The 219,319-nt window shown below is 69.5% G+C and carries 230 protein-coding genes and 4 tRNA genes (1 of these 234 only partly in view); 71 read left to right on the forward strand and 163 right to left on the reverse strand.

Going from position 1 to position 219,319, the window contains the following annotated elements:
- Both ABZT02_RS06610 and ABZT02_RS06615 read left to right on the forward strand, forming a co-directional pair.
- Nucleotides 1-565: the final stretch of an NlpC/P60 family protein gene (locus tag ABZT02_RS06610; RefSeq protein WP_356014899.1), read on the forward strand. It extends 581 nt beyond the left edge of the window; 565 of the gene's 1,146 nt are visible here — the last part of the coding sequence; the start codon falls outside the window, past its left edge; it ends in the stop codon at nt 563-565.
- Between the two features lie 114 nt (nt 566-679).
- Nucleotides 680-1,663, forward strand: coding sequence for a tellurite resistance/C4-dicarboxylate transporter family protein (locus ABZT02_RS06615; protein ID WP_356014901.1), 984 nt, complete (start codon nt 680-682; stop codon nt 1,661-1,663).
- Here ABZT02_RS06615 and ABZT02_RS06620 read toward each other — a convergent pair.
- Nucleotides 1,641-1,994, reverse strand: coding sequence for a hypothetical protein (locus tag ABZT02_RS06620; protein ID WP_356014903.1), 354 nt, complete (start codon nt 1,992-1,994; stop codon nt 1,641-1,643). The genes ABZT02_RS06615 and ABZT02_RS06620 overlap by 23 nt on opposite strands.
- Nucleotides 1,995-2,491: 497 nt before the next feature.
- Between ABZT02_RS06620 and ABZT02_RS06625 the strand changes: the two genes are divergently transcribed.
- The gene (locus ABZT02_RS06625; protein WP_356014906.1) at nt 2,492-3,547 is read left to right on the forward strand and encodes an NlpC/P60 family protein; all 1,056 of its coding nucleotides are present in this window, start codon (nt 2,492-2,494) and stop codon (nt 3,545-3,547) included.
- A gap of 34 nt (nt 3,548-3,581) precedes the next feature.
- Here ABZT02_RS06625 and ABZT02_RS06630 read toward each other — a convergent pair whose 3' ends face one another.
- Both ABZT02_RS06630 and ABZT02_RS06635 read right to left on the reverse strand, forming a co-directional pair.
- Nucleotides 3,582-4,292 carry a response regulator transcription factor gene (locus ABZT02_RS06630; RefSeq protein ID WP_355741718.1) on the reverse strand — a complete coding sequence of 237 codons (711 nt, stop codon included), beginning with the start codon at nt 4,290-4,292 and terminating at the stop codon, nt 3,582-3,584.
- Nucleotides 4,289-5,581 carry a PspC domain-containing protein gene (locus ABZT02_RS06635; protein ID WP_356014908.1) on the reverse strand — a complete coding sequence of 431 codons (1,293 nt, stop codon included), beginning with the start codon at nt 5,579-5,581 and terminating at the stop codon, nt 4,289-4,291. The genes ABZT02_RS06630 and ABZT02_RS06635 overlap by 4 nt, the downstream gene beginning before the upstream one ends.
- A 178-nt stretch (nt 5,582-5,759) precedes the next feature.
- Between ABZT02_RS06635 and ABZT02_RS06640 the strand changes: the two genes are divergently transcribed.
- Together ABZT02_RS06640 and ABZT02_RS06645 are read left to right on the forward strand one after the other, a co-directional pair.
- Complete coding sequence (locus ABZT02_RS06640; RefSeq protein WP_356014910.1) at nt 5,760-7,292, forward strand: PspC domain-containing protein; 1,533 nt, start codon at nt 5,760-5,762, stop codon at nt 7,290-7,292.
- Nucleotides 7,279-7,533, forward strand: a complete 255-nt coding sequence (locus ABZT02_RS06645) for a hypothetical protein (RefSeq protein ID WP_356014912.1) — start codon at nt 7,279-7,281, stop codon at nt 7,531-7,533. Before ABZT02_RS06640 ends, ABZT02_RS06645 begins: the two co-directional genes overlap by 14 nt.
- 72 nt (nt 7,534-7,605) lie before the next feature.
- Here the strand turns inward: ABZT02_RS06645 and ABZT02_RS06650 are convergent, their stop codons facing one another.
- Both ABZT02_RS06650 and ABZT02_RS06655 read right to left on the reverse strand, forming a co-directional pair.
- A complete protein-coding gene (locus ABZT02_RS06650; protein WP_356014913.1) occupies nt 7,606-8,136 on the reverse strand; it encodes a DoxX family protein in 531 nt (176 codons plus the stop codon).
- Between the two features lie 83 nt (nt 8,137-8,219).
- Entirely contained in the window at nt 8,220-9,509 is a 1,290-nt protein-coding gene (locus tag ABZT02_RS06655; RefSeq protein ID WP_356014916.1) for a hypothetical protein, read from the reverse strand.
- A 232-nt stretch (nt 9,510-9,741) separates the two neighbouring features.
- On the opposite strand from ABZT02_RS06655, the gene ABZT02_RS06660 reads away from it, so the two are divergent.
- The gene (locus tag ABZT02_RS06660) at nt 9,742-10,641 is read left to right on the forward strand and encodes a DUF4429 domain-containing protein (RefSeq protein WP_356014917.1); all 900 of its coding nucleotides are present in this window, start codon (nt 9,742-9,744) and stop codon (nt 10,639-10,641) included.
- 66 nt (nt 10,642-10,707) lie between these two features.
- Here ABZT02_RS06660 and ABZT02_RS06665 read toward each other — a convergent pair whose 3' ends face one another.
- Nucleotides 10,708-11,514: a class II aldolase/adducin family protein gene (locus ABZT02_RS06665; RefSeq protein WP_356014919.1), complete on the reverse strand. Its 807-nt coding sequence runs from the start codon at nt 11,512-11,514 to the stop codon at nt 10,708-10,710.
- Between the two features lie 140 nt (nt 11,515-11,654).
- Here ABZT02_RS06665 and ABZT02_RS06670 point away from each other — a divergent pair, with 140 nt between their 5' ends.
- Nucleotides 11,655-12,122: a pyridoxamine 5'-phosphate oxidase family protein gene (locus ABZT02_RS06670; protein WP_356014921.1), complete on the forward strand. Its 468-nt coding sequence runs from the start codon at nt 11,655-11,657 to the stop codon at nt 12,120-12,122.
- Nucleotides 12,123-12,136: 14 nt separating this feature from the next.
- Here ABZT02_RS06670 and guaA read toward each other — a convergent pair whose 3' ends face one another.
- A complete protein-coding gene (gene guaA / locus ABZT02_RS06675; RefSeq protein WP_356014924.1) occupies nt 12,137-13,714 on the reverse strand; it encodes a glutamine-hydrolyzing GMP synthase in 1,578 nt (525 codons plus the stop codon).
- A 314-nt stretch (nt 13,715-14,028) separates the two neighbouring features.
- On the opposite strand from guaA, the gene ABZT02_RS06680 reads away from it, so the two are divergent.
- On the forward strand, nt 14,029-14,283 hold the full coding sequence (locus tag ABZT02_RS06680; RefSeq protein WP_356014926.1) for a chorismate mutase: 255 nt from the start codon (nt 14,029-14,031) through the stop codon (nt 14,281-14,283).
- Between the two features lie 520 nt (nt 14,284-14,803).
- Here the strand turns inward: ABZT02_RS06680 and ABZT02_RS06685 are convergent.
- On the reverse strand, nt 14,804-15,946 hold the full coding sequence (locus tag ABZT02_RS06685) for a hypothetical protein (RefSeq protein ID WP_356014927.1): 1,143 nt from the start codon (nt 15,944-15,946) through the stop codon (nt 14,804-14,806).
- Nucleotides 15,947-16,123: 177 nt separating this feature from the next.
- Here ABZT02_RS06685 and ABZT02_RS06690 point away from each other — a divergent pair, with 177 nt between their 5' ends.
- Nucleotides 16,124-17,149, forward strand: coding sequence for an LPXTG cell wall anchor domain-containing protein (locus ABZT02_RS06690; protein WP_356014929.1), 1,026 nt, complete (start codon nt 16,124-16,126; stop codon nt 17,147-17,149).
- A 101-nt stretch (nt 17,150-17,250) separates the two neighbouring features.
- Here ABZT02_RS06690 and ABZT02_RS06695 read toward each other — a convergent pair whose 3' ends face one another.
- The 8 genes from ABZT02_RS06695 to ABZT02_RS06730 form a co-directional block, all read right to left on the reverse strand.
- Nucleotides 17,251-19,026, reverse strand: coding sequence for a GMC family oxidoreductase (locus ABZT02_RS06695; protein WP_356014931.1), 1,776 nt, complete (start codon nt 19,024-19,026; stop codon nt 17,251-17,253).
- 40 nt (nt 19,027-19,066) lie between these two features.
- Complete coding sequence (locus ABZT02_RS06700) at nt 19,067-20,680, reverse strand: succinic semialdehyde dehydrogenase (protein ID WP_356014934.1); 1,614 nt, start codon at nt 20,678-20,680, stop codon at nt 19,067-19,069.
- Between the two features lie 136 nt (nt 20,681-20,816).
- Entirely contained in the window at nt 20,817-21,767 is a 951-nt protein-coding gene (locus tag ABZT02_RS06705) for a serine/threonine-protein kinase (protein WP_356014936.1), read from the reverse strand.
- A gap of 138 nt (nt 21,768-21,905) precedes the next feature.
- The gene (locus ABZT02_RS06710; protein WP_356014939.1) at nt 21,906-23,477 is read right to left on the reverse strand and encodes a serine/threonine-protein kinase; all 1,572 of its coding nucleotides are present in this window, start codon (nt 23,475-23,477) and stop codon (nt 21,906-21,908) included.
- Nucleotides 23,478-23,559: 82 nt separating this feature from the next.
- Entirely contained in the window at nt 23,560-25,143 is a 1,584-nt protein-coding gene (locus ABZT02_RS06715) for a serine/threonine-protein kinase (protein WP_356014941.1), read from the reverse strand.
- A gap of 58 nt (nt 25,144-25,201) precedes the next feature.
- Complete coding sequence (locus ABZT02_RS06720) at nt 25,202-26,926, reverse strand: serine/threonine-protein kinase (RefSeq protein WP_356015542.1); 1,725 nt, start codon at nt 26,924-26,926, stop codon at nt 25,202-25,204.
- A 152-nt stretch (nt 26,927-27,078) separates the two neighbouring features.
- Complete coding sequence (locus tag ABZT02_RS06725; RefSeq protein WP_356014944.1) at nt 27,079-29,811, reverse strand: protein kinase; 2,733 nt, start codon at nt 29,809-29,811, stop codon at nt 27,079-27,081.
- Between the two features lie 174 nt (nt 29,812-29,985).
- Nucleotides 29,986-32,142: a serine/threonine-protein kinase gene (locus ABZT02_RS06730; protein WP_356015544.1), complete on the reverse strand. Its 2,157-nt coding sequence runs from the start codon at nt 32,140-32,142 to the stop codon at nt 29,986-29,988.
- Between the two features lie 418 nt (nt 32,143-32,560).
- On the opposite strand from ABZT02_RS06730, the gene ABZT02_RS06735 reads away from it, so the two are divergent.
- Complete coding sequence (locus ABZT02_RS06735) at nt 32,561-33,604, forward strand: serine hydrolase domain-containing protein (RefSeq protein WP_356014945.1); 1,044 nt, start codon at nt 32,561-32,563, stop codon at nt 33,602-33,604.
- A 103-nt stretch (nt 33,605-33,707) separates the two neighbouring features.
- Here the strand turns inward: ABZT02_RS06735 and ABZT02_RS06740 are convergent, their stop codons facing one another.
- Nucleotides 33,708-35,414: a glycerol-3-phosphate dehydrogenase/oxidase gene (locus ABZT02_RS06740; RefSeq protein WP_356014947.1), complete on the reverse strand. Its 1,707-nt coding sequence runs from the start codon at nt 35,412-35,414 to the stop codon at nt 33,708-33,710.
- 312 nt (nt 35,415-35,726) lie between these two features.
- Here ABZT02_RS06740 and ABZT02_RS06745 point away from each other — a divergent pair, with 312 nt between their 5' ends.
- Nucleotides 35,727-36,932, forward strand: coding sequence for a nucleotide sugar dehydrogenase (locus ABZT02_RS06745; protein WP_356014949.1), 1,206 nt, complete (start codon nt 35,727-35,729; stop codon nt 36,930-36,932).
- 123 nt (nt 36,933-37,055) lie between these two features.
- A complete protein-coding gene (locus ABZT02_RS06750) occupies nt 37,056-37,655 on the forward strand; it encodes a hypothetical protein (protein WP_356014952.1) in 600 nt (199 codons plus the stop codon).
- Between the two features lie 701 nt (nt 37,656-38,356).
- On the opposite strand, the gene ABZT02_RS06755 is transcribed toward ABZT02_RS06750, so the two are convergent.
- From ABZT02_RS06755 to ABZT02_RS06770, 4 genes are all read right to left on the reverse strand, one after another.
- Nucleotides 38,357-39,481, reverse strand: coding sequence for a GuaB3 family IMP dehydrogenase-related protein (locus tag ABZT02_RS06755; protein ID WP_356014954.1), 1,125 nt, complete (start codon nt 39,479-39,481; stop codon nt 38,357-38,359).
- 106 nt (nt 39,482-39,587) lie between these two features.
- Nucleotides 39,588-41,090: an IMP dehydrogenase gene (gene guaB / locus ABZT02_RS06760; RefSeq protein WP_356014956.1), complete on the reverse strand. Its 1,503-nt coding sequence runs from the start codon at nt 41,088-41,090 to the stop codon at nt 39,588-39,590.
- A 140-nt stretch (nt 41,091-41,230) separates the two neighbouring features.
- A complete protein-coding gene (locus ABZT02_RS06765) occupies nt 41,231-41,818 on the reverse strand; it encodes a sigma-70 family RNA polymerase sigma factor (RefSeq protein ID WP_007384137.1) in 588 nt (195 codons plus the stop codon).
- A gap of 285 nt (nt 41,819-42,103) precedes the next feature.
- Nucleotides 42,104-42,715, reverse strand: coding sequence for a response regulator transcription factor (locus ABZT02_RS06770; protein ID WP_003948568.1), 612 nt, complete (start codon nt 42,713-42,715; stop codon nt 42,104-42,106).
- Nucleotides 42,716-43,096: 381 nt separating this feature from the next.
- Here ABZT02_RS06770 and ABZT02_RS06775 point away from each other — a divergent pair, with 381 nt between their 5' ends.
- The gene (locus tag ABZT02_RS06775) at nt 43,097-43,423 is read left to right on the forward strand and encodes a WhiB family transcriptional regulator (RefSeq protein ID WP_356014958.1); all 327 of its coding nucleotides are present in this window, start codon (nt 43,097-43,099) and stop codon (nt 43,421-43,423) included.
- A gap of 57 nt (nt 43,424-43,480) precedes the next feature.
- Here the strand turns inward: ABZT02_RS06775 and ABZT02_RS06780 are convergent, their stop codons facing one another.
- A complete protein-coding gene (locus ABZT02_RS06780; RefSeq protein WP_356014960.1) occupies nt 43,481-44,377 on the reverse strand; it encodes a LysR family transcriptional regulator in 897 nt (298 codons plus the stop codon).
- Nucleotides 44,378-44,457: 80 nt separating this feature from the next.
- On the opposite strand from ABZT02_RS06780, the gene ABZT02_RS06785 reads away from it, so the two are divergent.
- The 3 genes from ABZT02_RS06785 (at nt 44,458) to ABZT02_RS06795 (ending at nt 46,730) form a co-directional block, all read left to right on the forward strand.
- Nucleotides 44,458-45,126, forward strand: a complete 669-nt coding sequence (locus tag ABZT02_RS06785; RefSeq protein ID WP_356014963.1) for an MOSC domain-containing protein — start codon at nt 44,458-44,460, stop codon at nt 45,124-45,126.
- 50 nt (nt 45,127-45,176) lie between these two features.
- Entirely contained in the window at nt 45,177-45,950 is a 774-nt protein-coding gene (locus ABZT02_RS06790) for an SDR family oxidoreductase (protein WP_356014965.1), read from the forward strand.
- A 90-nt stretch (nt 45,951-46,040) separates the two neighbouring features.
- Complete coding sequence (locus ABZT02_RS06795; RefSeq protein WP_356014967.1) at nt 46,041-46,730, forward strand: ester cyclase; 690 nt, start codon at nt 46,041-46,043, stop codon at nt 46,728-46,730.
- Nucleotides 46,731-46,818: 88 nt separating this feature from the next.
- Here the strand turns inward: ABZT02_RS06795 and groL are convergent, their stop codons facing one another.
- From groL to ABZT02_RS06815, 4 genes are all read right to left on the reverse strand, one after another.
- Nucleotides 46,819-48,444, reverse strand: coding sequence for a chaperonin GroEL (gene groL, locus ABZT02_RS06800; RefSeq protein WP_356014969.1), 1,626 nt, complete (start codon nt 48,442-48,444; stop codon nt 46,819-46,821).
- Nucleotides 48,445-48,556: 112 nt separating this feature from the next.
- Nucleotides 48,557-48,865, reverse strand: a complete 309-nt coding sequence (gene groES, locus ABZT02_RS06805) for a co-chaperone GroES (protein WP_007384130.1) — start codon at nt 48,863-48,865, stop codon at nt 48,557-48,559.
- Nucleotides 48,866-49,090: 225 nt separating this feature from the next.
- Entirely contained in the window at nt 49,091-49,882 is a 792-nt protein-coding gene (locus tag ABZT02_RS06810; RefSeq protein WP_356014970.1) for a polysaccharide deacetylase family protein, read from the reverse strand.
- Entirely contained in the window at nt 49,879-50,814 is a 936-nt protein-coding gene (locus ABZT02_RS06815; protein ID WP_356014972.1) for a polysaccharide deacetylase family protein, read from the reverse strand. Before ABZT02_RS06815 ends, ABZT02_RS06810 begins: the two co-directional genes overlap by 4 nt.
- 91 nt (nt 50,815-50,905) lie before the next feature.
- Between ABZT02_RS06815 and ABZT02_RS06820 the strand changes: the two genes are divergently transcribed.
- Nucleotides 50,906-52,099 (forward strand): methyltransferase domain-containing protein, encoded by a 1,194-nt coding sequence (locus ABZT02_RS06820; protein WP_356014973.1) that lies wholly within the window; start codon nt 50,906-50,908, stop codon nt 52,097-52,099.
- On the opposite strand, the gene ABZT02_RS06825 is transcribed toward ABZT02_RS06820, so the two are convergent.
- The 6 genes from ABZT02_RS06825 to ABZT02_RS06850 form a co-directional block, all read right to left on the reverse strand.
- Nucleotides 52,077-54,125 carry a cell wall-binding repeat-containing protein gene (locus tag ABZT02_RS06825; protein ID WP_356014976.1) on the reverse strand — a complete coding sequence of 683 codons (2,049 nt, stop codon included), beginning with the start codon at nt 54,123-54,125 and terminating at the stop codon, nt 52,077-52,079. The genes ABZT02_RS06820 and ABZT02_RS06825 overlap by 23 nt on opposite strands.
- 125 nt (nt 54,126-54,250) lie before the next feature.
- Nucleotides 54,251-55,459 (reverse strand): sigma-70 family RNA polymerase sigma factor, encoded by a 1,209-nt coding sequence (locus ABZT02_RS06830; RefSeq protein ID WP_356014978.1) that lies wholly within the window; start codon nt 55,457-55,459, stop codon nt 54,251-54,253.
- Between the two features lie 107 nt (nt 55,460-55,566).
- Nucleotides 55,567-55,923 (reverse strand): YciI family protein, encoded by a 357-nt coding sequence (locus ABZT02_RS06835; protein ID WP_356014980.1) that lies wholly within the window; start codon nt 55,921-55,923, stop codon nt 55,567-55,569.
- 171 nt (nt 55,924-56,094) lie between these two features.
- Nucleotides 56,095-57,102: an LCP family protein gene (locus ABZT02_RS06840; protein ID WP_356014982.1), complete on the reverse strand. Its 1,008-nt coding sequence runs from the start codon at nt 57,100-57,102 to the stop codon at nt 56,095-56,097.
- 100 nt (nt 57,103-57,202) lie between these two features.
- The gene (locus ABZT02_RS06845; protein ID WP_356014984.1) at nt 57,203-58,546 is read right to left on the reverse strand and encodes an endo-1,4-beta-xylanase; all 1,344 of its coding nucleotides are present in this window, start codon (nt 58,544-58,546) and stop codon (nt 57,203-57,205) included.
- A gap of 511 nt (nt 58,547-59,057) precedes the next feature.
- The gene (locus ABZT02_RS06850; protein ID WP_356014986.1) at nt 59,058-60,122 is read right to left on the reverse strand and encodes a LacI family DNA-binding transcriptional regulator; all 1,065 of its coding nucleotides are present in this window, start codon (nt 60,120-60,122) and stop codon (nt 59,058-59,060) included.
- Nucleotides 60,123-60,257: 135 nt separating this feature from the next.
- Here ABZT02_RS06850 and ABZT02_RS06855 point away from each other — a divergent pair, with 135 nt between their 5' ends.
- The gene (locus ABZT02_RS06855; RefSeq protein ID WP_356014988.1) at nt 60,258-62,594 is read left to right on the forward strand and encodes a glycoside hydrolase family 3 N-terminal domain-containing protein; all 2,337 of its coding nucleotides are present in this window, start codon (nt 60,258-60,260) and stop codon (nt 62,592-62,594) included.
- Here the strand turns inward: ABZT02_RS06855 and ABZT02_RS06860 are convergent.
- The 7 genes from ABZT02_RS06860 to tsaB all read right to left on the reverse strand — a co-directional run bounded on the left by ABZT02_RS06860 (nt 62,591) and on the right by tsaB (nt 66,929).
- Nucleotides 62,591-63,109, reverse strand: coding sequence for a hypothetical protein (locus ABZT02_RS06860; protein ID WP_356014991.1), 519 nt, complete (start codon nt 63,107-63,109; stop codon nt 62,591-62,593). The two genes, ABZT02_RS06855 and ABZT02_RS06860, sit on opposite strands and share 4 nt — an antisense overlap.
- Nucleotides 63,110-63,119: 10 nt before the next feature.
- Nucleotides 63,120-63,404 carry a hypothetical protein gene (locus tag ABZT02_RS06865; protein WP_356014993.1) on the reverse strand — a complete coding sequence of 95 codons (285 nt, stop codon included), beginning with the start codon at nt 63,402-63,404 and terminating at the stop codon, nt 63,120-63,122.
- Between the two features lie 17 nt (nt 63,405-63,421).
- Complete coding sequence (locus ABZT02_RS06870; RefSeq protein ID WP_356014995.1) at nt 63,422-64,177, reverse strand: hypothetical protein; 756 nt, start codon at nt 64,175-64,177, stop codon at nt 63,422-63,424.
- Nucleotides 64,178-64,413: 236 nt separating this feature from the next.
- Entirely contained in the window at nt 64,414-64,671 is a 258-nt protein-coding gene (locus ABZT02_RS06875; protein WP_356014997.1) for a hypothetical protein, read from the reverse strand.
- Nucleotides 64,668-65,753 (reverse strand): tRNA (adenosine(37)-N6)-threonylcarbamoyltransferase complex transferase subunit TsaD, encoded by a 1,086-nt coding sequence (gene tsaD, locus ABZT02_RS06880; RefSeq protein WP_356014999.1) that lies wholly within the window; start codon nt 65,751-65,753, stop codon nt 64,668-64,670. Before tsaD ends, ABZT02_RS06875 begins: the two co-directional genes overlap by 4 nt.
- Entirely contained in the window at nt 65,746-66,276 is a 531-nt protein-coding gene (gene rimI / locus ABZT02_RS06885; protein WP_356015002.1) for a ribosomal protein S18-alanine N-acetyltransferase, read from the reverse strand. The genes tsaD and rimI overlap by 8 nt, the downstream gene beginning before the upstream one ends.
- On the reverse strand, nt 66,273-66,929 hold the full coding sequence (gene tsaB / locus ABZT02_RS06890) for a tRNA (adenosine(37)-N6)-threonylcarbamoyltransferase complex dimerization subunit type 1 TsaB (RefSeq protein WP_356015004.1): 657 nt from the start codon (nt 66,927-66,929) through the stop codon (nt 66,273-66,275). Before tsaB ends, rimI begins: the two co-directional genes overlap by 4 nt.
- A 232-nt stretch (nt 66,930-67,161) precedes the next feature.
- Between tsaB and ABZT02_RS06895 the strand changes: the two genes are divergently transcribed.
- The gene (locus ABZT02_RS06895) at nt 67,162-67,704 is read left to right on the forward strand and encodes a hypothetical protein (protein ID WP_356015005.1); all 543 of its coding nucleotides are present in this window, start codon (nt 67,162-67,164) and stop codon (nt 67,702-67,704) included.
- Nucleotides 67,705-67,754: 50 nt separating this feature from the next.
- Here ABZT02_RS06895 and ABZT02_RS06900 read toward each other — a convergent pair whose 3' ends face one another.
- From ABZT02_RS06900 to ABZT02_RS06935, 8 genes are all read right to left on the reverse strand, one after another.
- Nucleotides 67,755-67,928: a hypothetical protein gene (locus ABZT02_RS06900; protein ID WP_356015007.1), complete on the reverse strand. Its 174-nt coding sequence runs from the start codon at nt 67,926-67,928 to the stop codon at nt 67,755-67,757.
- Between the two features lie 155 nt (nt 67,929-68,083).
- Complete coding sequence (tsaE, locus tag ABZT02_RS06905) at nt 68,084-68,590, reverse strand: tRNA (adenosine(37)-N6)-threonylcarbamoyltransferase complex ATPase subunit type 1 TsaE (protein ID WP_356015009.1); 507 nt, start codon at nt 68,588-68,590, stop codon at nt 68,084-68,086.
- Complete coding sequence (locus tag ABZT02_RS06910; RefSeq protein ID WP_356015012.1) at nt 68,562-69,815, reverse strand: alpha/beta hydrolase; 1,254 nt, start codon at nt 69,813-69,815, stop codon at nt 68,562-68,564. The genes tsaE and ABZT02_RS06910 overlap by 29 nt, the downstream gene beginning before the upstream one ends.
- Nucleotides 69,816-69,905: 90 nt before the next feature.
- Nucleotides 69,906-71,075, reverse strand: a complete 1,170-nt coding sequence (alr, locus tag ABZT02_RS06915; protein WP_356015014.1) for an alanine racemase — start codon at nt 71,073-71,075, stop codon at nt 69,906-69,908.
- Nucleotides 71,076-71,163: 88 nt separating this feature from the next.
- The gene (locus ABZT02_RS06920; protein WP_356015016.1) at nt 71,164-71,787 is read right to left on the reverse strand and encodes a M23 family metallopeptidase; all 624 of its coding nucleotides are present in this window, start codon (nt 71,785-71,787) and stop codon (nt 71,164-71,166) included.
- A gap of 150 nt (nt 71,788-71,937) precedes the next feature.
- Complete coding sequence (locus tag ABZT02_RS06925; RefSeq protein WP_356015018.1) at nt 71,938-73,371, reverse strand: NAD(P)H-hydrate dehydratase; 1,434 nt, start codon at nt 73,369-73,371, stop codon at nt 71,938-71,940.
- A 157-nt stretch (nt 73,372-73,528) separates the two neighbouring features.
- Complete coding sequence (locus ABZT02_RS06930) at nt 73,529-73,720, reverse strand: hypothetical protein (RefSeq protein WP_356015020.1); 192 nt, start codon at nt 73,718-73,720, stop codon at nt 73,529-73,531.
- A 15-nt stretch (nt 73,721-73,735) separates the two neighbouring features.
- A complete protein-coding gene (locus ABZT02_RS06935; RefSeq protein WP_356015022.1) occupies nt 73,736-73,864 on the reverse strand; it encodes a hypothetical protein in 129 nt (42 codons plus the stop codon).
- Nucleotides 73,865-74,417: 553 nt separating this feature from the next.
- Between ABZT02_RS06935 and ABZT02_RS06940 the strand changes: the two genes are divergently transcribed.
- Nucleotides 74,418-74,705 (forward strand): hypothetical protein, encoded by a 288-nt coding sequence (locus ABZT02_RS06940; protein ID WP_356015024.1) that lies wholly within the window; start codon nt 74,418-74,420, stop codon nt 74,703-74,705.
- A 35-nt stretch (nt 74,706-74,740) separates the two neighbouring features.
- On the opposite strand, the gene ABZT02_RS06945 is transcribed toward ABZT02_RS06940, so the two are convergent.
- Nucleotides 74,741-75,112, reverse strand: a complete 372-nt coding sequence (locus ABZT02_RS06945) for a holo-ACP synthase (protein WP_053846761.1) — start codon at nt 75,110-75,112, stop codon at nt 74,741-74,743.
- Nucleotides 75,113-75,809: 697 nt separating this feature from the next.
- Here ABZT02_RS06945 and ABZT02_RS06950 point away from each other — a divergent pair.
- Nucleotides 75,810-76,433, forward strand: coding sequence for a histidine phosphatase family protein (locus tag ABZT02_RS06950; protein ID WP_356015027.1), 624 nt, complete (start codon nt 75,810-75,812; stop codon nt 76,431-76,433).
- 9 nt (nt 76,434-76,442) lie between these two features.
- Here ABZT02_RS06950 and ABZT02_RS06955 read toward each other — a convergent pair whose 3' ends face one another.
- Complete coding sequence (locus ABZT02_RS06955; RefSeq protein WP_356015029.1) at nt 76,443-76,850, reverse strand: ATP-binding protein; 408 nt, start codon at nt 76,848-76,850, stop codon at nt 76,443-76,445.
- A 171-nt stretch (nt 76,851-77,021) separates the two neighbouring features.
- On the opposite strand from ABZT02_RS06955, the gene ABZT02_RS06960 reads away from it, so the two are divergent.
- The 3 genes from ABZT02_RS06960 (at nt 77,022) to ABZT02_RS06970 (ending at nt 78,434) form a co-directional block, all read left to right on the forward strand.
- On the forward strand, nt 77,022-77,858 hold the full coding sequence (locus ABZT02_RS06960) for a helix-turn-helix transcriptional regulator (protein WP_356015031.1): 837 nt from the start codon (nt 77,022-77,024) through the stop codon (nt 77,856-77,858).
- 8 nt (nt 77,859-77,866) lie between these two features.
- Nucleotides 77,867-78,061: a DUF397 domain-containing protein gene (locus ABZT02_RS06965; protein ID WP_356015033.1), complete on the forward strand. Its 195-nt coding sequence runs from the start codon at nt 77,867-77,869 to the stop codon at nt 78,059-78,061.
- A gap of 187 nt (nt 78,062-78,248) precedes the next feature.
- On the forward strand, nt 78,249-78,434 hold the full coding sequence (locus ABZT02_RS06970; RefSeq protein ID WP_356015035.1) for a DUF397 domain-containing protein: 186 nt from the start codon (nt 78,249-78,251) through the stop codon (nt 78,432-78,434).
- Between the two features lie 33 nt (nt 78,435-78,467).
- Here the strand turns inward: ABZT02_RS06970 and glmS are convergent, their stop codons facing one another.
- Nucleotides 78,468-80,315 carry a glutamine--fructose-6-phosphate transaminase (isomerizing) gene (glmS, locus tag ABZT02_RS06975; RefSeq protein WP_356015038.1) on the reverse strand — a complete coding sequence of 616 codons (1,848 nt, stop codon included), beginning with the start codon at nt 80,313-80,315 and terminating at the stop codon, nt 78,468-78,470.
- Nucleotides 80,316-80,853: 538 nt separating this feature from the next.
- Here glmS and ABZT02_RS06980 point away from each other — a divergent pair.
- The 4 genes from ABZT02_RS06980 to ABZT02_RS06995 all read left to right on the forward strand — a co-directional run bounded on the left by ABZT02_RS06980 (nt 80,854) and on the right by ABZT02_RS06995 (nt 84,317).
- Nucleotides 80,854-81,276, forward strand: coding sequence for a hypothetical protein (locus ABZT02_RS06980; protein ID WP_356015040.1), 423 nt, complete (start codon nt 80,854-80,856; stop codon nt 81,274-81,276).
- A gap of 75 nt (nt 81,277-81,351) precedes the next feature.
- The gene (locus tag ABZT02_RS06985) at nt 81,352-82,284 is read left to right on the forward strand and encodes a CbrC family protein (protein WP_356015042.1); all 933 of its coding nucleotides are present in this window, start codon (nt 81,352-81,354) and stop codon (nt 82,282-82,284) included.
- Between the two features lie 101 nt (nt 82,285-82,385).
- Nucleotides 82,386-83,354, forward strand: coding sequence for a type I pantothenate kinase (gene coaA / locus ABZT02_RS06990; RefSeq protein ID WP_355741571.1), 969 nt, complete (start codon nt 82,386-82,388; stop codon nt 83,352-83,354).
- A 42-nt stretch (nt 83,355-83,396) separates the two neighbouring features.
- A complete protein-coding gene (locus tag ABZT02_RS06995) occupies nt 83,397-84,317 on the forward strand; it encodes a DUF389 domain-containing protein (protein WP_356015043.1) in 921 nt (306 codons plus the stop codon).
- A gap of 115 nt (nt 84,318-84,432) precedes the next feature.
- Here ABZT02_RS06995 and glmM read toward each other — a convergent pair whose 3' ends face one another.
- The 3 genes from glmM to rplM all read right to left on the reverse strand — a co-directional run bounded on the left by glmM (nt 84,433) and on the right by rplM (nt 86,995).
- Nucleotides 84,433-85,791 (reverse strand): phosphoglucosamine mutase, encoded by a 1,359-nt coding sequence (gene glmM / locus ABZT02_RS07000; RefSeq protein ID WP_356015045.1) that lies wholly within the window; start codon nt 85,789-85,791, stop codon nt 84,433-84,435.
- 190 nt (nt 85,792-85,981) lie between these two features.
- Nucleotides 85,982-86,509, reverse strand: a complete 528-nt coding sequence (gene rpsI, locus ABZT02_RS07005; protein ID WP_356015047.1) for a 30S ribosomal protein S9 — start codon at nt 86,507-86,509, stop codon at nt 85,982-85,984.
- Nucleotides 86,510-86,551: 42 nt separating this feature from the next.
- A complete protein-coding gene (gene rplM / locus ABZT02_RS07010) occupies nt 86,552-86,995 on the reverse strand; it encodes a 50S ribosomal protein L13 (protein WP_057607896.1) in 444 nt (147 codons plus the stop codon).
- Nucleotides 86,996-87,334: 339 nt separating this feature from the next.
- Between rplM and ABZT02_RS07015 the strand changes: the two genes are divergently transcribed.
- Entirely contained in the window at nt 87,335-88,225 is an 891-nt protein-coding gene (locus ABZT02_RS07015) for a hypothetical protein (protein WP_356015048.1), read from the forward strand.
- Between the two features lie 202 nt (nt 88,226-88,427).
- Here ABZT02_RS07015 and ABZT02_RS07020 read toward each other — a convergent pair whose 3' ends face one another.
- The 33 genes from ABZT02_RS07020 to ABZT02_RS07180 all read right to left on the reverse strand — a co-directional run bounded on the left by ABZT02_RS07020 (nt 88,428) and on the right by ABZT02_RS07180 (nt 108,521).
- Nucleotides 88,428-89,597: a glycosyl hydrolase gene (locus tag ABZT02_RS07020; RefSeq protein ID WP_356015050.1), complete on the reverse strand. Its 1,170-nt coding sequence runs from the start codon at nt 89,595-89,597 to the stop codon at nt 88,428-88,430.
- A gap of 307 nt (nt 89,598-89,904) precedes the next feature.
- Entirely contained in the window at nt 89,905-90,768 is an 864-nt protein-coding gene (truA, locus tag ABZT02_RS07025) for a tRNA pseudouridine(38-40) synthase TruA (protein ID WP_356015052.1), read from the reverse strand.
- Between the two features lie 77 nt (nt 90,769-90,845).
- Nucleotides 90,846-91,355 carry a 50S ribosomal protein L17 gene (rplQ, locus tag ABZT02_RS07030; protein WP_356015054.1) on the reverse strand — a complete coding sequence of 170 codons (510 nt, stop codon included), beginning with the start codon at nt 91,353-91,355 and terminating at the stop codon, nt 90,846-90,848.
- Nucleotides 91,356-91,543: 188 nt separating this feature from the next.
- Nucleotides 91,544-92,566: a DNA-directed RNA polymerase subunit alpha gene (locus tag ABZT02_RS07035; RefSeq protein ID WP_003966937.1), complete on the reverse strand. Its 1,023-nt coding sequence runs from the start codon at nt 92,564-92,566 to the stop codon at nt 91,544-91,546.
- A gap of 143 nt (nt 92,567-92,709) precedes the next feature.
- Nucleotides 92,710-93,114, reverse strand: coding sequence for a 30S ribosomal protein S11 (rpsK, locus tag ABZT02_RS07040; protein WP_003956432.1), 405 nt, complete (start codon nt 93,112-93,114; stop codon nt 92,710-92,712).
- A 70-nt stretch (nt 93,115-93,184) separates the two neighbouring features.
- Nucleotides 93,185-93,565 carry a 30S ribosomal protein S13 gene (gene rpsM, locus ABZT02_RS07045; protein WP_352389232.1) on the reverse strand — a complete coding sequence of 127 codons (381 nt, stop codon included), beginning with the start codon at nt 93,563-93,565 and terminating at the stop codon, nt 93,185-93,187.
- A gap of 187 nt (nt 93,566-93,752) precedes the next feature.
- Nucleotides 93,753-93,866, reverse strand: a complete 114-nt coding sequence (gene rpmJ / locus ABZT02_RS07050; protein ID WP_003998809.1) for a 50S ribosomal protein L36 — start codon at nt 93,864-93,866, stop codon at nt 93,753-93,755.
- Between the two features lie 59 nt (nt 93,867-93,925).
- Nucleotides 93,926-94,147, reverse strand: coding sequence for a translation initiation factor IF-1 (gene infA / locus ABZT02_RS07055; protein ID WP_003948620.1), 222 nt, complete (start codon nt 94,145-94,147; stop codon nt 93,926-93,928).
- A 166-nt stretch (nt 94,148-94,313) separates the two neighbouring features.
- Nucleotides 94,314-95,150 carry a type I methionyl aminopeptidase gene (gene map, locus ABZT02_RS07060; RefSeq protein ID WP_356015057.1) on the reverse strand — a complete coding sequence of 279 codons (837 nt, stop codon included), beginning with the start codon at nt 95,148-95,150 and terminating at the stop codon, nt 94,314-94,316.
- A 143-nt stretch (nt 95,151-95,293) separates the two neighbouring features.
- Nucleotides 95,294-95,956, reverse strand: a complete 663-nt coding sequence (locus tag ABZT02_RS07065) for an adenylate kinase (RefSeq protein WP_356015059.1) — start codon at nt 95,954-95,956, stop codon at nt 95,294-95,296.
- The gene (gene secY / locus ABZT02_RS07070) at nt 95,956-97,269 is read right to left on the reverse strand and encodes a preprotein translocase subunit SecY (RefSeq protein WP_356015061.1); all 1,314 of its coding nucleotides are present in this window, start codon (nt 97,267-97,269) and stop codon (nt 95,956-95,958) included. Before secY ends, ABZT02_RS07065 begins: the two co-directional genes overlap by 1 nt.
- A 176-nt stretch (nt 97,270-97,445) precedes the next feature.
- The gene (gene rplO, locus ABZT02_RS07075) at nt 97,446-97,901 is read right to left on the reverse strand and encodes a 50S ribosomal protein L15 (protein ID WP_003974249.1); all 456 of its coding nucleotides are present in this window, start codon (nt 97,899-97,901) and stop codon (nt 97,446-97,448) included.
- Between the two features lie 2 nt (nt 97,902-97,903).
- Nucleotides 97,904-98,086, reverse strand: a complete 183-nt coding sequence (gene rpmD, locus ABZT02_RS07080) for a 50S ribosomal protein L30 (protein WP_005481207.1) — start codon at nt 98,084-98,086, stop codon at nt 97,904-97,906.
- Nucleotides 98,086-98,694, reverse strand: coding sequence for a 30S ribosomal protein S5 (gene rpsE, locus ABZT02_RS07085; RefSeq protein ID WP_013001409.1), 609 nt, complete (start codon nt 98,692-98,694; stop codon nt 98,086-98,088). Before rpsE ends, rpmD begins: the two co-directional genes overlap by 1 nt.
- A gap of 39 nt (nt 98,695-98,733) precedes the next feature.
- Nucleotides 98,734-99,117, reverse strand: a complete 384-nt coding sequence (gene rplR, locus ABZT02_RS07090; protein ID WP_164423745.1) for a 50S ribosomal protein L18 — start codon at nt 99,115-99,117, stop codon at nt 98,734-98,736.
- 3 nt (nt 99,118-99,120) lie between these two features.
- A complete protein-coding gene (rplF, locus tag ABZT02_RS07095; protein ID WP_007384076.1) occupies nt 99,121-99,660 on the reverse strand; it encodes a 50S ribosomal protein L6 in 540 nt (179 codons plus the stop codon).
- 24 nt (nt 99,661-99,684) lie between these two features.
- Nucleotides 99,685-100,083 carry a 30S ribosomal protein S8 gene (gene rpsH / locus ABZT02_RS07100; RefSeq protein WP_007384075.1) on the reverse strand — a complete coding sequence of 133 codons (399 nt, stop codon included), beginning with the start codon at nt 100,081-100,083 and terminating at the stop codon, nt 99,685-99,687.
- Nucleotides 100,084-100,293: 210 nt separating this feature from the next.
- A complete protein-coding gene (locus ABZT02_RS07105; RefSeq protein ID WP_003948630.1) occupies nt 100,294-100,479 on the reverse strand; it encodes a type Z 30S ribosomal protein S14 in 186 nt (61 codons plus the stop codon).
- A 5-nt stretch (nt 100,480-100,484) separates the two neighbouring features.
- On the reverse strand, nt 100,485-101,042 hold the full coding sequence (rplE, locus tag ABZT02_RS07110) for a 50S ribosomal protein L5 (RefSeq protein WP_003974255.1): 558 nt from the start codon (nt 101,040-101,042) through the stop codon (nt 100,485-100,487).
- Entirely contained in the window at nt 101,042-101,365 is a 324-nt protein-coding gene (rplX, locus tag ABZT02_RS07115; protein ID WP_003992365.1) for a 50S ribosomal protein L24, read from the reverse strand. Before rplX ends, rplE begins: the two co-directional genes overlap by 1 nt.
- A 2-nt stretch (nt 101,366-101,367) precedes the next feature.
- Nucleotides 101,368-101,736, reverse strand: coding sequence for a 50S ribosomal protein L14 (gene rplN, locus ABZT02_RS07120; protein ID WP_003998823.1), 369 nt, complete (start codon nt 101,734-101,736; stop codon nt 101,368-101,370).
- Nucleotides 101,737-101,833: 97 nt separating this feature from the next.
- Nucleotides 101,834-102,121 (reverse strand): 30S ribosomal protein S17, encoded by a 288-nt coding sequence (gene rpsQ, locus ABZT02_RS07125; protein WP_007384073.1) that lies wholly within the window; start codon nt 102,119-102,121, stop codon nt 101,834-101,836.
- Complete coding sequence (rpmC, locus tag ABZT02_RS07130) at nt 102,121-102,345, reverse strand: 50S ribosomal protein L29 (protein ID WP_005481220.1); 225 nt, start codon at nt 102,343-102,345, stop codon at nt 102,121-102,123. Before rpmC ends, rpsQ begins: the two co-directional genes overlap by 1 nt.
- Nucleotides 102,345-102,764 (reverse strand): 50S ribosomal protein L16, encoded by a 420-nt coding sequence (gene rplP / locus ABZT02_RS07135; protein ID WP_004927269.1) that lies wholly within the window; start codon nt 102,762-102,764, stop codon nt 102,345-102,347. The genes rpmC and rplP overlap by 1 nt, the downstream gene beginning before the upstream one ends.
- Before the next feature lie 5 nt (nt 102,765-102,769).
- A complete protein-coding gene (gene rpsC / locus ABZT02_RS07140; protein WP_069762817.1) occupies nt 102,770-103,606 on the reverse strand; it encodes a 30S ribosomal protein S3 in 837 nt (278 codons plus the stop codon).
- Complete coding sequence (rplV, locus tag ABZT02_RS07145; RefSeq protein WP_030619142.1) at nt 103,606-103,953, reverse strand: 50S ribosomal protein L22; 348 nt, start codon at nt 103,951-103,953, stop codon at nt 103,606-103,608. Before rplV ends, rpsC begins: the two co-directional genes overlap by 1 nt.
- Nucleotides 103,954-103,997: 44 nt before the next feature.
- Nucleotides 103,998-104,279, reverse strand: a complete 282-nt coding sequence (gene rpsS / locus ABZT02_RS07150) for a 30S ribosomal protein S19 (RefSeq protein WP_007384069.1) — start codon at nt 104,277-104,279, stop codon at nt 103,998-104,000.
- A gap of 12 nt (nt 104,280-104,291) precedes the next feature.
- Complete coding sequence (gene rplB, locus ABZT02_RS07155; RefSeq protein WP_007384068.1) at nt 104,292-105,128, reverse strand: 50S ribosomal protein L2; 837 nt, start codon at nt 105,126-105,128, stop codon at nt 104,292-104,294.
- Between the two features lie 38 nt (nt 105,129-105,166).
- The gene (gene rplW, locus ABZT02_RS07160; protein WP_062047692.1) at nt 105,167-105,586 is read right to left on the reverse strand and encodes a 50S ribosomal protein L23; all 420 of its coding nucleotides are present in this window, start codon (nt 105,584-105,586) and stop codon (nt 105,167-105,169) included.
- Nucleotides 105,586-106,242 carry a 50S ribosomal protein L4 gene (gene rplD / locus ABZT02_RS07165; RefSeq protein ID WP_356015065.1) on the reverse strand — a complete coding sequence of 219 codons (657 nt, stop codon included), beginning with the start codon at nt 106,240-106,242 and terminating at the stop codon, nt 105,586-105,588. Before rplD ends, rplW begins: the two co-directional genes overlap by 1 nt.
- A 5-nt stretch (nt 106,243-106,247) precedes the next feature.
- Nucleotides 106,248-106,892, reverse strand: a complete 645-nt coding sequence (rplC, locus tag ABZT02_RS07170) for a 50S ribosomal protein L3 (protein WP_020135811.1) — start codon at nt 106,890-106,892, stop codon at nt 106,248-106,250.
- A gap of 17 nt (nt 106,893-106,909) precedes the next feature.
- On the reverse strand, nt 106,910-107,218 hold the full coding sequence (gene rpsJ, locus ABZT02_RS07175) for a 30S ribosomal protein S10 (RefSeq protein WP_003948644.1): 309 nt from the start codon (nt 107,216-107,218) through the stop codon (nt 106,910-106,912).
- Between the two features lie 451 nt (nt 107,219-107,669).
- The gene (locus ABZT02_RS07180) at nt 107,670-108,521 is read right to left on the reverse strand and encodes a hypothetical protein (protein WP_356015067.1); all 852 of its coding nucleotides are present in this window, start codon (nt 108,519-108,521) and stop codon (nt 107,670-107,672) included.
- A gap of 104 nt (nt 108,522-108,625) precedes the next feature.
- Here ABZT02_RS07180 and ABZT02_RS07185 point away from each other — a divergent pair, with 104 nt between their 5' ends.
- Nucleotides 108,626-108,892: a hypothetical protein gene (locus tag ABZT02_RS07185; protein ID WP_356015069.1), complete on the forward strand. Its 267-nt coding sequence runs from the start codon at nt 108,626-108,628 to the stop codon at nt 108,890-108,892.
- A gap of 169 nt (nt 108,893-109,061) precedes the next feature.
- On the opposite strand, the gene ABZT02_RS07190 is transcribed toward ABZT02_RS07185, so the two are convergent.
- The 3 genes from ABZT02_RS07190 to ABZT02_RS07200 form a co-directional block, all read right to left on the reverse strand.
- On the reverse strand, nt 109,062-109,889 hold the full coding sequence (locus tag ABZT02_RS07190) for a hypothetical protein (protein WP_356015071.1): 828 nt from the start codon (nt 109,887-109,889) through the stop codon (nt 109,062-109,064).
- Nucleotides 109,890-109,961: 72 nt separating this feature from the next.
- Complete coding sequence (locus tag ABZT02_RS07195; RefSeq protein ID WP_356015074.1) at nt 109,962-110,315, reverse strand: hypothetical protein; 354 nt, start codon at nt 110,313-110,315, stop codon at nt 109,962-109,964.
- A gap of 74 nt (nt 110,316-110,389) precedes the next feature.
- A complete protein-coding gene (locus ABZT02_RS07200; RefSeq protein WP_356015076.1) occupies nt 110,390-111,589 on the reverse strand; it encodes an acyltransferase in 1,200 nt (399 codons plus the stop codon).
- 222 nt (nt 111,590-111,811) lie between these two features.
- Here ABZT02_RS07200 and ABZT02_RS07205 point away from each other — a divergent pair, with 222 nt between their 5' ends.
- Nucleotides 111,812-112,279, forward strand: coding sequence for a hypothetical protein (locus ABZT02_RS07205; RefSeq protein ID WP_356015078.1), 468 nt, complete (start codon nt 111,812-111,814; stop codon nt 112,277-112,279).
- An 87-nt stretch (nt 112,280-112,366) separates the two neighbouring features.
- Here the strand turns inward: ABZT02_RS07205 and tuf are convergent, their stop codons facing one another.
- The 5 genes from tuf to ABZT02_RS07230 all read right to left on the reverse strand — a co-directional run bounded on the left by tuf (nt 112,367) and on the right by ABZT02_RS07230 (nt 117,526).
- Nucleotides 112,367-113,560, reverse strand: a complete 1,194-nt coding sequence (tuf, locus tag ABZT02_RS07210) for an elongation factor Tu (RefSeq protein ID WP_355741519.1) — start codon at nt 113,558-113,560, stop codon at nt 112,367-112,369.
- A gap of 154 nt (nt 113,561-113,714) precedes the next feature.
- Entirely contained in the window at nt 113,715-115,841 is a 2,127-nt protein-coding gene (gene fusA, locus ABZT02_RS07215; protein WP_355741517.1) for an elongation factor G, read from the reverse strand.
- Between the two features lie 39 nt (nt 115,842-115,880).
- The gene (gene rpsG / locus ABZT02_RS07220) at nt 115,881-116,351 is read right to left on the reverse strand and encodes a 30S ribosomal protein S7 (RefSeq protein WP_007384059.1); all 471 of its coding nucleotides are present in this window, start codon (nt 116,349-116,351) and stop codon (nt 115,881-115,883) included.
- A gap of 3 nt (nt 116,352-116,354) precedes the next feature.
- On the reverse strand, nt 116,355-116,726 hold the full coding sequence (gene rpsL / locus ABZT02_RS07225; RefSeq protein WP_003948652.1) for a 30S ribosomal protein S12: 372 nt from the start codon (nt 116,724-116,726) through the stop codon (nt 116,355-116,357).
- 335 nt (nt 116,727-117,061) lie between these two features.
- Complete coding sequence (locus ABZT02_RS07230; protein WP_356015081.1) at nt 117,062-117,526, reverse strand: DUF1707 and DUF4190 domain-containing protein; 465 nt, start codon at nt 117,524-117,526, stop codon at nt 117,062-117,064.
- Between the two features lie 386 nt (nt 117,527-117,912).
- On the opposite strand from ABZT02_RS07230, the gene ABZT02_RS07235 reads away from it, so the two are divergent.
- Nucleotides 117,913-119,199: a cellulase family glycosylhydrolase gene (locus ABZT02_RS07235; RefSeq protein WP_356015083.1), complete on the forward strand. Its 1,287-nt coding sequence runs from the start codon at nt 117,913-117,915 to the stop codon at nt 119,197-119,199.
- Between the two features lie 10 nt (nt 119,200-119,209).
- On the opposite strand, the gene ABZT02_RS07240 is transcribed toward ABZT02_RS07235, so the two are convergent.
- The 8 genes from ABZT02_RS07240 to ABZT02_RS07275 all read right to left on the reverse strand — a co-directional run bounded on the left by ABZT02_RS07240 (nt 119,210) and on the right by ABZT02_RS07275 (nt 129,710).
- On the reverse strand, nt 119,210-120,349 hold the full coding sequence (locus ABZT02_RS07240) for a glycosyltransferase (protein ID WP_356015085.1): 1,140 nt from the start codon (nt 120,347-120,349) through the stop codon (nt 119,210-119,212).
- Nucleotides 120,346-121,563, reverse strand: coding sequence for a polysaccharide pyruvyl transferase family protein (locus ABZT02_RS07245; RefSeq protein WP_356015088.1), 1,218 nt, complete (start codon nt 121,561-121,563; stop codon nt 120,346-120,348). Before ABZT02_RS07245 ends, ABZT02_RS07240 begins: the two co-directional genes overlap by 4 nt.
- 23 nt (nt 121,564-121,586) lie before the next feature.
- Nucleotides 121,587-123,233 carry an oligosaccharide flippase family protein gene (locus ABZT02_RS07250; protein WP_356015090.1) on the reverse strand — a complete coding sequence of 549 codons (1,647 nt, stop codon included), beginning with the start codon at nt 123,231-123,233 and terminating at the stop codon, nt 121,587-121,589.
- The gene (locus tag ABZT02_RS07255; protein ID WP_356015092.1) at nt 123,230-124,366 is read right to left on the reverse strand and encodes a glycosyltransferase family 4 protein; all 1,137 of its coding nucleotides are present in this window, start codon (nt 124,364-124,366) and stop codon (nt 123,230-123,232) included. The genes ABZT02_RS07250 and ABZT02_RS07255 overlap by 4 nt, the downstream gene beginning before the upstream one ends.
- A complete protein-coding gene (locus ABZT02_RS07260; protein WP_356015094.1) occupies nt 124,363-126,762 on the reverse strand; it encodes a DUF2206 domain-containing protein in 2,400 nt (799 codons plus the stop codon). Before ABZT02_RS07260 ends, ABZT02_RS07255 begins: the two co-directional genes overlap by 4 nt.
- Complete coding sequence (locus tag ABZT02_RS07265) at nt 126,759-127,853, reverse strand: glycosyltransferase family 4 protein (RefSeq protein WP_356015096.1); 1,095 nt, start codon at nt 127,851-127,853, stop codon at nt 126,759-126,761. The genes ABZT02_RS07260 and ABZT02_RS07265 overlap by 4 nt, the downstream gene beginning before the upstream one ends.
- A 64-nt stretch (nt 127,854-127,917) precedes the next feature.
- A complete protein-coding gene (locus tag ABZT02_RS07270) occupies nt 127,918-128,517 on the reverse strand; it encodes a hypothetical protein (RefSeq protein ID WP_356015098.1) in 600 nt (199 codons plus the stop codon).
- Nucleotides 128,514-129,710, reverse strand: a complete 1,197-nt coding sequence (locus ABZT02_RS07275; RefSeq protein ID WP_356015101.1) for a glycosyltransferase family 2 protein — start codon at nt 129,708-129,710, stop codon at nt 128,514-128,516. Before ABZT02_RS07275 ends, ABZT02_RS07270 begins: the two co-directional genes overlap by 4 nt.
- A gap of 621 nt (nt 129,711-130,331) precedes the next feature.
- On the opposite strand from ABZT02_RS07275, the gene ABZT02_RS07280 reads away from it, so the two are divergent.
- On the forward strand, nt 130,332-130,499 hold the full coding sequence (locus ABZT02_RS07280; protein WP_356015103.1) for a hypothetical protein: 168 nt from the start codon (nt 130,332-130,334) through the stop codon (nt 130,497-130,499).
- A 537-nt stretch (nt 130,500-131,036) separates the two neighbouring features.
- Here the strand turns inward: ABZT02_RS07280 and ABZT02_RS07285 are convergent.
- From ABZT02_RS07285 to ABZT02_RS07330, 10 genes are all read right to left on the reverse strand, one after another.
- Nucleotides 131,037-134,936 carry a DNA-directed RNA polymerase subunit beta' gene (locus ABZT02_RS07285; protein WP_356015105.1) on the reverse strand — a complete coding sequence of 1,300 codons (3,900 nt, stop codon included), beginning with the start codon at nt 134,934-134,936 and terminating at the stop codon, nt 131,037-131,039.
- A gap of 100 nt (nt 134,937-135,036) precedes the next feature.
- Nucleotides 135,037-138,522, reverse strand: coding sequence for a DNA-directed RNA polymerase subunit beta (gene rpoB, locus ABZT02_RS07290; RefSeq protein ID WP_356015109.1), 3,486 nt, complete (start codon nt 138,520-138,522; stop codon nt 135,037-135,039).
- A 558-nt stretch (nt 138,523-139,080) separates the two neighbouring features.
- Nucleotides 139,081-139,464 (reverse strand): 50S ribosomal protein L7/L12, encoded by a 384-nt coding sequence (gene rplL / locus ABZT02_RS07295; RefSeq protein ID WP_007384049.1) that lies wholly within the window; start codon nt 139,462-139,464, stop codon nt 139,081-139,083.
- Between the two features lie 126 nt (nt 139,465-139,590).
- Nucleotides 139,591-140,121 carry a 50S ribosomal protein L10 gene (gene rplJ / locus ABZT02_RS07300; RefSeq protein ID WP_007384048.1) on the reverse strand — a complete coding sequence of 177 codons (531 nt, stop codon included), beginning with the start codon at nt 140,119-140,121 and terminating at the stop codon, nt 139,591-139,593.
- Nucleotides 140,122-140,398: 277 nt separating this feature from the next.
- Nucleotides 140,399-141,250: an LppX_LprAFG lipoprotein gene (locus ABZT02_RS07305; protein ID WP_356015111.1), complete on the reverse strand. Its 852-nt coding sequence runs from the start codon at nt 141,248-141,250 to the stop codon at nt 140,399-140,401.
- 90 nt (nt 141,251-141,340) lie between these two features.
- A complete protein-coding gene (locus ABZT02_RS07310) occupies nt 141,341-142,183 on the reverse strand; it encodes a hypothetical protein (RefSeq protein ID WP_356015113.1) in 843 nt (280 codons plus the stop codon).
- Nucleotides 142,184-142,296: 113 nt separating this feature from the next.
- On the reverse strand, nt 142,297-143,022 hold the full coding sequence (rplA, locus tag ABZT02_RS07315) for a 50S ribosomal protein L1 (protein ID WP_007384045.1): 726 nt from the start codon (nt 143,020-143,022) through the stop codon (nt 142,297-142,299).
- 88 nt (nt 143,023-143,110) lie between these two features.
- A complete protein-coding gene (gene rplK / locus ABZT02_RS07320; RefSeq protein ID WP_007384044.1) occupies nt 143,111-143,545 on the reverse strand; it encodes a 50S ribosomal protein L11 in 435 nt (144 codons plus the stop codon).
- Between the two features lie 1,318 nt (nt 143,546-144,863).
- Nucleotides 144,864-146,111, reverse strand: coding sequence for an XRE family transcriptional regulator (locus ABZT02_RS07325; protein WP_356015116.1), 1,248 nt, complete (start codon nt 146,109-146,111; stop codon nt 144,864-144,866).
- A gap of 159 nt (nt 146,112-146,270) precedes the next feature.
- Entirely contained in the window at nt 146,271-146,606 is a 336-nt protein-coding gene (locus ABZT02_RS07330; protein ID WP_356015118.1) for a winged helix-turn-helix domain-containing protein, read from the reverse strand.
- Between the two features lie 225 nt (nt 146,607-146,831).
- On the opposite strand from ABZT02_RS07330, the gene ABZT02_RS07335 reads away from it, so the two are divergent.
- From ABZT02_RS07335 to ABZT02_RS07355, 5 genes are all read left to right on the forward strand, one after another.
- Nucleotides 146,832-147,962, forward strand: a complete 1,131-nt coding sequence (locus ABZT02_RS07335) for a GntR family transcriptional regulator (protein WP_356015120.1) — start codon at nt 146,832-146,834, stop codon at nt 147,960-147,962.
- Nucleotides 147,959-148,474, forward strand: coding sequence for an HNH endonuclease (locus tag ABZT02_RS07340; RefSeq protein ID WP_356015122.1), 516 nt, complete (start codon nt 147,959-147,961; stop codon nt 148,472-148,474). The genes ABZT02_RS07335 and ABZT02_RS07340 overlap by 4 nt, the downstream gene beginning before the upstream one ends.
- Nucleotides 148,471-150,090, forward strand: coding sequence for an ATP-binding protein (locus ABZT02_RS07345; protein ID WP_356015124.1), 1,620 nt, complete (start codon nt 148,471-148,473; stop codon nt 150,088-150,090). Before ABZT02_RS07340 ends, ABZT02_RS07345 begins: the two co-directional genes overlap by 4 nt.
- 251 nt (nt 150,091-150,341) lie before the next feature.
- Nucleotides 150,342-150,593, forward strand: coding sequence for a helix-turn-helix domain-containing protein (locus ABZT02_RS07350; protein WP_356015126.1), 252 nt, complete (start codon nt 150,342-150,344; stop codon nt 150,591-150,593).
- 586 nt (nt 150,594-151,179) lie between these two features.
- Complete coding sequence (locus ABZT02_RS07355) at nt 151,180-152,415, forward strand: site-specific integrase (RefSeq protein WP_356015128.1); 1,236 nt, start codon at nt 151,180-151,182, stop codon at nt 152,413-152,415.
- Nucleotides 152,416-152,740: 325 nt separating this feature from the next.
- Here the strand turns inward: ABZT02_RS07355 and ABZT02_RS07360 are convergent, their stop codons facing one another.
- The 5 genes from ABZT02_RS07360 to ABZT02_RS07380 form a co-directional block, all read right to left on the reverse strand.
- A complete protein-coding gene (locus ABZT02_RS07360; RefSeq protein WP_356015130.1) occupies nt 152,741-153,322 on the reverse strand; it encodes a hypothetical protein in 582 nt (193 codons plus the stop codon).
- A gap of 74 nt (nt 153,323-153,396) precedes the next feature.
- Nucleotides 153,397-153,897 (reverse strand): SLATT domain-containing protein, encoded by a 501-nt coding sequence (locus ABZT02_RS07365; RefSeq protein ID WP_356015132.1) that lies wholly within the window; start codon nt 153,895-153,897, stop codon nt 153,397-153,399.
- A gap of 176 nt (nt 153,898-154,073) precedes the next feature.
- A complete protein-coding gene (gene nusG, locus ABZT02_RS07370; RefSeq protein ID WP_356015134.1) occupies nt 154,074-154,958 on the reverse strand; it encodes a transcription termination/antitermination protein NusG in 885 nt (294 codons plus the stop codon).
- Between the two features lie 80 nt (nt 154,959-155,038).
- A complete protein-coding gene (gene secE / locus ABZT02_RS07375) occupies nt 155,039-155,323 on the reverse strand; it encodes a preprotein translocase subunit SecE (protein WP_057607929.1) in 285 nt (94 codons plus the stop codon).
- A gap of 108 nt (nt 155,324-155,431) precedes the next feature.
- A tRNA-Trp gene (locus ABZT02_RS07380) sits at nt 155,432-155,504 on the reverse strand.
- Nucleotides 155,505-155,752: 248 nt separating this feature from the next.
- Here ABZT02_RS07380 and ABZT02_RS07385 point away from each other — a divergent pair.
- Both ABZT02_RS07385 and ABZT02_RS07390 read left to right on the forward strand, forming a co-directional pair.
- Entirely contained in the window at nt 155,753-156,979 is a 1,227-nt protein-coding gene (locus tag ABZT02_RS07385) for a pyridoxal phosphate-dependent aminotransferase (RefSeq protein WP_356015137.1), read from the forward strand.
- A gap of 119 nt (nt 156,980-157,098) precedes the next feature.
- Nucleotides 157,099-158,172 carry an adenosine deaminase gene (locus ABZT02_RS07390; RefSeq protein WP_356015139.1) on the forward strand — a complete coding sequence of 358 codons (1,074 nt, stop codon included), beginning with the start codon at nt 157,099-157,101 and terminating at the stop codon, nt 158,170-158,172.
- Here ABZT02_RS07390 and ABZT02_RS07395 read toward each other — a convergent pair.
- Nucleotides 158,153-158,788, reverse strand: coding sequence for a helix-turn-helix domain-containing protein (locus tag ABZT02_RS07395; protein WP_356015141.1), 636 nt, complete (start codon nt 158,786-158,788; stop codon nt 158,153-158,155). The genes ABZT02_RS07390 and ABZT02_RS07395 overlap by 20 nt on opposite strands.
- Nucleotides 158,789-158,910: 122 nt before the next feature.
- Between ABZT02_RS07395 and ABZT02_RS07400 the strand changes: the two genes are divergently transcribed.
- Nucleotides 158,911-159,543, forward strand: coding sequence for an NAD(P)H-binding protein (locus ABZT02_RS07400; RefSeq protein ID WP_356015143.1), 633 nt, complete (start codon nt 158,911-158,913; stop codon nt 159,541-159,543).
- A gap of 19 nt (nt 159,544-159,562) precedes the next feature.
- On the opposite strand, the gene ABZT02_RS07405 is transcribed toward ABZT02_RS07400, so the two are convergent.
- The 8 genes from ABZT02_RS07405 to ABZT02_RS07440 all read right to left on the reverse strand — a co-directional run bounded on the left by ABZT02_RS07405 (nt 159,563) and on the right by ABZT02_RS07440 (nt 164,894).
- A complete protein-coding gene (locus ABZT02_RS07405) occupies nt 159,563-160,618 on the reverse strand; it encodes a UDP-N-acetylmuramate dehydrogenase (RefSeq protein WP_356015146.1) in 1,056 nt (351 codons plus the stop codon).
- A 598-nt stretch (nt 160,619-161,216) separates the two neighbouring features.
- The gene (locus tag ABZT02_RS07410; RefSeq protein WP_356015148.1) at nt 161,217-162,665 is read right to left on the reverse strand and encodes a DHA2 family efflux MFS transporter permease subunit; all 1,449 of its coding nucleotides are present in this window, start codon (nt 162,663-162,665) and stop codon (nt 161,217-161,219) included.
- Between the two features lie 87 nt (nt 162,666-162,752).
- Nucleotides 162,753-163,322 carry a TetR/AcrR family transcriptional regulator gene (locus ABZT02_RS07415; RefSeq protein WP_356015150.1) on the reverse strand — a complete coding sequence of 190 codons (570 nt, stop codon included), beginning with the start codon at nt 163,320-163,322 and terminating at the stop codon, nt 162,753-162,755.
- A gap of 111 nt (nt 163,323-163,433) precedes the next feature.
- On the reverse strand, nt 163,434-163,862 hold the full coding sequence (locus ABZT02_RS07420) for a MaoC family dehydratase (RefSeq protein WP_356015546.1): 429 nt from the start codon (nt 163,860-163,862) through the stop codon (nt 163,434-163,436).
- 8 nt (nt 163,863-163,870) lie between these two features.
- Complete coding sequence (locus ABZT02_RS07425; protein ID WP_356015152.1) at nt 163,871-164,323, reverse strand: MaoC family dehydratase N-terminal domain-containing protein; 453 nt, start codon at nt 164,321-164,323, stop codon at nt 163,871-163,873.
- Between the two features lie 126 nt (nt 164,324-164,449).
- The gene (gene rpmG, locus ABZT02_RS07430) at nt 164,450-164,614 is read right to left on the reverse strand and encodes a 50S ribosomal protein L33 (RefSeq protein WP_003948671.1); all 165 of its coding nucleotides are present in this window, start codon (nt 164,612-164,614) and stop codon (nt 164,450-164,452) included.
- A gap of 88 nt (nt 164,615-164,702) precedes the next feature.
- Nucleotides 164,703-164,775, reverse strand: a tRNA-Met gene (locus ABZT02_RS07435).
- A gap of 46 nt (nt 164,776-164,821) precedes the next feature.
- Nucleotides 164,822-164,894 (reverse strand) — tRNA-Thr (locus ABZT02_RS07440).
- A gap of 257 nt (nt 164,895-165,151) precedes the next feature.
- On the opposite strand from ABZT02_RS07440, the gene ABZT02_RS07445 reads away from it, so the two are divergent.
- The 3 genes from ABZT02_RS07445 to ABZT02_RS07455 all read left to right on the forward strand — a co-directional run bounded on the left by ABZT02_RS07445 (nt 165,152) and on the right by ABZT02_RS07455 (nt 167,633).
- The gene (locus ABZT02_RS07445) at nt 165,152-166,423 is read left to right on the forward strand and encodes an amidohydrolase family protein (RefSeq protein ID WP_356015154.1); all 1,272 of its coding nucleotides are present in this window, start codon (nt 165,152-165,154) and stop codon (nt 166,421-166,423) included.
- Between the two features lie 158 nt (nt 166,424-166,581).
- The gene (locus ABZT02_RS07450) at nt 166,582-167,238 is read left to right on the forward strand and encodes an SDR family oxidoreductase (protein ID WP_356015156.1); all 657 of its coding nucleotides are present in this window, start codon (nt 166,582-166,584) and stop codon (nt 167,236-167,238) included.
- A 2-nt stretch (nt 167,239-167,240) separates the two neighbouring features.
- Nucleotides 167,241-167,633, forward strand: a complete 393-nt coding sequence (locus ABZT02_RS07455) for a nuclear transport factor 2 family protein (RefSeq protein WP_356015158.1) — start codon at nt 167,241-167,243, stop codon at nt 167,631-167,633.
- 29 nt (nt 167,634-167,662) lie between these two features.
- Here the strand turns inward: ABZT02_RS07455 and ABZT02_RS07460 are convergent, their stop codons facing one another.
- The 4 genes from ABZT02_RS07460 to ABZT02_RS07475 form a co-directional block, all read right to left on the reverse strand.
- Nucleotides 167,663-167,875 carry a hypothetical protein gene (locus ABZT02_RS07460; protein ID WP_007384031.1) on the reverse strand — a complete coding sequence of 71 codons (213 nt, stop codon included), beginning with the start codon at nt 167,873-167,875 and terminating at the stop codon, nt 167,663-167,665.
- 899 nt (nt 167,876-168,774) lie between these two features.
- A complete protein-coding gene (locus ABZT02_RS07465; protein WP_356015160.1) occupies nt 168,775-170,652 on the reverse strand; it encodes an AAA family ATPase in 1,878 nt (625 codons plus the stop codon).
- A 157-nt stretch (nt 170,653-170,809) separates the two neighbouring features.
- The gene (locus ABZT02_RS07470; RefSeq protein WP_356015162.1) at nt 170,810-171,379 is read right to left on the reverse strand and encodes a GNAT family N-acetyltransferase; all 570 of its coding nucleotides are present in this window, start codon (nt 171,377-171,379) and stop codon (nt 170,810-170,812) included.
- Nucleotides 171,376-172,149 carry a GntR family transcriptional regulator gene (locus tag ABZT02_RS07475; protein WP_356015164.1) on the reverse strand — a complete coding sequence of 258 codons (774 nt, stop codon included), beginning with the start codon at nt 172,147-172,149 and terminating at the stop codon, nt 171,376-171,378. The genes ABZT02_RS07470 and ABZT02_RS07475 overlap by 4 nt, the downstream gene beginning before the upstream one ends.
- Before the next feature lie 460 nt (nt 172,150-172,609).
- Here ABZT02_RS07475 and ABZT02_RS07480 point away from each other — a divergent pair, with 460 nt between their 5' ends.
- From ABZT02_RS07480 to ABZT02_RS07540, 13 genes are all read left to right on the forward strand, one after another.
- Nucleotides 172,610-172,894 (forward strand): DUF6284 family protein, encoded by a 285-nt coding sequence (locus ABZT02_RS07480; RefSeq protein WP_356015166.1) that lies wholly within the window; start codon nt 172,610-172,612, stop codon nt 172,892-172,894.
- The gene (locus ABZT02_RS07485) at nt 172,891-173,796 is read left to right on the forward strand and encodes a DUF2637 domain-containing protein (RefSeq protein WP_356015168.1); all 906 of its coding nucleotides are present in this window, start codon (nt 172,891-172,893) and stop codon (nt 173,794-173,796) included. The genes ABZT02_RS07480 and ABZT02_RS07485 overlap by 4 nt, the downstream gene beginning before the upstream one ends.
- Complete coding sequence (locus tag ABZT02_RS07490; protein WP_356015170.1) at nt 173,796-174,143, forward strand: RRQRL motif-containing zinc-binding protein; 348 nt, start codon at nt 173,796-173,798, stop codon at nt 174,141-174,143. Before ABZT02_RS07485 ends, ABZT02_RS07490 begins: the two co-directional genes overlap by 1 nt.
- A 2-nt stretch (nt 174,144-174,145) precedes the next feature.
- A complete protein-coding gene (locus tag ABZT02_RS07495; protein WP_356015172.1) occupies nt 174,146-174,463 on the forward strand; it encodes a hypothetical protein in 318 nt (105 codons plus the stop codon).
- A gap of 2 nt (nt 174,464-174,465) precedes the next feature.
- Nucleotides 174,466-174,636 carry a pRL2-8 gene (locus tag ABZT02_RS07500; protein ID WP_356015174.1) on the forward strand — a complete coding sequence of 57 codons (171 nt, stop codon included), beginning with the start codon at nt 174,466-174,468 and terminating at the stop codon, nt 174,634-174,636.
- Between the two features lie 135 nt (nt 174,637-174,771).
- Complete coding sequence (locus ABZT02_RS07505; protein ID WP_356015177.1) at nt 174,772-176,883, forward strand: FtsK/SpoIIIE domain-containing protein; 2,112 nt, start codon at nt 174,772-174,774, stop codon at nt 176,881-176,883.
- A 204-nt stretch (nt 176,884-177,087) separates the two neighbouring features.
- Nucleotides 177,088-177,594: a hypothetical protein gene (locus ABZT02_RS07510; protein ID WP_356015179.1), complete on the forward strand. Its 507-nt coding sequence runs from the start codon at nt 177,088-177,090 to the stop codon at nt 177,592-177,594.
- A gap of 20 nt (nt 177,595-177,614) precedes the next feature.
- Nucleotides 177,615-177,905: a hypothetical protein gene (locus ABZT02_RS07515; protein ID WP_356015180.1), complete on the forward strand. Its 291-nt coding sequence runs from the start codon at nt 177,615-177,617 to the stop codon at nt 177,903-177,905.
- Nucleotides 177,906-177,991: 86 nt separating this feature from the next.
- Nucleotides 177,992-178,897 carry a bifunctional DNA primase/polymerase gene (locus ABZT02_RS07520; RefSeq protein ID WP_356015182.1) on the forward strand — a complete coding sequence of 302 codons (906 nt, stop codon included), beginning with the start codon at nt 177,992-177,994 and terminating at the stop codon, nt 178,895-178,897.
- Nucleotides 178,898-178,989: 92 nt separating this feature from the next.
- Nucleotides 178,990-179,250, forward strand: coding sequence for a hypothetical protein (locus tag ABZT02_RS07525; RefSeq protein WP_356015185.1), 261 nt, complete (start codon nt 178,990-178,992; stop codon nt 179,248-179,250).
- A complete protein-coding gene (locus ABZT02_RS07530) occupies nt 179,247-180,407 on the forward strand; it encodes a DUF3631 domain-containing protein (RefSeq protein WP_356015186.1) in 1,161 nt (386 codons plus the stop codon). The genes ABZT02_RS07525 and ABZT02_RS07530 overlap by 4 nt, the downstream gene beginning before the upstream one ends.
- 184 nt (nt 180,408-180,591) lie before the next feature.
- A complete protein-coding gene (locus ABZT02_RS07535) occupies nt 180,592-180,780 on the forward strand; it encodes a helix-turn-helix domain-containing protein (RefSeq protein WP_356015188.1) in 189 nt (62 codons plus the stop codon).
- Between the two features lie 49 nt (nt 180,781-180,829).
- Nucleotides 180,830-182,197, forward strand: coding sequence for a tyrosine-type recombinase/integrase (locus ABZT02_RS07540; RefSeq protein ID WP_356015190.1), 1,368 nt, complete (start codon nt 180,830-180,832; stop codon nt 182,195-182,197).
- Nucleotides 182,198-182,360: 163 nt separating this feature from the next.
- Here the strand turns inward: ABZT02_RS07540 and ABZT02_RS07545 are convergent.
- Nucleotides 182,361-182,442 (reverse strand) — tRNA-Tyr (locus ABZT02_RS07545).
- Between the two features lie 234 nt (nt 182,443-182,676).
- Here ABZT02_RS07545 and ABZT02_RS07550 point away from each other — a divergent pair.
- Nucleotides 182,677-183,165 carry a YajQ family cyclic di-GMP-binding protein gene (locus ABZT02_RS07550; RefSeq protein ID WP_020135872.1) on the forward strand — a complete coding sequence of 163 codons (489 nt, stop codon included), beginning with the start codon at nt 182,677-182,679 and terminating at the stop codon, nt 183,163-183,165.
- 19 nt (nt 183,166-183,184) lie between these two features.
- Here the strand turns inward: ABZT02_RS07550 and ABZT02_RS07555 are convergent, their stop codons facing one another.
- On the reverse strand, nt 183,185-184,543 hold the full coding sequence (locus ABZT02_RS07555) for a tyrosine-type recombinase/integrase (RefSeq protein ID WP_356015193.1): 1,359 nt from the start codon (nt 184,541-184,543) through the stop codon (nt 183,185-183,187).
- Nucleotides 184,536-185,165: a helix-turn-helix transcriptional regulator gene (locus ABZT02_RS07560; protein ID WP_356015195.1), complete on the reverse strand. Its 630-nt coding sequence runs from the start codon at nt 185,163-185,165 to the stop codon at nt 184,536-184,538. The genes ABZT02_RS07555 and ABZT02_RS07560 overlap by 8 nt, the downstream gene beginning before the upstream one ends.
- A 130-nt stretch (nt 185,166-185,295) precedes the next feature.
- Between ABZT02_RS07560 and ABZT02_RS07565 the strand changes: the two genes are divergently transcribed.
- The 10 genes from ABZT02_RS07565 to ABZT02_RS07610 all read left to right on the forward strand — a co-directional run bounded on the left by ABZT02_RS07565 (nt 185,296) and on the right by ABZT02_RS07610 (nt 193,452).
- A complete protein-coding gene (locus ABZT02_RS07565) occupies nt 185,296-185,511 on the forward strand; it encodes a helix-turn-helix domain-containing protein (RefSeq protein ID WP_356015197.1) in 216 nt (71 codons plus the stop codon).
- Nucleotides 185,512-185,633: 122 nt separating this feature from the next.
- Nucleotides 185,634-186,326, forward strand: coding sequence for a hypothetical protein (locus ABZT02_RS07570; RefSeq protein ID WP_356015199.1), 693 nt, complete (start codon nt 185,634-185,636; stop codon nt 186,324-186,326).
- The gene (locus tag ABZT02_RS07575; protein ID WP_356015201.1) at nt 186,323-186,763 is read left to right on the forward strand and encodes a DUF2742 domain-containing protein; all 441 of its coding nucleotides are present in this window, start codon (nt 186,323-186,325) and stop codon (nt 186,761-186,763) included. The genes ABZT02_RS07570 and ABZT02_RS07575 overlap by 4 nt, the downstream gene beginning before the upstream one ends.
- A 2-nt stretch (nt 186,764-186,765) precedes the next feature.
- Nucleotides 186,766-188,022: an AAA family ATPase gene (locus tag ABZT02_RS07580; RefSeq protein WP_356015203.1), complete on the forward strand. Its 1,257-nt coding sequence runs from the start codon at nt 186,766-186,768 to the stop codon at nt 188,020-188,022.
- Between the two features lie 239 nt (nt 188,023-188,261).
- Nucleotides 188,262-188,528, forward strand: a complete 267-nt coding sequence (locus ABZT02_RS07585; protein ID WP_356015205.1) for a DUF6253 family protein — start codon at nt 188,262-188,264, stop codon at nt 188,526-188,528.
- Nucleotides 188,525-188,743 carry a hypothetical protein gene (locus tag ABZT02_RS07590; protein ID WP_356015207.1) on the forward strand — a complete coding sequence of 73 codons (219 nt, stop codon included), beginning with the start codon at nt 188,525-188,527 and terminating at the stop codon, nt 188,741-188,743. The genes ABZT02_RS07585 and ABZT02_RS07590 overlap by 4 nt, the downstream gene beginning before the upstream one ends.
- A complete protein-coding gene (locus ABZT02_RS07595; protein WP_356015209.1) occupies nt 188,740-188,988 on the forward strand; it encodes a hypothetical protein in 249 nt (82 codons plus the stop codon). The genes ABZT02_RS07590 and ABZT02_RS07595 overlap by 4 nt, the downstream gene beginning before the upstream one ends.
- 193 nt (nt 188,989-189,181) lie before the next feature.
- Nucleotides 189,182-189,604 (forward strand): helix-turn-helix domain-containing protein, encoded by a 423-nt coding sequence (locus ABZT02_RS07600; protein ID WP_356015548.1) that lies wholly within the window; start codon nt 189,182-189,184, stop codon nt 189,602-189,604.
- Nucleotides 189,605-189,616: 12 nt separating this feature from the next.
- Nucleotides 189,617-193,117 (forward strand): hypothetical protein, encoded by a 3,501-nt coding sequence (locus ABZT02_RS07605; protein WP_356015211.1) that lies wholly within the window; start codon nt 189,617-189,619, stop codon nt 193,115-193,117.
- Between the two features lie 2 nt (nt 193,118-193,119).
- Nucleotides 193,120-193,452, forward strand: coding sequence for a DUF6303 family protein (locus ABZT02_RS07610; protein WP_356015213.1), 333 nt, complete (start codon nt 193,120-193,122; stop codon nt 193,450-193,452).
- Between the two features lie 237 nt (nt 193,453-193,689).
- Here the strand turns inward: ABZT02_RS07610 and ABZT02_RS07615 are convergent, their stop codons facing one another.
- From ABZT02_RS07615 to ABZT02_RS07645, 7 genes are all read right to left on the reverse strand, one after another.
- Nucleotides 193,690-194,088, reverse strand: coding sequence for a hypothetical protein (locus tag ABZT02_RS07615; RefSeq protein ID WP_356015215.1), 399 nt, complete (start codon nt 194,086-194,088; stop codon nt 193,690-193,692).
- Nucleotides 194,088-194,546: a hypothetical protein gene (locus ABZT02_RS07620; RefSeq protein WP_356015217.1), complete on the reverse strand. Its 459-nt coding sequence runs from the start codon at nt 194,544-194,546 to the stop codon at nt 194,088-194,090. Before ABZT02_RS07620 ends, ABZT02_RS07615 begins: the two co-directional genes overlap by 1 nt.
- An 86-nt stretch (nt 194,547-194,632) precedes the next feature.
- The gene (locus ABZT02_RS07625) at nt 194,633-195,481 is read right to left on the reverse strand and encodes a helix-turn-helix transcriptional regulator (protein WP_356015219.1); all 849 of its coding nucleotides are present in this window, start codon (nt 195,479-195,481) and stop codon (nt 194,633-194,635) included.
- Nucleotides 195,478-196,218, reverse strand: coding sequence for a DUF6879 family protein (locus ABZT02_RS07630; protein ID WP_356015221.1), 741 nt, complete (start codon nt 196,216-196,218; stop codon nt 195,478-195,480). The genes ABZT02_RS07625 and ABZT02_RS07630 overlap by 4 nt, the downstream gene beginning before the upstream one ends.
- Nucleotides 196,219-196,359: 141 nt before the next feature.
- Nucleotides 196,360-196,572 (reverse strand): hypothetical protein, encoded by a 213-nt coding sequence (locus ABZT02_RS07635; protein ID WP_356015223.1) that lies wholly within the window; start codon nt 196,570-196,572, stop codon nt 196,360-196,362.
- Nucleotides 196,573-196,728: 156 nt separating this feature from the next.
- Entirely contained in the window at nt 196,729-197,244 is a 516-nt protein-coding gene (locus ABZT02_RS07640; RefSeq protein WP_356015226.1) for a hypothetical protein, read from the reverse strand.
- 138 nt (nt 197,245-197,382) lie between these two features.
- Nucleotides 197,383-197,907, reverse strand: a complete 525-nt coding sequence (locus ABZT02_RS07645; protein ID WP_356015228.1) for a hypothetical protein — start codon at nt 197,905-197,907, stop codon at nt 197,383-197,385.
- 120 nt (nt 197,908-198,027) lie between these two features.
- Between ABZT02_RS07645 and ABZT02_RS07650 the strand changes: the two genes are divergently transcribed.
- On the forward strand, nt 198,028-198,243 hold the full coding sequence (locus tag ABZT02_RS07650; RefSeq protein WP_356015231.1) for a hypothetical protein: 216 nt from the start codon (nt 198,028-198,030) through the stop codon (nt 198,241-198,243).
- 22 nt (nt 198,244-198,265) lie between these two features.
- Here the strand turns inward: ABZT02_RS07650 and ABZT02_RS07655 are convergent, their stop codons facing one another.
- The 12 genes from ABZT02_RS07655 to ABZT02_RS07710 form a co-directional block, all read right to left on the reverse strand.
- On the reverse strand, nt 198,266-198,514 hold the full coding sequence (locus ABZT02_RS07655; protein WP_356015233.1) for a hypothetical protein: 249 nt from the start codon (nt 198,512-198,514) through the stop codon (nt 198,266-198,268).
- Between the two features lie 148 nt (nt 198,515-198,662).
- A complete protein-coding gene (locus ABZT02_RS07660) occupies nt 198,663-198,860 on the reverse strand; it encodes a hypothetical protein (protein WP_356015235.1) in 198 nt (65 codons plus the stop codon).
- Nucleotides 198,861-199,312: 452 nt separating this feature from the next.
- Nucleotides 199,313-201,421: a cell division protein FtsK gene (locus ABZT02_RS07665; RefSeq protein WP_356015237.1), complete on the reverse strand. Its 2,109-nt coding sequence runs from the start codon at nt 201,419-201,421 to the stop codon at nt 199,313-199,315.
- 87 nt (nt 201,422-201,508) lie between these two features.
- Complete coding sequence (locus ABZT02_RS07670; RefSeq protein ID WP_356015239.1) at nt 201,509-201,685, reverse strand: DUF6257 family protein; 177 nt, start codon at nt 201,683-201,685, stop codon at nt 201,509-201,511.
- 37 nt (nt 201,686-201,722) lie between these two features.
- On the reverse strand, nt 201,723-201,878 hold the full coding sequence (locus tag ABZT02_RS07675) for a pRL2-8 (protein WP_356015241.1): 156 nt from the start codon (nt 201,876-201,878) through the stop codon (nt 201,723-201,725).
- A 21-nt stretch (nt 201,879-201,899) separates the two neighbouring features.
- Nucleotides 201,900-202,322: a hypothetical protein gene (locus ABZT02_RS07680; protein WP_356015243.1), complete on the reverse strand. Its 423-nt coding sequence runs from the start codon at nt 202,320-202,322 to the stop codon at nt 201,900-201,902.
- Nucleotides 202,319-202,483: a hypothetical protein gene (locus ABZT02_RS07685; protein WP_356015245.1), complete on the reverse strand. Its 165-nt coding sequence runs from the start codon at nt 202,481-202,483 to the stop codon at nt 202,319-202,321. The genes ABZT02_RS07680 and ABZT02_RS07685 overlap by 4 nt, the downstream gene beginning before the upstream one ends.
- The gene (locus ABZT02_RS07690) at nt 202,483-203,616 is read right to left on the reverse strand and encodes a hypothetical protein (RefSeq protein WP_356015247.1); all 1,134 of its coding nucleotides are present in this window, start codon (nt 203,614-203,616) and stop codon (nt 202,483-202,485) included. Before ABZT02_RS07690 ends, ABZT02_RS07685 begins: the two co-directional genes overlap by 1 nt.
- Nucleotides 203,613-203,807 carry a hypothetical protein gene (locus ABZT02_RS07695; RefSeq protein WP_356015249.1) on the reverse strand — a complete coding sequence of 65 codons (195 nt, stop codon included), beginning with the start codon at nt 203,805-203,807 and terminating at the stop codon, nt 203,613-203,615. The genes ABZT02_RS07690 and ABZT02_RS07695 overlap by 4 nt, the downstream gene beginning before the upstream one ends.
- Nucleotides 203,804-204,184 carry a hypothetical protein gene (locus tag ABZT02_RS07700; protein ID WP_356015252.1) on the reverse strand — a complete coding sequence of 127 codons (381 nt, stop codon included), beginning with the start codon at nt 204,182-204,184 and terminating at the stop codon, nt 203,804-203,806. The genes ABZT02_RS07695 and ABZT02_RS07700 overlap by 4 nt, the downstream gene beginning before the upstream one ends.
- Nucleotides 204,181-204,729 (reverse strand): hypothetical protein, encoded by a 549-nt coding sequence (locus tag ABZT02_RS07705; protein WP_356015254.1) that lies wholly within the window; start codon nt 204,727-204,729, stop codon nt 204,181-204,183. Before ABZT02_RS07705 ends, ABZT02_RS07700 begins: the two co-directional genes overlap by 4 nt.
- Before the next feature lie 115 nt (nt 204,730-204,844).
- Nucleotides 204,845-205,237 carry a hypothetical protein gene (locus ABZT02_RS07710; RefSeq protein WP_356015256.1) on the reverse strand — a complete coding sequence of 131 codons (393 nt, stop codon included), beginning with the start codon at nt 205,235-205,237 and terminating at the stop codon, nt 204,845-204,847.
- Nucleotides 205,238-205,464: 227 nt separating this feature from the next.
- Here ABZT02_RS07710 and ABZT02_RS07715 point away from each other — a divergent pair, with 227 nt between their 5' ends.
- The gene (locus ABZT02_RS07715) at nt 205,465-205,677 is read left to right on the forward strand and encodes a helix-turn-helix domain-containing protein (protein WP_356015258.1); all 213 of its coding nucleotides are present in this window, start codon (nt 205,465-205,467) and stop codon (nt 205,675-205,677) included.
- Between the two features lie 263 nt (nt 205,678-205,940).
- Here the strand turns inward: ABZT02_RS07715 and ABZT02_RS07720 are convergent, their stop codons facing one another.
- A complete protein-coding gene (locus tag ABZT02_RS07720; protein ID WP_007384028.1) occupies nt 205,941-206,207 on the reverse strand; it encodes a GlsB/YeaQ/YmgE family stress response membrane protein in 267 nt (88 codons plus the stop codon).
- Nucleotides 206,208-206,426: 219 nt separating this feature from the next.
- On the opposite strand from ABZT02_RS07720, the gene ABZT02_RS07725 reads away from it, so the two are divergent.
- A complete protein-coding gene (locus ABZT02_RS07725) occupies nt 206,427-207,671 on the forward strand; it encodes an APC family permease (protein ID WP_356015261.1) in 1,245 nt (414 codons plus the stop codon).
- A 28-nt stretch (nt 207,672-207,699) separates the two neighbouring features.
- Here ABZT02_RS07725 and ABZT02_RS07730 read toward each other — a convergent pair whose 3' ends face one another.
- The 10 genes from ABZT02_RS07730 to ABZT02_RS07775 form a co-directional block, all read right to left on the reverse strand.
- Nucleotides 207,700-208,263 carry an SMI1/KNR4 family protein gene (locus ABZT02_RS07730; RefSeq protein WP_356015263.1) on the reverse strand — a complete coding sequence of 188 codons (564 nt, stop codon included), beginning with the start codon at nt 208,261-208,263 and terminating at the stop codon, nt 207,700-207,702.
- A 235-nt stretch (nt 208,264-208,498) separates the two neighbouring features.
- Nucleotides 208,499-208,891 (reverse strand): YccF domain-containing protein, encoded by a 393-nt coding sequence (locus tag ABZT02_RS07735; protein ID WP_356015265.1) that lies wholly within the window; start codon nt 208,889-208,891, stop codon nt 208,499-208,501.
- Nucleotides 208,888-209,751 carry a zinc metalloprotease HtpX gene (htpX, locus tag ABZT02_RS07740; RefSeq protein ID WP_355747466.1) on the reverse strand — a complete coding sequence of 288 codons (864 nt, stop codon included), beginning with the start codon at nt 209,749-209,751 and terminating at the stop codon, nt 208,888-208,890. The genes ABZT02_RS07735 and htpX overlap by 4 nt, the downstream gene beginning before the upstream one ends.
- 214 nt (nt 209,752-209,965) lie before the next feature.
- On the reverse strand, nt 209,966-211,528 hold the full coding sequence (locus tag ABZT02_RS07745) for an NADH-quinone oxidoreductase subunit N (protein WP_356015268.1): 1,563 nt from the start codon (nt 211,526-211,528) through the stop codon (nt 209,966-209,968).
- Nucleotides 211,525-213,099 carry an NADH-quinone oxidoreductase subunit M gene (locus tag ABZT02_RS07750; RefSeq protein WP_356015270.1) on the reverse strand — a complete coding sequence of 525 codons (1,575 nt, stop codon included), beginning with the start codon at nt 213,097-213,099 and terminating at the stop codon, nt 211,525-211,527. Before ABZT02_RS07750 ends, ABZT02_RS07745 begins: the two co-directional genes overlap by 4 nt.
- 6 nt (nt 213,100-213,105) lie before the next feature.
- Complete coding sequence (locus ABZT02_RS07755; protein WP_356015272.1) at nt 213,106-215,100, reverse strand: NADH-quinone oxidoreductase subunit L; 1,995 nt, start codon at nt 215,098-215,100, stop codon at nt 213,106-213,108.
- On the reverse strand, nt 215,097-215,513 hold the full coding sequence (gene nuoK / locus ABZT02_RS07760) for an NADH-quinone oxidoreductase subunit NuoK (RefSeq protein WP_356015275.1): 417 nt from the start codon (nt 215,511-215,513) through the stop codon (nt 215,097-215,099). The genes ABZT02_RS07755 and nuoK overlap by 4 nt, the downstream gene beginning before the upstream one ends.
- Nucleotides 215,513-216,277, reverse strand: a complete 765-nt coding sequence (locus ABZT02_RS07765; RefSeq protein WP_356015277.1) for an NADH-quinone oxidoreductase subunit J — start codon at nt 216,275-216,277, stop codon at nt 215,513-215,515. The genes nuoK and ABZT02_RS07765 overlap by 1 nt, the downstream gene beginning before the upstream one ends.
- Nucleotides 216,274-216,843 (reverse strand): NADH-quinone oxidoreductase subunit I, encoded by a 570-nt coding sequence (locus tag ABZT02_RS07770; protein ID WP_356015279.1) that lies wholly within the window; start codon nt 216,841-216,843, stop codon nt 216,274-216,276. The genes ABZT02_RS07765 and ABZT02_RS07770 overlap by 4 nt, the downstream gene beginning before the upstream one ends.
- A 2-nt stretch (nt 216,844-216,845) precedes the next feature.
- Nucleotides 216,846-217,814, reverse strand: a complete 969-nt coding sequence (locus ABZT02_RS07775) for a complex I subunit 1 family protein (protein ID WP_356015281.1) — start codon at nt 217,812-217,814, stop codon at nt 216,846-216,848.
- Between the last annotated feature and the right edge of the window lie 1,505 nt (nt 217,815-219,319).

Here is a 219,319-nt window from a genome sequence, read left to right on the forward strand (position 1 = left end):
CGACGCGCGCGAGCTGTTGTCGGAGCTGACGGCCCAGGAGAAGGCGCGTCTCGCGGCGATCCAGAAGCGCGAGCAGCAGGAGGCGGCCCGCAAGGCGGCGGAGCTGGCGCGGCAGCAGGCGGCGGCGGAGAAGGCCGCGCAGGAGGCCACACAGCAGGCCACGGCCCCGCAGCAGAGCACGTCGCCGGCGACCGACTCCTCGTACGCCACCAGGGCCGCCAAGGCCCTCGCCTTCGCCCGCGCACAGGTCGGCAAGCCGTACGTCTGGGGCGCCACCGGCCCCGACTCCTACGACTGCTCGGGGCTCACCCAGGCCGCCTGGAAGGCCGCCGGCGTTGACCTGCCCCGCGTCACCTACGACCAGGTCAACGCCGGCACCACGGTCTCCCTGGCCGACGCCCAACCCGGTGACCTGGTGTTCTTCTACGACGACATCAGCCACGTCGGCCTCTACATCGGCAACGGCATGATGATCCACGCCCCGAAGCCGGGCGCGTACGTCCGCGAGGAGTCGATCTACTACGACGGCGAGTCGGGCATCCACAGCGTGGTCCGCCCGGCCTGAGTCCTCGACACCGTGAGGCGGGCTCGTCTTGAAGAGCCCGCACTCGCGTGCATTTCCCCCCGCGCGCGTGCGCGCCCCACTCGCACGGCACGGGGAGCTTCCTAGCATCGACACATGTCCGGTACCTCCCCCCACTCCCCCCTGCGCGTCTGGTGGACGCGGCGCCCGCCCGCGGCCGGGGCCGCGGTGCTGGCAACGGGCATCGTGTCGGTCGGGCTCCTTCTGACCGGTCACGAGACGCTGTCCCGGATCGCCCTGGTGATCGGCTGCGTGGCCTGGCTGGGGCTGGCCGCCGAATTCGCCGTACGACTGGTGCGGGATCGCGCGCGATGGGTCGCGGACGCGGGGACACCGGGCGCCCTGACGGCCGTGGCGGCGACCACCGTCCTCGGCGCCCGGTTCTCCGCACTCGGCCGGCAGACCCTCGCAGAGGCGCTGCTGGCCCTGTCCGCGCTGCTGTGGCCGGTGCTGCTCGTGCTCGCCGTACGGCACTGGAGGCGGCGGATGCCCGGCGGAGTGTTTCTGTGCTGCGTGGCCACCCAGGGCCTCGCGGTCCTCGGCGCCACGCTGGCCGCGGCCGAGTCGGCGGCATGGCCGGCGCACACGGCGCTCGTGCTGTTCTGGCTCGGCCTGGTCCTCTACGGCGTCGCGCTCTACCACTTCGACCTGCGCCAGGTGCTGGAGGGAGCGGGCGACCAGTGGATCGCGGGCGGCGCGCTCGCCATCTCTGCGCTCGCCGGCTCGAAGCTGATCACCGCGGACAGCGCGCGCCTGAACCTGTGGAACGACGACGACCACGGCGTCCTGCGCGCGGTGACCGTCGCTCTGCTGGTGCTCGGCCTGGCCTGGTACGCCGTCCTGCTGGTGGCCGAGTTCGTACGGCCGCGCCTGCGCTACGACGTGCGCCGCTGGGCCACCGTGTTCCCGATGGGCATGGCCGCGGTGGCGACCCTGTCGGTCTCCGCCGCCGTGGACGTCCCGTGGCTGCGGACGCCGGGTGAGGTGCTGCTGTGGATCTCCGTGGCGGCCTGGCTGGCCGTCGCGGCGGGGGCGGTCGGCTCCGCCCGTGCCGCCGTCAGGTCCACAGCACCGCGATGAAGATGTTGGCCGTGGTCAGCGCGCCGACCAGGCCGAACAGGCTCTTGTCCACCTTCTCGTCGTCCCGCTTCACATAGACGAGGCCGAGGATCACGATCAGCAGGGCCAGTTTCACGCCGATCTTGATGTTGTTGACGTGCTGGTCGTCGGCCTGGTTGAGGCCGACCAGGATCACCCCGGTGACCAGCATCGTCGCGGCGCCGTGCAGCATCGCGGGGACGAACCGGGCGGTGCCCCGGCCCATCGCCTTCATTTGGGTGAGGAAGCCGCCGAGGAGCGAGGCGATGCCGATGATGTGCAGGCCGACGAAGAGATGGATGAGTACGTCCATGAGGCCGGAGCCTATTCCGGGGCGTCAGGGCGACGCGCACCGGCCCCTTGAGCGGTCCGGAGCATGAGCGGTCTGGAGTGTGAGCGGTCTGGAGCAAAGGTTGCATATATGCGGCCCATAGCACTCCCCGCCCGTCGTGGATCCCGGAACTCCGACTTCGGTCAGCGCACCGCGCGAAGTCGACGGCGGCACCCCGGGATCACGGTCACCTTCGGTCACCCGGCGGTCCCCTGGCGGCACTTCCGCACAACGCGTTACCTCCCGGACACGGTCAGGTTTAGCGTCCTCCACCAGGTGACCGGCTCCCCACCGCCGCCCGGGCCAGGGGCGGCAGTCGGCCACCACCGCCGAGAAGGTCCGGCGGCGGCCCGCTCCCCCTGTGCAGGCCGTCGCCGGACGCGCACACCGCCCCGCGCGGTCGTACGGCCGCTCCCCCTGGCGTTCGTACGTCCGCGAGCCTCGGGGCGGCCGATCGTAGGAAGGGACGTGCAGTCCACTTGGCAGCACACCGCAAGCCCCGCAGCCGCTCGGCCGGCGGCCATACGGTCCGTACGGCAGCGACGATCGCCCTCGCGGGGGCCGCCGGCGCCACGGGCTTCAACGGGATCGGACACGCCGAGCCGCAGCTCACACCGGCGCAGGTCAAGGCGAAGGTGGACCAGCTGTACCAGGAGGCCGAGGCCGCCACCGAGAAGTACAACGGGGCGAAGGAGAAGGCGGAGGCGGCCGAGACCCGGCTGGGCACCCTGCGGGACGAGGCGGCCCGCAGGACGCAGCAGCTCAACGAGGCGCGGGACGCGCTGGGTACGATCGCCGCGGCGCAGTACCGCGGTGGCGGCCTCGACCCCGCGATGCAGCTCGCCTTCACCGACGACCCCGACCAGTACCTGGACAGCGCCGAGTTCGTGGAGCGGGCCGGTACGCGCCAGGCCGCCTCCGTGGCGAACGTACGCCGACAGCTGCGGGAGATCGAGCAGCTGCGCGGGGCCGCGCACATCGAGCTGGCCTCGCTGAAGTCGCGCCAGGCGGAGCTGAAGCGCCACAAGAAGACGATCACCGGCAAACTGGGCGCGGCCCGCCGACTGATGTCCCAGCTGCCGGCCGGGGAAGGGGCGGGGGACGGCGGGGATCGCGCCTCACGGGCCACCACGGGCACACGCGACGAACTGGCGGTCCCCGGCGCGGCCACCACCGGAGCCCCCAACTCCCGTGCTGCGGCAGCCGTTTCCTACGCCTACGCCAAGCTCGGCAGCCCCTACGTATGGGGCGCCACCGGCCCGGACGCCTTCGACTGCTCGGGCCTCATCCAGGCCGCCTACCGCTCCGCGGGCATCTCCCTGCCCCGCACGACCTACGCCCAGATCGACGCCGGCCGGCGCGTCTCCCGCTCCGAACTCCTCCCGGGCGACCTGGTGTTCTTCTACTCGGGCATCAGCCACGTCGGCCTCTACATCGGCAACGGCCAGATGATCCACGCCCCGAACCCGTCCGCACCGGTGCGGGTGGCGCCGATCGACCAGATGCCGTTCGCGGGCGCCACGCGCGTGGGGTGAGTGCGCGCGGCATGAGTGCGCGTGGTCGTGTGCGTCAGACCAGTCGGCGCGCCGTGGCCCACCGGGTCAGCTCGTGACGGTTCGACAGCTGCAGCTTCCGCAGCACCGCCGAGACATGGGACTCGACCGTCTTCACCGAGATGAACAGCTGCTTGGCGATCTCCTTGTACGCGTAACCGCGCGCGATGAGCCTCAGCACCTCGCGCTCGCGCTGCGTGAGACGGTCCATGTCCTCGTCGACCGGCGGGGCGTCGGTGGAGGCGAAGGCGTCCAGGACGAAACCGGCCAGGCGCGGCGAGAAGACGGCGTCGCCCTCCTGGACGCGGAAGACGGAGTCGACAAGGTCCGTGCCGGTGATCGTCTTCGTCACATAGCCGCGTGCTCCGCCCCGGATCACTCCGATCACGTCCTCTGCCGCGTCCGAGACGGACAGGGCGAGGAAGCGGACGGGCTGCTCGGCGTCGGCCATCAACGGGGCGCACCGGCGCAGCACCTCGACCCCGCCGCCGCCCGGGAGATGGACGTCGAGGAGGACGACCTCGGGACGGGTCGCGGTGATGACGGTGACGGCCTGGTCGACGTCGGCGGCCTCCCCGACCACCTCGACGCCGGTCTCCTCGGTCCGGCCGATCTCGGCCTGGACCCCCGTACGGAACATGCGGTGGTCGTCGACGAGGACCACGCGCACCCGGCGCCCGTCCGCGCCCCCGGTGACCTCCGCCGTGCCGTTCGCCTCGTCGCTCATGACGTCTTCTCCGCCCTCTCCATCTCCAGCTCGACCTCCGTGCCGCCGCCCGGCACCGCCCGCAGCCGGGCCGTGCCGCCATGGCGCTCCATGCGGCCGATGATCGATTCTCTGACACCCATCCGGTCGGCGGGTATCGAGTCGAGGTCGAAGCCGGGGCCGCGGTCCCGGACGGACACGAAGACCGTCCTGCCCTCGACTTCGGCGTAGACCTGTACGGCGCCGCCCTCGCCACCGTACTTGGCGGCGTTGACCATCGCCTCACGCGCGGCCTGCATCTGCGCACCGGTTCTCTCGTCGAGCGGGCAGTCGCCGACGACGACCACCTCTATGGGGACGCCGTGCTGGTCCTCGACCTCGGCGGCGTTGCGCCGCACGGCGTCGGCGAGGTCGGTGGGTTCGTCGGCCTCGTCCTTGCCGGTGCCCTCGGGTTTGTACAGCCAGGTGCGCAGGTCGCGCTCCTGGGCGCGGGCGAGGCGGCGCACCTCGTTCGCGTTCTCCGCGTTGCGCTGGATCAGGGTCAGGGTGTGCAGCACCGAGTCGTGGACGTGGGCCGCGACCTCCGCGCGCTCCTGGGCACGGATACGCATCAGGCGCTCCTCGGAGAGGTCCTGGGTCATGCGGACGAGATACGGCCCCGCGAGGAGCGTTATCCCGACGAGGACCGCGAGCGCCGCCTGGAGGACGGAGCCGAGGTGGGCGGCGGAACCCTGCAGGACGAAGATCCCGGAGACACCGGCGGTGACGAGCAGGACACCGCCCGCGGCCCGCAGCAGCGTCAGGGTGCGCCGTCGACGGCCCACCTCCATCCAGCGGGCCCGGCGGGCGTTGTCCGCCTGGCGCCAGACCAGGGCCACGCCCGCGCCGACCAGGACCGCCGGCCAGAGGTAGGTCTTGGCTCCATTGCCGACCTTGACATTGCCGACGAAGACCATGGCCACGACGACCATGAGCAGCAGGGCCACGATCTGGCCCTTGTCCGGGCGGCGGGTGACCAGTCTGCGGCGGCCGTCCGGGGAGGTCTCGGTGGCGACCAGGGACGGGGGCCTCTGCCCACCGACCCCGCCGATGCCGAGCGGCACGAAGAACCAGAACGCGGCATACAGCAAAGCGCCGAGACCGTCCGCCATGAACAGACCGACGAAGACCAGCCGCACCCAGATCACGGGCAGCCCGAGATGCCCGGCGAGGCCCCGCGCCACACCACCCAGCCAGCGTCCGTCACTGCTGCGGTAGAGCTTGCGCGGCGGCCGCGGTTCGACGAGGGGCGCTGCTGCGGCTTCCGGCATGCCATCGATGGTCACACGGCCGGGGTGCGGGGGCATCAGGGTTGGCCCCCGAGACTCCCCTGATCTTCGAACGGCGCGCCTCCCGAACGCTTCCCTCTCCCCTCTCAGGGCCGATATCAGGGTCCGGCCAGGGTCGTTCCGACTCCCGTCACGCCCCCGCGCCCGTCACCATGGACACATGACAGATCACCAGCACGCCGCGGGCGCCGGATCCGACGGAGGCCCGGACCCGGGCACCGGCCCCGGTCCCGGCGCGGGTGCGTCCGCCGACACCGGCGAGGCTTCGCGTGCGTACGGGCGGGCGAGCACGCGGAAAGAAGAAGGAGGCACACCGGCGGACCCGCACACCGGACCCCTCGGGCACCGCACGACGACCGACGCCCCCGCCCCGCCCACCGTCACCCTCCAGGACACGGCCCCCGCCGAGGACGCGCCCCCGGCCCCCCTGCGCCTGCGGCGGGACCGGCGGCACAAGCTGCTCGCCGGGGTGTGCGCCGGACTCGGGCGGCAGTGCGACATGGACCCGGTGATCTTCCGGATCACGCTGACCGTGCTGTCGGCGACCGGCGGCATCGGCCTCATCTTCTACGGCTTCGCCTGGCTCTTCGTCCCGTACGAGGACGACGACGAGAACGAGGTGCGCAAGCTCCTCACCGGCCGGGTGGACGGCCAGGCCCTGACCGGCGTGCTCTTCGCCCTGGTCGGCTGCGGGGTCTTCCTCACCATGCTGAGCAACACCGGCGTGCTGACCTTCGCCGTGGTCCTCTCGCTGCTCCTCGCGGGCGCCGGGTACTGGTCGCGCAACCGCGGCACCCCCGACCCCGATCCGCTGTCCGCCCAGGCCGTCGCCGACGCTCCACCGGAGGCCCAGGCCCCACCGGTGGCCGCCGGCTACCCGTCCTGGTGGCGTGACCCCATCGTCAAGGACGGCACCCACGTCGGCGGCACGGGCTATCTGTGGGGCCCGAGCGACTCCCGCGATCGTGACATCGCGGCGGCCGTCAACATCGGCCGGGGCGTCTCCTGGAGCCGCCGCGAGGACATCCGCACGGCCCGGATCCAGACGCCGAAGCCCCGCGGTCCCCGCTGGATCGGCGGCTGGGTCTTCCTGCTCGCCCTGTTGGCGGGCGGCCTCGGCACCGGGGCGACCTGGCAGGACCACGCCCTGGGCACCAGCCTGCAGACCGGTCTGTCCTGCGCGCTGATCGTCCTGGGCCTGGGTATAGCGATCAGCTCCTTCCTGGGCCGCACCGGAGCGGGTTCGATCCTTCTGGCGATCATCACAGCGGGCCTGCTCGCCGCGTCGGCCGCTCTCCCGAAGGACATCACCACCCACTGGGTCCGCACGAACTGGACACCGGCGGCGACGCAGAACATCCGCGAGCACTACGAACTAGGCACCGGAGTAGGCACCTTGGACCTGTCCCGCGTCGACTACACCAAGGGCCGGGCGGCGACGACCCAGGCCGACGTCGGGGTGGGACGACTGGTGGTGATCGTGCCACCGGACGTGACCGTGAAAGCCGTCATCGACGTGGGAGTGGGCGACATCCAGTTGCCGGGCGACGACCAGGCGGACGTGGACGTGGCACCGGGCAAGCGCAAGGAGATCACCCTGAAACCGGTCCCGGGCGCCAAGAACACCGCCACCCTCGACCTCGACCTGCGGGTCGGCATCGGCCAGGCGGAGGTGCGCCGTGCTGCGTCATGACTTCCGACCGGGAAAACTGGTCGCCGGCCTCTTCCTGACCGCTGCGGGCATCACCTACGCCGGTGACGCGGGCGACGCCTGGGACACCCCGTGGTTCGCGGTGATCCCCATGGTCGTCGGCGGTCTCTGCCTCGCCGGCGCGATAGGGCTGCTGGCCCGGGCCGTACGCAACCACCGCGACAGCCGGCGTACCAGCACACCGCCGGTCGACGAGACGCCCCAGCCGCCCGTGCCCCACTGATCAGCGTCGGGGGGACAGCCTCGCACCGGACCACGGCCCCTCCCCGGCCGGCGGCGGCTCCGCCGACCGGAGCTACCGGTAACCTCCCGCCCGCTGCCGTCGTCGGGCGCGCAAGGCGGCGTCCACGGAGAACACGGAGGCGCCCGCGAGGACGAGGGGCAGCCAGGCCATCAGATAGGCGAGGTCGTTGCCGTAGTAGTAGGGGTCGGACGCCCAGCTCACGGTCAGCCACAGGCTGAGTGAGATCAGCGCACCGCCGAGTGCCGCCAGGCGGGCGAGGATGCCGAGCAGGGTGCCGATACCGACGGCGAGTTCACCGAAGGCGATGGCGTAGCCGAAGCCGACGGGATTCTTCAGGGACAGGTCGACCAGTGCGGGGATGGCCGAGGAATCCCGGACGCTGCGCATCATGTCGCCGATGGAGCCCGAGCCGGAGCCCTTCATGAAGGCGCTGTCGGTCAGCTTGTCCAGGCCGGCGTAGATGAAGGTGACGCCGAGGAAGATGCGCAACGGCAGTAGGGCGTACTGGCCGATGCTGTCCCGCCAGGACCGTTCTTCGTCGTAATAGGGGGCGTGCGTGTCCGTACGAAAACCGTGAGTCATCGCTTCGAGCCGCCTCTCCAACAGCGTGCCGAGACCCCTCACACGACCATACGTACGGCGGGGCGGCGGTACTCAATGCGATGTCAATCCGTCACATCGATCGCGTACCGGTTCGTCTCCACCCCGGCAGCCGTCACCACCTGCACCTCCACCCGTCCCGGCTCCACATCCGCCGGTACCGGCACGGTCAGCACCTCGTCCGTGGGGTTGCTGAAGCCCCCGGCGACCGGCACCAACGGCACATGCACGTTCACCGGCCCGATCCGCACCACCATCCGGGACAGCCGGTCCGCCCGCTGCGCCCCCGGCGGCACGAACCCGGCACCCCTGATCTCGATGTCGTCCCCGGTGCGGATGGGCCCGTCCAGGTCTCCGGCCTCCCGCGACCGCACCACGGACAGGATCACCGGCCGGCCGCCCTCCGCGTACTTCCCCGCCACATACGTGGCCGCGGACACCAGCACGACCACCGCCAGCCCCCAGGGCAGATCCGGCAGTTGATCCGGCCGCCGGGCCAGCCGCACAGCCGCGAACAGCAGGGCGACCCCGCCGATCACGACGTACTGGATGTCGGCGAAGGCGCCGCGCCCGGAGTCGTCCGTCAGCAGGTCGGCGGCGCGGGGCCGGTCCGCGCGTACCTTCTGCAGCCGCTGCCCGAGGACCCGCAGCCCGATCACCCGCCGCACCAGCACAGCGATCCCGCACACCACGGCCAGTACCGTCACGACCCCCGCGCCCCGGGCCAGTTCGAGCCCGGAGATCAGCGCGTCCCGCTCACCGCTCTCGGAGGCCGCGGCCAGACGGCCCACCAGCACCAGCACCGCGTAGGCGACGAACAGCACCCACGCCACCGCGACGGCCCGCGAGGTGGACAGCCGGTTGTCCTCACCGATGACCGGTGCGAGCACCCCGCCGCGGGCCCGGTGGAACCAGGACGCCGCGGTCAGCGAACCCGCGACCACGAGGGCCGCCACCAGCCCGGCCGTACGTGCCGCGGTCCATCCCGCCCCGATGGCCGTCAGCGCCTGGACGAGGAGCAGCACCACGACAGCGGCCCACACCACGTACGCGGTGCGACGCCACAGCCGTGCGAGCCAGGCGGCACCCTCCGCCCGCCCCCGCTCGGCCACGGCCTCCGCGGACTGGGTCAGTTCCTCCGAGACCCACTGCCGGGAGGCCGACGCGGAGTGCGCCACGGCCGCGGGCAGGCCCTGCCCGGCGGCGAACTCGTCCCGCTTCAGGAGGAATTCCGCCACCGCCCGCCGATGTCCGGCCCGCGCCCCGTGCGGGCAGTCCCCACAGGTGCAGCCGCCCTCGTGCGTACCTCCGGGCACGCCCCCGGCCGCGCTCTGTCTCGCTTCCTGCACCGCCACGCCCGACGCCCGCCTTCCCACAACCCTTGGCCCTCTGGCCCCATATGACCTCACGGCCGACCGGCCGCAGAACCTACAAGCTCTCGCGCCCCACGCCCCACGAAGAACCCCGGACAACTCCCCCGTGATGACAGCGAATTGTGCCCTACGGCACACCACCCGCGTCCGGCAGGTGTGGTCAGCGCGGGTGACGCGGCGCCCGCCGTGTTGACCCGGCTGCGAGAATTTCCCTATGGCCGAGATCATCCAGCGTGACGGGACCTGGGTCTTCGACGGCACAACGGTCAGGATCACCCCGGGACTTCACCGCTCCGTGCCGCTGTTCCGGCAGACGTACGGCGAGGTCGCGGTGCCCTTGGAGGCCATTTCCGGCGTGGCGTTCGAGCCGGAACGCAGGCGCGGCCGGTTGCGGATGCGGCTGCGCGAGGGCGCGGACCCGCTGCTGCACGCGACCGGCGGACGCCTGCCGGACGCGGCCGATCCGTACCGCCTGGTCGTGGACGTCGACCGCGCCGGGGTCGCCGAGTACGTGGCCGAGGAGATCCGCCGGGCCCTCCTCCTCGACCAGATCCCGAAGGACCCGACGAAGACGTATCTGCTGTCCGGCCCACCGGTCCCGGTCTCGGTGCGTTCCTCCGACGGCACGGTCTCCTTCGACGGCACCCAGGTCCGCATCGACTGGGCCGAGACCTCCGACCGCGTCAAGCGGGCGACCGGCCCGCGGATCATCGACGTGGGTGACCTCGCCCGGGTCGAGTGGCTGCCCAACTCCGGTTACGAGGACGGTTTCATGCGGTTCGTGACCCGCGAGACGTCCTTCTCGAAACTGCCGCCGGAGAAGGACCCGTACGCCCTCGACCTGTGGGGCAGCACGCGCCGCGACCTGCTCACGGCGCTCGTCGCGACGGCGGTCACGGCCCGGCTGCCGCACCCGTCCACCCGCGGGGACATCGCGTACGAGGACGAACGCGCCCACCGCCGCCGGCTCACCGCGGCCGCCATACCCCCCTCTGCCGACCATCACGACGTCCTCCTGCGCAGGCTGCGGGAGCTGGGTGAGCTGCACCGTGACGGGGTGCTCACGGACGAGGAGTTCGCGATGACGAAGGCCGCGGTGCTGCGAGGCTTCTAGCTCATGCGGGGGTTCTGCTTCAGGCGGCTTGTGGCTCATGCGCGGCTTGTGGCTCGTGCGAGGCCTCTAGCTCAGCAGGTCCGGCTCGCTGCGGCTGATGTCCTGCCACGTCGGCTGGTAGTTGATCCACGCCACCAGATCCCCGCCCAGCTGCTCCCGGGTCGCCACCGCCGCCCGGTGGTCGATGAGTACGGGCCGTCCCGCCGCCCGCGCCAGCAGCTGCACCTGGCTGGACCGTTCCATCGACAGGAACCACCAGGCCGCCGCGTCCACCGAGTCCCCGACGGTCAGCAGCCCGTGGTTGCGCAGCACCAGCGCCTTCCGGGAGCCGAGCGCGGCGGCGATCCGGCGGCCCTCCTCGGCGTCGACGGCGACCCCGGTGTAGGCCTCGTACAGCGCGTGGTCCTCGTAGAAAGCGCAGCTCTCCTGGCTGATCGGGTCGAGGAGCTCGCCGAGGGCGGACAGCGCCCGCCCGTGCACGGAGTGGCAGTGGGCGACGGCGACGACGTCGGGACGGGCGGCGTGCACCTGGGAGTGCACGGTGAAGGCCGCCTGGTTGACGTGGTAGCGGCCGTCGAGCACCTGCCCGTCGGAGTTGGCGAGCACGAGGTCGCTCACGGTGACGTGCTTGAAGGGCATGCCGAAGGGGTTGACCCAGAAACAGTCGGTGAACTCCGGGTCGCGTGCGGTGATGTGCCCGGACACCCCGTCCTCGAAGCCGAGCCGGCCGAAGATCCGCAGCGCCCCGGCCAGCCGCTCCTTGCGGTGCCGGCGCTCCTCCTCGACGGAGTCGTGCATCGGCGGCATGGCGAACTGCAGCTTCTCGGTGGGCAGCGGCATCGGCGGAGTGGGCCCGAGGGGCGTCTCGTGCATGTGCTCCTCCAGCACTGGGTTGCTTTACGGGGCGGAAGTTACCGTCGGTCAGCGCAAGAGAACAGGGGTGGTTTGTAAAGATGGCGCACACGGTCGATACCAGACAGCAGATGTCGGGTATCGACGGAAGACTGACCGGTATGAACTGGGCAGCTTTCAACTCCGCGGAACCCGACCTGGCCAAGACCGTCGAGGCACGCTTCGGCGCCTTCACCCATCACGTCCTCGCCACGCTCCGCAAGGACGGCTCCCCGCGCACCACCGGCCTGGAGGTCCGCTTCCTGAACGGCGAACTCTGGCTCGGCATGATGCCGGACTCGCTCAAGGCCCTCGACCTGCGCCGGGACGCGCGGTTCGCGCTCCAGGCGAACCCCGGGGAGGGGCAGTCCATGGGCGGCGGCGATGTACGGATCGCCGGGCGGGCGATCGAGGTCGAGGACGCCGAGGCCAAGAGGGCGTACGTGACAGAGGTGGAACCGCCGGAGCCGTTCCACCTCTTCCGCACCGAGCTGACGGAGGTCGTGCGCACCTATGTCGAGGACGAGAAGCACCTGGTCCTCCAGATCTGGAAGCCCGGTCAGCCCTTGCGCACGATCAAGCGCGCCTGAGCCTCACAGCGGGCTCACTCCCACTCGATCGTCCCCGGCGGCTTCGACGTCACGTCGAGCACCACGCGGTTGACGTCGGCCACCTCGTTGGTGATCCGCGTCGAGATCTTCGCGAGGACGTCGTACGGCAGTCGCGACCAGTCGGCGGTCATGGCGTCCTCGGACGAGACCGGGCGAAGGACGATCGGGTGGCCGTAGGTCCGGCCGTCGCCCTGGACGCCGACGCTGCGGACGTCCGCGAGCAGGACCACCGGGCACTGCCAGATGTCGCGGTCGAGGCCGGCGGCGGTCAGCTCCTCGCGGGCGATGGCGTCGGCGTCGCGCAGCAGGTCCAGGCGCTCCTTGGTGACCTCGCCGACGATGCGGATACCGAGGCCGGGGCCGGGGAACGGCTGGCGCTGGACGATCTCGTCCGGGAGCCCGAGCTCCTGGCCGACCATCCGGACCTCGTCCTTGAACAGCTTGCGCAGCGGCTCGATGAGCTGGAACTCGAGGTCCTCGGGGAGGCCGCCCACATTGTGGTGGGACTTGATGTTGGCGGTGCCGGTGCCGCCGCCGGACTCGACCACGTCCGGGTAGAGCGTGCCCTGGACGAGGAACTCCACCGCCGGACCCTCGTCCGCGATGATCTCCGCCTGCGCCTGCTCGAAGACCCGGATGAACTCGCGGCCGATGATCTTCCGCTTCTCCTCGGGGTCGGAGACCCCCTGGAGCGCGGTCAGGAAGCGCTCCTCCGCGTCGACGACGACCAGCTTCACGCCGGTCGCGGCAACGAAGTCCTTCTCGACCTGCTCGGTCTCGCCCTTGCGCATCAGGCCGTGGTCGACGTACACGCAGGTCAGCTGGTCGCCGATGGCGCGCGCGACCAGGGCGGCGGCCACCGCGGAGTCCACACCGCCGGACAGTCCGCAGATCGCGCGCCTGTCGCCGACCTGCTCGCGGATCGCGGCGACCTGCTCCTCGATCACGTTGCCGGTGGTCCAGTCCGGCTTCAGGCCGGCGCCCCGGTACAGGAAGTGCTCCAGGACCTGCTGGCCGTGCGTGGAGTGCATGACCTCGGGGTGGTACTGGACGCCGTAGAGCTTCTTCTCGTCGTTCTCGAAGGCGGCGACCGGGACGACGTCCGTGGAGGCCGTGACCGAGAAGCCCTCGGGGGCGGCGGAGCAGGCGTCGCCGTGGGACATCCACACCGACTGCTCGTCGGGGGTGCCCTCGAAGAGGGTGGAGCCCGACTTCGAGACGTGCAGCGGCGTACGGCCGTACTCACGCGCGCCGGTGTTGTCGACGGTGCCGCCGAGGGTGGTGGCCATCAGCTGGAAGCCGTAGCACATGCCGAAGACCGGGACGCCGGCCTCGAACAGCTCGCGGTCCAGGCGCGGGGCACCCTCCGCGTACACCGACGAGGGGCCGCCGGAGAGGATGATCGCCGCCGGGTTCTTGGCGAGCATCTCCGCGACCGGCATGGTGCTCGGCACGATCTCGCTGTAGACCCGGGCCTCGCGGACACGACGGGCGATGAGCTGGGCGTACTGCGCACCGAAGTCGACGACCAGGACGGTGTCGGGGGCGGCGGCGGGGTTCGCTGATGACACGGGTTGCCTTCCGGCGGTGAGCGAGGTGTGTGTGGTACCGAGTCTACCGGGAGTCGCGGGGCCGGCTCGGGGCCGAGCTCGTCTCAGGATGCGAACCGGGTTGGACACTCTCCCGGGGCCCGGCATACTGCTGCCATGCTCACGCAGACGACCTTCCTCTTTACCTATGGCACCCGGCCCGCCGGCTGCCATGGTCGTGCTGCTTGAGCAACTGACAAGCGACTTCCCAGGCGCCCCGGGCCGACAAGGTCCGGGGCGCCCGTGTTTTCCGGACCTTGCCGCTCCGGGGCATCCACCCCACCCAGGAGCCCCGCATGACCACCACATCCGAAGCGACCGTCGCGGACGCCCGTGAGCGCATCGACGCGCTCGACGACCGGATCATCGGTCTGATCCAGGAACGGATGGCCGTCTCGTCCGTCGTCCAGCAGACCCGTATCGCCTCCGGCGGCCGACGGGTCCACCTGGCCCGCGAGATGGAGATCCTCGGCCGCTACCGCGAGGCCCTCGGCCGGCCCGGCACCTCCCTCGCCATGACGCTGCTCGAACTGTGCCGCGGTCGCATCTGAGTTCGGGCCCCGCCTCACCCGTACGGCGCGTGACCGCGGCGCGCACCGCTTCGTTGGGGGTGGTGTCCGTGCCAGCCAGGGGCGGGCGCGACAGAACCACGCGTGGCTCGCTGGAGCGATGAGGTGTACGGATCACGCCGTGCGCCGTGGGACCTCGCTCCAGGTAGTGACCGGACGGCAGGGGACAGCAGCCCGGTCACCCAAGAGACGGTCGGCTCCGGGGACGCCCGGGGCCGGCCGGCGGGGGCAAGTACCGGCACAAGGCTGGGTCAAACGGTTGCGGAGGCCGCGTCCATCCAGCACGATGCCTAGAAAGCCCCCAAGTCCCTCCGCAGACAACCGCATTCGTGCGTCACCTTACTGCCAGAGGTCCAGACCAAGGGGCACGACGCACACAGAGCAAGCGGCGCAACCCCCCGGCGCCGCTCCCAGGCACCGGCGCTGCCCTGACGTCGGTGCTGACGAAGAAGGGCCCCGCGGCTCCGTCCCGCGGGGCCCTTCGCCTGCCCGGCTCCGGGGTTCAGACGCGGGAGACGGTTCCGCAGCCTTCCGCGCGGCCCGCGTCGAGGGGCTTGCTGCGGTCGTACGGGTCCGTGGTCGGTCCCGTCGGGTCCGGTCCCGTGGTCTCGGCCGAGCTGAACGACGGGTGCAGATAGCCGTCGTACACCTCGCAGGCCGAGTTGTTGATGTCCTGGTCCCAGTTCACGACGGTGAGCTTGCCCGGGGTGACCTGGTACTTGGCCGGGTCGGAGATCTCGACGTCGAGAACGCGGCGGATGATGGTGCGGGTGACCTCGGTGGAGCCGTTGGTCTGCACGACCGGGTAGACGAAGGTGTAGTCGGCGTGCACGGCGACGGAGGCGTGCTCCCCGGCCCTGAAGGTCATACGGCCGCGGGTCTTCACGACGTCGCCGACCGGCCGGACCTTCTTCGGGTCGAAGCGGCTGAACATCCACAGGGGGTCGTGCTTGTCGTCCGGCTTGCGCAGGCCGGTCTCCAGGAGCCCGCGGACGTCCTTCTGCAGCGGGTCCAGCACATCGAGCGCCGCCTCGGGCCGTTCGCCGCGCAGGGTCGCCGGGGCGAGGTTGGACTCGACGAGGAGCTTCTTGGTCAGCTCCAGCGCCTGCTCGACCTTCGCCTGGGACCGGCCGGAGACGGCCTTCGCCTTCGGTACGGCGATCCCGGCGGCACCGTCGGCCCAGCGCTTGGCGGGCGAGCCGGCGAACGGGTCGTCCAGGGTGGGGATCTGGGAGGCCTCGGCGGAGGGCGCGGCCGTCGGCGCGGCGGTCTCCTGCGGCAGCGGGGAGGACACGGCCCCGGAGGAGGACTCCCCGCCGAAGGGGTCGCCGGGCACCAGCGAGGGTTTCACCGCGACGACGGCCACCACGACCGCGACGGTGACACCGAGGACGCCCCACAGGCCGCGCCGGCTCTTCTTCTGCTGCCAGGCCGGCCCGGTGCGCCAGCCCTCCGGCAGTTCGCCGCGCGCTTCCTGTCGCCGCAGCCGCTCCGTCACCTCGCGGGCCCGCGCGGAGGGTTCCTTGGGGGCGGAGTCCCGGATGTCGCGCTCGGAGTCCCGGACGAACCGTTCCCAGACGTCGTCGGGGATCTTGGGGTCTTCTGACACGTGGGTCAGTTGTAGGGCCTGGGAAAGTCCGTTCACAAGATGAACCCCTGTGTGACTCAGCCCACATAAGTTTTCTGTGAATGCCCGCACAACCATTCACCGTTGTCGTGGATCAAACCTCACGAACCACGGGCCCCACCCGCGCCCCACACGCGGAGGCCTCACCCTGACGCGTGCCGCGGAAGTGCGGCACACCTGACTTCCGAGGTCTTCATGAAGCTTCGCCGTGCACTGGCCGCCGCCGCCGCGACCGCCGCGATAGCGCCGCTGGCCCTGTTCGCCGCGCCGAGCGCCTTCGCGGACGAGACCCCCACGCCGACCGCGCCCGAGAGCACGCCCGCCGACACCACCCCGACGGCCCCCGAGAGCACCCCGGCCGACCCGGCCACCACCCCGGCTGACCCGGCGAGCACGCCTGCGAGCAGCAGCCCCTCCACGAGCGCGTCCAGCTCGGCCACCGCCAGCAGCAGCCCCTCCACGAGCCCGTCCGGGTCGGCCAGCGCCAGCGCCAGCCCCTCCCCGAGCGAGAGCGACGAGCCTGTCGAGGAGTGCCCCGTCGACGAGGACGGCGCCCCGGTCGTAGGCGACAGCGACGACCTGCACAGCTCGCTGACCGGTCTGCCCGAGAGCATCGTGGCAGGCAGCGGCTGGACGAACTTCAAGTTCAACGTCAGCAACGACGGCGACGAGGCGATCAAGGACATTCAGCCCCTCGTCGGCGTCAGCGCGGTCGACTGGGACTTCGACAAGGACTACGACGACCTGGTCACCGTGCAGGTGAAGCAGGGCGGCGCCTGGGTCGACGTGGCCACGCAGTTCGGCGAGGGCGGCGCGTTCAACGCCTTCACCCTCGACGGCGGCGACTCCCTCAGCTACCAGCTGCGGGTGAAGGTCGCCCGTGAGGTCCCGAGCGCGATCGGCATCGCCATCGGTCTCGCCGAGTACTCGGACGACAAGGGCTGCTGGGTCTCCAGCGACGAGAACATGGGCGTCTACTTCTTCGAGGTCCTGCCGGCCGGCTCCGACGCCGGCAAGCCGAACGACGCCAAGCCGCAGACCGGTGGCAAGAGCCCCATCTCCGACGTCAACGGCGTCGACGTGGACGGCCAGCTCGCCGAGACCGGTTCGAGCTCGGCCCTGCCGGTCCTCGGCCTCGTCGGCGGCTTCGCCGTCGTCGCCGGTACCGGTGTGGTCTTCGCGGTGAAGCGCCGCAAGGGTGTGGCCGGCGCGCACGCCTGAGTCGTAGCGCGGTGAGCACGGCTTGACGCAGGACAAGGGAAGGACCCGCACTCGGAGGGGGGTGCGGGTCCTTCTCTTTGGCCTTTTTCCGTTTCCCGGCGCTACGACTTCTTCGGGACCGCCGGTATCCCCAGGAACGGCAGCTTCAGCGCGCCGAAGGCCTCCGCCGGGACCGCCGGCGACTTGGGCTCGACGGCGCCGAGACGGACGTAGGCCTCGCCCTGCGCCGGACGTGGGTCCTGCTCGCCCTTGTTGGGCCAGTACGACATCGCCCGCTCGGCCTGTGCGGTGATCGTCAGCGAGGGGTTCACGCCGAGGTTCGCGGAGACCGCGGCGCCGTCCACGACCGAGATCCCGGGGTGGCCGTAGAGCCGGTGGTACGGGTCGATGACGCCGGTGTCGCGGGAGGAGCCGATGGGGCAGCCGCCGAGGAAGTGCGCGGTGAGCGGGGCGCCCATCAGCTCGCCGACGTTGGATCCGGCGAAACCGTTGATGTCGGCGGCGATCGCGGACGCGGCCTCCGAAGCGGTCTTGATCTGCTTGGGGTTGGGGGCGCCGTGGCCCTGGCGGGCGGTGAGCAGTCCCTTGCCGACGCCGTCCGGTTTCAGGTACGTCGTCAGGGAGTTGTCCAGCGACTGCATGACCAGGCCGATGATGGTCTTCTCCGACCAGCGGCGGTTGGAGAGGGAGCGCAGGACGAGGAGCGGATGCTTCGCGGCGTTCGCCAGCCAGGCCATGACCCGCGACGAACCCTCGGCGTACGGCACCTGCAGGATCGACAGGCCGCCCATCGAGTTGGAGCCCTTGCCGTAGCGGACCGGCTCGATGTGGGTGTTCTCGTCCGGGTGGATGGACGAGGTGATGGCGACGCCCTGGGTGAAGTCGACCTTGGGCACACCGGTCGCCCTGCGGTAGCGGCGGTTGTCGGTCTGGGCGCCGACCAGGGCCTCGGAGTTGGTGCGGGTGAGCTCGCCCAACCTCTCCGAGATGTACGGCAGTTGGCCGCCCGCCTTCATGCGGTGCAGGAGGGTCTGGGTGCCGTAGGTGCCGGCGGCGATGACGACCTTGCGGGCCTTGAAGACCTTGCCCTCACTCTTCTTCCGGTCCGTGGGCAGGGTCGCGATCGCGTAGCCGCCCTGGGAGTCGTCCGTGACCGACACGACGGTGGTCAGCGGGTGGACGACCGCGCCCGCCTTCTCGGCGAGGTGGAGGTAGTTCTCGTTCAGGGTGTTCTTGGCGCCGTGCCGGCAGCCGGTCATGCACTCGCCGCACTCGACGCAGGCCTTGCGGGCGGGGCCCGCGCCGCCGAAGTAGGGGTCCTCGACCTGCTCGCCGGGGGCCGCCTTGCTCCTGCCCCCGGCGTCCTCGCCGTCGCCGAAGAAGACTCCGACCGGGGCCATGTGGAAGGTGTCGCCGACGCCCATCCGTTCGGCGGCCGCCTTCAGGTGGACGTCGGAGGGGGTCATCGTCGGGTTGAGCCGTACGCCGAGCATGCGCCGGGCCTGGTCGTAGTACGGCGCGAGCTCCTCCTGCCAGTCGGTGATGTCACGCCACTGCGGGTCCTCGAAGAAGGGCTTCGGGGGGACGTAGAGGGTGTTGGCGTAGTTGAGGGAGCCGCCGCCGACGCCCGCTCCCGCGAGGACCATGACGTTGCCCAGGAGGTGGATGCGCTGGATGCCGTACATGCCGAGTTTCGGCGCCCAGAGGTAGTTCTTCAGGTCCCAGGAGTTCCTGGGGAGCGTCTCCCGGGTGAAGCGGCGGCCGGCCTCCAGGACACCTACGCGGTAGCCCTTCTCGGTGAGGCGAAGGGCGGTGACGCTGCCGCCGAAGCCGGAGCCGACGACGATGACGTCGTAGTCGTAGGTGTCCTGTGGCACGTGCTCTCCTCGTTGAGAACGTCGTTCGGAACGGGCGCTGCTACTTGAAGCGGAACGCCTTCATCGCCTTCAGGCTCCGGCTCATGAACTGGGCGTACTTCTCGTCGTCCATCCCCAGCGAGGGCGCCATCGGCAGCAGCCGCTGCTGGGCGATGGTCTGGGCCTCGGTGTACTTGAGGATGCCCTCGGAGCCGTGGCGGCGGCCGAGGCCGGAGTCCTTCATGCCGCCCATCGGGGACTGGACGCTGCCATAGGCGGAGGCGTAGCCCTCGTTGACGTTGACGGTGCCGGCCCGGACCCGGGAGGCGATCGCACGGCCCCGCTTGCCGTCCTTCGTCCACACCGACGAGTTCAGCCCGTACGGCGTGGAGTTGGCGAGCTCGACCGCCTCGTCCTCGGTCTTGAAGCGGTAGAGGGAGACGACCGGGCCGAAGGTCTCCTCGGCGCACACGGCCATCGGCTCGGTGACGCCGTCGAGGATGGTCGGCTCGAAGAAGTAGGGGCCGATGTCCGGGCGGGCCACGCCACCGGCGACGACCTTCGCTCCCTTGGAGACGGCCTCCTCGACATGCCGGGTCACGGTCTCCAGCTGCCGCTCCCCGACCAGGGAGCCCATGTCGGCGCCGTAGGCGAGGGACGTGCCGAGCCGCATGGCCCTGGTGCGGGCGGCGAAGCGCTCCAGGAAGGCGTCCGCGATCGACTCGTGGACGTACAACCGCTCGATGGAGATGCAGAGTTGGCCGGCGGAGGAGAAGCAGGCGCGGACGGCACCGGCGGCGGCCTTCTCGATGTCCGCGTCCTGAAGGACCAGCATGGCGTTCTTGCCGCCGAGTTCGAGGGAGACGCCGACCAGACGGGCGGCGGCGCCCTGGGCGACCTCGCGGCCGGTGCGGGTGGAGCCGGTGAAGGAGACGTAGTCGGCGTGCCGGACGACCTCGGGGCCGACGACGGGGCCCTCACCGAGGACGACCTGGAAGACCTCGGCGGGCAGCCCGGCCTCGACGAGCAGGTCGCGCGCCCACAGCGCGGTCAGGCAGGTCTCGGTGTCCGGCTTCATCACGACGGCGTTGCCCGCGACGAAGGCGGGGAGCGCGTCGCCGACGGAGAGTTCGAGGGGATAGTTCCAGGGGGCTATCTGGCCGACGACCCCGCGCGGATGGCGCAGCTCGGTGACCTTGGTGAGGGTGGGCACGGCACCGGTGTGCCGCTTGGGCCTCAGGTAGGCGGGCGCCTTGCGGCCGTAGTGCCGCGCCGCCACGGCGACCGCCTGTACTTCCTCATGCGCGTGCAGGCGGGCCTTGCCGGTCTCCAGCTGGATGAGGTCGAGGACCTCGGCCTGGCGCTCCAGGATCAGGTCGTGGAAGCGGAGCAGGACGGCCGCGCGCTGCCGTACGGGGGTCTGCTCCCACACCGTCTGCGCCCGGCGGGCCGCCTCGAAGGCCTTCTCCACGTCCTCGGGGGTGGACTCGGGCAGGTCGGCCAGCTTCTCGCCGGTGAACGGCGTGTGGTTGGCGGTGCGGCCGGACCCGGTCACCCCCTTGGTGAGCTGGGCGACCAGCTCCGGGGTGACCACGTCGGCCGCGGTACGGGCGCCCTCCGGGGCGGGGGCGAGGGGGTTCGTGCCGGTCTTGGCCGGGGCCTGCGCGTCCGTCATGAGCCGCAGGGTATGCGGCAGCGGGGGCTTTGGGTACCCGTCGGTAACGGGCGTTCACGGAGTACGCGCACATCGCCAGTGATGGCTGGCAGGGAATGCGCTGATCAGGGAGTTGTACGGCGATGATCTGCGCCGGTCAGCCACGCTCCGGTTTTTTCTGCAGGAGGAGACCGAGGGCGGACAGGGCGGTGAGGCGCCGGGGCTCCGGGGTGGTCGGCGGACGGGCGGACGGGTCGTGGCGGTCGGCTGCGGGGAGCGCGGACCGCGCCGGCGCGGCCTCACTGCCTGAGCCCTGTCCCGCACCCGGCGCGGCCGCCTCCCGGGCCCACTCCGGCGAGTTCGCCCCGGCGGCCTCGGCCAGCACCCGGGCGGCCTCCTCCGCCGTCGGCCGCTCCTCCGGCTCGGGGACGAGGAGTCGCTCCAGCAGCGGCCCCAGCGGACCGGACGGAGCGTCAGCCACGGCCACCCTGAGCACCGCCCCGAGCGACCACAGATCGGAAGCCGGCCCCGCACCGGGGCCCGACGCGCACTCCGGGGCGACGAACCCGGCCGAGGTCTCCCGGCCGTCGGCGGGCCCCGCGCCGCCGATCCCGAAGTCGGTCACCACCACCCGCCCGCTCGCGGCTTCGAGGAGCACGTTGGCCGGCTTGAGATCCCGGTGGACGATGCCGACGCCGTGGGCGGCGTGGAGCGCGCCGAGGACGGCGAGCCCGATGCGAGCGGCCTCGGCCGCGGGCAGTGGCCCACGCCCGGCGAGCGCCGCGTCCAGCGACTCCCCCTCCACCAACTCCATGACGATCCAGGGCAGTTCGTCGTCGAGGAGGACGTCATGGATGGCGACGGCTGCCGGATGGTCGACCCGTGCCGCGGCCCGCGCCTCATGCGCCACCCGGTGCACGGCCCGCTGCCGTTCCTCGTCCTCCGGATCCCCGGTCAGACGAGGCTCCTTGACGGCGACGTACCGCCCGCCCTGCTCGTCGAAGGCCCGCCATACGGTGCCGTTCACCCCGGAGCCGATCCGCTCGGCGAGCCGGTACCGCCCACCGATCAGACGTCCGTCGGGCGAGTGTTCGCCGTCTTCACTCATGGCACATGAGTACCGTGCGCGTCATGCCCTTGTCTAAGCGGCAGGCTCAGGCACCCGACGTCGGCAGGGCCGGGCACCGGTGGCGAGGGTGCGGCCGACCCGCCTCGGACAACCCGGTTCCGCGCGACCGCACCGCCCTCAGAGTCTGTCCACCCCGAGATTCGCGATCGCCGCCCGTGCCACCTCGCGCCCCCGGCCCGTGAAGTCCCCCTTGCCCGGATAGCTGACGGTGAGCTTGTACATGTCGCCGCCGGAGGTGCGGTAGTAGAAGATCTGGAGTTCGCGCGGGAGGGGGTGCTGGCTGTCGGTGGTGGTGTACGTGACGGTGTTCCCTGCGGCCTTCCGGCCCTGGTACGTCCGGTCCTCGGGCCGGGTCCTGGCGGTGTCCGGCATGCTGAGGTCGTACTCGCCGTTCTCCTTGAACCTGGTGTCGTCGTCGTACATCTCGGCCGCGGCGGAGCCCGCGATGTTGTGCGCGGTGTCCTCGGCTCTCCGCTCCAGCCGCAGGCCGATCCAGATGCTGCCGCTGTAGTCGGAGTACGTGATCCAGTGGGTCTTGTCCGTCTTCCGGTCGGGCGTGGTGGGCTGGTAGTCCGCGGGCACCGCCAGCGTCGCGGCGACGTCCTTGGTGTGCTTCTTCGTCCAGCCGTCCGGCAGCGGCCCGGCGAACGGGTCGGCGATCACCAGATACGCCGCCACCGCGGCCGCGACGACCGCCGCGCCGAGCCCGAGCCACGCCTTGCGGCCCGGCCGGAAACCGCCGGCCGCCGGCACCTCGACGGTCCGCACGATCTGCGTGGGCTCCGGGGCGGGCGGGTTGGCGGTGGCCTCCAGGAGCGCCCTGACCTGCGCCGCGTTCGGACGCCGCGCCGGGTCCTTCTGCAGGAGGCCGTTGATGGCGTCGGCGAGCGGGCCGTGCGCCGCGGCGGGCGGGGCGGGCGTGGCGTTGAGGACGGACTGGAGGGTGGCGGGGGTGTTGCTGCGGCGGAACGGCGAGACGCCCTCCGTCGCCGCGTACAGGACCACGCCGAGGGACCAGAGGTCCGAGGCGGGGCCGGGACGCTGGCCCAGCACCCGCTCGGGGGCGATGAACTCGGGCGAGCCGACGAAGCCGCCGGTGTCGGTCAGGTTGGTCTCGCCCTCGATCTGGGCTATGCCGAAGTCGGTGAGGACGACCCGGTCGTAGCGGCCGAGCAGGACGTTGTCCGGTTTCACATCCCTGTGCAGGATGCCCGCCGCGTGTGCGGCCTCCAGCGCACCGAGCACCTCGAGGCCGATTCTCGCCGCTTCCCGCGCCCCGAGGGTGCCCTCCTGCAACGCGTCGCCCAGCGAACGGCCCCGCACCAGCTCCATCACGATCCACGGCCGGCCGTCCACGACCGCCACGTCGTGCACGTTCACGACACCGGGATGGTCGAGCCGGGCCGCGGCCCGTGCCTCCCGACGCATCCGCTCGAAGGCGTTTCCTCGTTCGCGTTCGGGAAGGTGGTCCGGGACGCGGGGTTCCTTGACGGCCACCTCGCGGTCCACCGTCTCGTCCTTGGCCCGCCACACCGTACCCATGCCACCGTGCCCAAGCTTGGCCAGCAGCCGGTAACGGCCCGCGACGAGCCGGCCGATGCCCGGCTCCGGTTGAGGGGGCCTGGGAGGTTGCAGAACATAACTCGTCGTCTCGTCGGACTCGTGGCCGACTCCCCCGCTGCTGCTCATGGGTTCATCCATATCGCGCCAGGCACACAGGCATCCAGAGGTGATGCATTCCGGTCACACACCCGTGACGTATCTCCACTCCCTACGGCACCGTGAACGTGTCGACCGCCACGTCGAAGTGCTCCTTGGCCTCCCGCACCTTCCCGACCGGCGCCGACACCCACACGTCGTACAGCCGCCCGTTCTCCTCCCAGCACACGTCGTAGGTGTGCCGGGCGCCCTCGGCCGCGCTGAAGCCGTCCCAGGTGAACTCCCAGAACGCGGCGGGGTGTCCGCGGTGCGTGAGCGAGGTGACCCGGCCGTCGCGGTAACCGGGGTTGGCCTCCGGGCCCTTGGCGGCCGCGCGCCGCATCACGCCCAGCGGGCCGCCGGGTGGGGGATCGGTGACCTTGACGCCGAGGCGGAAGGTGTCGCCGGACGACAGGTAGAAGACCCGCTCCCCCTGCGGCTCCCGGGTGAACCCGTCGGGCACGGCGAGCGCGAACCCGGCGGGGTCCTCGGCGACGCGGTAACCGGAGGGGGCGGAGGGCAGGGTCGCGGTGGGTGCGGGCGCGGCGGTGGTGGTGGAGCTGCTCGCAGGCGTCCCGGGCGCCGACGTACCGGCCGCCGTACGCCCGTCCCGCCCGCCCCGGTCCGTCAACAGCAACGCCGCCGACACCCCCGCTCCCGCCATCACGGCGACCAGCAGCGCCGCCGTGAGCACGCCCCGCCTCGACCGCGCCCGCGCCATGAGCCCACCGCTCCCCGACCGCTCCGGCGCCGCGGACCGCCGTAGCGGAACATCCCGCTGGGTCGGCGTGTACGCCCGCTCGGGTGCCCGGCGCGGCGGCGTACGGCCCGTCTCCAGGAAGGCCCGCAGCATCCGCTCCGCCTCCACCGCGTCCAGCCGCCGCTCGGGATCCCGCTCCAGCAGGCCGCGTACGACCGGAAGGAGGGGCCCTGCTTGCGCGGGCGGCCGGATCTCGTCGATGACGACGGCGTGCAGGATGCCGCCCAACGAGTCGCGCCGGAAGGGCGATTCACCGCTGAGGGCCGTGCACAGCAGCGCGCCCAGGGACCACAGGTCGGCCTCCGGGCCGGTCCTGGCCCCGGACATCCGCTCGGGCGCGGTGTACTCGGGCGAGCCGACGAAGGAGCCGGTCTCGGTGAGGGTGGTGGCGCCCGCGACCTGGGCGATGCCGAAGTCGGTGAGCACGACCCGCCCGGTGCCGGACTCGACGAGGACGTTGGCGGGCTTGATGTCCCGGTGCAGCACCCCGGCCGCGTGCGCCGCGCGCAGGGCGCTCAGCAGGTCGGCGCCGATCCGGGCGGCCTCGGCGGCGTCGACCGGGCCGTGCGCGGAGATCCGGTCGGCGAGGGAGCCGCCGTCGATCAACTCCATGACGATGTACGGCCGTTCGTCCTGCTCGACGACGTCGTGGACGACCATGATGTGCGGGTGGCTGAGCCGGGCGACCGCGCCGGCCTCGCGCAGGGTGCGGTCGCGCTGGAGCCGGGCGTCCTCGGCGGAGAGTGTCTCGTCGAGAGGGATCTCCTTGACGGCGACCTGCCGGCCGAGCAGCTGGTCGGTCGCCCGCCACACCACGCCCATGCCGCCGCGCCCGATCCTCGCCTCCAGGCGGTAGCGGCCCGCGATCACACGGAAGGTGTCCCCCTCGGTCCCCATGCGCCCCATCATGCCGCAGCGGACGGATGCGCTCCGGGACGGTGACCGGCCAACTCCGTCAGCTGTTCGGCTCTTTCCAGCCCTTGAGCACCGCCGCGAACTGCTTGCTGGTGGTCGGCCAGCTCTCCGCGGGCGCCGACATGTAGATCGCGTACTCGGCACCGGCCGGGGACATGTACGTCTCCTCCACGGCCCGGCGCGGCCCGGGGAAGGCGATGTCCTTCGCGAGCGCGGTCCAGGTGTACTCCCAGCGGGCGCCCGGCCGGTCCCGGTAGGTGTTCCTGACCATGCCGACGCGGTGGTAGTCCTTGAGGTCCTGGATCTGCTCCTCCAGGCTGTGCTGGTGGGCGAGCGGATCGAAGAAGTCGGGCGAGGTGTCGACGGCGATCCGGACGAAGTGCTTGCCCTGGTCCGGCGAGTAGTCGATCTGGGTCAGGCCGTCGGCGGGGGTTCCGAAGACCGAACGCTTCCAGCCCTTGGGGAGATAGACGCTGAAGCCCACGGGGTCGTTGTAGGGAACCCAACCGGCCGGAATCCCACCCGTGGCCGGGCTCGGCGTGGGGCTCGGCGAGCTGCTCTCCGAGGTGGAGCTGCCGCCCTTGTCCCGCCCTTCGTCCCACTTCTGCAGGGCGACCGCGGTCCCGGCACTGACGACCGCGGCGAGCGCGACCACGAGCGCGACGGAACGCAGCCGGCGTCGCCTGGGCGGAGCGGCCTGGGTCGTGCCGGTGTGGTGCGGGGGGCCGATGACCGTGGAGGAGGCGGCCTGGCCGTACAGGGCGCCCGAGTGGTACGTCGGGCCGGGGCCCGATGAGTACGACGGCCCGGAGGCCGAGGGGTACGACGTTCCGCTGACCGGCGTGCCCGTGGTCGGCGTGCCGAGCCCACCGTGGGATCCGCGGTGCGTCCCCGGCTCATGGTGGGAACCCACATGTTGCGTCGGCACATACGCCTGTGCCGCGCTCGGCCGCCGCCCCTCCGCCGCCTCGGCGAGCATCTGCTCCGCCTCGGCCGCGCCGGGCCGCACGGCGGGATCCTTGCGCAGCAGGGCGGCGATGACGGGCCCGAGCGGGCCGGCGCTCAGCGGCTCGGCGGGCTCCTCGTCGACGACGGCCTGCATGGTGGTCAGCGGGGTCGTACGGCGGAACGGCGACCGTCCCTCGACCGCCGTGTACAGCGTGGCACCGAGCGCCCACAGGTCGGCGGACGGGCCGGGGTCGGCGCCGCGGACCCGCTCGGGGGCGAGGTAGTCGACCGAGCCGACGACCTCTCCGGTGCGGGTGATGGTGGTGTCGCCCTCGATCTGGGCGATCCCGAAGTCGGTGAGCAGGACGCGGCCGTCCCGCGCGAGGAGGACGTTGCCGGGTTTCACATCCCTGTGCAGGACCCCGGCGGTGTGCGCGGCGCGCAGGGCCCGCAGCACCCACAGTCCGATCCGGGCCGCCTCACGCGCCTCGATGCGGCCGTCCTCCTTGACGGCGTCGGCCAGCGAGCGGCCCTCGACCAGCTCCATCACGATCCAGGGCCGGCCGTCGTGGTCGAGCACGTCGTGCACGGTGACGACGGCCGAGTGGTTGATCCGGGCGGCCGCGCGGGCCTCGGCGCGGGTACGGGCGAGCAGAACGGCCTGGTCGCTCTCGGAAACGTAGAGCGCGGCGGTCAGCTCCTTGATCGCCACGGCCCGGTGCAGCACCTCGTCGTGGGCACGCCAGACCCGGCCCATGCCGCCCTTGCCTATCGGGTCGGCGAGCCGGTAGCGCCCCGCGAGGAGCAGGCCCTGCATCTGATTCACGTTTCCCCGCAATGCTCTTGACGCAGTCAGACTAAGGACCGGCCCGCGCCGAGGGGAACCAGGGGGGCGTCAAGGAGACCTCACTGTGACGGTTGTCGCTTCCGCGAAGTACGAGTGAACCCGAGCCGCCGCTACGGCGTCCGTCAGCCGGTCACCTGGTACGTGGCCGACGCCTGCTCGTACAGCCGGGTGACCTCGTCCCGCTCCGCCTCCGGGCCGCGCACCTGCACCACGTGGTACTTCCCGCCGATCAGGATCGCGACATTGCGCACGTACAGCTCGCGTCCGTCGTCGGCGGTCCAGGTGAACTGCCCCTCGGCCATGCTCCTGGTGCCCACCTGGATCGACTTCAGCCCGGTGGCGGTGGCCCAGCTGGAGTCGCGGTACGGCTGGAGTTCGGGCTCCTTCTCGCGCTGGTAGACCATCGGATCGCCGCCGTTCGCGGCCGCGGTGTCCCGCCCGGGGACGACGATCAGCTCGAAGTCGCCCTGGGAGTAGACCACCTGACCGCGGCCGTTCCTCGGGGTGCGGTCCCAGCCGCCCGCCACGGCGACCTTGAAGCCCTCGGCGTCCGTGCGCAGGGTGAACCCGTCGGCGACCTCGGGCCCGGCGGTCTGGGTCTCGGCGGCACCGCTGGACTGTGACGGTTCGGGGGTGGTGGTCGGCTCCGGCCGGGGCTCACCGCCGGCCTCCGGGGACTGCGCCGGACCGGCCTGACTGGTGGAACCCGTCTCCTGGGCGGCGCCCTTGTCGTCCGGGTCCGCCTTCGGCATGAAGTACATGGCGTACGCGATCGCCGCGGCCATCACCAGCAGGATGACCAGCAGCAGATTGCGGCCGAGACGGCGCGGTGAAGCCGCGGTCTCCTGCCGGCCCCGCTTGTGCCGTCCGTGCGTGGCGGGCAGCCCGGCGCGCCGCCTGCGCACCAACTCGCCCCGGCGCCGCACGATCGGCAGCCGGCTCGCGTCCACGGGCGGAGCGGCGACCACATGGGCGCCGGCCTCCGGCTCGGGCGCGGACCGCACCAGCGACCGCAGCCAGCCGCGCAGTTCCTCGAAGTCCAGCCGCTCGGTCGGGTCCTGCCGCAACAGCGACTCCACGACCGGCCTCAGCGGTCCGCACTCCTCCGCGAAGGCGGGCGGCTCGGCGCACACCAACTGCACCAGCTCGGCCGTCGACTCCTCGGGATAGGGCGCGTGCCCCTGGACGGCCCGGAACAGCAACGCCCCGAGCGCCCACAGATCGGTCGCCGGTCCGATGGGCGCGGCCAGCTGCCAGTTCTCGTGCACCGGCCCGGCCTGCTCGGGCGCCCATCGCTCGGTGACGGGCCCCACCACGGCCATCCGGGCCTGCCGCGCCCGCTCGGCGGCGAGCGCGGTGGCGGGCCCGCGGCGGGCGGGGGCATCGGTGGGCGGGAGGTCCTCCCAGCGGGTGGGCGCGGACGCCTGATCAACGGCGGGCACGGCGCCAAGAGCGGGCACCTCGTCGACGGGCACCGCACCCCCACCACGCGGCACAGCACCGTGCCAGGGAGCGGGGCGCACTCCATAGGGGTCCGCTGTCCGCCCCTGAGCCCCACCACCGGGCGCCTGCTCGACACCGCCCACGGCCGGATACGGGGACTGCGCAAGGCCGTTGGCCGACGGATACGGCGACTGCGGCACACCGCCGTCGGTCTGTACGGCGGGGTCGGCGCCGCGCGTTCGTGCGGCGGGGTCGGCGTCCGGTGCCGGGCGGGCTCCGGGCAGGGCGGCCCTGCCGTTCTGTGCCTCCTGGACCCGGGCCGCGGCCCGTGCGCCCGCCCGGTAGGCGGCGATCGCCCCGGCCCGCGCCGCCCGGATGTCCGTACCGCCGTCGGGCTCCCGGCGGACGAGCTCGGCCGACGCCCCGGTGCCGTTCGCCCCCTCCACCCCGGCGCTGGGCAGCCCACGGGCCTCCCGGGCCTCGATCGCGGCCCGCCGGGCGGCCTCGGGATCGCCTCCGCCGAAGGTGACCGCACCACCCGGGCCCGGCCCGGCGCCCTGGGCGCCCAGCCCGAAGGCCGCACCGGCGCCGCCGTTCCCGACAGCCGTACGAGCGGCACCCGCACCGCCGGGCACCCCGGCCCTGCCCGCGGCGCCGAGCCCACCGGCCGGGCCCGTCGACTGCCCGGGGACCTGAGGTCCACCAGGTCCCCCACGCCCGTCGGCCCCAGTGCCCGGACCGTCGTTTGCCCCGGCCCCGAACTCCCCGCCCCCGGCGCCCCATTGGCCCGCCTCGGCCGGCACCGGGTCATAGCCGCACAGTGCCTCCTCGGCCGCGCCGACCGCGAGGCCGGTGAGCATGACCCGGCCGTCGTCGCAGACCAGCACCGTGCGGGCGGTGATGTTGCGGTGCACCCAGCCGTGCGCGTGCAGTACCCGCAGCGCCATGAGCACGTCGGAGGCGACCTCGGCCGCCCGGTAGGGCGTCAGCGGCTTCTCGGCGAGCAGTGCCGCCAGCGACCGTGCGGCCACCAACTCGCTGACGACCCACAGCGAACCGCCCTCGGCGAACACGTCGAAGACCTGGTCGAGACGCGGATGGTCGGGGATCCGGGCGGCGGCCTGCGCGGCCTCGACGGCCCGCCGCACGGCAGGTTCGGTGGGCCGGCGCGCGCCGCGCCGGCCCGAGGTCCGCCGGGCCCCCTGCGGGTCCCGGGCCGTGAACCCGTCGGGGAGTCCCTCGGCGTCGAGCACCTCCGCCTCGACGACCTCGGGCAACGGGACCTGCCTGACCAGGACTTCCTGCCCGCTGTAGGTGTCGAAGGCGCGGGTCTCGGTGAGTTCGTACTCGTCGGACGGCGGCAGCGGCAGGCGGTAGCGGTCGGCGAGTACCCGACCCGCATAGTCGTCCACGTTGCCTCCCCCGGCCGCCCGGTTGGTCAATTCCGTTCGCCTCGCGGCCCGTTCCGTACCCGAACCTGGATGCGGACGGTCCACGAACACTCACGATACGTGCCGGAGGCAACCCGCAAAGAGGGGAATCCAGATATCAGGGCTCAAACACATGACCGTTTACCGCGCGACGCTTCATGACTTCGGTTCGAAGGTGCGCGCGAGCGTCTGCCATGTGTCCTTGCGCAGCTCAGTGCCCCAGTTCGCGGCTTTCGCGGTGTACATCAACGCATATCCGAGATGGCCGTTGACGACGAATCCACGGTCGATCGTCCGGTACTTCGTCCCGCTGTCCCCATAGGTGAACTCCCAGTCGGCCGTGTTCCAGCCCCGGTAATCCACCTTCTCTATCCGGATCTTGGTGTACTGCGAGCGGCGCATGCCCTGCTCCTGGCTCTCCCAGTCCGCGACCGGGTCGCCCTTGGGCGTGCTGGTCCAGGCGACGAGCAGCTTCTGCCCGTCGAGCCCGGTGAACCGGTCGCCCGCGGAGCTGCTGGTCTGGAACTTCCACCCCGCGGGCAGCCCGATCGAGTACCCCTGGCCGCCCTTGTACGTCGAGGCCACCGCACCGTCATCGGCAGAGCCCCCCGAACCGGAGGACCCTCCCGAACTCCGGCCGCTCTCCCCCGCACTCGGCGTCTTCGCAGACCCCGCACCCGCCTCCGACGACGCGGACCCGGTGGTGGACCCGTCGGTCCGGGTGCCCCCGCTCTCGTCCTCCTTGGTGTCGGCACTGGCGCTCGCGCCCGCCGTCACCTTGGTGCCGCCGCCCTTCGCCCCGTCGCTGCCCTCATCCCCGCCGAGCGTGAGCGCCAGTACGGTACCGATGACCACGAGCGCCAGGACCAGCGCGATGATCACCAGCGTCCGGCGCGGCACCACGTCGGTCAGCGGCGCCCTGGGCACCGGCCGCGGCGCCAGGTCCGGCGGCGGCGTCATCACGGGCCATCCCGAACCCCGGCCGTCCGAGACCGCGTCGGCCTGCCGCGTCTTCCCGTCCCGGACTCCGTCCGCCCCACTCGATGCCGACGTCGTAGCAGACGTCGAAGCCGATGCCGGGGCCGCCCCGGACGCGGACGACACACTCGCCGCGCCCTTCGCCCGAGACGCGGAAGGCGCCGAGGAAGCCGGAGAGCTCGAAGGCGCCGAAGACGCCGGGGAGGACGAGGAGGACGAGGAGGCCGGAGTTGCCGAAGCAGCCTCGGAGGCCTGGGCGGGCACCTTCCCGCCACTCGAGCCCGCCCCGCCCGAACCCGCCGTACCGCTCCCGGACTTGGTGAGGGACACGGCCGCGGACGTCGCCGCCGCCCCGGCGACCTTCCGCACGGAACGCAGTGCCCCGCGCAGCCGCTCGCCGCCCGCACGCTCCTGCGGCTGCGCCGGCAACGGCACCACCCGGGTCGCGTCAGCCGCCGGCTCCGGCTCGGCCTCCTTGGGCTCGGGCGCGTGGATCACCGCGGTGAGCATGGCCCGCGCGCGACTGTCGTCGAGCCGCTGGGCGGGGTCCTTGGTGAGCAGGCCGTAGATGACGTCCCTCAGCGGACCCGCGTTCTTCGGCTCTTCCAGCGGCTCGGTCATCACCGCCGTGAGCGTCGCGATCGCGGACCCCTTGTCGTACGGCGGGGCGCCCTCGACCGCCGCGTACAGCAGTCCGCCGAGCGACCACATGTCGGCGGCGGGTCCCGGCTTGTGCCCGCGGGCCCGCTCCGGGGAGATGTAGGAGGGTGCGCCGACGAGCATGCCGGTGGAGGTGATGGACGGGTCGCCCTCGACCTGGGCGATGCCGAAGTCGGTGAGCACGACCCGGCCGTCCTCGGAGATCAGCACGTTGGACGGCTTCACGTCCCGGTGCAGGATGCCCTCGCGGTGCGCGGACCTGAGGACGTCGAGGATCGCGAGGCCCACCTCCGCCGCACGCTTGGGCTCCAGCAGCCCGTCCTCCCGGATGACCTCGGCGAGCGACTTGCCCTCGACGAGCTCCATCACGATCCACGGCCGGTCGTCCTCGTCGACCACGTCGTACACGGTCACCGCGCTGGTGTTGCGAATCCGCGCGATCGCCTTGGCCTCACGCAGCGTGCGCGTGATCAGCCGGCGCTTCTCGTCCTCGTCGATGCTGGACGGGAACCGGAGTTCCTTGACGGCCACCGTCCTGCCCAGGGTCTCGTCCTCGGCGCGCCACACCGTGCCCATGCCTCCGCGGCCGAGCACTCCTCCCAGCCGGTACCGCCCGGCGAGGAGACGCTCGCTCTTGTCCTGCCGGGATGCTCCCGCCCGCTCCGCGTCCGACATGCGTCCCCTCATGAACCCGCCCTGACAGAGCCTCCATTGTCCCTCACCCGACAAGTGCCCGACGCCCAGGGTGCCCCTGGCTCCGCCTCGCCCACGGCACGCCCCGGCGATGTCGGCACAGAGGTCCCGCCGGCCCACGCGCCCCCTCAACGCACAGTTCCCGCCCGCTCACAGCTGCGTCACCTCCAGAGGCCCGGACATGTCGTCGGCCCCCATCAACACACAGTTCCCGCCCGCTCACAGAACCCTCACTCCGGAGACTCCGACCGCCCTCGCCCGCCTTCCGCACCCAGCCCCCGCGCCCCCTCGCACTCGTCGGCGCCCCGCCTCCGGCACCCCGTCATGCACCCCCTCGTGGACCGGGTGCGGATTCCGCTCCGCGACCCTGCATGATGGCCCTGACAAGGGAGGATCCGCGATGCCGTCACTTCGGGCACTACTGGCCGTGCCGGTCTCCCTGGCGCTGCTCGCCCTGGCCCCGACCGCCTCCCCGGCCCCCTCGGCCCCGCCCTCGGACGGACTGCTTCCGCTGCTGGTGGCTCAGGGCGGTGCTCCCGCCGCGGCGCTCCTGGCCCGCGAACAGAGCGGAAGCCGTTACGCCGAGGCGGGCCCGGGAATCGGCAGCGCCGACCACTTCCGCGCCGGCAGCATCACCAAGACCTTCATCGCGACGGTCGTCCTCCAACTGGCCGCCGAACACCGGCTGAAGCTGTCCGACACGGTGGAGCAGCACCTGCCCGGTCTGGTGCGCGGAGCGGGCAACGACGGCCGCGCGCTGACCCTGCGCGCCCTGCTCACCCACACCAGCGGCCTGAACGACTTCGCCGCGGACACCCTGGGCCTGGTTCCCCTCACCCCTGTTCAAGCCGTCCGTATCGCACTCACCCACCCTCCGGCCGACCCCGGCCGCTATGCGTACTCGAACACCAACTACGTCCTGCTCGGCATGGTGATCCAGCAGGTCACCGGCGACTCCTACGCCGCCGAGGCCGAGCGGCGGATCATCGTCCCGCTGCGTCTGACGGGCACCTCCTTTCCTGGTGCGCGCACCTCTCTTCCCTCCCCGCACGGCCGTGCCTACACCGCCGACGGGTCCGACGTCACCGCGCTCGACCCGCGGGTGGCCGGGGCCGCGGGCGAGCTGGTGAGCACCCTCGCCGACCTGGACCGCTTCTACGCGGCACTGCTCGGCGGCCGGCTGCTGTCCCCGTACTGGCTGCACGAGATGACGGACACCCGCACCGCACACGGCCTGTACGGCATGGGGCTGTTCCCGGTGAAGCTGCCGTGCGGCACGACGGTGTGGGGGCACAACGGCCGCATCACCGGCAGCTACGTGCGCAGCGCAGCCACGGTCGGCGGCCGTCGCGTCCTCACCTTCCGCGTGAACACGACGTCGATCGCGGACCCCGACCTCGAACCGGCCATGCTCGCCGCCGAGTTCTGCCCCCGCACCTCGTAGAACGAGCGGGTCCCGAACGAAGATCCCGGCTCACGACACTCGTTCGAGTGACGCTCACTCAAGCGCGGTCGGCAGCCGAGCCGTACTCGGACGCAGCCCGGCCTCAGAGCGGCGCGATGTCCGGCGCCCCCAACCGCGCCGCGTCCGCCGTCAGGTCGTCCGGCTGCCGCTGCGACTCCCGCTCCGCCTCCACCCGCTTCTCGTAGTGCTCGACCTCGCGCTCGATCTGGTCCTTGTCCCAGCCCAGCACCGGCGCCATCAGCTCGGCGGCCTCGCGGGCGGAGCGCACCCCCCGGTCGAAGGTCTCGATGGAGATACGGGTGCGCCGGGTCAGCACATCGTCCAGATGCCGTGCGCCCTCGTGCGAGGCGGCGTAGACGATCTCGGCGCGCAGGTAGTCGTCGGCGGCCTGTAGCGGCTCGCCCAGCGTGGCGTCCGAGGCGATGAGGTCGAGGACCTCCTCCGCAAGGCTGCCGTACCGATTCAGCAGATGTTCGACCCGGACGACATGAAGCCCGGTCCGCGCCGCGATCCGCGCCCGCGCGTTCCACAGCGCCCGGTAGCCCTCGGCGCCCAGCAGCGGTACGTCCTCGGTGACGCATTCGGCGACCCGGCTGTCGAGCCCGTGCACCGCCTCGTCGACGGCGTCCTTCGCCATCACCCGGTAGGTCGTGTACTTGCCGCCCGCCACGACGACGAGTCCCGGCACCGGATGCGCCACGGTGTGCTCGCGGGAGAGCTTGCTGGTGGCGTCCGACTCACCGGCGAGCAGAGGCCGAAGGCCCGCGTACACGCCCTGCACGTCGTCCCGGGTCAGCGGCACCGCGAGCACCGAGTTCACATGCTCCAGCAGATAGTCGATGTCCGCGCTGGACGCGGCCGGGTGGGCCTTGTCGAGGTCCCAGTCGGTGTCGGTGGTGCCGATGATCCAGTGCCGGCCCCAGGGGATGACGAACAGCACGGACTTCTCGGTGCGCAGGATCAGTCCGGTCGAGGAGTGGATGCGGTCCTTGGGCACGACGAGGTGGATGCCCTTGGAGGCGCGGACGTGGAACTGTCCGCGCTCGCCGACCATCGCCTGGGTGTCGTCGGTCCACACCCCGGTCGCGTTGACCACCTGCTTGGCGCGGATCTCGTACTCCCCGCCCGCCTCGACGTCCTGCACCCGGGCCCCGACCACCCGCTCGCCCTCGCGCAGGAACCCGGTCACCCGTGCGCGGTTGGCGGTTTTGGCGCCGTAGGCGGTCGCCGTGCGCACGAGGGTGGCCACGAAGCGGGCGTCGTCCATCTGAGCGTCGTAGTACTGCAACGCTCCGACCAGGGCGTCCTTCCTCAATGCGGGTGCGACACGCAGGGCGTGACGGTGGCTCAGGTGCCGGTGCCCGGGCAGTCCCCGGCCGTGTCCCCGGGCCATCGACATGGCGTCGTAGAGCGCGACGCCCGAACCGGCGTACCACCGCTCCCACCCCTTGTGCTGCAAGGGATACAGGAAGGGCACGGGCTTCACGAGATGCGGGGCGAGCCGCTCCAGCAGGAGTCCGCGCTCCTTCAACGCCTCGCGCACGAGGGCGAAGTCGAGCATCTCCAGATAGCGCAGGCCGCCGTGGATCAGCTTGCTGGAGCGGCTGGAGGTGCCCGACGCCCAGTCACGCGCCTCGACCAGCCCCACGGACAGGCCCCGGGTTACCGCGTCGAGCGCGGTACCCGCACCGACCACGCCGGCTCCCACCACCAGGATGTCCAGTTCACGCTCGGCCATTGCTGCGAGTGACTCGGCGCGCTGCGCCGGCCCCAGTGTCGCTGTCCTCACCACTGCTGCCTCCAGCTGTAGATCGCACCGGTCACCGTCACGGGCCGGATCTTCCTTGAGGAGTGGCCCGGTCCGTATCCCCCATGCCCAAATTCTGACCGGGTTGCCCGACTTCAGCCACCAGTCACCCTCAGCCTGTGGATAACTTTCACCGCTGCGTAGGCCAAAGCTCACAACCCCACAGGAAGACACACGGAATCAATCCCGTATTTCGGTCATATTTACTCCTAGTCTGACATTGCGCTCGCTCGTCCAGTCCACAGGGCTTGCGCACCTGTCCCGCTTCGGTTACTGGGAAGGACGGCCCACGCCATGCCCGCAGATCTCGCCGTGATCGGACTCGGTCCCTACGGACTGCCCCTGGCCCAGGCCGCTGTCGCAGCCGGCATCTCCACCCTCGGCTACCGCACCGGCCCCGAGGCCGGCTCCCTCAGCCCCGCCGAACTGCGCCGGATGCTCTCGGGGGGCTTCCGGACAGCCGCGGGCCCGGCCGAACTCGGCCGCGTCCGTACGGCGGTCATCTGCGCGCCGACCCCGGCGGGCCCGGACGGCGGTCTGGACCTGAGCCAGGTGGAGGCGGCCGCCCGCACGCTGAGCACCCACCTGCGCCCGCACACCACCGTCATCCTGGAATCCCCCGTGCCGCCGGGCACCACCGAGGAATTCCTGCGCCCGCTCCTCGAGAAGGGTTCGGGCCTGCGCGCGGGCCGCGACTTCCACCTCGCGTACTCGCCCACGCGCGTGGACCCCGGCAACCGGGACTTCACGCCCGCCACCACCCCCAAGGTGATCGGCGGCCTCACGCCCGCGTGCACGGAGTCGGCCGCGGCCTTCTACTCGCGCCTGACCGACAAGGTGGTACGCGCGCGTGGCCCGCGCGAGGCGGAGGCGGTCCAGCTCCTGGAGACCAACTTCCGGCACGTCAACATCGCCCTCGTCAACGAGATGGCCGTCCTCTGCCACGACCTCGGCGTCGACCTCTGGGACGTCATCCGATGCGCGGAGACCAAGCCCTTCGGCTTCCAGGCCTTCCGCCCCGGCCCCGGCGTCGGCGGCCACGCGGTCCCCCGGGACTTCAGGGGCGCCGGCCGCTCCCTGCGCATGGTCGAACTCGCCCGGCAGGTCAACGACCAGATGCCGCGTTACGTCGTCCAACGCGCCGCGGCCCTCCTCAACGAGCACGGCAAGTCCGCCCGGGGCGCCCGCGTCCTCCTGCTCGGCGTCACCTACAAGCCCGACCTCGCCGACCAGCAGGGCACGCCCGCCCAGGAGGTCGCCGTACGCCTGATGGAACTCGGCGCCTCCGTCAGCTACCACGACCCCCACGTCCCGTCCTGGAGCGTCCTGGACCGTCCGGTCCCCCGCGCGGACTCCCTCTACGAGGCGGCGGCCGACGCGGACCTGACGATCCTGCTCCAGCAGCACCGGACGTACGACCTCCAGGGCCTGTCGGTGAAGGCACAGCTGTTGCTGGACACGCGGGGGGCCACACCGACAGGGGCGGCGCACCGCCTCTGACGTCAAAACGCCGGTGGCTCTGTCGGACCCACCTGTTAATCTCCCCTCACTCGTCGCACAGTCGTGCGCACGCTTCTCTGCTTCACCATTCCGCTCGTTCCATCCCGTGGGGGGATTTCTGTCATGAGCCAGTCAGCACCACCGCCTGCCCAGCCGCCTGTCGAGCCTGCCGAGCCGCAGGCCCAGCCCCAGCCGGTCGACGGCAACCCGTACGCGCAGCAGCCGGCCGACGGCGCTCCGTACGCCCCGCAGCCGGGCGCCGTACCCCCGCCTCCGGCACCGGGAGTCCCGTACGGGGCCGCCCCCGCCCCCGCCCCTGTGCGCAACAACGTCGGCCTCGGTCTGCTGGCCGCCTTCGTCGCCGCCGTGGTCGCCGGCGGTGTCTACGGCGCGATCATCGGCCTGACCAAGCACGAGATCGGCTGGGCGGCGGTCGGCGTCGGCTTCCTGGTCGGCCTCGCCGCAGGGCGTTTCGGTGGCCGCAACCCCGTGCTGCCGGTCGTGAGCGCGGTCCTGTCGCTGGGCTCCGTCTACGTCGGCCAGCTGGTGGGCGAGGCCATGATCGGTGCCAAGGAGACCCCGCTGAGCTTCAGCGAACTCTTCTTCCAGCACTTCGACATCCTCCAGGAGGCCTGGAAGGCGGACGCCGACCCGCTGACGTTCGTGTTCTTCGCGATCGCCGCGTACGTCGCCTTCACCGGCGCCAAGAAGGCGGCGCACTGACGCTGCCGGTGCCCGGCGAAGGGGCGGCGCATCGGTTGTGAAGGGGGGCGCGCGGGTGTGGCGGGCTCCTGGGCTGGTGGCACGCAGGGGGCGGCACGGGTACCTTACGGAGACAGGTGGGGTCGGTCGCAGTGGCTACTGCGGCAGGCTCCTGGATGGATCACGGAGTGTCCGCCCCTATGTCCTTTGGGGGCGACCGCTCACCTTCACACCCACCGGGTGGAGCCCACCGCAGTGACCGCTGCGGCAGGCTCCTGGATGGTTCACGGAGTGTCCGCCCCTAGTCGACTTGGGGGCGGCCGCTCACCATCCGAAAATCCGCAAGATCCACCTCCTCCGGCACTTCACCATCCGAAGACGGATCCGGTCCCAGCGGGTGGGCTTACGGTGGCGACCCATCGGCGCCCCCTTCCACGACACCGCCCAGTGGCCCGGTGAGACGGTTCGTCGGACATCGGGCCGGGCCCCGAGGAGCGGGGTCCGGAACCAAATCCTTGGAAGGGGGCGCTCCAGAAGACTGGGGCGCCGACACGGACGCTATCGCCCCCGACCCGGCTGACCAGCCCGTTTCCGTCCCGAACGCAACCGCGCGCCCCCGCACCACCCCACGCGCCGTCCGCCTCGCGAAGCCCCAGGGCACGCAAAGGGCCGGCCACCCCAACCCGGGATGACCGGCCCTCAAGCCGCCGTAAGCCCTGCCGCTACCGCTTGTGCTGCGAGTCCGCGACCGTCACCTCGACGCGCTGGAACTCCTTCAGCTCGCTGTAGCCGGTCGTGGCCATCGCCCGCTTCAGCGCGCCGAAGAAGTTCATCGAGCCGTCCGGGATGTGCGACGGGCCCGTCAGGACCTCCTCGATGGTGCCGACCGTGCCGAGGTCGACCTTCTTGCCGCGCGGCAGCTCCTCGTTCACGGCCTCCATGCCCCAGTGGTGGCCACGACCCGGCGCGTCCGTCGCGCGGGCGAGCGGGGAGCCCATCATCACCGCGTCCGCGCCGCAGGCGATCGCCTTGGGGAGGTCGCCGGACCAGCCGACACCGCCGTCGGCGATCACGTGCACGTACCGGCCGCCGGACTCGTCCATGTAGTCACGCCGGGCAGCGGCGACGTCCGCGACCGCGGTCGCCATCGGGACCTGGATACCCAGCACGTTGCGCGTGGTGTGCGCCGCGCCGCCGCCGAAGCCGACCAGGACGCCCGCCGCGCCGGTGCGCATCAGGTGCAGGGCCGCGGTGTACGTGGCGCAGCCGCCGACGATCACCGGGACGTCGAGCTCGTAGATGAACTGCTTCAGGTTCAGCGGCTCGTGCGAACCGGAGACGTGCTCCGCCGAGACCGTCGTACCGCGGATGACGAAGATGTCCACGCCCGCGTCCACGACCGCCTTGGAGAACTCGGCGGTGCGCTGCGGGGAGAGCGCGGCCGCCGTGATCACGCCCGAGTCGCGCACCTCCTTGATGCGCTGCCCGATCAGCTCCTCCTTGATGGGGGCGGTGTAGATCTCCTGGAGGCGCCGGGTGGCGTTGTCCACGTCCAGCCCGGCGATCTCGTCGAGCAGCGGCTGTGGGTCCTCGTACCGCGTCCACAGACCTTCGAGGTTCAGCACGCCCAGGCCGCCGAGCTCGCCGATGCGGATCGCGGTGGCCGGGGAGACGACCGAGTCCATGGGGGCGGCCAGGAACGGCAGCTCGAAGCGGTAGGCGTCGATCTGCCAGGCGATCGAGACCTCCTTCGGGTCGCGCGTACGACGGCTGGGGACGACGGCGATGTCGTCGAAGGCGTACGCCCGGCGGCCGCGCTTGCCGCGCCCGATCTCGATCTCAGTCACGATGTGTGGCCTTTCCCTGATGCGTTGCAGCGCCTTCCAGTATCCCCGACGGGTACGGCGAGGGCGGCCCCGGATGCTCCCGGGACCGCCCATCGAGGACTGAGGCCTACTTACGGCTGTAGTTCGGCGCCTCGACCGTCATCTGGATGTCGTGCGGGTGCGACTCCTTCAGACCCGCCGAGGTGATCCGCACGAAGCGGCCCTTGGACTCCATCTCGTCGATGGTGGCCGCGCCCACGTAGCCCATGGTCTGGCGCAGCCCGCCGACGAGCTGGTGCAGGACGCTGGACAGCGGGCCGCGGTAGGGCACCTGGCCCTCGATGCCCTCGGGCACGAGCTTGTCGTCCGCGGAGACCTCGGCCTGGAAGTAGCGGTCCTTGGAGTACGACCTGCCCTGGCCCCGGGACTGCATGGCACCGAGCGAGCCCATGCCGCGGTACGACTTGAACTGCTTGCCGTTGATGAACTGGAGCTCGCCGGGCGACTCCTCGCAACCGGCGAGGAGTGAGCCGAGCATCACGGTGTCGGCGCCGGCGGCGAGCGCCTTGCCGATGTCGCCGGAGTACTGCAGGCCGCCGTCGCCGATCAGCGGGATGCCCGCGGGACGGGCGGCGAGGGAGGCCTCGTAGATGGCGGTGACCTGCGGGACGCCGATGCCGGCGACCACGCGGGTGGTGCAGATGGAGCCCGGTCCGACGCCGACCTTGATGCCGTCGACACCGGCGTCGATCAGTGCCTGGGCGCCGTCACGGGTGGCGACGTTGCCGCCGATCACGTCGACGCCGACGCTGGATTTGATCTTCGACATCCAGCTGAGGGCGTTGCTGTTGTGGCCGTGCGAGGTGTCGACGACCAGGAAGTCCACCCCGGCCTCGGCGAGCGCCTGGGCGCGCTCCAGGGCCTCGGGGCTGGCGCCGACGGCGGCACCGACGAGCAGGCGGCCCTCGGAGTCCTTGGCGGCGTTGGGGTACTTCTCCGCCTTGACGAAGTCCTTGACGGTGATCAGGCCCTTGAGGACGCCCACCTCGTCGACGAGGGGAAGCTTCTCGATCTTGTGGCGGCGCAGCAGTTCCATGGCGTCGGTGCCGGAGATGCCGACCTGGCCGGTGACCAGCGGCATCGGCGTCATGACCTCGCGCACCTGACGGCTGCGGTCCGACTCGAAGGCCATGTCGCGGTTGGTGACGATGCCGAGGAGCTTGCCGGCCGGGTCGGTGACCGGGACGCCGCTGATGCGGAACTTGGCGCACAGGGCGTCGGCCTCGGCGAGGGTCGCCTCCGGGTGCACGGTGATCGGGTCGGTGACCATCCCTGACTCGGACCGCTTCACCAGGTCGACCTGGTTGACCTGGTCCTCGACGGAGAGGTTGCGGTGCAGCACGCCGACGCCGCCGAGGCGGGCCATCGCGATGGCCATGCGGGACTCGGTCACCTTGTCCATGGCGGCCGAGAGCAGCGGGATGTTGACCCGGACGTTGCGGGAGATGCGGGACGAGGTGTCGACCGCGTTGGGGAGCACCTCGGACGCTCCCGGCAGCAGCAGCACGTCGTCGTAGGTCAGCCCGAGTGTCGCGAATTTACCGGGCACTCCGTCGACGTTTGCAGTCATGACACCTTCCCCAAATGGCCTTGATCGGTGCGGATGTCCATGCTAACGGGAAGCAAGGATGTCGAATTCCACGGTTCGGCCCCGCTCCGGGCTTCGTATGTTCGTACGGAACCGGCGCCTCGCCCGTTCATGAGCACGCCCTACTGCTCGGCCAGCGCCCGCAGTCTGCTCAGCGCCCGGTGCTGCGCAACTCGGACCGCACCGGGTGACATTCCCAACATCTGACCCGTCTCCTCCGCCGTCAACCCCACGGCGATGCGCAGCAGCAGCAGCTCGCGCTGGTTCTCGGGGAGGTTGGCCAGGAGTTTCTTGGCCCATTCGGCGTCACTGCTGAGCAGCGCCCGCTCCTCGGGGCCGAGCGAGTCGTCCGGCCGCTCGGGCATCTCGTCCGAGGGGACGGCCGTGGAACCGGGATGGCGCATCGCGGCGCGCTGCAGGTCGGCGACCTTGTGCGCGGCGATGGCGAAGACGAACGCCTCGAAGGGGCGCCCGGTGTCCCGGTAGCGCGGCAGGGCGAGGAGGACGGCTACGCAGACCTCCTGCGCGAGGTCCTCCACGAAGTGCCGGGCATCGCCCGGGAGACGCGACAGCCGGGTGCGGCAGTAGCGCAGGGCCAGCGGGTGGACATGGGCGAGCAGGTCGTGCGTGGCCTGCTCGTCCCCTTCCACGGCACTGTGGACGAGCGCACCGATCGCCCCATGGGGATGAGCCGCCTCGTCGTCACGCATCGGTCCATGGTGCCCTGGCGTCGTTGGATCCGTGGCATCGCGCTGGTTGTTGTGCACCGAAGCGTTATGAGCAGGTGCGCCGGAACTCATACCCTGCGCCCTCCCCTTCCGCTCGACCGACTCGTCCCCGAGAGACTCCACATCTCCAAGGATGCGGCATCCGCCACGAAACAAGCAGCGGGGCGTCGAAGGGGCCGCTCGACCGCGCCCCTTCCGGGGCGCGGGGAACTGCGCGACCAGCCACAACGGGCCCGCACCAATACGACGACCGATCCGACCGAGTCCCTAACGGACCAGGCCCCACCGGAATCCGAGCGCCACGGCGTGCGCCCGGTCCGAAGCCCCGAGCTTCTTGAACAGCCGCCGCGCATGCGTCTTGACGGTGTCCTCGGACAGGAACAGCTCACGTCCGATCTCGGCATTGGACCGGCCGTGGCTCATGCCCTCGAGAACCTGGATCTCACGCGCGGTGAGCGTCGGCGCCGCGCCCATCTCCGCCGACCGCAGCCGGCGCGGGGCGAGCCGCCAGGTCGGGTCGGCGAGCGCCTGCGTCACCGTGGCCCGCAACTCCGCGCGCGAGGCGTCCTTGTGGAGGTAGCCCCGCGCACCGGCGGCGACCGCGAGGGCGACCCCGTCGAGGTCCTCCGCGACCGTGAGCATGATGATGCGCGCACCGGGGTCCGCGGACAGCAGTCGCCGCACGGTCTCGACGCCGCCCAGACCGGGCATGCGTACGTCCATCAGAATCAGGTCCGAGCGGTCCGCGCCCCAGCGGCGGAGGACTTCCTCGCCGTTGGCCGCGGTCGTCACGCGCTCGACGCCGGGCACGGTCGCGACCGCGCGGCGCAGCGCCTCTCGGGCAAGCGGGGAGTCGTCGCAGACGAGGACGGATGTCATGGCCGCCCTCCGCAGCTGATGCACGTCACCTTGAGCCTCCAGGCTGGTACGAAATCGTCACCTGTGCGGTCGACCGTCTCGGACGCCTGCCCGAGCACTTGTTGCTTCAACCGCCTCCGCACTCTCAACGACGGTCACCCGAAAGAGTTACGGGGCTGCGCACTGTCTTCGGCACTCTACGTGAGGGCGCGGACACGGTGCAGACATGCACGACGGACCCACAACGTTTCATCACAACCCATGCCCCATTCAGACCCTTTTCTTCCCATTTCCTGGTGTCTGAGGCTAGATTCGCAATGAGTCATATTTTCATCTCCTTAGATCGTAGATGTACGGTCGTGGACACCGTATCCGCCCAGAACGGCTACAAGGGGTCACGCAATGGCAGATTTCTCCCGCCTTCCCGGACCGAACGCGGACCTGTGGGACTGGCAGCTCCTGGCCGCCTGTCGCGGGGTGGACAGCTCGCTCTTCTTCCATCCGGAGGGCGAGCGCGGTGCGGCGAGGAGCGCTCGCGAGAACTCGGCCAAGGAGGTCTGCATGAGGTGCCCGGTGCGCGCGCAGTGTGCGGCGCACGCGTTGGCGGTGAGAGAGCCGTACGGCGTGTGGGGCGGGCTGACCGAGGACGAGCGCGAGGAGCTCATGGGACGGGCGCGGCACCGGCTGGTGTCGGCGTCAGCCGTCGGGGGCGGCTCACCGAACAATTGAAGGAACGTTTCTCCTGGAAGGGCACGCGCGCGCGTGCCCTTCCCTCTGTCCGGAGGCCTACCGGTCGGCCGCGCGGGCCAGCTGCTCCAGCGTCGCCGCCACCGCGGGCACCTGCGCCAGGTCGGGCAGGGTGAGCGCGACGATCTCCCGCCGGACCGCCGGTTCCAGCGCCACCGTGCGCGCCCCCCGTGGCCGTACGGACTCGACGGCGAGCTGAGGCAGGACGGCGACGCCGAGGCCCGCGCCCACCAGGCCGACGACCGCCGGGTAGTCGTCGGTCGCGAAGTCGATGCGGGGCGTGAAGCCGGCCCCCTCGCACACCTCGACCAACTGGCCGCGGCAGCGCGGGCATCCGGCGATCCACGACTCCCCGGCCAGCTCCCCGATGGCCACGGACCCCGCGCGCGCGAGCCGGTGCCGCTCCGGTACCAGGGCGACGAGCCGGTCGCTCAGGAGGGGCCGTACGACCAGGTCGTCCCACTCGTCGCCGCCCGCGGCCCCCCCGTACCGGAACGCGAGCGCGATGTCGCAGTCGCCCTCTTTCAGCAGGCCGACGGAGTGCGGGGGCTCGGCCTCCTCCAGGGAGACCCGGGTGCCGGGGTGGGCGGCGCGCAGGGCGGCGAGGGCGGTGGGGACGAGGGTGGAGCTGCCGCTGGGGAAGGAGACGAGTCGGACGCGCCCGGCCCGCAACCCGGCGATGGCGGCGACCTCCTCCTCCGCCGCCGTGAGGCCCGCCAGGATGCCGGCGGCGTGGCGCACCAGGGCCTGGCCGGCCTCGGTCAGCCGCATCTCGCGTCCGCTGCGGATGAGCAGCGGCGTGCCCACGGACGTCTCCAGAGCCTTCATCTGCTGGCTGACGGCGGGCTGGGTGCAGCCCAGTTCGCGTCCCGCGGCGGAGAAGGAACCGGTGGCGGCGACGGCGCGCAGGACTCGGAGATGTCGGGCCTCGATCACCTTGTGAGGATAAGCCGTGCTTTGGTACGGCGCCCAATAATGCGTGGCACCTTTGGGCGCCGGTCCCCTACCGTGCCGCCATGAGGGTTCTGTCGGTGAATCTGGGCCGCGCGAAGGCCGTTCCGTACACGGACAATCCGGAGGGCGTCACCGGTATCGACAAGCGGCCGGTCGACGGGCCGGTGCGGGTGGCCGCGCCCGGCCCCAAGGGCATCGGCGGCAGCGGGCTCGCCGGGGACGCGGTGTGCAAGAGGCAGCACCACGGCGGCGACGACCAGGCCGTGTACGCGATGGCGCGCGAGGACCTCGACGAGTGGGAGGGCGAGCTGGGCCGCCCTCTGGCCGATGGGGCGTTCGGCGAGAACCTCACGACCGAGGGCATCGACGTCTCCGGCGCGCGGATCGGCGAACGCTGGCGCATCGGGCCCGAGGTGGTGCTGGAGGTCACCAGCGCGCGGATCCCGTGCGGCACCTTCCAGGGCCACATGGGCGAGCAGCGCTGGGTGAAGCGGTTCACGCGGAAGGGCGCGCCGGGTGCGTATCTGCGGGTGATCCAGCCGGGTGAGATCCGTACCGGGGACCCGGTCGAGATCGTGCACCGGCCGGACCACGACGTGACGGTCGCCCTGGCGTTCCGGGCGATGACCACTGAACGGCCGCTCCAGCCACGGCTGTTGGCGGCGGGTGAGGCGCTCCATCCGGAGCTGCGGAAGTGGGCGCTCGAATATGTGGAGAAGCACGGCGCCTGACGGCCCCTCGGCAAGCGGACGCTGTCGGTCCCGGTCATTAACCTTGCGCCATGACAACGGCATTGATTACGGGTTCGACCGCGGGCATCGGTGCCGCGTTCGCACGACGGCTGGCGGCTGACGGGCACAACCTGGTGCTGGTGGCCCGCGACACCAAGCGGCTCCAGGACCAGGCGACCGAACTCCACGACCGCCACGGCATCGAGGCCGAGGTCCTCACCGCCGACCTCGCCACGGACCCCGGCATCGAGGCGGTCGCCGCCCGCCTCGGCGACCGCAGGTCCCCCGTCGACCTCCTCGTCAACAACGCCGGCTTCGGCAACAAGGGGCGCTATCTCGACGTCTCCATGGCCGACGAGCTCAAGATGCTCAAGGTGCACTGCGAGGCGGTGCTGCGACTGACGTCGGCGGCGTCGGAGGCGATGCGGGAGCGGGGGCGCGGCGGAGTCGTGAACGTCGCGTCGGTGGCCGCGTTCGTGCCGCGCGGGACGTACGGCGCCTCGAAGGCGTGGGTCGTGCAGTTCACGCAGGGTGCGGCGCGGGATCTGGCGGGCAGCGGGGTCCGTCTGATGGCCCTGTGCCCGGGTTTCGTGCGGACCGAGTTCCACCAGCGGGCCGGTATGGGCACGGACAACATCCCCGGCTGGATGTGGCTCGACGCGGACAAACTGGTCGCCGCGGCCCTCACCGACCTGTCCCGCGGCAAGACCCTGTCGATCCCGGACCCGCGGTACAAGGCCCTCATGGGGCTGGTGAAGGTGGCGCCGCGGGGGCTGCTGGGCGGGATCACGTCGAAGACCGGGCGGAAGTACGGGCCGCAGTGAACGTCCCGGCCAGCGCGTGCCGTCATGATGCCTGCGGGCGGACAATGGTGCCGTAATGCCGGACCCAGGGGGGCCGGAGGCGATGGCGAGATGACCTTCGTACAGCTCATCGACTGCAGGACCAGCCGTTTCGACGAGATGGACCGGCTGATGGACACATGGGTCGAGCAGACCAAGGGGAAGCGGACCGCGACGCACGCGGTGGTCGGCAAGGACCGGTCCGACGCGTCGCACTTCGTCGAGATCGTGGAGTTCCCGTCGTACGAGGAGGCGATGCGCAATTCGGGGCTGCCGGAGACCGAACGGATCTTCCAGGGCATGGTCGCGCTGTGTGAGGAGATGCCGACCTTCACCGACCTGGACGTGGTGCGGGACGAGCAGCTCGACCCGGCCGTCGCACGGGAGTTCTTCGAGCAGGCCGGACGGGTCGGGACGGCGGAGCTGTTCGAGCGGTTCACCGACGACTACCTCGACCACGATCCCGCCAATCCCGGGGATCTGGGGCTCGCCGCGGCACGCGAGGAGTACGAGGGGTGGGGGCGGGCCTTCGACTACACCTTCCGGGTGGACGACCAGATCTCCCAGGGCGACCAGGTGTGCACCCGCTGGACCTGGGCGGGGAAGCACATCGGCGAGTTCGTGGGCATCCCGGCGAGCGGACAGAACGTCACGATGACCGGGACCACCTGGCACCGGTTCCGGGACGGGCGGATCTGCGAAGGATGGTGGCAGTACGACCGGGCGGGGCTGATGGCACAGCTGGGGGTGCTCGGCGAGTGACCGGGTGACCGGAATAGGCCCGCGAAGGGGAAAGCCCCCGTTCCCTCTCCGGAGAGAGAGGGGACGGGGGCTCCTTCGAGCTGTGGGCTCAGTGGGAGTGGCCGTGGCCGTGACCACCGGCGGCCGGCTCCTCCTCTTCCTTCTTCTCGACGACCAGGGTCTCGGTCGTCAGAAGGAGGGAGGCGATGGAGGCGGCGTTCTCCAGGGCGGAGCGGGTGACCTTGACCGGGTCGATGACGCCGGCCTTGACCAGGTCGCCGTACTCGCCGGTCGCGGCGTTGAAGCCCTGGCCCTTGTCGAGCTCGGCGACCTTGGAGGTGATGACGTAACCCTCCAGGCCGGCGTTCTCGGCGATCCAGCGCAGCGGCTCGACGACCGCGCGGCGGACCACGGCGACACCGGTGGCCTCGTCGCCGGTCTTGCCGAGGCCGCCCTCGAGCACCTTGGCGGCGTGGACGAGCGCGGAGCCACCACCGGAGACGATGCCCTCCTCGACCGCGGCGCGGGTCGCGGAGATGGCGTCCTCCAGACGGTGCTTCTTCTCCTTCAGCTCCACCTCGGTGGCGGCGCCGACCTTGATCACGCACACGCCGCCGGCCAGCTTCGCGAGGCGCTCCTGGAGCTTCTCGCGGTCCCAGTCGGAGTCGGTGTTCTCGATCTCGGCCTTGATCTGGGCGACGCGGCCCGTGACCTCGGAGGAGTCGCCGGCACCGTCGACGACCGTGGTGTCGTCCTTGGTGACGGTGACGCGGCGGGCGGAGCCCAGCACGTCCAGGCCGACCTGGTCGAGCTTGAGGCCGACCTCCTCGGAGATGACCGTGGCGCCGGTGAGGACCGCCAGGTCCTGGAGCATCGCCTTGCGGCGGTCACCGAAGCCGGGGGCCTTGACGGCGACCGCGTTGAAGGTGCCGCGGATCTTGTTGACGACCAGGGTCGACAGGGCCTCGCCCTCGACGTCCTCGGCGATGATCAGCAGCGGCTTGGAGGCGCCCGCCTGGATGACCTTCTCGAGGAGGGGCAGCAGGTCCTGGATCGAGGAGATCTTGCCCTGGTTGATCAGGATGTACGGGTCGTCGAGGACGGCCTCCATACGCTCCTGGTCGGAGACCATGTACGGGGACAGGTAGCCCTTGTCGAAGGCCATGCCCTCGGTGAAGTCCAGCTCCAGACCGAAGGTGTTGGACTCCTCGACGGTGATGACACCGTCCTTGCCGACCTTGTCCATCGCCTCGGCGATGAGCTCGCCGACCTGGCTGTCCTGGGCGGACAGACCGGCGACGGCCGCGATGTCGGACTTCTCGTCGATCGGGCGCGCGGTCGCGAGCAGCTCGTCGGAGATGGCCTTGACGGCGGCGTCGATGCCCTTCTTCAGGGCGGCCGGGGAGGCACCCGCGGCGACGTTCTTCAGGCCCTCGCGCACGAGCGCCTGGGCGAGCACGGTGGCGGTGGTGGTGCCGTCACCCGCGATGTCGTTGGTCTTGGTCGCCACCTCCTTCACCAGCTGGGCACCGAGGTTCTCGTACGGGTCCTCGATCTCGACCTCACGGGCGATCGTGACGCCGTCGTTGGTGATGGTGGGAGCGCCGAACTTCTTGTCGATGACGACGTTGCGGCCCTTGGGGCCGATCGTCACCTTGACCGTGTCGGCAAGCTTGTTGACGCCGCGCTCGAGGGCGCGACGGGCGTCCTCGTCGAACTTCAAAATCTTCGCCATGGGAGCGTGAGCCCTCTCGGAAATCTAGGTGAAAAGAGACTGCGCCCCGGGCGCCCGGCTTGTTAGTGGTCGCGGGGGCCAGGGGCGCAGCTCAGAGAAATGCTGGGGTGAATTACTTCTCGATGATCGCGAGCACGTCGCGAGCCGAGAGGACGAGGTACTCCTCGCCGTTGTACTTCACCTCGGTGCCGCCGTACTTGCTGTACAGCACGATGTCGCCGACGGAGACGTCGAGCGGAAGACGGTTACCGTCCTCGAAGCGGCCCGGGCCCACGGCCAGGACGACGCCCTCCTGGGGCTTCTCCTTCGCCGTGTCCGGGATGACCAGGCCAGAGGCGGTGGTCTGCTCGGCGTCGAGCGGCTGGACCACAATGCGGTCCTCGAGCGGCTTGATGGCAACCTTGGAGCTGGTGGTCGTCACGATCCGACCTCCCCCTTCGGAGATCACGGGGTTGACTGTCTGAGGTGGCGACCAGGTCGATCCGTCGTCGCGGGTGCCGGACCTGCCCGTCGCTGTGTTGGCACTCTCCAGGGGGGAGTGCCAGACCCGAGACTATGACCGCGATTAGCACTCGGTCAAGCGGAGTGCCAATTCGCCACGAGACGAGGGTCAGATCGGCCGCAACAGGCGAGCCGTCGGCGGTCGCTACAGATAGTCCTCCAGCCGTCCCACCGTCAGCCCCCGTCGCTGGATCTCCCGGAGCACCCTCGTCGTGCGTTCCGTCAGGGTCGGTCCCGCCGCCTCGCCCGATGCCACCGAGACGATGTCTCCCGCCCGCAGCGGCCGCTGCGGCGCGCCGCCCCGCAGCGACACGCTCCACAGCACCACCGCCGAGAGGCCGCAGTCGGCCGCCGCGCGCAGGGTCGTGCGGTCGTACGTGCCGTAGGGCGGCCGGAACAGCCGCGGCCGGATCCCGAAGCGGGAGCGCACCTTCTCCTGCTGGCCGCAGATCTCGGCGCGCTGGCCGGGGTACGGCAGGCCGCGCAGGGCGGGGTGGTCGAGGGTGTGGTTCTGGATGTTCGCGCCGACCGACTGGAGGCGCGCGAAATGGCCGTACCCGGGGCCGACGACGCTGTCCGTGAGGAACATGCTGACGGGCAGCCGCAGTTCCCGGACCAGGTCGACGAACCGCGGGTCCTTCTCCGCGCCGTCGTCGTAGGTGAGGAAGACGACCTTGTCGGGCGTCTCGACACGCCGCACGACCGGTGGCAGGCCTCCCCGGCCGACCGCCGCGCGGGCCGGCACCCGTGGGGGCGCGGGCAGCGGAGCCGTCAGGCCCCAGTGGCGGTACGGCCGTCCGTCCGCCCCGGCCGGCCCGTGCGACCCCACCCGCTGCGCCGCCTTCTTCCCCAGCCGCTCGATGGGGTCGACGGACTGGGCGCAGCCGGCGAGGAGTACGGCCGCCAGCCCCGCGGCGATGACGGTCCGCGGTCTCACAGGTAGTCCTCGAGGCGTGCGACGGCGTATCCCTCGGCCGTGACCTTGTCCAGGAAGCGGCGGACCATGTCGGTCATCGTGCCCTTCCAGTCCTGTCGGCCGCGGAAGTGGCTGAGCACGATGTCGCCGGGGTGGATCCTCTGGTCCTCCTCGCGGTACTCCCAGTGGTCGACGAAGACCTCTTCGTTCCAGATCGGCGCGTACCTGATGCCGCAGGAGCCGGCCGCGCGCAGGGTGTTCTCGTTGTAGTTGCCGTAGGGCGGGCGGAAGAGTGCGGGCCGTGTGCCGTAGTGCTTCTCCATGACGTCCTGCATCCCGCAGATCTCGCGCTTCTGGCGGGCGTACGACAGCCCGGGCAGGTAGGGGTGGTGCAGCGTGTGGTTGTTGAGTACGACCCCGCTGTCCTGCATCTTCCGGAAGTAGTTGTAGTCGTCCTTGATCAGGTAGTCGCTGAGGAAGGCGGTGTACGGGATCTTCAGGTCGCTCATCATCCGCAGGAACGCGGGGTCCTTCTCCGCACCGTCGTCGATGGTGAGGAAGACGATCTTCTGCTCGGTGGGGATCGTGGTGAAGACCGGCGGCAGCCCCTTCTCCTCGTGGCCGTCGACCTCGAATCCGCGACGGGTGGTGATGCGGGGCTTGGTCACGGGCGCCGGCGGGGCCGTCAGCGGGGGCGTCCTGAGACCCCAGCGCCGGGCGGCCGCGATCTGGGCCTGCTCGGCACGGAGCCTGGCCGCCCGGACGACGGCCTTGTCGGCCTGGAGGTCGGCGGCGGGCGCCGGGGGTGCCTTGAGGGGGCGTTGCGGACGGGCGTCGGTCGCGGCCGGACGGGCGCAGCCGGAGATCAGGGCGGCCACGGCCAGGAGGACGAGTCCGCCGCGGATCGACACCGTCAATGCACCATTTTTATAGTTTTGTCCTACTGTTCCCATGGCGCCGGATCCTCGCAGGTCACGGCGTCGCACCCGGGCCGACACCACCGCTCGGAAGCGGACCGTCCACCGACTGGCCCACAATGACCCGGTGAACGACCTCGCCTCCCTCCTCACCCCCGAGGGCCGTGCCCTCCTCGACGAAGTGCGCGGCACCGCCCCCGCCGACGAACTCGCCGTCGCCACCCGGCTGCGCCGCGAGCACCCCGCCGAACTGGTCTCCGCGGCGCTCGGCCAGGCCCGGCTGCGGCAGCGGGCGGTGGCGAAGTTCGGATCCGGCGACGCGGAGCGGATGTTCTTCACGCCGAACGGGGTCGAGCAGTCGACGCGGGCGAGCGTGGCGGCCTACCGGGCGGAGCGGCTGCGGGCCCTGGGGGTCACCTCCGTCGCGGACCTGTGCTGCGGGATCGGCGGTGACGCGATCGCGCTGGCCCGCGCCGGGATCCGGGTCCTCGCGGTGGACCGGGACCCGTTGACGGCGGCGGCCGCGCGGGCGAACGCGGACGCGCTGGGACTCGCCGGCCTGATCGACGTACGGGAGGCGGATGTCACGGAGGTCGACACGGCCGCGTACGACGCCGTGTTCGTGGATCCGGCGCGGCGGGGCGGGCGGGGCCGCATCTTCGATCCGGAGGCCTACTCGCCGCCGCTGTCATGGGCCGTGCAGGCGGCTCTCAGGGCCCCGCACGCGGCGTTGAAGGTCGCGCCGGGCATCCCGCACGAGGCGGTTCCGGTAGAGGCCGAGGCGGAGTGGATCTCCGACGGCGGGGACGTGAAGGAGGCGGTGCTGTGGTTCGGCACCGCGCCGGGGGCGGTCCGGGCGACGCTGCTGCCGGGCCCACGGACGCTGCTCGGCCGGGGGCTCCCCGACCCCCAAGTCCGGTCCGTGGGGCGGTACTTGTACGAGCCCGACGGTGCCGCCATCCGGGCGCATCTGGTCGCCGAGGTGGCGGAGCAGGTCCAGGGCGGGCTCGTCGACGCCACCATCGCGTACGTGACGTCGGACTCCCTGCTTGCGACGCCGTACGCCACCGCCTACGAGATCACCGACCAACTCCCCTTCAACGTGAAGAAGTTGAAGGCGCTGCTGCGGGAGCGGCAGGTCGGGATCCTGACCGTGAAGAAGCGGGGGTCGGCCGTCGAGCCGGAGGAGTTGCGGCGGAAGGCTCTCCCCAAGCCGCAGGGGCCGCACGCGGCGACCGTGTTCCTGACCCGGGTCGCGGGGGCGCCGACGATGCTGATCGGCGCCCCCGCGAGGGCCGTCACTGGTGCTGGACGGTCCTGAGCGGCTCCAGGTGCGGGTCGGCGCCGACCGGGCCCGGCCGTGCCGCCGTGGCGGACGGGCCGTCACCGGCGCGCAGGGCCTGGCTGCTCATCCGGGTGCTCGCGGGCTCGTTGCCGTTGTAGTACGGCGTGTAGGCGACCTGCTTGCTGCTCGCGGCCATCGCGGCGCCCGCGGTGCTCAGCGCGCCCGCCGTCACCGAGCCCGTGCCGCCGTAGGCGATCGCGGAGTTGACACTCGCGGACTCGCGGAGCAGATAGCTCGCGACCTCCTTCGACAGGGCGGGGCGTGAGGTCCACAGCACGGGGCCGAAGACGTTCATCGCCGCGGCCGCGGACAGACCGTCGCGCCAGGAACCGGAGTAGGCGAGGGCGACATTGCCCGGCGCGCTCCACCAGAACTTGGCGAGGTTGACCGCGAGGCCTTCCTTCGTGCCGCTCGTGATCGGGTAGTACGAGTACGACGAGGGCCACCGGGAGAACGACGAGTGGGTCAGGGCGTACTTGGCGTCCGCGCCCACCGTGATGACCATGGTCTTGTTCGGGTTGAGGCCGTTGAGGTACGACTTCACCGACGAGGACAGCTTCTTGCCGTTGGTCAGGACGAGGCCGCCCGCGCTGCTCGTGCCGTCGGCGCCGGCCGCGGCGGCCGCCGGGAGGGACGCGTAGGCGTCGGTGCCGGAGGCCAGGAAGACGTACTTCGGACCGGTGGTGATCGTCTTGGCCACGGCGACCGAGGTCGCGAAGCGGTCCGCGCCGGTCAGCCGCTTGGGCGTGAAGCCGAGGGCCTTGACCTGGGAGGTGACGCTGCTGCTCAGGACGGACGTGCTGCCGAGGAGGTACACGTTCGCGCCGGGCTTCAGCACCCGCTTCAGCTCGGCCTTCACCGCGGAGGACAGGCCGGTCTTCGGGGTCGGCAGGACCGGTCCCTGCTTCTTGCCGGCCAGCGCGGGCGCGGTGAGCGCGTACGCCGTGCTGTCCCGGTTGGTCAGTACCGCGGCCTTGGCGTCCATCAGGCCCGGCACGTGCTGCCCCACCTTGTTCCAGGTCCAGCGGGAACCGGCGACCGTGGTGGTGTAGCTGTCGGAGCCCCAGACGCGCGCGGTGGTGTTCTGACGCAGCGGCTGCCAGCTGGGGTTGGAGCCCTGCGGGGTGCCGGGGACCGTCGTGAGAACGCCGGTGGCCAGGTCGACGTACGCGGTGGTCTGCACGTCGGTGCTGTCGCCCGTGGTGTGCGCGTCGAAGACGATGCGCGTGCCGGTCGGCGACCAGGACGGGTTGACGAAGTAGCCCGGGCCGGTGGTGACCTGCTTGACCTCGGTGCCGTCGCTCTTCGCCGTGAAGACCTGGAGCTTGCCGTCGGTGTCCTTGCGGACGAAGGCCAGCTTGGTGCCGTCGGGCGAGAAGGCGGGCTGCTCGGCGTTGGTCAGCACCCGCTTGACCGTCTTCGCCGTCGGGTCGAAGACGTAGACACCGGCGTTGTCGTAGCAGCCGTAGTTGGTACGGCGTTCGAAGGCGAGCAGGCCGGACGGGCTCGCCGTCGGGTCGGTGTCGCAGACGGTGGACGGTTCCTGGGCCGACGTCAGCAGCGGGCTGGGCGCGTAGGAGCCGTCGGAGGGGCCGTAGGCGAGCTGGCCGCCGGTGGAGAAGACGACGTAACGGCCGCCCCACCAGAAGGTCAGGTCCTCGTAGACGGCGCTGGAGCGCACGCCCTGCGCCGTGGGCAGGGTGAGCTTCGAGGCGCCGCTGGGGCGGATGCTGGTGAGGTCCTGGCCGTAGGCGGTGACGAACCGGCTGCCGTCCGGCGCCCAGGCCCCGTCGGAACCCGAGCCGGAGTTCGGGATTTGGCTCTTGTTTCCGGTGGCCGGGTCGACGAGCACCGGGCCGTCGGTGAGGATCCGGCCCTCGGTGCCCGGCCAGGGCCCGGCGTCGTCGGCGGCGGCGCCGGGCGCGGCGGCCAGGGTGCCCACCGCGGCGAGCGCCGCCGCGGTCGCGAGCGCCGCGGCACGGCGGCGCGTGAACAGTCTCAAGTTGTCATCCCCCACACGGGTCTTCACAGCCTCTCCACAGAGGCTCGGTCACTTTAGATCGCCAACGTGACACCAGGGGAACGGATTTACTGATGAACAACCATTCGACGACGGTTTTCTGACCGTTACTGACCGCACTCCCGTGCTCTGGCCAGCAGCAGCTCCCGCTCCCGTTCGTTGCGGGTCAGCGCGGCGGCCCGTTCGAACTCGGCCCGCGCCTCCGTCGTACGTCCGAGGCGGGCGAGGAGATCGCCGCGCACGCTCGGCAGCAGGTGGTAGTCGAGCAGGGCGGGTTCGTCGGTGAGCGTGTCGACGATCTCCAGGGCCGGGGCCGGACCCTCGGCCATCGAGATCGCGACCGCGCGGTTGAGTTCGACGACCGGGGAGGGGGCGCGGGCGGCGAGCAGGGCGTAGAGGGTGGCGATGGCAGGCCAGTCGGTCTCCTCGTAGGAGTACGCGTGCGCGTGGCAGGCGGCGATGGTGGCCTGGAGGACGTAGGGGCCGGGAGCACCGGCGGCCGTGGCCTCGGCGCGGCCCAGGGCCTTGATGCCGCGGGCGATGAGCATGCGGTTCCAGCGGCTGCGGTTCTGGTCCTTGAGGAGGACCGGCTCGCCGCTCGGTCCGGTGCGGGCGGCGGTGCGGGAGGCCTGGAACTCCAACAGGGCCGCGAGGCCGTGCACTTCGGGCTCCTTGGGCATGAGGGCGGACAGCAGGCGGGCCAGGCGCAGGGCGTCCTCGCAGAGGGAGGGGCGCAGCCAGTCGTCGCCCGCGGTGGCGGCGTAACCCTCGTTGAAGATCAGGTAGATGACGTCCAGGACCGAGCCGAGGCGGGCCTCGCGGTCGGGGCCGTAGGGCACCTCGAAGGCGATGTTCTTCGTGGCGAGGGTCCGCTTGGCGCGCACGATGCGCTGGGCGACCGTCGCCTCCGGGACGAGGAAGGCGCGGGCGATCTCCGGGGTGGTCAGACCGCCGAGCAGGCGCAGGGTGAGGGCGGTGCGGGCCTCCGCGGACAGCACCGGGTGGCAGGTGGTGAAGACGAGCCTGAGCAGGTCGTCGTCGATGTCCTCGGGGTCGGCGGGCTCCTCCGGCGGGGCGGTCTCCGACAGGTCCCGGCCGATCTCGGCCAGCTTGCGGGCGTAGTTCTCCCGGCGGCGGACCAGGTCCACGGCGCGGCGCCGCGCGATGGCCATGAGCCAGGCGCCCGGGTTGTCGGGAACGCCGTCGCGCGGCCACTGCTCCAGCGCGGCGACCAGCGCGTCCTGCGCGAGCTCCTCGGCGATGCCGACGTCCCGGACGACACGGGTGACACCGGCGATGATGCGCGGCGACTCCATGCGGAAGACAGTCTCGACGGAGGCTCGGGCATCGGTGCGGGAGGGCTGCGAGGTGGTCACAGCCCCCCATTCGACACCTGTACGGCCGTGGAGCCAAGGAAGCGGGCTCAGCCCTCCATGATCTCCCGCACCTCGCAGGTGACCGTCCAGTGCTCCTCGTGCACCTTCAGGAAGCGCTTGGTCCACTCGATCGCCTCGGCCATGTCCTTGGCCTGGACGATCGCGTATCCCCCGACGACCTCCTTCGCCTCGGTGAAGGGCCCGTCGGTCACCGACAGCTGCCCCTTCTCCCACCGCACCCGCGCGCCCTGCGCGGTCGGCGTGAGTCCGGCGGTGTCGAGCAGCACCCCGGCCTTCGTCATCTCCTCGATCAGCTCGCCCATGCGCTGCATCAGGGCGTCGCTGGGGCCCTCGGCGGGGGCGGTCTTCTCGTCGATCTGGATCATCGACAGGTAACGCGGCATGGTGACTCCTCGGTCGCTGCGGGGCCGGTCCTTCCCGGCCTCTCACCAGTGCGTCGATCGGGAGGGGGCGGGATCGACACAGGGCGCGGATTTCTTCGAGGATTTTTTTCCGGCCGACCACGCGTGCCGTCTGACCTGCGACGACAGCGACCTGCCGAACCGCGGCCGCGACTAGCGGAGCGACTCCCACAGCTCGCTCGCCGCCGGCTCCTTCGCCACCACCCGGTTCGGGTTCGAGGGCGCGGTCACGACCGGCATGGTCACCGTCCTCACCTCGTCGCTCGACAGGCCCTTCAGGCTCTCGCCGAGGCTCATCAGCTCGGTCAGGGAGTCGAGGCCGGTGTCGGTGGTGAGGCTGCCGGTGATCGCGTCGGCGACGGAGTACAGCTTGGTGGGGCCGGTCAGGAGGCCGGCGGAGGAGATCTGCTCCAGCAGGGCCTTCACCAGTTTCTGCTGGAGGCCTATGCGGCCGAGGTCGCTGCCGTCGCCTATGCCGTGCCGGGTGCGGGCGAGCGCGAGGGCCTGCTTGCCGTTCAGGTGGTGGGTGCCCGCCTTGAGACGCAGGTGGCTGTCGTCGTCGTCGATGTCCTCGTCCGTGGTGACCGTGACCCCGCCGAGGGTGTTCACCAGCTTCGCGAAACCGGAGAAGTCGATCTCGATGTAGTGGTCCATGCGGACGTCGGTGATCGACTCGACCGTCTTGACCGCGCACACCGGACCGCCCACCGAATACGCGCTGTTGAACATCGCGCCGTAGGCCACCGCCGTGGAGCCGCCGTCGGACAGCGGGCAGGACGGGCGGGTGACGAGGGTGTCGCGCGGGATGCTGACGACGGTGGCCGTGGTGCGGCCCGCGTCGATGTGCACCACCATCGCGGTGTCGGACCGGGCCCCGGTGCTGCTGCCGCCGCCGAGCGCCTGGTTCTCCTTGCCGCTGCGCGAGTCGGAGCCCAGGACCAGGATGTTGACGGCCTCGGTGGGCAGCGGAGCCTCCTGCGAGACCGAAGGGGTCGGGGTCACCTTCGCGGGGCGGTCGTCGCCGAGCGCGCTGTCGATGTCGACGCTCTTGATGTTGCTGTTGAGGTGCCAGTACGCCCAGCCCGCCGCGGCGCATCCCGCGACCAGGGCACCCGCGAGGGTGAGGCCGACGGCCTTCAGTACTCCCGGCCGTCGGCTCACGCGTCTGTCCTCGTCATCTCCGGTCACAATGAGGAACGTAAGTCCGAATTATTACGAGGAACGCCGTGCGGACGGCTTTCTTCGGAAAATCTCAGACTTCTCATTCCAGCGTCAGGACCGGCACCGGATTGCTGCCGCTCCACGAGCCGTTGAATCCGAAGGTCACCGAACCGCCGTCCGGCACGGTCCCGTTGTAGGAGGCGTTCGAGCAGCTGACCGCGGTCCCGGACTGGGTGCAGGTCGCGTTCCAGGCCTGGGTGACCCGCTGCCCCACGCCGTAGGTCCAGCCGACCTTCCAGGACGACAGTGCGGCACCCGAGCAGGAGATCCTCACCTGACCCGTGAAGCCCGTGTTCCACTGACTGGTCACGCTGTAGGCCGCGCTGCACGCACCCGTCGGCGGCGGCGTGGTCGTACCGCCCAGCGCCTCCGCGATCGCGTGGTACGCCGGTTTCGGCGCGTAGTTCTCGTCGTACGGCGTCGCGGCGCCCTGTCCCGGGAAGGTGCTCGGGATCCACGAGTCGGAGTCGGTGAAGCCCCAGACGGTGGCGCCGACGCAGCGCGCGACCGCCACGCACGCGTTCATGACGGCCTTGTAGTCGGCGGCCTGCTGGGTCAGCTTCGCGCTGTCGGAGGGCAGCGTCATCCGGATGTCCAGCTCGGTGATCGCCACGTCCACGCCGAGGTCGGCGAAGCGCTGGATGTTCTGCTGGAGCGTCGAGGGCACCTGGCCGACGATGAGGTGGGCCTGGAGTCCGACGCCGTCGATCGGAACCCCCTGCTCCTTGAGGGACTTGACCAGGTTGTACAGAGCGGTGCTCTTGGCGTTGACGCCCTCGACGTTGTAGTCGTTGATGTACAGCTTGGCGGCCGGGTCGGCGGCGCGGGCGGCGGTGAGGGCCTGGGCGATGTAGCCGGTGCCGAGGCCGTTGTACCAGAGGGTCTGGCGGTAGGTGCCGTCCTCGTTGAAGGGCTCGTTGACGACGTCCCAGGCGGCGAGGCGGCCCTTGTAGCGGCCCACTTCGAGCGCGATGTGATCGTTCATGAGCTGGCTGAGCTGGGCCGCGGTCCAGGTGCCGTTCGCCAGCCAGTTCGGGTTCTGGCTGTGCCAGACCAGGGTGTGGCCGCGCACCTGCTGGCCGTGCGCCTCGGCGAAGTTCACGATCTGGTCGGCCTCGGCCCAGTTGTAGCTGCCGCGGGTCGGCTCGACGGAGCCCCACTTCATGGCGTTGCCCGGGGTCAGGGAGTTGAACTGCGCCCCGGCGAGGTCGCCGTAGGTCCCGGTGAGCTTGGACCCGGTGACGGCCGTGCCGATGATCTTGCCCTTGGCGGCGGCGAGGTCGCGCAGCGGGGCGTCGGCGGCGCTCGCCACGGGGACCGACACGAGCAGCGCGAGGCCGCTCAGGAGGGACGCGAGGGATAAGCCGGTTCTCAGAGATCTCATTGCGGGTGCCTCCGAAAGTTTCGGTCGTGCAACCGATTGGCTTCGGAGGAGTGTGGGTGCGGGAACCCCACCCGTCAATAGCCGCTCGCGGGCATCAGCGGTACCGCGGGGCCTCGTCCTCAGCGCCAGACCCGAAAGGCCGTCCGCTCAACACCGGACGCGATGCCCCACCAGGGGCGCGGGGAACTGCGCGACCGGCCACGACAAACCCGCAGCCGCCCCACGACGAACACCCCCGAGTCGTCGGGCGCCCGGCCCCGAAAGCAACGGCACCGCATCCACGCCACCAGGCCGTCACCCCCCGCGGCAGCCGCACTGCCGCACACCAGGAACGCACTCGCCGCCCCGCACCCGGCCAAGCACCCCTCCCCGGTCAAACCGCCGGAGGCACCCCCGCCACGCCGCACGCCACCGGGCCCGTCAGCCGCGACCCCGCCCCACCGTGATCCGGCACAACTCCTTCAGGACCACACTCACCGCGCCCCGCACACACCCAAGCACCCCTCCCCGGTCAAACCGCCGGAGGCGCGCCCGTGCTGCTGCGCACCACCAGGCTCGTCGCCAGCTCCACCCGGGTCGCCGCCGGGCTCCCGCCCTCCCGGCCCAGGTCGAGCACCAGCTTGGCCGCGGCCTCGGCCATCTCGGTCAGCGGCTGCCGTACGGTCGTCAGCGGCGGCCCCACCCAGGGCGCCACCGGCAGGTCGTCGAACCCGACGACGCTCAGGTCCTCCGGGATGCGCAGCCCCAGCTCGCGGGCCGCCTCGTACAGGCCGAGCGCCTGGAGGTCGTTGCCGGCGAAGACCGCGGTGGGCCGGTCCGGGCGGCGCAGCAGGTCCAGGCCCTGGCGGTAGCCGGTCTCGTGATGGAAGTCGCCGGCCATGATCAGCTCGGGGTCGACGGGCAGGCCCGCGGTCTCCAGGGCGGCCCGGTAGCCGTCGACACGGGCGCGGCTGCACATCATGCGGGAGGGTCCGGTGATCGCGCCGATCCTGCGGTGCCCGAGCTCGACGAGGTGCCGGGTCGCGGCGAGCCCGCCCTGCCAGTTGGTGGCGCCGATGGAGGGCACGTCGGCACCCGGATCACCGGCCGGGTCCATCACGACGAACGGGATCAACCTGCTGCCCAGCAGCGCGCGCTGGGACTCGTCGAGCCCGGACAGCACGAGGACCACCCCGTAGGGGCGCCGGGCGGCGACCTGGTCGGCCCAGGTGCGCCCGGGTGTGAGCCGCCCCGCGCTCTCGCTCAGCACGACACTGAGCCCGGCGTCGCGGGCCACGTTCTCCACGCCCCGGATGACCTCCATCGCCCACGCGCTCTCCAACTCGTGGAAGACCAGGTCGATCAGGGGAGAACGGCTCGCCTCGGCACGCCGGCGCCGGTAGCCGTGCGCCCGCAGCAGGTCCTCGACGCGGGCACGGGTCGCGGGCGCGACATCGGCCCGGCCGTTGAGGACCTTCGAAACTGTCGGCGCCGAGACGCCGGCCTCCCGGGCGATCTCGGCCAGCGTGGCCGTCTGCGGCGACCGTCCTGCCGTCGGGGAAGTCGTCCGGGTTTCAGCGGGCTCGGGGGGTGTCATGGCCGCGATCGTATCCCTGCGCGACCTCTTGACGAACCCTTCTGGCGGCCCTAGGTTCCCAAAACATTCGGATCGCATATCGAAACATTCGCGAAGGTCGTCGTCGACCCGACAGTCGAGCCCGACAGGAGTTACATGACCACCGCGCCCTGGCGTGACCCCGCCCTGACCGCCTCCGCCCGCGTCGACGACCTCCTCTCCCGGATGACCCTGGAGGAGAAGACCGCCCAGCTCTACGGCGTGTGGGTGGGCGCCAGCACGGACGGCGACGGAGTCGCTCCGCTCCAGCGCGAGATGACCGCCGACTACGACTGGGACGAGCTGATCACCCGGGGACTGGGCCAGCTCACCCGCCCCTTCGGCACCGCCCCCGTGGACCCGGCGCTGGGCGCGCAGGCGCTGGCCCGCGCCCAGCGCCGTATCGCCGGGGCCGGCCGCTTCGGCATCCCGGCGCTGGCCCACGAGGAGTGCCTGGCCGGCTTCACCACCTGGCAGGCCACCGCTTATCCGGTCCCGCTCGCCTGGGGCGCGAGCTGGGACGCCGAACTGGTCGAGGAGATGGCCGGCGCCATCGGCCGCGACCTGCGCGCGGTCGGCGTCCACCAGGGTCTGGCCCCCGTCCTGGACGTCGTCCGCGACCCGCGCTGGGGACGGGTCGAGGAGACGATCGGCGAGGACCCGTACCTGGTGGGCACGATCGGCGCGGCATACGTCCGGGGCCTGGAGGCGGCCGGAATCGTCGCCACGCTCAAGCACTTCGCCGGATACGCCTCCTCGGCCGGCGCCCGCAACCTCGCGCCCGTGCGCGCGGGCGTGCGGGAGTTCGCGGACATCACCCTGCCGCCCTTCGAGTTCGCCCTGCGCGAGGGCGGGGCCCGCTCGGTGATGGCCGCGTACACCGACACCGACGGCGTCCCGGCCTCCGCCGACCCCGGCCTGCTGACCGAACTGCTGCGCGAGGACTGGGGGTTCACCGGCACGGTGGTCGCGGACTACTTCGGCGTCGGCTTCCTGCAGAGCCAGCACCGGATCGCCGGCACCGAGGCGGGGGCGGCCCACGCGGCGCTCGCGGCGGGCCTGGACGTCGAACTGCCGACGGTGAAGTGCTACGGCAAACCGCTCATCGAGGCGGTCCGCGCGGGCGAGGTCCCCGAGTCGCTGATCGACCGGGCGGCCCGCCGGGTCCTGCTCCAGAAGTGCGAGCTGGGCCTCCTCGACGAGGACTGGAACCCGGAGCCCACCGAGCGGATCGCCCTCGACTCGACGGCGAACCGCGCCCTGGCCCGCCGTCTCGCCGAGAAGTCGGTGGTCCTCCTCGACAATCCGGACGGCCTGCTCCCGCTGGCCCCGGACACCCGGATCGCGGTCGTCGGCCCCCGTGCCGCCGACGCCCTCGCCATGCTGGGCTGCTACTCCTTCCCCTCACACGTCCTCACCCACCACCCCGAGGTGCCGATGGGCATCGAGATCCCGACGGTTCTCGAGGCGCTGCGCACCGAACTCCCCGACGCCAAGATCACCTTCGCCGAGGGCTGCGGGGTCGACGACCCGGACACCGGCGGCTTCGAGGAGGCGGTGGCCCGCACCGCCGAGGCGGACGTCTGCGTGGCGGTGCTCGGCGACCGGGCGGGCCTGTTCGGCCGGGGCACGTCGGGCGAGGGCTGCGATGTCACGGACCTGCGACTGCCGGGAGTACAGGGCGAGTTGCTGGACTCGCTGGTCGCGACCGGCGTCCCGGTCGTGCTGGTCCTGCTCACCGGCCGCCCCTACGCGCTCGGCCGCTGGGACGGCCGACTCGGCGCGGTCGTCCAGGCCTTCTTCCCGGGCGAGGAGGGCGGCCCGGCGGTCGCCGGGGTCCTCTCGGGCCGGGTCAACCCCTCGGGCCGCCTCCCGGTGAGTGTGCCGCGGGTGCCCGGCGGCCAGCCGTGGACCTACCTCCAGCCGCCGCTCGGCCTCGCGGGCGGGGCCAGCAACCTGGACCCGACCCCGCTGTACGCCTTCGGACACGGGCGGTCGTACACGACGTTCGCCTGGGAGTCCGATTCCGCCGGGGCGGAGATCGGCACGGACGGCTCGTACGACCTGCCGGTCACGGTCCGCAACACGGGCGAGCACGCGGGCGCGGAGGTCGTGCAGTTGTACCTGCACGACCCGGTGGCCTCGGTGACCCGCCCGGACGTCCGCCTGATCGGATACCAGCGGCTCGAGCTGGAACCGGGCGAGACGGTCCGGGTCACCTTCCGCTTCCATGCGGACCTGTCGGCCTTCACCGACCGCTCGGGTGCGAGGGTGGTCGAACCGGGCGCCCTGGAACTACGGCTGGGGGCATCCAGCGCGGATGTACGGCACACCGCGCGGCTGAACCTCACCGGACCGGTGAGGACGCTCGGAGCGGACCGCCGACTGCGGTGCGAGACGGAGGTGACGGGGCCGTCCGGCGGGGCGGGCCCTGCCGGACGAGGAGCCCACTAGAAAAAGAGGATCCGGAACCGGCCGCCGCGGATGATGTAGCGGGCGTAGAAGCCGCTCGCCGTGGCGACCAGCGAGAACAGCAGGAAGCTGCCGAAGTCGCCGTCCGCCAGCCGCGCGAACGCGGCGATCACCCCGCCCACCGCGATCAGGCACCAGAAGCCGCCGAAGATCGCACGGGAGGCTGTCTCCCGCGCGCCGAGCCCGGCGCGCGGCGGCAGCGGCGCCAGGTTCGCCAGGGGCGACGGTGGTGCCGCCGGCATCGGCGGTACCCCCGGTGCCGGCGGCACCCTCGGCACCGGTGGCGCACCCGACGGCACGGGCGGTGCCGGTGTGGTCCGGGGCTGGTAGCCCAGCGTCCGGAACAGGTCCGGCCGGGGCCGGATCGCCGTACGGTGTCCGCAGCCCCGGCAACTCAGGCCGAGCTCCAGCTGGTTGAACTGCCGGCAGCCGGAGCGCAGGCAGGTGGGCTGCCCGGGGCGGGCGTCGGTGGGGCCGTACACGGTGTCGTCGGTCATGGCGGTGCCCTCACTCCCCGTCGTCGCCGGTGCCGGCGGCCCCGGACTCCGTCGCGCCGAAGGCGGCGGCGAGCAGATAGATCACCGCGCCCACCGGGATGATGAAGACACCGACCGGGAAGACGTACGTGCCGGTGGTCTGCTTGGCCACATAGATGCCGTAGACCAGCAGGAACGCGCCGCCGATCACCGACCAGGCTCTGTCCTTCACGGTGACGTTGGGCAGCAGCAGCCCGCACACCAGCAGAATGATCCCCGAGATCACGGAGAAGACTTCGTGGGCACCCCAATGCATGACCGATCCCCCCATTGTCAGAACTGACCCTTGTACTGCTCGATCACCGAGCCCAGTGACTCGGTCGGATGGAAGCTGCACTCGTAGCGGATGGCGGGCAGCGCGAGGGGGCTGCCGAAGCCGCCGAGCCCCTTGGACGTGGCGATGTCGACCAGGGCCTGCGACTCGGTCCCCTGGTCCGTCTTCAGGAACTCCTGGCAGGTCGAGGAGGCGGAGAGTCCGTCGCCGCCGTCGCCCAGGACGGCCGGAACCGCTTTGAACACGATGAGGATCAGCGCCAGGACGGCGAGCGCGATCACCACATAGCGTCCGACCGGACTGTGGTGGGTGACGTCCCCCTCGTAGGTGTCGCCGTCGCGGTGCTGGGTGACGTCGCCCTCGTAGAGCGAACCGCCGCCGCCGACCACCCGGTTGTGGTCGCCGTAGGTGTCACGGCGGTCGCCGATCTGCGCGTCACCGTCCCGGCCGATGCTGATCGACCTCACGCTCGTGCCGCCCGGCCGCTCGGACTTCGCTCCGCGCACCGCGTCGGCCAGGGCACGCCGGAAGTCCTCGTCCTCCTCGACGGCCTGTCTGAGCAGGTACTCGATGAGGGAGTTGTTGCGCGGGTCGCGGGTGAAGTCCTGCCACTCCCGCTCGTTGCCCCTGCTCCGCAGACGCTGCGCGACCAGATCGCCCAGCAGCCGGGTCGCCACCCCCTGTACGACCTCACCGGCGCCCAAGGTCGCCGACGCGATGTGCTGCGCCAGGATGCGGACAGCGTCGACCGCCACGTCACTCACCTGCATGGATCCCCCAGCCCTTCCCCCGATGGTGTGCGCCGGCCGTCGGACATGTCGGTCCGTCATGGGACGGAACGGCCAGAGGGCGCATACCGAAGGAGAGGAATGTAGCGGTCCGAAAGATGTGAAAGACAGGTGAAGTTATTGAGTTTTACACAAGCGAGACATGTAACGGAACACATAGGCATGGGTCATATGCCATGCATGTCATGGGATTTCGGGCGAAATCAGTCGGAGCCCATCGACTCGAACCGCCACCGGTGCACCGTCCGGGTCACCAACTCACCTTCAGGATCCGGGAGTTCAGGCAGCTCGGCGTCCAACTCCGCGTCCCACCACGTGATGACGAGGACACGGTCCTGCGGGGCGTAGAAGGTCTCACGGCGCAGGGGGCGCGCGGGCAGCGCCTGCGCCCGCGCCCAGGCCAGCAGTTCGCGCCCCCGCCCCTCGACCGCCCGCGCCTCCCACATCAACGCGACCGTCACGAGTACAGGTTCTCCTTGCTGACCTCGTGGACGTGGTCGTGGCCCGGCACGTGCGGGTCGGTCACCGGCAGGGAGGAGTCGGCGGAGAGGTCCCAGCTGGACGCGGGCCGGTTCCGCGCGACCATCTCCGCGCCCAACGCCGCGACCATCGCGCCGTTGTCGGTGCACAACTTGGGCCGGGGCACCCGGAGTCGGATACCGGCGGCCTCGCAGCGCTCCTGGGCCAGGGCCCGCAACCGGGAGTTGGCGGCCACGCCGCCGCCGATCATGAGGTGGTCGACGCCCTCGTCCTTGCAGGCCCGCACGGCCTTGCGGGTCAGGACGTCCACCACCGCCTCCTGGAAGGAGGCCGCCACGTCACGCACCGGCACCTCCTCCCCCGCGGCCCGCTTGGCCTCGATCCAGCGGGCGACCGCCGTCTTCAGGCCGGAGAAGGAGAAGTCGTACGCCGGGTCGCGCGGCCCGGTCAGTCCGCGCGGGAACGCGATCGCCGACGGGTCGCCCTCGCGCGCGTACCGGTCGATGACCGGACCGCCCGGGAAGCCGAGGTTCAGCACGCGGGCGATCTTGTCGAAGGCCTCGCCGGCCGCGTCGTCGATGGTCGCGCCCATGGGGCGGACGTCGGAGGTGATGTCCGAGGACAGCAGCAGGGACGAGTGGCCGCCGGACACCAGCAGCGCCATCGTCGGCTCGGGCAGCGCCCCGTGCTCCAGCTGGTCGACGCAGATGTGGGAGGCGAGGTGGTTGACGCCGTAGAGGGGCTTGCCGAGCGCGTAGGCGTACGCCTTCGCGGCGGAGACCCCGACGAGGAGCGCGCCGGCGAGTCCGGGACCGGCGGTGACGGCGACGCCGTCGAGGTCCCTGGCGCTCACCCCCGCTTCCTTCAGGGCGCGCTCGATGGTGGGGACCATGGCCTCCAGGTGCGCCCTGCTGGCCACCTCCGGCACCACGCCGCCGAACCGGGCGTGCTCGTCGACGCTGGACGCGATGGCGTCGGCCAGCAGGGTGGTGCCCCGGACGATGCCGACGCCGGTCTCGTCACAGGAGGTCTCGATGCCCAGGACAAGCGGTTCGTCAGCCATTGATCTCGGTTCCTCGGTCGGATGTCGGTCCTGCGGCGGAGCCGCTGTCGGATGCCGTGGTCAGTCGCATGACCAGGGCGTCCACGTTGCCCGGCTGGTAGTAGCCGCGCCGGAAGCCGATGGCCTCGAAGCCGAAGCGCTCGTAGAGCTTCTGGGCGCGGATGTTGTCGATCCGGCACTCCAGCATCACTTCGGCGCACTCGAAGGCGGTCGCGGCCCGCAGCAGCTCGGTCAGCAACGTCGCCCCGAGTCCGGTGCCCCAGTGGTCGCGGGCGACGGCGATCGTCTGCACGTCGGCGAGCTCACCGGCGGAGGCGAGCCCGGCGTACCCCACGATCCGCTCGCCCGCCTCGGCCACCACGTACCGCCGGGTGGCCTCGGGCCCCCGGGAGTGCGCGAGTTCGGACCAGAACATGCCCCGGGACCAGGCGTCCTCCGGGAAGAGGTCCTTCTCCAGCTCCAGGACGGGGTCGATGTCCCACCAACGCATCTCACGCAGGACGGGGTTCACGGGTGTGGTCACTTGGGGGTGACCACCTTGTAGTTCTTGGGCACCTGCGCGTCGGGCCGCCGCAGATACAGCGGCCGCGGGGCGGGCAGTTCCTCCCCGGCCTCGATCCGCTCGGCGGCGAGCGCGGCGAGCGCCGCGGCCGGGACGTGCTCGGGCTCGCGGGCGTCGGGGAAGGTGTCGGGGTAGAGCAGCGCCCCGGCGCCCACGGCGGGCAGCCCCTCGACCTGCTCGGCGATGTCGGCGGGCCGGTCGACCGCGGGATCGCCGACGCGGGTGCGGGAGTCGGAGTAGGTGGCCCAGTAGACCTCCTTGCGCCGCGCGTCGGTCGCCACGACGAAGGGGCCCTCGTCGAGGTCGGCCGCGTAGGCGAGTCCGTCCAGGGTGCACATCCCGTGCACGGGGACGCTGAGCGCGAGCCCGAAGGTGTCGGCGGTCATGAGCCCGACGCGCAGCCCGGTGTAGGGCCCGGGTCCGATTCCCACGACGATCCCGGTGACCGCGTCCAGCTTCACCCCCGCGTCCGCGAGCACCCGGTCGACGGCCGGCAACAACAGCTCCCCGTGCCGACGGGCGTCCACCTGACTGAACGAGGCGACGACGTCCCGCCCGTCATGGAGGGCGACGGTCACGGCGGGGGTGGCGGTATCCAGAGCGAGCAAGAGCACGCAAACAGCCTACGGCTCCGGGAGGACCTGAGTGGCCGCAGGCCGATACAGACGCTCGGAGGTGTACCGGTGCTCGCAGAGCCGGGGCGCTCTACGTATCGCTCTACGTGTCGCGGTACGTGTCGCGGTACGTCTCCGCCGCTCGGGCGCGACCAGCCACGACGGCACGGCACCCGCTCGACGACCTGCTACGGTCGCCACAAATCAGGACCAAGTACTCGAGAGGTGACCGGTGGCAACCAGCAACGCGGCTTTCGTGACCGCCCTCACCACAGCTGCCGTCGCGACGGTCGGCTTCCTCGCCTACCAGGCCTCCGCGACGGTCCCCACCAGGGCACACACCAGCGGCACCCCCGCGGCGGCCACCTCCAAGGCCCCCCGCGACGAGCGGAACCCCGCCGCCCTGCCGCCGGGCTCCGGTGCCGGCGAACGCGTCGTGTACTCCCTGGACGACAACCGCGTCTGGCTGGTCAACGCCGACGACAAGGTCTCTCGCACCTTCGAGGTCGTCCCGGGCACCATCGACCCGGCCCCCGGCGTCTACGTGGTCACCTCCCGCTCGAACTCCGTGACCGGCACCGACGGCACGCCCATCGAGCACGTGGTCCGCTTCACCAGCATCGACGGCGTGGCGATCGGCTTCAGCGCGGCCGTGCGGGATCCGGGAACTCCCGCCACCACCGTGCCGACGGGCGGCATCCGGGAGTCCCGCGAGGACGGCGACGCGATGTGGGCCTTCGCGACGATCGGCGCGAAGGTCGCGGTGATCCACTGAGCCGCTCAGGCCGCTTCACTGAGCCGCTCAGGATCCCTTCGCTGAGCCGCTCAGGCCGCTTTCACGCGCTCGGCGGCAGCGGCCCGCGCCGTGCCCGGATCGGGCATACGCGGCGGCGTGGAGACGGCCTCCGCCGCCGCGCAGGACGCCAGCAGGTCACGCATGGACACACCGCCGACGAGCGCGTACGGCTGCGGCTGGGGCCGGTTCTCGGTGGCCGACATGGACGCCTCCTGAAGTTCGGGGGCGGGCGTAGTTAGGTAGACCTAACTACGAGCTGGGTACCATGTGACCACGCACAAGACGTCCAGTGCAATATCTTGCCGACCGTTTGTCGGAACGTTCACAGAAAACGTCCGCGGGAAGGTGCGGTGGGCTCTCAGGCCGTGAGGACACCGAGGTCGGCCGCGGCCCAGCGCTGCCCGACCGGCGTCAGCGTCACGTGCCGCACCTCGTCGGTGGTGTCACCGACCGCCCGGTGGATCTGCACCTGGAGCCGGTCGTCGGTCAGTTCCTCGACCTTGCCCTCGCCCCACTCCACGACGATCACCGAGTCCGGCAGCGACACGTCGAGATCGAGGTCCTCCATCTCGTCGAGCCCGCCGCCCAGGCGGTACGCGTCGACGTGGACCAGCGGCGGCCCGTCCCCCAGGGAGGGATGCACCCGGGCGATCACGAAGGTCGGCGAGGTGACGGCCCCCCGCACCCCGAGCCCCTCACCGAGTCCGCGGGTCAGCGTCGTCTTGCCCGCGCCGAGCTCCCCGCTGAGCATCACGAGGTCCCCGGCGCGCAGCAGCTTGGCGAGCTTCAGGCCCAGCTCGCGCATCTGCTCGGGGGAGGTGACGGTCAGCTCGGTCTCAACCGGGTTGCGCGGTACTGCTTCCATAACCGCCAACGGTAGCCCCTGCGGGCACCGCCCCCGCGCGGGTGAGCAGGTCGGCGAGGCGGTCGGTGACCACTTCCGGGTGTTCCAGCATGACCAGGTGCCCGGCGTCCGGGACCAGGACCAGCTCCGCCTCCGGCAGCAGGGAGGCGATCGCCTCGCTGTGCTCGCTGGGCGTGACCATGTCGCCCACGCCCGCCAGCACGAGCACCGGCTTGTCCACGAAATGGGCCAGGGCGGCGGTCTTGTCGTGGTTGTCGAACGCCGGGTAGTACTCGGCGACCACGTCGATCGGGGTGCCCTCGATCATCCGCTCGGCGAACCGGACGATGGACGGATCGACGTCCCGGGACGCGAAGGAGTACCGCTTGATGATCCCGGCGAACAGGTCGGCGGTGGCCCGCCGCCCCTTCTCCACCAGGTCGGCCCGCTGCCCCAGCGCCTTGAGGACGCCCGGCAGCACCCGCCGTACGGCGTTGACGCCCGCGACGGGCAGCCCGAAGTTGACCTCGCCGAGCCGCCCGGACGACGTCCCGACCAGGGCCACCGCGACCACCCGGTCGCGGATCAGCTCGGGGTACAGGTCGGCCAGTGCCATGACGGTCATCCCGCCCATGGAGTGCCCGACGAGCACGATCGGCCCCTCGGGCACGGCCGCGTCGATGACGGCCTTCAGATCGTGTCCGAGCTGCTCGATGTCGACCGGCACCCCGTCCCGCACCTGCCGCACCCCCCGCCCGGACCGCCCGTGGCTGCGCTGGTCCCAGTGGACGGTCCGTACGACACCCCTGAGCGCCGCGCGCTGGAAGTGCCAGGAGTCCTGGCTGAGGCAGTAGCCATGGCTGAAGACGACGGTGACGGGCGCGGGGGCCTTGCGCCCGAACAGCCGGCGCCGACGAGGCGAGAGCGCGGGCGCGGCTTCCGGGTCGACGTCGTCGACCTCGTAGTACAGCTCGGTGCCGTCGTCGGCCTGCGCCTTGCCGGGGGTGCCGCGCAGGGAGCCGTACGGCCCGGTCGAGTCGAGGGCGAGCCGCGCCCGCTGCCGCATCCCGCGTCCGACGGTGAGCCGTTCCAGGGCCACACCCGCCGCGGCGCCCGCGGCGATCACGCCTATCGCGGCGCCGGCGATCCCGGTCGCCCGGCGCCAGCCGGCGCCCGCCCCCGTCGCGGAGGCGAGGGCCACCGAGGCGGCGGCCTCGACGACAGCCTCCGCACTGCTCTCGCTCACGTACCGCTCCTGTTCGCTGGGTCGGGTGACTGTCGGGTGACGGGTGATACCGGTGTGGCGGGACTCGCTGCTCTCGCGCGCACTGTGCGGTTACCCCGCTTGTTTCTCATTCACGTAGACGCGGGGAACGCGCGTTCCGATGCGGGTCACGATTTCGTACGCGATGGTGCCCGCGGCCTGCGCCCAGTCCTCTGCGGTGGGCTCGCCCCGGTCGCCGGGGCCGAAGAGCACGGCCCGGGTACCGGTGGCGGGCTCGTCGCCGCCGAGGTCCACGACGAACTGGTCCATGGCGATCCGCCCGGCGACCGTGCGCCACTTGCCGTCGACCAGCACCGGGCCGGCTCCGGAGGCGTGGCGCGGGATGCCGTCCGCGTAGCCGACGGGCACCAGGCCGAGGGTGGTGTCGCCGGGGGTGACGTAGTGATGGCCGTAACTGACGCCATGGCCGCCCGGGACGCGCTTGACCAGCGCGACCGACGCCGACAGCGTCATCACCGGGCGCAGTCCGAAGTCGGCGGGGTCGCCGATCTCGGGGCTGGGCGAGATGCCGTAGACCGCGATGCCGGTCCGGACGAGGTCGAAGTGGCTCTCCGGAAGGGTGAGCGTGGCGGGCGAGTTGGCGATGTGCCGCACCTCGGGGCGCACGCCCTGGCCCTCGGCGTACGCCACCATCTCCCGGAAGAGGGTGAGCTGGGCGGTGATGGAGGGATGCCCGGGCTCGTCGGCGCAGGCGAAGTGCGACCAGAGCCCGGTGACGCGCAGGAATCCTTCGGACTGCGCGCGCAGGGCCTCGGCGACCAGCTCGGCCCAGTCCTCGCCGGGCTGGCAGCCGTTGCGTCCGAGGCCGGTGTCGGCCTTGAGCTGCACGCGCGCGGGGACGCCGGCGTCGCGGGCCGCCGCGACGAGTTCCCGCAGCGCCCACATGCCGCTGACGGACACGTCGAGGTCGGCCTCGATCGCCTCCCGCCAGGGGCCGCCGGGCGTCCACAGCCAGCACATGATCCGCCCCGGCAGCCCCGCCTTCCGCAGCGCGAGAGCCTCCTCCGGCGTGGCGGTCCCGAGCCACCGCGCGCCCGCGTCGACCGCGGCGCGGGCGCAGGGCACCGCGCCGTGGCCGTACGCGTCGGACTTGACCACGGCCATGAGGGCGGCGCCCGACGCGCGGGCGCGCAGGGCCCGCACATTGGCCCGCAGCGCGGCCAGGTCGATATCGGCGCGGGCGCGCAGCGGTGCGGTCGGGGCGGTTGCTGTCTCGTTCATGGCGCCCCCAGTGTCTCAGAGGCGACTGACACCGCCGATGAGCACGTCCCCCAAGGACGCACCCACGCGCACGCGTGTCACGCGTGTGTCAGAGGGTCAGACCGTGCCGGGCCAGGTACTTCACCGGGTCGATGTCGGAGCCGTACGGGCGCCGGGCACGCACCTCGAAGTGCAGGTGCGGGCCGGTGGCGCGCCCGGTGGCGCCGCTGCTCCCGAGCCGGGTGCCGGCCTTGACCTTGGCACCGCGCGCGACCGAGATGCGGGAGAGATGGCCGTAGACGACGTACCGGGAATCGCTCATCTTGAGCGTCACGGCCTTTCCGTACGACCCCGACCAGCTGGCCAGGACGACGACGCCGGTGCCCACCGCGTAAACCGGGGTTCCCGTGGGCACGGCAAGATCCACTCCGGTGTGGTATCCGACCAGCCAGTTTCCCCGCACTCCGTACCGCATCGTCACCCTGGCCCGCTTCCGGATGGGGCGACTCCACTTGGCCGTTGCGAGGGAGCGGTCGCTGACCTCGACATCCTCGGCGGCCTCCAGCAGCTCCTCGAATTCCTCGTCGTAGTCGCTGCCGCAGTTACCGCCGGGTTCTTCCTCTAATGGTTCCGGGTGGTCCTCGCGGAAACCGAGAACGGGACTCCCCAGAACGACTGCCGCTCCTCCCAGCCATTCACGCCGGGTGGTGCCGCGTATATTTGGCTCATCCATGCGGCCAGCGAAACATCGCCCTTTCGGCTCCGCATATTCGGCCGACCGGTATTGGTCCCATCAGGTAGTAGTTCGCGGTCAGTCGTCCGTTTGCCGGACCGTGATCGCGCATTCTCTCGCCGCCCGTCCATCATGCGTTCTTGCCGAGCGTCACGCGTCCGTCACGTCCCTCCAGGCCGCCGGCACCGCCTCCGCCACATCGTGCGCCCCCACCGGCGCCCCGCCCGCCGCGAACCGACCGGCAAGGCCGTGCAGGTACGCGCCCACGCTGCCGGCGTCCAGAGCGCTCAGCCCGGACGCGAGCAGGGATCCCGCGAGGCCGGACAGGACGTCCCCGCTGCCGGCGGTGGCCAGCCATGCGGTCCCGGTCGGGTTCACGCGTACGGCGCCGCCGCCCGCGTCGGAGACCAGCGTGGTCGAGCCCTTCAGGAGCACGGTCGCGTCGTAGCGCTCGGCGAGTTCCCGCGCCGAGGCCAGCCGGGCCCCCTCGACCTCCTCGCGCGGCACCCCGAGGAGCGCGGCGGCCTCTCCGGCGTGCGGGGTCATGAGGGTCGGCGCGGTCCGCGCGCGTACGGCGTCCCGGTCGGCGAGCCGCAGCCCGTCGGCGTCGATGAGCACCGGCACGTCCGACGCCAGCACCTCCCCGACGGCTGACGCGTCCTCCCCGGCCCCCGGTCCGACGACCCACGCCTGCACCCGCCCGGCCTGCTTCGGCCCCCGGTCGGAGACGAGGGTCTCGGGGAAGCGGGCGATCACGGCATCCGCGGCGGGCCCGACGTACCGCACGGCCCCGGCGCCGCCCCGCAGCGCCCCGTACACGGCGAGCACGGCGGCTCCCGGATACCGCGCGGACCCGGCGGCGATCCCGACGACGCCTCGCCGGTACTTGTCGCTCTCACCGGTGGGCACGGGCAACAGCCGCCGTACGTCGGCGTGTTGGAGGGCCTCCAGCTCGGCCTCCGCCGGGAGGGCGAGCCCGATGTCGACGAGCCGCACCGACCCGGCGTACTCCCGCGCGGGATCGACCAGCAGCCCCGGCTTGTGCGTCCCGAACGTGACGGTCAGGTCGGCCCGTACGGCCGCCCCGCGCACCTCCCCGGTGTCCGCGTCGACGCCACTCGGCAGATCCACGGCGACGACGGCGGCGCGGGCGCGGTCGGCTACCTCGGCCAGCCGGGCGGCGTCGGGCCGCAGCCCGCCCTTGCCGCCGATGCCGACGATCCCGTCGAGGACGAGGTCGGCGTTCTCGATCAGCCGCTCGGCGCCGTCGACACCCTGGGCCCTCCCCCCGGCCCGCCGCAGCGCGGCCAGCCCTTCGGAGTGGGCGCGCTCGGGCGCGAGCAGCACGGCGGTGACCCCGGCGCCCCGCCGCGCCAGGCGGGCCCCGGCGTACAGGGCGTCACCGCCGTTGTCCCCGCTCCCGACGAGCAGCACGACCCGCCGGCCGTACACCCGCCCCAGCAGGTCCGCGCAGGCGGCAGCCAGTCCGGCCGCCGCCCGCTGCATCAGCGCGCCCTCCGGAAGCCGCGCCATCAACTCCCGCTCGGCGGCCCTGACCGTCTCCACGTTGTACGCAGTACGCATGGGGTCGAGTCTGCCCCCTCAATGCCGATATCTGTCACCAGAGCGGTTGCGTCGGACGGCGGTCCCCAGCATCCAATCCACGACGAGCACGATGATCGCGATGATCACCCAGGTGGGAACGCGTGCGGACCTGTACCCGGTGATGGCATCGGGAGTCTCAGCCCACCACGCCTGTTGCATAAAGCAGCCCCAGGACAGCCAGGACCGCCCCGATCAGACGGAAGGCGAGCGCATTGGACGCTGCGAACCGCCCATTGGCCCGGCCGCCGAGCGTGGTCGCCACGCGCGGGCCCATGAATACGGTGATCAGCCCGAAGAGAGCGATGAGGATTCCCACGACGACGTTCATGCCGGCTCCCCTGATTCAGCGGCGACGTTTGGCGTACATGATGCCGACGAAGATCACCGCTGCGATGAACAGGCCGATAGCCAGGTAAGGAGACCACGAGGGGCCGTCGGGCCGGTCGTTGGCGAGGCTGATGAGCGCAGACATACGCAGTCTCCTTGTGGTGTGTCAGCAGAATGCATCAGCTTCCCCCCAGAGGAAGTCAGAACCCGTGACTCCAACGGTCACCGGGGACGCACAAGTTGTCACAGGGATCACACAAGTTGGCCCGCCGTGCCCCTGAAGGTCCTTTGCATGCGGGGCGGAATCAGCCCCACCTCTTTGGTGCGGAATACCGGACGAAAGCACCTCGTCGGCCCGCACCGCGGCGAGGAACGATCAGTTCCGGCCCGCGACGGGGCAACGCGGTTGTCCGAAAGCGCATTCTCGGCCAGGTCAGGCCAGAGATTGAGGTGTCACGCGTTCACTTTCGGCCAAAGTCAGCCCCGTTCCGCACCGGATATGTAAGCGCTCACCTGGCACCATCACGTACTTGTGGGCATATGCCCGGACCCGAGGTCGTCTCAGACGTCACGGCCGCCCCGTCCCACCCCTGTGCGGAACGCTTCACAAACCTCACACTGAGGGCGTTTCGGCGAGCGCAGCCGCATCCGCATCCCCGGTCGCGGCCGTCGCCCATCCCGTGGAGGACGTTCCCGCGATGATCGAACCGGACAGACCCGACGGGCCCCTCGCCCTGGCCGTCCGTTGGGCCGGGCGTCTGCTGTGCTGGAGCCTGGCCGCCGCCATGGCCGCGGCCGCCGTCGACATCGCCGTCTCGCCGCACACCGGCTGGTGGCACACCTTCTGGCCGCTGCCCTGGTACCTCACCTGCGCGTCAGCCGCCGCCTGGGCCGCGCTGCGCGCTCGGGAGAAGTCGACCGGCGGCGGTCGCCGCGACCCCCTGAGCGAACAGGACGTCCACACGGACTGGGACCAGGCCGCCTGAGAGCCGACGCGGGGCGGCGTCGGCGGCGTCGGTGGTCACCCCTCCGCGATCACCACGGCCGACGCGACCCCCGCGTCATGGCTGAGCGACACATGCCACGACCGCACCCCGAGCGCCGCCGCCCGCGCGGCGACGGTCCCGGTGACCCGCAGCCGGGGCTGCCCGCTGTCCTCGACGTACACCTCGGCATCGGTCCAGTGCAGCCCGGCCGGAGCCCCGAGCGCCTTGGCCAGGGCCTCCTTCGCGGCGAACCGGGCGGCGAGCGAGGCGACGCCCCGCCGCTCCCCGCTGGGCAGCGTCAACTCGCTGTCCAGGAACAGCCGCCGGGCCATCCCCGGCGTACGCTCCAGCGACGCCGCGAACCGCTCGATCTCGGCGACGTCGATTCCGACCCCGATGATGCTCATCCGGGCACTTTACGATCCTCCCGGCACCGTCACGGTCAGCTCTGACCGGGCGTCATCACCGGAGCAGTCGTCTCCACGGGGTCGCCGGGGTGCCAGGCACCCGACGTCCACTCCGGCGTGGGGGTCGGTCGGGGCGGTGCGGGGGGAGGAGTCGGGCCGCGGTTGGGGTTCTGAGGGATGGTGCCGGACCTGCCGCCCGAGCCGCCCGAGCCGCCCGAGCCGCCCGCAGTCGTACCGGAATTACCGGAACCACCGGTACGGGTCGATCCCCCTGACCCACCCACCTGGGACGAGGAAGTCTGCGCCCGGCGCGTCGGCGTGGACGTCGGGGTCCTCGAAGGCGTGGGGGACGCGGAGGGGGATTCACTCGGGGAGGGGTACGACGAGGGCTTGGCCTTGAGGGCATCCGCAGTCGGGGACGCCGAGCTCGCCGGCGAACGCTCCGCACCCTCCGAGTCGGCCGAGCATCCGCCCACGCACAGGACGGTCAGGACCGTGGCCAGCCCGAAGGCGGCGGCGACACCAAGTGGACGTGCCGGACGCACGGGAGCCCCCCATGTGCATGAACCAAGAGCGAAGTGAGTTTTGAGCCGTCTTTACGCAGTCCACAAGAGCCTCACATGCTTTCCCCAGGCCAAAGTGACCATGATCGCGCCAGATGCACAGTCGAGGGGACCCGCTCACCGTGGAGCTTGAGATGACCGGCACAGCCACCCGCTACCTCTATCTCGTCCGGCACGGCGAAGCGCTGCCGGACGAGAGCGGGCTGACCGGGGCGGGCCGTCAGCAGGCCACCCTGCTCGGTCGGCGCCTCCGGGACATCCCTTTCACGGCTGTTCACCATGGCCCCCTGCCGCGGGCGACACAGACCGCCCGCCTGATCCACGACCATCTCAAGGACGTCCCCCTGCACGTCTCGGAGGTCGCGGGCGACTACGTGCCTTACATCCCCCGGCAGGACGAACTCCCGCCCGAGTCGGCGGACCACTACCTCCGCTTCCTCGCCGACACCACCGCAGAGGAACGGGAGCAGGGCGCCGTGCTGGCCCGCCGGGCACTCGACCTGTTCACCGGCCCGGTGGACGGCGGGGAGGACCGGCACGAGCTGGTCGTGACCCACAACTTCCTCGTCGCCTGGCTCGTCCGGGACGCCCTGTACGCCCCGAAGTGGCGCTGGCTCGGCCTCAACCACGCCAACGCGGCGCTCACGGTCATCCGTTACGCACCCGGTCGAGCGGCCTCCGTCCTCGTCTCCAACGACATGCGGCACCTGCCCACCGAACTGCGCTGGACAGGCTTCCCTCCCGAGGTGCACGTCTGAACGCCCCCATCAGGCCGCGGCGAGCTCGCACCACACGTACTTCCCCCGGTTGCCGTGCCTGGCCAACGGCTGCCACCCCCACAGGTCGGCGCACGCCTTCACCAACGCCAGCCCCCTCCCCTCCTCCGCCTCCCCCAGCATGTCCAACTCCCCCGGCGGCTCTGGCGGTTCGGGGTTCGCGTCCCACGCCCCGATCCGCAGCACTCCCGCCGACCAACGCACCCGCAGGGCGGCGGGTCCCTTGGTGTGCCGTACGGCATTGGAGACCAGCTCGGCCGCCAGGAGCTCCGCGGTGTCGGTCAGGCGGATCAGGCCGTGCAGGGTGAGGATCAGACGGAGGGTGCGACGGGCGACGGTGACGGCTCTGACGTCGTTCGGGATGTACAGCGTGTACTCCCAGGGGTCGTTTTCGGGCATGCGAAGAACTCCGTTCAGATGAGGGTTGGTTGCGGTGGCGGTGTCGCATCCGTGATGGCATGACGGAGCGGTGCTCTTCCGCAGAGTGACGGCTACGTCACCGACGGTAGGGCTAACATGTGGACCGTAGCAAGCGGATCACGTGAGCCGCCCCCGAACGAGGAGCAACCCATGGTCCTGAGGCGCGAACCCACCGCACGCCAGGTGCGGCTGGGGACCGAACTGCGCAGACTCCGCGAGGCGGCAGGACTCACCGCTATCGAGGCCGCCGCACTGCTCGGGGCGAACCGCGCCCAGATGAGCCACATCGAATCCGGGCTCGCAGGCGTGAGCGAGGATCGTCTACGTCGCCTCGCGAGCCACTACGCCTGTACGGACAAGGAGTTCATCGAAGCGTTGGTCGCGATGGCCACCGACCGGACCCGTGGCTGGTGGGAGGAGTATCGGGGCCTGTTGCCCACGTCTTTCCTGGACTTGTCCGAGCTGGAGCACCATGCCCGGTTCCAGCACCACGTTGCCGTCCTGTACGTGCCGGGGCTGCTGCAGACGGAGGACTACGCCCGTGCCGTCTTCTCGGACAGGCTGCCCGAACTCACACATGACGAGATGGAGGTGCGCATTCAGCACCGGAAGGCACGCCAGCAGATCACCATCCCGTACAAAGCGGTGATCCATGAGGCCGCGCTTCGGATCAGAGTCAGCGACCGTACCGCGTCGAAGGCCCAACTCGCCCGGCTCCTCGAGCTGTCCGAGGCGGACCACATCACCTTGCGTGCCATCCCCTTCGACCTGGACGGCTTCGCCAGAGCCTCAAGCACCATGACGTACGTGGGCGGCACTCTGCCCAAGCTGGACACGGTGGTCCGGGACACACCCCATGGCTCAATCTTCATCGACGCCGAGGCCCAGCTCGGCAGTTATCGAACGCGCTTCCATATGGTGGAGGCCGTATCACTCGAACCGGACCAGACTCGTGACTTCATCCACGGGCTGGCGAAGGAGCTGTGAGGGACCCCATGGACAACTGGCGGAAGTCGTCCCACTCCGGCGGCGGCGACGGTAACGAATGTGTCGAGATAGCCAACTCCCCCACCCACGTATCCATCCGCGACTCCAAGACCCCCACCACCGCCACCCTCACCTTCCCGCCCGCCCCCTTCACCGCCTTCCTCGACGCCCTCAAGAGCGCCCCCATAATTAACCCCGCGTAACCCACCGCGTAGCGGACAGGCCGTTCGGCGCCGCGCCCAGCGGCTGGGGGCAAGCGGACCCTCGGCGACTCCGAGGACCAACTCGCCGCTTGTTGAACTCGCTTCCGTAAAACGCAAGGCGCGTCGCTCGAACCCGAACCATCGCCTGAGTTCATCCAGCAGCTGACGAAAGAGCTGTGAGACCCCCATGCAGAACTGGCGGAAGTCGACCTACTCAGGTCCGGACGACGGCAACAACTGCGTCGAGATCGCAACCCACCCCACCCACATATCCATCCGCGACTCCAAAACCCCCACCACCGCCACCCTCACCTTCCCGCCCGCCCCCTTCACCGCCTTCCTCGACGCCCTCAAGAGCGGTAACCCCGTGTAACACCGGTGCCGGCCCGGGCGGTACGGCGGCCGACTACTCCACCGTGACCGACTTCGCCAGGTTCCTCGGCTGGTCCACCTCGTTGCCCCGGGCGGTCGCGAGCTCGCACGCGAACACCTGCAACGGCACGGTCGCCACCAGCGGCTGGAGCAGCGTCGGCGTGGCCGGAATCCGGATCAGGTGGTCGGCGTACGGCGCCACGGCCTCGTCGCCCTCCTCCGCGATGACGATCGTCCGCGCTCCCCGGGCCCGGATCTCCTGGATGTTGGACACGATCTTGTCGTGGATCACCGAGCGCCCCCGGGGCGACGGCACGACGACCACGACCGGCAGGTCCTCCTCGATGAGCGCGATGGGCCCGTGCTTCAACTCCCCCGCCGCAAAGCCCTCGGCGTGCATGTAGGCGAGTTCCTTGAGCTTCAGGGCGCCCTCCAGCGCGACCGGATAGCCGACATGCCGCCCGAGGAACAGCACGGTGTCCTTGTTGGCCAGCGACCGCGCCAGCGCCCGCACCGGCTCCATCGTCTCCAGTACCCGCTCGACCTCACCGGAGATGTGCGACAGGTCCCGGATGACGGCGGAGATCTCGTCGCCCCACTTTGTCCCGCGCACCTGACCCAAGTACAACGCCACCAGGTAACACGCCACGAGCTGCGTGAGGAACGCCTTCGTCGACGCCACGGCGACCTCGGGCCCCGCGTGCGTGTACAGCACCGCGTCGGACTCCCGGGGGATCGTCGACCCGTTGGTGTTGCAGATCGCGAGCACCTTGGAACCCTGCTCGCGGGCGTGCCGCAGCGCCATGAGCGTGTCCATGGTCTCCCCGGACTGGGAGATGGCGATCACGAGCGAGCGCGGTCCGAGGATCGGGTCCCGGTACCGGAACTCGCTCGCCAGCTCCACCTCGCAGGGGATACGGGTCCAGTGCTCGATGGCGTACTTGGCGATCATCCCCGCGTGGAAGGCCGTACCGCAGGCCACGATGACGACCTTGTCGACCTCCCGCAGCTCGGCGTCGGAGATCCGGACCTCGTCCAGCGTGAGGGAACCGGCCGCGTCGATACGGCCGAGCAGGGTGTCGGCGACCGCCTTCGGCTGCTCGGCGATCTCCTTGAGCATGAAGTAGTCGTAGCCGCCCTTCTCGGCGGCGGAGGCGTCCCAGTCGATGTGGAAGGAGCGGACGTCGGCGGGGCGGCCGTCGAAGCCGGTGACGGTCACCCCGTCCCTGCGCAGCTCCACGACCTGGTCCTGGCCGAGCTCGATCGCGGAGCGGGTGTGCGCGATGAAGGCCGCCACGTCCGACGCCAGAAACGCCTCCCCGTCCCCCACTCCCACCACCAGCGGCGAGTTCCGACGGGCGCCCACGACGACGTCCGGCTCGTCCGCGTGGACGGCCACCAACGTGAACGCCCCCTCCAGCCGCCGGCACACCAGCCGCATCGCCTCCGCGAGATCGGCGGTCACGGAGAACTCCTCGGCGAGCAGATGTGCCACCACCTCCGTGTCCGTCTCGGAGGCCAGCTCATGCCCCCGCTCCTCCAGCTCGGCCCGCAGCGCGGCGAAGTTCTCGATGATGCCGTTGTGGACGACCGACACCCGGCCCGCGTTGTCCAGATGGGGGTGCGCGTTGGCGTCCGTCGGCCCACCGTGCGTGGCCCACCGCGTGTGCCCGATGCCGGTCAGCCCCGCCGGCAACGGCCGGTCCACCAGCTCCTTCTCCAGATTGACCAGCTTCCCGGCCTTCTTGGCCGCCGCCAGGCCTCCGTCCGCCAGCACGGCGACCCCTGCCGAGTCGTACCCCCGGTACTCCAGCCGCTTGAGTCCGGCCATCACGACATCGAGCGCCGACTGCGACCCCACGTATCCCACGATTCCGCACATGCGCGGCAGCCTAGGGGCCGAAGCGTGCTGGATCACGGCACTTCGTGCCCGAATTCGGATATCGCGGCACCGCCGAGAACGAGCCAACCCGTTCCGTCACTCCCCCCTCGCTGTCACCGGCTCATCACAGAAGAACCACAGGATTTCCTTGCCTCAGGGATCTCGCGCCCTCTGATGACAGCGCCGGACCTGGGGCAGCTTCGCGCCAGGCAGCGGAAAGCCCTTGCCCGTACTCCCGACCACCTGCCTAAAGTGGCCCCGCTTGACCGGATCATGACCAATCCGGGAGGGCGTGCACGTCAGTCAGCGACCGGGGGAACGGTGTCGCTACGGGGGAGGGACCTTCTGTGCCGCAGTACCTGCAATCCGCGCGTCCCACGCCCGCCTGCTGGTACATCGATCACCTACTCGGTGCCCTACCACCCCGACTTCGCGGACGCGGCGCGGGAACTGCTCGACCAGTACGTCCGGCGAGCCGGCGGACGACACCTGGCTGGTCTCGCGACGAACAAGCAGCGAAGCGAGGAGCAAGCAGCACATGACTGAACCCGAATTCGACCTGCCTCCCAAGGCCCCTCCGGAAGTCGTCGCCGAGCGCGAGGCGCTGGCTCACGAGGTGTGCCGGGAACTGACCCGGACTGGGCTCCCGGTGCACCGGGGCGACCTCGACGGCGGCGCGGAGAAGAGACCTGGGGCACGTGTGCATGTCGCGCCTTTCACCGAAGGTGGGGTGTATGTGAACTGGACGACGGACGCGGAGCTGAGGGACACGGCCCTCGATCTCTTCGCTCGAGGAATCGACTACGCCGACCCGCCTCCGGTCCTCCGCCACTACAACAGCGTGCTCCGACACATGCGGGCCGCCCTGTCCGAGATCTTGGCCTCGGCAGGATTCGACGTCGGAGAACCGGACAGACACGGGCACGGGAGCATGATCGAGGTAAGGGGCGTTCGGCCCTGATCACCCGCTGGTCAGGCCCTGCCGAATCCGATGTCAACCGGCTTCGGCGGGGCCTGCCCCATTCGTAGGAGCGATGTGAGTTACAGCCTGTACCTCTGCCGTTTCGCCGACGGACAGCCCGTCCCCATGGACGAGACCGCGATACGCGACGTCCTCGGCCCCGTCACCGTAGGCGGAATGCCGCCCACCGGTGTCCCGGGCTCCTGGGACCTCGAAGCCGAGGACGGGGGCGGATCGGAGGTCTACGGCGACGCCCTCGGCCTCACTTTCAACCGCTTCTCTGCTGGGCGGATCCTGGACCGCGTCGCCGAGCTCGCCCGCCGCACCGGTGCCGCCGTCCTGCCGCTCGGGTGCCCGGCCCTCCTCACGAGCCAGGCCGCCCGGAGACACCTCCCGGAGAGCCTCCGCGCGGAGGTGATCGTCGTAGCGCCCGAGGCCCTGACCGGACACACGATCCAGCTCCTGATCTCCCCGCAGCCGGAGCCCCGCCGACGCCCGACCCTCCCCCACTTCCCCTACCACCCCAGCCCCGTCGCCACCGGCTCCGTCTCCCCCTCCGACGCCCCCTGCGCATGCTGCGGGCAGGAACGCGGATGGGTGTACACCGGCCCCGTCTACGCCGCCGACGCCCCGGACAGCGGCATCTGCCCGTACTGCATCGCCTTCGGCAAGGCCGCCGAGCGTTACGACGCCACCTTCATCGACGGTATCGAGGGTGACGTACCCCAGAACGTCGCGGAAACCCTCCTGAGGCGCACCCCCGGATTCCTCGCCTGGCAGACCCCGAACTGGCTGACCCACTGCGGCGACGGCGCCGAATTCCTCGGTCCCGCCGGAGCGAAGGAGCTCGAGAAGTACCCGGACGCCGTCGACCACCTCCGCCAACGGTGGCCGGACGACCGGTTCGAGGACTTCCTCGCCTCCCTAGACAAGGACGACCAGCCCACCGCGTACCTCTTCCGCTGCCGGGTCTGCGCGACCCACCTCGCCTACGCGGACTTCACCTGACCACGCCAGAACAGGCACCCCACAGCCCGACGTGACCCACCCCACCCCCCACCCCGTTCAAACTCCGTTAACAATGGACTGTGATCTCTCCGGTCTCCCCGATGCCCCGGAGCGCCCACCGGCACAAGCCGGAGGCGACTCCTTACGTCGATCTCACCCGCTCAGAGTGGAGTGCACTGCGCGAGAAGACGCCCCTCCCGCTGAACGCCGAAGAGGTCGAGAAGCTGCGCGGTCTCGGTGACGTCATCGACCTCGACGAGGTGCGGGACATCTACCTCCCGCTGTCCCGGCTGCTGAATCTCTACGTCGGCGCCACGGACGGGCTCAGAGGCGCCCTGAACACCTTCCTCGGCGAGCAGGGCTCCCAGTCCGGCACCCCGTTCGTGATAGGGGTCGCCGGATCGGTCGCCGTGGGGAAGTCGACCGTCGCCCGCCTCCTCCAGGCCCTGCTCTCCCGCTGGCCCGAGCACCCGCGCGTGGAGCTGGTCACCACCGACGGCTTCCTGCTCCCCACCCGGGAACTGGAGGCCCGCGGGCTCATGTCGCGCAAGGGCTTCCCGGAGTCGTACGACCGGCGCGCGCTGACCCGTTTCGTCGCCGACATCAAGGCGGGCAAGGGCGAGGTCACCGCCCCCGTCTACTCCCACCTGATCTACGACATCGTCCCGGACCAGCGGCTCACCGTGCGCCGCCCCGACATCCTGATCGTCGAGGGCCTCAACGTCCTGCAGCCCGCCCTCCCCGGCACGGACGGCCGTACCCGCGTCGGTCTCGCCGACTACTTCGACTTCAGCGTGTACGTCGACGCGAGCGCCGAGGACATCGAGCGCTGGTACCTCAGCCGGTTCAAGAAGCTCCGGCAGACCGCCTTCCAGAACCCGGACTCGTACTTCAGGAAGTACACCCAGGTCTCCGAGGAGGAGGCCGTCGACTACGCCCGCACCCTCTGGCGCACCATCAACAAGCCCAACCTGGTGGAGAACATCGCCCCCACCCGCGGCCGCGCCACCCTCGTCATCCGCAAGGGCCAGGACCACAAGGTGCGCAAGCTCAGCCTCCGGAAGCTCTGAGGGGGCGTACGCCTGTCGCCGTACGCCTGTTAGAAAGGCGTCATGCTGCATCTGCGCCTGATCACCCCGGCCGAGAAGACCGACGCCGTGGTCCGCCTGATCGAGAAGACGGTCGGCACCACCCACCTCGTCGTGATGCCGGGCGCCGCCCGCAACCCGGCGGGCGACGTCGTGATGTGCGACGTGGCTCGCGAGGCGGGTGACGAACTCATCGGCGAGCTGCAGAAGTTGGAGCTCGACAAGAGCGGTTCCATCGCCGTGGAGAACATCGACCTGTCGCTCTCCAAGCGCGCGGACAAGGCCGAGGACGAGGCACCCGGCGAGGGCGTGGACGCGGTCCTGTGGGAGCACCTCACGGAGGCGACGAACGAGGAGTCGACGCTCTCCATCACCTACCTGGCCTTCATCACCCTCGCCACGATGATCGCGGCCTGCGGTGTGGTGCTCGACAACGCGATCCTGATCGTGGGAGCGATGGCGGTGGGCCCGGAGTTCGGCCCGCTGGCGGCCTTCAGCACGGCGATCGTCCAGCGCAACCCGCGCCTGGCGCTGCGCTCGCTGATCGCCCTGTTGGTGGGCTTCCTGGCGGCGATGCTCGTCACGGTGGGCTTCAGCTACTTCATGGACGCGGTGCACCTGTTCAGCGCGGAGCAGCTGGACGCCAAGCGCCCCAACACCAACTTCATCTACCGGCCCGACTGGTTCTCCTTCGTCGTGGCCGTCCTCGCGGGCTGCGCGGGCACCCTCTCCCTGACCTCGGCCAAGTCCGGCGCCCTGGTGGGCGTGGCCATCTCGGTGACCACGGTCCCCGCGGCCGCCAACGCGGCCGTGGCCTTCAGCTACAGCGAGTACAAACAAGCCTGGGGCTCGACGGAACAACTCCTGCTGAACCTACTGGGCATCGTGCTGGCCAGCACCAGCACCCTGCTCTTCCAGAAATGGCTGTGGCGAAAGCGCGCGTAGGGGCGCGGGGCGCGGGGCTCTGTCCGATGTGCGGCTCCGCCGCGTGGGCGCGACCAGCCGCGACGAACCAGCGGCCCGCAGCGCACGCAACCCCCCACCCCTACCCGGCGATCACTCAGCCGAGCGCCGACTTCACCGAGTCGGCAAGCCGCCCGGCCACCGCCCGAGCCTGATCGATGTCCGCCGCCTCGACCATCACCCGAACCAACGGCTCGGTACCCGACGGCCGCAGCAACACCCGCCCGGTGGTCCCGAGTTCACGCTCAGCCTCAGCCACCGCGGCGGCCAGCTCCCCGGACGTGGCGACCCGGGACCGGTCCACGTCAGGCACGTTGATCAGCACCTGCGGCAGCCGCTCCATCACGGAAGCCAGCTCCTTCAGCGACCGCCCGCTCTCCGCGACACGGGCCGCCAGCATCAGCCCGGTCAGCGTCCCGTCCCCGGTCGTGGCGTGGTCCAGGATGATGACGTGCCCGGACTGCTCGCCCCCGAGGGCGTACCCGTGCTCCTTCATCTCCTCGAGCACATACCGGTCCCCGACGGCGGTCTGGACGAGCCGAAGCCCCTCCCGCTCCAGCGCCAGTTTGAACCCCAGGTTCGACATGACCGTCGCGACGACGGTGTCGGACCGCAGCGCCGACCGGTCCCGCATCGCGAGCGCGAGCACGGCCATGATCTGGTCGCCGTCCACCTCCTCGCCGGTGTGGTCGACGGCGAGGCACCGGTCCGCGTCCCCGTCGTGCGCGATGCCGAAGTCCGCCCCGTGCTCGACGACGGCACTCTTCAGCAGTCCGAGATGCGTGGAGCCGCAACCGTCGTTGATGTTGAGTCCGTCCGGCTGGGCACCGATGGTGATCACCTCGGCGCCGGCCCGGGAGAAGGCCTCCGGCGACACCCGGGCGGCAGCGCCGTGCGCCTCGTCGAGGACGATCTTCAGCCCGTCGAGGCGGTTCGGCAGTACGGCGATCAGATGCGCCACGTACTTGTCGAAGCCCTCGGTGTACTCGCGGACCCGGCCGACGCCACCGCCGGTCGGCCGCTCCCAGGGCTCACCGTGCCGGTGCGCGTCGTAGATCGCCTCGATCCGGTCCTCCAGCTCGTCGTCGAGCTTGTGCCCGCCGCGGGCGAGGAACTTGACGCCGTTGTCGGGCATGGCGTTGTGGCTGGCGGAGAGCATGACGCCGAGGTCGGCGCCGAGCACACCCGTGAGATACGCCACCGCGGGCGTGGGCAGCACACCGACCTTCAGCACGTCCACGCCGGCGCTCGCGAGGCCCGCCACCACGGCGGCCTCCAGGAACTCCCCGGACGCGCGCGGGTCCCGTCCGACCACCGCCGTCGGCCGGTGGCCCTGGAACGTACCCGCCTCGGCCAGCACGTGCGCCGCCGCGACCGACAGACCGAGCGCCATCTCGGCCGTCAGATCCGCGTTGGCGACACCGCGCACGCCGTCCGTGCCGAAGAGTCGTCCCACTTGTCCTCCTGAGGAAGCGTCAGTTACGGAGATCATCCGATCACATAAGCCTTTGAGCGCCTTGTGCCGTTATACGCCTGAGGCTGTGATAAACGAACGCCCCGGCGGCACTGTGGCGTGCCGCCGGGGCGAACGGACGTACTGCTGACTCGCAGGAACGAGCAGGTACGAGCAGAACAGGCAGCGAAGATTAACGCTTGCTGTACTGCGGGGCCTTGCGGGCCTTCTTGAGACCGGCCTTCTTGCGCTCGACCGCACGGTCGTCGCGACGGAGGAAGCCGGCCTTCTTGAGGGCGCCGCGGTTGTTGTCCACGTCGGCCTCGTTCAGCGCGCGGGCGACACCGAGACGGAGCGCACCGGCCTGACCGGAGACACCGCCACCCGCGATGCGGGCGATGACGTCGTAGCGGCCCTCGAGCTCGAGCACCTTGAAGGGCTCGTTGACTTCCTGCTGGTGCACCTTGTTGGGGAAGTAGTCCTCAAGGGTGCGACCGTTGATCTTCCACTTGCCGGTGCCCGGGACGATCCGGACGCGGGCGATGGCGTTCTTGCGACGGCCCAGGCCGGCGGCCGGCTGGGGGTCGCCGAAGCGGGACGCCATGGACTCCGAGGTGTACTCGCCCTCGACGGGGACCTCGGACTCGGTGGTGTAGCTGTCGATGTCGACGAGCTCGGTCTCGGTCTCTTCGACCGGCTGCTCAACAGTGGTCTCGGCCACGATGCTCCTCAGATTCTTTTCTGTCTTAGGGGGTGGCCGGAACTACTGCGCGACCTGGGTGATCTCGAACGGCACCGGCTGCTGCGCAGCGTGCGGGTGCTGGTCGCCCGAGTAGACCTTCAGCTTGCTGATCATCTGACGGCCCAGGGAGTTCTTGGGGATCATGCCCTTGATGGCCTTCTCGACGGCCTTCTCGGGGTTCTTCGCCAGCAGCTCGTCGTAGCGGACGGAGCGCAGACCACCCGGGTAGCCGGAGTGGCGGTACGCCAGCTTCTGGGTCTTCTTGTTGCCGGACAGGTGAACCTTGTCGGCGTTGATGATGATGACGAAGTCGCCCATGTCCATGTGCGGGGCATAGGTCGGCTTGTGCTTGCCACGGAGGAGGTTCGCAGCGGTGGTGGCCAGACGGCCCAGGACGATGTCCTGAGCGTCAATGACGTGCCACTGGCGAGTCACATCGCCGGGCTTGGGGCTGTACGTACGCACTTCGCAGCCTTCTTCTTCAGTGGATGGGTGCTGACACATGGCATCACTGAAGCGATCGTGCAGCTGGGGACGACAATGCCGGGGACGCTGCCCGTATGCCGCCCACTGGTAACTGCTCCAGGGAACCTACGTAAGGGCCTCTCGCGTGAGAACGACCAAGCCGATACGCATAACAAACCGCAAGGTTACCCGCGCTGCCCCGGACGGGTCAAAACGAGTCCGCCGCGGCTAGCGTCACAGCACCTCGGGGGCCGAGATGTACGCCCCTGCCGGAAAGGTCCCCGGGCCGGTGTCCACAGGCCCCACAGCACCTCCCGTCCCCCGTCTAAGATGCGCCCCATGAGCTTTGGGCAGCAGGGGGGACCCCCGTCCCAGTGGGATCCCTGGAAACCGCAGTCGCAGCAGCCGTGGGGCAGCGACGGGGGCGAGCAGACTCCGGACTGGGCCGCGCTCGCCGAGGCGTCCGAGATCCGCAACAGGCGCCGTCGGCTGTTCTTCATCGTCGGCGGCGCGCTCGCCACGGTCGCGATAGGCACCGCCGTCGCGATGGCCGTCGTGTCGGCGAACGGCAGTGACGACAAGGCGAACGAGCCGACGTCCTCGCTGTCGTCCGCCGCGATCCCGAGCGCGACCGGGACCGCCCCGTCGTTCGCGCCGACCAGCGCCCCGCCGCCGCTGGACCCGAAGGACTTCATCGCCAGCAAGGCCAAGGACACGGCCCCGCTCGGCGCCCAGATCCTCTTCCCGGGCACCCAGCTGACCATGGGCTCGACCGTGTACAAGAAGGGCACGACCTCCGACACGAAGAACTGCGCCGCGGCCGACGCCGTCCAGGCCAGCCTCGGCAAGATCCTCACCGGCAACAGCTGCACCCAGTTCATGCGCGTCAGCTACACCAAGGACGGCGTCTCGGTGACGGTCGGCGTGGCCGTCTTCGACACCGAGGCCCAGGCGGCGAAGGCGAAGAGCCAGGTCAACACCAAGAAGGACATCGTCAAGTCGCTGTCCGGCGGCGCGGTCAAGGCCTTCTGCAACTCCGCGGTCTGCCGCACGACCTCGAACTCCTACGGCCGCTACGCGTACTTCACCATCGCCGGCTTCGCCAGCGGCAAGAACGTCACGGAGAAGGACACCGCGGTCTTCGGCATCGGCAACAACCTGGCCGAGTTCACCTTCCGCCAGATCCACCGCCGCGGAGAGGCACAGGCTTCCGCGGCCGCGAGCGAGTAACCCGGCGCGCCGAGGCGCGCCGGGTCCGGCTCGGTCAGGTCCGCTCCCAGGAGCCGCTCAGGACGGGTTGGGGACACGGCACGACAGGTTCCCGTCCGCCCGCTCCCGGCCGCCCTGAAGACCCAGGTGCGGCGGCGGGCTGCCGACCGGAAACGATCTTCCAAGGTGCGGCCAGGAGCTCGCACTCGTCCAGGTTCACACCTCAGTGGGCGTGGATCGAGCCCCAAGCGAAGTTCTGCCCGAACCCGGTACCCGAGCCGCCCGTGTACACCTGGGCCGTGGCGTAGTACGTCGCCTTCACGTCCGCGTTCGTGTTGATCTCCGTCTTGGTCAGCCCGGAGCCCCAGGTGCTCCAGATCACCCACGGACTGCGGGTCAACGCGTTCGAACCCGCCGCCGTGATCGGCATGTTGTACGTCTCGGCGAGCATCCGCGGCTTCGCGTAGGCGACCAGCCCCGTGTAGTACACGTGTGTGAGGTCCGAGGCGGACGGACTGTAGTCGTCGACGCCGACGACGTCGACGAGGTCGGCCCCGGGGTAGTAGTCCCACGGCACGTCGTCTCCCTGCGGATCCCAGGCGCCGGGCGACCAGACGAAGATCAGGTTGTGCAGGCCCTTCGTCTTCACCAGATAGTCGTACGTGATCCGCCACAGCTTCTTGTACGAGGCAGGGGTCTTCCCTCCCCACCAGAACCAGTCGCCATTCATCTCGTGGTACGGCCGCAGCAGTACGGGAACGTCCCACGCGGCGAAGTACGAGAGCGTGGCCGCGAGGAATCCCAGGTCCGCGAGGAGCGCCCGGTACTCGTCGGTGTCCGACTCCCAGTCAAGAACACGGTCGAACCAGGCCTGGTCGGTGGTGAGCGTCGCGACCGGGTTGGACGTGCTCCCGCCCGGGTTCTGCCCCTCGATCTGCTGGAGGACCCGGCTCCAGGACTTCACCGAGGAGCCGGGGTAGGGCTGGTGGAAGCTCATGCCCACGATCCCAGAGGCCGCACCACCGTTGGCGAGGTTCGCGGCGGTGCCGTCGAGCCGGACCATGGTGCCGTCCGGGTTGTACGTGCCGTCCGCCGCACGCGCCAGCCCTTTCCACACACCCAAGGCCAGGTCGACGGCGTCGTCCGTGTACTGCCACGAACGCAGCCCCGTCGGCAGCCCCAACGGCCTGTCGTAGGACCGGTCCCAGTACCTCCCCCAGCCGGTCGCGCCATACCCGGGCCCGAGGTCGATCTCGATGAAGCCGGACAGCTTGCCCGTGATGTCCCGGGCCTTCTTGTAGTAGTAGCCGGAGAACGTCGTGCCGCCCGCGTCCCCGTAACTCGCGTTATACAGTTCCTGCTGGGTCTCTATGTGTTGCCCGATGATCGTCATCGGGTGGTTCCCAGAGCGCGCGGCGTTCTCCAGAGACACCAGGTGTGCGTACACCGCCCGCGCATTTGCGGACGCCGACGGGTCCCGTCCCGTCAGCGTGGGCGCTATGACCGGCGTGACGGCCCGCGCCGATCCCGGACCGAGGGACGCGGCGGCAACGGCGCCGAGGGCAGTGACGAACACACGTCTTCGCAAAACTCAGCCTCCAAGAGCGGCGGATCTCGCTCAGGTTACGGCCGAGCCGGCTTACGGAACGGGACGTCCCGGCCAAAGGGGGAGTGATGCTGACCGGCCCAGAGGACGACTCCTAGCCGCAGCACCCGCCCCGCGGCGGCAGGGAACGCCGGTTGCGCGCCTCCCGGTTCCGCGCCGCCAGCAACTCGTCCGCCGGGTAGCCGACCTCCTCCAAGGTCAGCCCGTGCGGCCGTACGACATGGACGGCACTGTCCCGGACCCCCGCGTCCAGCACCTTCCGCGGCCACTCCACACCCCGGTGCCCGTCCCCCACGAACAGCAGCGCGCCGACCATGGACCGCACCTGGTTGTGGCAGAAGGCGTCGGCCCGGACCTCGATCTCGACGACCCCGTCCGTCCGCCGCCGCACCCCGAAGTCGAGGATCTCGCGGATCGTCGTCGCCCCCTCACGCTTCTTCGCGTACGCCGCGAAGTCGTGCTCCCCGACGAGGGACTTGGCGGCGGCGTCCATGGCGGCGACGTCCAACTCCCAGTCGTGCCACAGCACATGGTTGCGCAGCAGTGGATCGACGCCACCGGGCAGGTCCCCCACCCGGTAGACGTACCGCCGCCATAGAGCGGCGAACCGCGCGTTGAACCCGGCCGGAGCCTCCCGCAAGGACCACACCCGCACATCCTTCGGCAACCGCCCCGCCAGCCGCTTCAGCAGCTTCTCCCGGTGCTCCTCCCACAGCCCCGCGGGCAGATCCACGTGCGCCACCTGCCCCCGCGCGTGCACCCCGGCATCGGTACGCCCGGCCACGGTCAGCTCGTACGTCACATCGCCCGACCGCGTCACCGTCCGCAACGCGTCCTCGATCTCACCCTGCACGGTCCGCCGCCCCCCGGCCTGCTTGGCCCACCCGGAGAACGCGGTCCCGTCATAGGAGAGGTCGAGGCGGACACGGACATGACCCGGCTGTACTTCGTCACTCACCCCTGGATCCTCTCAGGAACGGGAAACACGTGACGGGCCCGCCCCCTGAGGGGCGGGCCCGTCACGACGCGAAAGCGTCAGGCGTCCTTGGACTCCTCGGCCGGAGCCTCGGCCTCGTCGGCCTTGGCCGTGTCGACCTTGGTCTCCTCGGCGGCCGGAGCAGCCTCGGAGTCCTTGGCGGCACGCTTGGTGGCGGCCTCGGCCTCACCCGTCGCCTGCTGCGCGACCGTCAGCGCCTCAACCAGCTCGATGACAGCCATGGGCGCGTTGTCGCCACGGCGGTTACCGATCTTGGTGATGCGGGTGTAGCCACCGGGACGGTTCTCGTAGCGCGGGCCGATCTCGGTGAAGAGCGTGTGGACGACGCTCTTGTCCGTGATCACCTGAAGCACCTGACGGCGGTTGTGAAGGTCGCCCTTCTTGCCCTTGGTGATCAGACGCTCGGCGTACGGACGCAGCTTGCGCGCCTTCGCCTCGGTGGTGGTGATGCGGCCGTGCTCGAAGAGGCTCTTCGCGAGGTTCGCGAGGAGCAGCTTCTCGTGCGCGGCGCTGCCGCCCAGACGGGCACCCTTGGTGGGCTTCGGCATGGTGTCTCTCCTAGGTGTCTGCCCCGGCCGTATCAGGTACCGAGGTCAGTATCCGAGCGAGCGGGTTGCTCGTCGGAGACCCGCGCCCCAAAGGGGCGCGGGGCGGGGTCGATATGCGGCTACCGCCGCGCGAGCGCGACCAGCCACAACGGCCCCGCAGCCAAGGACCGGCAGTCGGTCCCGAGCTCTTAGTACTGCTCGGTCTCGACGAACCCGGCGTCTGCATCGTCGTCCGCGCCGAAGGCATCCGCGGCGGCGGTCGGGTCGAATCCGGGCGGGCTGTCCTTGAGGGCCAGGCCCATGCCGGCCAGCTTCGCCTTGACCTCGTCGATGGACTTCGCACCGAAGTTGCGGATGTCCAGGAGGTCGGCCTCGGAGCGCGCCACGAGCTCACCCACGGAGTGGATGCCCTCACGCTTGAGGCAGTTGTAGGAGCGGACCGTGAGCTCCAGCTCCTCGATCGGCAGCGCCAGGTCGGCGGCAAGGGCGGCGTCCGTGGGGGACGGGCCCATGTCGATGCCCTCGGCGTCGATGTTCAGCTCGCGGGCGAGACCGAACAGCTCGACCAGGGTCTTACCGGCGGAGGCCATGGCGTCACGGGGACGCATCGCCTGCTTGGTCTCGACGTCGACGATCAGCTTGTCGAAGTCGGTGCGCTGCTCGACACGGGTCGCCTCGACCTTGTACGTGACCTTGAGCACGGGGCTGTAGATGGAGTCGACCGGGATACGGCCGATCTCCTGGCCCACCTGCTTGTTCTGCACGGCGGAGACGTAACCGCGGCCACGCTCGACCGTGAGCTCCATCTCCAGCTTGCCCTTGCCGTTGAGCGTGGCGAGGACGAGGTCGGGGTTGTGCACCTCGACACCGGCCGGGGGCGCGATGTCGGCGGCGGTGACCAGACCCGGGCCCTGCTTGCGCAGGTACATCACGACCGGCTCGTCGTGCTCCGAGGAGACGACCAGCTGCTTGATGTTGAGGATCAGGTCGGTGACGTCCTCCTTGACGCCCGGCACGGTGGTGAACTCGTGCAGGACGCCGTCGATGCGGATGCTGGTGACAGCAGCGCCGGGGATCGACGACAGGAGGGTGCGGCGGAGGGAGTTGCCGAGGGTGTAACCGAAGCCCGGCTCCAGCGGCTCGATCACGAACCGGGAGCGGAATTCGTCGACGACCTCTTCGGTCAGTGACGGACGCTGAGCGATCAGCATGTGTGGATCAGATCCTTCTTTCGTGGACGCCCGCTATTTGACGCCCGACGGACCCGCACCGGCGAAAGTGCGGGGTACTGCAAGGGTACGGGCGGCACCGCCCCGAAGAGCCGTACCGCCCGCAACCTCAAGACAACCGAACCTCAGACGCGGCGGCGCTTGGGCGGACGGCAGCCGTTGTGCGGCGTGGGCGTGACGTCCTGGATCGAGCCGACCTCGAGGCCGGTGGCCTGGAGGGAGCGGATCGCGGTCTCACGGCCGGAGCCGGGACCCTTGACGAACACGTCCACCTTGCGCATGCCGTGCTCCTGCGCGCGGCGGGCGGCCGACTCGGCGGCCATCTGCGCGGCGAAGGGGGTGGACTTGCGCGAGCCCTTGAAGCCGACGTGGCCGGCGGAGGCCCAGGAGATCACGTTGCCCGAGGGGTCCGTGATCGAGACGATCGTGTTGTTGAACGTGCTCTTGATGTGGGCGTGCCCATGAGCGACGTTCTTCTTTTCCTTGCGGCGCACCTTCTTGGCAGCGCCCTGACGACCCTTGGGGGGCATCTACAAACTCCTACGGGGAGGTGGTCGGTCCTACAGCGAAGACCGCTGATGAAGCGTTGTCCGCTGAGGACTACTTCTTGCCCGGCTTCTTCTTGCCGGCGATGGCGCGACGCGGGCCCTTGCGGGTACGAGCGTTCGTGCTGGTGCGCTGACCACGGACGGGCAGTCCACGGCGGTGGCGCAGACCCTGGTAGCAGCCGATCTCGACCTTGCGGCGGATGTCGGCCTGGACCTCGCGACGGAGGTCACCCTCGGTCTTGAGGTTGTTGTCGACGTACTCACGAATCGCGACGAGCTCCTCCTCGGAGAGGTCGCGAACGCGGGTGTTCGGGTTGACGCCGGTCTCGGCCAGCGTCTTCTGCGAAAGGGTCCGGCCGATGCCGAACACGTAGGTCAGGGCGACCTCCACGCGCTTTTCGCGCGGGATGTCAACACCGGAAACGCGTGCCACTTCAATGGCTCCTGGTGATCTTCGGAGGTCTTCCACAAAGCCTGCTCCCAGCCGCCGTACCAGGTACGAACTGGGTCCCCGGCCTCCGAACCGGGGGTGTCAGACGGAGTACGTCTGGGCTCTGCGTATGAACATATTCAGCTTGCGTCGCGCGAATCCCTGCGAGAGCAGAGGGTTCGGTCCTGCGTCAGCCCTGGCGCTGCTTGTGGCGCGGGTTCTCGCAGATGACCATGACCCGACCGTGACGGCGGATCACCCTGCACTTGTCGCAGATCTTCTTGACGCTCGGCTTGACCTTCATGGGATTGAGGTTCTCCGGGTCAGTGCCACCACCCCGCCGCAGCGGGATGCGGGCAAGATCTACTTGTACCGGTAGACGATCCGGCCACGTGTCAGGTCGTACGGAGACAACTCCACCACGACCCGGTCGTCAGGGAGGATACGGATGTAGTGCATACGCATCTTGCCGCTGATGTGAGCCAGGACCTGGTGGCCGTTCTGGAGCTCGACCTTGAACATGGCGTTCGGAAGAGACTCGACGACAGTGCCCTCGATCTCGATGGCACCTTGCTTCTTGGCCACGCTTCGCCCTTCGAATCGACTACCTTGATCGACTCCCCTGCATTTCCCCTCAGGGCGCATGCGGACATGCGGGTGCACGAGAGCCGACGAGTCAGTCTACGTCAGGGGCCAGAGAAAGACGAATCGAGGATTCATGCCCCAGAACGTAGATCGTTAAGCGAGCGGATCAGGCGAGCGGATCCGGAGCCGCGACCACGCCGTGCTCCGCGAGCTTCGCCCTGCCCCCGTCGGGAGAGGTGAGCACCAGCGGGCCCTCCTCCGTCAGCGCCACCGAGTGCTCCCAGTGGGACGACCACGTACCGTCCGTCGTGATGACCGTCCAGTCGTCCGACAGGACCTCCGTCTTCGGCGTGCCGAGGGACACCATCGGCTCGATCGCCAGGCAGAACCCGGTGACCAGCTTCGGCCCCTTCCCCCGGCGCCGGTCGACGTAGTTCAGCAGGTGCGGGTCCATGTGCATCTCGGTGCCGATGCCGTGGCCGCCGTAGTCCTCGATGATCCCGTAGCGGCCGCCGCCCGGCTTCGGCTGGCGGCGGATGTACGTCTCGATGGCCCGGGAGACGTCGACGAGCCGGTTGCCCTGCTTCATCGCCGCGATGCCGGCCCACATGGACTCCTCGGTGACCCGCGAGAGCTCGAGCAGCTCCGGAGCGTGGCCCGAGCCCACGAACGCCGTGTAGGCCGCGTCCCCGTGCCAGCCGTCGATGATCGCGCCGCAGTCGATGGAGATGATGTCGCCGTCCTTGAGGACGACCTCGTCGGACGGGATGCCGTGGACGACGACCTCGTTCACGGAGGTGCAGATCGTGGCCGGGAAACCGCCGTAACCCAGGAAGTTCGGCTTCGCGTTGTGCTCCGCGAGGACCTTGCGCGCGACCTGGTCGAGATCCCTGGTCGTGGCCCCGGGCACCGCGGCCTCTCGGGTCGCCGCGTGGATGGCGGCGACGACCAGCCCCGCCTCGCGCATCTTGGCGATCTGCTCGGGGGTCTTGATCTGCACCATGCGGCGGGAGCCTTTCTGGAACCGGGGAAACCTGGCGGGGGACGGACGCCTTCGACAAGGCGCCTTCAACGATACGTGCACCCACACAGCAGCCGCGGCCCCCTCGGAAGGGAGCCGCGGCTCTGTCGAACTCGGAGAAATCGCTACGCGGCGTCGTTCTCGTGCTGGAGCGCCGCCATGGCACGGCCGGTGACGTCCTCCACCTTGCCGAGCGCCGAGATCGTGACCACCAGGCCCTGGGCCTTGTAGTAGTCGATGATCGGCTCGGTCTGGGTGTGGTAGACCTCCAGGCGCTTGCGGACCGTCTCCTCGGAGTCGTCGTCGCGCTGGTACAGCTCGCCGCCGCAGACGTCACAGACGCTGTCCTGCTTCGGCGCCTTGTACGAGACGTGGAAGACGTGCGCCGAGTCGTTGCGGCAGATGCGGCGGCCGGCGATGCGCTTGACGACCTCCTCCTCGGGTACCTCGAGGTCCAGCACCGCGTCCAACTTCATGCCCTCGTGCTGCAGCATCTCGTCGAGCGACTCGGCCTGCGAGACGTTCCGCGGGAAACCGTCGAGCAGGAAGCCGTTCTCGGCGTCGGGCTGCTCCATACGGTCCTTGGCCATCCCGATGGTGACCTCGTCCGGAACCAGGTTGCCCGCGTCCATGTAGGACTTCGCGAGCTTGCCGAGGTCCGTCTGCTGGCTGATGTTGGCGCGGAACAGGTCGCCCGTGGAGATGTGCGGGATCGACAGGTTCGAGGCGAGGAACGCGGCCTGCGTTCCCTTGCCGGCACCCGGCGGCCCGACGAGGACGATACGCATCAGCGGAGGAACCCTTCGTAATTGCGCTGCTGGAGCTGGCTCTCGATCTGCTTCACCGTCTCAAGACCGACACCCACGATGATCAGGATGCTGGTCCCGCCGAACGGGAAGTTCTGGCTTGCCCCGAAGCCGACCAACGCCATCGTTGGCACAAGAGCGATCAGACCCAAGTACAGCGAACCCGGCCAGGTGATCCGGTTGAGTACGTAGGAGAGGTACTCAGCGGTCGGTCGGCCAGCCCGGATGCCCGGGATGAAGCCACCATACTTCTTCATGTTGTCGGCGACTTCCTCGGGGTTGAAGGAGATCGCCACATAGAAGAACGCGAAGAAAACGATCAGCAGGAAGTACAGGGTGATGTAGATCGGGTGATCACCCTTGACCAGGTTGGCCTCGATCCAGGTCTTCCAACTGGAGGTGCCGTTGGAGAACTGCGCGATCAGAGCCGGGATGTAGAGCAACGACGACGCGAAGATGACGGGAATCACACCGGCCTGGTTGACCTTCAGCGGGATGTACGTCGACGTACCGCCGTAGGAACGACGGCCGATCATGCGCTTCGCGTACTGCACCGGAATGCGGCGCTGGGCCTGCTCGACGAAGACCACCAGGCCGACCATGACGAGGCCGACCGCGATGACGGTGCCGAACTCGATCCAGCCGTCGGCCAGGGTGCCCGACTTCTTGATCGCCCACAGCGCGGACGGGAAGGTGGCGGCGATCGAGATGAACATCAGGATCGACATGCCGTTGCCGATGCCGCGGTCGGTGATGAGCTCACCGAGCCACATGACGACGGCCGTACCGGCGGTCATCGTGATGACCATGACGATCGTGGTGAAGATCGCGCGGTCCGGGACGATGCTCGACGCGACGGTGCAGCCGGAGAAGAGGGCGCCGCTGCGGGCGGTGGCCACCAGGCCGGTGCCCTGCAGGATGGCGAGCGCCACCGTCAGGTAACGGGTGTACTGCGTGATCTTCGCCGTGCCGGCCTGACCCTCCTTCTTGAGGGCTTCCAGACGCGGGATGACCACGGTCAGCAGCTGCAGAATGATGCTCGCCGTGATGTACGGCATGATGCCGAGCGCGAAGATCGTGATCTGCAGCAGTGCACCACCGCTGAACATGTTGACCAGACCGAAGAGGCCCTGGTTGCCGGAGGCCTCGGTCACACACTGCTGGACTGCCGTGTAGTTGACGCCAGGGATCGGAATGTGGGTACCCACGCGGTACACCACGATGATGGCGAGCGTGAAGAGCAGCTTCTTGCGCAGGTCGGGCGTCTTGAACGCCCGGGCGAACGCGGTGAGCACGGTGCCTCCTGCGACCCCCGCGCTACTGCGTCAAGGGTGACGGTCTTGAGGTTCGACGAATGTGTGGGAATGCAGTGCAGGCCACCTTACCCGGGCCGCCGCCTGCCGTGGAACGACCAACCGGGGATACCTCGTTGTGAGGTATCCCCGGTGGGTACTGCTTCAGGTCATCGTGCTCAGACGAGCTCGGTGACCGTGCCGCCGGCGGCGGTGATCTTCTCCTTGGCGGAGCCGGAGACGGCGTCGACCGTCACCTGCAGCGCCACCGAGATCTCGCCCTGGCCGAGGACCTTGACGAGGCTGTTCTTGCGAACGGCACCCTTGGCCACCAGACCCTCGACGGTGACCTCGCCACCCTCGGGGTAGAGCGCGGCCAGCTTGTCGAGGTTCACGACCTGGAACTCGGTCTTGAACGGGTTCTTGAAGCCCTTCAGCTTCGGAAGACGCATGTGGAGGGGCATCTGGCCACCCTCGAAGCGCTCCGGAACCTGGTAACGGGCCTTCGTACCCTTGGTACCACGACCGGCCGTCTTACCCTTCGACGCCTCACCACGACCCACACGGGTCTTGGCGGTCTTGGCGCCCGGGGCGGGACGGAGGTTGTGGATCTTGAGCGGGTTGTTCTCCGCCATGATCAGTCGACCTCCTCGACCGTCACGAGGTGGCGGACGGTGTGCACCATGCCGCGGAACTCGGGACGATCCTCCTTGACGACCTGCGTGTTGATCCCCTTGAGACCAAGGGAACGCAGGGTGTCACGGTGGTTCTGCTTGCTGCCGATGTACGACTTCGTCTGCGTGATCTTGAGCTGAGCCATTACGCAGCACCAGCCCCGGCACGCGCACGCAGCAGAGCCGCGGGAGCGACGTCCTCGAGGGGCAGACCGCGGCGGGCCGCGATCTCCTCGGGACGCTGCAGGCCCTTCAGGGCCTCCACGGTCGCGTGCACGATGTTGATCGCGTTCGACGAGCCGAGCGACTTCGACAGGATGTCGTGAACGCCGGCGCACTCGAGCACGGCACGCACCGGGCCACCGGCGATAACGCCGGTACCGGGGGACGCCGGCTTGAGCAGGACGACGCCCGCCGCCTTCTCACCCGTGATCGGGTGCGGGATGGTGCCCTGGATACGGGGGACCTTGAAGAAGTGCTTCTTGGCCTCCTCAACACCCTTGGCGATGGCGGCCGGCACCTCCTTGGCCTTGCCGTAGCCGACACCGACGGTGCCATCGCCATCGCCCACTACGACGAGCGCAGTGAAGCTGAAGCGACGACCACCCTTCACAACCTTGGCGACGCGGTTGATCGCGACAACGCGCTCAACGTACGCGGTCTTCTCGGCGGCAGCAGCGCCGCCGTCACGGCCCTTCCGGTCCCGCCGCTCGCCGCCACCGGCACCGCCACCGCGGCGCTGGGGTCCAGCCATTGGAATTACCTCTCTCTTTTTCCGCTAGCTACGAACGGCTCAGAACTTCAAGCCGGCTTCGCGGGCGGCGTCCGCCAGGGCGGCAATGCGCCCGGCGTACTGGTTGCCACCACGGTCGAATACGACAGCCTCGACACCGGCGGCCTTGGCGCGCTCAGCGACCAGGGCGCCGACCTGCTTGGCCTGCGCGGACTTGTCGCCCTCGCCACCGCGCACCGTGGTGTCCAGGGTGGACGCCGACGCCAGGGTGTGACCCTTGATGTCGTCGATCACCTGGGCCACGATGTGGCGGTTGGAGCGGGTAACGACCAGACGGGGACGCTCCGCCGTACCGGAGATGTGCTTCCGGATCCGGATGTGACGGCGCTTGATCGCGGCGCGCTTGTAGGCGTCGCCCTTCAGGATCTTCTGTCCGTATGCCATGGCTTACTTACCCGCCTTTCCGACCTTGCGGCGGATGACTTCGCCCTCGTACTTGACGCCCTTGGCCTTGTACGGGTCGGGCTTGCGCAGCTTGCGGATGTTGGCCGCAACCTCGCCGACCTTCTGCTTGTCGATGCCCTCGACCGAGAACCGGGTGGGGGCCTCCACCTTGAAGGTGATGCCCTCGGGGGCCTCGACGGTGATCGGGTGGCTGTAGCCGAGAGCGAACTCGAGGTTCGAACCCTTGGCCTGCACGCGGTAACCGACACCGCTGATCTCGAGCTTCTTCACGTAACCCTGGGTCACGCCGGTGATCATGTTCGCCACCAGCGTGCGGGACAGGCCGTGCAGGGCCTTGTTCTGACGCTCGTCGTTGGGGCGGGTGACGTTGAGAACGCCGTCCTCACCCTTGGCGATGTCGATCGGCGCAGCGACGGTGTGGCTCAGGGTTCCCTTGGGGCCCTTGACCGAGACCGTACGGCCGTCGATGGTGACGTCCACGCCGGCGGGAACCGTGATGGGGAGCTTGCCAATACGCGACATAGCTGTTTCCTCCGTTCCCTTCCGCTACCAGACGTAGGCGAGGACTTCCCCACCCACGCCCTTCTTGCCGGCCTGCTTGTCGGTGAGGAGCCCGTGCGACGTGGAGATGATCGCCACGCCCAGGCCGCCCAGCACCTTCGGCAGGTTGGTGGACTTCGCGTAAACCCGGAGACCGGGCTTGGAGATCCGCTTGATGCCCGCGATGGAGCGCTCACGGTTCGGGCCGAACTTCAGCTCGAGGACGAGGTTCTTGCCGACCTCGGCGTCCTCGACCTTCCAGCCCGTGATGAAGCCCTCCTGCTGGAGGATCTCCGCGATGTGAGACTTGATCTTGGACGCCGGCATCGTCACAGAGTCGTGGTACGCCGAGTTCGCGTTCCGCAGACGCGTAAGCATGTCTGCGATCGGATCAGTCATGGTCATGAATTGGCCTTCGGCCTCTCTCGCCGGGGTTTCCAGGTGCCCATCCCTCTCCTCGATCCGAGACGAGGCGGGTGCGGTGCGGTGGACCTACGGCGTAGTAAGTCGTATGGGCGTCCAGGCGCCCAACCCTCCTAGCCTAAGCCATGGAGAGGTGGGCACCTGACACTGCCCTTTACTTACCGAGAGCTTCGGGAATCCCCAAGTGGGGGATTACCAGGAGCTCTTGGTCACGCCCGGCAGCTCGCCACGGTGAGCCATCTCACGAAGGCACACGCGGCACAGGCCGAACTTGCGGTACACGGAGTGCGGACGGCCGCAGCGCTGGCAGCGCGTGTAGCCGCGTACACCGAACTTGGGCTTGCGAGCAGCCTTGGCAATCAGAGCCTTCTTCGCCATCTCGCTCACGCCTCCTTGAAGGGGAAGCCGAGGTGACGAAGGAGCGCGCGGCCCTCAGCGTCGTTGGTCGCCGTGGTCACCACGGTGATGTCCATGCCCCGGGTACGGTCGATCTTGTCCTGGTCGATCTCGTGGAACATGACCTGCTCGGTGAGACCGAAGGTGTAGTTGCCACGGCCGTCGAACTGCTTGGGGGACAGACCACGGAAGTCGCGGATGCGCGGCAGCGCGAGCGACAGGGTGCGGTCCAGGAACTCCCACATGCGGTCGCCACGAAGCGTGACGTGGGCACCGATCGGCTGGCCCTCACGCAGCTTGAACTGCGCGATGGACTTACGGGCCTTGGTGACGGCCGGCTTCTGACCGGTGATCGTGGTGAGGTCGCGGATGGCGCCCTCGATCAGCTTGGAGTCGCGGGCGGCGTCGCCCACACCCATGTTGACCACGATCTTGACGAGGCCGGGGATCTGCATGACGTTCTCGTAGGAGAACTCCTCACGCAGCTTGCCCGCGATCTCCTCGCGGTACTTCGTCTTGAGACGCGGAGTCGTGGTGGTAGCCATCAGATGTCCTCACCCGTCCGCTTGGCAACGCGGATCTTGTTGCCCTCGTCGTCGAAGCGGTAACCGACACGCGTGACGACCTTGTTGCCGTCCTTCTCAACGACCAGCTGGACGTTGGAGACGTGGATCGGCGCCTCGGTCGTGACGATGCCACCGGCCTGCGAACCGCGAGCGGTCGGGCCGGCCTTGGTGTGCTTCTTGACCCGGTTGACACCCTCGACCAGGACACGGTCCTCGCGGGGGAAGGCCGCGATGACCTTGCCCTGCTTGCCCTTGTCCTTACCGGTGATGACCTGGACCAGGTCGCCCTTCTTGATCTTCATGCTTACAGCACCTCCGGCGCGAGCGAGATGATCTTCATGAACTTCTTCTCGCGCAGCTCACGGCCGACGGGGCCGAAGATACGGGTGCCGCGAGGGTCGCCGTCGTTCTTCAGAATGACGGCGGCGTTCTCGTCGAAGCGGATGTACGAGCCGTCCGGACGGCGGCGCTCCTTGACGGTGCGAACGATGACCGCCTTGACGACGTCACCCTTCTTCACGTTGCCACCGGGGATCGCGTCCTTGACGGTGGCGACGATGACGTCACCGATGCCCGCGTAGCGGCGACCGGAGCCACCGAGCACACGGATGCAAAGGATCTCCTTCGCACCAGTGTTGTCGGCGACACGCAGTCGCGACTCCTGCTGGATCACGTCTATCTCCTGTTTGTCTGCCGGTTCCCCGGGAGCCGCTCAGCGAGCGGCTCCCGGAGCCTGGCGGAACTGTCCTGCGGGATGATCCCCGCAGGAATTACTTGGCCTTCTCGAGGATCTCGACGACGCGCCAGCGCTTGGTCGCCGACAGCGGGCGGGTCTCCGCGAGGAGGACCCGGTCGCCGACGCCGGCAGCGTTCTGCTCGTCGTGCGCCTTGAGCTTGTTGGTACGGCGGATGACCTTGCCGTACAGCGCGTGCTTGACGCGGTCCTCGACGGCGACGACGACGGTCTTGTCCATCTTGTCGCTGACGACGAGACCCTCACGGGTCTTGCGGAAGCCGCGGGCCTCTGCAGTCTGCTCAGTCACGTTGCTCTCACTCATCAGGCGCTCTCCACCGTCTCGATGCCCAGCTCGCGCTCACGCATCAGGGTGTAGATCCGCGCGATGTCCTTACGGACGGCCTTGAGCCGACCGTGGTTCTCGAGCTGACCCGTCGCCGCCTGGAAGCGGAGGTTGAACAGCTCTTCCTTGGCTTCGCGGAGCTTGTTCAGCAGCTCCTCGTCACCCAGTTCGCGCAGCTCGGACGCCTTGGTACCGGCCGACATCACGCTTCACCTGCCTCGCGCTTGACGATCCGGCACTTCATCGGCAGCTTGTGGGCTGCGCGAGTCAGCGCCTCACGGGCGATCTTCTCGTTGGGGTAGGACAGCTCGAACATGACCCGGCCCGGGTGCACGTTCGCGATCCACCACTCCGGCGAACCCTTACCGGAACCCATGCGGGTCTCGGCAGGCTTCTTCGTGAGCGGGCGGTCCGGGTAGATGTTGATCCAGACCTTGCCGCCACGCTTGATGTGGCGGGTCATCGCGATACGGGCCGCCTCGATCTGGCGGTTGGTCACGTACGCCGGCGTGAGGGCCTGAATGCCGTACTCGCCGAACGCGACCGTCGTACCGCCCTTGGCCTGACCACGGCGCTTCGGGTGGTGCTGCTTGCGGTGCTTGACCCTACGGGGGATCAGCATGTCGGTCAGGCCTCCGTTCCGGTGCTCTCAGCCGGAGCGGCGGCGGCGGGAGCCTCGGCCTTGGGGGCCTCGGCGCCGGCAGCCTGCTGCGGCTTACGACCGCGCCGCTCGCCGCCGCCACCACGGCCACCACGGGCCGGGCGGTCGGCGCCGCCGCCACCGCGGGCCGGGCGGTTACCCGCACGGGCGGCAGCGTTCTCAGCGCGGACCTCGGCGATGTTCTTGACATCGCCCTTGTAGATCCAGACCTTCACACCGATGCGGCCGAAGGTCGTCTTGGCCTCGAAGAAGCCGTAGTCCACGTTCGCGCGGAGCGTGTGCAGGGGCACACGGCCCTCGCGGTAGAACTCCGAGCGGGACATCTCGGCGCCACCGAGGCGGCCACCGCACTGGATCTTGATGCCCTTGGCGCCGGCCTTCATCGCCGACTGCATGCTCTTACGCATGGCGCGGCGGAAGGAGACGCGGGAGGAGAGCTGCTCGGCGACGGCCTGGGCAACCAGCTGAGCGTCGGTCTCGGGGTTCTTGACCTCGAGGATGTTCAGCTGGACCTGCTTGCCCGTGAGCTTCTCGAGGTCACCGCGGATGCGGTCGGCCTCGGCGCCACGGCGGCCGATGACGATGCCCGGACGAGCGGTGTGGATGTCCACACGCACGCGGTCACGGGTGCGCTCGATCTCCACCTTCGAGATACCGGCGCGCTCCATGCCGGACGTCATCATCCGACGGATGGCGACGTCTTCCTTGACGTAGTCCTTGTACAGCTTGTCGGCGTACCAACGGGACTTGAAGTCCGTGGTGATGCCGAGCCGGAACCCGTGCGGGTTTACCTTCTGGCCCATTACCGGGTTCCTTCCTTGCTGCTGACGACCACGGTGATGTGGCTGGTCCGCTTGCGGATCCGGTAGGCACGGCCCTGGGCGCGCGGCCGGAACCGCTTCAGGGTCGGACCCTCGTCGACGTACGCCTCGGAGATGACGAGGCTGTCGGCGTCGGTGTGGTCGTAGTTGTGCGCGGCGTTGGCGATGGCGCTGTCGAGCACCTTGCCGACGGGCACGGAGGCTGCCTGCGGAGCGAATCGCAGAACAGCCTGAGCCTCCGTGGCGTCCATGCCACGGATAAGGTCCACCACGCGGCGGGCCTTCATGGGCGTAACGCGGATGTACCGCGCCTGGGCCCTGGCTTCCATGGTTGTCCCTCTCAGTTACTTACGTGTCTGAATGCGATCCGCGTTTAGCGGCGCTTCGACTTCCGGTCGTCCTTGACGTGACCCCGGAAGGTGCGCGTCGGCGAGAACTCGCCGAGCTTGTGGCCGACCATCGACTCGGTGACGAACACCGGGATGTGGGTCTTGCCGTTGTGCACCGCGATCGTGTGGCCCAGCATGGCCGGGACGATCATCGAGCGACGGGACCAGGTCTTGATGACGTTCTTGGAACCGGCTTCGTTCTGGGCGTCCACCTTCTTGATCAGGTGGTCGTCGACGAAGGGCCCCTTCTTGAGACTGCGCGGCATCTAAACCCGCTCCTAGCGCTTCTTGTTCGTCTTGCGGCGGCGGACGATGTACTTGTTCGAAGCCTTCTTCGGCGAACGAGTACGACCCTCCTTCTGACCCCAGGGGCTGACCGGGTGGCGACCACCGGAGGTCTTGCCCTCACCACCACCGTGGGGGTGGTCAACCGGGTTCATCGCCACACCGCGAACGGTCGGGCGGACGCCCAGCCAGCGCTTGCGGCCGGCCTTACCCCAGTTGATGTTGCTCTGCTCGGCGTTGCCGACCTCGCCGACCGTGGCGCGGCAGCGCTGGTCGACCAGGCGGATCTCACCGGAGGGCATACGAAGGTGGGCCATGGTGCCCTCCTTCGCCAGCAGCTGCACGGAGGCACCGGCGGAGCGGGCGAACTTGGCGCCGCCACCGGGACGGAGCTCGATCGCGTGGATCGTGGTACCGACCGGGATGTTGCGGAGCGCCAGGTTGTTGCCCGGCTTGATGTCGGCCCCGGGACCGTTCTCGACGCGGTCACCCTGCTGCAGGTTGCGCGGGGCGAGGATGTAGCGCTTCTCGCCGTCCGCGTAGTGCAGCAGCGCGATGCGCGCGGTGCGGTTGGGGTCGTACTCGATGTGCGCGACCTTCGCCGGCACGCCGTCCTTGTCGTGACGACGGAAGTCGATCACTCGGTAGGCGCGCTTGTGTCCGCCACCCTGGTGGCGAACGGTCACACGACCGGCGTTGTTACGGCCGCCCTTGCTGTGCAGCGGGCGGACCAGCGACTTCTCCGGCGTGGACCGCGTGACCTCGACGAAGTCGGCGACGCTGGAGCCACGACGGCCCGGCGTAGTCGGCTTGTACTTGCGGATTCCCATTTCTCAGTCCTCGTCCGATATCGGACGATCCGACCCGCTTACGCGGTCGGACCGCCGAAGATGTCGATACGGTCGCCCTCGGCAAGGGTCACGATCGCGCGCTTGCTGTCGGCACGCTTGCCGAAGCCGGTGCGGGTCCGCTTGCGCTTGCCCTGGCGGTTGATCGTGTTCACCCCGGTGACCTTGACCGAGAAGACCGCCTGGACGGCCTGCTTGATCTGGGTCTTGTTGGCGCCGGGGGCCACGATGAACGTGTACTTGCCCTCGTCGAGAAGCGCGTAGCTCTTCTCGGACACGACCGGCTTCAGCAGGACGTCACGGTGGTCCGTGAAGGCCTTGCTCGCCGGCGTGACGACGGTGTTCTTGCCCTCGGCCTCGTGGCGACGCGCCTTGGCGACGCGCGCGACCTTCTTGGCCTTGGCAGCCTTCGAGGCAATGCTCGGGTGACGCGTAGCCATCAGGCTTCGCTCCCTTCGGTGTCAGCGGCCTGGGGGCCAGACACGAAGGACTCGAAAGCGGCCTGGGTGAAGACCACGTCGTCCGAGACGAGAACGTCGTACGTGTTCAGCTGGCCCGGCTCCAGGATGTGGACCTGGGGCAGGTTGCGGGCGGACAGCCACGCGGCCTCGTCGGCACGGTCGATGACGAGCAGCAGGTTCTTGCGCTCGCTGATCTTGCCGAAGAGCGTCTTGGCGGCCTTCGTCGAAGGCGACTCGCCCTCGATGACGCCGGAGACGACGTGGATGCGGTTGTTGCGGGCCCGGTCGGTGAGGGCGTGGCGCAGGGCCGCGGCCTTCATCTTCTTCGGGGTCCGCTGCGAGTAGTCACGCGGCGTGGGGCCGTGGACGACACCACCGCCGGCGAACTGCGGCGCACGGGTCGAACCCTGACGGGCGCGGCCGGTGCCCTTCTGGCGGTACGGCTTCTTACCGCCACCGCGGACCTCGCCACGACGCTTGACCTTGTGCGTGCCCTGACGGGCGGCGGCCAGCTGCGCGACGACGACCTGGTGAAGCAGCGGGATGCTGATCTTCTCGACGTCGAAGATCTCGGCCGGGAGCTCTACGGTCCCGGCGGTGTCGCCGGAGGGCGACAGAATGTCAATGGTGCTCATAGTCCTCAGGCCCCCTTGGCCGCGGTGCGGACCAGGACGAGGCCGCCGTTCGGACCAGGAACCGCGCCCTTGATGAGCAGCAGGCCCTTCTCCGCGTCAACGGCGTGAACGGTCAGGTTCTGGGTGGTGACCCGCTCGTTGCCCATGCGACCCGCCATGCGGAGGCCCTTGAACACGCGGCCCGGGGTGGCGCAGCCACCGATGGAACCGGGAGAGCGGTGCTTGCGCTGGGTGCCGTGACCGGCGCCGAGGCCCTTGAAGTTGTGACGCTTCATGACACCGGCGAAGCCCTTGCCCTTGCTCTTGCCGGTCACGTCGACCTTGATGCCGGCCTCGAACACCTCAGCGGTGATCTCCTGGCCGAGGGTGTACTCGCTGGCGTCAGCGGTACGGATCTCGACGAGGTGGCGGCGGGGAGTGACGTCGGCCTTGGCGAAGTGGCCCTTGAGGGGCTTGTTCACCTTGCGCGGGTCGATCTCGCCGAACGCGATCTGGACGGACTCGTAGCCGTCGACGTCGTTCGTACGGACCTGGGTCACGACGTTGGGGCCGGCCTTGACGACGGTGACCGGAACAACACGGTTGTTCTCGTCCCACACCTGCGTCATGCCGAGCTTCTCGCCCAGGATGCCCTTGATCTGCTTAGCCATTCTCAGATCACCGGCCTTCAGAGCTTGATCTCGATGTCGACACCGGCCGGGAGGTCGAGTCGCATCAGAGAGTCAACGGTCTTGGGGGTCGGGTCGAGGATGTCGATCAGGCGCTTGTGCGTGCGCATCTCGAAGTGCTCGCGCGAGTCCTTGTACTTGTGCGGCGACTTGATGACGCAGTACACGTTCTTCTCAGTGGGCAGCGGCACCGGGCCCGCGACCGACGCACCAGTGCGCGTCACCGTCTCGACGATCTTCTTCGCCGAGGAGTCGATGACCTCGTGGTCGTAGGCCTTGAGCCGGATGCGGATCTTCTGTCCCGCCATGGCTACTCAGTAGTCCTGTCTCTCTACAGCTCTGGAACCCGGTGTTCCCGTTGACTTCTCCGACCCACGCGGTCGGGCGTGTCGCACTTCCACTGACACAGATGTCCCTTGTTCGAACATCCCTGCTGGGAATGCACACGGCCCTTCCGGAACCGCAGGCCGGGGGCAGAAGCCCACCGGGTGCCTGGCCGGCGCCGCACTGACACTTCCCGAAAGATTCCCGTACGTCCGTCCCAGCGCTGCCATAAGGCAGTTGGAACGACGAGTACTGTGGGACTCGCTTCCGGTCCTCCCGGCGGGAGGCGCGCAGCATCAACACTCGACCGAGCAACCCCGCTAGTCTGCCATACGGGACAGGGCCGTGGCCAATCGAGCCGGAGACCTTACCCCTAGAGTGACGCAGCTCAAACACCCGGCCTATCGCCGACGGGATCGACGTCGCCCGCCCGGCTCAGCCGGCCCCTGCGCCCAGGGCGGGATGATCGGCGTCCGGGGCGATCACGGGAAGCGCCGAGGCGTCCCGAGAGCCGGAGTCGCTCACATCGTCAGCGCCTGGGAGGACAGGCGCATGCGGACAGCGCCATACACAGTGACCGCACGGCGTGGGGGAGCTGTCGTTCCGATCGCGCGGGTGCACTCCTCCCTCCGGAGCAGCCGATGGCGTGATGGCCCCGGGCGGCTCCTCGGGACGGCTGTCGACAGTGGTCCGGTCGGCCCGACCTCGACGCCGGTAGAAGCGCTCCATATCACGCAGGAGCCTGCGCCGCTGACTGGAGGGGAGAACGGCACCAGGCCCCGAGAGATACCCGTTGATGCTGAACTGGAACTGCTCGTCCAGCTGACCCAACAGAGACCAGAGCCGGTTCAGGTCCGATTCCAACCACTGCAGGCGAGTGGAGTCCGTGACGCGATGGGGTTTGGCGAGCCTTTCGCACAGGGTGCCCAGTCTGTCCCGGAATTCCTCGACGAAACGGTCGTACGTACGGAAGTGCTCGTGCACAGTGGTGTCGATCTTGCCGTTGTCGCTCCGGCTCAGTTGTTCATCAAATGCCCGAAAGACCCTGTCCGCCTCTGCGGACTCGACGCTCCCCACCCGCCGGAGCAACCGCATGTTGTCCTTGCAGCCGTGATAGGCAATCTTGGCCGCGTGCCGCACGCGAGCCGAGTAATCGGTCAGGTTCTTCAATTGTTCGCCGACGAATTCGGTGGTGACATCCCGGCTGGACTTGCGTCTCGATGCGACGAGCGCGCACAGCAGGCCACCCAGAGCAGTGATCAGGGTAACGATGATCTGCGTCGCCACGGTCCCCCCTTACGCAGCTGAGCGGTGTCACCGCTACTCCGGATGGTAGGGCGGCAACGGGGTGAGGACGACCCCGCGTCATCGCACGAACACGTTCCGGCCGCTTGCCTCGCCGCAACCGCCGCACCGGCCGGGGGCCGTACTCCGCGGCGTCTCCGCGCGCCGCCCGGTTGATCTGGCGCGGTCGAGCAGCCGCCCCACCGCATCGCGGCCCACCACGTTCCGGTGATCCGCCGCCCGGCTACCGCCAAGACAGCGAAGGCCTGCTCGAACTCATCGCGCAGTGGCGCGAGGCGGCACTCCAGATCGGTGAGTTCGCCCCGGAGCGCCCCACGCTGCGACTCGTCGGCGACACGGCGCCGCCCTCGTAGACGTGCTCTGCGGGATCAGGACCTGATCGGCGCGACGAGCGGACCTCGGCCTGTGCCCGGGACCTGTACGGGTCCCGTTCGGCGACGATGCTCAGATCGTCGGTGCCGAGGTCCACCGTGCAGTCGGCGAGCCCGTGGGACGACGTCCGTTCCACCCGCGTCGACGATGTCAGCGCACGTCGACGTGGTCCCCGCCGCTCGTCGTGGCCCCCGTCGTGTCGTTGCCGCCGTACGACCAGCGCCAGGTCCCGTCCTTCGCGGCGGTGACCGTGGTCTTCAGGGCTCCGGTGCTGCTCGTCGTGACCTTCTTGACCGTGACGAAGGAGTTGGTGCCCGTCTCGCGGAACTGGAGGCTGACCGAACGGCCGCCGTAGGCCCCGTACTTCTTGGTCGCCCAGTCGGCGCGGGTGAGCTTGCCGGTGACGGTGATCTTCTTACCCTTGACCACCGGTTCCGGCGAGGCGTTCACGGTGACCTTCGCCGCCCGCTTGAGCCGGACCGTCAGGGACCGGGTCTCGAGCTCGTGAGCCGCGAGGTTGCCATTGGCCTTGAACAAGAACAGGGAGACGGCCGTCTTCCAGGTGGTGGCGTCACTGTTGGAGTCGACGTGGTCCCGGCTCGGATGAGGGTCGATGTAGAGGGACCCCTCGCAGTCGGCCTTCTTGTCGCTCCGCTCGTAGCAGGTGTAGCCGCCCGGACCGATGTAGTTGTCCCCGGTGTCGACCGCGTGCTTCAGATCTCCGCGGTAGAGGAAGGGGAACGCGTCGTACCGGAACGGGTCGCTGGTGCTGTACCCGGACGGCAGGGTGATCTTGAAGGTGAGGGACGGCTCGACCGGCTTGGTCGTGCCGACCACGATCGGCTTGCCCTTGTTGATGACGATGTCGGACACCTTGATGCCGGTGTCCTGGGCCTGGGCCGCCGGGGCGGTCAGGAGGGTGAGGGCCAGCGCCCCCACGAGCGCCGCCCCGGTGGCCGTACGTCTGCCAGTGGTCATTACCACCTATTTCGTGGTGTGGGTAAGGAGCGGGCAGATTATCCCATGACCTGAACATGACTTTCACATGGGTTACGGCCAGTCCACCAACACCGCGAACACGACGTACACCACCGGCACCAGCGCCGGTGCTGCCAGTGCGAGCCCCACTCGGCGGGCCGAGTTGCGGCGTTCCCACGGCAGGGCCCATCCGGCCGCCAGCAGGAACAGGGCGATGCCCAACCCCCCGAGCAGCACCGGGAAGGCGATGCCGAAGCTGGACTCGAAGCGGTCGGCCTCGGGGGCGGAGCAGGAGTCGCAGGCCATCGCGGAAAGGCCGCCGACGAGGTAGGCGAACAGACACGCGGGCACGGTGAGGAGTGTCGAGAGCAGCGGGGCGACCCAGGCGCCGGTCGCGCGGTCGTCGTCGAGTGTGAGGTCCGGCATGGGTCCATCACAGCGCCCGGCGCGTGCGGTCGCATGAGCGTTCGTACTCAGTCGCCCGGGTCGTCGTACGGGGTTCAGGCCCCGGCGTTCCGCAGTCGCGCGAACGACGTGTCCAGCCCCCGCTTCAGCAGCCGCGCCGCCGGCCGTTCCACGAACCGGTGCACCAGCCAGCTCAGCAGCATGAAGCCGGCGATGACGGAGGCGATCAGGAGGCGGGCGTCCATCGTGTCGCGGAGGCGGTTGATCACGGCCGTGCCCGCCGCGTAGTGCATGAGGTAGAGGGGGTACGTCAGGGCCCCGGCCGTCACCAGCCATTTCCAGCGGATGCGGTCGGTGGCGCCGAGGGCGATGGCCACCATGGCGAGCAGGAACACGGTGAAGACGGCCACGCTCCCCCGCCACCCCGACACGTGCTCGACCTCGTCGATCCGGATGCCCAGTTCACGCTGGCCCATCAGCCAGGCCATCGCGAGGATGCCCCACAGCAGCAGGTCCTGCCCGAAGCGGTGCATCAGGTACAGGGAGAGGCCCGCGATGAAGTACCAGGCGCCCTCCGGGTTGGCGACCAGTTCCAGCAGGGGGAGCTTGGAGATCGGGGCGAGCATGGCCGCGGCGCCCCACACACAGCAGAAGACGACGACCTTGCGGTAGGTCAGGCCGCTCCACACGACGACCAGGAAGAGGAGGTAGAAGCGGAGCTCCGACCAGAGCGTCCAGTAGACGCCGTCGACGTTCATGACGCCCGAACCGGACTGGAGCATCGTGAAGTTGAGGAGGACGTCGCGGGTGCGCAGGCGGTCCCACACGCCCGGCAGGGCGATCAGGACGGCCGTGGTGAAGACGATGGCGAACCAGTACGCCGGGTACAGCCGGATCACCCGTGAGGTGAAGAACTGCCGTGGGCTACGGCCCCAGCAGGACATGCAGATCACGAAGCCGCTGATCACGAAGAAGATCTCGACGCCGATCCAGCCGTAGGAGGCGAACCGGAACACCGTCGGCATGATGTCGGAGACCGGGCGGTCCCAGATGCGGTTGCCGGGCTGGTCGACGCGGTGGGTGCCGGCGTAGTGGTGCACGGCGACCATCAGGGCGGCGAGGAGCCGGATGCCGTCGATGGCGTACAGCCGACGGCCGGCGCGGTCGCGTACGGCGGGGCGCGGAACAGGCTGCCGCGCCGGGGTGGGCACGGCGAGGGGCGGAAGCGGCTGCTGCAGGCCGCCGACGACCCGTCGCGGTATCGGCCTTCTGCGCTCCGCTTCCTGCATCGACACCTGCGTGTCCGTCCGTCCTCACGAGGGAATCCCGGGCCGGGAGTGGCCACCGGACGCCTCAGGCTACGACCCTCACCACCACCCCACAGCGGCCAGACAGGAACATTCCTCCCACCGGTGGCGGGGAGTTGCCGCACATCTCGCCGAGCCGCTTCGAAGAGTTCCCCGAGGCTTCACTTGACGTCTTGCCTCGACGCCCCGTCCGCCCCGATGATCTCGGCCATGAGTGACACCGTCTACTCGGTCATCCCGACCGACCCGTACTGGCAGCCCGACCACGAGGCCGGCGACCGCGCCGCGGCGCTCGTGACCCGCCTCGCCCCCGAGGACGACGGCGGGCTCGACACCGAGATCGACGCCGACTGGTACGACACGGTCACCGCCGTCGACTGCGGCGAGAACCTGACGAAGATCGGCTGCCCGGCCTGCGGGGCGGCGATCGACCCCGAGTGGTACCGGGATCTGATCGAGGCCCACTGCGACGACGGGTTCGCCACCCTCGCCGTCATGGTCCCCTGCTGCGGGGCGGCGACCTCGCTGGACGCCCTGGAGTACGACTGGCCCTGCGGGTTCGCCCGGTTCGAGATCGCCGTATGGAATCCCGACCGAGGGCCGTTCGACGAGCGGGAGTTGGCCGCCGTCGGTGAGGTTCTCGGGCATCCCGTCCGGCAGATCCAAGCCCACATCTGAGGCCGGACAGGCGAAGGGGCCCGCACGACCGAAGTCGTACGGGCCCCTTCAGAGACCTACGGGTCTCGGAGACCTACCGGGTCAAGATCAGGCAGTGATCTTGGTGACCTGGCCGGCGCCGACCGTCCGGCCACCCTCACGGATGGCGAACTTCAGGCCCTCTTCCATGGCGATGGGCTGGATGAGCTCCACCTTCATCTCGGTGTTGTCACCCGGCATGACCATCTCGGTGCCCTCGGGGAGGGTCACCACGCCGGTCACGTCCGTCGTCCGGAAGTAGAACTGCGGACGGTAGTTGTTGAAGAACGGCGTGTGGCGGCCACCCTCGTCCTTGGACAGGATGTAGGCCTGGGCCTCGAACTGGGTGTGCGGCGTGACCGAACCCGGCTTGATGATGACCTGGCCGCGCTCGACGTCCTCGCGCTTGATGCCACGGAGGAGCAGACCGACGTTCTCACCGGCCTGGCCCTCGTCGAGCAGCTTGCGGAACATCTCGATGCCGGTGACCGTGGTGGTGGTCTTCTCGGTCTTGATACCGATGATGTCGACGGTCTCGTTGACCTTGAGGACACCACGCTCGATACGACCGGTGACGACGGTGCCACGACCGGTGATCGTGAAGACGTCCTCGATCGGCATCAGGAACGGCTTGTCGACGTCACGCTCGGGCTGCGGGATCGCCTCGTCGACGGCGGCCATGAGGTCCAGGACCGACTGGCCCCACTCCTTGTCGCCCTCGAGCGCCTTGAGCGCCGAGACCTTGACGACCGGAACGTCGTCGCCCGGGAACTCGTACTCGGAGAGGAGCTCACGCACCTCGAGCTCGACGAGCTCCAGGATCTCCTCGTCGTCCACCATGTCGGCCTTGTTCAGGGCGACGACGATGTAGGGGACGCCGACCTGGCGGGCCAGGAGCACGTGCTCCTTGGTCTGCGGCATCGGGCCGTCGGTGGCGGCGACCACGAGGATGGCGCCGTCCATCTGCGCCGCACCCGTGATCATGTTCTTGATGTAGTCCGCGTGACCGGGGCAGTCGACGTGGGCGTAGTGACGCGTCTCGGTCTGGTACTCGACGTGCGCGATCGAGATGGTGATACCGCGCTGGCGCTCCTCGGGAGCCTTGTCGATCTGGTCGAAGGCCGAGGCCTCGTTCAGGTCCGGGTACGCGTCGTGCAGCACCTTGGTAATGGCGGCCGTAAGGGTCGTCTTACCGTGGTCGATGTGACCAATGGTGCCGATGTTGACGTGGGGCTTAGTCCGCTCGAACTTCGCCTTCGCCACGGGGTCCTCCTGTGGAGTGGTTCTGAACGCCTTGCTTCATCGGCGCCAGGTGATCTTTGCTGGAAAGCCTCGGCCCGGGGGCACTCCCCCACAAACGCGGGTGAATGCCCCTCCGGGCTCCGGAGTCAAGCCTAAAGCGTGCGAACGCGGTGCGTTACTCGCCCTTGGCCTTCGCGATGATCTCCTCGGCGACGTTCCGCGGAACCTCGGCGTAGGAGTCGAACTGCATCGAGTAGCTTGCGCGACCCGACGTCTTGCTGCGGAGGTCTCCGACGTAGCCGAACATCTCCGAGAGGGGCACGAGGCCCTTCACGATGCGGGCACCGGCCCGCTCCTCCATGGCCTGGATCTGGCCACGACGGGAGTTGATGTCGCCGATGACCTCACCCATGTAGTCCTCGGGCGTGGTGACCTCGACGGCCATCATCGGCTCAAGGAGCACAGGGCTGGCCTTGCGCGCGGCCTCCTTGAAGGCCTGCGAACCGGCGATCTTGAAGGCGAGCTCCGAGGAGTCGACCTCGTGGTAGCCACCGTCGATGAGCGTGACGCGGACGCCCGTCATCTCGTAGCCCGCGAGGATGCCGAACTGCATGGCCTCCTGCGCACCGGCGTCCACCGAAGGGATGTACTCCTTCGGGATACGGCCACCGGTGACCTTGTTCACGAACTCGTACGAGGCGTCGCCGCCCTCGATGGGCTCGATCGCGATCTGCACCTTGGCGAACTGACCGGTACCACCGGTCTGCTTCTTGTGGGTGTAGTCCACGCGCTCGACGGCCTTGCGGATCGTCTCACGGTAGGCGACCTGCGGCTTACCGACGTTGGCCTCGACCTTGAACTCACGGCGCATACGGTCGACCAGCACCTCGAGGTGCAGCTCGCCCATACCACCGATGATGGTCTGGCCGGTCTCCTCGTCCGAGTGGACCTGGAAGGAGGGGTCCTCCTCCGCGAGACGCTGGATGGCGACACCCAGCTTCTCCTGGTCACCCTTGGACTTGGGCTCGATGGCGACCTGGATGACCGGCGCCGGGAAGTCCATGGACTCCAGGATCACCGGCTGCTTGTCGTCGGACAGCGTCTCACCGGTGGTGGTCTGCTTCAGGCCCATGACGGCGACGATGTCGCCGGCGCCCACCGACTCGATCTCCTCACGCTTGTTCGCGTGCATGCGGTAGATCTTGCCGATGCGCTCCTTCTTGCCCTTGACGGAGTTCAGCACCGCGGTGCCGGACTCCAGGCGACCGGAGTAGATCCGGACGAAGGTGAGCTTGCCGAGGTGCGGGTCGCTCATGATCTTGAACGCCAGCGCCGACAGCGGCTCCTCGTCGGACGGCTTGCGCTTGATCACGACCTCGGGGTCCTTCACGTCGTGGCCTTCGATGGCCTCGACGTCAAGCGGGGTCGGGAGGTAGCGCACGACCGCGTCGAGCAGGGGCTGGACGCCCTTGTTCTTGAACGCGGTGCCACAGAACACCGGGGTGACCGTGGTGTCCTTGGACTTGCCGGACGCGATGGTGATACGACGGATCGCGGCGTACAGCTGCTCCACGGAAGGCTCCTCGCCCTCCAGGTACAGCTCCATGATCTCTTCGTCGTTCTCCGCGACGGCCTCGATGAGCTTGCCGCGGTACTCCTCGGCAGCCTCGGTGTGCGTGGCCGGGATGTCGACGGTGTCGTACATCTCGCCCTTGGCCGCCTCGGCGGACCACACGAGCGCCTTCATGGTGACGAGGTCGATGACACCCTTGAAGTCGGCCTCGGCGCCGATCGGCAGCTGCATGACGAGCGGCTGGGCGCCCAGACGGTCCGAGATCATGTCCACGCAGCGGTGGAACTCGGCGCCGGTACGGTCCAGCTTGTTGACGAAGCAGATACGGGGCACGCCGTAACGGTCGGCCTGACGCCACACCGTCTCGGACTGCGGCTCCACACCGGCAACGCCGTCGAACACCGTCACGGCACCGTCGAGAACGCGGAGCGAACGCTCCACCTCGACGGTGAAGTCGACGTGACCCGGGGTGTCGATGATGTTGATGGTGTGGTCGACGCCCTCAAGCGGCCAGTGACAGGTGGTGGCAGCAGAGGTGATCGTGATGCCACGCTCCTGCTCCTGCTCCATCCAGTCCATGGTGGCGGCGCCGTCGTGGACCTCACCGATCTTGTACGAAACGCCGGTGTAGAACAGGATCCGCTCGGTGGTGGTCGTCTTGCCCGCGTCGATGTGGGCCATGATCCCAATGTTGCGGACCCTGGCCAGGTCAAGCGAAGTGGTAGCCATAAGGCTTCAGTCTTCTCTCGGTCTCGATGGGGTCTGCGACTACCAGCGGTAGTGCGCGAAGGCCTTGTTGGACTCGGCCATCTTGTGCGTGTCCTCGCGCTTCTTGACGGCCGCGCCGAGGCCGTTCGAGGCGTCGAGAAGCTCGTTGAGCAGACGCTCGGTCATGGTCTTCTCGCGACGGGCGCGGGAGTAACCGACGAGCCAGCGCAGCGCCAGGGTGTTGGCGCGGCCGGGCTTGACCTCGACCGGCACCTGGTAGGTGGCGCCACCGACACGGCGGGACTTGACCTCAAGGGTGGGCTTGATGTTCTCGAGCGCGCGCTTGAGCGTGATGACCGGGTCGTTGCTGGTCTTCTCGCGCAGGCCCTCCATGGCGCCGTACACGATGCGCTCGGCGGTGGAGCGCTTGCCGTTCAGCAGCACCTTGTTGATCAGGGAGGTGACAAGAGGAGAACCGTAGACCGGGTCGATGATGACCGGGCGCTTCGGGGCGGGGCCCTTACGAGGCATTTTCTACTTCTCCTTCTTGGCGCCGTAGCGGCTGCGGGCCTGCTTGCGGTTCTTGACACCCTGGGTGTCAAGCGAACCGCGGATGATCTTGTAGCGAACACCGGGCAGGTCCTTCACACGACCGCCACGCACGAGCACGATGGAGTGCTCCTGCAGGTTGTGTCCCTCACCCGGAATGTAAGCAGTGACCTCGATCCCGCTGGTCAGACGCACACGCGCGACCTTACGCAGGGCCGAGTTCGGCTTCTTCGGGGTGGTCGTGAACACACGCGTGCAGACGCCACGACGCTGAGGAGAACCCTCGAGTGCGGGCGTCTTGTTCTTCTCGACCTTGTCCTGCCGGCCCTTCCGGACCAGCTGCTGGATCGTAGGCACTACTTCTCCGGTTTCTGTGTGCCGAATGGTGAAGCTAACCTGAAACACTCGCCGACCCACGCGGTCGGGTGTGTCGAATCCGGCGGACTCCCGCCGCAAGGCGAAAAGGGCGCAGATTACGGTGGCCGCTCACGGCCCCCTAGTGCGGTTCAAGGCACGCACGGAAGCCAGGGCACACCCCAGGCACAAGGTCTGAGCGTACCCAGCTCATTCGCTGCGGTCAAAACAGATGGACGGCGACACCATCCCGGACCGGTCGATGTCAAGCCCCAACGCCGTGGACGATCTTCGATTTCACATGGTGCACACGCGCGCGAAGCGGCTTCTCACGTCGCTCACCCGGAGGCGAGCCCCACCGCGATCAACAGCGTCATCACCACCGACCAGGCGGCGATCGACAGCCAGCCGAACACGAGCCCGGTCATCGCGAGCCCGTCGCCGCCCTCTCCCGTCCGCTCGATCTCCGCCCGCGCCGCGTGCCCGAGGATCACCGCCGGAATCCCGGTGAACCCGAAGGTCGGCACACACAGCAGCCCGCACACGGCGGCTCCGACCGCCTTGCCGTTCGCCCGCGGTCGCGGGGCGGGCAGAAACGTCCGCGGTACGGGGGTGAAGGGCGCCGGCTGCGGCACGGGCCCCAGCGGCAGATCGGCGACGAGCAGCGCCAGCTCCCCGACGGTACGCGCGCCGTACGCCCGCTCCACCCGCTTGTCGAACTCCCCCTTCTCCAGCCGCCCCTCCCCGTACCCGGCCCGGAGCACATCGACGGCCCGCTCACGGTCGGCGTGGGAGGCGAGCATGGCGGAGGCAGCCTGGGGTTGCCAGGGTTGGTTCACACTCGGCCACGACGGCGGGTGGTGGGGCTGGAGGTGCGGGACCCCTGTCCCCTGCCACGTGTTCGGCCCGCCGTTGCCGGACGGCTCGTCTTTGTCCTGCCACGGCTGCCACGACGACTGCGACACGGAGAACCTCCCGACCCCTGAGGTCCCTCCATGATGCGCCATCGTCCGCCCCTTTTTACCGCACATGTCAGCCAAGGGGGCCAAGACGTCGTAAAAGCTGATCGAGGCGACCGGGAATGAACATCCAGGCGAAACTGAATTTTATTACCCCACCCGCAAGCCCCGTAATCACGACTCCGCCACAAGGCCTCCATTCTCCGGGCACCCGACATTAGGCTGCGCGGGTGTCTCAGCAGCCCATACAGCCCGCGTCCGACCGTTCCCGATCCCGCTCCCGTCGCAAGCAGCGGTCCGGAGTGCAGCGACGGCTCCTCGGCGCACTCGTCTCCGTCGGTGTTCTCGGCGCCTCGGTGGCCGCCGTGGTGGCCCTGTCCGGTGCCGGCACTCCGTCCCGTGTCCCTGATGACGGCGTCGGGGCCGCCTCCGCGTCCGGGGCAGGCAACCCCGAGGCCGGCCACGCTTCGGACCGGGAACTCCGCTTCGGGCTGGCCTTCGGCGATCGGTTGACCTGGATGACGGACACGGAGCTCAGCAAGGCGATGGACGACGCCGAGGAACTGGGCGTCGGCTGGCTGCGAGTGGACCTGTCGTGGCGCAACATCCAGCCCGACAGCTCCACCCAGTACCTGTGGGAGCGCTTCGACCGTGTGGTGGACGCCGCCCATGCCCACGGTCTGGAGGTCCTGCCCACCATCTCCTACACCCCGCGCTGGGCCGCTGCCCCGGACTGCGGAAGCACTGCCCAGGCCTGCCCGCCCGCGGACGACGCGCAGTTCGCCGAGTTCGCGCAGCATGCCGTCGAGCGGTATGCGCCCAAGGGGGTGCACACCTGGGAGATATGGAACGAGCCGAACATCCTTCCGTTCTGGAAGACCGGCCCCGATGCCGAGCGCTACACCGCCCTGTTGGCCGCGACCGCTCCGGCCATGCGCTCCGCCGACCCCAAGGCTTATCTCCTGTTCGGTGGACTGGCTGCGGTGGACACCATCCCGTCCAAGGGGTACGTGTCGCACAAGACGTTCCTGTCGGAGGTGGCCCGGCTGGGCGCCCTGAAGTACGTGGACGCCATCTCCTACCATCCGTACACCTATCCCCTGCTGCCGAGCACCGAGACCGCCACCGGCACTCGCTACGAGGACATCGACCGCACGCAGGACAGCCTCGTCGCCACCCTGACGAAGTACGGCAAGCCCAAGATGCCCATCTGGATCACCGAGACCGGCGCTCCCACCTGGGCCCAGGGCAAGGTCGCGGACAGCCCGGACGCGGTGGGTACCCAGTACGTCACACCACGGCTGCAGGCGGAGATCGCCACCGACACCGTGCCGGCGGCGGCGGCGATCCCCTCGGTGGACGTGATGTTCTGGTTCGCGTATCAGGACGGCGAGCCCGAGACCGCGACGTCCAGAAAGGCGCAGCACTACGGTCTGAAGTACTACGACGGCACCCGCAAGCCGGCGTTCGAGGCCCTGCGGAAGGCGATCGCCGCCTACCGCAAGGACCACGACTAGCCCGGTGCGGTCAGAGCGCCCGGAACAATTGCAGGTAGCGGGCCGTCAGCTTCGGCCAGGCGTAACGTTCCTCTGCCGTGCGCCGGCCGGCCGCTCCTATCCGGTCCGCCAGATCCCCGTCGGCCAGCAGCTTGGCACAGGCCGCGGCGAGAGCGTCCGGATCACCCGGCGGGACGAGCAGACCCGTCTCCCCGTCGTCGACCACGTGCGGGATGCCTCCCACCTCCGAGCCGACGACCGGCGTGGCACAGGACATGGCCTCGACCAACGCCATACCGAAGGACTCCGCCTCGGTGAGCGAGGGCAGCGCCAGCACGGCGGCCGTGCGCACCGCGTCCGTCAGGGCTTCGCCGCTCAGGGCGCCTGGGGTCTCCAGGCGGTCGGCGACGCCGAGTTCGGCCGCGAGGGCGCGCAGGCCGGGCAGGGCGTCGCCGTCGCCGACCAGGCGCAGACGGGCGTCGGGCACCGTGCGGGCGAGGTGGGCGAAGGCGCGAACCAGGACGTCGACGCCCTTCCATGCCGAGGAGCGGTCCATACGGCCGACGTAGACGACCGTGCGGGGGCGGCGGGAGGTCGGCTCGCCCGGTGTGAAGCGGTCGGTGTCCACGCCGGGTGAGATCCGCACCGTGTGCGGGTGCCCGTCGGCGAGCGACACCGGCGACACCGCGACCAGTCGCCGGGCTCGGGCGAAGACCCGGGGCAGCACGGCCCTCTCGTACAGGCCGATCAGCCGGTCGGCGACGCCGCTGTCCGCCTCGCCCTTGTGCATTGATCCGGCGTGATAAGTCAGCACGGTGGGCCGGTGTCCGGCCACAGCGACCGCGAGGTCGCCGAGGCCGGGGACGGGCGCGTGTACGTTGACGATTTCGGCCCGGGTCCGCCGCAGCCAACGACGCAACTGCAGCGGCCACAGCGGGCTGAGCGGGGTGTTGGACAGCTTCAACCAGACGCCGAGCCGCACGACCGGGATGCCGTCCTCGTTGGCCACCGTGGTGCGCAGCCCTCTGTCGAGACGCGTGGTGATGACCACGGGACGCAGATCGGGGGAGCCTGCGACGGCGGCCGCGATACGCGCGGCGTACTGCTCCACCCCTCCGATCTTCGGGGGGTAGTACGGGGCGACGACCGCGACGGTACGGCGTCTGCTCACACCGACTCCCGCAGCCGGGCGGGCAGCGACCGGGCGCGGGCGACGTAGCCGGGCAGGTTGGCGTCGAGGATCGCGCGGTAGGGGGCGGGGTCCTTCAGCAGCGGCTCGACCAGCGCCCACAGCCTGTCGTGGGTGACGTCGGCAATGGGCAGGACCCACTCGCCGAGGCCCAGGTCGGCCATGATGCCCCGGGTCTTGTGCTCGTACTCGATGGCGACGCAGGGCACCTCGCTGGTGAGCGAGAAGATCACCGAGTGGAAGCGGGTGCCGATGAGCAGGGAACACTCGTCGTAGAGGCCCTTGAGGTCGCGGTAGTCGACGACCTCGTCGACCATGAGCGGGCCGCTGGTGCAGTGGGCGGCGATGCGGCGCTCGCAGATGCGGTCGTCGTCGCCGAGGTAGTCGGTGCTCACCTGGGGGATGAGGACCGCTCGGGCGCCAGTGGCCTGGACAGCGTCGATGGTGCGGGCGAGTTCACGTTCGTAGCGTTCCTGCGCGGCGGGGGCCAGCCAGCGGCGCGCGGTGATGCCGACCAGCCGCTCGCCGGGACCGACGCCGATCTTGGCCCGCCAGTCGATACGGCGCTCCGGGTCGAACGCGAAACCGGCGTCGACGGCCCGCTCGATCTGCTGCGCCGGGATGTCGCAGGCGAGCAGCTCGCCCACACTGACGTCCTCGCGCGGCAGTACCGCAGCCGAGCGGCGCATGACCCGTCCGACCAGCCTGCGCTGTGCGGCGGCCGGGAACGGACCGAAGGACTGCGGGGCCCAGACCACGGGGACGCCCGCCTTCTGCGCGAACAGCGCGGGCAGCAGGACGAAGAAGACGTTCTGGTAGCCGTCGAGACCGGGACGGGCCAGTACATAGCCACCGCCCATGGAGACCACCAGGTCCGCCGTGGCCACGGCACGGGCCTCGCGCCGGGCCTCGGTGGGCAGGACCGCGACGACGGCCCGGGTGAACGGGCGGGGCAGGACCACCGCCGCAGTGCCCGCGAGTCCGAGCAGCGCCTTGCGCAACAGGCGCCGGGGCAGCGAGACGGTGCCGTCGGCGACATAGCGGCGGATCGAGCCGATGTTGCGCACGCCCTCGAAGGACGGGTGCACAGCGGCGTCCTCCATGCCCGCGATCACCACGTCGGCTTCGGGAAAGGCCTCCTGCACGTGCTGCAGGCAGACGGAGAGGAGTGCGGCGTCGCCTGCGTTCTCACGCACGTACGCATTGATCACCACGATTTTCAAGGGGCGGGCCTCTCGGAACTGAACGAACTGGCGGAGCTGACGGTGTTCGTGGGGGAGGTGAGCAAGCCGGAGGCAGGGTGGGGGTCGGCATGGGGATCGAACGGAGCGCCGGGTGGATCACCGTAGGGGAGCTCGTACGGCTCGGTGTAGTTGCCGTGGTAGTCCACGTACGGCTCGCCGCCGGAGGCCGCGTACGGGTACTCCAGTCCGACCCCGTACGGATCGGCGGGCCCGACCCGGTACGGCGCGTCGTAGCCGCCGACCACGTCGTGATACGGCGCGTCGAGGTCTGTCGGCCGCAGTGCCAGGGTGTCTTCCGGCGACGGGGTGTCCGCCACGGGCGCCGGCGTGGCCACCGGCACCGACGCGGCGCGGGGGCGCCGGACCAGACTCGCCGTGGCGAAGAGGCCGGCGACCGTGTTCCCCGTGGCCCACGCGTAGCCGACCCACACCAGGCCCCGGTCGGCGAAGGAAGAGGCCAGGCCGACGGACAGGCTGGCCATGATCGTGTTGGCGGCGATCAGGTGCCGCATGCGCTGAGCCAGCTTGAGGGCGAAGCAGGCCCAGGTGTTCAGGGCGACCGGCAGGGCGGCGATCGCCAGCACGGTCAGCAAGGGCCGGGCCTGGCCCTCGTACTCGGCGCCGAACATCTTCAGCAGCAGTCCCCCGCCGAAGACCACGACCGCGGCGGCGGGCACCTGGACGGCCGCGATGATCCGCCCGGAGCGCAGCATCAGCTCCCGGAACCGCGACTCCTGGTGCGAGACCTCCGCGAAGACGGCCTCACCGACGGCGGTGGAGACGGAGTTCAACATGGCCGCGATCTGGAACGCCACGAAGAAGTAGCCGGCCGCGGCCGCCCCCAAGTGGTGCAGCACGATCAGCGGGGTCGCCAGCACCGGCGTCAGATTTATCAGGTTGGAGACATGGCTGGCGACGGAGAAGCGGAACTTCTCGCGCAGCCGGGTGCCGTGGGTGCGCAGGTCCATGCGGAAACCGAGCCGTCGGCGCAGCACCACCAGGGCGACCAGCACCGTCACCGCGTAGCCCACGCCTGCCGAGGCGACGATGCCGAAGACGCCGAGCCCCGTGAGGACGGCCGGGATGGCGACCTTGGCGACTCCCTGGGTCAGTCCGTCGATCAGCACGTTGTACTCGGGAATGCGGGCCGCGTTGAAGACCGACTTGACCAGCATGCTGGCGGCCGCGCAGCCGCAGAACACGGCGAAGGCGACCGCCGACATCCAGTCGTCACGGACGAAGGCCAGCTTGGCGCCGTACAGCGGGAGACCCAGGAGGTAGATGCCGGCCGCCACGCACCCGACCACCGTCACCAGCACCATCGCCTGGCTGATCTGGGCGTTGCGCGCCTCACGCTCCGCCGGGAAGCGGACCAATGTGTTGTTCAGGCCGAGCAGACTGAAAGTGGCCAGCAGCGAGGTCGCGGAGATCAGCGAGGTGGCGAGGCCGACCTGGGAAGGGCTGTAGAAGCGGGCGACGACCACCCAGAACACGAAGCTGAGCCCGGCGGTGACCACCGTGGAGGCGAGCAGGAAGAACGAGCTGCGGTAGATCCGGTCGCCCGGGCGACGGTGTCGGCCACGCGCGGGCGCGGCCGGGGCGGTACTCCCGGCATCCGTCATGGGTGCTCACCGCGGTAGTGCGCCAGCAGCGTGTGGACATGGTCGTTCCAGGCGAAGGCCTTCTCCGCGTACGTCCGCGCGTACTCCCCCATCCGGGCCCGCCGCTCGGGGTCGGCGGCCAGCGCACGCAGTTCGGCGGCGAGCACGGCCGGCTCACGGGGCAGCAGGGACACCTGGTCGCGGTCGAGGTCGTAGGGGGCGTAGCCGGGATCGTCGGTGGTGACCACCGGCAGACCGGAAGCCATGGCCTCCTGCACGGTGAGCGGAAATCCCTCGGCGGTGGAGGGCAGCGCGAAGACGTCACAGGCCCGGTAGACCTCGGCGACAGCCTCGGGCGGCAGTGCGCCGAGGTGGTGGACGCCGGGCCGACCGGCCAGAGCCGCCGAGTCGCCGCCCCCGGAGAACACCAGGTCGTAGCCGGCGTCGGGGGTGTGGGCGGCGAGGAGCAGGTCGTAGCCCTTCTTGGGCACGAGCCGACCCACGAACAGCACCAGTACGCGGTCGGCGGGGAGCCCGAACCGCGTCCGTGCGAGCGCCCCCTCGGCCTCGGAGGCCGCGGGGCGGAACAGTTCCGTGTCCACCCCGTTGGCCAGATGGTGCCGGCGCCGGGCACCGTGGCCTTCCACGAACCGGGCGACCGAGGCGTTGAGCGTGAACACCGCGCGGGCGCCGCGCAGGAGACCACGGCCGGCCACCCCGTACACCGCGCGCTGGACAGCCTGGACCAGAGCGGAGGGGTGCTCGACGACAGCCACATGCTGGGTGAGGACGTACGGGGTTCGGGTGAGCTTTGCCGCCAGGCCTGCCGCCCACGAGCTGATGTAGAGGCAGTCGTGGATGTGCACGGCGTCCGCGTGCCGCGCCCAGCGCAGCGCGACGGCCGCCAGGGCGGGCGAGAACACCGGGAAGGGCACACCCGCCTTGCGCTCCGCACCGTTCCAGGCAGCGACGCGCACCACCCGTACCCCGTCCTCACGGGTGACGGAGGAGCGGTCGGCGCTGGTGACGACGGTGACGTCGACGCCCTCCCGGGCAAGTTCGACGGCCTCGCGGCGCGCGACGTTCTCGATGCCACCGACGTGCGGCGGGTAGTAGTGGCTGACCAAGAGGACCCTCAACGGTCTCGTGCTCATCGGTAGATCACCGCTCCCCCGTTGCTGTAGATGACGTCCCGGGAGTCCAGGACCTTCATCGGGTACTCGTACGTGATCAAGTCGCCGCCGTAGAAGACGGTCACCTGGCCGGTGCGGGTCGGAGTGGTGCCCAGAAGCACGTACGAGTCCGTGCGCAGGGCGGCCGGGGTGATGTCGGCGAGAGTGGGATGGGTCAGAAGGGCTTGGAGGCGGCTGTAGCTGAACCGGTCGGTCTGGATAAGTCCCGTGCCGTCCTTGGCGATCCGCGCATCGAGCCAGAGCGCGGCCCGGCGCTCCTCGGCGTGCGGGTAGTAGATGGAGTAGTACTGGCCGGAGTTGGACAGCTGCACCTGTGCCGGATAGCCGCCCAGCGCCTTGGGCACCACACCCGACAGGTCCAGCAGCAGCCCGGCCAGCAGTACGCAGGCCAGCGGCACAGTACGGCGACCCGCCCAGCGCAGCGCCCACAGCGTGGCGGTTGCCAGGAACGGCGCGAAGAAGAACAGGCCCTGCTGGAACGCGCGCAGCAGGCTGTAGTCCACCGAAAGCTGCGGTACGAGCGTGAAGACGGCGACCATGCACCAGGCACCGGCGGCGATGGTGATCTGGTCGCGCACCGGCCGGAACGTTGAGCGGCGCGCCCACAGCGCCACCGCGAAGCCGACCATCACCATCAGCTGGAAGAACAGTGCGGCTCCCTGTCGGAGCGCGCCGTTGAGTCCCGGCACGCTGACGCCGAAGGCGTCCATGAGCCGTCCGGTGGCGGTCAGCTTCATCGTCGGCACCTCGACGACGGGCGTGGACAGGCTGTCGATCTGCTTCAGCGGCAGGTAGTCGCCGTCGTTCCGCTCGGCCGCGGTCTGCTTCAGCAGGTCGGCCTTGTACTCCTTCAGGCGCTCGGACGCCGGGATCTTCTCGCCGCCGAGAATGCTGTACGCCGTGTCGGAGGAGCCCGACTCCGACTTGCCCCCGAACACGGCCGAGGCGACCGACGTCAGGGTGCGTTCGACCTGGCCGCCCGTGTGGGTGAGGGGGCCCGACCACAACAGGGCGAGCACAGCGGGCACTGCCACCACCCACCAGGTGAGGAAGGACAGCATCCGATCCTCGCGGCGTCTGCGGCGCGCCCTTCCGCGACCGCGCCGGGACACCAGCCGCCACACCTTGTCCAGGGCGAAGGAGATGGCGAGGGTACCGACGACGACGTAGGTCGTGGAGTAGTGGGAGAGGACGATGCCGCCCAAGAGCACCACGAACACCGTCCGGCGCAGAGCCAGCGGCCCGCGCGAGTCGGTGAGCACCACCATGGCGCAGCCCAGCAGCAGGAAGGCGATCTCCTGGCGACCGAGGTAGGTCATGTCGGTGAGGAACGTGGGAAAGACGATGAAATACACCGCCGAGATCAACGCGACCACCCGTGGGGCCACGTTGCGCACCGCGCGGTGGACCAGCACCGGGGTGAACGCGAACAGCAGTGGCAGCACGACCTTGAAGATCGAAGTGTCGGAGAGCGCGGTCATCTGGAAGATGTGCACCGGCAGCAGCGTGATGCTCAGACAGGCGTTGTACGGGTCGGTGTAGGTGCCGATGTTCCAGTACTCGCCGCCCAGGGCAAGCCGGAAGTACAGGTACTCCTTCTGGATGTCGTGTCCGGTGATGTACTGACCGCGCAGCGAGGTGAGCAGCAGCAGCGCGGCGGAGGCGCAGTACAGGCCGAACTCCAGGACGGGGACCGGGTAACGGGCCCGACGCAGCAGGAGCAGACAGATCAGCGCGGCCACGACGACCGTGGCGACGGCGCTGACCGCACCGCCCAGGCCGTTGTTGAGCCGGATGGGCCCGGCCACGGAGAGGACGAGGGCCAGGCAGCCGAGGGCCGCGACCGGCCTGAGTCCCCGGGTGCTGGACCAGGCGTCCAGGACGGACCGTTCGGGTCGTTCCGGCATGGGTGCGAGCACGCCGAGCACGACCAGGGCGGCGGCGGTGGCGACCGTGAGGAACAGCCGGGTCAGCGGCCGGTCGATCCCGAGCAGGGGAAGCACGGTGTTCACGGTGAGCGCGACGACGATGTCGGTCAGCACCGTGAACCCGACAGCGAGCAGCTGGCGGGCGGTCCCGGTGCTCACGATGCGCGCGGTCACACCACGCCACAGCAGGACGGGGGCGCCGAACAGCAGCCACAGTCCGGCGAGGGTCTGCAGCGGACCGGGTGTCTGGGGCAGCAGTTCCAGGACGCTGGCCGGGGCGAGGCTGAGCAGGATGGCCCAGCGGCGGCCGATCGGGATTGGCCAGGGGCGCGTGGGCCCGCCGGTCCCGAGGGGCGGCTCGTCGTCGGTGTGCGGCTGCGGGTGGGGGCCGGTGACCCGCAGCGCCAGGGTTTCGTCGTTGACGGTCACAACAGGCCGGCCTTGGTGTAGACGTCGTCGACCAGACGGGCGACGGTCTCCCACGAGTAGTCCCGGGCCCGCTCCACGCTGGCGCGGGCCAGCCGCGCCCGCAGTGTGAGATCGACGGCGACGGAGTCGAGGGCGGCGGCGAGAGCGGCCGGCTCGGGGGCAGCCAGTAGCCCGGTGTCACGGACGAGTTCCCGGGTGCCGGGCACGTCGGTGGCGATCACCGGCAGCCCGGCCGCCATGGCCTCCAGAATGACCAGCGGCATGCCCTCCTTGTCCGAGGGCAGCACGAAGGCGTCGGCGTCCGTGTACGCCTTCACCAGGTCCTCCCCGAGCAGTGCACCGCTGAACTCCACGTTCTCCAGGCCGAGGCCTGCGGCCTGTTCCTTGAGCTGGCCACGCAGCTCGCCGTCGCCGACGATTCGCAGCCGGATGTCCTGCCGCGTCCGGCTCAGGGCGTTCAGCAGCCGGGACACGTTCTTCTGGACTCCGAGGCGGCCGACGAAGAGCAGGTTCATGGGGCCGGGCGCGGGCTCTCGGGCCGGCATGAAGTACGTGCCGCCGACGCCGTTGGGCACGACATGGACGCGGTCGGCGGGCACTCGGTAGGTGTCCGTGAGGAATGCCGCCTGGGCGTCGGTCAGCGCGATGACTCCGGCCGCGTTCCGCAGGACGCGTCCGAACACATGCTCCTTGTAGTGCGGAAGCAGAGCACCGAGAGGACCGGAGGCGTCCACGTCGAGGTGGAAGTGGAGCAGGAACCGGGTGCCGCGCAGCCGGGTGGCGAGAGCGACCATCTCGGGAAGCAGAGCGTGAGCGCAGTGCAGATGGAGCACCGCGTCACGGGGCAGCCTGGCGAGGTGCGTGGCGAGGCCCGGGGCGAGGGCGGTGTGCGCCACCTCCACGGCCCGGTGCCGGTGCACCACGACCCCCTCCTCACGGGTGGTGCGCGGCATGCCCCCGGCGCGCAGGGCCGTGGTCAGAACCTCTACGTCGTGTCGCTTGGCCTGCTCCCGCGCAAGGTTGGAGACGACACGCTCCAGCCCGCCGAGCGCCGGCGGGTAGTAAGGAGTGATCTGGACGATGGTGGGCATTCAGGCTTCCCGGGGTGTGGGAGGTGCGGCTCGTGGGGGTGGAACGGGAACGGGCTGGAAGCGGTCAGCGCAGATGCATCCGGAGCCGCTGTGAATGGCCCGGCAGCGTCACCTCGACGAGATCCGCGTGCTTCTTCCCGCTGCCCTTGAGACGCAGCCGGACATCGACGCCGATCAGGGCACCCGGCTTGGTGGTGACGGGTTCCGTCCGGGCGGCGAGACGCTTGCCCTCCGCGTCCTCAGCCCAGGCCCGCACCGCGTGCTTGCCGCCACGCTCGCCGTGCTCGACGACCTCCAGCGGCACGACGAGTTCGTCACCGTCAAAGAACGGCTCCTTGCCGAAGTACATCTCGATGTAGGTCTGCTGACGTTCGGTGAAGGAGTCCTTGAGCACGGTCCGGACCTCGGGCACGGACCAGGCGCCGACGCCGAGCACGGCCACGGCGAGCAAGGCGGCGACCGTGCCTGTGGTACCGCGCAGCGGCCGACCGCGCCGGCCCGACGCGCTCCTCCGGGATCGGCGGCCGGACTCGCCTTCCCGGTGCCGGCCCTCGCGACCGGTGTCCTCCGCCGGACGACCGAACTGCCGGTCGCCAGGCTGCCGCGCCGACCCGCCCGCGGTGTCCTGCGGGCCGGGCCCGGTGTCGTCCGGCGTGCGGCTCACGCCATTTCCAGGGGGACCTCATCGGCGTTGCGCTGGCCCGGCAGGGACGCCAGTGTCGTCTCGCCGAACTTCTCGGCCGAGGAGGCGGAGGGCTTGACCGACCGGGACGCCCCGGGCACCGTCGAGTCCGCGACAGACGCCTCGAGATCGAACGATTCACTGATCTCGTCGATCTCGTCATGCAGCAGATCGGTGGCCGGCTCGTCCTGGTCGAACGCCGCGGACGCCTCGAAGATCGCAGAGGTGCCATAGGCCTTGCGCAGCCCGGATCCATCGGAGAGTTCGGGTACATCGGCCGGCTCGGCCTCATACGCGTCCACACCGGACCGCTCGCGCTCGAACACCGCCGCCGTCTGCTCGCTGAGCTGCTCCACGGCGGCTACGGCACGCTCGGCCGCCACTGCGGCGCGTTCGGCGGCGACGTTGGCGCGGGCCATCTCGGCCAGCGGAACCATGCGTGAGGGCGTGGTGCGGAAACGATTGTCCCGGACCTTGTGCTCGAAGAGCTGGCGCAGGTTGGCCACCCCGTCGGGCAGGGCGTTCAGCTTGACCTGCCCGCCGCGCACTCGGTACTCGATCGGCACCTCGAGGCAGCGGAAACCGGCCCGGGTCGCCGCGTTCTTGATCTCCTGGGAGAAGGCCATGCCCGGCGAACGGACATCGATCGCGGCCCAGACATGACGCTGGAAGACCCACATGCCGGACTGTGAGTCGCGCAGACCGTTACGGAACAGGGCCCGGCTCAGCGCACTGAGCGCATGGTTGGCGACCGTGTGGGACGGCTTCATGGCACTGCGGTTCTCGACCCCGAGCCGGTTCGTGGTCATGAACTCCACACGCCGAGCATCCATGATGTGCAGCAGGTGCGGCAGCGCGTCGAACGGGTACGTGCAGTCGGCGTCACCCGTGGCGATGACATCGCCCTGGGCCGCGTCGAACCCCGCCTGGTAGGCGTTGCCGTATCCGCGCAAAGGCTGCGCGACGACCCTGGCGCCCAGCGAGCGGGCCACTTCGGCGGTGTCGTCGGTCGAGGCGTTGTCGACCACGATCACCTCGACCTCCCAGCCTGCTTCCGCCAGGTCGCGGTACGGAACGGTCGCCATGACCGTCGGCAGGTTTTCGGCCTCGTTGAGCGCGGGAATGACGATAGACAGAGATCTCAAGGCAAGCCCCCCCAAGGACTTGAACAGCACTGGACATCACTCCGTGCACGGGCCCCCTTGCCCGACCGTGATGGCGCTTCGGCTCATGTCCTGCGACAGGAGCCCCCTCCCACACACCACGGGAAACCCGAAGACCGTTGTGCACACTCGTGCGACTAACGGACTGATGCCTCATTCAAATACTTTCAGCGCACCTTAACCCCTACTCACTTTCCGCACGTAACTCCTTCACAGACTTGTTATTCACCTCACGTCGCCTTCACGTGACTGTCCTAACAGGTAGGAATCATTAGAAAACCGTGAGTAGCGACGCACCTGCCCGACATCCCGCGGAGTGGTGTCCTGCCAAGTGGTCCGGCCAGGAGAACCGCCTTGGGCCGGGAAGACCTCTCGACGGCGGGCGCGGCCCAAGGGTCCGTGCCACTGCCCGGGCCGTTCAGGGCGGCACCGCCACTCGGGGCCCGGGCGCCGGGCCGGGCACCACCGCGAGCCGCGACCTCGCGAAGCACGATCCCCCACACCACTCGCCGGCCACTCGGCGGGACGCCACCTCTCTCGGGGCCAGGTCACAGCGGCGGAGCTACCAACGGCTCGCCGAGTGCAGGCTTCGCGATGCGTGGCCCCGCATACCCCGGGAGGCCAGGCCATCTCTTGACCACAGTCGACCCCGCGTGCCGGACGATCTTCCACGACTCCGCCCACCCCGCCCCCTCGGCTGCCCCGCTGCGCGACATCACGGTCGACGACCAACGTCGCGATCACCGTCCACCTCCGGTCCAGTACCGACCCGTGATGGGCCGGGACACCGGCGCCCTGTGAATCGACGACCAGGGCGCGCCCCGCCCCCGGTTTCCAAGCGTCGCAACCGGTCGCCGGACGATCCTGGCGTGCCCCCCGGCTACAGTGCCGACCCACGCTCTCGCCTGCGGTACACGGGCCCGGCGGGTCGCCTCCCGGGGCCTGTGGGACGTCTGCGGACCTCTCCGGGCGTGGCAGAAGCATGGGGTCACCTGCGGGCCGCGATTACCGGCGAGACGCGCACTGTCACCCACCGGGACTGCGGCGACCTTCTGTTCGACGCCACGGCCGCACCGGGCTTCGAGGACACATCAGCTCCCGGCGGCACCCTGCCTGTCGCGCAGTCGGACAGATCCGCTGCAGCGAGTAGCACAGGGGGCCGCCGAGCTGTCGCCCCCTCAGCATCCCGTCCAGCCCAGGCGGCCGTGCCACTGGCCGGCACCGCCGGCTGACCCGGCCATGGCGCGTACCGGTCGCCAGGCCGGCCCAAAAAGGCACTGACCACGCCGAAGGGCGGCCACCCCGAAAGGTGACCGCCCTGCGACGCGAGCAACGTGCTTACTGGTTGTACGGCCCGTAGTCGTAGTCCTCCAGCGGAACAGCCTGGCCGGACCCCGTGCCGAACGGCGAGTAGTCGATGTCGTCGTAGCCGACGGCCGAGTACATCGCGGCCTTGGCCTCCTCGGTCGGCTCGACCCGGATGTTGCGGTAGCGGGACAGACCCGTACCGGCCGGGATGAGCTTACCGATGATGACGTTCTCCTTGAGGCCGATGAGGCTGTCGGACTTGGCGTTGATCGCCGCGTCCGTCAGGACTCGGGTCGTCTCCTGGAAGGAGGCGGCCGACAGCCAGGATTCCGTCGCCAGCGAGGCCTTGGTGATACCCATCAGCTGCGGACGACCGGAGGCCGGGTGACCGCCCTCCTGGACCACACGACGGTTCTCGGTCTCGAACTTCGAGCGCTCGACCAGCTCGCCGGGCAGCAGCTCGGCGTCGCCGGACTCGATGATCGTCACGCGGCGCAGCATCTGCCGGATGATGATCTCGATGTGCTTGTCGTGGATCGACACACCCTGCGAGTTGTAGACCTTCTGGACCTCGCCGACCAGGTGGACCTGGACGGCACGCTGACCCAGGATGCGCAGCACGTCGTGCGGGTTGGTGGCACCCACGGTGAGCTTCTGGCCCACCTCGACGTGCTCGCCCTCGCTGACCAGAAGACGCGCGCGCTTCGAGATCGGGAACGCCGTCTCGTCGCTGCCGTCGTCCGGCGTGATGACGATCTTCTTGGTCTTCTCGGTCTCCTCGATCCGCACGCGGCCCTGGGCCTCGGAGATCGGGGCGACACCCTTCGGGGTACGGGCCTCGAAGAGCTCGACGACACGCGGCAGACCCTGGGTGATGTCGTCACCGGCCACACCACCGGTGTGGAAGGTACGCATCGTCAGCTGGGTACCGGGCTCACCGATGGACTGGGCGGCGATGATGCCGACCGCCTCACCGATGTCGACCAGCTTGCCGGTGGCCAGCGAGCGGCCGTAGCACATGGCGCAGGTGCCGACGGCGGACTCGCAGGTCAGGACCGAGCGGGTCTTGACCTGGGAGACGCCGTGCCTGACGAGCTCGTCGATGAGGACGTCGCCGAGGTCGGTGTTGGCCGGGGCCAGCACCTTGCCGTCGACGGTGATGTCCTCGGCCAGCGCACGTGCGTACACGCTGGTCTCGACGTCGTCCGCCTTGCGCAGCACGCCGTCCGCGCCGACCTCCGCGATGTTGAGCTTGAGGCCACGGTCGGTGCCGCAGTCCTCCTCGCGGATGATGACGTCCTGCGAGACGTCCACCAGACGACGGGTGAGGTAACCCGAGTCGGCGGTACGCAGGGCGGTGTCCGCCAGACCCTTACGGGCACCGTGCGTGGAGATGAAGTACTCCAGCACGGACAGGCCCTCACGGAAGGACGCCTTGATCGGACGCGGGATCGTCTCGTTCTTGGCGTTCGACACCAGACCACGCATACCGGCGATCTGCCGCATCTGCATCATGTTTCCTCGGGCACCCGAGTCAACCATCATGAAGATGGGGTTCGTCTTGGGGAAGTTCGCGTTCATCGCCTCGGCGACCTCGTTGGTCGCCTTGGTCCAGATCGCGATGAGCTCCTGAGTGCGCTCTTCCTTGGTGATCAGACCGCGCTCGTACTGCTTCTGGACCTTCTCGTCCTGCGCCTCGTAGCCCTTGACGATCTCCACCTTCGCCTCGGGAACGACGATGTCGGAGATGGCCACGGTGACACCGGAACGGGTCGCCCAGTAGAAGCCGGCCGCCTTCAGGTTGTCGAGCGTCGCCGCCACGATGACCTTGGGGTAGCGCTCGGCCAGGTCGTTGACGATCTCGGAGAGCTGCTTCTTGCCCACCGAGTAGTCGACGAACGGGTAGTCCTCGGGCAGCAGCTCGTTGAAGAGCGCGCGGCCCAGGGTGGTGCGCAGGCGGAAGGTGTCACCCTGCTGCCACTCCGGTTCGCCCTCCTCCCGCGCCGGCGGCGTCCAGCCCCGCGGCGGGATGGTGCCCACCGGGAAGCGGATGTCGATCGGCGACTGGAGCGCGAGCTCGCCGGCGTCGAACGCCATGATCGCCTCGGCCGTGGAGCCGAAGGACCGGCCCTCGCCCTTGGTGTCACGCAGCTCACCGTCGGTCGTCAGGAAGAACAGACCGAGGACCATGTCCTGGGTCGGCATCGTCACCGGACGGCCGTCGGCGGGCTTGAGGATGTTGTTCGAGGACAGCATCAGGATGCGGGCCTCGGCCTGCGCCTCCGCGGACAGCGGCAGGTGCACGGCCATCTGGTCGCCGTCGAAGTCCGCGTTGAACGCGGTGCAGACGAGCGGGTGGATCTGGATGGCCTTGCCCTCGACCAGCTGCGGCTCGAAGGCCTGGATGCCGAGGCGGTGCAGGGTGGGAGCACGGTTCAGCAGAACCGGGTGCTCGGCGATGACCTCTTCGAGGACGTCGTACACGACCGTGCGGCCGCGCTCCACCATGCGCTTGGCGCTCTTGATGTTCTGCGCGTGGTTCAGGTCGACCAGGCGCTTCATCACGAACGGCTTGAACAGCTCCAGCGCCATCGCCTTCGGCAGACCGCACTGGTGCAGCTTCAGCTGCGGACCGACGACGATCACGGAACGCGCGGAGTAGTCCACACGCTTGCCGAGCAGGTTCTGACGGAAACGACCCTGCTTGCCCTTGAGCATGTCGCTCAGGGACTTCAGCGGGCGGTTGCCCGGGCCGGTGACCGGACGACCACGACGACCGTTGTCGAAGAGGGCGTCAACAGCCTCCTGAAGCATGCGCTTCTCGTTGTTGACGATGATCTCGGGCGCGCCGAGGTCGAGGAGCCTCTTCAGACGGTTGTTGCGGTTGATCACACGGCGGTACAGGTCGTTCAGGTCGGAGGTCGCGAAGCGGCCACCGTCCAGCTGCACCATCGGGCGAAGGTCCGGCGGGATGACCGGGACGCAGTCGAGGACCATGCCCTTGGGGCTGTTGGAGGTCTGCAGGAAGGCAGACACGACCTTCAGCCGCTTCAGCGCACGGGTCTTCTTCTGGCCCTTGCCGGTACGGATGATCTCGCGAAGCCGCTCGGCCTCTTCATCGAGGTCGAAGGACTCCAGGCGCTTCTGCAGCGCCGCGGCACCCATCGAACCGTCGAAGTAGGTACCGAAGCGGTCCCGCAGCTCGCGGTAGAGCAGCTCGTCACCTTCGAGGTCCTGGACCTTGAGGTTCTTGAAGCGGGTCCACACCTCGTCGAGACGGTCGATCTCGCGCTGCGCACGGTCGCGCAGCTGCTTCATCTCACGCTCGGCACCCTCGCGCACCTTGCGGCGCACGTCGGCCTTGGCGCCCTCGGCCTCCAGCTCGGCCAGGTCGCTTTCCAGCTTCTTGGCGCGGGCCTCGAGGTCGGCGTCGCGACGGTTCTCGACCTGCTGACGCTCCACGGAGACGTGCGCCTCCAGGGAAGGCAGGTCACGCGTGCGGCGCTCCTCGTCGACGTACGTGATCATGTACGCCGCGAAGTAGATGACCTTCTCGAGGTCCTTGGGGGCCAGGTCGAGCAGGTAGCCCAGACGCGACGGGACACCCTTGAAGTACCAGATGTGCGTGACGGGGGCGGCCAGTTCGATGTGACCCATCCGCTCACGACGCACCTTGGCGCGAGTGACCTCGACGCCGCAGCGCTCACAGATGATGCCCTTGAACCGGACACGCTTGTACTTGCCGCAGTAGCACTCCCAGTCCCGGGTCGGACCGAAGATCTTCTCGCAGAAGAGTCCGTCCTTTTCGGGCTTGAGGGTGCGGTAGTTGATGGTCTCGGGCTTCTTGACCTCGCCGTGGCTCCACTGACGGATGTCGTCAGCGGTGGCCAGACCGATCCGGAGCTCATCGAAGAAGTTGACGTCGAGCACTATGCGTCAATCCCTCTCAGGGTTGTAAGTCTTGGGGTCTGAAACGGGGGTCCAGGGGCCGGCCGGAGGTTCCTCACCAGGTCCTCCGGCCGGACTCCCGTCAGACCTCTTCGACGCTGCTCGGCTCGCGCCGGGACAGGTCGATGCCGAGCTCTTCCGCCGCGCGGAAGACGTCCTCGTCGGTGTCGCGCATCTCGATGGACATGCCGTCCGAGGACAGCACCTCCACGTTGAGGCACAGGGACTGCATCTCCTTGATGAGCACCTTGAAGGACTCGGGGATGCCGGGCTCGGGAATGTTCTCGCCCTTGACGATGGCCTCGTAGACCTTCACGCGGCCGGTGACGTCGTCGGACTTGATGGTCAGCAGCTCCTGGAGGGCGTACGCGGCGCCGTATGCCTCCAGCGCCCACACCTCCATCTCACCGAAGCGCTGGCCACCGAACTGGGCCTTACCACCCAGCGGCTGCTGGGTGATCATCGAGTACGGACCGGTCGAACGGGCGTGGAGCTTGTCGTCGACCAGGTGGTGGAGCTTGAGGATGTACATGTAGCCGACCGAGATCGGCTCCGGGAACGGCTCGCCGGAGCGGCCGTCGAACAGCCTCGCCTTACCGGTCGGCTGCACCATGCGCTCGCCGTCGCGGTTCGGGATGGTGTGCTGGAGCAGACCCGCCAGCTCGTCCTCACGGGCACCGTCGAAGACCGGGGTCGCGACGTTGGTGCCGGGGGCGACGGAGTCGGCGCCGATCACCTGGAGGCGCTGCGCCCAGTCCTCGGCGAGGCCGGAGACGTCCCAGCCGCGGCTGGCGAGCCAGCCGAGGTGGATCTCCAGGACCTGTCCCGGGTTCATTCGGGACGGCACACCCAGCGGGTTGAGGATGATGTCGACCGGGGTCCCGTCCTCGAGGAACGGCATGTCCTCGATGGGCAGGATCTTGGAGATGACACCCTTGTTGCCGTGCCGGCCGGCGAGCTTGTCGCCGTCCGTGATCTTGCGCTTCTGCGCCACGTAGACGCGAACCAGCTGGTTCACGCCCGGCGGCAGCTCGTCGCCCTCTTCACGGTCGAAGACGCGGACGCCGATGACCTTGCCGATCTCGCCGTGCGGCACCTTCAGCGAGGTGTCACGGACCTCACGGGCCTTCTCACCGAAGATCGCGCGCAGCAGGCGCTCCTCCGGCGTCAGCTCGGTCTCACCCTTGGGCGTGACCTTGCCGACGAGGATGTCACCGGCGACGACCTCGGCACCGATACGGATGATGCCGCGCTCGTCGAGGTCCGCGAGGACCTCCTCGGAGACGTTCGGGATGTCCCGGGTGATCTCCTCGGGGCCGAGCTTGGTGTCACGGGCGTCGACCTCGTGCTCCTCGATGTGGATCGAGGAGAGGACGTCGTCCTGCACGAGGCGCTGCGACAGAATGATCGCGTCCTCGTAGTTGTGACCCTCCCACGGCATGAACGCCACGAGCAGGTTCTTGCCCAGCGCCATCTCGCCGTTCTCGGTGGCCGGACCGTCGGCCAGGACCTGGCCCTCGATGATCCGGTCGCCCTCGTCGACGATGACCTTCTGGTTGACCGAGGTGCCCTGGTTGGAGCGGGCGAACTTGGCCAGGCGGTACGTGATGTACGTGCCGTCGTCGTTGGCGGTGGTGATGTAGTCCGCGGAGACCTCCTGGACCACACCCGCCTTCTCGGCCTTGACCACGTCGCCGGCGTCGACGGCGGAGCGGTACTCCATGCCGGTGCCGACGAGCGGGGACTCGCTCTTGATGAGCGGCACCGCCTGACGCATCATGTTCGCGCCCATGAGGGCACGGTTGGCGTCGTCGTGCTCGAGGAACGGGATCATGGCGGTCGCGACCGACACCATCTGGCGCGGCGAGACGTCCATGTAGTCGACGTCGTCACCGGGGACGTAGTCGACCTCGCCGCCACGACGGCGGACCAGGACCCGGGACTCCTCGAACCGCATGTCGTCGTTGAGCGTGGCGTTGGCCTGCGCGATGACGAAGCGGTCCTCCTCGTCGGCCGTCAGGTAGTCGACCTCGTCGGTGACCACACCGCCGGTGACCTTGCGGTACGGCGTCTCCACGAAACCGAACGCGTTGACGCGGCCGTAGGAGGCGAGCGAACCGATCAGACCGATGTTCGGGCCTTCGGGCGTCTCGATCGGGCACATGCGGCCGTAGTGGGACGGGTGCACGTCACGGACCTCGAAGCCGGCCCGCTCACGGGAGAGACCACCCGGGCCAAGAGCCGACAGACGGCGCTTGTGGGTGAGACCCGACAGCGGGTTGTTCTGGTCCATGAACTGCGACAGCTGGCTGGTGCCGAAGAACTCCTTGATGGAGGCGACGACCGGCCGGATGTTGATCAGGGTCTGCGGCGTGATCGCCTCGACGTCCTGGGTCGTCATGCGCTCACGGACGACGCGCTCCATACGAGCCAGACCCGTGCGGACCTGGTTCTGGATGAGCTCGCCGACGCTGCGCAGACGACGGTTGCCGAAGTGGTCGATGTCGTCGGTCTCGACGACGATGTTCGTGCCGCTGTCGCCGACCGTCTCGGTCTCGCCCGCGTGCAGCTTCACCAGGTACTTGATCGTCGAGATGATGTCCTCGACGGTCAGGATGCCCGCGTCCAGCGGAGCCTCCGCACCCAGCTTCTTGTTGACCTTGTAGCGGCCGACCTTGGCGAGGTCGTAACGCTTCGGGTTGAAGTACAGGTTCTCAAGAAGCGTCTGCGCGGCCTCACGCGTGGGCGGCTCGCCCGGACGCAGCTTGCGGTAGATGTCGAGCAGCGCGTCGTCCTGGCCCTGGGTGTGGTCCTTCTCCAGGGTGGCGCGCATCGACTCGTACTCGCCGAACTCCTCGAGGATCTGCTCGGTGGTCCAGCCGAGAGCCTTCAGGAGAACGGTGACGGACTGCTTGCGCTTGCGGTCGATGCGGACACCGACCATGTCGCGCTTGTCGATCTCCATCTCCAGCCAGGCACCCCGGGACGGGATGATCTTGGCGGAGAAGATGTCCTTGTCGGACGTCTTGTCGATGGAGGAGTCGAAGTAGACACCCGGCGAGCGGACCAGCTGCGACACCACGACACGCTCGGTGCCGTTGATGACGAAGGTGCCCTTGTGGGTCATGAGCGGGAAGTCGCCCATGAAGACCGTCTGGGACTTGATCTCGCCGGTCTCGTTGTTGGTGAACTCCGCCGTCACGAAGAGCGGGGCCGCGTAAGTGAAGTCGCGGTCCTTGCACTCGTCGATGCTGTTCTTCGGCGGCTCGAAACGGTGGTCGCGGAACGTCAGCGACATCGACCCGGAGAAGTCCTCGATCGGGGAGATCTCCTCGAAGATCTCCTCCAGACCGGACTTGGTGGGGACGTCCTGACCGGACTCCAGAGCCTCCTCGACCCGACTCTGCCAGGCGGTGTTCCCGAGCAGCCAGTCAAAGCTCTCGGTCTGCAGCGCGAGCAGGTTGGGAACCTCGAGAGGCTCCTTGATCTTTGCAAAAGAGATGCGCAGCGGGGCGGTGCTGGCGGCGTTGTTCGTATTCGCGGTCGAGGCAGTGCGCGAGGCGGCCAAGAGGGGGTCCTTCCGAGGGCTCGGACTCACTACGCGCTCCCCGGGCCCTCCTCCGCGGCACAGAGACAGGTTTCTTCGATGTGGCCAAAAGGCCAGGTCGAAGTTGATCCGGTCGTCGATGCTGAGGCGAGGGCAGACCCCTGGTGACGGGCAGGGGACAGCTAACAGGCAGCGCAAAGGGTCAGTGTAGCCACTTGGCGCACTGATGTCCAGCCCCGCTTTTCTGCCCAGTCTTCAAAAACTCTCGCTGCCCTCAACGTCCTCTGCATGGTGCCCTCAACGCACGTTGATACTGCCCTCTTCGTCGCCGATCCATGCCTCGGATTCGGACCGTTCTGGCGACGCGTCCTGAGAATTGCGCGCTGCGTGCGGTTCGTCAAGGCCCCTCTGCCGGAACCTGAGGTTCCGGGAGACACGACGAAGATCACCATACCCCTCGCCCTCGAGGTCGCAAGGTAACCGTGACCGCGCCTCCAGGAACGCCGAAGAGCGACCACCCGGATGGATGATCGCTCTTCGGTGCTTGCGCGTTACAGGTCCAGCGGAACCTGTGAGGTGTTACTTGACCTCGACCGAGGCGCCGGCGCCCTTGAGGGACTCGGCAGCCTTCTCGGCGGCCTCCTTGGCGACCTTCTCGAGAACGGGCTTCGGGGCGCCGTCCACGAGGTCCTTGGCCTCCTTCAGACCCAGGGAGGTCAGCTCACGCACGACCTTGATGACCTGGATCTTCTTGTCGCCGGCACCGGTGAGGATGACGTCGAACTCGTCCTGCTCCTCGGCAACCTCGGCGGCGGCGGCCGGACCGGCCGGACCGGCGACGGCGACGGCCGCGGCGGCGGTGACGTCGAACTTCTCCTCGAAGGCCTTCACGAACTCGGAGAGCTCGATGAGGGTCATCTCTTCGAACTGCGCGAGCAGGTCTTCCTGGCTGAGCTTCGCCATGATGGGCGATCCTTCCACTAATTCGGCTGGTGCCGGTATGTACATGTCTGGCGGGCGTACGGTCGGCCCGCTACGACCACTTCCTGGGGCGGGCTGCCTCAGGCGGCGGTCATGATGCGAGCCGAGTTACTCGGCACCGCCCTGCTCGTCCTGCTTGGCACGAAGCGCGTCCACGGTGCGGACGAGCTTCGACGGAAGCGCCTGGAAGACCTGAGCAGCCTGAGTCTGCTTGCCCTTGAAGGCGCCCGCCAGCTTGGCGAGCAGAACCTCGCGGGACTCGAGGTCCGCAAGCTTCTTGATCTCGTCGGCGGACAGCGCCTTGCCGTCAAGGACACCGCCCTTGATGACGAGGTTCGGGTTGTCCTTGGCGAAGTCACGAAGACCCTTCGCCGACGTCACCGGGTCACCGGTGATGAAGGCAACCGCCGTCGGACCGTTGAACAGGTCGTCAAGCGTCGAGATCCCGGCCTCGTTGGCCGCGATCTTGGTCAGCGTGTTCTTCACCACGGCGTACTGGGCGTCTTCACCGAGCGAACGACGCAGCGTCTTGAGCTGCGCCACGGTGAGACCCCGGTACTCGGTCAGCACGGCGGCGTTCGAGCTGCGGAACTGCTCCGTCAGCTCGGCTACCGCGGCAGCCTTGTCGGGCCTTGCCATAGAGCGTCGGCCTCCTTCCGGGTGATGAGGACCGCTCAGAAGGGGCTGCACAAAACGAAACGCCCCGGCGCAGGCGCACGGGGCGTGGCTCGACCGGAATCACCTACGCGATCCTGGGAGCACTTCCACGGTCACCTGCGCGGGTCGTCCGCAGTTTTCAGCGGATCCTTCGGCCACCGCCCCCTCTTGCGAGGACACGGCAACGACCAGCGGTCTTTGGCTTCTGCAGGAGCGTACGTGACCGGATCCCTGTCAAGCAAATCCGGTCCTACGGCGTTCAGCTGTTCTGGAGTTCCTTCATCATCTCGGCCAGGTCCGCGGTGTCCTTGGCGGGCGGCGCCGTGACGGTCACCGGCTTGTTGTAGTCGAGGAAGGTGAAGGTCATGTCGAACTTGCCCTTGTCGGCGTCGCCCTGCATGCGGAACTGCTTGGCGTGCTGCTCACCGTCGACCCACATGTCCATCGTGAACTTGTCCAGGCCCAGCTTCTCGAGCTGTTCGGTGCTCTTCTCGCGCTGCTCACGGACCGACTTGTCGGCGTCCTTGAACGAGGCCTTGAGCTCGGCGAGGGTGACCTTGCCCGAGTAGTGGGTCGTCTTGACGCCGTCGACCGTCTCGGTGCCGACCTTCTTCACGTCCTTGGCGCCGTTGAGGAACGCGGACATGCTGGCCGGGTTCTGGTCGGCCTGGCCGGCGCCGGACGCGGCCGCTCCGAGGTCACCGTCCTTGCCGAGCGAGGACAGGTCGAACTTCATCCACTTCTTGCCGTCCATCTCCTTGGCCATATCGGCGTTGCCCCCGATGTACATGGCCTTGTCGACGAGCCGGATCTCCGCGGAGCCCTGCCCGGCCGCGGTCATCTTCATGCTCATCGCGATGTCGGGCTTGGTCCGCATGGCGGCCTCGGCGTTGACCTGCCCCTGGCCGGGCATCTCGCCCTTCATGCGGTAGTGGAAGGAGGTGATGTCCTCCGTGTTCTTCGCCGCCTTGGCGACCGCCGCCGCGGGGGTCATCTCCGGCGATTCCTCGCCGCCCTTGGAACAGCTCACCGCACCCGCGGCGAGGGCGACGGCAGCAAGCCCGGCACCGATGGTCCGACGGCGCGCGGAAGGTCGTACAGAAGTAGCCATTGATTCCCCCCAAGGAACACATGGTCGATTCATAGCAAGACCGCGAGCTTATCCGAGGGGGACGCGAGTGGTCCGTGAATTCCCGGCGGCTCAGGTGGGGTTGGTGCCCGACTGTGACAAGAGGTTCCTGAAGTCCTCGGTGTCGGCGGGCGGCGGCCTCCGTACGGTGACCTTGACGCCGTAGTCGCTGTAGTGGGCGGTCTGGGTCACCCTGCCGCTCGCCGTGCTGGTCTTCTCGATCTTCTTGACCAGCAGGTTCTTCTCGTTGATCCAGATGTCGACGCTCTCGGCGGTGACGTCGGCCTCCTGGAGGCGCTGCCGGAGCCCGGTGTCGGTGACGTCCTCGACGTCCACGGTGCCGGCGTAGTGCGTGGTGGTCCGGCCGTCCACGGTCTGTCGACCGAGCTCGCGCACGTCGTCGGAGTCCAGCAGCAGCCTCACCGACTGGCCCGGGGTGGTGGAGCGCATCTGGTCGGCGAGGGCGGCGCCCCCGCCGAGGGTCTTCAGGTCGTCGTAGGCGTACCTGAGCCAGTGCTTGCCGCCCGTCTTCGCGGCGAAGGTGTCCCCCATGCGCGCGTAGTAGGCGTCGGAGAGGTAGCGGGCCTGCATGGAGGTGACGCCGAGGCCGCGCATCGTCTCGGCCGCGGTGCCGCCGGTGTAGTCGATGGTGAGGGAGCCGGAGAGGCCGTCGCGCCAGGCGAGGACGCCGTCGGCGGTGAGGGACAGCTGGGTGCCCATCACGGTGGTGGATCTCACCCGGGCGGTCCCGGCCCGCTCGGTGGAGCGCTCCGCGGCGCGCAGGGCCGTGAGGGAGGCGGGGGCCGAGGCCGGCTGCTTCTCCTGCTCCGGCCGGTCGGAGGAGCCGGAGGACGTGCAGGCGGCGAGTCCCGCCAGTGCGGCGGCCGTCGTGAGCCAGACCGTCGTCCTCTTCATGCGTCCCCCTGGTGCAAGTGCCCTGCTCGCACGCTAACCCAGAGCGCAGCGACCGCACATGGGAACGGGCCCCGCACCTCGAAAGGTGCGGGGCCCGGGAACCTGCCGGTGTCTCAGACCGCGGCCGGGTCCTCCTCGACGAGGAGGTTGCGGGTGCGGTTGGAGTCGAGCGGAATGCCGGGGCCCATCGTGGTGCTGATGGCGGCCTTCTTGATGTAGCGACCCTTGGCAGCGGACGGCTTCAGACGGAGGATCTCCTCCAGCGCCGCGCCGTAGTTCTCCACCAGCTTGGTGTCGTCGAACGACGTCTTGCCGATGATGAAGTGCAGGTTCGAGTGCTTGTCGACGCGGAACTCGATCTTGCCGCCCTTGATGTCGTTGACAGCCTTGGTGACATCGGGGGTGACGGTGCCGGTCTTGGGGTTCGGCATCAGACCACGGGGACCGAGCACGCGGCCGAGGCGGCCGACCTTGCCCATGAGGTCCGGGGTGGCGACGACGGCGTCGAAGTCCAGACGGCCCTTCGACACCTCGTCGATGAGCTCGTCGGCGCCGACGATGTCGGCGCCCGCGGCACGAGCGGCCTCGGCACGGTCACCGGTCGCGAAGACCAGGACCCGGGCGGTCTTACCGGTGCCGTGCGGGAGGTTCACGGTGCCACGGACCATCTGGTCGGCCTTGCGCGGGTCTACACCCAGACGGAAGGCGACCTCGACGGTGCCGTCGAACTTCGACGTGGAGGTCTCCTTGGCGAGACGGACGGCCTCGAGCGGGGCGTACAGCTTCTCCCGGTCGATCTTCTCGTCCGCAGCGCGAAGGGCCTTGCTGCGCTTGCTCACAACTGCTCCTGTGTGTTCTTGATAAGGAGTCGTGGTACGGGCCGAGCAGGCCCTGCCACTTCTGCTTGTGGTGTACGGGGGTTGGGGCTCAGCCCTCGACCGTGACGCCCATGGAACGCGCGGTACCGGCGATGATCTTCGCGGCGGCGTCCAGGTCGTTGGCGTTGAGGTCGGGCATCTTGGTGGTGGCGATCTCGCGGACCTGCGCCTGGGTGATCTTGGCGACCTTGGTCTTGTGCGGCTCGCCGGAGCCCTTCTCCACGCCCGCGGCCTTGAGGATCATCTTCGCGGCCGGCGGGGTCTTGGTGATGAAGGTGAAGGAGCGGTCCTCGTAGACCGTGATCTCCACCGGGATCACCCAGCCACGCTGCGACTCGGTCGCCGCGTTGTAGGCCTTGCAGAACTCCATGATGTTGACGCCGTGCTGACCCAGCGCGGGGCCGACCGGCGGAGCCGGGTTGGCGGCACCGGCCTGGATCTGGAGCTTGATGAGCCCCGTGACCTTCTTCTTCTTGGGAGGCATAGCTCTCCGGGTCCTTTCGATTCGGGTCCTGCCTGCGTGCGGGGACCACCCGAACGCAGGCATACCGCACAACGATAACGGGTATAGATGCGCGGCCAAAAACCGAGCAGGTCAGACGAGCTGTGACAGCCCGCCTGACCTGGTCGGAAGCTCTGTCCGGAAGACGTCAGTTCTTCTGGGACTAATGAAGGTCTGCGGTGAGCTGGGAGAAGTCTACCGGGGTGGTCCATGACCAGCGGCGGGGCCGTCGTTGACTGTCGTCGCCTGTCGTCGTCGGCCACCCTCGGACGGCCCACAGACGGCCCGATCCCAGGCCGCGAAGAGCCCCTAACGCTAGCGGCAGGAACCGCTAACGTTAGCGACCCCGCTAGCGACCGAAACTGCTGATGACCAGCACGTTAGCGATTAACGAGGCATCTGGCCAGACCCCGGAATCCGGCCGGCAGGCGCCTCTGGGAGGGGCCCGGCCGCCGGACCGCCGTGGGGAGAGCAAGAAGGTGCGGCCTACGGCCGCGCGTCCATTGGCAGCTCGCTGCGCTCGCGCGGGATCCCGCCGTCGGTGCTGGGAATACGCCCCCTTGGAAGGCGTCTCGGGCGGCCTTTCCCTTGGCCGCCCCCAGGTAAAGGCCGCCCTGAGGGCCTTCCAGGGGACAGACGGCAGGCATGGGCGCGCGCCGCCGGGCCTCTCCTGCTCTGTGGGGTCAACCATGGCTCTTCAGCAGGGGGCGGCCGTCCGTACCGCGATCCCTTTCCTGAAGAGCCTTCCTCTCCTTCTTACTAGAGAGTTGAGGGAAGATAGCGTCCGCAGCGTCCGCCGGGCATCTCTCACCCCATCTGACCTGCACCTTTCCTGCGGACGCTAAACAAAATGTCTAGCGTCCGCTAGCGTCCGCAGCGTCCGGTCACGCTCCGTTCCTAAGATCCTCTTTTCGCTGGTCAAGGCGGCTCTTAGGAGAGAAGGATGCGGACGCTGCGGACGCTGAACGCTCCGAAACGACGAAGAGACCACCCCCGCCGCGAAGTGGTGGTCTCTTCGTTCCTTGTGCAGCGGGCCGGGTAGAGGGGTCTGCATGCACAAGCAAGAGGAGCACGCCCGGCGCCCGTGGTGCTCCTCTTGCTTGTGGTGGCGGCTCTCGGAGTAGAGGGGGGTCCTTACCCTGGTAGAGGGGCAGGTAGGGCCCTCCGACCTGCAAGGTAAGGCTGGTAAAGGGGGGCCTGCCTCAAGGGGCGCAACGGCCGTCGGAGTCCGAGCAACGCCGCGCGAGCGCAGCGAGCTGCCAAGGGTCGCGCGGCCGTAGGCCGCACCTTCTATCCCTGACTACTGCGGCAGGAAGCCCGGCGTCACCTGGCCCAACTCGCGCAGGCGCGCGAGGTAATCCTGAGCGGCAGGCTCAGACGCGTACCGCCGCCTCATCTCCGCTGCCAGTTCGCGACTCGTCATGATGAGCGATGGGACCGACTGGCGCTCACCTTCAAGGGCACGCTCGCCCATGATGAGGGCCTGGTCCAGGTCGCCCTCCCGCGCGGCCGTCACGCCCAGCGTTACGCGGGCCTCCGCGTTTCGCATAGGCGCACGCTCCGTGCCGTCGAAGTCCGTTCCCGCCCTGAGGACTTCCTCAGCGAGAGTCCGCGCCAACTTGTCCTCCCCCACCAGCCGGTAGCAGTCCATCGCGTAGAAGTCGAATTTCGCCGGGTCCACCACGAAGTGGTTGTCCAAGTTCTCCGGGTGCGGCATCCCTTCGAGCAGGTTGCGCCCTCGGTCCAACGCCACCTCAACTCGCCTACGGTCCCCGAGTCGGGCCCACGCCTTGGCTTCCTGCGCGGCGAGCTGCACGGCAACGCCCTGGTGTGCAGCGACCTCGGTTCCGGCCTGCGCCGCCGCGACGACCCCGCGATAGTCCCCCGTGGTGAGCGCGAACCAAGCCCGCATCTCATGCGCCCAACCGGCGACTTCCGCATGATCTGCCTCCGTCGCCAGCGACAGAGCGGCTTGGCGCGTCGACTCGGCAGCGTGCCGATCGCCCATGTCGTACTCCACGCAGCCCACGAGGAGCGCGAGCCAACCGGACATGGCCAGCACCTCGCGGTGTTGCGAGAGCGTGAGGCTCTTCGAGTGGAGCTCCACGACGCGGCGCAACCACTGGCGCCCCTCGATAAGGAGCTGTTCACTCGGCATGAATGGATACTCGGAGCAGAGCCGATCTGTGGTGATCCGTAGCGCGTCAAGCGTGGCCGCGTCCACGTCAGACCGGTTAAGACGACTCACGATTTCCAGCGTCTCCATACCGCTCACGGCCAGAATCTCTTTGCCCCCGTCCCGACGCGCCGGCGCGGGGAAAAGCGCGTGCGTCACGGTGCCGAAGACTGCCGCAATGAGCGGTCGGTAGAACTCGTTGGGGATCTGTCCGGACTCCCACCGCTTCCACTGCCTGATCAAGCTGTCGTCTGCGGGAAGCTCTTCCTTCGAGTGGGCCCGAAGAGCCTTCACCGCGTCTCGCTGGGACCAATCGCGAGCCGCCCGCTCGGCCGCGATGCGGTGCGCCCACGCGGGCCTGTCGTCGCTCATACGCCCTCCTCCGAGTGCTTACCCGCTGAGTCTTGCGCCTCACCCCAGGGGACAGGGAAGGGGACAGCGAGGTGACACCGGACATGTCCCCACCTCACGTTCTCGCCCCCTCGATGTCACTTACGCCACACGTTCCGTTCCTCGCATGCTGGTTGCAGATCACGCACCACTCAGGGGGGCGCGCTCTTCGAGTGCCTCCACTCGCTCAGCCAACGACTGAACCAGGGAGCGGAGTTCATTGATCTCGTCGCGTACGTCGCTCGTCGGTACGGTCCCGTCCCCGACGAAGTTACCGAGGTTCCCCGCCGACACGACCAACCCCTCGGATCGCAGCATGGCAAGCCCGTTCTGGATCGTCTGGCTTGCGTACCCGAAGCGCTCGATCAACTCCCGCTGGGACGGGAGCTTGTCACCCGGCTTCATCCGCTTGACGTCCTCACGGAGCGCGTCCGCGACCTGTACGGCTTTGGGCTTGGGCCCTCCTGTGACAGTCATGCCCTGAGCGTACCCACCACAGCGAACTAGTGCACACCACCTCACAGGGGTTGTGCACCACAGCAGACTAGTGCAAGCTAGTCAGCAGTGGGACGCCCCGAAAGGGGGCCCGATTCCCGCGAAAAGTCCTGGTTACGCCAGGAAAAAGCAAGGAGCGGCTTCCTACCGCCAAGCAGACAGCCGCTCCCTGACCCTTGAAGGGGCATATCCATCATGCCTGGAACCGTGGCAGAACGTAGGGCCGAGCGGGGCACACGTCAGGGCAATGGTCCTGGTGGGCGTCGGCTGAGGCAGGGGGAGGACATCCCTCTGACGGCTGAGCAGGCGCGGCGCCTGAGTGCCCTCTACGAGCGCTACAGCGCCGATCTGGTCCGGTACGCGAAGTCCAAGCTGGTCGGCTACCGGTTCAGCGCGGCGCGGGCCCAGACGCTGGCGGAGGACATCGCTCAGAACGTGTGGGTCGAGGTGGCCCGCACGGGCGCGAAGGATCTGCTGGCCCCGGAGCCGCTGAGCGAGAGCGACACGCAAGCCTTCCTGTTCGTGCGGGTGCAGAACCAGCTCGGCAAGCACTTCAAGCGGTCGTCGTCGCACGAGCGGCCGATGGACTTCGACGACCCGATCACCGCGTACGTGCTGGCCCCGATGGTCGAGGAACAGCAGGAGGTTCCGCTGGCGGAGCCGTCCGGGGAATTACTGCGCATGGTCGCGGACCTGCCCGACCGGGAGCGTGAGGCGCTGCTGCTGCAACTGGACGGCTGCAACAAGTCGGTCGTGGCCGACCGTCTGGGATGCAGCCTGCGCACGGGTGACCGACTGGCCGAAACGGCTTTGCTGCGGCTTCAGTTGTGCCACCCGGAGATGCCGCACGAGCCGATCACGCTGGAGTCTCTTCCGGTCTGGCAGCGTGAGGCGCTGGCCACGCTGGACGACACCCGGTGTGAGGCGCTGCTGCGCATCGGCGACCTGCCGCGTCAGGTGCTGCTGCTGCACCTGGTCGAAGGGCTGGACAGCAACCAGGTCGCGGCCCGGCTCGGGGTCGACCGCATCGTCATCCTGGGCATGTACAGCGCTGCGACCTCCCTCAAGGTGGCCGGACAGGTCGCCATGCAGGGCGCGTTCCGCGAGAAGGGCGCCGCCGCCCGCGCCCTGACCGAGATGTTGCGCAGCGAGATCGCGGCCCTGAAGCCGGGCGAGCGCGTACCGGCTGAGCGGGAGCTTGCCACCCGCTTCCAGTGCTCCGCGAAGACCGTGCGCGCGGCCATGGCCACGCTGCGGGCGGAGGGTCTGGTCACGCTGATCCGCCCCTACGGGCTGTTCCGCGCGACGGCCGCCCGGGATCTGGCGGTCGCGGCGTGAGCCACCGTCCCCCGCACCTGAACTCGCACCGACGGCGAGCCCGCAAACAGCGGCTCGCCGCACGCGACGGCGCCCAGTGCTACTACTGCCGCCGTTCCTTCCGGGAGCTCCGGGAAGCCACCGCCGACCACATCGCTCCGGTGAGCCTGTGGCGCTCATGGTCGCTGTCCTCCCTCGTGCTGGCCTGCCGCCCCTGCAACGACGCCAAGGCCGACCGCTTCCCGCTCTCCCTCGCCCTGGTCCTGCTGGCGTGGGCCGACCCAACGCGGCCGATCGTCCGCCCGGTCGACTGGCCGCTGTTGGCCCAACTCGCGCACGCCAACAAGTCGGCCTACGAAGCGGTGTGGTCGCCCGACCCGATCCCGTTTCGGTCTACCCCTGACCTGCGTGACGAGCCGCGTCACACTCCGCGTCACGGCCCTGCACGGGTGGCAGCCCGACCCGATTGCCTGCGTGCGCCTCGCCCCGTGCGGGTGTGCGCGGGCCCGACTGGAGAGGCGGTGTCCGCGTGACGACCACCCGATCCGATCGACCCGTCAACGGTCACGCCCACCCCGGCAAGAGTCGGGCAGCGGTCGACCCGACCCGATCGGCGCCGCGCCGATCCGGGCACGGTGACGACGGCAAGCCACCGCCGGCCGCCGCGCGGATCGTGGCCATGGCGCGCGAGCAGTACCGGTTCGTGATGTCTCCCGACGGCCGTCCGTACGCGGTCGCGCTCGCCGGACCGAATATCGCTTTGCCACTGCGGAACAAGGGCGGGTTGCGTCAGCGTCTGGCCCGGCAGTTCGCTGACGCCTACCCCGGCGAGGTGGCCTCTCAGTCCGCGCTCGCGGACGCCATGACCGTGCTGGAAGGCATCTGCGAGGACACCGACCCCGAGCCGGTCCACCTGCGGGTGGGGCGCGATCCGTCCGGCGCGGTCGTGGTCGACCTCGGCAGCGCGGACGGCCGCGCGGTCGTGGTGACCGGCGTCGGCTGGAAGGTGGTCGACCGGGCCCCGGTGCTCTTCCGCCGCTCCGGCGCCATGGCTCCGATGCCCGAACCCGTCCTGGACGGCGACGGGCTCGCCAAGCTGCACGCCTTGCTGAACATGGACACAGCCGCGTTCCGTCAGCTCGTTGCCTGGCTGGTCGCCGCGTGGATCCCGGACATCCCTCACCCGGCGATCGTGTGCAAGGGCGAGCAGGGTACGGGCAAGTCCAAGGCCGCGCAGATGTTCATCAACCTGATCGACCCGTCTCCGGCCGCCAAGCGCAGTCAGCCGCGGGACGAAAAGGCGTGGTCCCGGCAGGCGTTCAGCTCATGGGCGCTATGCCTGGACAACATCAGCACGATCCCGCCGTGGCTGTCCGACACCCTCTGCAAGGCGGTGACCGGTGACGGTGTGGTCGACCGTGCCCTGTACACCGACGACGACGTGGTGGTCCTCACCTTCAAGCGGGTGCTCGCCCTGACCACCATCGACGCGGGAGCCCTCGCCGGGGACCTCGCCGAACGCGTCCTCATGCTCGACTTGCAGCTCATCGACTCCGAACACCGCCGTTCCGAAGAGGAGTTGGACGCCACCTTCGAGGCCGTACGGCCCGCCGTGCTCGGGGCCCTGTTCGATGTACTGGCGTGCGTGCTCGCGGTCCTGCCCGGGGTGCGGCTGGAGTCCATGCCGCGCATGGCCGACTTCGCCCGCGTGCTCGCGGCCGTCGACCAGACGCAGGGCTGGAACACCCTCGGGGACTACCTGGCCACGTCGGCGAACGTCGCCACGGACGCGTTGGAGGGCGACGCGTTCGCCATGGCCATTGCCGCCCTGGTCGACAGGGTGGGCACGTGGCAGGGCACCGCCGGACAGCTCTTGGAAGCCCTGCCCGTGCCGCCCATGAGGCCGAAGAACTGGCCCGTGGATCCCACACGCGCGGGCGGCAGGGTCAAGCGGCTCGCCCCGCTCCTGCGGTCCATCGGGATCACGGTCGACGACACGCAGCGTAGCCGCGACCGGACCCGGCACAAGCTCCTCACCCTCTCCCGCGCACCCGACTGGGACGAGTCAGCGTCCGCACCCGAACAGACCCCGCTGTGGCCGGAGGTGGCCCCGCCGGGGCACCTTGAACCCACGGCCGACCAGCACTGACGTAGCCGGAACACCCGCCGGGCCGGGCCTCACACCAGAGGCCCGGACACGTCCAAGCCTGCGGACGCTACAGCCGTCCAGCACCCGCAGCGTCCGCACTAGCGTCCGCACCCCTCACCCCCACTGAACTGTACAAACCCGATCGTGCGGACGCTGGGACGCTGCGGACGCTGCGATACACCAACTCTCTAGGACGGCGACCGGCACCCCTCCCCCGCACCCTGCCACGGACACGAGGAGTCACCGAACCCATGGCCACCGAAGAGCCAACCGAGCTGCTTGGCGCCCTGCTCGCCCTCCTGCGCGGCGGCATCCCCGACCGCTACCTGACCCCCGAAGACCTGGTCACCATGTTCAGCCTCCCCAGCGTCGAGACCGTCTACCAGTGGCGCCGTAAGCGCATCGGCCCGCCCGGCTTCCGCGTCGGCCGCTACCTCCGCTTCAACCCCGCCGCAGTCAGGGCGTGGGAGGCCGAACAGACCGGCCTCAGCGACGCGGCCTGACCCGCCCGGCCCGGCGGGGAGGCACCACCCGCCGGGCCGGGGAGGCGGGGAGAACTCCCCCACCGCCTCCCCGGCCCGCATCCCCCGCACTGATCAGCGCAAAGACCCGTTCGGGGAGGCGGGGAGGCGCCTCCCACACCGCCCCGAAACCCCCCTCTCACAGCCCCTCGAAGCCCCTGCCGCTGCCTCCCCAACCCACCCCGGCAGACACCCCGAACGACAGGGAGGCACCGCCCGCCGGCCAAGGGAGGCAGGGAGAACTCCCTCACCCCCTCCCTGACCAACCTCCCTCTACCTGATCAGCGTAAACAGGCCCTCAGGGAGGCAGGGAGGCACCGCAGGCCACCCCCCGAAAACCCCCTCCAGAAGGCACCCGAGACCCCCTGTCACAGCCTCCCTGAACCCCGCCGGAGCCCTGCTACCGGTAGCACCCCCACCCGCTACCGGTAGCAACCCCGCTAGCAACCCAAACCCCCAGTGATCAGGCCCCTAGCAAGTAGCGGGCCTGGCCCAGCACACCCCGAAACCGGCCCGACGGCGCCCACCCGGCCCCGCCGCGCCCTGCTACCGAGAGGAGTCAGCCCCCATGGCTGGCCACATCCAAGACCGCTGGTACAAGACCGAAACCAATGCCGACGGCAAGGCCGTCCGCGTCAAGACCGACCGCCACGGGATGGGCCTGCGCTACCGGGCCCGGTACATCGGCCCCGACGGCACCGAGAAGTCCAAGAGCTTCCCCGACCGTCAGAAGCGGCTCGCTGAGCAGTGGCTCGCCCACATCGAGGCCGACATGTCGCGCGGGCAGTACGTCGACCCGAAGACGAGTCGCACCACCTTCCAGCAGTACGCGGAACGCTGGATCTCTGCCCAAACGACCGACCTCACGACCCGTTCGGCCGTCGAAATGCGCCTCCGGCTGCACGCCTTCCCTCACATCGGTGCGCGCCCTCTCGGCTCGTTCCAGCCGGAGCACATCCGGGAGTGGACGCGAACGCTGGAAAGCGTGGTGGCCGGCGCGACCTACCGGCGGGAGATTTTCAAGAACGTGTCCGCAGTCTTTACGGCCGCCGTGGACGACAGGGTGATTCAGAGGAACCCCTGCCGAGCCGCGTCGGTCAAGGCACCCAAGGCTGCGCCCGGCCGCGTGCGGCCTTGGAGCTCCGAGCGGCTGTTCGCCGTGCGGGCCGCTCTCCCCGACAGCTTCCGCGCCATGGTCGACGCCGGGGGCGGGTGCGGCCTGCGCCAAGGCGAGATCTTCGGCCTCCCGGTCGACGAAGTCGGTTTCCTCACGGGCTGGCTGCACGTGGGCTTCCAGGTGAAGCTCATCAACGGGCACCAGGTCATCGCGCCGCCGAAGGGGGGCAAGGTGCGTGACGTTCCTCTCCCCCAGCACGTCGGTCGTGCGCTCGCGGCTCACATGGAGGAATTCCCGCCCGCGGACGTCACCCTCCCGTGGCTGACGCCGGACGGACCCAAACTGACCAAGCGGCTCATCTTCACGAGCCACGACCGCGGGGCGTGCCGCCGGAACGACTTCAACACCCACGTGTGGAAGCCCGCACTCGTGGCCGCTGGCGTCCTCCCCGAGCCTGAGCGAGGCAAGCGCATCCAGTCGTCCCGAGAGGACGGCATGCACGCGCTGAGGCACTTCTACGCCTCGGTCTTGCTGGACGCCGGGGAGAACATCAAGGCCCTGAGTCAGTACCTCGGTCACGGCGATCCGGGCTTCACCCTCCGGACGTACACGCATCTCATGCCGAGCAGCGAAAGCCGGACTCGGAAAGCTATTGACAGCATGTACTTGGGTGAACGTGCTGCGTAAGCGCGCCTCGTCGGCAGTTCCTTGTCAGCGGTGTCCGCTGACAAGGAACTGGACTCAAGCGGCCTCCACGTCCGACGCTGGGAGTGTCAGGGTGGTTACAACGTCATGCGCACCAGGATGAGCTGGCACCTGGACCGTAACCCTTACCCCGTCTACGGAGGAGTAGGTGTTCACAACCCGAGCCTCGACCTTGTACTTCCCCTGGGGAACGAGCACAAGCTCCTCTGCTTCGAAGTACATGGCCTCTCGCAACTCTTCCTCCGTACGCCCGCGCCATCGCGTTTCCATATCTTCACGCCACTGCGCCTCTGTGCCCTGAGCATGTCTAGCCATGTGCGCTCCAGGGGTTCGATATACCGAACAAGGTCACGAGATGGTCGGCGACTACATGCTCCATCAACTTGGCCAGGGAGTCCATTCGAGAACTCCAATCCTTAACCACATCGGCATCAATACCCATGCGCTTGATCTCGAAGAGGTTGGAGTGCGCCACAGCATTACGAGCCTTGTTCAGGTGCTCTGCGGCACTGTTGAGCTGCAGCGTTGTCTCCCTGCCCGCCTGAGCCTTCAGCGCATCCCACAGCGGGATCCCCAAAATGAGGAAGTCAGTGCCAAGGTTGCCAGGGTGAGCATTGCCACGGTCCATCGAGCGCCCCGAACCCACGCGGGCCACGAGGACGCCCTCCAGTAGCGAGTTCCCGCGAGCGGCCTCCTTAACGAAGACCCGACCGGCCTCGTCGTGGAGGTCGCGGGCGAACCCTTGGAACTCAGCCGCCAACATCAGCACCCGCGACCACTGGACCCGCTCGTCGGTCGTGCCACTCAGCCTGAGCACAGTCGGATCGAGGTCCCTGAGGCGAGCACGACGCTCCGTCGTCCACTTGTCGTACGCGGCTGAAACGCTCATATGAGAACCGTAGGTCCACGCCCGCGCTCCCGCCTGCCACCGGCCCCCAGCGAGTGAATCTGCTGCTGCGGTAGTCAACCGCTCTTCGCTACCGCCAGCTCTTTCTCGACGCGCGCATACAGACGCCGCGGGACAGTGGGGACGTTCTTCTGCAAACTATCCCACTCCTCGGCAAGGCCGGGCATATCGTCCCGCGGATCGCCTTTGGTGAGGGTGATCTCCATCTTGTGGCGAAGGTTCCCGATGTCCAGAGCTGCCTGACGGTGCCGGTCTGCTCGCTCCGGGTATTTCAGTCCCGCCTGGAGTGCACTGAGCACCGCAGCGATGATGCTGAGCAGCCCAACCACGATCTTCCAGCCGAGCGCTGGTGAGGCACTCAACGTAGAGAAAATGGCCGTGCCGACCACTGCCGAGATCACCAGAGATCCCACAGCCAAGGCGCGCCCGAACCCATCGAACTTAGCGGCAGTTTGCTCTTGAGCCCGATGAGTGATGCGAACACCATGGCACCACTGTCGGAGCGTGACTTTGGCTTCCTCCGCAGGCGACGCGGCACCATCACTCTGTGCATCCATGGTGCGACAATAGGTCACCGCGCGCGACTGGTCTCATCAGGGAACGCTAATGAGCCCCCGCTCGGGGTACTAAGCCGTCCCCCAAGTGACACGGCCCAGAGACGGCCCAGACAGGAGTGAAGGGCGCTCATCAGCGGCATAGCCGCTGATGAGCGCCCTTCGACGCAGGTGCTTAATCAGTTCTTCTGGATCTGGTCGAAGCTCAGCTCGACCGGGGTCTCGCGGCCGAAGATCTCGACGAGGCCCTTGACCTTCTTCGAGTCGGCGTTGATCTCGTTGATCGTGGCCTGCAGGGTGGCGAAGGGACCGTCGGTGACGGTGACCGAGTCGCCGACCTCGAAGTCCAGGACCTGGACCTCGACCTTGCGGGCCGGAGCCGGCTTGCCCTCGGCCTCGGCGGCCTCGCGGGCGGCCTTCTCCTCGGCCTCCGGGGCGAGCATCTTGACGATCTCGTCCAGGGTCAGCGGGTACGGGTCGTAGGCGTTGCCCACGAAGCCGGTGACGCCGGGGGTGTTGCGGACGACGCCCCAGGACTCGTTCGTCAGGTCCATGCGCACCAGCACGTAGCCGGGGAGCTTGTTCTGGCGGATGGTCTTGCGCTCGCCGTTCTTGATCTGCGCGACCTCTTCCTGCGGCACTTCGGCCTGGAAGATGAAGTCCTCGACGTTCAGCGAGACGGCACGCTGCTCGAGGTTGGTCTTCACGCGGTTCTCGTAACCGGCGTAGGTGTGGATGACGTACCACTCGCCGGGAAGGGTCCGCAGTTCCTCGCGCAGGGCGGCGACGGGGTCGACCGGCTCGGCCGGCTCCTCCTCGGCTTCCGCCTCTTCCTCTTCCTCGGACTCGACGGCCTCGACGTCGCCGCCGGACTCGTCCTCGACCTCGTCGGACTCGACGGCCTCGTCCTCGGGGTGGAGCGCGGCTTCCTCGGCGGGCTCGCCCGCCTCGGCGTCGGCAGCCTCGACCTCGTCCAGGTCCTCGTCCGCGCCCTCGACGATGTCGAGCTCGTCGTCGACAGACTCGTCGGGCTCGATGGCGTCGTTCAGGTTCTGGTCAGACACGGTGGCTGCTTCTTCCTGGATACAAGGGGTGGAACATGCGAAAAGGGGCGCCGGTAACCTCGGCGCCCTTCGCTCTGTGCTCAGCCGAATACGTACTTGGCGGCGTGGTTGAGTCCATAGTCAATCACGGTCACCAGGCCGATCATGACGAGGACGAAGACGATCACCACGGTCGTGTACGTCGTCAGCTGGTTCCGCGACGGCCAGACGACCTTGCGGAGTTCAGCGACGATCTGCCGGTAGAAGAGCGCGAGGCGCTTCAGCGGGCCCTTCTTGGCACGCTTGCCGCCCTTACGGGTCTTCTTGGACTCCGGCGCCTCATCCTGGGCATCAGGCGTATCAATGGAGCCCACGGCGTCCGCCATTCGTCCTCACCTGTTCCCGGGTCGTGGCCGTGCCGCGCCCGGTTGGAGCCGCACGGCGGTGCATTGCTGTACGTACATGCGCACACATCCTGGCGACGGTGTGTGTAGCAGGGCCGGAGGGACTTGAACCCCCAACCGCCGGTTTTGGAGACCGGTGCTCTACCAATTGAGCTACGACCCTTTGTGCGTCCCCCAACGTACCGCATCCGACCGGGTGCTCGGTGTGCACCTGGACACGCGGCTGCTGAAGGCCAACGAGGTGAGAGTGTACGTGGTCCTCGGCCCCTCGTCGAACAGAAAGCGCCCGTAGGGGCCTTGGGAACGCAAGATCGCCCAGCGTGCGGGAAGAAGCCGGACGGTTGTTCAGCCGTTGTTCAGTCTGTGAAACCCGTGTGCCGGGGGAGTTTCCGGTCTGGAACGATGGGCCCCATGAGCGCTGCAACCCCTCCCACCGAGCGCCGGGTCTCCGCCCGAGTCGGCGCGATCTCCGAGTCCGCCACCCTCGCCGTGGACGCCAAGGCCAAGGCCCTCAAGGCCGCCGGGCGGCCGGTGATCGGCTTCGGCGCCGGTGAACCGGACTTCCCGACCCCGGACTACATCGTCCAGGCCGCGATCGAGGCCTGCTCGAACCCGAAGTACCACCGCTACACCCCGGCCGGCGGTCTTCCCGAGCTGAAGGCCGCGATCGCCGCGAAGACGCTGCGCGACTCCGGCTACGAGGTCGACCCGACCCAGATCCTGGTGACCAACGGCGGCAAGCAGGCGATCTACGAGGCCTTCGCCGCGATCCTCGACCCGGGCGACGAGGTCATCGTCCCGGCGCCGTACTGGACGACGTACCCGGAGTCGATCCGGCTGGCCGGCGGTGTCCCGGTGGAGGTGGTGGCCGACGAGACCACCGGCTACCGGGTCTCCGTCGAGCAGCTGGAGGCGGCCCGGACCGAGCGGACGAAGGTCGTCCTCTTCGTCTCCCCCTCCAACCCGACCGGCGCGGTCTACAGCCAGGCCGACGCCGAGGCGATCGGCCGCTGGGCCGTCGAGCACGGCCTGTGGGTGCTGACCGACGAGATCTACGAGCACCTCGTCTACGGCGACGCGAAGTTCACCTCGCTGCCCGCGCTCCTGCCCGAGCTGCGCGACAAGTGCGTCGTCGTCAACGGCGTGGCGAAGACGTACGCGATGACGGGCTGGCGGGTGGGCTGGATCATCGGCCCGAAGGACGTCGTCAAGGCCGCGACCAACCTCCAGTCGCACGCCACGTCCAACGTGTCGAACGTCGCCCAGGTCGCCGCCCTCGCCGCGGTCTCCGGCAACCTCGACGCGGTGGCGGAGATGCGCACGGCCTTCGACCGCCGCCGCAAGACGATCGTCCGCATGCTCAACGAGATCGAGGGCGTGCTCTGCCCGGAGCCCGAGGGCGCCTTCTACGCCTACCCCTCGGTCAAGGCGCTGCTCGGCAAGGAGATCCGCGGCAAGCGCCCGCAGGACACGGTCGAGCTGGCCGCGCTGATCCTGGAGGAGGCCGAGGTCGCGGTCGTCCCGGGTGAGGCCTTCGGCACGCCGGGCTATCTGCGGCTGTCGTACGCGCTGGGTGACGAGGATCTCGTCGAGGGCGTCTCCCGGATCCAGAAGCTGCTGGCGGAGGCGCGGGACTGAGGTCGCCGTAGGAAAGGGGCACCTCCTCACGTGAGGAGGTGCCCCTTTTTTTGTGCGAGCAAGACCACTAAAGGGGAAAGCGGTACCGGGAGGCCCGTGACGTACGGCAGGATCCTGGGATGCTGAGCTCTTCAGGGGGGAACCCCCCGAACCCCCCACGTGTACGTGATGTATCTGAGCTGCCGAAGGCCCATCTGCACCTGCACTTCACCGGCTCGATGCGGCCGGGGACGGTTCTGGAACTGGCCGACAAGTACGGGGTGCGGCTGCCGGAGGCGCTGACCGAAGCACTGACCAGCGGGGAGCCACCGAAGCTGCGGGCCACGGACGAGCGGGGCTGGTTCCGGTTCCAGCGGCTGTACGACGCGGCCCGCTCGTGCCTCAGGGAGCCCGACGACATCCGGCGGCTGGTGCGGGAGGCCGCGGAGGAGGACGTCCGCGACGGTTCGGGGTGGCTGGAGATCCAGGTCGACCCGACGTCGTACGCCCCTCGGCTCGGCGGGCTGATCCCGGCGCTGGAGATCATCCTGGACGCGGTGGAGACGACCTCGCGGGAGACCGGGCTCGGGATGCGGGTGCTGGTCGCCGCGAACCGCATGAAGCATCCGCTGGACGCGCGCACGCTGGCCCGGCTGGCGGTGCGGTACGCGGACAAGGGCGTGGTCGGCTTCGGACTCTCGAACGACGAACGCCGGGGCATGGCACGGGACTTCGACCGGGCCTTCAACATCGCGCGCGAGGGTGGGCTGCTGTCGGCGCCGCACGGCGGCGAGCTGGCCGGTCCGTCGTCGGTACGGGACTGTCTCGACGACCTGGGTGCGAACCGGATCGGGCACGGGGTGCGCGCGGCGGACGACCCCCGGCTGCTGAAGCGGCTGGCGGACCGGCAGGTGACGTGCGAGGTGTGCCCGGCGTCGAACGTGGCGCTCGGGGTGTACGAGAAGCCCGAGGACGTGCCGCTGCGGAAGCTGTTCGAGGCCGGGGTGCCGATGGCGCTGGGCGCCGACGACCCGCTGCTGTTCGGGTCCCGGCTGGCCGCGCAGTACGAGATCGCCCGACGGTGGCACGGCTTCACGGACGCGGAACTGGCGGAGCTGGCCCGGCAGTCGGTACGAGCCTCGGCGGCCCCGGAGGACGTGAAGGCCAAGCTGCTGTCGGGAGTGGACGACTGGCTCAGCGGCCCGGGCTCTTGAGGCCGGGGGCCGCGGCCCCGGCGATTCCGGCCAGCAGGGTCCGGGCCAGCCGGGCGGCGAAGGCGTCCACGGGGGGCCGTATGCCGTCCTGGGTGGCGTCGTAGGCGAACGCCCGTTGGGCGCAGGCGCCCAGGAGCAGGGAGGCCGCGGCGAAGGTGTCGGCGGTGGGGGCGACGCGGCCGATGGACTGCTCGGCCCGGAGGTAGGCGTCGAGCCACTCGATCGGCTTGTGCGGGCCGGACCCCATCTCGCGCATCGCGTCCTCGTGGCGTCGCTTGAGCTGGGTCTCGGCGTACAGCGAGGCGGCGATCGGGAAGCTCTGCTCGTAGAAGAGAGCGGCCTGGCGGGCGATCTCGGTGAGGTTCTCCTCCAGGGTGTGGCGGCCCGGCTCGGCGGCGAGGGTGTGCAGAAGCGGGACGAGTCTCGGGAGGCGCTCCGAGAGGACGCGGATGAACACCTCCTCCTTGCTCGCGAAGTGCTTGTACAGCGCCGCCTCGGAGCAGCCGGCCGCCTTGGCGATCTCCTTGGTCGTGGCTCGCGCCAGCCCCACGGTGAGCATCAGCTCGTGGGCGGCGTCGAGGATACGGACGCGGGCCGGGGCGGGCTTGGGCTCCATGCTGATGCGTTCCCTCGGGTCGGACTGCGGGCTTGACGAGTGGGCGAATGCTTACTCACCATAGAGGAGGTAGGGGTGAGTGAATACTCACCCACCTTCTTGGAGCGGGGAGTGTGGCGGCCATGAGACTGACCGTTTTCGGCGCGACCGGGGGCATAGGGCGGGAGCTCGTCCGGCAGGGCCTGGCGGCGGGACACGAGGTCACCGCGGTCGTACGGGATCCTGCCCGGCTGACCGTCACGGGCGAGCGCCTTGAGGTGGTCCGTGCCGATCTCTCCGACCCGGAGGTGCTGCGGCCCGCCGTGGCCGGGCGCGACGCGGTGCTGTCCGGACTCGGGCCGCGCGCCCGCAAGGACGCCGGGGTCGCCACGCGGCTGACCCGGGTTCTGCTGGCTGCGATGGAGGCGGAGCAGGTGCGGCGCGTGCTGGTGGTCAGCGCCGGGCCGGTCGGGCCCGCACCGGTGGCCGAGGGAGTGGTGGACCGGTGGATGCGGGGGCTCGTGTCAGCCGTGCTGAAGGACGTCTACGCCGATCTGACCGAGATGGAGGCGGCGTTGGCGGCGAGCGGTACGGACTGGACGGCCGTCCGTCCGCCGCGCCTTCAGGACAAGCCGGTGACCGGGGCGTACCGGGTGGTGGTCGGGGGGTTCCCGGCGCGCGGACGGTTCATCTCACGCGCGGACGTGGCGCACGCGATGCTCGGGATGATCGGAGATGCGGGGGTGGTGAAGCAGGGGGTCGGAGTGGCGTACTGACGCTTTCGGACCCGGCCGGCTACAGGCTCACGCCCACCGTCACCGGCTCGTTGACCAAGGTGATCCCGAAGGTCTCCCGTACGCCCGCCACGACCTCTCGGGCCAGGGCGAGAAGGTCCTCCGTGGTGGCGCGGCCCCGGTTGGTGAGGGCCAGGGTGTGCTTGGTGGAGATACGGGCGGGGCCGGTGCCGTAGCCCTTGGTGAAGCCGGCCTTGTCGATGAGCCAGGCCGCGGAGGTCTTGGTGTGGCCGTCGCCCGCGGGGTAGGCGGGCGGTACGGCATCCTCGCCGAGGTGGTGCTTCACGCGCGCGTGGAACTCGGCGAACTGGGTGGCCGTGAGGATGGGGTTGGTGAAGAAGGAGCCTGCCGACCAGGTGTCGTGGTCGTCGGGGTCCAGGACCATGCCCTTTCCCGCGCGCAGCTTCAGGACGGTGGCCCGGGCGTCGGTGAGGGGGACGCGGTCGCCGGGTTCCACGCCCAGGGTGCGGGCGGTTTCGGCGTACTTGATCGGCGCGGAGAGGCCCTCGGCGTCCTCCAGGTCGAAGCGGACGCGCAGGACGACGTAGCGGGCGGGGTCTTCCTTGAAGCGGCTGTGGCGGTAGGAGAAGGCGCAGTCGTCGTTGGTGAGGGTGACGGTCTCGCCGGTGCGGCGGTCGTAGGCGGTGACCTCGGTGATGGTGGAGGACACCTCCTGGCCGTAGGCGCCGACGTTCTGGATGGGGGTCGCGCCCGCGGAGCCGGGGATGCCGGCGAGGCACTCGATCCCGGCGAGCCCGGCGTCCACGGTGCGGGCGACGGCGTCGGTCCATACTTCGCCGGCGGCGAGCTCCAGGTGGGTGCCGGTGAGCTCGAAGCCCTTGGTGGCGATGACGAGCGCGGTGCCGTCGAATCCCTTGTCCCCGATGACGAGGTTGGACCCACCACCGATGACCAGCAGCGGCGTGCCGGTGGCGTCGGCCTCGCGGACGACCTCGATCACCTCGTCGTCGGTCGCCGCGGTGACGAGGCGGGTGGCGGGGCCGCCGAGGCGGAACGTGGTCAGGGGGGCGAGGGGGGCGTCGTGTCGTACCTGCACGCGGTACAGCCTACGGGGGCCTCCGGCGGTGGGGGCGGGGTGTGGCTGCGGGTTCGGTGGGGGCGGGCGTTTTGCGCAGTTCCTCGCGCCCCTGGTGCCTGCGGCGGCCTGCTTCGGCCCGGTGGGGGCTTGTGTAGCGCGTGCGGGTGTGTTGTGGGTCGGGGCCGGGGTGGGGGGTATCCATCCTCGGTCCGGCGGCTCGGTTGCTTTAGTTGTGCTCGGTGACGGACGCCGGCCGCTGCGGGCGGACACCCCCCACCCCGTCCCCTGCGCGCCGTACGCGGCTTGCGGCCCGTCGTGGCGCGCGGCGCGGGAAACGAACGGTCCCTCGTGACGCAGGTGACTGCACCCCCCAGGGGCGCGGGGAACTGCGCGACCAGCCACAACGCACCCGCACCCGCTCGACAACCCCACTCGGCACCCCCTAGGCGCCCCGCCCAAGCCCAGCGCAGCTGCCCGCGGGGAACTGCGCGACCAGCCCCCACTGACCGCGGCCGCCCGACAACCGACCCGGCACCCCCCTAGGCACCCCGGCCAGCACACGCGCCGACGGCCCCACCCTCCCCCGGGCGGGACCGTCGGCGCTCGACGCGCGATCTCAGCCGGCCACCATCTCCAGCGCCCGCTCCTCCTCGTGAGCCTCCTTTGCGACGACCCTCTTCCGCGAGGGAATCAGCAGTGCCGCAACCCCGGCGAGCGCTACCACCGCCGCTCCGGTGACCAGCGCCGGCTGCAGGCCGTCGACGAAGGACTGCCCGCTCTCGTATCCGCCCTGCGAGGAGAAGATCGACGCCATGACGGCGATTCCCAGCGCCCCGCCCACCTCACGCAGTGCGTTGTTGGCCCCGGACGCGATGCCCTGCTCCTTCGGCAGCACACTCGACATGACCAGATTGGACGCGGGAGCGAAGAACAGCGCCATGCCGATGCCGCTGAGGATGAGACCGGGAAGCTGCGCGGCGTAGGACGCGTCGACCGTGACCACGGACGCCATGTACGCGAGCCCCGCCGCCTGGAAGAAGAGCCCCGTGGCCACCACCGGCCGGCCCCCGATGCGGTCGGAGAGGATCCCGGCGATCGGCGCGACGAGCATCGGCATGCCGGTCCAGGGCAGCATCCGCAGGCCCGCCTCGGTGGGCGAGTAGCCGAGCACGCCCTGCATGTACTGACTGAGCAGGAAGATCGAGCCGAACATCCCGAGGAACATCAGCAGGCTCGCCGCGTTGATCCCGGCGAACGCCCGGGAACGGAACAGCCGCATGGGAAGCATCGGGTTTTTGGCCCGCGTGCTGTAGATGACGAAGGCGGCGAGCAGCGCGGCTCCCGTGAACAGGGCCAGGAGGACCACGGAGTCGGTCCAGCCGTCGGACGGGCCGCGGACCAGGCCGTACACGATGCCGAAGAGACCGCCGCTGGCGAGCAGCGTGCCGGGGATGTCGAGGCGCGCGCCGGCCCCGTGGGACTCGGCGAGGCGCAGGCGGGCCAGGGGCAGCAGGGCGACGCCGAGCGGGACGTTCAGCCAGAAGATCCACTGCCAGGAGATGTGTTCGGTGAGGCTGCCTCCGATCAGCGGTCCGGAGGCGACCGCGAGTCCATTGACGGCGCCCCAGATGCCGTACGCCATCCCGCGCTTGGCGGCGGGCACGGCCCCCGTGAGGAGGGTGAGGGTGAGGGGCATCATGATCGCCGCTCCCACGCCCTGGACCGCGCGGGCCGCGATGAGGGAGTCGATGCCGGGTGCCAGGGCCGCGGCCGCCGACGCGCCGGTGAAGATCGTGAGGCCGACCAGGAAGAGGCGGCGCCGGCCGAAGCGGTCGCCGAGCGCCGCGCCGGTCATCAGCAGGACGGCGAAGGTGAGCGTGTAGGCGCTGACGGTCCATTCGAGGTCGTGCAGCGCTCCGCCGAGGTCCTCGCGGATGGAAGGCAGGGCGGTGGTGACGACGAGGTTGTCGAGGGCCGCCATGAATCCGGCGATGCTGGTGATGACGAGGGCCCATATGGCTCCCCCGAGACGTTCGGTCGGTGCGGCTTGCGCTTGCTGTGACATCGCTCCCCCAGCGGGTGTGATCGGTGATTAGTTATTGATTACTAAGTTTCTCGATCAAGAAAAGGCGCCGACAACGCCTTGTCCGGCTCAGTGCTCCAGCCGGCCCTTGAACCGTGCCGACGGGTACATCCCCTCCCAGACCCGGTGTCCGGGCGGGAAGCCCATCGCCACCAGGCAGTTGACGAGCATTCCGTACGCCAGGAAGGTCGTCGTCTCGTTGATGTCGGCGCCGAGCGGCAGGTGGACGGTGTCCCACAGCCGCATCCAGCCGGCCCTGACCGCCTCGCCGAACTCGTGGTCGCCCTCCTGCTCGGCGGCCCCCACCGCGACGTACGTCTGCATCTGCATCATCAGCAGCTCGGGCCGCTCCGCGATGACCTTGGTGTACGCGTCCGCCATGGCGTGCAGGGACTCTTCGCCCTCCAGCCCCCTGGAGGCTTCCTCGAAGGTGCGGATGGTGTCCTGCATGCAGCGCTCCGCCGTCGCCAGGAAGATCGCCTTCTTGCCCGGGAAGAGCCGGAAGAGATACGGCTGCGACACCCCGACCCGCTTGGCGATCGCCTCGGTCGACGTACCGTAGTAGCCGCCGCGGGCGAACTCGATCGTCGCCGCGCGAATGACGCTCTCACGCCTCTCTTCTGCGCTCATCCTGACCATGCGACTAAGTTAGTACTCAATCACTAACTTTGCAAGGGGGGATTTCCAGGAAGCCGTAAGGGGCGCCCCACCATGGAGAACGCCCCTTACCCGCACAGTCGTACCCGGCTCTCAGGCCAGTCGCACGACGGCCCTCGACATCCCCAGCACCTTCTGCCCCGCGCTGGTCACCGTGAGGTCCACGCGGACCGTGTTGTCGTCGAGCTTGGCGGCGACCTTGCCGCTGACCTCGACGGTGGCGCCCTGGTCGTCGTTCGGGACGACGACCGGCCTGGTGAAGCGGACGCCGTACTCGACGACCGCGCCCGGGTCGCCGGTCCAGTCGGTGACCACACGGATCGCCTCGGCCATGGTGAACATGCCGTGCGCGATGACGTCCGGCAGTCCGACCTCCTTGGCGAACTTCTCGTTCCAGTGGATGGGGTTGAAGTCCCCGGAGGCGCCCGCGTACTGGACGAGGGTGGCGCGGGTCACGGGGAAGGTCCCGGCCGGCAGCTCGGTGCCGACCTCGACGTCGCCGTATGCGATCTTCGCCGTCATCTTCTTCCTCACGCCTCCTCGGCCGCGCGCGCGACGAGCTTGGTCCAGGCGGTCACGACGTGCTCACCGGCCTCGTCGTGGACCTCGCCGCGGATGTCCAGGATGTCGTTGCCGGCCATGGACTTGATCGCCTCGATGGTGGAGGTGACGGTCAGCCGGTCACCGGCGCGCACAGGGCGGACGTAGGCGAACTTCTGGTCGCCGTGCACGACCCGGCTGTAGTCCAGGCCGAGCTGCGGGTCCCGGACGACCTGCCCCGCGGCCCTGAAGGTGATGGAGAACACGAAGGTCGGCGGAGCGACGACATCGGGGTGGCCGAGCGCCTTGGCGGCCTCCGGGTCCGTGTACGCGGGGTTGGTGTCCCCCACTGCCTCGGCGAACTCGCGGATCTTCTCCCGGCCCACCTCGTAGGGCTCGGTGGGCGGGTAGGTCCGCCCCACGAAGGACTGGTCGAGCGCCATGGGCCTCGGCACCTCCTGGTTGCTCTGCGCTGTTGCTCTGCGCTGTCTTACTGACCGGTATCGGGTCTCTCAACGACGCGAGGCCGCCCCCGATCTCTCGGGGACGGCCTCGTGTACGAGCCTGATTTATCGCGTTTCGCGATGCGCGGTGTGCGCATTGCAACGCGGGCAGTGCTTCTTCATCTCCAGTCGGTCCGGGTTGTTACGCCGGTTCTTCTTGGTGATGTAGTTCCGCTCCTTGCACTCCACGCAGGCCAGCGTGATCTTCGGGCGGACGTCGGTGGCAGCCACAGGAGTGCTCCTTGACGAACGGATGGGACGATTAACGCATAGAAGAGTAGCCGATCGAAGGACCGACCCCACAATCGGCTACTGTCTGTAGCGGTGACCGGACTTGAACCGGTGACACAGCGATTATGAGCCGCTTGCTCTACCGACTGAGCTACACCGCTGAGATGCGATCCGTTCCCGCCTTGCGACGGGAACCTCACACACCAGAGCCCCAATACGGAATCGAACCGTAGACCTTCTCCTTACCATGGAGACGCTCTGCCGACTGAGCTATTGGGGCGAGCGATGAAGACATTACACGCTCCGCCGCCGTTCGCCCAAATCCGTTTCGCAGCGCCCCGGACGCCTTGATCCACGGGGTTCCCGGGGGCCTCAACAGCCTCTCCCGTACGGCGGACCACACCGGTACGACTATTGCGCTCCTCCCCGTCACGGGCGCGCAGCCACCCTAGGCTCGACTCACTCTGCGTGATCTTGCGTCCCGTTGCGCGGTTCCGGTGGTTCCGGGCTTGCGCAGCCCTGAGCCCCTGGAGTGCGATGCCCGACAGCCAGCCGCAGCCGCCCCACTCCTCGTCCTCGTCGGGTGCCGTGTCGTCGGGCCGGTCCGAGGGAGCCGGTCTCCTGTTGTGCGGGGCACGGCTCACCGACGGCAGGACCGTGGACGTACGGCTGAGCGGCGGGCGCATCGAGGCGGTCGGTACGGCCGGGAGCCTGGCCGGGGGCGGCACACGCGCGTGCGGTGCGTGCGTGGATCTCAGCGGCTATCTGCTCCTGCCGGCCCCGGCCGAGCCGCACGCCCACGGCGACACCGCGCTGTCGGCCGACGCCGAGGGGCCGGTCTCCCCCGACCCGCAGGACGTCCAGCGCCGGGCCACGGAGGCGGCTCTGCTGCAGCTCGGGCACGGGGCGACCGCGCTCAGGGCACACGTGCGCGTGGGTGACGTCCAGGGGCTGGGCGCGCTGGCCGCCGTACTCCAGGCGCGACGGTCGCTGCGCGGGCTCACCGAGCTGACGGCCGTGGCGATGCCCAGGGTGCTGACCGGGGTGGCCGGGACGGAAGGGCTCGCCATGTTGCGAGACGCCCTGAAGATGGGGGCCTCGGTGGTGGGCGGCTGTCCGGATGCCGACCCCGATCCGACCGGCTATGCGGAGGCCGTCCTGGAGGTCGCTTCGGAGCACGGCTGCCCCGTCGACCTGCACACCGACGCCTCCGACCCGGCCCGGCTCGCCCGCCTTGCCGCCATGGCCGGAGGGCTGCGGCCCGGCGTGACCCTCGGCCCCTGCGCCGGCCTCGACCGGCTCCCGGCGGAGGTGGTCTCTCGCACCGCCGACCAGCTCGCGGCGGCCGGAGTCGCCGTCGTGTGCCTGCCGCAGGGCGGCTGCGCGGGCGTGGACCGGCGGGGCACGGCCCCGGTACGGCTGTTGCGCGCGGCCGGGGTCCAGGTGGCCGCCGGCAGCGGAGCGCTGCGGGACGCCACCAACCCCGTGGGCCGCGGGGACCCACTGGAGGCCGCCTACCTGCTCGCCTCCCGGTACGGGCTGCGGCCGGAGGACGCCTACGACGCGGTGAGCACGTCGGCGCGAGCCGTACTCGGGTTGCCCGAGGTCCGCGTGGAGGCGGGTTTCCCGGCCGAGTTGCTCGCCGTACGCGGCGACCACCTGGCCGGCGCGCTCTCCCTGGCGTACAGCCGGATCGTGGTGCACGGGGGGCGCGTGGTGGCACGGACGAGCGCGGTGCGTGAGTACTGCAACTCGGCGGCGGCCACGGAGTTGGGGCTGCCTCGGCAGGGGCGGGGGGAGGTGTCGTAGCGGGCGGGACGCCGTATGTACTGGTGGGCGGGGTGTCCTGGGAACGGGGCCTGTGCCCCTTGCCTCTCGCCCCTGTGCTCCTTGCCCTGTGCTCCCTTGCCCCACCCGGCACTCCCCTGACGCGGCGTTCACGGGTGTTCCGGCGTACGGTCGAAGGCATGCGCATTGTCATCGCTGGTGGTCATGGTCAGATCGCGCTGCGGCTGGAGCGGTTGCTCGCCGCGCGCGGGGACGAGGTAACGGGGATCATCCGCCGCCCGGAACAGGGCGACGACCTGCGGGAGGCCGGTGCCGAACCGGCCCTGCTCGACCTGGAGTCGGCCTCGGTCGAGGAGGTCGCGGCGGTTCTGCGGGGCGCGGACGCGGCGGTCTTCGCGGCGGGCGCGGGCCCCGGCAGCGGTGCGGCCCGCAAGGACACCGTGGACAAGTCCGCCGCGGTGCTGTTCGCGGACGCGGCGGTCCGGGCGGGCGTACGGCGCTTCGTGATCGTGTCCTCCATGGGCGCGGACCTGGGGCACGAGGGCGACGAGATCTTCGACGTGTACTTGCGCGCCAAGGGTGAGGCAGACGCCTATGTGAGTGGCCTGGACGCCCTGGAGTGGACGATTCTGCGTCCCGGCGCGCTCACGGACGACGCCGGCAAGGGCCTCGTCCGTCTGGAGGCGCACACCGGCCGCGGCCCGATCCCGCGCGACGACGTGGCCGCCGTACTGGCGGAGTTGCTGGACACGCCGGCGACGGCGGGGCTGACGCTGGAGCTGGTGAGCGGTGCCACGCCGGTGTCGGTCGCGGTGAAGTCGGTTGCGGGCAACTGAGGATGCCCGCCGAGGGGGTACCGGCCGCGCAGGAGGCACTGCTGCGGCGCATGTACGAGGTCTTCGCGACGGACGAGCGGGACGCTTTCGTGCCGCGCTGTCTGGCCCCGGACGTGAACTGGCCGAACATGCTGGACGGCGGCCGGCTGCACGGACATGAGGCGGTACGGGCGTACTGGGCACGGCAGTTCGCGGCGGGACACCCTCTCGTACGGCTGGATGGGCTGCGGTCGGGTGGGGCCGGTGGGGCGGGTGAGTCCGAGGTGGTGGTGACCGTTCGGCTCGGGGCGCGCGACGCGTCGGGCGAGCGGTGGGCCGAGGAGACGGTCGAGCACGTGTACCGGTTCGGGGAGGACGGGCTGGTCGCGCGGATGGACGTGCGGGCGGGGGCGTAGGCGCCTCCGCCCGGCACGTCAGAACGTCGTCAGAACAGGGGCAGCTGGCCGGGTACGACGGGGACCGCGTACCCGTCCAACGACGGCTGAGCCGCTCCGAGTTCCGCCTGTCTGCGGGAGCCCGGGCATGAGACAAGCTGGCCTCTCTCACGCGCGCCGGGCGGGTCGTGCCGTGCGAAGCGGCCGGCGACGACGGCGATCTCGCGACGGCATTCGGGGCAGAGCCTGCGACGACTGGACATGCCGTCAGTGTGCCCCGGGCGGAGGGGGTTTGTGCGCCTGGAGTGGGCGGCTGGGCCGGCGAGACGTGGGGGCTCGGGGTGGGGCGGGCGGCTGCGGCGGGCCGAGAGGGGACGGGACGAACGGCGGCGAGGCTCGGGGGCGGGAGGGCGGCCGGGGCACCGGCGCCGAGCGCAGTCCTGACCGGCAAGGGGTATTCACAGCGCCCTTGGCTTTCCGCCGGTCCCGGGGCCGTACGTGCCGTGTGCTCCTTCGAGCGCCGCCTCCCTCGCAGTCTGGTCTCAACGGCGGTCGATCTTTCCTTTCGGTGTGCGAGTCACCGCCTGTTCCGCCAGGGCGACCATCGGGGCCCTCTGGATGATTCAGGTGGTCCTCTACACCGCCCTCAGCGTCACGGGCGTCCGTGCGACGGCTGGTAGACGACCCATTGAGCCTGCGGCACGCGAGGGACGGTGGCTGCCGTGCCGCTGGGCTTCATGGGCCTGATCATGGCCGCCCTGCTCCCTTCGGAGTCGCCGCCGGAACACTGGCCAGCCGCTCGTCACCGCAGTCGGCATGATCTGCCTCCGCTGCTGGGCCGTCCGGATACGGCGACGCCAGGCGTTGGACCACTACCACTGCATGCGCGCAGCGCTGCGGGAGCGCAACCCGACCCGGCCCCGGACATCCGAAACACGAAGAGACCCCCACCGCTCTGCGTTTCCGCAGTTCGGAGGGGGTCTCTTTCTCAGCGTGGCGGCGCCAGGATTCGAACCTGGGAAGGCTGAGCCGGCAGATTTACAGACCGCGCATCAGACCCTGGACGACCAGGGCATCGTCCTTACAGCCTCAGCCGCGCCCCGCGCCTGCCCCACACCCCATGAACAGTAGGGGCTTCCTGACCGTCAACCGTCGGGGCCTGCTACTGACGATCACGGTCTAGGGCAGATACCAGACGAACCCGCAGAGCCTCGATCCCCGACGGCCGCACCGCAAGGTCATCTCTCGCCCTGACAAGTAGCGCGCGCTTGAGGTCTTCTGGTGACTTGAAGAGCCGGAGTTCGGCGTTAAGGCAAGCCAAAGCCGCTTTGGGGTCAACGAGTCGCGCCCACTCAGAGGGCCACGCCGCCGCGAGCTCGCGACGCTGCTCCTCCGCAACTCCGTTCACCGCATCTGCGCGATCCTGGTTTACAGAAGCGTATTGCTCGCATTGCCATTTGATCTTTTGAAAACGAGAGCCCTGCGGCGCTCTCCCCGGAGGGGGAAAGCGGCGAGAAAGCTCAACCTCCACTAGACCCCCTAGAACCTCTTCCTGTAGCGGTTCAAACGCTCGACGCATTACATCTTCAACCTCTGACATAGAGATCTCCTTGCCTAGCGACACCATCACTGCATGCACCAGGTCGATACTCAGGAGATGACTCTCAATTGCTCTGAGCTCCCAAACATGCAAGTTCTCGTGTGCTTCCAGGAGCTCAGCCCGTTCCTCATCTGTTAGTAGATCGCGGTCCCGTAGACACAACCAGGGGATGCCGAGCGACAAACCCGAAAGAGTCCTATGTGCAGCAACAACCTGATTACTGTCACCGGCCACCAGAATGGAAACTCGGCCCACCTCTACAGGAAGCGCAGCACTGAGGAACTGCTGATCAGTCTTGCCTTCCACCACCAGCAATCCGTCAGCCTGGAGAACCTGGGCAGGCGTTAGCCCCAGCTCAGCAAGGAGGCTCATTTTGTTCGGCTGGGCAGTCAGACGAGTAATCTGATTCGCTTTGGACTCACTCACCGAACGAACTTCCAATAGACCTGAAACTGGAACGGTAGAAATGAGGTTTGTTGAATGACTAACAACGATCACCTGCGCTCGGTCCGCAAGTTCCTTCATGGCTTCGAATAGAGCAGCCTGGAGCGTCGGGTGCAGGTGCTGTTCCGGCTCATCCAGGAGCAACACACCACCCGATGCAGACAGGCGTCGAACGAAGTACATGAGGCCCAGGAGGCTCTTCTCTCCGGATGAAAGCTTGTCGATCGGATGAATCACCCCTTCCGACACCTCAACGTAAATCCCGCTCTCCCCGGATTCACGGTCCATCACCGGGCGAAGGATCCTTTTAGCCGTCGCATCGTGGAAGGCCTTGGCAATCAAACCGTATTCATCCGGATAATCGAATCCCTGCCGAGCGCCGATAAGACCTTGATAATCCAAGGTTGCCAGATAGCTTGCAATGTCCGGCAGGCTCATCGTCGGCGATTCATTGCTTAGCACATTCGAGATCATCTGACGACGCTCTTGCAGCTCATTGTCTGCACGAAACATGCCGAGATTAACAGCAGGTGTCGTACTTGAAATAAGTGCACGAGTCGCAGGAATATAATCCAGCCGAGCAAACGGGTGCTCCTGCTGAAAAGAAGGATTCCTGAGGATCGCTACGATTGGGTCAGGCGTCCCACTATCCGCCATAATTCGCATACTTGCCTTATTCATGTGAACCGAGACAGTATGCAAGCCAGTCGATTCGTGAGCCACTCCATGAGCCCGCTGAGACCAGGAAGTTACCGCGCGCGATTCTGCTTCACTCAGGCGAACCGACATAGAAATGCGACAGTCGTCCCCATAGGGTCCAACCTGCGATTCCAGATTGTAATGCTCATTCCATAGAACGGCCAACGCATTCAGGACATGACTTTTCCCTGTGCCATTTCGGCCGCTAATGACGATTACCGCTTCGTCCGCCATGTCAGAGAAGGAGGCATGCGCCAACCCTTTATAGTTCTCAATCAGAATCTCAGAAATACGCATGCGCACCTACAGCTACACGGGGACCTACGCGTCTTGGCTGGAGATTACCCGCGCTCGCGGCCCCACGCTCAGGTTTCGCGTTTTGCGCTCCTTGCGCACGTCCGAAGGCCTCGGAAAGCGATGGCCGCACTGACGTCGAGCCTGCGTAGCGGCACGATCAGGAGGCAGCGGTCAAGCGAACAGGTGGAGGCGTCAAATCCACGAATCCGTGCTCGGCATGCCCCGTGAGCCGCTGTGCCAGCCAGCCCGAGACGCGCGGACCTCCGTTTACCGCGCCGCCCTCGCGGACCGTGCGAACGTGCTTGAAGCCTTGCCTGAGGTAGTAGTGCTGAAGCGCCTCATTAGTGGTCCACGCATCCAGCCGAAGCCACTTGGCCCCGGCGAGGTAGGCACGCTCCCCCGCCCAATCAAGCAGCCGCCCCCCAAGGTTCCGCCCCCCATGCGTACGCGCCACAGTGAGCTTGTTGACGAACATGGACGGCTCTTGCAGCTCTTGTTGCGTCCAGAGCCCTTCTTCCGCATCGGGAGTGAGAGTGATGGTTGCGGCTGTGGTGTTGCCGTCCACGACCATGAAGACGGTGCCTGCCTCGATAGTGGCGAGCAGGCGGTCAGCAGGATACGAGCGTTGCCATTGGTCGCTTCCAAGCCGCGTAAGCCAAGCCGCAGCCTCCTCACGGAAGGCGAGCAGCTTGGACACGTCGTCGGGTTGAGCAGGGAGGATTCTCACTGAGGCTCGTTCTCGTCTCGGCCGGACAGGTCACCGATCTCGTAGGTCATCCGGTTCAGATCGCCCCGGAAGGTCGTGGTGGTGCAGCGGATCGGGCGATCCTCCGAGTAGCCCGTGCGGGTCCAGAGCATGACCGGCACACCCGCCCCGATCTCCAGCAACCGCGCTTCATCCGGCGTGGGCATCCGGGTCGAGATCTCATCGAAGTAGCCGATCTGCTTGACGCCGAGGCTCGCGAGATAGCGCGTAGTCCCCTCTGCGATGTCGCCGGGTTCCGTGAGTCGCGGCCCCCGCTCGACTAGCCACTCGGGGTAGTGCGTGGCCTGCGTCGACCACGGCACATCATCAACGAACCGATGGCAGAACCGCAGCACCGTCCTCGCTCCTGACTCGACCTTCAGACGTTCGGCGACGAACTCAGGGGCAGGCGTCAACTCCACCCTGAACGTCTGCGACGGCCGACGGCCGGCGTTCGTCACGTCCGTGTTGTAGGCGTCACCGTTCTGCGGGAACTCAAGGTTCTCGAAACGCGAAGCGTTCAGCTGGAACACCTCGTGCTTGGCCACGTCGTACCCGAGTCCCTGGCTTGACGTGATGAGCCCCTGCGAGACCAGCAGGGCCAGACCAGACCGGACCGTGTTCCGCGACGCGTCGAAGCGCGCGGAAAGCTCGCTCTCAGACGGGAGCCGAGAGCCCGGCGCATAGGTGCCGTTGTCGATCTCCCGTCGCAGAACGTCGGCCAACTGCCGGTACTTCGGCTGCTTACTCATGGCCCCATCATGACGCACTCGCGCAACTTGTTGGTACATGCGGCTCCAAAAGGCTTGACGACTCACCGTCCGTGGGTGCAGCATCACTGCATCAGCTTGTACCAACAAGTTGAGCAAGCGGTGCAACGCCATTAAGTGTGCCCGACTGCACTGACAGCGCCGACGGGTCCCGTGAAGACGGGAGCCCCTCTGACCAGGGGTTACCGCGTCCGCCGGTAGCGACCGTGACTTGAAAACTGCATATGTGGGCCCCGCCTCCCCGAGTCGAGAAGGCGGACCGCGCAACCGAATCGCGCATCGACCCTCGCGGCTCTCGCCGCGCCGGTTGCCTCCGCTGCTCGTCTCGTACGAGCAGCGCTGAGGGGAGCCGGATCTACCGACTTCAACGGCGCGCGGCCCCGGTGCTGTAACACCGGGGCCGCTGTTAGGGCCGTTCCTCTCTGGAAGGAACCACGACCCAATGGACCACATCGTTACTGTTCAGGACGCTGTTACCGCGTTCGCCGACTTCATGGAGCCGACGGATGCGGAACTGGACGCGATCGAGCAGGAGATGCCGCTGATCCTGGCGCGCGTCGACCTGCTCGACGCGCAGATCATCACCCTGGACCGTGCCCCGACCGAGCTGGACACCCGCCGTATCCGCCGTGCGCGGCGCCGGGTGCTGGTCGAGGGTCTGGCCCTGGCCAACCGCCCCTCCGCTGCCACGCTGCCCGGCCGGAGCCTGAGGGGCGATGCCCGATGAACCGCACGGGCCGTATCGCGCTCGTCCTCGCCCTGGTGGCCGTGGTCGGCATGGCGTTCCGGGTCTCCTGGAACGCGCTGCGGGACATCGCCAACGCGGTCGGCGCCGACCAGACCGCCGCCGCCCTCTACCCGTTCGTGGTCGACGGACTGATGGCCCTCGCCCTGGTCGCCACGCTCGTCCTGGTCGGCCAGGACCGGACGTTCGCGCTGCGGGTGCTGGGCACCTACACCGGCGCCTCGCTGGTCCTCAACTACGTTCACGGTCTGGTCCCCGCCCTGCACGGGGCGACGGTCGACTGGGGACGGCTCGCCGACTGGGACCCCGCCAACTGGGCTCTGGTCTTGCTGGCAACCTCGCTTCCGGTCGGGTCGATCTACTTCGGGTCCGATCTGGTCGCCAAGGTGCTGCATCACCGGCCCGCCCCGATCCCGACCGCAGACACGAATGCGGAGGAATCCACCGAGACCATCAGGAAACGGTCTACGGCTGACCTGGGAGAATCAACACCCGCCCCGGCCATGACGCTGACCCGGCTGCCCGTGCCGGAACCGGTCGCGGTCGACCTGGGCAAGTCGATTCTTCCGCTCAAGCCGATGCCCGCCATCCCCGCCCCGATCCCGGCACCGATCGCCGCCCCGGCGGGGCGGATCGTCGCTGCCGGATCGACTCCGCCGCGCGGGGTGACCGGTCGGGTTCCCGACGCGGCCCGATCGCCCCGGCCCCGACGCACCGCCGATCAGTTGCTCGCTGAGGCACGGTCGGCGACGGCCGGTCTCGCGGATGCGAGGGTGACCGCTGAGGGCATCCGTCGTGCGATCCACACGTCGCCGGCCAACGCCCGCAAGCTGCGGGATGCGCTGCTCGCTGAGCGGGCCGCTACGGCCGTGCAGACGCCTTGATGGGCGCGCTTCCGGTGTTCCGGTGGCGTCTGGCCCCGGACGGCTATGCCACCCGCCGACAGCTCCGGGCGCTCGACTTGCGCCCCGGCGGTCAGGACGTGGCGGCGCAGCTCGAACGGCCACGTCGGCGCCGGGGCCCGCTGGTCGCCTACCTGTACCGCGTCGACCTGGCCAAACCGGTCCGCCCCATGACCCCGGCACGGTGGGCGGCTCTGGCCAAGGCCAACACGGCGCGCCGCACCTGCCCCGAGTGCCGCCTAGATGCCGGATACGTCATCCCGCCCTCGCTCGGCAGGTGCGTGACCTGCGCCTTCCCCGACAACTCCCCCTCCCTCAGGAGTGCTTGACCATGAGCAAGCCCAACACCCGCCGCCTGGACAAAGAGATCAGGCTGACGGAACGCAAGCTGGAAGCGGTCCGCAACGAGGAAATGTGGCCCCTGACCAGCCAGGAACGGCGTCAGGTCATGGGCGCGCTCGTGGGTGGTTCCTACCGCACGCTGCGGTCCAAGAGCACCGGCCGCGCCGAACGCAGGCTGGAGAGCGCGTGGGAGTCGGTGCAGACCCGGCTGATCGCCGAGCTCACCGCGCTTCGGTCCGAGCGGCAGCGCATCGTCACGGAGGCCGCCACCGTCAAGGCTGCGAAGAAGTCGTCGGGGTGGTGGTGAGCATGGCCGTGACGCAGACACCGCCGGGCGAGTGCCCGCAGTGCTGGGAGCACGCCCACAACAAGCGCATCCACCGCCGCCTCAAGCCGCGCGAGGGCTGCCCGCAGTGCGTGGACCACATGCACAACGGCTGCCCGTACATCGTGCCCAAGAAGAAGTCGAGCTGGTGGTGACCGCACCCACCCGCGTCCTTCCCGCCGCGTGATGCGCGGCCTGCCGGGACGGGCCGTCCCTGCCACGGACCCGGCCCGCCCCGGCACCCTCCCGCAACTCCCGCCCCGATCGGGGCAGTCAGGAGTACTTCCAGCATGTCCGAGCACGCCGTAAGCCTCCACAAGACCACCGAAACCCCTGATGAGGGCGCGTCGGTGACCACCCTGACCGTCGTACCGGCCCCGGCCAAGCCAATACCGCTGTGGGTGCGCTCCGGCCGCGCCGTCAAGACGGTCGTCACGCACGAGACCACCAAGACCGTCGTGCGGGCCGCCGCCCGTCACGGCCTCTACACCGTCAACGGGGGCCGGATCGTGGCCCGCCGGACCTGGGACGGCAAGACCGGTGCCCGCTACGAGCGCATGCTCCGTGCCGCTGAAGCCGCGGGGAACTACGAGGTGGCGGAGGAGTGGGAGGAGAGGCTTCAGCGCTTCCGCGAGGCCCGTCACCGCCGCCGCATGGACCTGCTCCACTCGCCGGTTGACGTGGCCAAGGGAGTCGGGGTCGGCGTGGGGATGAGCATCGGCGTGCTGGTCGCGCTCGGGGTCGTGATGGCCATCAACAATCACGACGTCACCGACGTCATCACGCCCCTGTCCGCCACCATCGAGTTCATCGGCCTGCTGATCAGGATCGTGCAGGTCGTGTGGCCCTACGCGGTCGTCCTCGGGCCGCTGTTCGCCCTGCTGGGCATGTGGGCAGTCGGCAGCAAGCAGCAGGCCGCCCCCGCATGGGTCATGCCCGCAGGCGTCCGCAACAGCGAGGGTGAGCCCATCACCCCGTCCATCGTCGTCAAGGCCCTGCGGGATCTCGGTATCCCCGCCATGCGCAACGCCATCAAGGAAATGGGCGACGCCGGCGCGGCCATGCTGGGACCGATCCGGATCGCCGGATGCGGTGTCGAGGTCGACGTCACCCTTCCCTCGGGGGTGTCGACGAACGAGGTGCAGCAGCGCCGCCGCAAGCTGGCGGAGAACCTGACCCGGCACGAGCACGAGGTGTTCATCACCATCCCGCAGGCCGCCCGCACGGTCCGCCTGTGGGTGGCCGACTCCGGCGCCCTGGATGAGCCGATCGGCCCGTCTCCGCTGGTCACCGACGAGACAATGACCGCCGACTACGCCAAGGGCCGTGCGCCGTGGGGTCAGGACCTGCGCGGCGACGCCGCCGCCCTGTCGCTGTATCAGCGGCACCTGCTCATCACCGGCCTGTCCAACCAGGGCAAGACCGTTGCCCTGCGCTCCCTCGCCCTGTGGCTCGCGCTGGACAAGTCGGTCCAGTTCCTCATCGGCGACCTCAAAGGCGTCGGCGACTGGAAGATGTTCATGGGCCTGGCCACCACCCTGATCCAGGGCCCGACCGATGAGCACGTGATCCAGGTGACCGAGATGGTCGAAGGCGCCGTGGACGAGATGAACCGCCGCCTGATGGCCCCGCCCGGAACGCAGTTCCCGCCCCTGATCGTGCTGGTCGACGAAGCACAGGTGGCGTTCATGTGCCCGGCCAAGGACGACGAGAAGCGCCCCTACGGCGGCTCCAAGGCCAACTCCCGGTACTTCATGGCCGTCCGGAAGATCCACAACCAGGGCCGGGTGGTCAACGTCCTGATGTGGCAGGGCACCCAGGACCCCACCAACGAGAACCTGCCCAAGCTGGTCCGCGAGGGCGCCCACACCCGCGCCTCCCTCGCCCTGGGCACGGAGTCACAGGCCCGCATGGCACTGGGGGACAAGGCGGTCGACGGGGGCGCCGCTCCCAACCTGCTCCGCCCCGGCCTGGACCGAGGCACGCTGGTCGTCGCCTCGGACGGCATTGCCATCCCCGCCGGGCAGGCGTCCATCACCGTGCGGACGCACTACGTCGACGACGAGGGCGCCGTGGCCATCACCGACCGCGCCAAGGCCATGCGCGACGGCGTCACCACGCTGACCGTCATAGAGCGGGGCGAGGAGCGTGACCCGCTCGCCGACATCGCGCACGTGGTCGGCGACGCGTCCCGGGTGCGCACCAAGGACGTCCTCAAGCGGCTCGCGGTGCTCAACGAGGACGCCTACGGCGGCTGGTCGTTCATCGACCTCAAGCGCGTCCTGGACGACGCCGGAGCCGAGCCGTACAAGTCCGACGGCGTCATGGTCGTCAGCCGCGACCGCCTCACCGCCGCCCTCGCCCACCGCGACGATGACGGTTCCGCTTCCGCCGCCGGATAGCAGGGAGCCAACCCGCATCGGGTCAGGGAGGCAGGGAGAACTCCCTGACCCCCTCCCTGACCCGCCTCCCTGGCCCTGACCTGCACAAACGATCAATCAGGGAGGCAGGGAGGCACCCCAGGTCAGCCCCCGAAAACCCCCTCCACAGCACCCCCCGAAGGGGGTGCTTCTGCCTCCCTGACCCACCTTCGGAAGGGGTTCCGCATGCACGCCGAACACACCCCCGACACGGCCCGCTCCGACGTCCGAATGAGCGAGGACGTGGCCGATGCCGAGGCCCGCCGGATCATCGCCGACGCCTACCGGCCCGCCCCCACCGTGCCGACCTCCTACCGCGACACCAGCCCCCTGCCCGCCCACGGCGACACGCCCCCCGTCGCTCAGCCGGGCGTGCCACCTATGTCCCAGCGGGCCGTGGACGCCTCCCGCCTCATGCTCACCGCCGGACTCGCCACCGTCCCGCCCGGCCTGATCGCCATCGGCGTCCTGATCGCCTCCCGGCAGGCAGACCCCACCGTCATCGGCATGATCTGCGCCGCCCCGGCCGCCGTCGCCGTGCCCGTCCTCGCTCTCGCCCGGCTGTTCACCCGCGTCGCCGAGGCCGCCCCCGACGAACACCACCACCACTACAGCGGGCCGGTACGGCAGGAGCACACCACCACCCACACGCGCGGGATCTTCGCGCGTACACACAACGGCCACCGCCGCTGAACGAAATGAGGTCAACACCTGTGATCCGTCTACGTCTTCAGGTCGTCGGGTGGCCCCGCCGGACCGTGATCCTGACCGACACGCCTCGCCCCGACTGCCGCGACTGCGAGGGTGACGGCGGGTTCGAGCACCCCTACGGCGACCACAACGGCGAGTACGCCGGCAGCGACTGGGAGCCCTGCTCCTGCTGGAACGAGAACCGCCGCTGGCGCCTGCTCCCCCTGCCGCACCGGCCCCGGTGGCTGTGCCGCCGCGCCCACGGCCGCGACCCGTGGGGGCCCAACGGCTACAGCGACGAACCCCCGTTCTAGCTACGCCAAGGGCGGCCCCCGTCTCGCCAAAGTCCGGGGCCGCCCCTGCTCACCAGCATCCGTCCAAGGAACTGGAGACATCCAGCATGACCCATGACCCCCGATCCGCGCTGCTGTGCGCGGCGCTGCAAGCCGCCGAACGCGGCTGGCCCGTCATCCCGCTCCGCCCCGGCAGCAAGGTCCCGGCCCTGCACGGCGAACGCCGCTGCCCGCGTACGGGCGACTGCGCCCACGGACACCGCACATTCGAGCGGCGCGCCACCACCGACCCCGCCCGCATCGAACGCTGCTGGGCCACCGGCCCGTTCAACGTCGGCATCGCCACCGGCCCCGCCGGACTTCTGGTCGTCGACCTCGACACCCTCAAGCCCGAAGACGAAAAGGGCACGCCTGACGGCGCGGCCAACTTCCAGGCGCTCTACGAGCGCGCCGGACAGGTCGCACCCATCACCCGCCGCATCCGGACCCCCAGCGGGGGAGAACACCTGTACTTCGCCGCCCCGGACGGCGTCCGGTTCGCCAACACCACGGGCACCCTCACGCCCAAGGTCGACACACGAGCGTGGGGCGGTCAGGTCGTGGCCCCTGGCAGCGTGACGACACAGGGCCCGTACACGGTCCTGGACGACCAACCCGTTGCAAACCTGCCTGAATGGCTCCAAAAGGCTCTGACGGCCCCACAGCGGCCCGTCACGGCCCCGACCCTGCCCACCCTCGCCCGCGACACCGACCGATACGCCGCCGCAGTCCTGCGCCGCGAGGTCGCGGCCGTGGCCACCACACGCGAAGGGGGACGCCAGGCCGAACTCCTGCGCGCCGTACGGGCGGTGGGCCGTTTCGTGGCGTGGGGTGACCTCGACCGCGCCACCGTCGAAGCGGCTTTTACCTGCGGGGGCGAGTCGGCGGGACTGCCGCCGGGCGAGTGCCGCGCCACCATCCGCAAAGCCCTGGACTACTCCATCCGCACCGCCTGGCCCCGGGAGACGGCATGAGCACCCCCCGCCCCTGCCCCGCAGGTAAAAGCCTCCCTGCCCTGACGGGACCGCGCGCCGCCGAATCCGCCCCGGTACAGACGGCCGTGGGCATGCCGACTGGCGCCGCCCGCAAGGGCGTCCGCACTGCTGTTGGCCCTGACCCGCAGGCCGGAGACGGGCGCTACCCCGTCGCCTGGTTGAGCATCAGCGCCCCGCGCGGCGCCACCCCGACCGCCACGTCGAAGTGCCTGTGCGGCCGCGACCGCAGCGCCGTGGGACACCGCCGGGTTCTCGCCCTGATCGCCGACCACACCGCCCACCGCGACACCTGCCCCCTGCGCACTCCCCAGGAAGGAAGGGCCGCCGCATGACCGACACCATCAACGGGGCCGCGCTGTTGGACGAGGTGGAAGCCTTCCACCGCCGCTTCAACGTCTTCCCCCACGAGGCCGCCTACGTCGCCGTCGCGCTGTGGGACGCGCACGCCCACCTGCTCGACTGCTTCGACTCCACACCCCGCCTCGCCTTCCTCAGCCCGGAGCCGGGGTCCGGCAAGTCACGGGCACTGGAGATCGTGGAAACGCTCGTGCCGCACCCGATGGTGGCCGTCAACGCGTCCGCCGCCGCCCTGTTCCGGGCCGTGTCCGGCACCGACGGACGCCCGACAATCCTGTTCGACGAGATTGACACGATCTTCGGGCCCAAGGCAGGCGACAACGAGGACCTGCGGGGCTTCCTGAACGCCGGGCACCGCCGTACCGGCGTCACCTACCGGTGCATCGGCGACGGCGGCAACCAGACCGTTCAGGCATTCCCCTCGTACTGTGCGGTCGCGGTCGCCGGACTCGGCAACCTGCCCGACACGATCATGACCCGCTCCATCGTCATCCGGATGCGACGGCGGGCCCGCAACGAACGCGTGGAACCCTTCCGCGCCCGCATCCACGAAGCTGAGGGCCACAAGCTCCGTGACCGGCTCGCTGAATGGGCAGAGAAGGCACGGGGGTTCGTGCTCGGAGCGTGGCCGGAGATGCCCGACGGCGTCACCGACCGCCCCGCCGACGTGTGGGAACCCCTGCTTGCCATCGCCGATGCCGTCGGCGGCCTGTGGCCGCGCCGGGCCCGTGAGGCGTGCGTAGCGCTGGTCAAGGCCGCTCAGCACACCGACAAACACAGCCTCGGTATCCGGTTGTTGACCGACCTGCGCGACCACGTCCTCATCGGCGTGGACAAGCTACCCACCATCGCGATCCTCGACCGGCTCAACGCCCTCGACGACGCCCCATGGGCTGACCTCGACGGCAAGCCCCTCGACAACCGGCGCCTTGCCCGGATGCTCGGGGAGTACATGACGGTCGACAACAGCCCGATCCGCTCCCGCAACATCCGCACCGCCGGCGGGGTGTTGAAGGGCTTCCATGCGGAGGATCTGGCGGACGCGTGGGCGCGCTACTGCCCGCCCCCTCTCCGGGATTCCGCTACAGCCGCTACACCGCTACAGCCCAGCTCAGAGCCCCTGAATCTGTAGCGGCACCGAAGCGTGTAGCGGCTACGCCCGCCACCCCGTAGCGCACGCGTAGCCGCTACACGCCGCCCCTCCGCTACAAAAGCACCCCCGCTGACCTGCGATGTAGCGGCGTAGCGGATGTAGCGGACTTCCCAGAAGGGGGCCATGCGGCCCCGCCATGACCGAAGTCTCCAAGGAGTCGACCGTGGCACGCCCCCAGATGCTCAAGCTCCCCGAAGTCCTCTCCGAGATGCGCATGAGCCGCGCCGCCTTCTACCGCATGCGCGCACGCGGCCAGGCGCCGCGACTGGTGAAGCTGCCGAACGGCCACCTCCGCGTGCGTCGCAGCGACCTCGACGACTGGTGGGAGCGTCGCGAAACCCCCGCCTACTGACCGCCTCGGGGCCCGGCTCATGCCGGGCCCCTTCCCAGAAAGGCCCCACATGGGGAAGACATACGACGTCCGGATTTGGTCCGTCCGACAGCGGAAGGACCGTGGGCAGTCCTCGGCAGAGCTGCGTTGGAAGACCGGCGAGAACCCGCACTCCCAGACGTTCCGCACGAAGACGCTGGCCGACGGCCGCCGGGCCGAGCTGCTGCGGGCGGTGCACGCGGGAGAGCCGTTCGATGAGGTAACCGGCTTGCCGCTCGCCGAACTGCGACAGCGCGATGACGTCAGCTGGTACCAGCACGCCCGCGAGTACATCGAGATGAAGTGGAAGCACTCCCCCGGCTCGACACGTCGGACGCTCGCGGAAGCCATGGCCACAGTAACGCCCGCCCTGGTCAAGGACACCAAGGGCATGGCCGACGCCAACACTGTGCGGACCGCCCTCTACAGCTGGGCATTCAACGTGAACCGTCGCGACGAGGAACCACCGGACGAGGTCGCCAAGGTGCTTGCCTGGTTCGAGCGCAAGTCTCTGCCTACGTCGGCACTGGCCGACCGCATGCAGGTACGCGCTGCGCTCGACGCACTGACCAAGAAGCTGGACGGCACCACGGCAGCCGCGTCGACCATCCGCAGGAAGCGTGCCATCTTCCACAACGCCCTGGGCTACGCGGTCGACGCGGGCCGCCTGTCGGACAACCCACTTCCCCAGGTCCAGTGGAAAGCCCCTGAGCAGGTGGAAGAGGAGTTGGACCCCGCCTGTGTGCCCGATCCTCGGCAGGCTCTCGCGCTGCTCGATGCCGTGCGCACGCAGAGCGCCCGCGGGCGCCGCTTGGTGGCGTTCTTCGGGTGCATGTACTACGCGGCGGCACGGCCCGCCGAGGTCATCGGGCTCCGCATGCAGGATTGCGAGCTACCCCGGCGCGGATGGGGCACTCTGCGCCTACGGGAGACCCGCCCCCGGTCGGGATCCGCGTGGACCGACAGCGGGGAGGCGCACGACAAACGCGGGCTCAAGCACCGCCCTCGTAAGGCAGTCCGTACGGTCCCGATCCCACCCGATCTGGTTGCACTGCTGCGCTGGCACGTCACGGCCTACGGCGTCGTACCCGATGGCCGACTGTTCCGCACTCAACGTGGGGGGCTCATCCAAGACACCGGGTACGGAGAGGTGTGGGCAGAGGCGCGAGCCCGCGCACTTACCCCTGCTCAGCGCACTTCGCTGCTAGCCAAGCGCCCTTATGATCTTCGCCACGCCGCTGTCTCCACATGGCTCAGCTCCGGGGTCGAACCACAGGTCGTGGCCGCGCGCGCCGGCCACAGCGTGGCTGTTCTGTTCCGCGTCTACGCCAAGTGCCTCGACGGCGCCGCCGCCAACGCCAATGCACGAATTGAGGCCGCCCTCAGAAACGGCAGGTAGCAGGCGGAAAGCTGCCCCACGCCTGCCCCACACAGGCTGGTCAGCACGTGAATCACAGTGAGACACAGTGGGGCAAAGCCACCAAATCGGTGGCGCGCACTTGAGGAACGACGAAAGGGCCTGCGATCAGCATTGCTGCTGGTCACAGACCCTTTCGGTCGTGTGGCGGCGCCAGGATTCGAACCTGGGAAGGCTGAGCCGGCAGATTTACAGTCTGCTCCCTTTGGCCGCTCGGGCACACCGCCGGGGTTGCTGCCCTTCGAACCGCCTTTCGGCGGTGCTCCGTGGCAACGACGTAAACAATACCCGATGCCGAGGGGTGCTTCGCCACCCGATTGATCTGCGCCCGGAGGCCATGGGGTGACTAGGCTTGGGCGGATGCGGCCCGGGTTCACGCCGGGCTCGGCGCCCGCCCCCACGTCGCCGATACGCACCCGTACGCACGCCGACACGCACCCCGATACAAGGAGCCACAGGACATGGCCGACTCCAGTTTCGACATCGTCTCGAAGGTCGAGCGGCAGGAGGTCGACAACGCCCTCAACCAGGCCGCCAAGGAGATCTCCCAGCGCTACGACTTCAAGGGCGTGGGTGCCTCGATCTCGTGGTCCGGTGACAAGATCCTTATGGAGGCGAACTCCGAGGACCGGGTCAATGCCGTCCTCGACGTCTTCCAGTCCAAGCTGATCAAGCGTGGGATCTCGCTGAAGGCGCTCGACGCGGGCGAGCCGCAGCTCTCCGGCAAGGAGTACAAGATCTTCGCGTCGATCGAAGAGGGCATCTCCCAGGACAACGCCAAGAAGGTCGCGAAGATCATCCGTGACGAGGGCCCGAAGGGTGTGAAGGCCCAGGTCCAGGGCGACGAGCTGCGGGTCAGCTCGAAGAGCCGTGACGACCTGCAGTCCGTCATCTCCCTGCTGAAGGGCAAGGACTTCGACTTCGCGATCCAGTTCGTGAACTACCGCTAAGAGAACCGGCTGACCTGCACTATCCGGAAATGATCTTGACTGGAGGGCACAACGCGGGCACACCGCCGAGGACTGCCTCGATGGCCGCCCGCGTCGTGTCCTCGTCGTCGGGCCACAGGTGGGTGTAGATGTCGAGCGTGATCGACGGCTTCGAGTGACCGAGTCGCCGCTGCACCGTCTTCACGCTCTCGCGGTTCTTGATCAACGCCGAGGCGTAGAAGTGGCGTAGGTCGTGCATGCTCGCGCCGTCCGGCACACGGACCTGCGCGGGCTCCTCGCCCTTCGGCCGGCCCCGCTGCACCCACACCGCGTACGCCTCGGCGTAGGCCTTGCCGAGCGCCTCGTTGGCCCGCTCTTCCATCCGCGACCAGACCCACGTCCAACCGGCCCGCTTGAGCGCCTCGTTGCGGTCGTTGCTGAACAGCATGTGCGCCTTCCGCCGCCTCGGCTTCCGGGGGTCCGTCCGGTCCTCGATGTCGACCACGGCGGCCGGGTACTGCTGGAGGTGCGCGGCGAGGGCATCGACCGCGAGGCCGACCAGGGGCACCGTGCGGTAGCTCTCGTGCGTCTTGGGCTCGCCGAGGTACGGCTCGGGCGTCGCGCTCTCGTCGGCGTCCGCGTCCTTGTCCGGGGTGATGAGCTGCTGGCGCACCGTCACCTCGCGGCGCAGGAAGTCGATGCAGTCGACTTCCAGGCCGAAGACCTCCCCCTGTCGCAGTCCGGACGCCACGGCGAGCAGGACCATGGCGCGGAACCGCGGCGGTGCCGCCTCGATCAGCGCGTGCACCGCGCTCTCGTGCAGGGGCACGATCTCGGCTCGACGCACCTCGGGAAGCTTGGTGCCGGCACACGGGTTCACGGCGATGGTCCGGTCCCGTACGGCGGTGTGCATGATCGTGACGAGGTAGGCGTAGGTGACGCGCAGCGTGGACGGGGCGAGGACCTGTGACCGGTCCTTGACCCAGGCCTGCACCTCCGAGGGGCGGATGGTGACGATCGGCCGGTCTCCGAACGTGGGGTAGATGTGCAGACGTAGGGCCCGCTCGACACGTGAGGCCGTACCGCCGCGGTGGACCGCGTTCGTGCGCCAGCGTTCGGCGACAGCCCGGAAGCTCTCCTTGCCGGCCGCGGGGTCGACGTACAACCCGCGGGCGAGGTCGGCCTCGATGGTGGCGGCGCGGGTATCGGCCTGGCTGCGCTTGGTGAAGTTCTCCTTCTGCTGCTCCCCCGCCGCGTCGCGCCAACGGACCTGCCAGCGCTTCCCCTTGCCGTGGTCAGCAGACGGCACGAGGGTGCGCGTCTTGCTGCTGTGCTCGGTGCACGGTTCGGCGCCCTTCGCTGGACGCGACAGGTGCCACCGGTCGTAAACGCTAGCCATCCCCCCCGACCTCCTTGTCCACAGCTTCCGCACGCTCGTCGTTCTGCAAGATCTCTTGGACTCGTTTCGCCGTCACGGTGTTCTGCCCCAGTGCGTCGGCGATGACCTGTGCCAAGCGCGCACGGGACTCGATCTGCTCTCGTACCAGGGGAGACACCGCACTTGGATCACTTTCAGCCTTACGGCGCTGTGCGTCCTCAACCAGCTCGGACAGGGTGATGTCGAGGAGCTGGAGGGTCTGGATGGCCCCAGACAGCATCGGCACCAAGTGGTGAAGGCCATCGAGGTTCATGCGCGTCAGCACATCGTCTGGCGCCTCTGGGGCCACGATGTCCGCCAGCTTGCGGGCCGGAATGAAGCCATTCGGTAGCTCGATCATTCCGCCGCGCTGCCCCAGGGGCGGCGTCATGAGGTCTGGCACTTCCGCTTCAAGCACCAACGCGAATGCCACGAGTTCCGCGGCCGTGAAGGCGCGTTTCCCCTTCTCCGCCGAGTGCACAGCTTGTCGGCTCCATGGCCGCTCAAGGTGCCGGCCTAGGGCCTCGCCTAGTTCCGCCTGAGACAGGCCGACGGCCGCCCGCTTCTCGGCGATCTGTAGGCCGATGACCTCTTCCAGTCTCACTGACACTCCCTTTCGTCATTCCTGACGATGACACATGCCGACAAGGTAAGGCAAGCATTGACAGCAGCGAGGGGGAACTGTCATCGTGGACGTTGTCAGTCATCCTCAGAGAGGACACGGAGGGCCAGTCATGCCCCGCGCCGACTCGCCGACCTCGGCGTCCGCGCCGCGCCGCCCGCTCGCCAAGCCGCACGAGATCGCCGAGTACTGCGGCGTGCCTGTCGGCACCGTTTACCAGTGGAGCTCCCGCGGGGGTGGTCCGAAGCTCATCAAGGTCGGACGCCACCTCCGGGCCCGCTGGGACGACATCGAGAAGTGGCTCGACGCCCAGACCATCGCCGCATGAAAGCGGCCCCCAGCAGGACGGCAATCCAGCTGAGGGCCAGAAGCACCAGCCATCCATCCCTGAACAGCACGACGGCGGCGCGGGCCGTGAACCCAGTGCGCCGCCGTCGAAAGGAGCTTCTCGTGAAGCGTACGACCTTGAGTCGACAGATCGCCAGCAGCGCCGCGATCGACGCGGCGACGCTCGACGACCCTCACCCGCTCAGCACCGACACCGCCCGCGAGCACAACGACGACTCGGCGCGCGCCGAGTTCCTCGGGCAGGGCGAGGAGCGCGGGCAGCAGCTCGCCGACGGCACATACGACGACACCACCCGCTGCGTCTACGACGGCAGTCCCGCCGTGGCGGCCCGTACCGGCCAGAGCGGTAACCGCTACGGCGTGTGCGGCCCCTGCTCCAAGTCCTCCGCGCACCTCACCGCGATCTGCTTCCGCATCGAACTCGCAAAGCAGATCAAGGCCGGTCTCGACGCGTACAACCGCGAGGCCGGCGAGAACGACCGGCGGTCGCCGCGCGTCCGGAACATCGACATCTACGACGCCGCGCAGTTGGCCCTTGAGGACGTCATGGTCACCGAGACGCAGCAGGCGCTGCGGGAGGACGGCCACGCCGAGGGCATCAACGAGGCCGTGAACCGGTACGGCGCCCGCATGGGGCGGTTGCTCGGCGGTGGCCTGGACGAACTGTTCACGGCATGTGTCGCTGCGGCCCGTGCCGAGGGGCGCAATCCGAAGCAGGCTGTAGCGGAGCTGTCCGGGATGCTCTCCACCTACGCGGGCCGTGCGGCCTCGGATGCGCTGAAGGGCCGCAGGTGAGCAGCCCCAGCCAGCAGGACAGCCCCCGACCGCTCGTGGGTCGGGGGCCCGCCCTGAAGGCCGTACCCGATAACGCCACCGCGGGACAGATGACGCACCTCCGGGCCTGCGCACAGGCCACCGCCCTGCTCGGCAGCGACGACACGTGGCCGACCTACGGCACGCTCCCGTGGCTCCAGCTGAACCCGCAGGACCCGCGGGTCTACGTCGCCACCCTCGAAGCCGCCGAGCTGCACCGCATGGCCGAGGAACGGCGCTACGACGACGCACGCGAGCAGGCCATCGCAACCAGACAGGCCGCGGCTGACGCGCGAGTTGCCCGTAAGGGAGCAGCTCGTATTCGGCCGCCGCACACGCTCACCGCTACGCCCGGTTGGCCACCGATCCAGATCCCCGGCCGCCCCGGCGAGTACCTGACCTACCAGGGGAATGAGTGACCATGCACGACGCGCCTCCGCCACCGCCGCACGTGCGCGACCCGTACGCGTACGGCGCGGGTGCGGAGGCCAGCGGCCCCGTTCTCGGCCCGTTCGCGGACGATGGACAGTGGCCGCAGGACGAACCGCCGCAGGACGAGGCGCCGCCCGAGCCTGCGCCTCGCGGCCTCATCCTGCGGCCCGCGTCCAGCATCAAGATCCGGCCCGTTCGCTGGCTGTGGGACACCACTCCGGAGGGTGCCCCGCCCACCTCGCACGGCCGCATCCCGCTGTACTCGCTCGCCATCGCGGCCGGTGGCCCGGGTCTCGGGAAGTCGCAGTTCGCGGTGTGGATGACTGCCCGGATCACCCGGGGCGAGCTCCCCGGCGAGTTGTTCGGCAAGCCCCGCCCCGTCATCTACGCGGCGGCCGAGGACTCTTGGGCATTCACGATCGCGCCGAGGCTCATCGCGGCCGGCGCGGACATGGACCTCGTGTTCCACGTGTCCGTACGCGATGACGAACGGCCGCACGCCCGACTGACATTGCCCGTGGACACCTCGCTTCTGGCGAAGGAAGCCGAGCGCTACAGCGTGGCTCTGCTGGTCATGGACCCGCTGCTGTCGTACATCGACAAGGGAGTGAACGACTACCGGGCCGCCGAGGTGCGCCAGGCACTCGAACCCCTCGTGGAGGCGGCGGACCGGCACCGGTTCACCATCCTCGGCCTCGCCCACTTCACCAAGTCGGGCACTGCTGACCCGCTCGCCCGTGTCGCCGGATCGGGCGCCTTCGGCCAGCTCATCCGGAGCCTGATCGCTTTCGCCAAGGAGGACGGTGAGCGCGATGAGCCGGATCGGTTCGTCATGTCGCTGGAGAAGAACAACCTCGGTCGGCTGGGGCTCCCCTCGTACGAGTACGCGATTCAGCCCGTGTCCGTCGAGACGGAGGAAGGCCCCTCGTACGTCTCGCGGTTCGTCCTCGGAGAGGAGACAACGACCAGCGTGCGCGAAGTGATGCGCGACGAGGGCCAGCCGGAGGCCAACCGAGGCGAGACGAACGAGACCGTCGAGTGGCTCCGCGCGTACCTCACAGACGAGGGTGGCGCGGACCTGGCTGCCGACATCAAGGCAGCTGCCCGGAAGGACGGCATCAGCGAGTCGAGCCTTCAGCGAGCGCGTCGGAAGCTCAACGTCACCATGCGGCACTCCGGATTCGGGAGGAATCGGCGCTCCGAGTGGAGCCTGCCCGGCGCCCTGCCTGAGGACGGAGCCGAGTGATGCACGCCCGTCCCCCTATCCCCATGGAACACATGGCACCCATGGCAGACATGGGGCTGACCTGCGGCGATTCCGATCGAGTCAGGTGACACACATGGCACGCATGGTGACAGAAATGAGGCCGCATTTCTGCCATGTCTGTCACGCCTGTCACCCATGCCTGTCATCAAAAAACAGCAGGTCAGCCCCATGTTTGCCATGTATGTCACTCATCCCCCTTTACGTACAGGAGGCGGACCGTGTGCATCATCGCGGCGACCGGATACGTCGCCGTCTTCAGCGGCATCACCCCAGACGGTCGCACCACCTATCACTGCCGGCCGCTCATCTGCTGGGCGCCCGGTCCCGACGGCCTCGTGGTTGGCCAGTACGTCGGGGCTCATGGACGCGTTGCGCTCGCCCCGAACGTCCCCAACTTCTCCCGGTACATGACGGAAGAGGAGTGGGCGGATTTCCACGCCAGCCAGGTCGAAGAGTCCCCCAACCCTGTGGAGCCCACCCCATGACCGAGTCCACGTCCCACGTCGAGCAGCAGGTACAGGCCCGCATCGCCGCCGCCCGTATCAAGGTCCAAGCCTCCAGGGAACGCAGCGAGAGCCTGCGTGAGGCCCGCCGCCGCGGCCTCGGCCGACGGCACGCACAGAAGCTCTTCAACCTCGCCGAGGCCGAACGCAAGCAGCAGGACCAGGCTGCCGAGCAGCCGGGCCCGGACGCCCCGTGAGAACGGTCGACGAAGCCGCCGAACTCGCCCGGCAACGCCAACGCCTCGCCCCGGTAGGAAGCCGCGACCGGAAGGCCGCGGGCGTCGCCGCCGTCCTCCTCGACGGGGCGCGCACACACGCCGGCGCCCGCCGCCTCCTCGACCAACACCGCCTCCCCGCCGAGCTGCGAGACACCGTCCTCGCCCTCCTCGACGACCTGGCCACACCACCCCCCGAACCCGACACACCGCCCGACACACCATGAGCCTCGGCCTCGCGCGCGCACGCGAGCGTTGGTCCTGGGGGCGTTGGTCCCCCCAACCCCCTGGGGCGTTGGTAGCCGGGAGTTGGCCTCCGGTGCGGGTCGTTGGTTCCTGTCCCTTCCTCGCCCTGGAGTCCTGATGTCTGACGCCCCTGATGTGGAGCAAGAGAGGGCTGCTCGGGTGGCCGGGCGAGGGATGCCGGTGGGGTCTGGTGTGGGGCCGGGGTGGGCGTTCCTGTTCCAGAAGGACGGGTCGGTGGTGATCCCTGCGTCGATCGCGCCGGAGGTGCTGCGGGTGCTGGTTCGGGATCTGACGGAGCGGGTGCGCGCCGATGGGGGCGAGGTGTCGCCGGCCGCTCGGGGGCTTCTTCACGCGTTGCATGAGGCTGCGTCTCAACGGCCTTCCGAGTCAGCCGCTTTCGAGTTCGAAACCCCTGTTGACCTGGGTGTCACTGTGCAAGAGGTGACCGCGAAGCAGGCGGCGGAGCTCCTCGGATGTTCGCCCCAGCACGCGCGGGATCTTGCCCGGAAAGGCCGTGTGGCTGCTCGCCGCGCTGGCTGGGTCTGGCTCATTGATCGTGCGTCGCTGGACGCCTTCCGTACGGGGGGCTCCGCGTAGGAGGGGTGACCTGTGGCTGACGACATCAACCTTCCCAACCTGGTCAGCCATCTCAACGTCAACCTGGCGGGGTTGCAGGGGACGATTGCGGATGCTGCCCGGCAGGGTTCTAGCGTCGGTTCGGCGCTTGGCGGGGGGATCCAGAACGAGTTGCGCGGGCTCCTCGCGCACCTGCCGGACATCCCGATCGACGCGAACTCCGACCAGGTAGACCGCGACCTGGCCCGGGTACGCGCGCAGCTGGACGAGCTGTCGAACCAGCGCATCGGCGTGGACGTCTCGATCGACCAGGCGCTGCGGCAGATCAACGAGCTCACCCCGCACCTCCAACGCCTCAGCGACACCCACCCGGACATCAACGTCCAGGTGTCTGCCCGCGGTACGGCCCGGCAGCTCGACGAGATCCTCGCCGCCGCGCGCCGTGTCGACGCGGTGGACCCCGAGATCAACGTGCGGGTCGACGAGAACCGACCGAACCGGTTCCTCGGTCTCCTCAGCCGCATGGGCTCAGCAGGCAGGAGCGCGGGCCTGTCGATCGCTGCAGGGTTCGGGAAGGCGTCGGCGGCAATCGGCGCCGCTGTGCCGCTCGCGGGCGGCCTGGTGGCCACGCTGGCGAACATCGCCCCGGCCGCTGCCGTCGGCGTATCCGGCATGGCCGCATTGCAGCTGGCGACGGGCACGGTGAAGCTCGCGGCCGTCGGCATGGACGATGCGCTGTCGGCGGCGCTGGACCCGGAGAAGGCGGCCGACTTCGAGAAGGCGCTGGGCAAGCTGTCGCCGGAGGCCGCGAAGTTCGCGACCGCCGTCCACGACGCGGCCCCGGCTCTGCGGGACTTGCAGCAGGACGTGCAGAACGAGGTGTTCCGGGGCCTCGCCGACAACCTGGAGCGCACCGCGAAGAGTGTGCTGCCGGTGCTGCGGACGAACGTCCTCAGCACGGCGACCGCGCTCCACGACATGGGCGCCGGCGTGCTGGACGCGGCCCGGGGTCTCGGCGAGTCCGGCACGCTGGGCAAGGCGCTGGGCTCGGCGTCGAAGGGTCTTCAGAACCTGTCCGGTGTGCCGGGCGTGGTGGTCACGGCGCTGGGGCAGGTTGCTGCGGCGGCCGGGCCGAGCTTCGAGAAGCTGACTGCGGCGGCGGCCAGCGGAGCGGCCACGATCGGGGAGAAGCTCGGCAAGGCATTCGAGTCCGGGCGGATGCAGCAGGCCATTGAGACGGCGATCGGCCTGATCGGGGATCTCGTCGATGTCGGGGCGAACGTCGGCTCGATTCTCGGCTCGATCTTCTCGGCGGCGCAGACCTCTGGTGGCGGGCTGATTGGCACCCTTCAGAAGATCACCGGATCTCTCGCGGACGCGTTCGCTTCACCTGCGGTGCAGGGCGGGCTGTCGGCCCTGTTCTCCACCATGTCGATGCTGGCGTCTACGGTGGCGCCGCTCCTCGGGCAGGCGCTCGGGGTGATCGGGCCGGTGCTGGAGGCGCTCGGGCCGCCGGTGCAGACTCTCATCGCCGCCCTCGGGGACGCCCTGTCCCCGATCATCGCTGCCCTCGGTCCCGTCCTCGTGCAGGCCGCGGACGCGGTCGGCGCGCTGGTCGTCGCCGCGTCCCCGCTGCTGCCCGTGGTCGGTCAGCTCGCGGCAAGCCTCCTACCTGCGCTGACTCCCCTCCTGGAGGCCGCACAGGTCACCTTCGAGGCACTCGCCCCCGTCGTCGCTCAGGTCGCCGGGATCTTGCAGGAGACCCTCGCCCCGATCCTGGCCCAACTGCCCGCGCTGGTGCAGCCGCTGGCCGATCTGATGGCGACGCAGCTCGTCACGATCTTCCAGCTCCTCGGCGAGACCCTCGTCCAGGTCGGCCCGAGCATGGTTCAGCTGGGGGTGGCGGCCGGCCAGCTCCTCGTCGCCGCGACCCCGCTGATCGAGATCTTCGCGCAGCTGACCGCGCAGATGCTTCAGCAGCTTGTTCCGGCGCTGGTTCCCGTGATCGGGTTCGTCGGCGACCTTGCCGCGGTGCTCTCCGGGAGCCTCGCTGCGACGATCACCGGTGTCGTCATCCCCGCCGTGCAGGTCATCGGTGACCTGATGCGTGGTGACTTCTCCTCGGCGACGAACACGGCGAAGGCGGCCGTGCAGTCCATGGCCGACAGGGTCACGGGGCTGTTGAGTGATCTGGTGGGGCGGGCGCGGTCGGCGCTGTCGTCGTTGGGTTCGGCGCTGGTCGGGCGGATGAACGAGGCAGGGGCGTCCCTACGGGCGGCGGCAAGCCAGAAGATCTCGGAAGCGCGGGCGCAGATTGCCCGGCTGCCGGGTGAGGCGCGGGCCGCCCTCGGGAACCTCAGCAGCTACCTCGCCGGGGCGGGCGCGCAGCTCATCCAGGGCATGATCAACGGTGTGCGTTCGATGGCGGGGAGCCTGGCCGCCTCGGCGCGCAGCGTGGTCAGTGGCGCGGTCGACGCGGCGAAGAGCGTCCTCGGGATTCACTCGCCGTCGAAGGTGTTCCACGGCATCGGCGTCAACACGATCCAGGGGTTCATCAAGGGCATCGACGGCACCACGGCACAGCTGCGGTCGAAGCTTGCGGCGATCATGAAGGAGCTGCCGGCCAACACGAGGTCCGGTGTCGGGAAGACCCTGAAGAAGGCCACCGCGGAGCTGGAGAAGCTGGTCACGCAGCACGACTCCGTGGTGAAGAAGCTGGCGACGGCGCAGAAGAAGCTCGACGACCTGGTCAAGGCCAGGGCGAAGGCAGCGAGCGACATTACGTCGGGGATCCTCTCCGAGGCTGACATCACCACCGGCCATGCGGACGTGAACTCCGTGTCGGCGATCACGGTCGGGTTGCAGCAGGCGCTGAAGGCGACGAAGGCCTTCCAGACCAACATCGCCGCGCTGAAGAAGTCCGGCCTCCGCTCCGACCTGTTGCAAGAGATCGCGGACAAGGGTGTCGCGGCGGGTGGTGCGACGGCGGCGGCGTTGGCGAAGGCAACTCCGGCCGAGCTGAAGAAGATCAACGACCTTCAGTCGCAGCTCGCCAAGTCCGCGACCGCGACCGGCAACACGGTCGGCGACGCCCTGTACTCGGCAGGCATCCGCGCCGCGCAGGGCCTCGTCGCCGGGCTGAAGTCCCAGGAGAAGGCGATCGAGAAGACCATGGAGAAGATCGCCAAGGGGATGCTGACCACGACAAAGAAGGTCCACAAGACGAAGAGCCCGAGCCGGGCGTTCCACGAGGTCGGTGTGATGGACGGCGAGGGTCTCAGGCTGGGCTTCCAGTCGATGGCCGCGAAGATCCGCGACACCTTCCGCTCCGTGGCCGGAGGCGCCCTCGACATCGCCTCTGGGGTGAGCAGCGCCCTGTCGGTGACGCCGTCCGCCGGCCAGTTGGCGGCCGTGTACGCGGGCGGGGCGGGCGATACGTACAACTACAACACGTTCAACCAGTACGGGGCCGAGGCGACGCCTGAGGGCATGCTGCGGGCTCTGTCCTGGCAAGGGCTCGTCGGAAGGAAGTGACCATGGAAGCCGAACCGATCTGCGCGCTCCTGCAATTCCAGACAACCGAGGAGGCGCCGGACGGGGAATGGCGGCTCTTCCTGGGGCTCGCCAACGAGACTGTGTTCCCGATCAACATCACGTGGAGCTTCTCGCGGATGCCGTCGCTGATGGAGCGGTACGACGCCTTGCGGTACCTCGGCTATGCAGTCTTCGACGGCGGCCCGGAAGCGTGGAAGTGGCAGGAGGGGGCGTTGGCGGACGGCTCGCCAGGCCTCTTGGGGGTCACCGACATCCGCCCGCTGACGGCTGCGGAGGAGCAGGCGCAGCCAGTGGGGACGACGTCGCAGCGCTGAAGCTGGGCTGCCCCACAGGCGGTGTGCTTGTGGGGCAGCAGGGAGGGGCACGGCTCCGTCATCTGGACGGGCGAGCACCTCGCGCAGGAGCTCGGCCGTGCCCTCCCGTAGGGGGCCGCCCCGCCTACCCCGTAGGACGGAGAGACGGGGCGGTGGCGCCGGCGGCGGAGACGCGTACACCGCGGCGCCGTCGTACGGCGGCCGACCATGCGGGGGAGCAAAGGCGGCCGCCACTCCTCAGATGCGGGTACCGATCGCGATCCGGTCGTTGCCCGCAAGGCGCAGGATGGCGCGCTGCATGATGAGTAGGCGCCGCTCGTCGAGGCGCTCGACGGCCGAGAGCGGCACGCTGCCGATGCCGACCATCGAGAGCACCAAGCCGAGGAAGACACGCTGTTCGTCGTCGAGGCCGAGCGTGTAGACGCGGCCCATGAGCCGATCCCACACGGCCGTCATGCGGCCGTCCTGCTTGACGACGAGAGCGGCCCGAACGGTGGGGTGAGCGAGGAGGGTCTCCTCCTCGGCGAGGGCCTGCACAGCGGCGCGGTCACGGCTGTTGCTCGCGGACTGCACCAGCAGCTCGCCGAGTTGCGGCGTGTCCTCGTCCGCGTCGGGCGCCCTGGTCGTGGTCGTCATCATGCCTCCGTAGAGGGTCGGTACCCGCCGGGGCCGAGCGCGGCGGCGAGTACGGCGGGATCGGTGAGCTGGCCTGAGCCGTCTGGGCGGTGCAGCCAGAAGCGTCCGCATGCCTGCCACCCGGTGGGCGGGCAGTGCAGCGGGGTACCGGCCGGGCAAACGGCGACGGCCCGCACGTCGGCGAGTTCGTCGGCGGCATCGGCCGGTACGAGCCACCAGGCCCTGTCGAGCAGGGGATCGGCGAGCAGGGGGCCGCGGTGCTCGTCACGGATGCGGCTGAGTGCCTGCATGCCGACGACGAGGAGGCATTCCGCGGCGAGCCAGTGAGGGCCGGAGGGGATCGGGGCGAGAGCGTCTATGTCCCACGCCTGACGCACGAGGTCCGGGTGCGCGGAGCAGTCGGCGAGCCACGCGTCCCCGGCCTCGTGCAGCTCGGCGAGCCGTGTCGGTAAGGCCATGTCCAGCACGCTGGCAGGGCGGTTGCGCGGCTGTGCGCCGATTGCGCGCGATTGCGCGGGCAGGCGAGGGGGTTGCTGCGGGTTGCTTACGCCAGCTTCTGGACGGCGGCGGTGGCGCGTCCGATCAGCCTGTGCGCGACCTCGTCGTACACCGCCGACTCGGCGAGCCAGTCCCACGCCTTCTCGTACAAGGCAATCGAATCCTCGTCGTCCAGCCACATCTCTGTGCTGAGGGTCTCGACGATGACAAGGCGCCGGTCGTAGATCCAAAAACCGTGCGAGGGTGAGCGACGCAGCTCGGCTGCGAACGGGATGATGCCGAGCTCAACCGTGTCCAGCCCGATCATTGAGCGGAGACGGTCCAACTGCGCGGCCATCGCCTCACGGGGCGCGTTCAGTGCGTACAGCGCGCCCTCCCACAGCAGCACCCGGAACCGGCGCTCCGGCTCGTACAGGGCCTGTTGTCGCCGCATGCGGGCGCGTACGGCGTCCTCGATGTCGGTGCTGGGCACGTCGCGGAAGGCGGCGTTGGCGGTGAAGACGGCACGCGCGTACTCGGGGGTCTGGAGGATGCCTGGGATGCGCACCACCTCGACGGCCCGCAACAGGGTTGTCTGCTCTGTCTCGACTACGCCCTGTTCCTGGCGTGCGCGGTGGCCCGTGGCGTACTGCCGGCGCAATGACCGATAGCGGGTCTCCAGCCCGGTCAGTCGCCCGACTAACTCGGCGACTACGTCGGGACGGGCGACGGCATCGGCCCACTGCTGGAGATCCTCGCGGCTCGGGGTCTGCTTGCCGTTCTCCAGGCGGGAGACCTTCGAACGCTGCCAGCCGAGCCGATCGGCAAAGTCCTTCCCGTTCAGGCCTGTCTCGGTGCGCAGCTCCCGCATGCGGGCACCGAGAGAGACCCGGCCGGACTGGTAGTCGGTGGTCACACGGTGGAACGTACCCGCTCGGCGAACTCGGCGGCAGGTACAGCGTGGTGCCATGCGGCGTCGCGGGCCTGGCAGGCGGCGAGCACCTCGGCGGGGTCCTCGGAGACGATGACGCCCATGGTGGTGTCCTGCTCGTCGAACACGAACCGGAGCAGGGTGCGGGAGTCGATGAGCCAGAAGTCGAAGTCGGGCAGGCCGAGGCGCTCGGCGTCCGTGCGCCACAGGTAGCGGATCTCGTCGCCGACAGCGACGTTGCTCGGCGCACGGTTGAGGAGGAACAGCTGTCCCTCGGTGAGGGGCCGGTCGACCAGGCGGACCCGGCCGAACGTCTTGCCCTGCGCGGTCTGCTCGGCGACGTTGCGCCGCCACGCGTCCGGCTCATCGTGGGCGACGTCCCCGCCGGCCTTCCAGCGGGCCCACGGCTCACTGGCTCGATCGGTGGCGTAGCCGCGGCGGGTCTCCAGCCGCCATGCGGTGTGCTTGAAGTCGGAGAAGACATGCGCCACGTCGCGGAACGGGATCACCTGGGACGGCTCATTGCGGGGCGCGAAGCGTGTCAGCAGCTCGCGGGGGACCCGTACGAAGGTCTCGGACTCCTTCACGTCCCGCAGCTGCGCCAGGTGCTCGGGGTCGGTCTCGCGGTCGCCCTGCACGAGGATTTCGGCGGTGCCCTCGATCTCGTACAGGGTGGGGCAGTCGCCGCCGTCGCTGGTTGTGCCGAGGAACCGGAGCGTCATCTCGCCCTCCATGTGCGCTGGTTGGGTAACCAGGATGCGGGGCTCACCCCGAGGGCGCGTGACGATTGCAGCAGATTGCGCCCTCGGCCATACGCGGCGGGATTGCGCGCACACGGTCGTACGCGGCCCGCTGAGGCTCGTTCACGCCGCTGCGGCAGGAAGGGTCTGGCGGTACTGGTAAACGGCCACAGGCGGCGCGCTGAGCGTGATGGACCGAAGACCGTAGACGGCGAGTACTGCCGGGTCGTGGTCCGGCCTGATCGTGAGAGTCCAGTCGAGGGACTCGGAGATCGGCCAGTGCTCGGTCTGTCCGTCGAAGGCGCCGCCGAGGAAGTGAACGGTGATCGTACGCATGGGCTCCCAATCTCTTGAGGCCCCGCGCCTACATCAAGCCTAGGGGATGCGCTGACACTCGTTCCTCTGCCGCTTCGCAGACCGCGGAGTTGGCACTGCACCCCTGGCATGACGAAGGCCCCGCCGGTGGACGGGGCCTCGAGGTGTCGGTGGCGCCTACTGCTGCACGGTGCCGTCCAGCGCCTTGGCGACCTTCGGGGCGAGTTGCTTGCTGTTGTCGCGGGCCCCGTCCCCGCTGGTGGGCAGGCTGACTGCCCAGGTGTCGCCGGTGACCGCTACACCGCCGAAGCTCTTGGAGAGCGGGATCCACGCGGCGAGGGCCTCGGGGTTGGGGAACATGTTAATGCCCGCGGTACCCGCTGCCTTGCTGGCCTGGTCGGTGACGGTGAAGTTGTAGGAGGTGCCGCCGACCTCGCTGATGTAGTTCTTCTCGGTCTCCTTCTCCGGCTTGGAGACGGTGAGGCCCGCGGCGCTCAGTGCGTCGGCGATGTCCTGCGCGCTGGCGTAGTGGCCGGCCTTCGCGGGGCTGGTGCTGGCCGAGGGGCTGGAGGCCGGTGTGCTGGCGGTGCTGGTCTTCGCGGCGGCCTGGTCGCTGTTGTCCCCGCTGCTGCACGCGGTGAGCGTGAGGGCGAGGGCGGCGGTGAGGCAGGCGATGGCGGCGCGAGTGCGCATGGTTACCCCCCAAGATCGTGCGTTCCGAGGGGGCATCATGCCCGGCGGTGGGTGCGGGCGCGGACGGTGTGTCCGTCTTGTGACACTGAGTGTGCGCCGCCGAGCTCAATGACGAGGTTTTCGAGCGGCGCTGTTCTGTCACTCTGAGGCGGCCTCTGCGGGCTCTCCCGGACGGCGCATGCGGGGCATGCCAGTCTGCGAGGTTCTGATGTTCCAGCTCGCACGGAACAAGTCGCTCTGCAACTCTTCCATCTCCTTCGCCATGCTCTCCATGTCCTCGATGGTGATCGGTGTGACGGAGTGGCCGATCGTCTTGCGGGCCGGCCTCATCGCTTCGAGACCGTTGCCGTTCTCGGCCTGCATGAACAGCGAGTGGACCACGGTGTTGCGCTTGTCCTTCAGCGCCTTCGCCCGGGCCAAGCAGTCCTTGACGTCGGCCAGGTCGGCGGGATCGTGGTGGTCGTAGCACTTCAGAGCCAACTCGCAGAGCTCGATCAGTCGGGCGGTGCCCTCGGCGTTGGCGTGCATGAGCAGTGTCGGTTCGAAGGCAAGGCTGCCGAGCAGGCCGAGGAGCGCGCGGTCCAGGTGGGCGCCGGCGACGGTCACCCGGCCGACGGCCTCAAGGAAGGGATTCCGCTCACGGGGGGCAGCTGCGTTGCTCATGGCGGGCATGCTACGGCTGCTGATCAGGGCAACGCCGACGATTTTGGACGGGCGACCACCGCTCCCTCTGGGGTCCGTCGCCGAAGTGCCGCTGTCGGTGCCGTACGCCACTCTGGCCTCATGGCCTCCGTGATGCCCGTGGTCGTGTACCCGCCCGACGAGGACGGCGCGCGCCGGGTGCGCGTAGACGGGGAGATCCTCGGCCGGGCGTACGGGCTCCGGGACATCGCCGAGTTCCTGCGCCGCGCGGGGATTGAGGATGTCGATGAGGCGTATGTCGAGGCGTCCGGGCTGATCGAGTGGCGAGGCGGCGGCCCGGAGGTATGGGTCCACTGACGCGCTGCACCGGACTCACCGATCAGGAGAGCTCGTCTTGTTGGTGCCACTCCTGGCACTTAGCCAGGTCGAAGCGGCGGCCACGGGCGCTGAATGGCTCCACGGGCATTCCGGCCTTGATCCACTGGAGGACGGTGAAGTCGGAGACGCCGTAGTACGTCTCCAACTGCTGCTGGGTGAGAAGTGGCAGGAGGCCGACAGGGAGGGGCACTCGGCGGTCGCTCTTCTTCGGCACGTCGTTGCCCCGAATCCACTTGGCGTAGCGATACACCGGGATCTCTGCCCTTTAGGCATCAGCCATGTTCCACCTGATCGCGGGGTTTCCCCAGGCGGACGGCCCCAGAACGTGGTCGCAGACACGACGATGCCCCGTCTCCGGACGTCGTCGGACGGGGTGACGGGGCGCCTGGCCAGCGTCGTCAGCTCTTCGGCGGCGTCGCGATCGTGGTGCCGTGGTAGACGAGGGCGTAGGCCTTGGCCAGCTCGTTCAACATGCCGACGCGATTGACCTGGTGCTCACGCTGGTCGATGTTCTCGACCTCGGTCCTGATCGCGTCGAGGAGTACGTCTCGGGTCTCCTTGCGCTTGTCCGACTGGTTGTCGACGGTACTGCTCATGGTGCTCCTTGGTCTGGCCGCGCTGGTGGTGCAGATGTGGACGCTTGGGGCAGCGCATGCGGTTCCCGTTTCCAGCTCAGCGAGCGCCTGCCTCGTGCGTGCGCTGCCACGCGTTGTGCGCGCGTCGACCGAGTCGCAGCCGGAGCTTGCTCCCGCGGCAGCGCGGGCACGTCCGCACCTTCCGGAACCGCTCGAGCTCGCCCGCGCCACGGCATCGACGGCACTTCCCAAACGGCCGCACCATGCACAACACTGCGTAGCCGCCGAGCCAGACGACGACGACCGCCATCGCAACCCACATGGGTGCTCTCTCCCTCGAATCCTGGGTGTGTTCCGGTTCCCGGGGGCCCCTGCTGCTAGGCGCTAGGTAACAGGTCAGGGGCATGTTCTGGTGCTAGCGGAGGTGCTAGGCCAAGCACTTGCTGGTGCGAGGCCTAGCACCCGTCCGGGTCCTACGCCGCGGCCCGGTCCGCGTCACGGCGCGTGATGGCGGCGGCCACGTCGGCGCGCTTGATGCCGCGCTTCGTGGTGCCCCTGCCGTCCTCCGTGGTGCCCCACACGTCCGTCGTCGCGATGCCCCACGGCTTCAGAGCCGGGGCGACGCTGGCCGTGGTCCACTCGCCGTAGACGTCCGGCCAGGACTCGGCCAGGCGGGCGGCGATCCGCTCGCACCACAGCTGCTCCTCGTCGGCGCGGAACACCTTGGCGACGTCGCCGAGGACGTTCATGCCGCGCGACTCGGAGGGGCCTTCACCGACCGCGTGGCCGGTGATGTTCCCGTACGCCTCGCGCAGCTGCCGGGCCCGGCCCACGACCTGCTCGGCGGCCGGCCCGTCGACGAACGCCGAGGCGACGATCAGGGGGTCGTCGCCCTCGCCGGACATCCAGCAGATACCGCGGTCGGAGCGGCTGAACATGGTGGCGCGGATGCCGGCCTTGTAGGCGCCGGTACCAAGGACCATGTCGTTGGCGGTGTGGCCCATGACCTTCAGGCAGAAGCGCAGGACGGCGTTGGCGGAGATGCCGGGCGGCAGGCTCTTGGCGTCGGGGCGCTGTGTGGCGAACATGCCGACGATGCCGAGGGCGGGGCCGCGCTTGGCGATGTCCGTGCAGATGGACTCCAGTTCGGCGCCGTACTTCTCGTGCTCGAACATCACCTGGCACTCGTCGAAGCCGACCACGATCGGGTGCAGACCGAGGCTCTTGTCCGAGGCCAGGGCCGGGGTCACCTTGCTTTCGGGGCAGCGGGACTTGGGCAGGTGGCGAATCACCTTCGCCCGCCGGGTGAGTTCCTGCTTCAGCTCCCGCATGGCGTGCAGGACGTACAGGAGGTCTTCGTCTTCCTCGCCGGACCGGTAGCGGTGGCAGACCGGTTCGAGAGGGCCAAGGTCGCCGGTGCCCTTGAAGTCGAAGGCCAGGATCCAGGCACGCGGGTCGAGGGCGGCGATGAGCAGCAGCAGGCGGAGCAGGAACGTCTTCCCCATGCGCGGGATGGAGCCGACGACGACCGAAGCGAACATGAGGGTGACGAACATGTCCCGCATCCGCTGGTCGTTGCCGAACACGACCGGCTTGAAGAGGTCGACTTCACCCTCCTTCAGCAGCGGCCACTCGGGCTTGGTGGTCTCGTTCATGGGCTTGTCGCCCACCCACAGGATCAGCCGCCCCTCGTGCTCGTCGGGGTCGCCGGAGGGCCACACGCAGCCGAGCTTGCGGCGCAGGCCGGAGGCGAGGGCCTGGCGTTCCTCCATGACGTCCTCGGGGACGACGCCGTACGGCAAGTCGAGGTCGGCGCGGTAGCCAGGACCGTCGCGGGTGATCTCCGAGGTGAAGCGCATGCCGTTCATGTCGCCGCCCTTCTTCACGGCGGCGGAGATCTTCGCGTTGCCGATGGAGTCGAGGGCGCGCAGCACGATCGTGCCGGTGAGCTTCTGGAGTTCGGTGCGCATCACCGCGGGGCCGATCACCGGTGCGTCCGGCTGCTGGCCGAAGTAGCCGAGGGTCAGCACCCCGCTGGCCGCGAAGACGTACAGGAACTGCGGGGCCATGACGTACAGCCAGAGGGCGAAGCCGAGGCCGAAGGTGCAGGCGATGACGGTGACGAGGCCTCGCAGGCGGACGCGTCCGGCGCGCAGGCGGGCCAGGCGCATGTACTCCTCCACGTCCTCCTGGCGGACGGTGAAGTCTCGGAGCGGGGCGGCCTCGCGGTCCCAGATCCACCGGTTGGTGTTGGTGACCAGGCGGGCCGTGCCGCGGGGAGCCATGAGGGCGAGCTGGGTGGCGTACCAGGGGGCTCGGAGTCCGTGGTAGGCGGTGGCGTACCAGGCGTGCCCGGCGGCGCGCTCGACGGTCGCGAGCAGGTCGCGGCGGGAGCGCAGCCATGGGGCGATGATCGGGCGGCGCTTCTCGGTGGTGACGCCGGGGTCGGGCAGCTTGGGGTTGTCGACGGGAACGACCGGGGCGGGCGCCGTGTCGTCGATAGGGGCCGGGGTCTGCGGCGGCGCCTCGGGGGTCGGGGGCGCGGTGGTGGCGTGTAGCGGGTGTGTGGCGGTCTCGGTCATGCTGGGCTCTCCGGTCGTTCTGTTGGGCGGTCCGGGGCCCGGGGGCGGCCGTTGACCTGGCAGTTGCGGGCCGTCCCCGGGGTGGAGCTACTTGCCGTTCTTGCGGCGCTCGGCGTTCTTCTCGATGCGCTCGACGCGCTTCTTCAGGTCGCTGAGGTCGACGGTGTCGCCGGCCAGGCCGCGCTTCCCCATCCGGGCGACCAGGCCGACGATGCGGGCCTTCTCGCCGAGGGTGAAGTCGCTGAAGTTGAGGTCCTTGGCCATGGATCAGTCCTCCGTGGTGGTGGGCTTGGTCTCGGGGTTACTTCTGGATCAGTTCGGGCGGGCAGCCGTTGCGCATGTGGTCGACGCACGGCCCGCAGTCCTCGCGAGGGCGGAGGCGCTTGTGGATGTCGGGGTCGTAGGCGTGGGTCCAGCACTGGCGGCACTGGTTCTTCGGGCACGGCTTGCGGAGCATCTGGCCTCCTTCCGTTGCAGGTCAGCGGCGCTTGCGGCCGGTGAGCTGTGTACGGGAGGCGGGCCGGATCTTCGCGGCGGCCCACCCGGCGGCGAGGATCACACCGACCAGGGAGAGCCCGATCATCGGGAGGTTCGCGGAGACGGTGCCGATGATCCCGATCAGCGTTCCGCCGACGAGGACGACGACCGCGCACACCGCGGCGGTGCAGACGACGACCACGGCCAGGATCAGGAACGTGACGATGATCAGGCGCTGAAGCGCGGGGTCCATGCCCTGCTGTACCGGGGCTTGCACGACGACGGGCGGCGGGGGCTGCCCGATGGTGAAGTGCACCGGACGTCCGTGCTGGTCGTAGAGCACGTTCGGCGGGCGGTGGTGTGCCGCCTGCTCGACGTATCTGCGGTACGCCTCCGGCAGGTTGGGCGGGGTCGGCTCGGTCATCGGGCCCACCTCCGGGGCAGGTGCGGGCGGGCGGCCAGGCCGAGGCCGAACGCGACGAGGACGGGCTTCGACACGATCGCGGCGACGACCGAGACGACGGCGAGGAGCGAGGGGTAGGCGAGCAGGAGCCCGAGCAGGGCGCCGAGGATGAGCCAGCGCATCACGCGTATCCGCCTTCCATGGGGGTGTTGCCGGGCGTTGCGGGCGCCTCCGGCTCGGTCTTCTTCGCGGCCCGCGACAGGGCCGTACGGATGTGGTTCTCGGGGACGACCAGGCGCCGGATCCGTTCCAGGTGCTCGGCGATCTCGCGGGCGGAGGCGTCCTCGCCGAGGGCTGTTGCGGCCTCCTCGACGGCGCCCTGCACGCCGAGCGCGGGCAACTCGCTGAGCTGCGGCGCAACAGGCGCATCAGGTCGGGTCACCTCGTACTCGGGGGGCTCCTGGCCGAGGACCAGGGCGACCGCCACGGGGTCGACCGTCACGCCGTAGGTGCCGAGGATCACGGCGAGTTCGGCCGGGGGCGCATCAGGTCGCGCAACAGCCGCGAACCGGATCGCCTCGACGGGGTCCATCTGCGCGAGGTGCACCCGCAGTGCCTCCGTCGCGGACGCCGGCCGGACCTCCGTCGACTGCGAGGCAGCGGCGGCCGGGGCCGTCACGCCGTACATGTCGGCGAGGGCCGCATCGGCGCCGTCACGCACCCGGACGCGCTGCACATCGACCAGGCCCGCGCCGAGCTCGGCATCGCCGACACCGACGTACTTCGCGAGCCGCCAGTACCTGCGCACCGCGGCCTTCTTCTTCCAGCCGCCGGGGTGCTTCTCGGCGACGGCCCGGTTGAACGCCAGCTGCCGGGCAGCGTCCGCGTTGCGGCGCATCGCCTCGGCGTCCACACCGGTGCGGTAGACGACGATCGAGCGGGCGATCAGGCCGAGTCCCTCGGCGGCCCCGGACATGGCGAGCGGGGTGACCGCGTACACCGCGGCCTCGCGCACGTCCGAGGCGATGGTGATGCCGATGCAGGCGGCGGACAGCGGGGCCAGCCACATGCCGCCGCGCACCACGAACGGGGACGGCTGGCCGAGCATGGTCCGCCCGAGCATGATCAGGGCCAGGATCAGGGTGAGGCCCTCTCCGGCGGCGACGACACCGGCCGCGGTCGCCTGGCGGTGGAACTCGGCGGCGGCGTTGCTGTAGGTGCCCCACGCGCCGAAGCCGCCGACGACGACCATGGCCACGGCCGCCGCTCGGAGGACGTGGGTCTGTCCCTTGGTGAGTTCTCTGGTGCTGGTCATTCGCCCACCTCCGGGGCGGCGGCCCGCACCACACGGTGCGCGGCCAAGGTGGCGCCCTCGCGGTCGCGGCGCTCGTTCGCGTCGAGCAGCGCGGCCATGAGGGCGGGGACGGGCGGGAGGCGCCGGGGCGACCGGCACACCGCGGCGAGGGCGGCGCGCTCGGTCGGCCGGCGCACGGGTCGGGCGCTCACGGGCCCTCGATCTCTCGCAGGCGGTCGCACTCGTTGGCGAGGACGTCGAGGATGTCGAGGTGCGCCCGGGTGAGCGCGGTGAAGGAGCGGACGGTGTCCGGGTCCAGGGAGTTCGCGTTACCGCCGAACTCAACGGCGACCATGGGCTGCGGCTCGGGGCTCAGCTCGCCGTACGGGGCCTGCGTGATCCACGCGGTGAGGTAGTCGACGGGCCCGTGCCGGGTCTCGAAGCGGGCGGACACCTCCGGCCCGTTGTGCGTGATGTCGGGCACGTAGTTGGCGCCCGGGTGGTCTCCGGCGCACCAGGCCGGTTCGTCGATCTCCAGTGACTTGGAGACGAGGACGGTGACCGTGACGGTGCGGGGCTCGGTGCTCACGCGCGCTCACCCCGCTCGCGGACCTCGGCGCGGGACAGCTGACCGCCGCGGGTGCGCGGCGCGTCCGTCAACCAGGGGAACGGGCGGGTGGCGTCGGCGGCCTTGAAGACGCGGATCGCGGCCCCGTCCGGGGCGTCCGGGAGGGCGTACACGCGGCCACCGTCGAGGGACGCGAGGAGACGGGCGCCGTGGTGCTCGCAGCCGTCCACGCCCGCGTTCTGCGCGTCGAGGACGGTGACGACGACCGGTCCGTTGCAGGGGTCGGGGTCCTCGGAGTGCGCCGCCGGGCAGCGCAGCGCGAGGTTTCCCGCAGTACGGGGGCCGGGCTGCTCGCCGTCCTCGGCGTCGAGGGCGCGCAGCAGGATGCGGAGGCCTTCGGCGAGGCCGCCGTGCGCTTGGGCGTAGGCGAAGACGTCGAAGCCGCTCGCGTCGCCGTAGTGGGCGAGCATGCGCCGGCCGACGCGGATGGCGACGGCGAGGTCGCTGGGTTCGGCGGCCGGGCTGGAGGTGAGGGGCGTCCCGCCGCGGGGGGTGGTGCTCTGCATGGTCTGACTCCTGTCTCGCCCTGCTCCTGGTGGAAGCGGGACGATGGGTCTGCACCGCCCGGGGAGGCCTCCCCGCCTGCCCCGGACGGTGGTCTGTGGGGCGTGCCGGGAGTGGCTACGCGGCGGCCGTGAAGGCGACGAGGCGGGCGGCGGCGGCCTTGTACTCCGGCTTGCGGGGCCGGTAGGCCTCGACCATGCGGGCGACCTGCGCCAGGGTCCAGCGCGTCACGGTGTGGGTGCGGCGGGCGCGGCCACCGGCGACGGTGCGGCGAGTGCGGGCGGTCGCGGCGGGGGCAAGGGCCAGGCGCTTGGCGACGCTGCGCAGGCCGTTGGCGACACCGGCGGCCGTGTCCTTCGCGACGCCCGCGGCGACCGCCACGGTGGCGAGGGAGCGGGGGCGGCGGTGGCAGCTGGAGGCGAGGCGGCCGGCGGCCGTACGGCGGCGCAGCTCGGCGCGCAGCGTACGGCGGTTGGTGCGGCGCTCACGGCGGATGGAAAGATGCGTCACAGCGGGTCTCCCGGTGCAGTCGGGTTGATTCCGTCAGGCCCTCGGTCGGTGTTGGAGCACCGCCGGGGGCCGTTCTGTAGGCGGACTAGAACCTTGTCCGTCTGACATTGACAAAGTTACGGCCCGGCCGGAACCTTGTCAACATCAATGGAGCAAAGTTCGAGGGGTGTCGCCGAGGTCGGAGGTGCATAGACTTTGTCCACATCACGACGACAAGGAGTCACGGCATGGCGGTCGACCCGAAGGCGGACTACTGGACGATCGCGGACGTCGCCGAGTACTGGGGCGTGAGCGAGGCGACGGTCCGTACGTACCGGTCGCGGGGGCGCGGAGAGCTGCCCAAGGAGGATCGGACGTTCGGCCGCTCGCCCGCATGGAAGCCCGCCACGATCATCGGCTTCGACCGCCCCGGCCAAGGGGCGCGCACCGATCTCCAGTGAACGGGGCAGCGAGGGCACATGCCGGGCACAAGACCCCGAATGACAGTGCGCAACGTTGGCAAACACTGTCAGTAGTTTTCGCACGTCAACCGGCCTTTCGCCGATAACGTGCAGGTCAGGCGATCAAGTGGGCAGTACGTGAACTACCGGTGAGCTGCTGATTCGCCGACCGGTGCCGGCACCGGCCCCGGCAGCGATTCGCGAGGAAGGGTGGGCACCTGGCCGGTGCCCACCCTTCTCGCCTGCTGGCTGCGGTTCGGGGGTCAGTCGCGCGAGTTGCCGAACAGGAGACGGTAGGCGATCAGGAGCACGAGGGAGCCGCCGATCGCGGCGGCCCAGGTGGGTCCGTCGTAGAAGCTCTTGGAGACCGGGTGGTCGAGCCAACGGGCCGATATCCAGCCGCCGATGAAGGCGCCCGCGACGCCGATGAGAGTCGTCCCGATCAAGCCGCCCGGGTCACGGCCCGGCAGCAGGAACTTGGCGATGGCTCCGGCCAACAGCCCCAGGATGATCCAGCCGATAATGCTCATGCCCTGAACCTGCCCTTCCACGCTGTGCCCGCACTGTCCGGGAACTGTGATCTACATCCCGGCAGACCGGGCGAGCGCTCAGCACTCATGTGCCTGGGTCGTACGTCCTAGGCGTGCGGCCTGCGTGTCGTGTTCGTCGAGCGGGTGTTCGTGTCTTGTTGCTGAAGAGGACGTCAGGGCCCCGTCCCGCGGTTGCACGGGGTCAGTAGGGTGCGGCTCATGACGCATTCCGGTGCCGAACTGCGGCGCACGCTGGGGGTAGGGGACGCCGTCGTCATCGGTCTCGGGTCGATGATCGGCGCGGGGATCTTCGCCGCCCTCGGTCCCGCGGCGAGCGCGGCCGGATCAGGGCTGCTGGTCGGGCTCGCGGTCGCCGCCGTGGTCGCCTACTGCAACGCCACGTCCTCAGCGCGGCTGGCCGCCCTCTATCCGGCCTCCGGCGGCACCTATGTGTACGGGCGGGAGCGGCTCGGACCGTTCTGGGGTTATCTCGCGGGCTGGTCGTTCGTGGTCGGAAAGACGGCCTCCTGTGCGGCGATGGCGCTGACGGTGGGTGCGTACGTCTGGCCGGAGCAGGCCCATGCCGTGGCCGTCGCGGCCGTGATGGCGCTGACCGCGGTGAACTACGGCGGGATCCAGAAGTCCGCCTGGCTGACCCGGGCGATCGTGGCGGTGGTCCTCGCTGTCCTCGCTTCCGTGGTGGTCGTGTGCCTGGGGTCCGGGGCCTCGGATGCCGGGCGGCTGGACGCCGGTGTCTCCGGCGGTCCGGGCGGGGTCCTGCAGGCGGCCGGTCTGCTGTTCTTCGCGTTCGCGGGGTACGCGCGCATCGCGACCCTCGGTGAGGAGGTTCGGGACCCCGCGCGGACCATCCCCCGCGCGATCCCGCTGGCCCTGGGCATCACGCTGGTGGTGTACGCGGGTGTGGCTGTGGCGGTCCTTTCTGTGCTGGGCGCTGATGCTCTGGGCCGCGCGGACGCGCCGCTTGCCGAGGCGGTGCGGGTTGCAGGCGTGCCTGGGCTCGTGCCGGTGGTGCGGGTGGGTGCCGCCGTGGCCGCGCTCGGCTCGCTGCTCGCGCTGATTCTGGGCGTCTCAAGGACGACGCTGGCTATGGCCCGGGATCGGCATCTGCCGGGCGCGTTGTCCGCGGTGCATCCCCGTTTCCGGGTGCCGCACCGGGCCGAGCTGGCCGTGGGTGCGGTGGTCGCGGTCCTCGCCGCCACGGTGGACGTACGGGGCGCGATCGGTTTCTCCTCCTTCGGTGTGCTCGCGTACTACGCGGTGGCCAACGCGTCCGCGTGGACGCTCGGTTCGGCTCCGGCGGCCCGGGTGGTGCCGGTGGTGGGGCTGCTCGGGTGTGTGGTGCTGGCGTTCGCGCTGCCCGGGGTTTCGGTGGTCGTGGGCGCGGGGGTGCTGGCGGTCGGGGTGGTGGCGTACGGCGCACGGAAGTGGTGGGCGGGGCGGTAGGGCAGCGGGCGGGTGCCTCGGAGGAACGTCAGGTGGTCGGGGGTGCCGTGCGTATCGGGAACTCCGCCCAGGGAGTCATCTCCAGCTCCTCGTTCATCTCCTCGTACCAGCCCGTGCCGTCGACCCAGGCTTGCAGCCAGTCCGTGAGGGCGGGGGCGTCCACGAACCAGGAGTGGTCGCGGTCGCCGGCGTTCGGCTCGAAGAGGAGGACGGTGGCTTCCGGGCTGTGGCAGTCCACGCATGCGTACATCGCACAACCCCAGTGGGAGACCGGCAGGACGCCCTCGGGCCAGGGCCAGTCGGGGTCCTTGCGACCGCTCTTGCAGTTGGCCAGGTATTGCACGACGGCTGCGGGCTCGCCGGCCGGAGCACTGTCGAGCAGGGGCAACAGGCCGTACTCCGGGCCGAATCCACCGTCGCCTATCCGCAGGTAGAGGTCGGCGAGCAGCGGGGGCAGGCGGAAGCCCAACGCGGATTCGGCGCGGGCCAGGGTGGTCGCGTCCACCGGCTCAGGGAGGGAGGTCCATCCCCACGGACGGGTGTTGCGGGCCTTGTCCGCCACCCGTGCCAGCAACTGCTCGCTCTCGGTCATGCATTCATGATGCAGGGTGGCACTGACAGCCGGGCAGGCCTGTGGACAACCTCTGGGTTGTGGAAAACCCTGGGCCGACCTCCGCTCAGGCGAGGTGCTCGGGCGGGGTGGACGTCGACGCGATCGTCCTCGATGAGAGAGGCGAGGAGTTCCTCGAAGGTTGGCGGGCGGTGGGGAGGTCTGCGGGGACGCCACGTCATCTGCGGGTGACCGCTCCCGCTCCCCGGGCCGCCCGTCAGCGAGTCGCGAACGGCTCGTCCGTGGGGACGATTTCGCGGCCCAGTGGGAACAGGGACACGGGAATCAGCTTGAAGTTCGCGATGCCGAACGGGATGCCGATGATCGTGACGCACAGGACGAGACCCGTGGCGATGTGGCCCAGGGCCAGCCACCAGCCGGCGAGGACCAGCCACAGGACGTTGGCGACGCAGGAGGGAGCGCCCGCGTCCCGGCGCTCGATCGTGGTGTACCCGAAGGGCCACAGGGCGTAGACGCCGATACGGAAGGCCGCTATGCCGAACGGGATGCCGATGATCGTGATGCAGAGCAGCGCGCCCGCGGCCAGGTAGGCGAGGAACAGCCAGAAGCCGCTCAGGACGAGCCAAATGACGTTCAGGATCGTTTTCATTGGGGGCGACCTGCCATCTTCTCGAGCCGGGCGATGCGCTCCGCCATCGGCGGGTGTGTCGAGAACATCTTGGACAGTCCCTGACCGGGGCGAAAAGGGTTCGCGATCATCATGTGGCTCGCGGTCTCGAGGCGTGGCTCGGGGGGCAACGGCAGTTGCTTGGTGCCCGTTTCGAGCTTGCGCAGGGCGCTGGCGAGGGCGAGGGGGTCGCCGGTGAGCTGGGCGCCGGACGCGTCCGCCTCGTACTCCCTGGAGCGGCTGATGGCGAGCTGGATGAGGCTGGCCGCCAGCGGTCCGAGGATCATGATCATCAGCATGCCGAGAAGGCCGGGGCCGTCATCGTCGTCGGAGCGGCCGATCGGGATGAGCCAGGCGAAGTTGACCAGGAACATGATCACGGAGGCGAGGGCTCCGGCGACCGACGAGATCAGGATGTCGCGGTTGTAGACATGGCTGAGCTCGTGGCCGATGACGCCGCGCAGTTCGCGCTCGTCCAGCATGCGCAGGATGCCGTCGGTGCAGCACACGGCGGCGTTGCGCGGGTTGCGGCCGGTCGCGAAGGCGTTGGGCGCCTCGGTCGGCGAGATGTACAGGCGCGGCATGGGCTGACGGGCCTGGGTGGAGAGTTCTCGGACCATGCGGTACAGAGCAGGCGCCTCGAACTCGCTCACCGGGCGGGCGCGCATCGCGCGTAGAGCCAGCTTGTCGCTGTTCCAGTACGCGTACGCGTTGGTGCCCAGCGCGATCAGGACGGCCACGACCAACCCCATGCGGCCGAAGAAGCTGCCGATGACGATGATGAGTGCGGACAGTCCCCCGAGGAGGACTGCGGTCCTGAGCCCGTTGTGCCGGCGGTGCACGGTACGCCCTCCAAGTGGTGCAGCAGGGGAACCCTTTGCTTGCTGGTCTCCGATGTCTTCCGATGCCACCGGTCCGTGGTGTCACGTCCAGTGGACCTTCCCGTCTTGCTCAACGCCAGGCGGCGGCCACTAGTTCCCTTGTGCGCACGGAGGCCCAGGTGGGCCGTCCGGGTGACGGTCCAGGAGGGGGCGGTTCAGGTTCGGGAGGGCCGGTTCAGAAGAGACCGGTGTCGGCGAAGCGCAGCACCAGTTGGGGCGCGCCCGAGAGGGCGACGCCGAGGACGCCGGTCAGGGCGAGCACGGCTGTCAGGGGGGCGGGGACACGGTGCGCGGCGGGTTCGCCCTCCGGGGCCCGGAACAGCAGCGTCGTCCACTGGAGGTAGTAGAACAGCGCGATCACGACGTTGACGGCCATGACCACGGCGAGCCAGCCGAGGCCCGCGTCCACGGCCGCCGAGAAGACGGTGACCTTGGCGAACAGGCCGATGATGCCCGGCGGCAGCCCTGCCAGGCAGAGCAGGAAGAAAGCCAGCAGGAGGGCGGCGAGCGGGTTGGTCGCGTAGAGGCCGCGGTAGTCGGTGATGCGGTTCGCGGCCTTCGTACGGCCCACCAGTGCGGCCACCGCGAAGGCGCCGAGGTTCACGGCGCCGTACATGAGGGCGTAGGCGAGGGTGGAGCCGACGGAACGCTCGGCGTCGTCGGAGTACGCGGCGGCGGCGATCGGGACGAGGAGGTAGCCGGCCTGGCCGACGGAGGACCAGGCGAGCAGCCGTACGGCGCTGTACACGCGCGTGGCCTGCTGTCGGAGGGCGCCGACGTTGCCGACGGTCATGGTGAGGGCGGCCAGCGCGGCGAGTGCCGGGCCCCAGACGTCGGCGTACGACGGCAGGGCGACGACGGTGACGAGGATCAGGCCGGAGAAGCCGACCGCTTTGCCGACGACCGACAAGTAGGCGGCGATCGGGAGGGGCGCGCCCACGTAGGTGTCGGGCACCCAGAAGTGGAAGGGCACGGCGGCGGTCTTGAAGGCGAAGCCGACGAGGGTGAGGACGACGCCGGTCTGGGCGAGGGTGTGGAGCTGTCCGTCGACGTGCTGGATGCGGTCGGCGACCTGGGTGAGGTAGAGGGTGCCCGTGGAGGCGTACACGAAGCTGATGCCCATGAGGCTGACCGCGGTCGCGGTGACCGAGGACAGGAAGAACTTCAGGGCCGCTTCGGAGGACTTCCGGTCGCCGTGCCGGATGCCGACGAGGGCGAAGGCGGGCAGGGAGGCGACTTCCAGGGCGACGATCAGGGTGGCCAGGTCGCGGGAGGCCGGCAGGAGGGCGGCGCCGGCGGCTGAGGAGAGCAGCAGGAACCAGTACTCCCCTTCGGGGAGTTTCTTGTCGGCGTCCTTGAGGGCGGTGACCGACAGGAGGGCGGTCAGGAGGGCGCCGCCGAGGACGAGGAACTGGATGACGAGCGTGAAGCGGTCGGCCGTGTAGCTGCAGACGCCGCCTTCGCCGGTCAGGCAGAAGGTGCTGCGGTCGCCGTCCAGGAGGGGCAGCAGCAGGAGCGCGGAGGCGGCCAGGCCCGCGACCGAGATCCAGCCGAGCAGGGCCTTCTTGTGCTCGCCGACGAACAGGTCGGCGACGAGGACGACGAGTCCGACGATCGCCGCGACGGTCGGCGGGGCGATGGTGAGCCAGTCGACGGACTGGACGAGGTTCGCGGCCGTCGCGGTGAGCGGCTCGGCCGAAGAAGCCAACGGCTGGGTCGTGGCGGCCAGGGTGCTCATCGGTTGCCTCCTGCGAGGAGCTGCTGGACGGCCGGGTCGGTGAGGCCGAGGAGGGCCTTCGGCCACAGACCCGCCACGACGGTGAGGGCGACGAGCGGCGTCCAGGCCGCGAACTCGTATGCGTGGACGTCGGCGAGCCGGGGGGCGTCGTGGGGTACGGCGCCCATGCAGACGCGGCGAACCACGACGAGCATGTACGCGGCCGTCAGCAGGGTGCCGAACGCACCGATCGCCATGAAGGTGAGGAAGGCCGGGCGGCTGAGGTCGTCGGCGGGTTTGAAGGCACCGAACAGCGCCAGCATCTCGCCCCAGAATCCGGCGAGACCGGGCAGTCCGAGCGAGGCGACCGCACCGAAGGCCAGCAGGCCGCCGAGGCGGGGGGCCTTGCCGTACAGGGCGGCGCCCGTCTCCTCGGCCAGGGTGTCGAGGTCGGTGGTGCCGGTGCGGTCCTTCAGGGCGCCGACGAGGAAGAACAGGAGGCCGGTGATGAGGCCGTGGGCGACGTTGGCGAACAGGGCGCCGTTCACACCGGTCGGGGTCATGGTGGCGATGCCGAGCAGGACGAAGCCCATGTGGCCGACGGAGGAGTAGGCGATGAGGCGCTTGAGGTCGCCCTTCGCGCCCCGTTTGGCGAGGGCGAGGCAGGCCAGTGATCCGTAGATGATCCCGACCACGGCGAAGGCGGCGAGGTAGGGAGCGAAGTCGCGGAAGCCGTCGGGCGCGATCGGCAGCAGAATCCGCACGAACCCGTACGTGCCCATCTTCAGCAGAACGCCGGCCAGCAGCACCGACCCGACGGTCGGCGCGGCGGTGTGGGCGTCGGGCAACCAGCTGTGCAGGGGCCACATCGGGGTCTTCACCGCGAGCCCGATCCCGATCGCCAGAACGGCGATGACCTGCACGGATGCGGTCAGTGACCGGCCGTTGTCAGTGGCGAGTGCCACCATGTCGAATGTGCCCGCCTTGATTCCGATCAGGAGCAGGCCGAGCAGCATGACGACCGAGCCGAGCAGTGTGTAGAGGATGAAGCGCCAGGCGGCGGCCTGGCGGTCCGCACCGCCCCAGCGGGCGATGAGGAAGTACATCGGGATGAGCACCATCTCGAACGCGAGGAAGAACAGCAGCAGATCGAGGACGGCGAAGGTCGCGAGGGTGCCCGATTCGAGGACGAGCAGCAGCGCGACGAAGGCCTTCGGGCTCGGGCCCGACGGCATTTTGAAGTAGGAGTAGAGCGCGCAGAGGAAGGTCAGCAGCGCGGTCAGGACCAGAAGGGGGAGGGAGATGCCGTCGATGCCGAGGTGGATGCGCACGTCGAGTGCGGGGATCCAGCTGATGTCGGTCGTGGCCTGCATCTTCGACGGATGGTCGTGGTCGAAGCCGAGTGCGAGGACGATCGCGGCGATGAGGATCACGCCGGTGACGGTCACGCCGTGCCGCAGTACCGCCTGGTCGGGTGACTTTCCCTTCAGCCCGGGCGGGGCAGGCAGCACAGCCGTGACGGCGCCGAGGAGCGGGCCGGCCACGACGAACGCCAGAAGGAACTGCATCACGGACTCGTTGATATCGATCACGCCTGCTCACGCTCCCGTGGCGACGAGGACGACGGCGACCGCGAGGACGACGGTGCCGGCGAGCAGCGCGCTCACATAGGTCTGGAGATTGCCGGTCTGGGCGCGTCGTACGGCGCTGCCGAGCCAGCGGGGCAGCGCTCCGGCACCGCGTACGTAGGTTTCGACGACCTCGCGGTCCAGGAACCGGACAAGGTCGGCTCCGGCTTGGACCGGGCGGACGAAGAGGGCCGTGTACAGGGCGTCCAGGTGGAAGCCGACGGCCGCGTGGCGGTGCAGCGGGCCGAGCAGCAGCCGTCCGGGGTCCGCGGGGTCGGGCGCGTAGGCCACGTCTCCGTAGGCGGGCTCGTGGGTGGCGATGGCCTCGGCCTCGACCAGTCCGGCGTCGCCCTCGGGGTGGGCGGCGACCGCACCGAGCGGGACGCGGGCCGCGACCGCTCTGGTGTGCCGCCATGCCGCGTAGGTGACGATGCCGCCGACCAGGGCCGCGCCCGTGCCGACGACGGACGTGGTGAGGGTCGGGGTGAGGTCACGGCCGTCGAACCAGTCGGGCAGCACGCGGTAGGCGAACGCGCCGAGAGCGAGGGAGGGGGCCGCGAGGACCCACAGGACCACGTTCATCGTCAGCGGCTGACGGCCGTGGTCGGGGGCCTCGGCGCCTTGTCCGTGGAAGGCCAGCAGCCACAGGCGGGTCGCGTACGCGGCGGTGAGCACGGCCGTGAGGAGGCCGGCCACCAGGGTGATCCAGCCCGCGGCGCCGGGAGCGTGTTCGGTGTGGCCGGTGGCGACGTGCTCGGCGGCGCCGAGGACGGACTCCTTGGAGAAGAAGCCGCTGAAGGGCGGGATCGCGGCGAGTGCGAGGAGCGCCACGGTCATCGTCCAGAAGGCGTCGGGGACGCGGGCGCTCAGGTCCTTCATGCGGGACATCGCGGCCAGTGAGTTGGTGCCGGCGGCGTGGATGATCACGCCGGCAGCGAGGAACAGCAGCGCCTTGAAGGCGCCGTGGGAAAGAAGGTGGAAGACGGCGGCACCGCGGTCGCCGACGGCGAGGGCACCGGTCATGTAACCGAGCTGCCCGATCGTCGAGTAGGCGAGGACGCGCTTGATGTCGTCCTGGGCGAGCGCGGCGAGCCCCGAGCCGAGCATCGTGACTGCGGCCATGACGGCGAGGACCACCATCGCGGCCTGTGAGGCCTCGAAGACCGGGAGGAGACGGGCGATGAAGTAGACACCGGCGGCGACCATCGTCGCGGCGTGGATCAGCGCGGAGACAGGCGTGGGGCCCGCCATCGCGTCGGGGAGCCAGGTGTGCAGCGGGAACTGCGCCGACTTGCCCGCCACGCCTGCGAGGAGGAGCAGGGCGATCAGGGTCGGGTGGTCGAGTCCGCCGTGCGCGACGGCGTCGAGGACCTTCGTGATCCGGAACGAGCCGGCGTCGGTCGCCAACGCGAACAGGCCGATCAGGAAGGGGACGTCACCGAGCTTGGTCACCAGGAAGGCCTTGAGGGAGGCGGCGCGGGCCTCCGGGGTCTCCCAGTAGTGGCCGACCAGGAAGTACGAGCAGATGCCCATGATCTCCCAGCCGACCAGCAGCACGATCAGGTCGCCGGAGTAGACGACGAGCAGCATCGCGGAGGTGAAGAGGGAGACGAGAGCGGCGTACGAGGGGTAGCGCGGGTCGTCGCGCAGGTAGCCCGTCGAGTAGATCTGCACACAGGTGGCGACGAAGGCGACGAGGACGGCGACGAGGGCGGCGAAGCCGTCGATGTGCAGGGCGAGTTCGATCGGGACCGAACCGGTGGGGGTGAGTTCGGTGGCGGCGTCCACCGCCTGGTCGCCGCCCTGGCGTACGGCGACCACCGCGGCGAGCGCGAGGGCGGCCAGGGGAGGCACGACGGCGAGCGGACGGACGAAGCCTGGGGCCGTGCGGCCCAGGAGCAGGCCGACCGCGGCGCCCAGGAAGGGAAGGAGGGGAACGAGGACGGCGAGGGTGGTCGTGGTCACGCGGTGGCCTCAGCCTTCCCGGTCCGCCCGGATCGTGCGGCCTGCTCGGCCGGACGGGCTTCGCTGTCGGAGTCGTCGGGGTCGTCGGGGTTGTGGCCCTCGGCCGAGTCGCGGAGTTTGTCGATGTCGGCGGTGCCGCGGTTGCGGTGCACGGCGAGGACGATCGCGAGGCCGATGCCGATCTCGGCGGCGGCGATGGCGATGGTGAACAGGGTGAGGGCCTGGCCGGAGTGCAGGGTCTCCTCGGCGGTCTTGCTGAGCCAGACGTCGAAGGCGACCAGGTTCAGGTTGACGGCGTTGAGCATCAGCTCGACCGACATCAGGACGAGGATCGCGTTGCGGCGGGCGAGGACGCCGTAGAGGCCGGTACAGAAGAGGAGGGCGGAGAGCACGGCGGGATAGGCGAGATGCATCAGCGGGCGCCTTCCTGCTCGGCCGACTCGGTTCCCTTGGCCAACTCGGTTACCTGCGCCGGTTTCGTTCTCTGGGTCGGCTCGGCTTCCCCGGCCGACGCGGCTCCCTTGACGGGACCAGTTCCCTTGGGTGACACATTTCGCCCGATCAGGTGATTGCGGGAATCCGGGGCGGATGGGGAACTACCGGTCATGGCCCGGGAGTTCACTGGGGGAGAGCTCGACTCCGCCTTCGCCTTGCGGGACAGGACGATCGCGCCGACCAGTGCCGCGAGGAGAAGGACGGAGAGGGCCTCGAAGGGGAGGACCCAGTTCTGGAAGAGGCTCGCGCCGGTGGCCTCGGTGGAGCCGGCGGCGGGGCCGTCCAGGTCGATCCAGGTGGTGCGGAAGGCGTCGACGACCACCCAGACCAGAGCGGCCGCTGCGGCGAGGGCCACGACGAGGGCGGCCCACCGGTTGCCGGAGTCGGCGTCCGGGGAGCGGCCGATGGGGGCCCTGGTGAGCATCAGACCGAACAGAAGGAGGACGACGACGGAGCCCACATAGATGAGGACCTGCACCCAGGCGATGAACTCGGCGGTGAGCAGAAGGTATTCGACGGCGAGGCCACCGAGGGCCACCACCAGCCACAAAGCGGCGTGCACCAGCTGCTTGGTGGTGACGGTGACGATCGCGGCGCCCAAGGTGACCAGGCCGACGAGGAGGAAGGCGATCTCGACGCCGGTCGGGGAGAGGAAGCCGTGCGCCTCCTGAGCGAGGGTCACGACTCTTCCCCCTGGGGATCGGCCGGAGCGGTCGGCTCGGCTTGGGCCGCCGCAAGCTTCTCGGCGGTCTTGCGGGCGGTGGCGATCTCCTTCGGTTCCTCGGCGCAGGGGTCGAGCGCGGGTGGGGCCGGGACGGTCCACATCCACTCCCGGAGCTTGTCCCGCTCGTGGGTCAGGTCGCGGATGTCGGTCTCGGCGTACTCGAACTCCGGGGACCAGAAAAGGGCGTCGAAAGGACACACCTCGATGCAGATACCGCAGTACATGCAGAGGGAGAAGTCGATGGCGAAGCGGTCGAGGACGTTGCGGCTGCGTTCACGGCCGCCGGGGGTCGCCGCCGGGACCGTCTCCTTGTGGGAGTCGATGTAGATGCACCAGTCGGGGCACTCACGGGCGCAGAGCATGCAGACCGTGCAGTTCTCCTCGAACAGGCCGATCACCCCGCGAGTGCGGGGCGGGAGGTCGGGCTGGGCGTCGGGGTACTGCTCGGTGACGGTCTTCTTCGTCATCGTGCGCAGGGTGACGGCCAGGCCCTTGGCCAGACCCGAGCCAGGAATCGGGGCCATGGTTACTGGATCACCACCTTGACGATGCCGGTGAGGGCGATCTGGGCGAGGGAGAGGGGGACGAGGAGGGTCCAGGAGAGTCTCTGGAGCTGGTCCTCGCGGAGGCGGGGGTAGGTCACGCGGAGCCAAATGACGACGAAGGCGAGCACGGCCGCCTTGAGGAGGGTCCAGACCCAGCCGAGACCGTCGGCGCCCCAGGGGCCGTGCCAGCCGCCCAGGAAGAGGACGGTGGTCAGGCCGCACAGGACGACGATGCCGGCGTATTCGGCGAGGAGGAACAGGGCGAAGCGGAGGCCGGTGTACTCGGTGTAGGCGCCGAAGATGATCTCCGAGTCGGCGACCGGCATGTCGAAGGGAGGCCGCTGGAGTTCGGCGAGGCCGGCGACGAAGAAGACGATCGCGCCGACGATCTGCCAGGGCAGCCACCACCACTCGAAGGCGTCGAGGATGCCGGGGAGGGAGACGGTTCCGGCCGCCATCGCCACCGAGGCGGCGGTGAGGAGCATCGGGAGCTCGTAGGCGAGGAGCTGTGCGGCGGTGCGCAGGCCGCCGAGGAGGGAGAACTTGTTGGCGGAGGCCCAGCCGGCCATGAGGGAGCCGAGGACGCCCACGCCCATCACGGCGAGTACGAAGAACACGCCGGCGTCGACGACCTCGCCGACGGCGCCCTCGCCGGGGCCGATCGGGATGGCGAGGAGGACGAGGAGGTAGGGCAGGAGGGCGACGGCGGGGGCGAGTTGGAAGACACGGCGGTCCGCGCCCGCCGGGACGACGTCTTCCTTCTGGGCGAACTTCACGCCGTCCGCGACGAGTTGGGCCCAGCCGTGGAAGCCGCCGGCGTACATGGGGCCCAGGCGGCCCTGCATGTGGGCCATCACCTTGTGCTCGGTCTGACCGATGATCAGGGGGAAGGTGAGGAAGACGACGAAGACGATCAGGAGTCGCAGGGCGACGTCGAGAGCGTCGTTCACTGCGGGCCTCCTGCGGGCTTGTCGGTGGTGGGGGGTTCGGGGGTGGAGGGCTCGTCCCGGTTCGGGTCCTCCTGCGACGGGTTCTCGGGGGCCGGGTTCCCGGGGGCCGGGGCGGCGGGGTCCGGGCTCGGTCCGGTGCCGTCGGGATGTTCGGGAGTCTGGGAGTCCTCGAGATCCTTAGGAACGTTGGAATTCTGGGACCGTTCAGAAGTCTTGGGCCGCTCGGGGGCCTTGGACTCCTCTGGGGCCGCGGAGCCCCCAGGGGTCGTGGGCTTCTCGGAGGCCGGCTTCCCGGAAGCCGCCGGTTGCTCTCGAACCTCGGGGCCTTCGGAAGCTGCCGGGTCTCCGTCGGAGGCCGTGCGTTCTTCCGAAGCCGCAGGGTCTTCCGGGACCGTGGAGGCTCCCGTTGCCCGGGGCTCCTCGGAGGTCGTGTGCACCTCGGGCTGCTCAGGACGTTCGGAGACTCCGCTGTCCTTGGATGTGGAAGGGCGTTCGGAGACGCCGGTCTTCTCGGAAGTGGCGGACCGCTTCTGTTCGGGGGTGTCGAAGGCCGGGCGGGCGTGGTGCCATGGTGCGTCCGGGCTGCGTGGCGCTGTGGCCGGCTTCGGCGGCACGGGGTTCGGGCTCGCGTCGCCGGCCGACGGCTCTGAGCCGGCCGCGGTGGCCCTCTGGCTCGCAGAACCGTCCGAGGCGGTACGTGCCCGACGGGGTCCGGTCGGGACAGGGCCCGCCGCCGTTCCCGGAGGCTGATGTGCGGGCGCGTCCGTCGCCGGGGTCTCCGACGCAGGGGCGGCCGCATCGGACACCGGAGTTCCCGACGCAGGGGCGGGCGCATCAGGCACCGGGATCCCCGACGCAGGTGCAGGTGATCCCTTAACCGGGGCATCCGACGAGGACACGGACAAGTCTGTTGCTGGAGTCTCCGACACGGGCGTGCCACCGGCCGAGGCTGCCGAAGCGGCGCCGCCGACGTCATCGGTGCCGCCAGTGCCGCCGGCGTCATCGGTGCCGCCAGTGCCATCGGTGCCGTCGGCTCCTGGTGCCGTCTGGCTGGCCGAGCCCTGCGCAGCGGTGCGTGTGCGGCGGGGCACACCCGTCGGCGAGGCCGCGGCAACGTCCTCCGTTGCCCCGGGCGCGGTCTGACTCACCGAGCCCTCAGCAGCCGAACGCGCCCGACGCGGACCAGCCCCGGACGCGCCCACCGCGCCAGACGCCTCCGCCTCGCTCACCGAGCCCTCCGTAGCCGAACGCACCGGACGCCCTCCAGCCCCCGACGCGCCCACCGCACCCGGCGCCCCAGACCCCTCCGCCTGACTCGCCGACCCCTCCGCAGCCGAACGCGCCCGCCGCGGACCACCCGCCGCGACCCCAGAGGCACCCTCAGCCCCAGAGGTACCTTCCGTCCCAGCCGCCCCAGACCCCTCCGCCTGACTCGCCGACCCCTCCGCAGCCGAACGCGCCCGCCGCGGACCACCCGCCGCGACCCCAGAGGCACCCTCAGCCCC

Source organism: Streptomyces sp. NPDC005402 (assembly GCF_040606575.1).
In the GTDB taxonomy this organism is placed as follows: domain Bacteria; phylum Actinomycetota; class Actinomycetes; order Streptomycetales; family Streptomycetaceae; genus Streptomyces.

Coding starts and splice junctions, on each gene's coding strand:
- ABZT02_RS06615 (WP_356014901.1), top strand. CDS start 680: ATGTCCGGTACCTCCCCCCACTCCCCCCTGCGCGTCTGGTGGACGCGG.
- ABZT02_RS06620 (WP_356014903.1), bottom strand. CDS start 1,994: ATGGACGTACTCATCCATCTCTTCGTCGGCCTGCACATCATCGGCATC.
- ABZT02_RS06630 (WP_355741718.1), bottom strand. CDS start 4,292: ATGAGCGACGAGGCGAACGGCACGGCGGAGGTCACCGGGGGCGCGGAC.
- ABZT02_RS06635 (WP_356014908.1), bottom strand. CDS start 5,581: ATGCCGGAAGCCGCAGCAGCGCCCCTCGTCGAACCGCGGCCGCCGCGC.
- ABZT02_RS06640 (WP_356014910.1), top strand. CDS start 5,760: ATGACAGATCACCAGCACGCCGCGGGCGCCGGATCCGACGGAGGCCCG.
- ABZT02_RS06650 (WP_356014913.1), bottom strand. CDS start 8,136: ATGACTCACGGTTTTCGTACGGACACGCACGCCCCCTATTACGACGAA.
- ABZT02_RS06660 (WP_356014917.1), top strand. CDS start 9,742: ATGGCCGAGATCATCCAGCGTGACGGGACCTGGGTCTTCGACGGCACA.
- ABZT02_RS06665 (WP_356014919.1), bottom strand. CDS start 11,514: ATGCACGAGACGCCCCTCGGGCCCACTCCGCCGATGCCGCTGCCCACC.
- ABZT02_RS06670 (WP_356014921.1), top strand. CDS start 11,655: ATGAACTGGGCAGCTTTCAACTCCGCGGAACCCGACCTGGCCAAGACC.
- ABZT02_RS06680 (WP_356014926.1), top strand. CDS start 14,029: ATGACCACCACATCCGAAGCGACCGTCGCGGACGCCCGTGAGCGCATC.
- ABZT02_RS06690 (WP_356014929.1), top strand. CDS start 16,124: ATGAAGCTTCGCCGTGCACTGGCCGCCGCCGCCGCGACCGCCGCGATA.
- ABZT02_RS06700 (WP_356014934.1), bottom strand. CDS start 20,680: ATGACGGACGCGCAGGCCCCGGCCAAGACCGGCACGAACCCCCTCGCC.
- ABZT02_RS06705 (WP_356014936.1), bottom strand. CDS start 21,767: ATGAGTGAAGACGGCGAACACTCGCCCGACGGACGTCTGATCGGTGGG.
- ABZT02_RS06710 (WP_356014939.1), bottom strand. CDS start 23,477: ATGAGCAGCAGCGGGGGAGTCGGCCACGAGTCCGACGAGACGACGAGT.
- ABZT02_RS06715 (WP_356014941.1), bottom strand. CDS start 25,143: ATGGGGACCGAGGGGGACACCTTCCGTGTGATCGCGGGCCGCTACCGC.
- ABZT02_RS06720 (WP_356015542.1), bottom strand. CDS start 26,926: ATGCAGGGCCTGCTCCTCGCGGGGCGCTACCGGCTCGCCGACCCGATA.
- ABZT02_RS06730 (WP_356015544.1), bottom strand. CDS start 32,142: ATGTCGGACGCGGAGCGGGCGGGAGCATCCCGGCAGGACAAGAGCGAG.
- ABZT02_RS06735 (WP_356014945.1), top strand. CDS start 32,561: ATGCCGTCACTTCGGGCACTACTGGCCGTGCCGGTCTCCCTGGCGCTG.
- ABZT02_RS06745 (WP_356014949.1), top strand. CDS start 35,727: ATGCCCGCAGATCTCGCCGTGATCGGACTCGGTCCCTACGGACTGCCC.
- ABZT02_RS06750 (WP_356014952.1), top strand. CDS start 37,056: ATGAGCCAGTCAGCACCACCGCCTGCCCAGCCGCCTGTCGAGCCTGCC.
- guaB (WP_356014956.1), bottom strand. CDS start 41,090: ATGACTGCAAACGTCGACGGAGTGCCCGGTAAATTCGCGACACTCGGG.
- ABZT02_RS06765 (WP_007384137.1), bottom strand. CDS start 41,818: ATGCGTGACGACGAGGCGGCTCATCCCCATGGGGCGATCGGTGCGCTC.
- ABZT02_RS06770 (WP_003948568.1), bottom strand. CDS start 42,715: ATGACATCCGTCCTCGTCTGCGACGACTCCCCGCTTGCCCGAGAGGCG.
- ABZT02_RS06775 (WP_356014958.1), top strand. CDS start 43,097: ATGGCAGATTTCTCCCGCCTTCCCGGACCGAACGCGGACCTGTGGGAC.
- ABZT02_RS06785 (WP_356014963.1), top strand. CDS start 44,458: ATGAGGGTTCTGTCGGTGAATCTGGGCCGCGCGAAGGCCGTTCCGTAC.
- ABZT02_RS06790 (WP_356014965.1), top strand. CDS start 45,177: ATGACAACGGCATTGATTACGGGTTCGACCGCGGGCATCGGTGCCGCG.
- ABZT02_RS06795 (WP_356014967.1), top strand. CDS start 46,041: ATGACCTTCGTACAGCTCATCGACTGCAGGACCAGCCGTTTCGACGAG.
- groL (WP_356014969.1), bottom strand. CDS start 48,444: ATGGCGAAGATTTTGAAGTTCGACGAGGACGCCCGTCGCGCCCTCGAG.
- ABZT02_RS06815 (WP_356014972.1), bottom strand. CDS start 50,814: ATGGGAACAGTAGGACAAAACTATAAAAATGGTGCATTGACGGTGTCG.
- ABZT02_RS06830 (WP_356014978.1), bottom strand. CDS start 55,459: ATGGAGTCGCCGCGCATCATCGCCGGTGTCACCCGTGTCGTCCGGGAC.
- ABZT02_RS06835 (WP_356014980.1), bottom strand. CDS start 55,923: ATGCCGCGTTACCTGTCGATGATCCAGATCGACGAGAAGACCGCCCCC.
- ABZT02_RS06845 (WP_356014984.1), bottom strand. CDS start 58,546: ATGAGATCTCTGAGAACCGGCTTATCCCTCGCGTCCCTCCTGAGCGGC.
- ABZT02_RS06850 (WP_356014986.1), bottom strand. CDS start 60,122: ATGACACCCCCCGAGCCCGCTGAAACCCGGACGACTTCCCCGACGGCA.
- ABZT02_RS06855 (WP_356014988.1), top strand. CDS start 60,258: ATGACCACCGCGCCCTGGCGTGACCCCGCCCTGACCGCCTCCGCCCGC.
- ABZT02_RS06860 (WP_356014991.1), bottom strand. CDS start 63,109: ATGACCGACGACACCGTGTACGGCCCCACCGACGCCCGCCCCGGGCAG.
- ABZT02_RS06865 (WP_356014993.1), bottom strand. CDS start 63,404: ATGCATTGGGGTGCCCACGAAGTCTTCTCCGTGATCTCGGGGATCATT.
- tsaD (WP_356014999.1), bottom strand. CDS start 65,753: ATGGCTGACGAACCGCTTGTCCTGGGCATCGAGACCTCCTGTGACGAG.
- ABZT02_RS06900 (WP_356015007.1), bottom strand. CDS start 67,928: ATGTCGGCCACCGAGAACCGGCCCCAGCCGCAGCCGTACGCGCTCGTC.
- tsaE (WP_356015009.1), bottom strand. CDS start 68,590: ATGGAAGCAGTACCGCGCAACCCGGTTGAGACCGAGCTGACCGTCACC.
- alr (WP_356015014.1), bottom strand. CDS start 71,075: ATGAACGAGACAGCAACCGCCCCGACCGCACCGCTGCGCGCCCGCGCC.
- ABZT02_RS06920 (WP_356015016.1), bottom strand. CDS start 71,787: ATGGATGAGCCAAATATACGCGGCACCACCCGGCGTGAATGGCTGGGA.
- ABZT02_RS06925 (WP_356015018.1), bottom strand. CDS start 73,371: ATGCGTACTGCGTACAACGTGGAGACGGTCAGGGCCGCCGAGCGGGAG.
- ABZT02_RS06930 (WP_356015020.1), bottom strand. CDS start 73,720: ATGAACGTCGTCGTGGGAATCCTCATCGCTCTCTTCGGGCTGATCACC.
- ABZT02_RS06935 (WP_356015022.1), bottom strand. CDS start 73,864: ATGTCTGCGCTCATCAGCCTCGCCAACGACCGGCCCGACGGCCCCTCG.
- ABZT02_RS06940 (WP_356015024.1), top strand. CDS start 74,418: ATGATCGAACCGGACAGACCCGACGGGCCCCTCGCCCTGGCCGTCCGT.
- ABZT02_RS06945 (WP_053846761.1), bottom strand. CDS start 75,112: ATGAGCATCATCGGGGTCGGAATCGACGTCGCCGAGATCGAGCGGTTC.
- ABZT02_RS06950 (WP_356015027.1), top strand. CDS start 75,810: ATGACCGGCACAGCCACCCGCTACCTCTATCTCGTCCGGCACGGCGAA.
- ABZT02_RS06955 (WP_356015029.1), bottom strand. CDS start 76,850: ATGCCCGAAAACGACCCCTGGGAGTACACGCTGTACATCCCGAACGAC.
- ABZT02_RS06960 (WP_356015031.1), top strand. CDS start 77,022: ATGGTCCTGAGGCGCGAACCCACCGCACGCCAGGTGCGGCTGGGGACC.
- ABZT02_RS06965 (WP_356015033.1), top strand. CDS start 77,867: ATGGACAACTGGCGGAAGTCGTCCCACTCCGGCGGCGGCGACGGTAAC.
- ABZT02_RS06970 (WP_356015035.1), top strand. CDS start 78,249: ATGCAGAACTGGCGGAAGTCGACCTACTCAGGTCCGGACGACGGCAAC.
- glmS (WP_356015038.1), bottom strand. CDS start 80,315: ATGTGCGGAATCGTGGGATACGTGGGGTCGCAGTCGGCGCTCGATGTC.
- ABZT02_RS06980 (WP_356015040.1), top strand. CDS start 80,854: ATGACTGAACCCGAATTCGACCTGCCTCCCAAGGCCCCTCCGGAAGTC.
- coaA (WP_355741571.1), top strand. CDS start 82,386: ATGCCCCGGAGCGCCCACCGGCACAAGCCGGAGGCGACTCCTTACGTC.
- ABZT02_RS06995 (WP_356015043.1), top strand. CDS start 83,397: ATGCTGCATCTGCGCCTGATCACCCCGGCCGAGAAGACCGACGCCGTG.
- ABZT02_RS07015 (WP_356015048.1), top strand. CDS start 87,335: ATGAGCTTTGGGCAGCAGGGGGGACCCCCGTCCCAGTGGGATCCCTGG.
- ABZT02_RS07020 (WP_356015050.1), bottom strand. CDS start 89,597: ATGACGATCATCGGGCAACACATAGAGACCCAGCAGGAACTGTATAAC.
- rplQ (WP_356015054.1), bottom strand. CDS start 91,355: ATGCCGAAGCCCACCAAGGGTGCCCGTCTGGGCGGCAGCGCCGCGCAC.
- ABZT02_RS07035 (WP_003966937.1), bottom strand. CDS start 92,566: ATGCTGATCGCTCAGCGTCCGTCACTGACCGAAGAGGTCGTCGACGAA.
- rpsK (WP_003956432.1), bottom strand. CDS start 93,114: ATGCCCCCCAAGGGTCGTCAGGGCGCTGCCAAGAAGGTGCGCCGCAAG.
- rpmJ (WP_003998809.1), bottom strand. CDS start 93,866: ATGAAGGTCAAGCCGAGCGTCAAGAAGATCTGCGACAAGTGCAGGGTG.
- map (WP_356015057.1), bottom strand. CDS start 95,150: ATGGTGCAGATCAAGACCCCCGAGCAGATCGCCAAGATGCGCGAGGCG.
- ABZT02_RS07065 (WP_356015059.1), bottom strand. CDS start 95,956: ATGCGTATCGTCCTCGTCGGGCCGCCGGGTGCCGGCAAGGGAACGCAG.
- rplO (WP_003974249.1), bottom strand. CDS start 97,901: ATGGCGGAGAACAACCCGCTCAAGATCCACAACCTCCGTCCCGCCCCG.
- rpmD (WP_005481207.1), bottom strand. CDS start 98,086: ATGGCTCAGCTCAAGATCACGCAGACGAAGTCGTACATCGGCAGCAAG.
- rpsE (WP_013001409.1), bottom strand. CDS start 98,694: ATGGCTGGACCCCAGCGCCGCGGTGGCGGTGCCGGTGGCGGCGAGCGG.
- rplR (WP_164423745.1), bottom strand. CDS start 99,117: ATGGCATACGGACAGAAGATCCTGAAGGGCGACGCCTACAAGCGCGCC.
- rplF (WP_007384076.1), bottom strand. CDS start 99,660: ATGTCGCGTATTGGCAAGCTCCCCATCACGGTTCCCGCCGGCGTGGAC.
- rpsH (WP_007384075.1), bottom strand. CDS start 100,083: ATGACCATGACTGATCCGATCGCAGACATGCTTACGCGTCTGCGGAAC.
- ABZT02_RS07105 (WP_003948630.1), bottom strand. CDS start 100,479: ATGGCGAAGAAGGCTCTGATTGCCAAGGCTGCTCGCAAGCCCAAGTTC.
- rplE (WP_003974255.1), bottom strand. CDS start 101,042: ATGGCTACCACCACGACTCCGCGTCTCAAGACGAAGTACCGCGAGGAG.
- rplX (WP_003992365.1), bottom strand. CDS start 101,365: ATGAAGATCAAGAAGGGCGACCTGGTCCAGGTCATCACCGGTAAGGAC.
- rpsQ (WP_007384073.1), bottom strand. CDS start 102,121: ATGAGTGAGAGCAACGTGACTGAGCAGACTGCAGAGGCCCGCGGCTTC.
- rpmC (WP_005481220.1), bottom strand. CDS start 102,345: ATGTCGGCCGGTACCAAGGCGTCCGAGCTGCGCGAACTGGGTGACGAG.
- rplP (WP_004927269.1), bottom strand. CDS start 102,764: ATGCTGATCCCCCGTAGGGTCAAGCACCGCAAGCAGCACCACCCGAAG.
- rpsC (WP_069762817.1), bottom strand. CDS start 103,606: ATGGGCCAGAAGGTAAACCCGCACGGGTTCCGGCTCGGCATCACCACG.
- rplV (WP_030619142.1), bottom strand. CDS start 103,953: ATGGAAGCCAGGGCCCAGGCGCGGTACATCCGCGTTACGCCCATGAAG.
- rpsS (WP_007384069.1), bottom strand. CDS start 104,279: ATGCCGCGCAGTCTCAAGAAGGGGCCCTTCGTCGACGACCACCTGATC.
- rplB (WP_007384068.1), bottom strand. CDS start 105,128: ATGGGAATCCGCAAGTACAAGCCGACTACGCCGGGCCGTCGTGGCTCC.
- rplW (WP_062047692.1), bottom strand. CDS start 105,586: ATGGCTACGCGTCACCCGAGCATTGCCTCGAAGGCTGCCAAGGCCAAG.
- rplD (WP_356015065.1), bottom strand. CDS start 106,242: ATGAGCACCATTGACATTCTGTCGCCCTCCGGCGACACCGCCGGGACC.
- rplC (WP_020135811.1), bottom strand. CDS start 106,892: ATGGCTAAGCAGATCAAGGGCATCCTGGGCGAGAAGCTCGGCATGACG.
- rpsJ (WP_003948644.1), bottom strand. CDS start 107,218: ATGGCGGGACAGAAGATCCGCATCCGGCTCAAGGCCTACGACCACGAG.
- ABZT02_RS07190 (WP_356015071.1), bottom strand. CDS start 109,889: ATGACCACTGGCAGACGTACGGCCACCGGGGCGGCGCTCGTGGGGGCG.
- ABZT02_RS07195 (WP_356015074.1), bottom strand. CDS start 110,315: ATGCCGGACCTCACACTCGACGACGACCGCGCGACCGGCGCCTGGGTC.
- ABZT02_RS07205 (WP_356015078.1), top strand. CDS start 111,812: ATGAGTGACACCGTCTACTCGGTCATCCCGACCGACCCGTACTGGCAG.
- fusA (WP_355741517.1), bottom strand. CDS start 115,841: ATGGCTACCACTTCGCTTGACCTGGCCAGGGTCCGCAACATTGGGATC.
- rpsG (WP_007384059.1), bottom strand. CDS start 116,351: ATGCCTCGTAAGGGCCCCGCCCCGAAGCGCCCGGTCATCATCGACCCG.
- ABZT02_RS07230 (WP_356015081.1), bottom strand. CDS start 117,526: ATGCTCGCCTCCCACGCCGACCGTGAGCGGGCCGTCGATGTGCTCCGG.
- ABZT02_RS07250 (WP_356015090.1), bottom strand. CDS start 123,233: ATGACGGATGCCGGGAGTACCGCCCCGGCCGCGCCCGCGCGTGGCCGA.
- ABZT02_RS07255 (WP_356015092.1), bottom strand. CDS start 124,366: ATGAGCACGAGACCGTTGAGGGTCCTCTTGGTCAGCCACTACTACCCG.
- ABZT02_RS07265 (WP_356015096.1), bottom strand. CDS start 127,853: ATGCCCACCATCGTCCAGATCACTCCTTACTACCCGCCGGCGCTCGGC.
- rplL (WP_007384049.1), bottom strand. CDS start 139,464: ATGGCGAAGCTCAGCCAGGAAGACCTGCTCGCGCAGTTCGAAGAGATG.
- rplJ (WP_007384048.1), bottom strand. CDS start 140,121: ATGGCAAGGCCCGACAAGGCTGCCGCGGTAGCCGAGCTGACGGAGCAG.
- ABZT02_RS07305 (WP_356015111.1), bottom strand. CDS start 141,250: ATGGCTACTTCTGTACGACCTTCCGCGCGCCGTCGGACCATCGGTGCC.
- ABZT02_RS07310 (WP_356015113.1), bottom strand. CDS start 142,183: ATGAAGAGGACGACGGTCTGGCTCACGACGGCCGCCGCACTGGCGGGA.
- rplK (WP_007384044.1), bottom strand. CDS start 143,545: ATGCCTCCCAAGAAGAAGAAGGTCACGGGGCTCATCAAGCTCCAGATC.
- ABZT02_RS07325 (WP_356015116.1), bottom strand. CDS start 146,111: ATGAGCGACGACAGGCCCGCGTGGGCGCACCGCATCGCGGCCGAGCGG.
- ABZT02_RS07330 (WP_356015118.1), bottom strand. CDS start 146,606: ATGACTGTCACAGGAGGGCCCAAGCCCAAAGCCGTACAGGTCGCGGAC.
- ABZT02_RS07350 (WP_356015126.1), top strand. CDS start 150,342: ATGGCCACCGAAGAGCCAACCGAGCTGCTTGGCGCCCTGCTCGCCCTC.
- ABZT02_RS07355 (WP_356015128.1), top strand. CDS start 151,180: ATGGCTGGCCACATCCAAGACCGCTGGTACAAGACCGAAACCAATGCC.
- ABZT02_RS07360 (WP_356015130.1), bottom strand. CDS start 153,322: ATGAGCGTTTCAGCCGCGTACGACAAGTGGACGACGGAGCGTCGTGCT.
- ABZT02_RS07365 (WP_356015132.1), bottom strand. CDS start 153,897: ATGGATGCACAGAGTGATGGTGCCGCGTCGCCTGCGGAGGAAGCCAAA.
- secE (WP_057607929.1), bottom strand. CDS start 155,323: ATGGCGGACGCCGTGGGCTCCATTGATACGCCTGATGCCCAGGATGAG.
- ABZT02_RS07385 (WP_356015137.1), top strand. CDS start 155,753: ATGAGCGCTGCAACCCCTCCCACCGAGCGCCGGGTCTCCGCCCGAGTC.
- ABZT02_RS07390 (WP_356015139.1), top strand. CDS start 157,099: ATGCTGAGCTCTTCAGGGGGGAACCCCCCGAACCCCCCACGTGTACGT.
- ABZT02_RS07395 (WP_356015141.1), bottom strand. CDS start 158,788: ATGGAGCCCAAGCCCGCCCCGGCCCGCGTCCGTATCCTCGACGCCGCC.
- ABZT02_RS07400 (WP_356015143.1), top strand. CDS start 158,911: ATGAGACTGACCGTTTTCGGCGCGACCGGGGGCATAGGGCGGGAGCTC.
- ABZT02_RS07410 (WP_356015148.1), bottom strand. CDS start 162,665: ATGTCACAGCAAGCGCAAGCCGCACCGACCGAACGTCTCGGGGGAGCC.
- ABZT02_RS07415 (WP_356015150.1), bottom strand. CDS start 163,322: ATGGTCAGGATGAGCGCAGAAGAGAGGCGTGAGAGCGTCATTCGCGCG.
- ABZT02_RS07420 (WP_356015546.1), bottom strand. CDS start 163,862: ATGACGGCGAAGATCGCATACGGCGACGTCGAGGTCGGCACCGAGCTG.
- ABZT02_RS07425 (WP_356015152.1), bottom strand. CDS start 164,323: ATGGCGCTCGACCAGTCCTTCGTGGGGCGGACCTACCCGCCCACCGAG.
- ABZT02_RS07445 (WP_356015154.1), top strand. CDS start 165,152: ATGCCCGACAGCCAGCCGCAGCCGCCCCACTCCTCGTCCTCGTCGGGT.
- ABZT02_RS07450 (WP_356015156.1), top strand. CDS start 166,582: ATGCGCATTGTCATCGCTGGTGGTCATGGTCAGATCGCGCTGCGGCTG.
- ABZT02_RS07455 (WP_356015158.1), top strand. CDS start 167,241: ATGCCCGCCGAGGGGGTACCGGCCGCGCAGGAGGCACTGCTGCGGCGC.
- ABZT02_RS07460 (WP_007384031.1), bottom strand. CDS start 167,875: ATGTCCAGTCGTCGCAGGCTCTGCCCCGAATGCCGTCGCGAGATCGCC.
- ABZT02_RS07465 (WP_356015160.1), bottom strand. CDS start 170,652: ATGCGTATTTCTGAGATTCTGATTGAGAACTATAAAGGGTTGGCGCAT.
- ABZT02_RS07475 (WP_356015164.1), bottom strand. CDS start 172,149: ATGAGTAAGCAGCCGAAGTACCGGCAGTTGGCCGACGTTCTGCGACGG.
- ABZT02_RS07480 (WP_356015166.1), top strand. CDS start 172,610: ATGGACCACATCGTTACTGTTCAGGACGCTGTTACCGCGTTCGCCGAC.
- ABZT02_RS07485 (WP_356015168.1), top strand. CDS start 172,891: ATGAACCGCACGGGCCGTATCGCGCTCGTCCTCGCCCTGGTGGCCGTG.
- ABZT02_RS07490 (WP_356015170.1), top strand. CDS start 173,796: ATGGGCGCGCTTCCGGTGTTCCGGTGGCGTCTGGCCCCGGACGGCTAT.
- ABZT02_RS07495 (WP_356015172.1), top strand. CDS start 174,146: ATGAGCAAGCCCAACACCCGCCGCCTGGACAAAGAGATCAGGCTGACG.
- ABZT02_RS07500 (WP_356015174.1), top strand. CDS start 174,466: ATGGCCGTGACGCAGACACCGCCGGGCGAGTGCCCGCAGTGCTGGGAG.
- ABZT02_RS07505 (WP_356015177.1), top strand. CDS start 174,772: ATGTCCGAGCACGCCGTAAGCCTCCACAAGACCACCGAAACCCCTGAT.
- ABZT02_RS07510 (WP_356015179.1), top strand. CDS start 177,088: ATGCACGCCGAACACACCCCCGACACGGCCCGCTCCGACGTCCGAATG.
- ABZT02_RS07520 (WP_356015182.1), top strand. CDS start 177,992: ATGACCCATGACCCCCGATCCGCGCTGCTGTGCGCGGCGCTGCAAGCC.
- ABZT02_RS07525 (WP_356015185.1), top strand. CDS start 178,990: ATGCCGACTGGCGCCGCCCGCAAGGGCGTCCGCACTGCTGTTGGCCCT.
- ABZT02_RS07530 (WP_356015186.1), top strand. CDS start 179,247: ATGACCGACACCATCAACGGGGCCGCGCTGTTGGACGAGGTGGAAGCC.
- ABZT02_RS07540 (WP_356015190.1), top strand. CDS start 180,830: ATGGGGAAGACATACGACGTCCGGATTTGGTCCGTCCGACAGCGGAAG.
- ABZT02_RS07550 (WP_020135872.1), top strand. CDS start 182,677: ATGGCCGACTCCAGTTTCGACATCGTCTCGAAGGTCGAGCGGCAGGAG.
- ABZT02_RS07555 (WP_356015193.1), bottom strand. CDS start 184,543: ATGGCTAGCGTTTACGACCGGTGGCACCTGTCGCGTCCAGCGAAGGGC.
- ABZT02_RS07565 (WP_356015197.1), top strand. CDS start 185,296: ATGCCCCGCGCCGACTCGCCGACCTCGGCGTCCGCGCCGCGCCGCCCG.
- ABZT02_RS07580 (WP_356015203.1), top strand. CDS start 186,766: ATGCACGACGCGCCTCCGCCACCGCCGCACGTGCGCGACCCGTACGCG.
- ABZT02_RS07590 (WP_356015207.1), top strand. CDS start 188,525: ATGACCGAGTCCACGTCCCACGTCGAGCAGCAGGTACAGGCCCGCATC.
- ABZT02_RS07600 (WP_356015548.1), top strand. CDS start 189,182: ATGCCGGTGGGGTCTGGTGTGGGGCCGGGGTGGGCGTTCCTGTTCCAG.
- ABZT02_RS07610 (WP_356015213.1), top strand. CDS start 193,120: ATGGAAGCCGAACCGATCTGCGCGCTCCTGCAATTCCAGACAACCGAG.
- ABZT02_RS07615 (WP_356015215.1), bottom strand. CDS start 194,088: ATGACGACCACGACCAGGGCGCCCGACGCGGACGAGGACACGCCGCAA.
- ABZT02_RS07620 (WP_356015217.1), bottom strand. CDS start 194,546: ATGGCCTTACCGACACGGCTCGCCGAGCTGCACGAGGCCGGGGACGCG.
- ABZT02_RS07630 (WP_356015221.1), bottom strand. CDS start 196,218: ATGACGCTCCGGTTCCTCGGCACAACCAGCGACGGCGGCGACTGCCCC.
- ABZT02_RS07635 (WP_356015223.1), bottom strand. CDS start 196,572: ATGCGTACGATCACCGTTCACTTCCTCGGCGGCGCCTTCGACGGACAG.
- ABZT02_RS07640 (WP_356015226.1), bottom strand. CDS start 197,244: ATGCGCACTCGCGCCGCCATCGCCTGCCTCACCGCCGCCCTCGCCCTC.
- ABZT02_RS07645 (WP_356015228.1), bottom strand. CDS start 197,907: ATGAGCAACGCAGCTGCCCCCCGTGAGCGGAATCCCTTCCTTGAGGCC.
- ABZT02_RS07650 (WP_356015231.1), top strand. CDS start 198,028: ATGGCCTCCGTGATGCCCGTGGTCGTGTACCCGCCCGACGAGGACGGC.
- ABZT02_RS07660 (WP_356015235.1), bottom strand. CDS start 198,860: ATGAGCAGTACCGTCGACAACCAGTCGGACAAGCGCAAGGAGACCCGA.
- ABZT02_RS07665 (WP_356015237.1), bottom strand. CDS start 201,421: ATGACCGAGACCGCCACACACCCGCTACACGCCACCACCGCGCCCCCG.
- ABZT02_RS07670 (WP_356015239.1), bottom strand. CDS start 201,685: ATGGCCAAGGACCTCAACTTCAGCGACTTCACCCTCGGCGAGAAGGCC.
- ABZT02_RS07675 (WP_356015241.1), bottom strand. CDS start 201,878: ATGCTCCGCAAGCCGTGCCCGAAGAACCAGTGCCGCCAGTGCTGGACC.
- ABZT02_RS07680 (WP_356015243.1), bottom strand. CDS start 202,322: ATGACCGAGCCGACCCCGCCCAACCTGCCGGAGGCGTACCGCAGATAC.
- ABZT02_RS07685 (WP_356015245.1), bottom strand. CDS start 202,483: ATGCGCTGGCTCATCCTCGGCGCCCTGCTCGGGCTCCTGCTCGCCTAC.
- ABZT02_RS07690 (WP_356015247.1), bottom strand. CDS start 203,616: ATGACCAGCACCAGAGAACTCACCAAGGGACAGACCCACGTCCTCCGA.
- ABZT02_RS07705 (WP_356015254.1), bottom strand. CDS start 204,729: ATGCAGAGCACCACCCCCCGCGGCGGGACGCCCCTCACCTCCAGCCCG.
- ABZT02_RS07715 (WP_356015258.1), top strand. CDS start 205,465: ATGGCGGTCGACCCGAAGGCGGACTACTGGACGATCGCGGACGTCGCC.
- ABZT02_RS07720 (WP_007384028.1), bottom strand. CDS start 206,207: ATGAGCATTATCGGCTGGATCATCCTGGGGCTGTTGGCCGGAGCCATC.
- ABZT02_RS07725 (WP_356015261.1), top strand. CDS start 206,427: ATGACGCATTCCGGTGCCGAACTGCGGCGCACGCTGGGGGTAGGGGAC.
- ABZT02_RS07730 (WP_356015263.1), bottom strand. CDS start 208,263: ATGACCGAGAGCGAGCAGTTGCTGGCACGGGTGGCGGACAAGGCCCGC.
- ABZT02_RS07735 (WP_356015265.1), bottom strand. CDS start 208,891: ATGAAAACGATCCTGAACGTCATTTGGCTCGTCCTGAGCGGCTTCTGG.
- ABZT02_RS07745 (WP_356015268.1), bottom strand. CDS start 211,528: ATGAGCACCCTGGCCGCCACGACCCAGCCGTTGGCTTCTTCGGCCGAG.
- nuoK (WP_356015275.1), bottom strand. CDS start 215,513: ATGCATCTCGCCTATCCCGCCGTGCTCTCCGCCCTCCTCTTCTGTACC.
- ABZT02_RS07770 (WP_356015279.1), bottom strand. CDS start 216,843: ATGGCCCCGATTCCTGGCTCGGGTCTGGCCAAGGGCCTGGCCGTCACC.